We start from the raw sequence: 230,686 nt of genomic DNA, 5'->3' as shown, positions 1-230,686 counted from the left end.
TGGGATGGTTCAACGTTATGGGCTTCGATGGACCGCTTGACTATGTACTCCCAGTTGCAGCATTGTCTGCATCACCAATTGCCTTTATCGCACGTTTGACTCGTTCCAGCATGCTGGAAGTTTTACATGCAGATTATATCAAAACAGCTAAAGCCAAAGGTTTAAAATGGCCAGCGATTATGTTTAAACACGTTGTACGAAATGGTATTTTGCCAGTAGTAACTTATGTTGGTCCAATGACAGCAAACATCATCACAGGTTCCGTTGTTATTGAACAGATCTTTAACATCGGGGGAATTGGTAAAGTATTCGTAGAAAGTATCACTAACCGGGATTACACCATGATTATGGGTATCACAATTTTCTATGGTATTCTCCTCATGTTGGCACGCTTCCTGACGGATATCGCTTATGTACTAATTGATCCTAGAATCAAGCTGGAAAGCCGGAAGGGGGCATAACGTTGTCTGGCACGAATAATAAAAAGAATGAAACGGCGAACACGAACCTGACTAGTCAGGCAGCGGTTAAACCGCAAGAAAGTGTATCCCTTTTTAAAGATGCCATGTACAGACTTGCAACCAATAAGGCTGCAATGATAAGTCTGAGTGTATTGGTTCTTGTCGTGATTTTCGCTTTGATTGGTCCAACTTCTTTGTTTACAAGTTATAATTATTATTCCAATGATTTGATGAATGCCAACGCGGCACCAAGTGCAGAGCATTGGTTTGGTACGGATGAACTTGGTCGTGATGTATGGGTAAGAACATGGGTTGGTGCTCGTGTATCCCTTACTGTCGGCTTGGCAGCAGCTCTAATTGACCTTGTTATTGGTGTAATCTATGGTGCGATTATGGGTTACTACGGTGGACGTGTTGATGGTATCATGAACAAATTCTCCGAAATCCTGTATTCCCTGCCTTACATGCTCGTTGTTATCTTGTTGTTGGTTGTATTGGAACCAAGTCTGACAACCATCATCATAGCCCTCACCATTACCGGCTGGATCAGTATGTCCTGGATTGTACGTGGTGAGATTATGCAACTCAAAAACAGAGACTTCATTCTCGCGGCCCGCTCCATGGGTGCAAGTACCGGACGTCAATTGTTCCGTCACTTGTTGCCAAATGCAGTTGGTCCGATTATCGTAACGTTGACATTGTCTATTCCTAACGCGATTTTTGCTGAGGCGTTTCTGAGCTTCCTCGGACTTGGTGTATCTGCACCGAGATCATCCCTGGGATCCATGATTAATGACGCTCTCACAGGCTGGACGCTGTATCCTTGGCGGATGTGGTTCCCAGCGGGTCTGATGGTACTGACTATGCTTGCATTTAACTTGCTCGGTGATGGTCTGCGCGACGCGCTTGATCCGAAATTACGTAAATAGAAATAGGAGGTGGGATTATGGAGCCGATTTTAACAGTCAAGGACTTGAGCGTATCATTCTCAACGCGCTCTGGTGAATTTGATGCGGTTAAAAATGTGAGTTTTGAAATTGGCAAAGGAGAGACGCTGGGGATCGTAGGTGAATCTGGTAGTGGTAAGAGTGTTACCGCCCAAACCATCATGAAATTGATTCCCTCCCCGCCTTCGAAGGTCAAAAGCGGAGAAATTACTTTTCACGGGCAAGACCTGCTGAATAAGACAGACAAACAAATGGAAGCGATTCGTGGTAAAGATATCGGTATGATCTTCCAAGATCCAATGACTTCTTTGAATCCTACCATTAAAATTGGTAAACAAATTACCGAAGTATTGCGCAAGCATCAGAACATGTCCAAACAAGCGGCGGATAAAGCTGCTTTGGAAATGCTGGAACTTGTAGGAATTAAAAATGCGGCAATCCGCATGAATCATTATCCACACCAATTCTCTGGTGGTATGCGTCAGCGTGCCATGATTGCAATCGCGCTTGCATGTCGTCCATCCCTTCTGATTGCGGATGAGCCGACAACTGCACTTGACGTTACCATTCAGGCTCAAATTCTGGATGTCATGAAAGACATGCAGCAAAAGCTTGGAACATCAATTATGCTGATTACGCATGACCTTGGTGTCGTAGCGGGTATGTGTGACCGTGTTGTTGTTATGAAGGAAGGCGAAGTTGTTGAAACAGGAACAACTGCTGAAATCTTCAGTAACCCACAACATCCATATACGATTAAATTGCTCAATGCTTTACCTCGCCTGGACGAGCCCAAAAAGGAAAAACCAGCTCCAGCTGGTATTATCAAAGGCAGCAACAAGCCGCTGGTACAAGTGAAAAACTTGAAACAGTACTTTAATTTGGGTAAAGGTAACATTCTCAAAGCGGTCAATGACGTAAGCTTTGATATCTTTGAAGGAGAAACACTTGGCGTTGTAGGTGAGTCCGGCTGTGGTAAATCCACAACAGGTCGAACCATTCTGCGTCTTTATGAGCCAACTGGCGGAAGTGTTAACTTCAACGGAACGGATATCTACAAGTTGTCCCCACGCAAAATGAAAGAAATGCGTAAAGATATGCAGATGATCTTCCAAGATCCATATGCATCCCTTAACCCGCGTTTCAATGTTATGGATATTATCGGAGAGTCCCTTGATATTCATGGTCTGGCTTCCAGCTCTAAAGAGCGCAAGAGAAGAGTGGAAGAGCTGCTTGACCTGGTAGGACTGAATCCAAGTCATGCACTTCGTTATCCACATGAATTCTCTGGTGGTCAAAGACAACGGATCGGGATTGCGCGTGCACTTGCTGTAGACCCTAAATTCATCATCTGTGATGAGCCATTGTCTGCACTGGATGTATCCATTCAGGCACAGGTCGTTAAATTGCTTGAAGAACTCCAGCAACGTCTCGGCTTGACATATCTGTTCATTGCGCATGACTTGTCGATGGTTAAACATATCAGTGACCGTGTAGCTGTAATGTATATGGGTAAAGTGGTTGAGCTCGCAGAAAGTGAAGAATTGTATGCGAACCCTGTCCACCCTTATACGAAAACGTTGCTCTCAGCGATCCCTGTACCTGATCCGGAAGTGGAAGCGAACAAACGTCGCATCTTGCTGCCGGAAGAGCATATGAGCCCGATTCAGAATGGATCCGGTGGTCCTGCAAATGACCCGTACAATCTGGAAAATGCTCAATTGATTGAGGTTTCCAAAGGTCACTGGGTTGCAGAACCTTACGTATAATAGGAATATTAAAGCGATATGCTATTATTGATGTATTAAGTGCCGCCGACTCGTTCGGCGGTTTTTTTCGTATTTTAATCACTTTCTTTTGACGAAGCGGCCTTGAATTCGGTACAATCAAGAAAGGCTCTTTGAAGCAGAATAGGAGGCAGACCTCATGAACGGTATTACCGAGGCACTCCGCAGCGGATCAAGACTTGCAGAAGATTATATCTGTTCAAGAGATGCTGCGCGTGGCCTTTACGAGTATGACATTCGCTGGGAATCAGGACTTCAGTCGCGTGCCGAATGGCTGGACCAATCGGAAAACACACGTATTGATCGGCGTGATCTGGCAGAGTATTTACGTATATATAATAAGCGGGTGAATGACCATGGAGAGGTTCATGCGTCCATCACACGTCTTGCAGAACAAGATGCACTAGTGGTTACAGGAGGACAGCAGAGCGGTCTGCTCACCGGACCACTGTTCGTCATATACAAAGCCGCCAGCGTAGTGGCAGCTGCGCGTGAAGCGGAAGAAAGACTTCAACGCCCGGTAGTCCCCGTATTTTGGATTGCTGGTGAAGACCATGACTGGGATGAGGTTAACCATACGTATCTACCTGATCATCAAGGAGATATGAAGAAGGTCAAGTTACAAGGACGATTCGCAGGAAGGGATTCTGTGAGTAATGTTCATGTGGATACGCAGCAGTGGATGAATGTAATCGAACAGGTGGAACATCTGTTACCTGATACGATACATAAACCAGGATTGATGAAATGTATCACAGAGATCCATCAATCCAGTTCAAATCTGAGTGATGCATTTGCCCGCATGATATCTGCCTTGTTTGCCAGCAGTGGACTTGTTCTAATGGATGCATCCGATCCAGAGTTACGCAGGTTGGAGCAGCCCGTGTTTGAGCGGTTGATACGCAAAAATGAAGTGCTGCGCAACGCATACACACAAGGAGCTTCGCTGGTACAACAAGCTGGTTATGCTATGCCTGCCGAAGTAGCGGAGGATGGAGCGAATCTGTTCTACATCCATGAAGGTACGCGTCTGCTCTTGTTGTTGAAGGACGGTTTATATAGTGATCGCAAAGGTTTGGTTTCGTTCACAGAGGAGCGTTTGCTCCAAGAACTGGAAGAACATCCCGAGCGCTTCAGTAACAATGTATTGACACGACCATTAATGCAAGATTCTGTGCTGCCTGTAGCCGCTGTTATTTTGGGGCAAGGTGAAATTGCATATTGGGGTTTGACTCGTGAAGCATTCTGTCAGTTCGGACTGCAAATGCCCATTCTGTTGCCGCGGTTGTCCTTCACCATTATGGAAGATATTCATCACAAACATATGAAACAATATGGGCTTTCTTTTCAGGATGTACAATATCATATGGAAGAAAAGAAGGAACAGTGGCTCACACAACAGGAGACGTTCCAGGTAGATGAACAGTTTGACAAGGTTCAGGAAGCGTTTCTTGATCTGTATGGACCATTGCTAGATGAGATCGCGGAGATTCATCCGGGACTGGAACGAATTGGCGATACCAATTTGAGTAAAATCAACGAGCAAATGCAGTATCTGAAACAGCAGACTCACAAAGCCATCGAAGATAAACATAATGTGAGTCTAAGGCACTGGAACGGCATTCAAAACTCCTTATTTCCAACGGGCAAACCACAGGAACGAGTACATAATGCACTCTTTTACCTGAATCGTTATGGCACCGAGTGGATCGATGAACTGATTAAGGCCTCAAGCGAATTCCTTGGAGAGCACAAGGTTATTGCACTATAGAGCCCTTTATAATAGAAGAAACACATAAACGAGGAGGATATGGAATGACTACACCTGCGTTGCAAAACAGTATTGTTAAAGATATGGGACTCGCTTCAGAGGGTCATCTGAAAATTGATTGGGTAGAGGCACACATGCCGGTACTGAACCGCATTCGTCGCCAGTTCGAACAGGATCTGCCTTTCAAAGGTTTAAAGGTGGCGATTTGTCTTCATCTGGAGGCGAAAACAGCTTACTTGGCAAAAGTGATCCAAGCGGGTGGGGCGGAAGTAACGATTACGCACAGCAACCCGTTGTCTACACAAGATGATGTGTGCGCAGCATTAGTGGAAGACGGCGTTACAGTGTATGCCAAGTACAATCCGGAACCTGCGGAATTCAAATCACTGCAACTTCGTGCGCTTGAGGTGAAGCCCGATCTCATTATTGATGATGGTGGAGACTTTGCAACCATTATTGCATCCGAGCGTCCTGACCTTGCAGCAACAATTCGCGGCGGAGCAGAGGAAACGACAACGGGTATTATTCGTTTGAAAGCATTGGCGAAAGAAGGCCAATTGAAGTTTCCAATGGTTGCGGTTAATGACGCATACTGCAAGTATCTGTTCGATAATCGCTACGGTACAGGACAGTCTGCATTCGACGGAATTATTCGTACAACCAACTTGGTTATCGCTGGTAAAAACGTAGTGGTAGCAGGTTATGGCTGGTGTGGTAAAGGTGTAGCGATGCGCGCCAAAGGTCTTGGAGCGAATGTGATCGTAACCGAGATCGATCCAATCAAAGCGGTAGAGGCACACATGGACGGGTTCCGGGTCATGACGATGGTGGAAGCCGCCAAATTGGGCGATTTCTTTATCGCAGTTACAGGAAATAAGGATGTTATCACGGGTGAGCATTACGATGTGATGAAGGACGGAGCAATCCTGAGCAATGCAGGTCACTTTGATGTTGAAGTGAATAAACCTGAACTGGCAAAACGTTCGGAATCGATTCGCACAGTTCGCCGTAACATTGAGGAGTATCGTTTCAAAGATGGTCGTAAAATGTACCTTCTTGCAGAAGGTCGTCTTGTGAACCTGGGTGCAGCAGATGGTCACCCTGCCGAAATCATGGACACGACGTTTGCTCTGCAGGCTCTTGGTTTGCGTTATGTGAGTGAGAACTATGCTGAGTTGGGTAAAAACGTTGTTAATGTACCTTATGATATCGACCAACAGGTTGCTAGCTATAAACTTGAAAGCCTGAATATTGGCATCGACTCCTTGTCAGCTGAGCAAGAGAAATACCTGGATAGCTGGAAATTTTAAGCACTATCCAATAATTACAAGCTGATGAAATGATTCAATAGGTATAGAATGGTTTATTGATGATATGGCTCATGTGCGGGTAGACATACGATTGCCCGTTTAAGGGAAGCGTCTTTGATCCTGAGTGACAGGATCAAAGACGTTTTTTTATGCTGAAAAATTAAAAAATCAAGTAATGCAAGAAGGGTTTTGATTTTTTTGTGCGAATCTATTATGCTTAGGTGGTGGAAAGTGGGGCAAAGTGGGAGAAACGGGTGAGGAGTGAGTGGGCCAATGTTTATGGGGGAGTTCCAACATAGCATTGATGATAAGGGTCGGGTTATCATTCCGGCTAAATTCCGCGAATCTCTGGGACCGTCTTTCGTTGTCACACGGGGTTTGGACCAGTGTCTTTTCGTGTACCCCATGGAGGAGTGGGGGGTCATGGAACAGAAGCTCAAAGCACTGCCATTGATGAAATCTGATGCACGTGCGTTTACCCGGTTTTTTTTCTCGGGTGCAACCGAATGTGAACTGGACAAACAGGGCAGGGTAAATCTGCCGGGCAATCTAAGAGAGTATGCCAAGTTGGACAAGGATTGTGTTGTCCTTGGCGTGTCGAACCGGGTGGAGATTTGGAGCAAAGGCATATGGGAGAGTTATTTCAATCAATCCGAAGAAGCATTCAACGACATTGCCGAAAAGCTGGTCGATTTTAATTTTGATTTATAAAGTCAGGAGGGGTGCAGGTTGTTTCACCACATAACCGTACTCAAAGAAGAGGCAACAGAGGGATTAAACATCAAGCAGGACGGTATATACGTGGACTGCACTTTAGGCGGTGGCGGACACAGCTCCGTGATTGCGTCCAAGCTCGGTCCAGGGGGACGTCTGATCGCACTTGATCAGGATGATTGGGCTTTGGATAATGCGCGCGAGAAGCTCGCTGCCTATGGAGATCGTGTAACATTGGTGAAAACCAATTTTCGAGATCTGGAACAGGTACTTAAGGATCTGGATGTACCAATGAAGGATGGTGCACCACAGGTCGATGGTATTTTGTACGATTTGGGTGTGTCATCTCCGCAATTTGATGAAGGAGAACGTGGATTCAGCTACAATCACGATGCTCCGCTCGATATGCGAATGGACCAGGATGCAATGCTGACGGCCAAAGAGATTGTGAATGAGTGGCCAGAAGAAGAGATTGCTCGAATTTTGTATCGCTATGGTGAAGAGAAGTTTTCGAGAAGAATCGCCCGTGTTATCGTCGGAAAACGAGCGCAGTCCACCATTGAGACGACAGGTGAACTCGTGGAACTGATCAAGGAAGGCATCCCGGCGGCAGCTCGCCGTACGGGTGGACATCCTGCCAAACGCAGCTTTCAGGCTTTACGTATTGCCGTTAACGATGAGTTGGGTGCGTTTGAAGAAGGCTTGCATCAGGCTGTTCGTTGTCTGGCACCAGGAGGACGTGTATCTGTTATTACCTTCCACTCCCTTGAGGATCGGATATGTAAACAGATTTTCAGCAGTTATCTGGAAAAATGTACTTGTCCACCCGATTTTCCGTTGTGTGTATGCGGCGGCAAGGGTACCCTGCGTTTAGTTAACAGAAAACCGTTGAGTCCAACGGAAACGGAATTGGCCGAAAATTCACGTGCTCGTTCAGCCAAGCTGCGCGTAGCCGAGAAATTGTAGATCAAGAGTGGAGGAGAGAATCGGAGTATGGCATATACACGTGGTAATCTCGCTGTAAAAGAAAAAGCGTCCCAGGAACGTGTGACCCAGCAACGATACAAAGAAACCACCAAAGTGGTGACCCGTCGTACGGGTCTTCCGGCACGCGAGAAGATTTTGTATCTGATTACCCTGGTTGCAGTTATCCTTGTTGGTGGAGCTTTAATGTCTCGTTATGCTCATATCTATGATCTGAACAAACAGGCACAGGCTACTATTTCGGAAGTCAAGGGATATGAGAAGACGATAGCAGACCTGCAGGTGGAAAAAGAAACATTGAATAACCAGGTCATCGAAAATGCAAAACAACTTGGTTACGTTGAAGCTTCCGGTAAGGATGTCATTTTTGTACCTCGCTCAACAAGTACGAAATCACCAGGTACTGAATCGTCCTCAAATACATCTAGCAGTAAGTAAAGAGGTGTTCCGATGGTAAAAAGAATAAAGATGCGCACGTTGCTAATAGGGGGATGTATTACCCTCTTTTTTCTTGTACTCGTAACCCGAATCTTTTTCATTCAAGTTGTGAATGGCGGTGTATGGCAGGAACGGGCAGCCGGTTTGGTAGAGCGGGCACAGACGATTAAGGCAGCACGTGGGACGATTACGGACCGCAATGGTAACGTTCTGGCTACTGATTCGCCTGCATACACGGTTTCCGTGAATCCTCTATTAATTAATGAACTTGGGATTCAGGATGTAGTGACGGAAAAGCTCTCAGCCCTTCTTGGGAAAAATGAGAGTGAGATGCGTGCTCTGGTCACAGCCAAAAATGCAAAGGGTAAGTTTTTTCAGCAGCGTGAAGTACGCAGTGAAGGATATAAGATAAGTCCTGAGCTTGCAGAAAAAGTCAACGAACTGCGAGAGGAATTACAAGAAGAATACAAGGCTCGTAATGCCATTGTCATGGCTCAAGAGTCGAAGCGTTTTTACCCTGAAGAAACACTTGCTTCTCACCTCTTGGGATATATGAGTCGTGATGGGAAAGCTGTCAATGGACTTGAAGTTTCATATGATGAAGCACTGACTGGTACAGACGGATATTTGAATTATCAGAAGGATGCCAAAGGCATTAAACTTCCAGATTCAAAGGATAACTATCTTCCACCTCAGAACGGGAAAAACCTTACGCTAACCATCGATGACACGATCCAGTTCTACATTGAGGATGCAATGAAAGAAGCCGTCGCTAAATATAATCCACTGAGTATGACGGTCATTGCAGCTGACCCGAGCACGATGGAGATTCTAGGCATGGCGAATTGGCCAACCTTTAACCCTAATTCGTATGGTAGCACACCTGATCAAAAGAATTTTATCAATCATGCTACTCAATCCATCTATGAGCCAGGTAGTACATTCAAAATAGTTACGCTAGCAGGGGCTGTAGAAGAAAAACTCTTTGATCCCAATGCAAGTTTTGAATCGAAACCGACCTATATTGGCGGATATACGATTAGTGATAACGGTCATTCTTACGGACGAATCTCCTACCTTGAAGGTGTAAAACGCTCCAGTAACATTGCTTTTGTTAATCTGGGTTACAACATGCTAGGCGGTGAACGTCTGCGTCATTACATAGACGAATTCGGTTTCGGCAAAAAGACGGGTATTGATCTACCGAATGAAGCAGCATCACCAATTAAACCACTGGTTTTCAAATCCGAGATTGCTACGGCAGCCTATGGTCATGGTCTTGTACAGGTAACACCAATTCAACAGGTCGCAGCAATCTCTGCGATTGCTAACGGCGGCAAATTGCTGGAGCCACATCTGGTGAAGGAGATCAAGAACCCGAATGATGGGACCACGGAAGTGATCAAACCCAAAGTTGTTCGTCAGGTGATTTCGAAGGAATCTTCCAAGCTGGTGAGCGGTTATCTGGAACAAGTGGTTGCAGACCAAACGATTGGTACTGGTCGTAATGCCTATATTGAAGGTTACCGTGTAGCTGGTAAGACGGGTACGGCAAGAAAGGTTGTTAACGGAGAATACAGCAAGTCAAAAGACGTTGTATCGTTTATTGGGTTCGCACCGGTGAATAATCCGAAGATTGCTATACTCGTTGTCATTGACCAACCGGACGGAACCAACATTGGGGGAGGAACCGCAGCTGCCCCGGTATTCAAAAAGATTGTCAGCCAGACTCTTCAATACATGGGAGTCCCCAAAGACACTGCCAAAACTTCTGACAAAAAGTCAAAAGAAGTCTCTGTCGTGCAAGCCAAGGCGCCCGACCTGAGTGGCAAGACAGCCAAACAGGCCAGAAGCCAGCTCCTAAGCGCAGGTATTGCTTATGTGACTCTTGGTCAAGGTGATAATGTAATTCGGCAGTATCCGGTTGCTGGCGCCTCTATGAATCCAGGCCAACGAATCTATCTGCTAACGGAAGAAAGCAGCAAGATGAAGATTCCCGATCTAACAGGTGAATCTCTCCGTGATGCCCTTGAAGTACTTTCTCTTATGAAAGTGGGAGTTACGGTCAAGGGTGAGGGCTATGTCGTGAAGCAAACGGAGCAGGTCGCAGGTGAGCAGAGAACCGTGCAGTTGAACTTGCAGACTGCCAAAGCTGCAGTGACAGGTATAGCTGATGAGGCTCCAATCTCTTCTGATCCATCGTCAGAAGCTGAAGGGAAGGAACAAGAGGTCTCGGGCGACGAAGGTAAAACCGATGGAACAGACGAAACAGACAACAACAAGGCTCCCGCCAATGAATCCGAATCCTCTGATGATCCAGCAACAAATGGGACTTCGCTACCCTAGGGAGCTCTGACAGCTTGTTCTAACCCCCGGTTGTCCTGAATATTCATGAATGGAACGAGATCATGATTTTGGGACGAGTGGGGGGATCTTTTCGTGAAGGGATCAAGCGTAAATCTGCGGCGCAGGTTGCTATGGAGTTTAATGATTTTAGTTTTGTTATTTTCGGCCCTGATGATCAGGCTTGCTTATGTACAACTCGGGAAAGGCCCAGAGTTGTCAGCAAAAGCAGAAGAATCTTGGCGGCGTAATATTCCTTATTCAGCCAAGCGAGGTGAGATCCTGGATCGCAATGGAACCTCATTGGCCTATAATGTGACGACACCGACCATTATGGCGATTCCGGCTCAGGTCAAAGAAGCTGAAACGACAGCTAAAGCACTGGCCCCATTGCTTGGGATGACGGAAGAAAAAGTGCTGGCAACCATCAAGAAACGAGAACTGATTGTACGACTACAACCCGGCGGCCGCAAAATTACGATGGATAAAGCTCAGCGCATCCGTGATTTGAAGCTTCCGGGTATCGTTGTTGCTGAGGACAATAAACGTTTTTATCCCTATGATGATTTGGCTGCCCATATTCTTGGTTTTACGGGTATTGATAATCAGGGTTTAACGGGTGTCGAGAAGAAATATGATGATAAGCTGAATGGTCTGAATGGCAGTGTGTCCTACTTGTCCGATGCGGCCGGAAGGCTAATGCCGGGCTCATCCGAGAAGTATGTGGAACCGAAGGACGGCCTTAACCTCAAGCTGACCATTGATAAATCCATTCAGTCCATCATGGAGAGAGAACTGGATCAGGCCATGGTGAAGTTTCAGGCGAACTCAGCATTGGCCATAGCGATGAATCCCAAAACAGGTGAAATTTTGGGCATGTCCAGCAGGCCTGGATACGAACCTGCCGATTATCAGCAATATCCCGCAGAGATCTACAATCGGAATTTACCAATCTGGATGACCTACGAGCCAGGCTCCACCTTTAAGATCATTACGTTGGCAGCAGCGCTTGAAGAGAAAAAAGTCAATCTGCAACAGGATCAATTTTTTGATCCCGGATATGTTGAGGTGGGTGGAGCCCGCCTGCGTTGCTGGAAAAAGGGAGGCCACGGAAGTCAGACCTTCTTGCAAGTGGTGGAGAACTCATGTAACCCTGGATTTGTGGCCCTCGGGCAAAGGCTGGGGAAAGAGTCACTCTTCTCCTATATTAAAGACTTTGGCTTCGGCACCAAGACAGGGATCGACCTCAGCGGAGAAGCCAGTGGAATTTTGTTCAAACTGTCCAGAGTTGGCCCTGTTGAGCTTGCAACGACCGCTTTTGGTCAAGGTGTATCGGTAACACCCATTCAGCAAGTAGCAGCTGTGTCAGCGGCCATCAATGGGGGTAAACTTTACAAGCCTTATGTTACAAAAGCGTGGGTTCATCCGGTCACGGGAGAAGTCATGGAAGAAGCCAAGCCGGAACTGGTTCGTCAGGTGATCTCGGAGAATACGTCCAAGCAAGTACGTGAAGCACTCGAGAGTGTTGTCGCCAAAGGCACAGGACGTCCAGCGTTCATTGATGGATACCGGGTCGGTGGCAAAACAGGTACAGCCCAGAAGGTCATCAACGGACGTTATTCCTCAACCGAGCATATCGTATCCTTTATCGGATTTGCACCAGCAGATGACCCTCAGATTGTGGTCTATACCGCAGTGGATAATCCCAAAGGAATTCAGTTCGGAGGCGTGGTTGCCGCCCCGATTGTACAGAACATCCTTGAAGATGCGTTGCATTATATGAATGTCCCTGTTCGAAAGGATCAGGTCGCGAAAGAATACAAGTACGGTGAGACCAAAATCGTGACAGTTCCAGACCTGACAGGAGCTACTGTCGAAGATCTGTACGAAGACCTGAACATGAATTTTATGCTGGCCAAGTCTGGCAGTGGTAAATACGTAATCAATCAGGCACCCAAGCCCGGGGCAAGGGTAGATCAGGGATCCACCATCCGCATTTATATGGGGAATGTACTGAACGATGCGCACGATCACACGAAGGATGAATAACTTGTGCACTGGAGCAGTTTCGGCTTCAAGCGCAACAAAGTTCATCCAAGTGCGTTTCATTATTTGGCTGTATTGACGATATTAATAAATACAGACATATGCTAAAACAGAAGTATAATTGGAAAAGTGAGGTTATTCATGTGCTTTTAAAACAATTTGCATCGATGCTGACCACCGCCCGTCTCGTGGGCGAACCAAATACAGAATGCCAAAACCTTCAGACAGATTCCCGGCAGGTAAAACCGGGTGATCTGTTTATCTGTCTTCCGGGACATACGGTAGATGGTCATGATTATGCAGAAAAAGCGGTTAATTCCGGTGCAGTCGCATTGGTGGTTGAACGGCAACTGGATCTGCCTGTACCACAATTGCTGGTGAAGGACAGCCGGTTTGCAATGGCTGTTCTGGCAGATTTCTTTTTTGACTCGCCAAGCCAGAAGATGAATATGATTGGTGTTACGGGAACGAACGGAAAAACAACAACCACGTATTTGATTGAAAAAATCATGAGTGATTATGGACGCAAGACAGGATTGATCGGTACCATTCAAATGCGGTATGACGGTCGGACCTACCCGATGTCAGGAACGACACCAGAAGCGCTTGATCTGCAGCGCAGTCTGCATGATATGGTTCAGAAGGGTACGGACTGCTGTGTCATGGAAGTTTCTTCTCACGCATTGGAACAAGGACGAGTAAAGGGAACCAACTTCCGTACTGCGGTATTCACTAACCTGACGCAGGATCATCTGGACTACCACCATTCCATGGAGGAATATCGCGGGGCGAAAGGATTGTTCTTTGCACGGCTGGGTAACGGCTATACGCAAGATGTTTCACAGCGTAAATTCGCGGTCATCAATGCAGATGATCCTGCTGCGGATTATTTCATCTCTGTGACGGCTGCTGAAGTGATTACATATGGCATGGGTGAAGAGGCGGATGTACGTGCATCCCAAATCTCAATCACTTCTCAGGGTACTTCTTTCCACGTGGATACATTTGCGGGCAGCACGGATATTCGCTTGCGCATGGTAGGCAAATTCAATGTGTACAATGCCATGGCAGCAATCTCTGCTGCGCTGGTGGAAGGTATTCCGCTGGAAGAGATCAAGCGCAGTCTGGAGACGGTTCCGGGCGTGGATGGACGTGTTGAAGGAGTGGACGAAGGACAGCCATTTGCTGTTATTGTCGATTATGCCCATACACCGGATGGACTGGAGAATGTGTTACGGACGGTGAAGGAATTTGCCGAAGGACGTGTAATCTGCGTGTTTGGCTGTGGTGGTGACAGAGACCGTACCAAACGCCCTCTCATGGGGAAAATTGCTGCGAAGTATAGTGATTTTGTACTGGTTACTTCCGATAATCCACGGACAGAAGATCCGGATCTGATTCTCAAAGACATTGAACAGGGCCTGATTGAAGAATCTGTTCCTGCTGAACGTTATACGATGATTGTGGATCGGCGCCAGGCGATTCATGAAGCTATTGAAATGGCAAGCCCAGCCGATGTAGTATTGATTGCGGGCAAGGGTCACGAGACCTATCAGATTATCGGCACAACCAAAACCGATTTTGATGACCGAATCATAGCCAAAGAAGCGATAAGGGGCAAATCCAATTGATAAAAAGAACATTGGCACAATTGGCCGAGATGTGTGGAGGAACATTAAGTGACGTTGCTGCTCATGGCAATGTAATGGTTGAAGGGGTGTTTACCGATTCGCGTAAACCCTTGGAAGGAAGTTTGTTTATCCCGCTCGTGGGTGAAAGGTTTGACGGACACGAGTTTGTGCAAGCCTGTTTAGAGAAGGGTGCCGCAGGGGCGATCTGGCAAAAGGATCATGGTATTCCACCACAAGGAGCTGTCATTGTGGTTGATGACACACTTGTCGCACTGCAAGCACTAGCATCTGCTTATCTAAATGAGAATAAAGCGGCTGTTGTCGGCATTACAGGCAGCAACGGTAAGACAACAACGAAGGACATCGTGGATGCCATTCTCTCAACTACATTCAAAGTGCATAAGACGCAAGGTAACTTTAATAATCACATTGGTTTACCACTGACTGTATTGAGTATGGACCCGGATACGGAAATTATCATTTTGGAGATGGGTATGAGTGGTCGCGGGGAAATTAACGATCTGTCGGTTATTGCTCAGCCTGATGTAGCGATCATTACCAATATTGGTGAATCTCATCTGCTTCAGCTGGGGTCCAGACTGGAGATTGCCAGAGCCAAAGCCGAGATTGCCGCGGGACTGAAGCCTGGCGGGTTACTGATCTACAACGGAGACGAGCCTTTAATTGCACAAGTTCTTGAAGAGCCCGCAACGAAACAACCCGATGGATTGCAGCGGTTTACATTTGGCCTGCAAACTGATAATGATGATTATCCTACCGGACTTATGAATGCGCAGAGCGGAGTCGTTTTCACCACCAAACAGTCTGGAGAACATGCATTTACGCTACCTCTGCTGGGAACGCATAATGTCGTTAACTGTCTGGCTGCTTTGGCTGTAGCCCGTCATTTTGGAGTGACAACGGAGCAGATTTCCGCGGGATTGTCTCGCCTTAAACTGACAGGCATGCGTATTGAGGTTACTCAAGGTGTTAGTGGTCTAACCCTGCTGAATGATGCATACAATGCAAGTCCTACCTCCATGAAGGCCGCAATTGATGTACTTGAAGGTCTGAGAGGATACCGCATGAAAGTGGCTGTGCTTGGTGATATGCTTGAACTTGGTCCTCAGGAGCAAGACCTGCATTTTGGGATTGGTGAGTATATTACAACTGCCAAAATGGACATGGTGCTCGTATACGGCCCGCTATCAGCGCATATTGCTGAAGGAGCAAGAAAGCATATGCCGGCAGAGGCTGTGCATGCTTTTATAGATAAAGAAGAAATGACCCGTTATCTACTGGAGAAACTACATCCTAGAGACGTTGTCTTGTTCAAAGCCTCAAGGGGCATGAAGCTGGAGGACGTGGTCGAAGCACTACAAATAGCAACATTACAGAATCGAGTAGACTAGAGGGGTGAACCCATGGATTTTCAGGTATTACTGTTAACAATCGGCGTTTCATTTATTCTGGCGGTGATTGCCGCACCGCTCCTGATTCCGCTGTTACGACGCATGAAATTCGGACAGCAAGTTAGGGAAGATGGACCTCAGAGCCATTTGAAAAAAAGCGGAACACCTACAATGGGTGGAGTCGTCATTTTAGTTGCGTTCACATTGGCCTTTTTGAAATTTTCGGCAGTCAAGAATACAGACTTTTATGTCTTGCTTGTAGCTACGCTGGGATTCGGGCTGATTGGCTTCCTGGATGATTACATCAAAATTGTGTTCAAACGTTCGCTGGGATTGACGGCCAGACAAAAAATGCTGGGCCAATTGTTCTTCAGTGCAGTGATGTGTTTCTTGCTGATCCAGAATGGACACAGCACAGCCATCTCTATTCCGGGTACGTCATTCTCGTTCGACTGGACCGGATGGTTCTATTATCCGTTTGTCGTATTTATGATGCTTGCCATTACCAATGCGGTTAACTTTACTGACGGTCTGGATGGGTTGCTGTCAGGGGTAAGTGCGATTGCCTTTGGCGCGTTTGCCATCGTGGCGATGCAAGCCACGTCGATGCCGGCGGCAGTGTGTGCAGCAGCAATGATCGGAGCCGTGCTCGGTTTCCTGGTATACAATGCACATCCGGCCAAAGTGTTTATGGGCGATACAGGTTCTCTGGGGATTGGCGGTGCGATAGGTGCGGTAGCGATTGTAACCAAAACTGAGCTTTTATTTGTCATCATTGGCGGTATTTTTGTCATCGAGATCCTGTCTGTTATTATTCAAGTGGTATCATTCAAGACTCGTGGCAAACGTGTATTCAAAATGAGCCCCATTCACCATCACTTTGAATTAAGTGGTTGGTCAGAATGGCGGGTTGTTATTACCTTCTGGGCGGTAGGCGCAATTTTGGCCGCTCTTGGACTTTATCTCAACAAGGGGTTGTAGATCATGAACCATCCTGAATCATATCGCGGACAACAAGTAGTCGTACTCGGATTGGCCAAAAGCGGCGTACAGGTCGCCAAAGTGCTGGATCGCGCCGGAGCGAAGGTTACAGTAAATGATAAAAAAGAGAGAGATCAATGTCCCGAAGCTTCCGAATTGGAGGCTTTGGGAATTTCTGTTGTATGCGGAGGACATCCGGATGATCTGATTCACAGTGATGTGAAGCTGGTCGTCAAAAACCCGGGTATCCCATACCGTGCAGCTCCAGTGCAGCAAGCTTTGGCATTGGGCATTGAAGTGGTGACCGAAGTAGAGGTTGCTTATCATCTATGTGCTGCACCCATGATCGGGATTACGGGCTCCAACGGCAAGACCACAACGACCACTTGGGTGGGCAAAATGCTGGAACATGCCGGCCTCAAACCGATCGTTGCCGGTAATATAGGAACACCTCTCTGTGAAGCGGCAGAGCAAGCTTCTCCAGATCACTGGATGGTTGTTGAGCTTAGCAGTTTCCAGCTCAAAGGAACGGTTGATTTCCGTCCCCGGATTGCCAGCTTACTTAACGTTGCAGAGACACATCTGGACTATCACGGGAACATGGATGATTATGTGGCTTCCAAAGCCAAACTGTTCGCCAATCAGCAGCCTGACGACGTAGCCATTCTGAATTGGGATGATGCGGTATGTCGTGGTCTGGTTCCTTACATCAAAGGCAGATTGATCCCCTTCTCAGTGACAGAGAAATTGGATACAGGTGTGTATGCAGATCCTCCTTATGTGGATGGAGATGAGGACGATGTGAAGCGTCAGGTTATCTACGCAGATGAAAACGGAGATCACCACATCATTATCGACATCGAGGATATTGGCCTTCCTGGGCGATTTAATGTTGAAAATGCACTGGCTGCTGTAGCCATTGCGGTAGCGGCAGGAGCTGATCCTGCGGTGCTGGCTGCACCGCTCGCAGACTTCAAGGGAGTTGAACACCGACTTGAATATGTCCTGGAGCATAATGGCTCTGCATACTACAACAACTCCAAAGCAACCAATTCGAAAGCTACGGTCATGGCTCTGAATTCGTTCAAGGAACCGGTCGTATTGATTGCCGGTGGGCTAGATCGTGGATCAGACATGATGGAGTTGTTGCCCTTGTTCCAGGAACGGGTAAAAGCTGTCGTTGCAATTGGAGAGACACGGACAAAAATTGCCAAGGTCGCGGAACTTGCCGGATTAAAGCAAATTAAGGTCGTCGATAATGAGGAGGACGCTGCCCGGACGTTAACCGTTGCTGTGCAGGAAGCAGCGAAGCTTGCCAGTGCCGGTGATGTCGTTTTGTTATCTCCGGCATGTGCAAGTTGGGACATGTTTGCTTCCTATGAAGAGCGGGGACGCATTTTTAAAGAGGCGGCGCATAACTTGTAAGTAGGGGGGTGGAAAAGCCCCTACTTCCATGCAAGGGGTGGCCTCCTGATGAAACAGACGCGACCAGCACCAGATATTTGGTTGCTGATTAGTATTTTGGCATTGCTTGCCATCGGCATCGTAATGGTATATAGTGCGGGCTCGGTGCTTGCCTTTCATGACTATGGCGATTCTTTTTATTTCGTTAAAAGACAGGCCCTGTTTGCGGTGCTTGGGCTTATGGCCATGTTCGTCACCGCTAACGTAGACTACCGGGTGTGGAGGAAATATGCCAAGCCGATATTGATTGCCTGTTTTATTATGCTCATTGCGGTGCTCATTCCTGGGATCGGTGTGGTTCGCGGCGGTGCACGAAGTTGGTTGGGCATAGGCTCGTTCGGTATCCAGCCTTCAGAATTCATGAAGCTGGGCATGATTCTGTTTCTCGCTCACTGGCTGAGCAAGGAACCGGGCAAAATTAAGACCTTCACAACGGGGCTTCTGCCACCGCTGGGATTGATTGGTTTGGCTTTTGGTATTATTATGCTCCAGCCTGATTTGGGGACAGGCACGGTGATGATGGGTGCATCGATGCTTATTATTTTCACAGCCGGAGCACGAATGAAACATCTGGGTTTGCTTGCTCTTGGTGGTGTAGCCGGATTTGCAGCATTGATCGCGGCAGCTCCCTATCGGTTACAGCGTATCACAGCGTTTTTGGACCCGTGGTCCGATCCGCTGGGTGCCGGATATCAGATCATTCAATCCTTATACGCAATTGGTCCGGGTGGACTGGCGGGATTGGGACTGGGTATGAGCCGGCAGAAGTACAGTTATGTACCTGAACCGCAAACGGACTTTATTTTTAGTATTTTGGCCGAAGAACTCGGCTTTATCGGTGGAATGATTGTATTATTGTTGTTTCTGGTGCTGGTGTGGAGAGGAATGCGTGTAGCCATGACTGTGCCGGATGCCTTTGGCAGTCTGCTTGGTGTGGGTATCGTAGGTATGGTCGCCGTACAGGTCATTATTAACATTGGTGTTGTCATTGGCATGATGCCTGTAACGGGCATTACCTTGCCTTTGATCAGCTACGGCGGATCATCATTGACCCTCATGCTCACAGCACTGGGCATTTTAGTGAATTTATCCCGTTATGCGAGGTGACTATGCGATGCGAGTCGTTCTAAGCGGTGGCGGTACGGGTGGACATATCTATCCGGCCGTTGCCATAGCAAGACAATGCGAGGCGGAGAACCCGGACTCGACATTTCTATACATTGGAGGAACCAGAGGGTTGGAAAGCAAGCTGGTTCCCCAGGAAAATATCCCTTTTAAATCCATTGATATTACCGGCTTTCGACGGAAACTGTCCATCGACAACCTGAAAACGGTCATGCGTTTCATTCAAGGTGTACGCAAGTCCAAAAAAATGCTGAAGGAATTCAAACCGGATGTTGTGATAGGTACAGGTGGATATGTGTGTGGACCTGTGGTATATGCAGCAACAAAACTGGGAATTCCGAGTATAATTCATGAACAGAACGCCATCCCGGGTCTGACGAACAAATTTTTGATGCGGTATGTGGACACGGTTGCAGTTAGCTTTGAAGATTCTGAAAAATCGTTTTCTGGCGCGAAAAAGGTGATCTACACCGGTAATCCACGTGCGACTACGGTAGCCCAGGCTAGCCGTGATCGTGGTTTTGCCACGTTAGGTGTACCGATGAACAGCCGTGTTGTTCTTGTGGTTGGTGGCAGTCGAGGGGCAAAAGCAATCAATCAGGCCATGGTGGACATGGCTCCAATGCTGGAACAATTGGACGATGTACATGTGGTTTACGTGACAGGAGATACCTATTTTGATGAAACGCGTGAAGCCATTCGCAGCTCATTGGGTACGATGCCAAATCACCTGCATGTCCTGCCTTATGTGCATAATATGCCTGAGGTGCTTGCCTGCACATCCTTGATTGTAAACCGCGCTGGTGCATCATTCCTTGCGGAGATTACATCGCTGGGTATTCCTTCGATCCTGATTCCGTCACCTAACGTGACCAACAATCATCAGGAAGCCAATGCACGTACGCTTGAAGGAGGGGGCGCATCACTCACGATGCTGGAGAAGGATCTTACAGGCAAAGTCCTGTATGAAGCCATCGCCAAGATTATGAATGATGAATTGGGACGCAAACGAATGGCTGAAGCCTCCCGGAAATTGGGGAAACCCGATGCAGCTGAAGTGCTCGTTCATGAAATTCAGCGTCTTGCTGCACGCCGATAAAGTGCGTTTGTGGGCGATTGTCACACACAAGACGGGGCTGACATAAGATACCGTATAAATCGTGACCATCGTTCCATGGCGCCAGAGCACGTTCTTTAGCAACAACAGAATACCGTGCTCATCGGTTTGGAAGTAAAGGAGGAAGCAAACATGCACCAGTGGATGTCGTTACTATCCCAGAATAATGTTGGCAGAGTTCTTGAAAACGAATCGCTAGCCAAATACACCACATGGAAGATCGGCGGTCCTGCGGATGCACTGGTCATTCCCGAGAATAAAGAGCAGATGATGAATCTCGTTCAATTGCTTCACAAGTTTCAGATTCCGTGGATGCAACTTGGACGGGGCTCAAACATGCTGGTGTCAGACAAAGGAATACGTGGTGTTGTTGTGAAACCAGGCGATGGCTTTGATTATGCCGAATTTCACGAAGGTGGTGTAACTGCCGGAGCAGCACATTCTTTTGTTAAACTCAGTGTGGTTGCTGCCAAAAAGGAATGGACCGGTCTGGAATTCGGCAGCGGTATCCCCGGCACTGTCGGTGGAGCCGTATACATGAATGCAGGTGCTCATGGATCGGATGTGTCACGGATATTCAAATTCGCTGAGATTGTACTGGAGACAGGGGAATTGGTACGTTACAGCAAGGAGGACATGGATTTTGCTTACCGCCACTCTGTTCTGCATGATCGGAGAGGCATCGTGCTGGAAGCTACATTTGAACTCCAGCATGGAGAACGCAAAGTCATTTCGGAAACCATGGCAGCTTATAAAGATCGCCGACGACGCACACAGCCACTGCAGATGGCATGTGCAGGCAGTGTATTCCGAAATCCACCGGGTGATCATGCAGCCCGTCTGATTGAAGCAGCAGGGCTCAAAGGCATGAATCAGGGAGGCGCACAGGTATCCACCATGCATGCCAATTTCATTGTCAATACAGGCCAAGCAACAGCAGAGGACGTTATCACCCTAATGCAGCAGATTCAGAGCACTATATCATCTCAAAACGGTATTAACCTGGTACCGGAAGTCTTCGTAGTGGGTGAACGGTAAACCCCGGAGGTGATACATTGGACAAATTGGTGATTGAAGGCGGGAAACCCCTCTCAGGATCCATACGCATCCATGGAGCAAAAAATGCCGCTTTACCGATTATGGCCGCAAGTTTGTTGGCAGATGGAGAAGTTACACTGCATAACGTTCCACACTTGCTGGACATTGAAGTGATGCTGTATATCCTGGAACGGCTTGGATGCACGTGTCGGCATGAACAGGGAACAGTGACCATTAATACCTCGCAGATTCGGTCATATGATGTGCCAGAAGATCTAATGAAGCAGATGCGCTCTTCCATTTTTTTGATGGGACCATTGCTGGCTAAGTTTGGGCATGTGTCAGTGTATCAGCCAGGAGGCTGTGCCATCGGAGAACGCAAAATTGATCTTCACCTCCGGGGCCTGGAAGCGCTCGGAGCTTTGATTGAAGAGCAGGACCAACAGATTATCTGCCATGGCCGCAATCTGGTGGGTACAGATATTCTTTTGGATTTCCCGAGTGTGGGAGCAACCGAGAATATCATGATGGCAGCCGTTCTGGCTAAAGGGACGACAACCATTTGCAACGCGGCAAGAGAACCTGAAATACAGGATCTGCAAAACTTTCTGAATGCTATGGGTGCAAGTATCATTGGTGCAGGAACGGATACGATTACGATCAATGGCGTTGAGAAACTGAAGCCTTGTTCCTATGAAATTATACCGGATCGAATCGTTGCCGGAACTGTGATGATTGCAGCAGCAGCAACACGTGGCAATGTTACGCTTACACACTGCAATCCTGCTCATCTTACTTCACTTATACATGTATTGAAGCGCACTGGTGTTCAAATCACAGTCTGCAATGATATAATGACGGTGAGCTGTATGAGCCGTCCCAAATCAGTAGACCGTATTGTGACTTCTCCGTATCCTTCATTTCCGACAGATTTGCAATCGCAAATCATGGTGCTGCTCAGTCTGGCAGACGGATTCAGTGTGATGAAGGAAACGGTATTCGAGGGCCGGTTCAAACATGTGGATGAACTGAATGTGATGGGGGCTGATATTTCAGTCGATCTGAACGCAGCATTTATCCGTGGTGTTCCCCGTCTGTACGGGGCTACAGTGGAAGCAACCGATCTTCGTGCAGGTGCAGCTCTGGTCATTGCTGGTCTGGCTGCTCAAGGCAAAACGATTGTGGAGCAAGTGCATCATATTGACCGGGGCTACGATCAGATCGAGAAGTTATTCCAAAGTCTTGGAGCATCGGTTGAGCGACAGTCGCCCGTTTCGAAACAGTTGGATTTTGCCAATTAACGTCCTTGGAGTCCCCTTCTTGAAGGGAGGGGACCTGAGGCTTTGTGGAGCGCTACTTATGCCTAAAAGTCAAATTCCGGTTCTGAAGAAGAACCGGCCAAAAGGAAACACAAGCCGCAAAATTGTAATTATTCTCTTATTATTATTTATTGTATTGCTGGCTGTATTATTCTTTCGTTCTTCCATGAGTCGGATTTCGGCAATTGAAATTACGGGTAATGTATATACAGCGACTTCAGAGCTGCTGGAGAAAAGTGGTCTGAGAGAAGGCGATCAATTTTTTGGGACAAGTACTGCCGAGGTGATTGAGCGTCTCAAGACCAACAAGGCCATTTCAACTGTTACCGTGGACAAGCAATTTCCGGGTATTATCCATATCAAGGTTCAGGAATATGCCACCGTTGCGTATGAGCTTGGTTCTGACGGTACGCTTAAAGCGATTTTGGCCAGTGGGACAAGCTTGACGGTTCCGGCTACAATTGGTGTTGCTGTGGAGAAGCCCATATTGACTCAATGGAAGGCTGATGATCCACTCAAAGCCAAACTGAGCCAGACACTGGCTAAAATTCCGAATGAATTGACGACGGATATTTCGGAAATAATTCCGAACCCAACACCTTCATTCCCGGATCAGATTCGGATGTATACCAAATCACAGTTTGAAGTGATTACAACCGTCTCTCTTTTATCGGATAAAGTGGAATATCTAAATCAGGTGATTGAGACCGAACGGCCTGGGAAAATCACGATGCTTGAGGCAGATACCTATGTCCCTTTCATCCCGGATGACCCGGAAGATGATGCTGAACCAGGAGCAAGCCCCTGATCTTTGCCATGATGAGGCTGAACTGAATATGAAAGCCTAGGCTGGTCGGGGTTTGGCCCCGTCAGAGCAATGAAACTTGTTCTTTCTGAGATGAAGAAAAAATGATACACTTGAACTTATGGCACATGAGTTGCCTCCTTCTTTTTTCTTCAAGGTTTTATGTCTCGCAACCAGATTTTGACACCCAAAAACATTGTAGAAAAAAGAGGGAAAGCCTGAAGTGTGTTGAATATGTTTTAAGAGTGTTTAAATTCGAACGTATTTTACTATTGGAGTCAGGAGGTGCCACAGACTTGAGCAACAATGACATCATTGTTAGTTTGGACATCGGTACATCCAAAATTCGCGCTATTATTGGGGAAATGAATAATGGAACCTTTAATATTATAGGAGTTGGATCTGCCGACTCGGAGGGAATTCGCAAAGGTGTAATCGTAGATATCGATCAGACGGTGCAGTCGATTCGCAACGCAGTGGATCATGCAGAACGTATGGTGGGTATTCAAATATCCGAAGTGTATGTTGGAATCTCGGGAAATCATATCGGACTGATGAGCAGTCACGGCGTCGTGGCTGTGTCTAACGAGGATCGTGAAATCGGAGAAGAAGACATGGAACGGGTGTTGAAAGCAGCCGAAGTAATTGCAGTTCCGCCGGAACGGGAAATTATTGATGTTGTCGCCAAGCAATATGTAGTAGATGGCTTGGAGGGCATACAGGACCCCCGTGGAATGATTGGTGTTCGTCTGGAAGTTGAAGCAACGATCATTACGGGTGCAAAAACCGCGATACATAATCTTTTGCGCTGCGTGGAAAAAGCGGGTCTGAAAGTAAGCGATCTGGTTCTTATGTCGCTTGGAGCGGGGCAACTGGCTTTGTCCAAAGATGAAAAAACGATGGGTTCAGTGCTTGTTGATATTGGAGCAGGTGCAACAACCATCGCTATCTTTGAAGAAGACAGTCTTGTTGCAACATCAACATTGCCTATTGGTGGGGAATTCGTAACGAATGATATCGCCTATGGCTTACGCACGTTGACGGATCAGGCGGAGAAGGTGAAACTGAAATACGGCTGCGCCTGGTTGGATGATGCTGCTGCGGATGTGATGTTCAAAGTAACCCGAATTGGCAGTAATGTAGACAAGGAATTTTCACAGGAGGATCTGGCGGCTATTATTGAACCTAGGGTTCAGGAAATATTCCAGATGATCTCTCAAGAAGTGAAGCGTCTTGGTTACAACGAGCTTCCTGGAGGTTATATACTAACGGGAGGTACGGTCTCTATGCCGGGGGTTCTGCAGGTTGCTCAGCATGAGCTTGCTGCTTCGGTACGAGTTGCAGTTCCGGATTACATTGGTGTGCGTGACCCAGGCTACACAAGCGGAGTTGGTATATTGCACAGTGTAATTCGCAGTTTGCGCATTCGTCCCTCGATCAATAACGGCGGTGGAAATAACAACAATAATAATAATAATAAGAAACCGACCAACCGTCCGAAGCCAAATACGGCACAGGAATCGGAGCAAAAACCTGGTCTGTTCGAACGGCTGAAGAATATGTTCAGCGAATTTATATAACAGGTTGGATCCATTTCATACATTCTTGAAGCCGTCTGAATGCGCTGGTACTAACATAAACGCTTTCGTTCGTCGATATATGAAATTGATTCGGTTCAAATCAAAAATTGGACGGGCCATCCATGCACATTGAGGGGGAGATGGAATAATATGTTGGAATTTGATTTCGAGATGGAGAGCTTGGCTCAAATTAAAGTCATCGGTGTAGGCGGCGGCGGAAGCAATGCAGTCAACCGTATGATTGAAAATGGTGTACAAGGTGTTGAATTTATTACGGTGAACACGGATGCTCAGGCGTTACACCTGGCGAAATCCGAGCATAAATTGCAAATCGGTGATAAATTGACTCGTGGTCTTGGCGCTGGCGCCAACCCGGATGTAGGTAAAAAAGCAGCGGAAGAGTCCCGCGATCTGATCATGAACACGTTGAAAGGTGCAGACATGGTATTTGTTACAGCCGGTATGGGCGGTGGTACAGGTACAGGTGCGGCTCCGGTTATTGCTGAAATTGCCAAAGAGTGTGGTGCACTTACAGTGGGTGTCGTAACTCGCCCATTTACATTCGAAGGACGCAAGCGTTCGAGCCATGCAGAGCAAGGTATTGAAGCTCTTAAGGAAAAAGTGGACACGCTGATCGTTATTCCTAATGATCGTTTGCTCGAAATTGTAGACAAAAAGACACCGATGCTTGAAGCATTCCGTCAAGCGGATAATGTACTTCGTCAAGCGGTACAAGGTATCTCGGATTTGATCGCTGTACCGGGTCTAATCAACCTTGACTTTGCTGACGTCAAAACGATTATGCATGAACGTGGATCTGCCCTTATGGGGATTGGTGAATCAACAGGCGAGAATCGTGCCGCAGAAGCAGCACGCAAAGCCATTATGAGTCCTTTGCTTGAAACATCCATTGAAGGTGCTCGCGGCGTAATCATGAACATTACGGGTGGCGTTAATCTGTCCCTGTATGAAGTGAACGAAGCGGCAGAGATCGTAACTTCTGCTTCCGATCCGGAAGTGAACATGATCTTTGGTGCCATCATCGATGAAGACCTGAAAGAGGAGATCAAGGTTACAGTTATCGCAACTGGTTTTGAAGACAAACCTGCTCCACCTCCACAAGGACGTAAGCCAGCTCCGGCAACAACGGAGACAACAGATACACGTTCGCCGAATCTGCGTCCGTTCGGAAATCAGCCGAGCAATGATCAGCTGGATATTCCGACATTTTTACGCAATCGTTCACGCAATAATAATAACGATTAATACCCAAATCAAATTATGGATAACCCGGTACTCCTTATGGAGCGACCGGGTTTTTTCTGTTTTCTTAGATATCATAGCATACAGCATTGAACAAATTCTGAACAAAGGGCCTGAGAAATTCCGACAAAAAAAGTTGGAAACACACCCCCATGATTAGACAGACTTTGAACAGGGGGCTCCGTATACTTGTGAATATGCTCATGAATATCAGGATATCGGGATACCGGTATTTCGATATGTTGCGCGCAGGCAGGTGAAGAGTTTGGTTGTGTATGTGGATCTTATTTTTTTGACAAACCTGTGTATTGACGGTGCACTCATCGGCATGACCGCCTGGATGCGAAAAACAAAGCTGGTTTGGTGGCGATGGTTGCTGTCAGCCATTGTGGGCGCATTATACGTGGTCATGATGTTTGTACCGGAGTTTGATTTTATGTTCACTTTTTTGATCAAGTTCGGGTTCTCGCTGGTCATGCTTACGATTGCTTTTGGTTTTAAGGGTCTGCAGGCTTTTGCGAGGACGCTCGGTACCTTCTATGTGATTAATTTTGTCGCTGCCGGAGGTATTCTGGGTGTGCATTACATGCTTCAGAGCTCCGGTGAGTTGTTTAACGGCATTTGGTTCACCGCTTCTGGCGGTATGTCATTTGATCTGAAGATTGCCTTCTGGTTCACGTTTATCGTATTTTTTGCTGTCCTGTTTGTATTCAAAGCTGTGCAGAGCTCAAAACGGAAAACGGATCGCATGACGACCTATTTGGGTAAAGTTGAGGTCTGCATCGATGAGGTAGTCATTTCTTGTACAGGCCTTCTGGATACGGGCAATCAACTTACAGATCCCTTATCGCGCATGCCGGTCATGGTGATGGAGGTTTCGTTATGGCAAGACATGTTACCTGCTTCATGGAAGGGTAGACTCAAGGACGAGGCGGCGGACAACCTTATTTTGGAGCTTGATCAGGAAAGTTTTCAGTGGCAGGATCGACTGCGGCTAGTTCCCTATCGGGGCATTAACAAAGGGACTGCGTTTATGCTGGCAATGAAGCCGGACCGGGTGAAGGTGACAATGGAGGAAACATGTTATGAGACGACAAGGGTACTCATTGGGCTGGATGGAGGTGTTTTGTCGTCGGATGGGAAATACCAGGCCGTGATTCATCCTGAACTTGTGCAAGACGCTGCTTCTGCGCAGTCTACGGCTCTCTCTGCGGGAGCAACAGAAAAGCCGCTGAATGTGGTATAGGAGGAACGTACATGCTTGTGAAATGGAAACTGGTGGCGCAGCTGCAATATTACCGTCTGTTATTTTTGTTGGGACTCAAAAGTGAAGAGATCTATTATATTGGGGGAAGTGAGGCACTTCCGCCGCCTTTGACAAGGGAAGAAGAAGAATTTTTATTACAAAAATTATCTTCGGGAGACTCGGCCATTCGCGCAATGCTCATTGAGCGCAATCTGCGTCTGGTGGTATACATCGCACGCAAATTTGAGAACACAGGAATCAATATTGAGGATCTGGTCTCCATTGGAGCCATCGGACTGATTAAGGCAGTGAATACATTCGACCCGGAAAAGAAAATCAAACTGGCAACATATGCTTCACGTTGTATCGAAAATGAAATTTTGATGTACCTGAGACGTAATAGTAAGATCCGAACTGAAGTTTCTTTTGATGAACCCCTCAACATTGATTGGGACGGAAATGAACTATTATTATCGGATGTACTGGGTACAGAAAACGATACAATCTATCGGAATATTGAAGAGCAGGTAGACCGAAAACTTTTGCACAAGGCACTGGAAAAATTAACGGAGCGTGAGCGAATGATTATGGAGCTTCGTTTTGGCTTGACGGATGGGGAAGAAAAGACACAAAAAGATGTAGCGGATCTACTTGGAATCTCCCAATCCTACATCTCTCGTCTGGAAAAAAGAATCATTAAAAGACTTCGCAAGGAGTTCAATAAAATGGTCTGAAATACATCATTGCTCAGAATGGGTATTACTGGCAAGGGTGCCAAGTACGAATAAAAAAGCCTGCCCCGGAGATAATGTACATTAATGTTTCTCCTTGGGAGGTAAATCACGATGACCCGAAACAAAGTCGAGATTTGTGGCGTGGACACCGCAAAATTGCCTGTCCTCACCAACACTGAAATGCGGGAATTGTTTCATTCCCTTCAGCAACACCATGATCGCTCAGCAAGAGAGAAATTAGTGAATGGCAACCTGCGTCTGGTACTCAGTGTCATTCAGCGTTTTAACAATCGGGGGGAGTTTGTCGATGATCTGTTCCAGGTTGGTTGCATCGGCCTGATGAAAGCCATTGATAATTTTGATTTATCCCAGAATGTCAAATTTTCAACCTACGCGGTGCCGATGATTATCGGTGAAATCCGTCGATACCTGCGTGATAATAACCCGATTCGGGTATCTCGCTCCTTGAGGGATATTGCTTACAAAGCACTTCAGGTCCGTGACAGCCTGACGAATAAAAATTCCCGGGAACCGACGATATTCGAAATTGCGGAAGTACTGAATGTGCCGAAGGAAGATGTTGTTTTTGCATTGGACGCCATTCAGGACCCGGTCTCGCTCTTCGAACCGATTTATCATGATGGTGGAGATCCGATCTATGTTATGGATCAGATCAGTGATGACAGAAACAAGGATGTGTCGTGGATCGAGGAAATTGCACTACGTGAAGCGATGCATCGTCTTGGTCAGCGGGAAAAAATGATTTTGTCCATGCGGTTTTTCGAAGGGAAAACCCAGATGGAAGTAGCTGATGAAATTGGCATTTCCCAGGCTCAAGTATCACGTCTGGAGAAATCAGCGATACAACAGATGCAAAAACATGTGAAGTCGTAACACGATGCAAGGGCAGGAGGACGATCAATCGGGGCAGTGTATACCGTTGGTCGTCTTTTTGTGTTAAGCCGTTTCCACATTCGATGAAAAACAGGACATTTTTCGCCCCTGAAACATATATTGTATAGAAGCGTGAGGAACGGGCAGAAGAGGAATAACAGGGGGCGGGAATGAATGAAAGTAAATACGAGCGAAGTTGCGGCACGAGGCATGAAAATCTCGGATTTTCAGACTAAGGATGTCATTAACATTACGGATGGTAAACGTCTGGGTCAGATCAGTGACTTGGAGCTTGATCTGAAGCAGGGACGAATTGAAGCGATTGTTGTGCCGGGGTACAGCCGGTTTATGGGTCTTTTTGGCGGGGGAACGGATCTCGTGATTCCCTGGAGAAATATTGTGAAGATTGGTTCAGATGTGATTCTTGTGAAGATGGATGAGGTGAAAGAAAACACGTATGACGAGCGTGATCGCGAAGCGCGCCTGTATGATGAACAGCAGCATAACCGCACAGAGCGTGTGGAACGCATTGAACGATCAGACCGCAATCAGCGTCGAACGATATAAAGGAGACAGAATGTGGCTCATTTGGTACACTGGAAGTGGTGAGGTGAGAGAATGGAACCCTTTGTATTGAATAAGGAATTACTTGAACGGACAGAGAACCCTAATTCAGATTTCGGTTCTGACCCGTTATTATTATATGTTGAGCCCTGGAGACAGCAGTTTGAACAGTTGTCGGTCGGATTTACGACAAGACATGGTGGAGTCGGAAGTGCACCCTATGCTACGCTTAACTGCGCTTATCATGTGGGGGATGATCCTGAAGTTGTGCTTAACAACCGCAGGCTTGTAACCGGGAAGCTTGGCTTTGCAGCGGAAGCCTGGACCTGTGGAGAGCAGGTGCATGGCAAACATGTGGCTGTAATTAAAGCTGAAGATCGGAGCAGGGGATTACTTGATCGTCAGTCGGCGTTACAGGATACGGATGGATTGGTCACAAATGTGCCGGGTGTGCTGTTGACTTCTTTCTATGCAGACTGTGTCCCGCTTTATTTCTATGACCCTGTGCAACAGGCCGTTGGTCTTGCTCATGCGGGCTGGAAAGGTACAGTGGCAGGTATCGCTGTATCCATGGTGGAGACGATGGAACGGGAGTACGGAAGTCGCAGACAGGACATTCGAGCTGCAATCGGTCCGTCTATTGGGGATTGCTGTTATGAAGTGGATGAGGCGGTTATGCAGCATGTACGGGTTTGGTTTGATGATTCCCCGGTTAATGATGAATACAAGGATTCTGCTTCTAAAAAAGCATATCGATCCGTAGATAACGGTAAAACGATGTTAAACTTGAAAGAATGTAATCGACACATTATGATGAAAGCAGGAATATTGCCGGATCATATCGAATGTACAACATGGTGTACAAGTTGTCATCCCGAATTATTTTTCTCCTATCGGAAGGAAAATGGTGTTACAGGGCGGATGGCGAGCTGGATTGGGCTGGAAGAGAGGTGACCCTCTGTGTCATTGGAGGAGCGTATACAACAGGTAAATCAGAAGATCGAGGATGCATGTCGGCGCAGTAACCGTCATCGTGATGATGTAAATGTGATTGCAGTCACGAAATATGTCTCACTGGAAACAACGGGATCGGTGCTGAATCATGGTCTTGAGCATATTGGAGAAAACCGGTGGCAGGATGCACAGGCCAAATGGGAAGCTTTTGGTCAACAGGGTACCTGGCATTTTATCGGTCATTTGCAGACGAACAAGGTGAAAGACGTGATCGGCAAGTTTCGTTACATACATTCACTGGATCGTTTGTCATTGGCGAAGGAGTTGGATAAAAAAGCGGCTTCACTTGGCATCCAAGTGGAAACGTTTTTGCAGGTGAATATTTCGGGTGAAGAGAGCAAGTATGGCTTACAGCCTGAACAGGCAAGTTCATTTTTGCGTGATATTCGTTCGTTCAACAATCTCAAGGTCATTGGCCTGATGACCATGGCACCTCATGAGGAAGATCCGGAGCTGACACGTCCCGTATTTCGTGGATTGCGTGAGCTGAGAGATCAATTGAATGGACAGGCTCTCACAGCAGAACCATTAACGGAGCTGTCGATGGGGATGTCCAATGATTTTGAAGTGGCCATTGAAGAAGGGGCAACCTGGGTACGGCTGGGATCGATTCTCGTAGGAAAAGAGGAGGGTTCACGATGGGCGTAATGAATAAATTTATGAATTTCCTCGGACTTCAGGAAGAGGAAGAGATTGTGGAACGTGAACGGATGGCTTCGCAGGAGGAAAATGAGGCTGAACAGCAGGAAGCTGAAACCTCCAGTCTTGATAAACGTAGAAACCAAAGGGGGAATAATGTGGTGAGCATTCATTCCCAGAAAAATGTTAAAGTTGTCCTGTATGAACCGCGTTCTTATGACGAGGCTCAGGAGATTGCCGACCATCTGCGTTCGCATCGTACCGTTGTGGTAAATCTGCAGCGGATACGTCAGGACCAAGCGCTGCGTGTTATTGATTTTTTGAGTGGTACGGTATACGCATTGGGTGGCGGTATTTCCAAAATCGGCGGAAACATTTTTCTCTGTACGCCAGATACGGTTGAAATTCAGGGATCAATTACGGAAATACTGGCTGACAGCGAGCAAGATTACAACAGAATGAGGTGAGCCACTTTTGTATCAGATTGAAAGCGTGCTGTACACGTTATACCAGATTTACTTTTACATGGTCATCGTCTACATATTGATGTCTTGGCTTCCCAATGCGCGGGAAAGCTTCATTGGTGAATGGCTAGGCAAGTTTGTAGAGCCATATCTAAGACCATTCCGTCGATTTATCCCACCTTTGTTCGGTGTGCTGGATATTTCCCCGATTGTGGCGCTGATCGTTCTGCAACTCGCGCTTAATGGGCTTATCTCCATACTTCGGTATTTTGTATATTAGAGGTTGTTCAAAAAGTCCGCTTTTGATTACGAAGGATGCCTAGTGGCATCGTCAGCATCGAATATGGAATTCAGCCGAAATGTCCGTTGCTCACGTAGTTTTCTCTACGCTCCGCTACTCCATTTCTAGCTTTATCCCATCTTCTCGGTACTGAAAACCGGTCTTTTTGAACACGGACTATTAGGGTAGGGTGACATAGATGAGCGGTGAAATTTACGAACATTTTAGCCATGATGAGCGAGATTTCGTAGATAAGGCTTCGGACTGGGTTGAGCGTGCAGGCAAGTATCATGACATGAAGCTAACTGACTTTCTTGACCCAAGACAGGTGTTTATCTTACAAACTCTTGCCAATCGTCGTAATGACGTTCAGATTCGTCTGGATGGTGGTTACGAAGCTGCTGAGCGCAAGCGTGCGCTGGTTGCACCTGATTACATGTATCTGGATGATGAGGATATGGGTATGCAGGTGCTCAGCATCACGTCTGATGATCAGAAAATCTCGGAGCTGGAGCATGGGGACTATATGGGTTCCCTGCTCGGGCTTGGGATGAAACGTGGAAAGATCGGGGATATCCAAGTGCTGGAGGACGGTTGCCATACAGTGGTGGCGGCGGAAACCGGCGCTTTTTTATCGCTTCAACTGAATCAGGTGCATCGGTTACATGTGTTCACAGAGTTACTTCCTTTGGATCAGATGCGATGGTCCGTGAATAAACTGGAGACCATGGACATAACGGTCGCTTCGCTTCGTTTGGATGGAATCTGTGCAGATGTGTATCGGCTTAGCCGCAGTAAAGTGCTGGTGCCAATCAAAGCTGGGCGCTGCCGTGTGAACTGGAAGGTTGAGGAAGATCCATCCAAATCGCTGAAAGCGGGTGATGTCGTATCCATTCAGGGATTTGGCCGTTTCAAGGTCATGGAACAGGATGGCATGACCAAAAAAGGGCGCTGCCGAGTGAAAATCGGCAAATTTGCCTGAGTCTGTTGCAGGAAAATCCGCTTTCTTGTCGAAATGTTTATCATAAAGGTGTAGAAAATACGCGGTGTATCCGATATACATTAAGTCAAAGATTTATGCTGCAAACCTTCTCTGGACGGGAAGGAACTTTAACAGGAGGTGGACAGCATGCCATTAACGCCGCTGGACATACACAACAAGGAATTTTCCCGACGTTTGCGCGGGTATGACGAGGATGAAGTCAATGAATTCCTGGATCAAGTCATCAAAGATTACGAAGGCGTCATTCGCGAGAACAAAGAGCTGAGCAATCAGTTGCTGTCCGTTCAGGAAAAGCTGGATCATTTTGCCACGATTGAAGAGACGCTTAGCAAAACGATCATCATTGCGCAGGAAGCTGCTGATGATGTGAAGAACAATGCCAAGAAAGAAGCACAGTTGATCGTGAAGGAAGCAGAGAAAAATGCAGACCGAATCGTGAACGAATCGCTGGGTAAATCGCGTAAAATTGCTTTGGAAGTGGAAGAATTGAAAAAGCAGGCATCAATTTATCGTGCCCGTTTCCGCACGCTTGTTGAAGCGCAGCTTGAACTGTTGACTCAGGATGGTTGGGAAGTGCTGGAGAGCCGGGAGCAGGAAGTGCGTGACCGTGAGCGGGAGATGAAAGAAATTTATTAGTCTGTCGCCTGGTTGACTTTTGTCTGCAAAGAGGCTATAACTATATTCATAATGAATAGTGATTCCATGACGGGTTCAGTACGTTATGATCTCATCCCTCAGAGAGTTGGTGGTTGGTGCAAACCAATGGATGAGTTATAGCCGAATATCTCCCCGGAGAAGTGACGCTGAAGCGGTGATCGTGATTGCCGTGTGTAAGCCGAACCGTAAGCCGTACGTTATAACGGCACCCTGCGGTAGTTTAGCGGGGCATAAGCGCTGTTGATGACAGAGCATACCCAGGCTTGCCTGGATGTGGTTTGTGATGAACAGAATTAGGGTGGTAACGCGAGTATAGCCTCGTCCCTTTCCAGGGATGGGGCTTTTTTGTGTCCAAAAAAGGCGAACGTCCATGAGGCCCGCAGGGACCTCAGGTAGAGAGCCGCCCGCCGGGGGAGCGAAGCACCCGGCACACAGGGTTCGCTAAGGCGAACGTCCATGAGGCCCGAAGGTGCCTCAAGGAGAGAGCCGCCCGCCGGGAGAGCGAAGCACCCGGCACACGGGGTTCGCTAAGGCGAACGTTCATGAGGCCCGAAGGTGCCTCAAGGAGAGAGCCGCCCGCCGGGAGAGCGAAGCACCCGGCAACACGGGGTTCGCTAAGGCGAACGTTCATGAGGCCCGAAGGTGCCTCAAGGAGAGAGCCACCCGCCGGGGGAGTGAAGCACCCGGCAACACCCGCCTCGCGGTAAGGCCGTGCGGCGTTCACGCAGGGAACAAGCCGCAAAATGGCCGCCACCACGCACATAAACCCTCGCCCACAAGCGGCGCAACTGTCCCCCAATCGACAAGCCATCCCGGGTGTCCAGAGGGCGGAGCGCCTATGGGGTCCCCCTTGGCAAGGGGGATTTAGGGGGATTTAGGGGGATTGAAACGCTTTTTGTGGACGGTCCACAATCTAACCAAAGAAAGGGAAGATAATCACCATGCAACGAGTTGACGTCAAAGAGAAGGCACGTGCCAGAGAGTTACGCGTGTTAGATAAATGGAAAACGGAGAATACATTCAAAAGGTCCATCGAAAACCGCGAGGGCAAGCCAAACTTCGTATTTTATGAAGGGCCGCCTACAGCGAACGGAAAACCGCATATCGGTCACGTTCTGGGACGCGTAATCAAGGATTTCGTTGGTCGTTATAACACGATGAAGGGTTACCGTGTTGTTCGTAAAGCGGGTTGGGATACACATGGTCTGCCAGTAGAACTGGGTGTACAGAAGAAGCTTGGCATCTCCCACAAGTGGGAAATCGAAGATTACGGCGTGGAGAAATTCATTAACGAATGTAAAGCGAGCGTATTCGAGTACGAGCAACAATGGCGTGATTTGACAGAAGGTATCGGATATTGGACGGATATGGATAACCCATATATCACCCTTGATAACAACTACATTGAGAGTGTATGGAACATCCTGGCGACAATCCATGAGAAAGGCCTGTTATATCGGGGCCATCGTGTGAGCCCGTATTGCCCATCTTGTCAGACGACACTGAGTTCCCATGAAGTTGCACAAGGGTACAAAGACGTCAAAGACCTGAGCGCTACAGCAAAATTCAAGCTGAATGACAGCGGAGAATTTGTGCTTGCCTGGACAACGACGCCTTGGACGCTGCCTTCACACGTAGCACTTGCCGTGAATCCGGATATGGATTACTCCCGTGTTCGTCAAGGGGATGAAGTGTACATCATGGCAACCAATCTGGTGGAGAAAGTGATGAAAGATACCAAGGGTGAGTATGAGAGCATCGGTGCACTGAAAGGTGCCGACCTGGTTGGCAAAACATATGATCCTCCGTTCAACTACGTACAGGCTGAGAAAGCCAACATCATTCTGGGCGCAGGCTTTGTAACGGATGCAAGTGGTACGGGTATCGTACACATTGCTCCTGCCCATGGTGAAGATGACTACCGTGTATGCCGTGAGAATGGCATCAGCTTCGTGAACATGGTGGACCTGGAAGGTAAATTTGTCGCTGAGGTTACTGACTTTGCCGGACGTTTCGTGAAGGATTGTGATATTGATATCGTGCGATATCTGTCTGAAAATGGACGTTTGTTCAGCAAAGAAAAATATGAACACAGCTATCCATTCTGCTGGCGTTGTGATACACCACTATTGTACTATGCAATGGACAGTTGGTTTATCCAGACAACAGCCATCAAGGACCAATTGATTGCCAACAATAGTGAAGTGGATTGGTACCCGGGTCACGTTCGTGAAGGACGTTTCGGGAAATTCCTTGAAGATCTGGTGGATTGGAACATCAGCCGTGATCGTTATTGGGGAACTCCGCTGAACATCTGGGTGTGCGAGGAGACTGGCGAACAATTTGCTCCACACAGCATTGCAGAATTACGTGCCCGTGCGGTAGGTGATGTGCCTGAGAATCTTGAATTGCATAAACCGTATGTGGATGACGTTAAAGTCATGAGCTCTTGTGGCAAATATGAAATGAAACGTACACCGGAAGTGATCGATGTCTGGTTCGACAGCGGCTCCATGCCGTTTGCCCAGCAGCACTATCCATTTGAAAATAAAGAAGTATTCGAACAGCAGTATCCTGCTGATATGATCTGTGAAGGGATTGACCAGACACGTGGCTGGTTCTACAGCTTGCTGGCGGTTTCTACCCTTTTGACAGGCAAAGCGCCTTACAAAGCAGTTATGGCTACAGGACACGTTCTGGATGAGAACGGACAGAAGATGTCCAAATCCAAAGGTAACGTTATTGATCCTTGGGAAGTGATTGAAGAATACGGTACAGATGCATTCCGCTGGGCTTTGTTGTCTGACAGTGCACCGTGGAACAGCAAACGTTTCTCCAAAGGTATCGTAGGCGAAGCAAAATCCAAAATGGTGGATACGCTGGTTAACACCCATGCATTCCTGACGCTATATGCTACCATCGATGGATTTGATCCACAGGAGCATCCGTTCCAACTGTCCGCACACAAGCTGGATCGTTGGATTCTGTCGAGGCTGAACAGTCTGATCCTGGTTGTAGAAAAAGCGTTGCTGGTTAACGACTATCTGAACTCCTCCAAAGCGATTGAAGCATTTGTCGATGAGCTGAGTAACTGGTATATCCGTCGTTCCCGTGACCGGTTCTGGGGAAGTGGCCTCACAGAGGATAAACTGGATGCTTACCGCACATTGACCGAGGTGTTGGTGACTACTGCAAAACTGGTTGCTCCGTTTACACCGATGCTCGCAGAAGATATCTATCTGAACCTTGCAACAGGCGAGAGTGTGCACATGGAAGATTATCCGGTAGCCAATGAATCGCTAATTGATGCAGGACTGGAACAGGATATGGAGACGGCTCGCCGTGTGGTTGAACTTGCCCGTAACGTTCGTAACGAAACCGGCATCAAGACACGTCAGCCGCTGTCCGAATTGATTGTTTCCCTGGATAAAGGCTTTGACCTGGCAAGTTATGAAGAGATCATCAAGGAAGAGATCAATGTAAAAGGAATCCGTACAGAGCATAACGATGCGGAATTCGTTGACTTTACATTGAAGCTGAACCTGAAAGTTGCAGGTAAGAAATACGGTAAAAACGTAGGATTCCTGCAAAACTTCTTCAAGGGAATGTCGGCTGATGAGACGCGTAAAGTGGTTTCGGAGGGTGTGCTGAACATCGTTTCTCCGGAAGGCGAAGAGCTGCAAGTAACGAGCGAAGAATTATTGGTTGATAAACAGGCAAAATCAGGTTTTGCTTCTGCATCGGGTTACGGTCTGACGGTTGCACTCAATACCGAAATCACGCCAGCATTGGAACAGGAAGGCTGGGTCCGTGAAGTGGTTCGTGCTGTACAGGATACCCGGAAACGACTGGACTTGCCGATCGAGAAAAGGGTACGTTTGACACTGGATGTGGATGCATCCCTTCAGGAAGCTATTCAGGCGTTTGATGATGTGTTGCGTGAGAATGTTCTCGTAACCGAAGTGACATTTGGCTCGAATGAGTCCATGGAACGTGTTGAAGCCGGAGGCAAATCGATCGGTATTTACATCGAAGCATAATTCGAAGCATTTCCCATTCAACAGGAAGAGCATATAAGAGCATTAACAAACGAGCCGCAGAGGCAGGGACATTTTCCCTGATTCTGGGCTCGTTTGTTTTTTAGGCAAAAAGGAAATGATTCTATAGTGCAGTTAATCTATATTGATCAAAGGAACTGACCAAAACATGAGCGAACATGACAAGCAAACAGCAACTGCTACACCATCAACATCAGATCATCTGAATTCGCATGACAAAATTGAAGAGCTACATACCCTGACTAACCGTCTGGCGAATGAACTGGAACGTTCACGCATTGCGCAATACACAGAATTGCTGAACAGACCATGGAAATTAATCGGACTTAACTTGTTGTCTGGAGCCGCACGAGGTGTGGGGATCGCGATTGGGTTTACCTTTTTCGCAGCAACGATCATTTACGTTTTACAGCTACTCGGGGCGCTCAATCTTCCCATTGTTGGAGACTACATCGCTGATATCGTGCGCATTGTCCAACGTCAGCTTGATATGAACACCTACTAAGCGATTAAGGTGAATGATATCAATTGCATTTAGTAAATGTCATCCGTCTCCATATCCGGTTCTAACAGACCCTCGCCCTCACGGTTCTCCAGATACTGGCGATATTGCCGATTGCGCACGATGGATACATCATGACCATAGATGTCCGTTGCAACGAAGCTTTCGTACGCTTCAACGCAACCTTCCACTTCATCGGTAGCTTCAATGGCCATAACATCGTAGCTGTCGATATCGCGTCCTTCAGCCATGGCTGGTGAGTTCGATGTGCCCCAGCTTTCAACAATCTGCCAGGTGTCCTCACCATCGAAGCCGTTTTGATCATCACGCTCGTCCAGACTTGTTCGACCGAATGCCGGGGCGAGGAACTCTTCCTCTACAGGGCGGTTTTCGGAGACAACGGTTTCCGGTTGATGTTTTTTGCAGTATTTGGTGTAGGGAACAGCTTCCATGCGTTCATAAGGGATGGGTTGCTGGCAGACTGCACATGTACCATAATGTCCTTCTTCGATGGAGTGCAGTGCAGAATCAATTCGCTCCAATTGGAATTCATCATGTTCCAGCAGGGAAATATCTTTCTCGCGCTCATACACTTCCGTGGCTAAGTCGCCAGGATGGTTATCAATCGGTGATAATTCACCTGTCTGTAGTTTAAGGGAGTCTCCAAGGCCATAATGCTCGTTTTCCGACAGTCTATGTTCAATATCGCGTTTATCGGACATCAGTTGGGAACGTAAAAAATGCAGTTGTTCGGCAGTAAAATGTGACATGATTTTCCCCTTTCTGATTTCATGCTGGAATCCGGATTTTGACTCTATTGTAGGATGTGCCGTTATGGGCAAGATTACAGAAGGGAAATGTTATCGTTTTTGCCATAGGCATTGTGATGTAGCGCGTCGTGGACGATTTCCAAACAGCTGTGCTACAATAAACAAGCCTGGCGTAAGCCTGGTATCGTTTGGAAAAGACAAGAACGGAGTGACAAACAAACGTGGTGTATTATATCCTCGCTTTTATCGTATTTTTATTGGATCAGGGAACCAAGTATCTGATTGCAACCCGGATGGAACTCAGAGAAGAAATTCCGGTAATCGGCAATTTCTTTGTCATCACATCACATCGTAACTCAGGAGCAGCTTTTGGCATTCTGCAAGACCAGCGTTGGTTCTTTATTGTGGTTACGTTGATTGTGGTCGTTGCCTTGATTTGGTATTTGCAAAAGGTAAAAGATACCCCGCACAAATTGCTGCCTGTAGCGCTTAGTTTGGTGCTTGGTGGAGCAATTGGCAACTTCCTTGACCGGGCATTGACCGGAGAAGTTGTGGATTTTGTACAACTTAATTTTGGAAGTTATACGTTTCCCATTTTTAACATCGCAGACTCGGCAATCTGCATCGGTGTAGCGTTGATCATTGTGGAGACGTTACTTGAAGGACGGCGCGAAAAAGCAGCCGCGAAGATTGAAGGGAATGAACATCATGAGTAATCCGAATAAGGAACAGATTAACGACGAAGAACTAATGAATGGCAATGAACGTATGGAATGGACCGTTGCCGCTGAACATAAAAAAGAACGAATTGACAAATATATTACGGAAGCGGTAGATAACGTATCTCGCTCCCAAGTTCAATTGTGGATCGGAGACGGAATGGTTACGGTAAATGGTGCTGTAGTTAAAGCCAATGCCAAGTTATCCGAAGGGGATCTGGTCGAGTTACAGATTCCAGAACCAACTGCTGTTGAGATCGTTGCCGAAGATATTCCACTGGAAGTGGTATACGAAGACAGCGACCTGATCGTGATTAACAAACAGCGTGGTCTTGTGGTGCATCCAGCACCAGGGCATACGTCCGGTACCCTCGTTAATGCACTTATGCATCACTGTAAAGACCTCTCGGGTATTAATGGGGAGTTGCGTCCTGGTATTGTGCATCGTATCGATAAGGATACATCTGGCCTGATTATGGCTGCCAAGAACGATCGTGCGCATGCATCACTGGCTGCTCAGTTGAAGGAACATACGGTGAATAGACGGTATATTGCGCTCGTTCATGGTCATCTTAATCATGATCAGGGGACCGTTGATGCACCGATTGGACGAGATACCAATGACCGCAAAATGTATACGGTCACAGAACGTAACAGTAAACATGCCGTTACGCATTTTACCGTTACAGAGCGGATTAATGATTACACCTTGCTGGAATTGAAACTGGAGACGGGACGTACTCACCAGATTCGGGTTCACATGAAATTTATTGGTCATCCGCTTGTAGGAGATCCAACTTATGGACGGAATAAAGGCATCAAAATGCAAGGACAGGCTCTTCATGCGGCCATTCTTGGATTTGTGCATCCAACAACGGGAGAATACCTTGAATTCTCAGCTCCGCTTCCTCAAGATATGGAAGACGTTCTTGCCTCACTACGCAGTCGTTAACAGTTCCAAGAAAGTACAAATGTTCGGATACTTTGTCCATGGCTTTGATCACGCAAATGCTTCATATTAAAGTGTAGAAATTTGCGTCAAATGAGGAGATGAACAACGTTATGAGTATCGATAAATACCAAGAAACTTACATTCAGACTAATTTTGCCGACCGTATCGGTGGCTCCAACTATGGTAAAGACACGAACATTTATAAATTCGAGAAAATCAAACGTGCCAAAGCTTCGGCCAAAAAAGATTTTCCCGATGTGGAACTGATTGACCTTGGTGTAGGTGAACCGGATGAAATGGCGGATGCAGGCATTGTAGCTGCACTTGCTGAAGAAGCTTCCAGACCTGAGAACCGTGGTTATGCCGACAATGGTATTCCTGAATTCAAGGCTGCCGCTGCTTCTTACCTGAAAAACGTATTTAACGTAGACGGTATCGATGCTGATACTGAAATCGTGCACTCCATTGGTTCCAAACCGGCTTTGGCGATGATGCCTTCATGCTTCATCAATCCGGGTGATGTGACGATCATGACCGTTCCAGGTTACCCGGTTATGGGTACACATACGAAGTATCTGGGTGGAGAAGTGTTCAACATCCAGTTGACGAAAGAGAACAACTTCTTGCCTGATCTGACGGCTATCCCGGAAGACATCGCAAAACGTGCGAAGTTGCTCTACCTGAACTATCCGAACAACCCAACAGGCGCAAGCGCGACGGTGGAGTTCTTCACTGAAGTCGTGGAGTGGGCTAAGAAATACAACGTTGTGGTTGTACATGATGCTCCATATGCAGCATTGACGTATGATGGCAAAAAACCGTTCAGCTTCCTGTCGGTACCTGGTGCGAAGGATGTCGGCGTAGAGCTGCACTCTCTATCCAAGTCCTACAACATGACGGGTTGGAGAATCGGATTCGTAGCGGGTAACCCGCTTGTAGTCAAAGCATTCAGTGATGTGAAGGACAACAATGACTCCGGTCAGTTCATCGCGATTCAAAAGGCTGCTGCTTATGGATTGAATCACCCTGAAATTACGGAAAAAATTGCAGAGAAATATTCTCGCCGTCACGACATGCTCGTTGCCGCATTGAACGAACTGGGCTTCCAGGCTGAAAAACCTAAAGGTTCATTCTTCCTGTATGTAGAAGCACCAAAAGGTGTGGTTGGCGGACGTCGCTTCGAATCCGGTGAAGATTTCTCCCAATTCCTGATCCGTGAGAAACTGATCTCATCCGTACCTTGGGATGATGCTGGTAACTTTGTTCGTTTCTCCGTAACCTTTGAAGCTAAGGGTGAAGAAGAAGAGAAACGTGTTATTGCTGAGATCAAACGTCGTCTGAGCGATGTGCAATTCGAATTTTAATTGTAGTACCCTATAGATTAAACGAAGAGACCGGTAACGGTCTCTTTTTTTATGTTCATATTAGATTTTTTTTCATTTACTCCCTTTACAAAATTATACAAGCAACATATGATTAGATCTTTACGTTATTTGTTATATACAGAAGTTGTTTTTGAAGGGAGTTATTACAATTGTTATCATCACGAACAAGTACGGTGTCCTCACCGGCTACAGGAAAAGGCAGTACAGTGTCAGGATTAATCAGATTGTTAAGACCCAAACAGTGGACCAAAAATCTGCTGTTATTTGCTGCGTTACTATTTTCTTTTGAAGAGATTCGGACGGAAACCATTCTTGCGACGTTGCTTGGTTTTATTCTATTTAGCCTTGTTGCAGGCTGTGTTTATATTTTGAATGACTTCGTAGACAGGGACAGGGATCGGCAGCATCCGGTGAAAAAGTATCGTCCCATGGCTTCTGGGCAGGTGAATCCGAGTCATGCTTTGTTGTTTGGCATTATTCTGTTAATCCTTTCCGTAGGAACGGCCTTCATGATGAACCCTCTATTTGGGGTGTTATGTATCGTCTATTTCTTATTAAATGTCTCGTATTCATTTGTGCTGAAACATCTCGTTATCCTGGATATGATGACCATTGCAGCCGGCTTTGTACTTCGTGCTATTGCAGGTGGTGTGCTGATCCATGTGCCATTCACACCGTGGTTTTTGATCTGTACGATGTTGTTGTCGTTGTTTTTGGCCATTGGCAAACGCAGAAATGAACTTACGTTGCTTGAGGGAAATACGGGATCACACCGTAAGGTTTTGGATAACTACTCCATTACATTACTGGATCAATTCAATACGATTGTGACGACAGCTACGATTATCAGTTATTCCCTGTTCACATTCACTTCAGATCGAACCATTCATCTGATGTGGACGATTCCATTGGTCATTTACGGCATGTTCCGTTATCTGTATCTGATCCACATGAAGAACCAGGGAGGTTCGCCCGATCGGGTGCTGTTTGAGGACAAGCCCATATTAATTACGGTTATGTTGTATGTGATAAGTGTTGTTACAATCTTTGCAATCTTTGAATAAAGGCTGAGGGGGATCAGGGTGAAAAGCACGAAAGTCGCCATTTTTGATATTGATAAAACGATCATACGCAGTGATTCCATGTTTCAATTTGTGCATTACGGTGTTCGCCGTTACCCGTGGCAGGTATGGAGATTGCCTGTCATCGCATTACATACCGTGTTATTCAAGGCAGGCTTCATGACGGTTGAACAAGTCAAACGATCCTACTTTCAAGAAATTGAGCGTATGTCTGAAAAAGATCTCGAACATTTCTTTGATACTCGTTTGCGTACGTCCATTTTTGCCGAGGCCAGTGTAGAGATGCAACACCGTAAAGAAGCAGGCTATCATGTCTTGCTGGTAACTGCATCTCCGCATGCCTATATGAAATACTTTAATAATTTTCCCTGGGTGGATCATGTGATAGGAACTGAACTTGTCCGTCATGAGAATGGTTACACATGCAGAGTTGATGGCAGCAATTGCAAAGGGGAAGAGAAGGTCCGCCGAATTCAGGCTTATCTGAGTGATAAGAATATGGTCATTGATTATGACCAGTCATGTTCCTACTCGGACTCCTTATCCGACCTTCCAGTCATGCAGCTTGTAAGTCAACGATACTTTATTAACAAGCGTGTTCCGGACATGGAGGCATTAACGTGGGGGAAATAAAATCGCGTCATACCGGTAAATGGTTGATGCTCGTTTCCGCTTTTCTGACAGCAACGGGTCAATTGTTCTGGAAATGGGGACTAACCGAGTGGATCTACCTTGGTGTTGGTTTTTTGTGTTATGGACTTGGAGCGATTTTGATGATTAAAGCTTTTGCTCTGGAGAAACTTTCTGTTGCTTATCCGTTGATGTGTGCCAGTTACGTGTTTGCCTTAATCTATGGATATTTTTTGCTTGGGGAAGAAATTACGGTGCAGAAGCTGGCGGCAGTTGTGTTGCTTGGAATCGGGGTGACATTAACCAGTGTTGATCGATAGCTGGATGGTTGCCGTATTAATTGTCATGACGTTGTGTGGTGCACTGGGCGGGGCCGGACTGAAAGCTTATGCTACTAGTCGCAATCGTCTGCATGTACTCATGGGGCTCGGATTCTACGGAACGGGTGCGTTGCTGAATATTGTATTGTTGAAGTTTCTTCCGTTAACCGTTGTCCTGCCTGCGAACGCATTAACCTATGTCTGGACCCTGATCATTGCCATGTTGGTATTTAAAGAGGCGGTGGGGCCTTTACGCTGGATAGGTGTGGCATGTATTATGGGTGGCCTATGTTTATTGGTGTTCTAAGTTGAACTAAAGATTATTTACACGAGCACTATAAAATTTATTGGATGTGAAATGAAAGCATGAACTTTTTAGATTACTTATTTTATAATCGCAGAGCCAACTGGACAGCCTTTTACCTGTTTGCGGGATTTGCGCTGTTCTATGGTTTAATGAATGGCTCGTACGTTCTGTACATTGAAAATAATGCAGAATTACTTGGGAAGTATACCCCATTTAATACAACGCTGTTTCCGATCAATTTATTCAACTTTGATCCTTCCATGTATTATGGGGACAACAGTTCTTCCGTTATTCATCCGCTGATTTCCTTTCTCGCAGTCACCCTTGCGGCTGTAGCGAAGCTGCTGGGAGGCAACTGGTTCTTCCTGGTCCTGCAATCGCTGGTGAATGCGGGTTCAGTGGTGCTGGCGTATCTGTTCCTGAGTCAAAAAGAAGATAAACCGACCATCACACCGCTGCTGTTCGCCATGTTGTTTGGTTTCAGTTCCTACTTGATGTATACCGCATTGATTCCGGACTCGTATCCGTATGTACAGTTCGTTATCCTTCTCTCTGTGGTTTACATGCAGTATACTCGTGAGCGTCAGGACGTACGATATATACCCAATGCATTGATTGCGTCCATAAATTTCGGACTAACCTCGACAAATATCGTACCATTTGCTGCTGCCTCTTTTTTCAATATGCATGCATGGCGCAATAAGGCGAATTTGAAAAAATACATCGGCATCATGGCATTGGCGGTTCTGATTATCGTCGTATTAACTGGCATTCAGTATGTTGCCTTTGGAGGTCGCAGCTGGGTTAGTAACTGGCTGTTGGGCATTCAAAATGGTGGAACCAGCTATGCAACACCATTCCAGTTTGCTGTTCATTGGAAAGCATTGACCATGTTAACCATTAATCCGATGCTGACACCTAAGATGCATTTACTGGACCCGGGCATGGCGGCCTTTGTTACGGATCTATCCCGTTCCAATCCAATCTATGTACAGATTACAGGTATCTTTATTTTACTACTGGCACTCATGGGTTTCATTAAGGGCATTCGTGAACGAGAAGTGTGGACCCTGGTGCCATATATTCTGTTTGCCTTTTTGCTTCATGTAGTCGTGGGCTTTGGTCTGGCTGTATTTCAATATGATATGTACCTGTATGCAGGGCACTATCTATTTGCGTTCTTCCTGTTGGGTGGAGGTTTCGTCATCAGCCTTCGTCGGGGATTGGGGAAAAAAGTGATTATGGGCTTGATTATGTTATGCGTTATCGTTACGGCAAGTAACAACATCTATCGCCATGTAGAAACATTAACAACAATCAAGCAATCTTATGATCAGTTGGAACAGGAACGCTCAGTGAAATAATCAAAATGTTCGATTCATATAATGAAATAAGATAAGGCCATTGGATGGAAAGTCCAATGGCCTTATCTTATTTAGTGTCCAGCTAATGAGTTAAGCGATAATTTTGGTCTTCTTGGCATTCTCGGCTGAACGTTTGGTGAGACTGCTGAGTGGTCGTTTCAAAGCGAGAGCAACAATGAGACTCAGCGCGAAGAACATACACAACCACAGAATATCCTTGATGGCAGTAGACCACAATATACCACCGACCGACTCACGCAGCAGACTGATCGCATACGTGAAGGGCATGAACGGATTCAATGCCTGGAAAAAGGGTGATGTCATGCTGATTGGGAACGTACCGCCAGAGCTGGAGAACTGGAACACCATGAAGATGATCGCGATCCCTTTTCCGATATTTCCAAAAACGGACAGCAGGGTGTACGTGATGGTGACAAATACGGCACTCACCAGCATGGCAAACAGGACAAACCACAGTTTATCTGCGACATAGGTACCAAGGATTAAGATATCTCCCAGGGTGACGCATATCGCCTGAAGTAACCCAATGGTCAGAAAAGTAGCGAGACGTCCAAGATATAACTCATATCCCCGGAACTTTCCATCCGGATTCTCGGCTTCAGCACGAAGCAGGGAGATCAGCAGGGTTGAACCGACCCACAAGGACAGCACGCCATAAAATGGAGACATCGCCGATCCATAGTTCGGAATCGGGTAAAGCTGCTGTTCCTTTATTTGCACTGGACTTGCAAGGAAAGCACTCTCTTCTTCGATATCTCCGCGGAGAAGCTTGGCGAGCTCGGCAAACTGATTATTACCCTCGACTTCCCTGAGCTTGTCTGCAGCTTTGCTGATGGCACTTTCCAATGCTGGCAGATCATCACGTACCAGTGTGGCAACACGATGTACTCCTTTTTCGACATCCGGAAGCTGGTTCTGAACAAAATCGGATGCCTTGCCTATCTGTTTCTCGGCATTAGGCAGATCATGACGAACAAAATTAGCTGCTTCGTTCAGTTTGGTTTCCAGCTTGGGCAGATCGTTTCGAATTAATGAAGACACTGTGTTCAAAGCTTGAATAAAACCTTCACTTTTATTGGCGAGTGTCTCTGATATCTCGTGGATCTTAGATTGTATTTGGGGCAGTTCGCTCTGGATTTTCGTCAACTCGGTCTGTCCAAACGTAATGCCTTCTTTGGCAGATGCAAGAATGTCCGCAATATCCGGAATTCGATCTCTTGCTCCTTGCAGTGCAATTGAAGAAGTGGAGAGGATGGACCGCAATTTATCCACGCCAGCCGATAGAGCCGGTGATATTTCACTTTCGTAGGTAGTTAAGAAATTGCCAATGCCACTGCTAATCTCCTTGGACAGAGTATTTAATTGAGCAATGATGTCTGCGGGCGGCGTTGTATTGCGACTCATGGCATCACTGATGATTCCAGCCAGACGGATTTGTAACTGAAGTTTATCTGAAACGGAGTTCAGCTGATTAATTTGTTCGGCAAGTGGATGGCTTGGAAGCAAGTTGTCTATTTTGCCCAGCAGTTCTGCCATACTGTCAACAAGTTTTACCGCAATGCCCAAGCGTGCAGCAACCCGGTCCAGATCTTCTGGTGTTGGCAGGTGATTAAGATCCGAATTTTGCAATTGTGCAAATACGTCTCCAGCAGCGTTAGTAATCTGCTGCACCAACAGCAGATTTTGGCGGATTGTCGGACCAATAGCCTGGAACGCTTCTTCACTTGAATCTACAAATTGATTCAAGCCTTCGGCCAGCTCAATCCCGTTGCCCGCGATTTGTGATACCTTGTCCAGATCCTGCTCTGCGGCGGTTACGATAGAGAGAGCCTTGTCGGTTTTATCCAGGGCCGTTTGGATTACAGCGGATACCTGACCAAAGTTTGCATCCACTTCTCGAATGCGTTCTACAGCTTTTTGTATATCCGGTATTCGCCCTTGAATAGCCAGCACTTCGGAAGCCGCATCATTAATTTGTGGCCAATACTCCTGCACCTTGAGCACATACTGTGCCGCTTCATTGATTTCAGGCAGTTTTTTCTCGATTTCAACGATCTTTTGAGCATCTTTTACAATCTCAGGCATGGCTTTTTCCACTTCCAGTACCTTTTGACCCGCGGCTTGGATGGCCGGAAGATTTTTCTCCAGTGTGAAAATGCCATTTTCCATCTTGCGCAAAGTTGGAAGCTGGGCGTTAATTTCAACCCCGGCTTCCTTCAACTTGGTTAGAACGGCCTCACTGACGGCTTCAGTGAAATTTTCATTGATTTGTGTTGTTATGGCAGATACACCAGAGCCTGTGATTTTAGGAGCAATGGCATTCACCTTCTCATTAACGGTATAGATTACTTCCGGTCGCTCCAGCTTCCCATCAACGATACCTGTAATTTTGGACGAAAAATCTCCGGGAATGAGCAGACTGGCATAATACTCTCCAGTTTGCACACCTCGACTAGCCTCAGCCCGATCTACAAAAGTCCAGCCTAGCTTTTCGTTGTGTTTGAGGCTGGATACCAGTTCATCTCCGATATTAACATTGGTTCCTGCAACAGTCGCACCCGCGTCCTCGGTTGTCACTGCAATTTTGATCCCCTGGGTGTTACTGTACGGGTCCCATACGGACTTCACGTTGACCCAGTCATACACCCCGGGCAGTAAAATGATAGCCACAATTAAAAATATACCTGTGGGAACCTTCAGAATATGCAACCAGTCTGTTTTGTAAACGTGCCAAATGTGACGCATGACTTCCTCCTAAATGTACATAAATGTAGGGCGTATCTTATTTCCATCTCGCATATTTGCGAATCTTATGTATATCGGCATTACAGCAGCATCTATGAATGGGTTTATGTTTATAAACTGTACCCATTTCACTTGGTACTAATTCAGAGCCTTCATTTAACGCGTAAATTGAAACTTACCGTTTGTTCTATAAAGAAGTGTTTTGTCTCTACTTAAACTTAGTCAGAGGTTTATTTTGGTTATCTCGAATTTCTTATTTTCCTATGGATAAATATGCAGAAATGTTGTATAATTATGAATAACCAATGAGATGTATTGTGCATGGATGTTTTTCAGGCTAACTGCTGATTCTAAGAAGAACGTAGCAGAGGGTTTTCACCTGCGATGGTGAGGTGTTGACAGGGGGTTGTCTTTCTGTCATAATTCATGAAGACAAACGGACATATTGATTACAGAACCCTGTGAGGTCCTGCAATATGAACGACATGAATAGCACCTTTAAATCAGTCCCGTGAGACTGGCAAGGTAACGTGAACGATACATCGTTTTTTTGCTGCGGCAAATGAAGCGATGCATCCCCGAGAGTAAACTTTCTTCAGAGCGGTCTGAAGTTCGGAGACTCCTTGCCAATAAACACGGCAAGGAGTCTTTTTTGTTCTCCTCGTCACGGGGCCATGATCTGAAGGGAAATCCTGAGGAGGCTGAACGCATGAGCACAGAGACACATGTCATTATGGATGAGACGGCGATCCGCCGCGCATTAACACGGATTGCCCATGAGATATTGGAGAAAAACAAAGGAATCGACGATTGTGTGCTGGTCGGTATCCGTACACGCGGGGTTTACCTCGCAGAACGGATTGCCGCGAAGATTGAAGAAATCGAAGGCGCTAAAGTCCCCTGGGGAGAACTGGATGTGACTCCTTACCGCGATGATCGCTTGGACGAAAACAAAGCGAATCGCAAGGAAATGTTGATTATGACACCTGAATCACTTTCGATCCATAACAAAAAAGTGATTTTGTTCGATGATGTGCTCTATACCGGACGGACGATTCGCGCAGCGATGGATGCCCTGATGGACTGTGGAAGACCACAGAACATTCAGCTGGCGGTGCTCGCAGACCGCGGACACCGGGAACTTCCGATTCGACCTGATTTTATCGGTAAGAATGTGCCGACTTCCAAATCAGAAGAAATCGAAGTTGCACTCATGGAAACGGACGGACAGGACGAAGTCAAAATCACTCAGAACCGGGGGGAGCAAGCATGATGATTACACAGACAGCATTGAGAGACCGGAGCTTGCTTGGACTGAAGGAACTTAGCCGAGGAGAGATCGAGTCCATTCTGAACAGGGCGGCTCACTGGGAAGCGCAGAAAGAGAAACTGGTTCCTGTACTGGAATCACGCTTTGTTGCAAACATGTTCTTCGAGAACAGCACACGTACCCGCTTCTCCTTCGAAATGGCAGAGAAACGCCTGGGCGCACAAGTACTGAACTTTACGGCAGCCGCATCCAGTGTGGAAAAAGGAGAGTCCATCTACGATACGGTGCGAACACTTGAGTCGATGGGCATTGATGCAGGCGTGATCCGGTTGAAACCGGCAGGCGTTCTGCAACAGCTGGCTAAGAAAGTGAGTGTTCCGCTCGTGAACGCCGGAGACGGCAACAATGAGCATCCCACACAGGCGTTGCTGGACCTCTACACGATGCGGAAGGCATTTGGCGAACTGAAAGGCTTGCGTGTCTCCATCATAGGTGACATTCTGCATAGCCGCGTAGCACGCTCCAACCTGTGGGCACTGCAAAAGTTTGGCGCAGATGTACGCTTCTGTGCACCGCAAACGATGCAGGCACCGGAACTCGCAGAGCATGCTCCTTATGTCGGTTTTGAAGAAGCGCTGGATGCAGATGTAGTCATGATGCTCCGTGTTCAACTGGAACGTCATCAACATGGCTTAATTACTTCAGCTGAGGATTATCGCGAACACTACGGATTGACGGAAGAACGGGCATCACGCCTAAAACCAAGCACCATTATCATGCACCCTGCTCCAGTGAATCGCAACGTCGAGGTAGATGACGCGGTTGTGGAGAGTGAAGCATCGCGGATCTTCCCGCAGATGGCAAACGGCGTTCCAATCCGCATGGCGGTTATGGAACGTGCAATGAAACTGTAACAGGGTCTGGCTGTGGGTCATAGGCTGACGAAGATGGCGGTTCTTATAGAGCAATAAGAGAGTAAACGATAAAGAAAATCATCCGGCTTGCCTGGTAAGCCGGACAGAACCGAAGCGGAGGGCAATTATGCTACAGATTATAAAAAATGCGAACGTCTTGAACCAAAAAGGGGAACTTGAACGGAAAACCATCATTATAGATGAAGGTAAAATTAAAAAGATCGCTGGTCTGGAAGACCAAGCCGTATTGGATGCCGAAAAGTCAGCGCATCATGTGACAGACGCATCAGGCAAACTGGTCATTCCGGGATTGATCGATATGCATGTGCATCTGCGTGAACCTGGATTCGAACACAAAGAGACGATCGAGACAGGTGCCCGTTCAGCAGCACAAGGTGGTTTTACAACGATCGCTTGCATGCCGAACACAAGACCGGTTACAGACACAGCGGAAGTTGTGAAACTGGTATTAGATAAAGCCAAAGAAGCTGATCTGGTTAAAGTGTTGCCTTATGCAGCCATTACCAAAAACGAACTGGGTCGTGAACTTACCGATTTTGCCGCTTTGAAAGAAGCAGGGGCTATCGGATTCACGGATGACGGTGTAGGCGTACAAAACGCTCAAATGATGAAGGATGCCATGAGCCTCGCAGCAAGCATGGATATGCCAGTGATCGCTCACTGTGAAGATGACTCACTGGTTGTAGGTGGATATGTGACGGAAGGCGAGTTTTCCAAACGTCATGGCATCAAAGGCATTCCTAATGAATCCGAGGCTATCCACGTAGGGCGGGATATTCTGCTCGCAGAAGCAACGGGAGTTCATTACCACGTCTGCCACGTAAGCACAGAGCAATCGGTTCGCCTGATCCGTCTGGCAAAATCCATCGGTATTAAAGTAACTGCTGAGGTGTGTCCGCACCATCTGGTGTTGTCGGATGAAGATATCCCGGGCATGGATGCCAACTGGAAGATGAACCCGCCGCTACGCTCACCACGTGATGTGCAGGCGTGTATCGAAGGTTTGCTGGACGGCACGCTGGACATGATCGTAACCGATCACGCGCCACATAGTGAAGAAGAGAAAGCCAAAGGCATGGAGCTGGCACCTTTCGGAATCGTTGGATTCGAAACAGCCTTTCCACTGCTGTACACGAAGTTTGTGGAAACTGGACTTTGGAGCTTGGACTTCCTGGTGAAACGCATGACAGCTGATCCGGCACGTGTATTCCGACTGGATACTGGCAAACTGGAAGAAGGAGCACCAGCGGATATCACAATGATTGATCTGAACGAGGAAAAAGCGGTTGATCCTGCAACGTTTGCAACCAAAGGAAGAAACACACCGTTCACAGGCTGGAAGCTGAAAGGCTGGGCCGTACAAACATGGGTGGATGGCAAAAGCGTGTGGGATAACACGGTACAACAGTAAAACGGTAACTCAGCAAATTAATAAATTAGTAACTCTATATTTTTAACTCTTTAAATCAGTAACAGTAACTCTTAACTTTTAAAAACAACGAATCTTTTTAACTCTAAAACTCAATCTATACCTTTTACACCAGTAACATCTTTTCAACTAACTCGAGGCACATCATGCCGAGAGTCTAACATACGAAACAAGCAAAGTTGAATGTCATGATTTTGAACTTGGACACTAACGTAACTGCGGAGTGGGCAGAAAGAACCCGAAGAAGCAAAGCGTTCGCCTTTATCACCGGATTACATCATTTGAAAAATGATAAAAAGTAATCTGGGGATAACAGCGATCAAAGGGTTTTCTGTACGCGGAGCCGCACAATCGTAACGCTCCCATGTTCAACCCAAATGCATTCAACGTTGATAAACACAGAGGAGTGAAATGGGATGCAGGCACAGGCAAGATTATTGTTGGAAGACGGCACACTGTTCACCGGGAAAGCATTCGGTGCTGAAGGTGAAACGACAGGTGAGGTCGTTTTTAATACGGGAATTACAGGCTATCAAGAGGTGCTTTCGGATCCTTCCTATTGCGGTCAAATCGTAACCATGACGTATCCGCTGATTGGAAACTACGGCATTACGCGTGATGACTTTGAGTCGATTCGTCCATACGTGCACGGTTTCGTTGTACGTCGTCATGAGCCAACGCCAAGCAACTGGCGTGCGGAATATAGCGTAGACAATCTGCTCAAGGAATACGGTATCGTAGGAATCAGCGAAATTGATACACGCATGTTGACTCGCCGGATTCGTCACCACGGCACCATGAAGGGAATTCTCACAACAGGATCGAAGCCTGTGGAAGAACTGCTGGAAATGATGGGAGACACCACCATTGCCGAGCTGCGTAACCAGGTGCCAATGACTTCTACAGAGCATGTCTACAACAGCCCGGGAACGGCTGAGCGTATTGTGCTCGTGGATTATGGTGCTAAAACAGGAATCTTGCGCGAACTCAGCAAACGTAACTGTGACGTTGTTGTTGTTCCACATGATGTAACAGCAGACGAGATTCGTCGCCTGAACCCGGACGGAATTCAACTGTCCAACGGCCCTGGGGACCCGAAAGACGTACCTCACGCGGTTAACATGATCAGTGAACTGCTTGGCGAATACCCGATCTTCGGTATCTGCCTGGGTCACCAGTTGTTCGCACTTGCAGCAGGAGCAGACACCGAAAAACTTAAGTTTGGACATCGCGGAGGAAACCACCCGGTAAAAGAACTGGAGAGCGGACGTTGCTTCATCACATCCCAGAACCATGGATTTACCGTAAACGAAGAGTCTGTGAAGAGTACAGACCTGGAAGTTACACATATCAACAATAACGATAAGACCATTGAAGGTCTGAAACATAAATCATTCCCGGCATTCTCGGTACAATATCACCCTGAAGCAGCCCCGGGTCCTTACGATAACAGCTATCTGTTCGACCGCTTCATCGAGATGATTCGCGAGCACAAAATCACTAACCCGCAAAAGCCGCGTCAAGCCGTATTGGCAGCCGCAGTGAAAGGAGCACAATAACATGCCGATTAACAAAGATCTCAAAAAAATCCTGGTGATTGGTTCCGGTCCAATCGTCATCGGTCAAGCGGCCGAGTTCGACTATGCCGGTACACAAGCTTGCCAGGCTCTGAAAGAAGAAGGCGTGGAAGTTGTACTTATCAACAGCAACCCGGCGACCATTATGACGGATACCAACATGGCTGACAAAGTATACATCGAGCCAATCACACTGGATTTTGTAACCCAAATCATTCGCCAAGAGCGTCCAGATGGCTTGCTGCCAACACTGGGTGGTCAGACAGGTCTGAACATGGCTGTAGAACTGGCACGTGCAGGCGTGCTGGAACGTGAAAATGTGAAATTGCTCGGAACGCAACTGACATCCATCGAGAAAGCGGAAGATCGTGATCTGTTCCGTGATCTGATGCGTGAACTGGAACAGCCTGTACCTGAGAGTGTGATCGTAACGACACTTGAAGAATCACTTGAATTCGCAAATGAGATTGGTTATCCAATCATCGTGCGTCCAGCCTATACGCTGGGCGGAACAGGCGGCGGAATCTGTGCGAACGAAGAAGAGCTGCGCGAGACTGTGGTAGCGGGAATTCGTTACAGCCCGATTGGGCAATGTCTGGTCGAGAAGAGCATTGCAGGCATGAAAGAAGTCGAGTATGAGGTTATGCGGGACAAAAACGATAACTGTATCGTTGTCTGCAACATGGAAAACTTCGACCCGGTAGGTGTTCATACAGGCGACAGTATCGTTGTAGCACCAAGCCAAACATTGTCGGACCGTGAATATCAAATGCTGCGTTCAGCTTCCCTGAAAATCATCCGTGCCCTGAACATCGAGGGTGGATGTAACGTACAGTTTGCACTGGACCCACACAGCTTCCAATACTATGTTATCGAAGTAAATCCACGGGTAAGCCGTTCATCAGCTCTGGCTTCCAAAGCAACGGGTTATCCGATTGCGAAAATGGCTGCCAAAATTGCCATGGGTTACACGTTGGATGAAATCGTAAACCCGGTAACAGGCCAAACGTATGCTTGCTTCGAGCCTACACTGGATTATATCGTGAGCAAAATTCCTCGCTGGCCGTTCGACAAGTTCATCTCGGCGAACCGTAAACTGGGAACTCAGATGAAAGCAACAGGCGAAGTAATGGCGATTGGCCGGACTTTCGAAGAGTCGATTCACAAAGCAGTTCGTTCCCTGGAAATTGGCGTACATCGCCTCTACCTGAAGGATGCCGAAACGCTGGACGAAGCTACCCTGAACGAGCGTCTGATCAAAGCGGACGATGAGCGTATCTTCCTGATTGCCGAAGCATTCCGCAGAGGATATACGTTGCAACAGCTACAGGACCTGACCAAGATTGACTGGTGGTTCCTGGACAAAATTGAAGGTCTGATCGCATTTGAAGATCGCATTCGCGAAGAATCCGAATTGTCTTCTGACATTCTGTATCAAGCGAAACGCCTTGGATTCACAGACCGTGCCATTGCTGAACTGCGTGCCCAAGGTCAACCAGGAGGCACATTAACAACTGAAGCGGAAGTTAGAACTCGTCGGGAAGCAGAGAACCTGCGTCCAGTGTACAAAATGGTAGATACATGTGCAGCTGAGTTCGAAGCAACAACGCCATATTACTACTCAACTTACGAGACAGAGAATGAAGTAATCCCTTCAGACAAGAAAAAAGTTGTGGTGCTGGGTTCAGGACCAATCCGGATCGGTCAAGGTATCGAGTTTGACTACTCTACTGTTCACGCAGTATGGGCATTGCAAAAAGCAGGATACGAAGCAGTCATTATCAACAATAACCCGGAGACGGTGTCTACGGACTTTAATACATCCGATCGCCTGTACTTTGAACCGCTCTTCTTCGAAGATGTCATGAACGTGATCGAACAGGAGAAGCCAGTAGGAGTTATCGTACAGTTCGGTGGTCAAACGGCCATCAACCTGGCAGCACCATTGCGTAATGCAGGTGTAACGATTCTCGGAACGGATCTGGAAAGCATCGATGAGGCGGAGGACCGCAAGAAGTTCGAACGTCTGCTCTCCCGTCTGGAGATTGCACAGCCAAAAGGTAAAACGGTCATTTCCGTTGATGATGCGGTAGAAACGGCTCAAAGTCTTGGCTACCCGGTACTGGTTCGTCCTTCCTATGTACTCGGCGGTCGTGCGATGGAGATTGTATACTCCGATGCTGAATTGCTGACATACATGGAACAGGCAGTTAAAATCAATCCGGAGCATCCGGTTCTGATCGACCGTTATATGATGGGTAAAGAAGTTGAGGTTGACGCCATCTGTGATGGTGAAACGGTATTGATTCCAGGAATCATGGAACATATCGAGCGTGCAGGGGTTCACTCGGGTGACTCCATCGCGGTATATCCTCCTCAACACCTGTCCCAGGATATGAAAGAGAAAATTGTAGAGATTACAATCAAAATTGCGAAAGAACTGAAAACGGTAGGTTTGGTCAACATCCAGTTTGTTATCCATGATGGCCAAGTGTACATTATCGAGGTGAACCCGCGTTCATCCCGTACCGTACCATTCCTGAGCAAAGTAACCAACATTCCGATGGCGAACCTGGCAACACAAGCCATTCTGGGTGTGAAACTAAAAGATCTTGGTTATGTCGATGGACTATGGCCTGAATCGGATCATGTATCTGTTAAAGTTCCGGTCTTCTCCTTCGCGAAGCTGCGTCGTGTAGAACCAACCCTGGGACCAGAGATGAAATCCACAGGTGAGGTTATGGGTCGTGACCCGAATTACGCTAAAGCGTTGTTCAAAGGTCTCATCGGCGCAGGAATGAAAATTCCGGCAACCGGAGCGATTGTTGTAACTGTAGCAGACAAAGACAAGGACGAAGCAGTTCCTTTGCTCGAAGGTTTCTACAGACTGGGTTACAAAATCATGGCTACCGGCGGAACAGCAGCTGCGCTTGAAGCAGCGAACATTCCGGTAACGACTGTGAATAAATTAAGTGAAGGTTCGCCGAACATTCTCGATATGATCCGTAGTGGCGAAGCAAACTTTGTCTTCAACACACTAACCAAAGGCAAAACACCGCAGCGTGATGGATTCCGTATCCGTCGTGAAGCGGTAGAGAACGGCATTGTATGTATGACTTCATTGGATACGATTCGTGCGCTGCTGATCATGCTGCAAACGATCAACTTCTCTTCGGAAGCAATGCCTGTCTTTGTGAAATAAATAAGTCTCTGATGAAGGACATCAGTCAGCCTGCGGGCTGGCGGGATGTCCTTTATATCGGGCAAAAACGGAAAAAATGAGCAAGTGGAGGGGAGCGCTGGTGATGAATCACACGAATTTCAATGAAATGGCTGGCCGTCTGATGGTGGCACTGGATTACCCTGGAGCGGAAGAAGCTCAAGAATTGGTACAAGCTCTTGAAGGCATTCCCTGCTATCTGAAGGTGGGCATGCAGCTGTTCTATGCAGCAGGACCGGACTTTATTCGGGAGCTGAAATCCAAAGGCTACTCCGTTTTTCTGGATGTGAAAATGCATGATATTCCGAATACCGTTCGTGGCGGTGCTGAGAGTATCACGCGTCTTGGGGTAGACATGTTCAATGTGCACGCAGCGGGTGGAGCCCTCATGATGCGTGCTGCACGTGAAGGTGCTGAGGCAGCTATAGCCGCTGATCCTTCCTTACAAAGACCCGAGATCATTGCAGTCACCCAACTGACCAGTACAAGTCTGGAAACGATGAATAACGAGATTGGCATCCCGGGAAGTGTGGAAGCTGCTGTGGTCCGTTATGCAGGGCTGGCCCAAGAGGCTGGACTGGATGGGGTTGTTGCTTCTCCACTTGAAGTGCCCGCAATTCGGGCAGCGTGTGGCAGTGCTTTTCACACCGTTACACCAGGAATTCGTCCAGCGGGTAGTGGTCTGGGAGATCAGACACGTGTCTTGACACCGGGTGAAGCCATCGCCAGAGGAAGCCATTACATTGTTGTAGGCAGACCGATTACAGGCGCTCCCAATCCGCGAGAAGCGGCAGAAACCATTTTGAAGGAGATGTTGAACGCATGATCGAACTGAATGAGATTCCGAATCATATTGCTTCCCAACTGTTGAAAATCAAAGCCGTGGCATTGCGTCCGCAGCAGCCATTTACATGGACATCCGGCATCAAATCACCAATATACTGCGATAATCGCTTAACGATGTCTTATCCCGAGATTCGTAACGATATTGCTGAAGCCTTTGCAACGATTATTCGGAACCAATACCCGGACGCAGAAGTCATTGCAGGTACGGCAACCGCAGGTATCCCGCATGCTGCCTGGGTGGCTCAGAAGCTGAATCTGCCGATGGCCTACATTCGTGATAAAGCGAAAGGACATGGCAAAGAGAACTTGATTGAAGGTCTTATTGCCGAAGGACAGAAAGTAGTTGTCATTGAAGATCTGATCTCTACAGGTGGCAGTTCGATCAAAGCAGCAGAAGCTGTACGCGTAGCAGGTGCAACACCGCTCGCCGTGCTTGCCATCTTCAGCTATCAGCTGGATAAAGGTGTTAAAGCATTCGAAGATGCTGGAATTCCACTTCAGACGTTGTCCAATTATACGGCGCTGATGGATGTGGCTTTGGCTCAGGGGACAATTCAGGAGAGCGATTTTGAATTGCTCAAATCCTGGCGTGAAGATCCTTCTTCATTTGGTAAATAATATCATTGATACCTCGAAACAATGTTCATGAATGAACGGTATCAAAATTGTAATGATTGCCGTCATAGCGGCAAAACCATCGAATATGCAAGAGGCATCCCATACATTGGGGTGCTTTTTTCGTTTGTTCATCAAAATATTAACTTTTTCCCACTACCGTTGTAAAAAGCTTGTAACTTTTAGTTGTGATCGGTCGTTTATAATTCAGTGTAGGTTGGAACAGATTTCTAATTTTAGGTTTTTTGAAGAAGTGAACGGGATATCAAGAAAGGATGAGCGTGATTGCTGGCATGAAGAATTTATTTCTCAGAAAAAGACCTGCCAAGAGCCAGTCAGGCGATGAAAATCAACAGGGGGAAGCGCAGCTGGAGGCATCAACGGTCTCGGGAGAAAATACATACAACAATGAACACGATCACCCGACGAATGAATCTCCAGTACTTGAAACTGAAATCGCTTCAGATGAAGTGGCTGCAGCTGCTGTCAATACCGTTGATAACCCCCCGAAGAAGATCAAACCGAAGAAGGATATATTGCCTCCATATGATGGACCTGTACTGGAGGTGCGTAACGTGCATCGCAGTTTCCAGACAGGCAGTCGTATCATCCATGTGCTTAAAGGCATTGATATGGAAGTGAATCCGCAACAATTGGTCATGCTGAAGGGGCGGTCGGGCTCAGGCAAAACAACGCTACTGAATATGCTCGGTGGGTTGGATCAGCCTTCAAGTGGAGACATTCTGTTCTCCGGCCAGCCTCTTCAGGATTGGGGAGACCAGCGGCGGACCGCTTTGCGGCGCAAAGAGATCGGTTTTATTTTTCAGGCATATGCACTCATGCCCTTATTGTCTGCTTGGGAAAATGTAGAACTGTCGCTGCGAATGGCGGATGTTCCGCGAGCGGAGTGGAAGGACAGGGTTGGGCACTGTCTGGACCTGGTTGGACTATCCAAACGGGTGAAGCACCGACCTTTCGAGATGTCCGGGGGAGAGCAACAGCGGGTAGCTATAGCCAAGGCTATTGCCCACAGACCCAGATTGTTGCTTGCGGATGAGCCTACAGCCGAACTGGATTCCAAAATGGGCGCTCAGGTCATGGCCGTATTCCGCAATATTATTGAAGTAGAACAAGTAACGATATGTATGACTACACACGATCCTACAATTTTGGAGGTTGCGGACCATGTTTATGAAATGGCGGACGGCAGATTTATCAAGTAAAGAGGCCGCTCCGAAGAGGGGGAAACGCGCAGCACTTATTGTACTTGGTGCGATAATGGTTGCAACAATGTCTGGCTGCTCATTGCTGCCGTCAGAAACAGAGGAAGAAGTGCTTCCGCCAATTACACCACCAACCATCTCCAAGAAACCGGAATATGAAGTCCGGACAGAAACGCTGGAGAAAAGAGTAAGTGGCAGCGGCAAGATGATGAGTCAGCGGGAAGAGAAGGTGTACTTCACGCTCGATGGCATGCATGTCAAAGAGTTAAATGTTAAACCAGGGGATAAAGTGAAAAAGGGTCAACTTCTTGCTGTCCTCGATGTGGAGAGTGTGGAGAAGGAGATCCGTGGCAAGAAACTGGCTATTCGCAAATCCGAAGTTCAAATGAAGGAAACACTCCGCAAGAAGGATGAGATGGACCCGGTGGAGTTCGAAGAAGCAACGATTGCTTTTGAAGAACTGCGCCAGGAACTCGCTGATCTGGAGGAACAACTAGGAAAAGCCACGTTGACTGCTCCGTTTGGAGGCACTGTAATTGCTGTGCAGGTAGAGAAGGGCGCAGCCGTGAAAGCGTATGATCCGATTGCTACGATTGCGGATACATCGAATCTGGTTGTGGCAGCTACCTTTGCCAAGGAAGATCTGGAGAAGTTCTCAGCCGGTATGAAGGCAGAAGTGGATATTAATGGAGCCGGTAAAGTCGCTGGCAAAATTAAAGTCATGCCTCTGGCTGAAGCATCGGGAAGCGGCAGTGGCGAAGGAACGGGGGAAGGCGGGACGCCTCCAACCAAGGAAACACTGGATAAGTATGTTATCGTTACACTTGCAAAAATGCCAAAAGGCGTGGAACGTGGCACACCACTATCGGTCTCGATTGTAACGCAGCGTACCGAGAACGCGATTGTGATTCCTGTATCTGCTTTACGCTCCATTGGTTCAAGAACGTACGTACAAGTCGTAGAGAGTGATGGCAGCAAGCGTGAAGTGGACGTTGAAGTTGGCCAGCAGACGTCGACAGATGTCGAGATTCTGAAAGGTCTGACCGTAGGCGAGAAAGTAGTGGGACGCTAATGGGGCTGCCATTGCTTCGGCTGCTGTTCCGCAAAATGTGGAACACGCGCTGGATGACCTTTAGCACACTGATCGGATTGATTGTGGCGGTTGCGTTCACCGTCAGTATTCCAATGTATGCCGATGGTGCGTTGAAACGGGTCGTCGCGCAGACGCTACAGGATAACAGTGAAGGATTGCCAGCAGGTTCGTTGCTAATGAGTTATCAGGCACCTGGTGGTGTGAAGACAGACACAAGGGGTCTGGACGAAGTAGATCGTTATATTCGTGAGGATGTCCCTCGCGAAATCGGTTTTCCTTTTCATACGTATGTGAATTCCAGATCTATACGCAGCACAGAGGTGAGCCCTGAAGATCCAACCAAAGTGGACGCCAGCCGGGTGCGCAGTATGAGTATGGGCACGATGAGTGGACTGGATGCACAGGTGAATTACTCTGCCGGAGTGAAACCTGGCAACCAGGTCAAGGACGATATTATCGAGGCAGTCATGTTGGAAGAAGGCATGTACCGTAACGATCTGCATATCGGCGATATTCTGGAATATCCGGTGTATAGCGGTCTTGATATCACGTTGCGTGTGAAGATTACAGGGTCCTTCAAGGCAGATGATCCAAACAGTCCGTACTGGGTACAAGGATTTGACGGCATGATGAATGGACTTTATGTGGATGAATCGGTTTTTAATGATGTTTTACTGAAAGAAAAAGGCATTCCACTTCAAAATTCACGTTGGTATTATGCCTTTGATCTGAAGGAAATTCAAACCAGCCAGTTATCAGGTCTGACCTCCATGCTGGAGAGGCTGGATATCGAACTGTATCAGCGGCTGAAAGATACAAAAGTGGACATTACCTTCGGTGATTTGCTCAAGCAGTTCCGCAGTCAGAGTCTGCAATTGCAGACCATGTTGTTTACCTTGGCAGCACCGATGATTGCGATGGTCTTTTATTTTATCGCAATGAACGCCAGACAGTCATTACAGAAGCAAGAGAGTGATATTGCGGTATTGCGCAGCCGTGGAGCTTCAGCTCGGCAGATCTTCTCTCTCTACCTGCTTGAAGGTATATTTTTGGGCGCTATTGCGCTAATTATCGGGCCGTTGCTCGGTTATTTTATGGCCAAGAGTATTGGTTCAGCGAGTGGATTCCTATCCTTTGTTGATCGGAAGTCGATTCCGATTGGCGTATCCAAAGAAGCCATTCTTTTAGGCGTAGCAGCGGTCCTTGTTGCGATCATCGCATCACTTATCCCTGCGGTAACCTATGCACGGGCAACCATTGTCTCTGCCAAACGGCGGCAAGCACGTACAGACCGTGCTCCAATATGGCAACGCTGGTTCCTGGATGTTGTGTTACTGGGTCTGGCTGGATATGGATACTACCTGTTCTATGAACGGCAGATGTTGACCTTCCAGACGGGAATGACAACCGATCAGTTGCAGGTACAGCCGTTTCTGTTCTTTGTACCCGCACTCGCGATCTTTGCGCTCGGACTATTCTTCCTGCGCTTGTTCCCGTGGATATTGAAGCTTATTCAGCTGATCGGTCGCAAGTTGCTCCCGGTCCCGTTGTATCTGACATTAACACAGTTATCGCGTTCATCTTCTTCCTATTATCCGCTGATGATCCTCCTTGTACTGACACTGGGACTTGGGGTGTACAACTCGGCTGCGGCTCGGACAATTGATCTGAATTCCACTGAGCGTACCTTGTACCGTTATGGTTCTGATGTGATTATGCAGACGGTGTGGGAAGGAACACCTGAGGTTAAACCCGGTGGTTCCGGACAGAATGGCGGTACGGGTGGAGGTCAACAAGGTGTTGGCAATGCAGGAGGAGGTTCTGCCGGGGGTGGTGCTTCTGGCGGAGGTAATGGAGGTGGAGGTGCACCAGGTGGTGGCGGTGGTTCCTCGCAGCCATCCAAAGTCATCTACTCCGAACCTCCATTCGAAGTGTTCCGCAGATTAGATGGTGTCGAACATGCAGCAAGAGTACTGCAGACCAAAGGCAATATTATCGTCTCTGGTAAATCGGGCGGACAGGGGATGCTGGTTGGAATTGATAATGTAGACTTCGCTCAAGTGGCTTGGTTCCGCAACGATCTATTCCCTGCACATCCCTACAAGTACCTGGACTTGCTTGGTAAATATGAAGGGGCTGTATTGATCTCTTCCAAATTTGCTGACAAGTTCAAACTTAAAACGGGAGATCTCGTCTCGATGGGTGTACAGGGACAGGCGATTGAATTCGTAGTCTTCGGAATCATTCCTTACTGGCCGTCCCAGTATCCGGATCAGATGCCATTCTTCGTGGCCAATCTGGATTATATCTATGATCAGGTGCCTCTAATTCCTTATGAGGTATGGCTGAAAATGGAACCGGATGCCAAAGTAGCTCCATTAATGGAGAAACTTGCAGCAGAAGGTATTGAGTTATCTTCTGTGCGTGACGTACGCACCGAATTGGTATCACAGGGTAAACACCCATCACGAGGTGGCGTATTCGGAATTCTAAGCCTTGGTTTCCTGGTATCGGTGATTATCTCGTTGATCGGATACGTGCTGTACTGGTTCTTCAACCTGTCCGGACGTGTTGTGCAGTTCGGTGTATTACGTGCCATGGGATTATCTCGGGCGCAACTGAGCGGCATGCTGCTGTTGGAGCAGGTATTCACAGCGGGGCTATCGATCTTGTTAGGTATTGGGATTGGTCAGGTATCCAGTCGTTTATTCCTGCCATTCCTGCAAACAACGGATAATGTATCTGCTCAGGTACCTCCGTTCCGGATTGTCTTTGAGCAGCAGGATATGTTGCAACTGTATGGGGTTACTGTGGTGATGCTCGTCATTGGTGCAACGATGTTGCTCTGGCAGATTCGCAGACTGCGGGTTCACCAGGCGGTCAAAATGGGAGAGGAGAGGTAAACGTGATCCAATGCGAAGGACTTGTCAAAATTTTTAAATCCAGCGATGTGGAAGTCGTTGCCCTTCAGGGTCTCAACCTGACTGTCAATCAAGGTGAAATGATGGCCATCATCGGTAACAGCGGTAGCGGTAAATCCACACTGCTGAATATTCTGGGTGGACTTGATCGTCCTACGGCGGGTACGGCTGTTGTGGGAGACTGGGATTTGCTGAAGATGACAGATGCCCAATTGGTCGAATACAAACGTCATACGGTAGGTTTTATCTGGCAAAATAACGGTCGTAACTTGCTGCCTTATCTCACTGCACTGGAAAATGTGGAGACGCCCATGATTCTGGGAGGCAAGCGTGATCGTGCTTACGCGAAACAATTGCTCGAATGGGTAGGACTTAAGGATCGGATGAATAACAAATTGCATCAATTGTCCGGAGGAGAGCAGCAACGGGTAGCGATTGCGATCTCCTTATCCAATCGTCCCAAAATTCTGCTTGCAGATGAACCAACTGGTTCGGTCGATTCCGAGACATGTGATACAATCATGGGCATTTTCCGAAGAATGAACAAGGAACTCGGCGTTACGATTGTCATCGTTACCCATGACTTGACGTTAGCTGGCAAGGTGGACCGGATCGTTGCGATCCGGGACGGCTTGACCAGTACCGAGTTTGTGAAGCGCAACCCAAATTTGGACGATGAGCATAGCTTATCCGAAGCGGGTATGCCGGACATTCACGAAGCATTCGTCATTATTGACCGTGCAGGGCGGCTTCAGGTGCCAAAAGAGTATCTGGAGGCCTTATCCATTGATAACCGGGCTACATTGGAATTTGACGGTGAACGCATTGTCATTACACCGCCAAGATAATTCATGAGGGGGAATTGGGAGATGAAGAACAGGTTGTGGGGAAAACGTGTGCTGGCTGTCATGGCTACTGCAACACTAGCATTGCCGCTGATTGCTGGCTGTACGGCGAGTGAGGCGAAGGATACAGAGCAACGTGTATTACGTGTGGCTACCATGTGGGGAGGGCAAGACGACAGTTATTTCCGTCAACAATTTACTGATGCTTTTGAGCTGACCCATCCCAATGTAGCCATTGAGATTGTAGCTGCCGTTGATCAGAGCAGCATGTATGGGTATGGCAACACTGAAGAACAGCAGGAAGTTCCGGATACGATGGAAAGTCTGAAGAAGATTATGACTGGCGATAACCCGGTTGACGTCATCGTGGCAGATACCTCTACAGTCAAATCATTAATTCAGGAGAATCTGGTGAAGCAGTTGGACCCATTAATGCAAGAAGACAAGTTTGATACGACAGACATTGTTCCTAGTGTGCTGGAGGGTATCAAAGATCTGGGGGATCAGAGCATCTATGCATTGACACCAACGTTCTCATCTTCGGCTTTGTTCTATAACAAAGGCATGTTTGAAAAAGCAGGCGTGGAACCGCCAACGGACAATATGACTTGGGACGATATTTTCAATCTGGGTACCCGACTTACTAAAGGCGAGGGTAAAGATCACGTATTTGGTTTTACCTTCACGACATATCAGGGTGGTTCGCCGTACTACTCCATGCAGCAGTACTACAGCGCGTTGCAGCTGAAGACGTTTGATGACAAAGCAGAGAAGATGACCGTAGATTCTCCTCAATGGGAGAAAGTGTGGAGCACCATCAGCAAACTGGCCATTGACAAAGTTATCCCTAAAGGCGACGAACCGCAGGATCAGAATCCGAGCGGACGTTATGATCCAATACAGGGTGACCTATTCCTGAGCGGCAAGGCAGCCATGGCTATTGGTGATTACAGCTATATTAATCAATTAATTGATGCCAATAAAAATGCGGATAAAATGAAAGACTTTACGAAAGTGGATTGGGATGTCGTAACACCTCCAGTTCACCCGGAAGCTCCTGAAATTGGAGGTAGCATCTACCTGAGCAATCTCATGGCGATCAATAGTGCGGCTCAGAACCCGGATGATGCGTGGGAACTGATCAAGTACATGAACAGTGAAGATTGGGCTAAAATCAAGGCGCGTAGCAGCTATGAAATGGTATCCCGGAAGAGCTTCATTAAGCCAAAAGATGGATTGGATTACAACATTCAAGCATTCTATTCTTTGAAGCCGATTCCGCCAACCAATACCAACCTGGATAAAATGTATCAAAAATCCCCAGGCTTATGGCAAGTAAATGAAAAAGGCATGGAATATTTCAATCAGGTACTTGAGAACAAGAAGACACCAAAAGAAGCGCTTGGTGAGTGGGCAGCGAAAGGAAACGAGATGCTGCAGAAATTGAAAAAAGACCCTAAAGCCACGTTTGAATGAGATTTGATCAAGTATTCCTATCATAAGTTAAGGATAGCCGCTGAAGATTTTAATCTTGGGCGGCTATTTTTATGAAAATGGGGTATTCTACAAAAAGCAGGAATAAATGACGACTCCGGAAAGGACGAACGGTATGAACTGGGTATATTTCAGCAAGTTGTATGCAACCAAATTTCAGGCAGGATGTCTGGCCAAGCGGATGGAGCAGGATGGATGGATTTATGGTCATAATGAACCAGCGGAAGTGGAAGTTTATCGATCACGCAAAGGTCGTTACGGTGTAAGATTTATTCCCTGACATTACCCCTTGACTTATAGGGTATCAATAGTGTATATTAATTAAGTCGCTGTTTTAATATTTCTTACTGACGCGGGGTGGAGCAGCCCGGTAGCTCGTCGGGCTCATAACCCGAAGGCCGCAGGTTCAAATCCTGCCCCCGCAATTTAGTTTCACTTGGATGATTTACAGCCATCATCTGCACGTTATACATTATGTCTAGGGCCCTTAGCTCAGTTGGTTAGAGCGGTCGGCTCATAACCGATTGGTCACAGGTTCGAGTCCTGTAGGGCCCATACTCTTGAAACCCTTGCCTAGCAAGGGTTTTTTTCTGTCTACAATTAGGTGCTAGAGCAAAAAGGTAACTTGTTAATGGAATCTTTCTAATATGCCTTTTTTTTGCGAATGTCAGTGTATGTCCATGCCATATCTCAAATCTCGCATATACTACCTTATCCCAACCCATAGGAGGTAGATTTCATGAGTCAATTTATTGATGCAAGAACTTCGCAGAATGCGAGTTTGGCTAACTCTATCGCCATTCCAATCCTTGTAATTAACACACCTCAATTATTTGGACAGATTGGTTTGGTGTCCACAGCTGGTATCGGAACTAATCCGCGTGTACAATTCAAGGGAACGGTCTCTGTCCAGCTTCCATTAGCACTTGCCGGAATTACGATTACTATTGTTAGGGGGACTTTAGCAACAGACCCAGTTATTTATTCCGCCACTTCCACATTTAATCTGAGTGTTCTTGCACCTCAGGTAATTACATTCTCTGCGGATGACTTCAATCCACCAATTACACCACAATTGACGTACACTGCATTTGTCAGCTCCAACTTGTTGGGCACAGTCCGTGTAGGCCCTGAGAACTTTGACGGAGTATTATACTCCGACTAATGTTGGACTTTCTTGCCAAATGAATCAATTCATCCATCTTCTTAATATGAAAGAACGTTACGAGCCTGCCCTCAAAAGCAGGTTTTTTTTGATGAAGGGGCATACGGAGCGTTTGTCGAGTAGACAAGGTTCTATGATATAATACATTACAGAGATTGGAACGGTATTTACGAATAAAGTAAAACATGAATTTTTGAGAATCTTACGAAATTAGTGATAGAAAGCAGGTTTACCTTTAATGACGCAAAATGAAAGTCAACGTTTTCGTTACAGTGAAGCTCCAGTCTGGGATTGGCAGCGAGCTTATTATGAACAGAAAGGGCTAGAGGCTTGGACAGAGAATCAGGTCCCTCAGTATATTACCAGTAATCCGGTGATTGCAGCGGCGTACGCAGAGATGATTTTTGGTTTTCTTCAGGATCTCGCGAACCAGGGACAGATCACGGAGACTGTGACCATTCTGGAACTTGGAGCGGGCGTAGGGCGGTTGGCACACCAAATTCTCCTGAAACTGCTTGAGTTAAAGGAATTTGCTGGAATAGAGTTACCACCTTTCAGATATGTAATGACCGATCTCGTAGCAGAGAATGTGCTGGGTTGGCAGGAGCATCCATCCATGCAATCATTTATTCAACAAGGTATAGTGGATTTTGCACGTTTTGACGCTGTAAAGGACACGGAATTGAATCTGGTTGTCGCAGGCACGGTTATTCGGCCTGGTGATCTGAAACAACCGTTGTTGTTGATTGCCAATTACTTTTTTGACAGCATCCCGCAGGAATTAATCTATATTGGGTCCGGCGAGATATATGAGTGTGATCTGCTTCTTCAGTCTCCGGATCGTCGTCTTAATCTGGAACCTGCTGAGATGTTGAAGAACATGACGCTGAGTTATGAGTATCGCAAAGCCCCTGAATACAGTGCAGACAACTATCCGTATTCGGAACTGATTACGTTGTACAAAGAGGAACTGGAGGATTCACACATCCTTTTCCCCGCAATTGGCTTGTCCTGTCTTGAACGGTTGAACAAGCTGTCGCAGTCAGGTTATGTGTTGATTACCGCTGATAAAGGGGATCATCGTCTGGATAACTGGAAGTTCGCAGAGCCGCCTGAATTCGTTCTTCACGGGAGTTTTTCTTTAACAGCCAACTACCATGCGATTCAATATGTTCTGGAACAACAGGGAGCACATACTCGATTCACAACACATCATTATAAAGATCTGAATGTTGGATGCATGTTGATGGTGGATGAACCGATTCGTTATGTGAACACGAGACTGGCCTATCATCGATTTGTGGAACGTTTTGGACCGGATGACTTTTTCAGCATGAAGCAATGGGTAGACCAACGTGTAGAGACTATGGAGTTGAAGCATATATTACCGTTCTGGCGTCTGGGTGGGTATGATGCTGAGTTCTTAATCCATAGCGCGACGCACATCTCCAGTCTTCTTCCTGATGCAAGTGATGAGGAAATGCTCGATATTCAGTCAGGGATTCATACGATGTGGTCGTCCTACTATGTGATGGAGCAGCAAGGGGGGCTGGCATTTTTGGCAGGGCAACTATTATATGAGATGTATATGTATGAGGATGCTAAACGGTTTCTGGAGATATCATTGGTTGCAGATCCGAGTAATCATAATCCAGCCGTCTTGTACGACTTGGCTGTGTGCTGTTATGAACTCGAACTGGAGGAAGAAACCCTGTCATATACCCATAAAGTATTGGCTCTGGAACCTGATCATGAAGAGGCAGCAGCGTTACTCCAGAGTTTTGAGTTGAGCTGAAGGGAACAATTTTAGTTTGTCTCCTGTATGTAAAAAGTTGGTGATGGTTGTGTGTGAAATTGAAACTTAATTGGGGTGTAATCGTATTAATGGGATATTCAACCAATCAACTATATCAACAGAAAAGGAGACAAAGATATGAAAAAAGCCTTATCCGTTGCATTATATCCATTAATGTGGGTTTTAGGTGCGTTTAGCGTGCTGTCTGGAAACGTAAACAGTGTCGCAGATGGCGCTCTATTGGCTAAGGATATCGCTAAAGATCGAAGCTATGATGGGCAGGCTATATATGATAGTATTGAACGTAGAAATGCCTAACTACATATCACTGAACTGTAAAGGTAATTGTCTCATCGAGCAATAGCATGAGCACCAATTACTCTTGAAGCGAAGTACGATGCGCAGGAACACTGTTCGTACAACCTTTAAGCCGGTTTCGTACCTTATTCAGGTATGAACCGGCTTTTATTTATGAATGGGGGATACCAGATGAAGATTATCATTGGACAACCGAGGATGGAACAGCATGTGCTGCAGCTTGAAGCCGAACTTAAGCAATACCCTGATGCGGATATAATATTCTATCCTGAAGGTTATCTGAACCAGAATGTCGAAGATGCTTGCCGCCTGGCGGCTGAATATGGAATTATGATTGTATCGGGTCATCGGAGGTTGCAAGAACGTCCGAAGGATCGATCCATCATCATCAATAAGGCTGGAGAGATCGTATTGGAGAAAGTTAAATATACACCTGCTGAGACGGTTGTGGAACAGGGGTGGGTAATAAGCACGTTGTTGTGTGATGAGCTGGTCCTGCAAGGATTTTGCAACGAGAATATAGGAAATGTGGACATTGTGATGCATTCCATTGGTGTGGGTATGTTCAGTGAAGAGCAGTACAGTGAGTGGGTTGAAGAGGCATGTAAGATTGCCTTACAGCATCAATGTATTGTCATGGGGACAAGCCATGCGGATGGTTCGTACCGTGACAGCGAGATCTCCATTCCGATCACCTATTGTATAACACCTGATGGAGAGGTTGTTCTGGCATCCCGAAGTGATACATGTACTCGTACAATCCTTCTGGACAGAGAAAATACAGACCGCTTACCTCAGGAGTCCCAAGAAAAACAACTGAAAATCTCCATCGTCCCATCCGGTTAAATCATCAGGAATAAATTTCAGATGAATGGGTTGATGAACGTGCCGATTCGCCCGGTCACTTGCGCGGAATACGCATATGTTATGGCATACCTTGAAATTCAAAGGAGGCCAATCAAATGAGTCAAGTTGGATACGGTTGTGGCAATGTTGGTGGATTCGGCGGATGGACTTCTACAAGTGCAATTCTCGTACTTTTCATCCTGCTCGTAATCATCACAAAATCTTTCTGGCTGTAAGTCACGTATAGACACGTGCAGGCAATGGCTCCGCTGAGACTTCAGCGGGGCTTTTCCCTTTTATGAGTAGCAACCTATGCCATCCATGACATTTGACAACTGAAAACAATGTGCTTAAAATCACATAAGAGACTATTAATAGAGATTGAAGGGATAGCAATGCCGTTTATTCGCTTTAAAGGATTCACAGGTCCTCAGCTAGAGGAAGTTGTACCCCAAATTACAGAGAAGATGGCCCTAATTACTCATATTCCACGGGAGAGAATGAAGGCAGAGCGTCATGATGTACAAGCGCTAACACCTTCTCCAGCTTCTATAGAGATTCTGATGTTTCAACGTGATCAGGAGATTCATAATCGGATTGCATCGTCGTTGCAGGCTATTCTGGAAGAAGCGTACATGCCGGATGTGCATATTTTCTTCAATATATTGTCACCCACTTTGTATTATAAACAAGGCAAGCCGCTGACAGATTATCGATTGGATTGAGATTAAGATTGTGAGGGACGAGCAGAGGCTGCTCGTCTCTTTGATTTACATATTTTTCGTATGTTTAGCAATGGGCTGATTCCTGTGAACCCTGCTCCATAATAATGAGCATATCGCAGAAGCAATAAACGAGGCTCCACCAATAAGGTATACCCATTGAACACCCAGTTGATCGGCGACTAGACCGAAGATCACTATGGATACACTCAAAACCATGGAAATCAAAACGCCATGTGCAGCGTGTACCCTGGATAGAGATTCGACCGGCACGCTTCTCAGAAGCGCTGTCTGCTGAGCCGCATCACGAATCTGATGAACTGGACCCATGAGTATGCATAACACCAGAGCGAGCCATGGCAGGTTGTTTAGGCCATAAACGATGGTCAGCAGGCTGAAGAGAAGAGAACCCATGGTCATACTAACGATCAGATGCTTCTGAATCCGTTTGGCCAGTGCAAGAGCCAGAATACCTCCAAGCATGGTTCCAGCAGCGTAACTCGAGTTCATGAGTCCCCACCAGCCTTCTCCTCGTCCCAGAACTTCTTTTGCAAAGGCTAACGTAACAGCTCCAATCCAGATCGAACCCGCAAGTGTCTGGGCAATGTCCATAAGCGTGATCAGTCGTAATGATGGATTCTTCCAAAGTATACTCCAACCTTCCCTCAATACATTCCGGGATACAGCAGATTTTTGGAATTGTTCTACACCGCGTGTGAGCGAGCCAAGGGCAATTAGGAAAATCAGAACGGCCCAGGACAGGCTTGTAGCTGCCCAAAATGTCTGTGACGCCCCCCAGTTCATCACGGCGAATCCCGTCATGGCGTACCCGACAATGGTTACAGTCTGATTGGAGAAAGATAGCAGGCTATTTGCCTTCACAAGGTCTTCTCCTTGAACCAATCGTGGCGTTAAAGCATTCAGTAACGGAGATTCCCATCCATCCAAAAAGGATAATATGACCACTCCAATCAATAGAAGCGGCAGCTGTGAAATCAAGTGATTCAACGAAATGGCTATACAGGTCATGATTAATGTTTTGGCTATGGAAATGCTGATCAATAGTCTGGATAATGGGAAACGGTTCACAAGTAATGGCAAAGTGAAACCTGCTGTTATACGTGCAATGATCTGAATAAGTGGAAACATTGCAGCAGAGAGTACCGATCCTGTGTGACTGTAAATAAACGTAGTAATGACCATGATATATATGACATTAATAAGCGAGAGCAGCGTTTTGGCGGCCCAATAGGGATAAAATGCGATGTTCATGCCAATGATGTCCTTTCCGAAACGATATATCTATATTACGGGCATTGTCATCATTGCACCACAAACAAAGTTATCATTTTCCCGTCATTTCAGCATAAAAAAAGAAACTGCCCAGCAGGGCAGTCATCTTCTAATGGCTATAGCTCATGCCAAAGTGAGTGTGAAGGCGATAAGCAACATCAGCAGGCTGGTCGTTCTGACCATCGTCATATATGGCCTGCTGGGTTCTGCCTCACCTCGGGAAATCCAGCCATAACGCAGATACCAGCCGAATTTTGGGAAACAGAAATTGATGATACAGAGTACCATAAATATAAAAAAGAGGGTTCTCATACCCATCTTCCTTTCTAACTTACATAACGGACCTCATCTTAACGTTTGCGTCTGGTAAAAAAGACTACAATCAAAATAATAATGATGATAATTAACAGAAATTTCATGTGTATTCCTCCTGATGACAGTTAGGTAATTGTCGAATGTTAGTTATCAACTATTACCCATAAACCACATGACTTGAATAACTGTGTTACAATTAAAATATATTGGTTTTATATGAACACATACCACTTGGTTAATTATATCTCCATATAATGCACGAACACAGAATATATAAATATTACATGTGTGAGATGAAGGAGGAACGCATGAGCCAACATAATCAACTCTCATTACAGTGGGAATTTATCATCTCGAAAGTGAAATCCTCCGTTACGGTAGTCGATGCTACCCTGCCTGAGCTTCCACTCTTGTATGTAAACGAACATTTTACCCGGCTGACAGGATACTCCTATGAAGAGTCTGTCGGACAGAATTGCCGATTCTTGCAAGGACAGGACACTGACCCTGAAACGGTAATGCAGATTCGTGATGCATTAAAGAAACAACAATCCATTAAGATTGATATTTTAAATTATACAAAAAGTGGTCAGAAGTTCTGGAACGAATTGAATATTGATCCGATCTTTAATGAATCCGGAGAGTGTTTATATTTTGTAGGCATTCAATACGATATTTCAGAACGGAAGTATGCCGAACAGCAGCTGAAGTTTGCAACTTCCATGGCTGAGATGAACAGCAGAGGGCAATTGGAATTCATCGGCAAGCTGAATCACGAGCTTCGTACCCCGCTTAACGGCATTATGGGCATGATCGAACTTGCCAGCATGGGTGAAACTACGGATGAACAGAAAGAATACCTGGAACTTGCACGTCAATCAGGTGAGGCGCTGCTGAACATCATTAACAATAGTCTAGATATGGCGAAACTGGGTAGAGGGAAAATGGATGTGGAGAATATTGAATTTCAACCTCTGAAGCTGATCCAACAGATTGTAAAGACACATGAGCCTGCGGCACAGAATAAACACATACGTTTGCTCTGTCATGCTGATCTGAATGTTCCTGATGTACTTATCGGTGACCCGCTAAGACTTCGGCAGGTACTGGATAATTTGCTGAGTAATGCGATCAAGTTCACGGAACAAGGTGAAGTGCAGTTACAGGTGGATGTGAGGCAACAAATCATGGATACTGTAGTTTTGGTATTCTCTGTGCGTGATACGGGAATTGGCATTCCTCCGCATCAGATCGAACAATTGTTTGATGCATTTACCCAGACCGACATCTCCCATGCGCGCCGATTTGGCGGAAGCGGTCTTGGTCTGACCATCTGCAAAGAACTGCTGGAACTGATGAATGGTCAGATTTCGGTGGAGAGTACCGAGGGGATAGGTACACAGTTTGAGGTGACACTGCCCTTGCTGCGCCAACAGGCCGTTCCCAATGTAGGATAATCAAACAAGCAGGACAGCCGGGTGGTCTCGGCTGTTTTTTTATTTTATTGTTTTACGAACGGGCGTTCTGTTATAATGCAAGTGTTGAATGGGGGAGACACAGCATGAGTAAGAGACGCACAGGACGAAAACGGAAAAGTAAACAAGGCTTCAAAAAGCAGATACTGACGCTGGTAGCGATGCTGCTGGTAGCCCTCTACGCCTGGGCAGGGGGAGAATGGCCAGAGGAGATACCTAATCCATTCGGAGGCACGAATAAGAGTGTAGACCATACCATTACGTTCCCTTCAGAGCGCTATCCCGAAACAGCCAATCATATTAAAGCTGCCATTAAGGCAGGGCATTCGGATGTATGCACCATTGATCGTAGTGGAGCTGAAGGCAATCGGGATCTATCACTCAAGGGTGTTCCGGTCAAAAAAGGTAAGGATCGTGACGAGTGGCCTATGGCGATGTGCGCTGAGGGAGGCACAGGTGCAGATATCCAGTACATTACCCCGAAGGATAATCGTGGTGCAGGTTCATGGGTAGGGAATCAGTTAAGTACATATCCGGATGGAACACGAGTGAAGTTTGTAGTGAAGTAACAACAGGATATGGTTGGACAGCAAAAAGGATAGTAAGATCTGGGTTGTGAGGTCAGTGGCATCGTGGTAGAAGATAAGTAGAAGAGAAAAACCAGACGTGCAGGCGTCTGGTTTTTTGGTATGAAGTGTTGGCATAACTAGATATAGTTGCCGTAAATATACGAGAACTGATGTTGTAAATTTACAGATCCGACTACACGAGTTGCATACCGCTTAAATGGTGAGAACGGATGCTTAACAGACGCGTAACCTGTTCAACCTCATCAAACGGTATCCACAGACTTCCGTGAACGGTACGTAAGGAGAGAATCGATGTATCAGCGGTACGCTCGGGATATCCGGTTACCGTCTGACCGCTTGTATTACGAACCATAATCTGTTGTTTGCGCCGTATGGCAATTTCTACCTCTTTTTTCATAAGTCATTGCTCCTGATTATGAGATGTAAAATCCATATGTCAATGTTTTCAATGGTTAATTTGTCTTCTTTATCTAGTCTATCAGAACTATGTATAGATTTCCAGAAGAGAAATAAACAATGTTCTAGGTGATTTGTCATAGCTGGCAATTATCCGTTTTTGAATGGTCATTACGGGGTTATATTAGGGTAAAAGGAGGGGAACGGAATGACACAATTGATGATTGGGCTGGCCCGTACCGAGAACGAGGCTATAATCATGCTGAATAAAGCTAAAGAGGAAGGCATTAAGGATAAATATTTGGGAGCGGTGGCGAAGGAACAGCTTAATCTGGAGCTGGTGAGCGAGAAGACGGGTCTGCCCAAACCATTAAAAGGTGCAGGAACGGATGGTGCCTTTGGCGCGCTAAAAGGGATATTGGCTGGTCTGGGGAAACGGATGGATCAGACGATGTCGATCGGAAAAGCAGTGCGCAGACTCGCCGGCAATGAGATCGGGAGTGAGACCGATGATTTGGTGCTTACACTGACTGAAGCGGGGATCTCGGAAGAAGACGCACGGTATTATGAAGATTGGCTGTTAAAGGACCATATCTTGGTTATCGTGGAGTGCAGTGAGGAAGAGGCAGCTCGTGTTCGCCCGATTTTACTTTTTTAGTTTAATTTAAGGCTGATTTTAGGTTTCTTTAATGTTGGGGAGGTATTCTTATCTCACACCTCCCTTAATATAGATTGGTTTACCGGAAGTCCGGGACCGCAACTCGGACTTTCTAGGCACTGTGAGCTGACGCTTGCAGTGCCTGTTTCATTTTTTTTATTATTTTTAATAAAAGTGTTGCAAAGTTAATTAGTTCATGGTAAGATATTTCTTGTCGCCAAGAAATACATAATCCTGCCGGGGTGGCGGAATTGGCAGACGCACAGGACTTAAAATCCTGCGGTAGGTGACTACCGTACCGGTTCGATCCCGGTCCTCGGCATCTTAAAAAGAAAGATCGTATGACGCTTGTTAACCAAGCTGCATGCGATCTTTTTTTATGTTCTTTAATATCAATGTCACTTCATTGTAGCCCACATCACGATGTAGCTCATAAACATAAACCCTGCATAATACATATCAGAAGGTACATTTATCTGACTTTTATGAAGAGACGGAACAATGGTGTATACTATCCGTAGGCATATATTACCTTTACATTGCTGAACTTATGTAGAGTCACAAAACCAATAAAACAATCTTATGGACGGAGGACTCAAGTTTATGTTGAAACAGCTTAAGCCATACAAGGTGTTACAGGAGCGCAGAATTGAAGAACTGAAATCGGATGCGTATCTGTTGGAGCACCAGAAATCCGGAGCCAAAATTGTACTTTTGTCCAATCAGGACGACAACAAAGTATTCAGTATCGGTTTCCGTACACCTCCGGAAGATGATACAGGGGTAGCCCATATCCTCGAACACTCCGTGCTCTGTGGGTCCAAGAAATTTCCGGCCAAGGATTCTTTTGTTGAGTTGCTGAAAGGTTCATTGAATACATTCCTTAACGCCATGACGTATCCGGATAAGACGATCTACCCGATCGCGAGTCGTAATGATCATGACTTCCATAACCTGATGGATATTTACCTGGATGCGGTATTAAATACGAATATTTATGAGAATGAAAAAATATTTTTGCAAGAAGGCTGGAACTATAATCTGGCCTCAGCAGATGATGAGTTAACCTACAACGGAGTTGTATATAACGAGATGAAGGGTGCCTTTTCTTCACCGGAACGAATGGTGCGCAGAGAAGTGCTGAACTCCCTTTTCCCGGATACCACGTACTCCTCCGAGTCTGGCGGGTTCCCGGAAGCTATTCTGGATCTAACGTATCAGGGGCTGCTGGATTTCCACACGAGATACTATCATCCTTCCAACAGTTACATCTATCTCTACGGGGATATGGATATGGAAGAGAAGCTGCAATGGCTCGATGAGAACTATCTGAGTGCATATGATCGAATCGATATCGATTCGGCCATTCAACTTCAACCTGCCTTTGCAGAACGGGTAGACACAGTTAAGACTTACTCTGCGGGAAGTACGGAATCCGAAGTGGATAACAGCTTCTTGACCTATAACGCGGTGATTGGCACAAGTCTTGACAAGGAACTGAACATTTCGTTTCAAATTTTGTTATACGCCTTGTTGAACGCTCCGGGAGCGGTATTAAAACAGGCGTTGCTGGATAAAGGGATTGCGAAGGACGTCTACGGTTCGTATGATGACAGCCTGTATCAGCCTGTGTTCACGGTGGGACTGAAGAAGAGTAACCTGGCGAGCAAAGAGGATTTCCTGGGAACGGTCAAAGAAGTGCTTGAGCGTGTGGTAAAAGAAGGTTTTGATCCTAAAGCGCTGCTTGCTGGAATTAACTCGTATGAGTTCAATCACAGGGAAGCGGACTATGGCAGAATGCCGAAGGGCTTGATCTACGGATTCTCCTCCCTGCAAAGCTGGCTGTACGATGAAGAGGCACCTTTCACTCATTTAGAAGCCAATGACGTATTTGCTGAGCTGCGGACAAAAATGAACGAAGGTTACTTCGAACAACTTATTGAAAAGTATTTATTACAAAACACACATACTTCCTTTGTGGCCCTGACACCGGACAAAGGGTTGAATTCACGCAAAGAAGAAGCGCTGAAAGCGCGTCTGAAAACCATTCAGGCCGGTCTTAGTGAGGAAGAAGTGCAGACGCTGATTCAGAAAACGGAAGCACTCGCCGAGTATCAGAATACACCTTCAACCAAAGAACAGCAGCAGGTCATTCCGACATTATCGATTGAAGATATTGAACCGAAGGCCTCTACGTTGCATCAAACGGTGAAACAGGTCGACGACACAACCATTCTCCATCATAACCTTTACACCAACGGAATTGGTTATCTGAGACTGCTGTTTGATATCAAAGAAGTGCCTCGTCATCTCCTGCCGTATGCAGGATTGCTGAAGAATGTGCTGGGTTACGTGGATACTCAAAACTACTCGTTCAATGAACTGTCCAATGAAATCCATATCCATTCGGGTGGTATTCATAGCGGGATAGGATCTTATGCTAACGCGCATAAACACAATGAATTCAAGGCTACCTATGAGTTCAACGCCAAAGTGTTATATGACAAGCTTGGATTTGCCTTTGATATGATCAAAGAAATTGTGTTCACGTCCCGATTTGATAATTCGAAGCGATTATATGAGATCATCTCTCAGATGAAAGGTAATCTGCAACGTAATCTGATCAATAGCGGACACTCTGCGGGAATTGGCCGGTCTTCGTCCAAACATTCAGCGGTTGCCGATTTCAGGGAAGCTGTAAGTGGGATCGCCTTCTACCAGTGGTTGGAGGATCTTCAGGCGAATTTTGAGGCCAGAAAAGAAGAGTTATCTTCCAGCCTGCAAGAGTTGACGGGGTATATTTTCAGACCGGAGAACTTGCTTGTTAGCTATACTGCCGATGAGCAGGGATATGAAGGACTGGAGCAACAGGTATCCGATCTGAAAGCGAAGCTGTTCACACATGAAGTTGCCAAGGAAGAGTTTACGTTCACACCTGCAACTCATAAGGAAGGATTCCGTTCCCCTTCAGAGGTGCAGTATGTCGTGCAAACGGGCAATTATATCGACAAAGGATATCAATACACCGGTTCACTACGGGTCTTGCAGGGCATCCTGTCCTTGGATTACTTGTGGACCAATATCCGCGCCAAAGGCGGAGCTTATGGCTGTATGTCAGGTTTCAGACGGAACGGTGACAGCTACGTTGCATCGTATCGTGATCCGAACCTCGCTAAAACGTACAAAGTATATGAAGAGATACCACAGTATTTGAACGATTTCCGGGCAGACGAGCGGGAAATGACACGTTACATCATTGGTGCGATCCAGGATCTAGACACGCCGAGAACACCTTATGGTGAGGGGGCATTCTCTCTGGAGTGTTACCTGTCGAATGTGACTGAAGCAGATCTGCAACAGGAACGTGACGAAGTGTTAAGCACGAAGGAAAGCGACATTATCGGTTTTGCTGAGCTCTTATCGGCCGTACTTGAACAGCAACAGCGCTGCGTGATCGGTAATGAGAACAAGATTGAGGAACAGAAGCAAATGTTTGACGAGACGCTGGATTTAATCAAAAACTAAACGTTAGTCTCGCTTATCCCCGGATCGAATAGGCGTCAAAGCGAAAGGCACTTTTATGAGCTGGTTTCAACAGCTTATAGAAGTGCCTTTTATAATGAGGAGGAATGTGGAGCAACTGTTGCCGATCCATAATGAGAATGGGTGACACGCTGCGTTATTCAAGTGACAGCGAGCATGTTGTATATTTTCAGGGTCCGAAGATCTTCCTTTGAGATTTTTAATTCATTATATAACTCCTGATTCTCGGGCAGCGGGGTTCTGGAGAATAACATTTTGAGCGCGATCGGCATGAAAGGTCTGAAGGAGACACCAGCCATCAGTCCCCACTTTTTCTCCGATTCCTGAAAAGATGCCAGAATATTAATATATAGATTCTCCAGCGGTGTGGCCTGATTTTTTAAAATCAGCGTGGTGAGTGTATCATAATGTTCGGTGTGGCCCCAGTACATATTCTCGCATTCCTGGTAGTTCTCAAAATCCTTCACATTCATATACATCACGGTGCGATAACGGTTGGCATCCGATTGAGCCATCATGTCAATGACACATCGAATGAGACTGTTGTTACGCCCATCATAGAAGTAGGAATAGAAACGTGTAGAATTCTTGAAAAAGCTGGACGGAACTGCATTCATCAGGGGGGAAGCGTGTCTGGGTTCTTGGTACAAGAGTTGTTCCACCTGAATGTTGAGCGCGTTCGCAATATGATGTAACGTGACCAGATCAAGTGTAATATCTCCGCTCTCATATTTGGACAGGGTGCCCTTGCTCTTGAAGATCTGATCCGCCAGCTGTTGAATGGTCAGTCCCCGCCACTTCCGAAAGTTTCGTATTTTCTTACCAACTTCCTGATTGATATTGTTCATAACTGGTTCTCCTTATGCAATGTTTCTTGAGAGTACGTGAAAATGGTGAAAGTCATTCATAAAAATGATGTTATATGAAAAATATATCACTTTCTCGCCGAAAAACCTATTCTGGAGAAACAATAAACTTTATTTGTTTCGTCAGGATAGATTGTATTGCATTTGATGCAATTTCTACGTCATGGAATAATAGATCTCATACGACATGAACCGACAATGAAAAGTTGAGCAGACAGAGGAGCAGAAGCTACGATGAAATATAACTTTGATGAGATTATAGATCGCACAGGTACAAATGCCATGAATACGGATGGATTCCGTCAATATATTTTTAACGCTTCAGAAGATATGACATTTCCATTTAAGGACGAAGAATTTATTCGCATGTGGATTGCAGATATGGAGTTCGCCACACCTCCCGAGATTCTGGATGCAGTGAAGGAACGTTTGGACCGCAGAATTATGGGTTACTCCCAGGTGTTTGATCCGGCATACTATGAAGCTGTCTCGAATTGGATGAAAAGGTACTATGATTGGTCCTTTCCGAAGGAGCATTTGGAGACCTCAAACGGAATCATCCCTGCTTTATATGAACTGGTGGAGTATATTTGTCAATCGGATGAGAAAGTACTGATCCTGACCCCGTCTTATGGTTTTTTCAAGTCAGCTGCGGAGCATAATGATCTTGAACTGGTATGTTCGGATATGCTTAATGAGCAGGGGCGTTACTCGATTGATTTTGAGGATTTTGAGAGCAAGGCCAAGGATGAGAAGGTAAGGGTATGTATTTTCTGCAACCCCCATAATCCGTCTGGACGCGTCTGGACAACGGAAGAGTTACAACGTGTGGGTGAGATCTGTCTGAGGAACAATGTATGGATTATTTCGGATGAAATTCACTGTGACCTGCTGCGGACTGGCAAAAGACATACGCCACTTGCGAAGCTGTTCCCGGATACGGATCGAATCATTACCTGCATGTCTCCGAGCAAAACATTCAACATGGCTGGTCTGATGTTCTCCAATGTCATCATTCCGAATAAGGCACTTCGAGACATCTGGCAGGCACGCCATTATGGTTTCAAAAACCCACTGAGCATTGCTGCCACGCAAGCGGCTTACGAAACGGGTGATGAGTGGCTGAAACAATTAAAAGGTTATCTAGACGCCAATTTCGCTTGCGTAGAACAGTATGTGAAGCAGCATCTGCCGCTGGCTGTCTTTCATATTCCGGAAGCCACATATCTGGCCTGGATTGATATCTCGGCATATGCTCCCGAGCATGTAAGTTTACCGTTATTCTTCGCTGAGCAAGCGGGTGTGTTGCTCGAAGATGGTCATATGTTTGTAGCGAATGGTGAGGGTTGTATTCGGTTGAATCTGGCTTGTCCGCGTTCTGTCCTTCAGGAAGGATTACGGAGAATCAGTAGTGTGCTTGTAAAAGAAGTCGAAGAGGTACCCGTTTAAATATAACGTCACCAAGTCATCACGCAACAGCGTGGTGACTTTTTCGTATGAGTATACGGAGTGCAGCAAGAACAAGGTTTATTTCGTGGTGAACGTATACCCTGATGCGCAATTCTGGTCTGCTGTCCCCGGTTATGTTAAAATGGTGGATAGTCTATGAGTTGCATGACATGCGGCTCTCAGAAGGAAGAGCCCGGTAGTTGGGCTGCACGTAACTGCATTCATCAGGGGAAAGGAGCCTATACATATGTTTGGAAACGATTGGGACAAGGTGCTTCAAGAAGAGACGGAAGCCGAATATTTCAACAAAATTCGTTATACCCTCGCGGCCGAGTACAAAACGCAGACGGTCTTTCCGCCCAAAGAAGACCTGTTCTCCGCACTGAAGCTGACGCCATATCATCAGGTTAAGGCCGTTATTATTGGTCAGGATCCTTATCACGGAGCGGGTCAGGCTCATGGATTAAGCTTTTCGGTCAGACCGGGGGTACGCGTGCCTCCTTCTCTGAAAAATATATATAAGGAACTTCAGGCCGATCTGGGCCTGCCAATTCCGAATCATGGATCTCTGGTCCACTGGGCTCAGCAGGGAGTCTTGTTATTAAATGCTGTTCTCACGGTCCGTGAAGGTCAGCCGAACTCGCATCAGGCATTGGGATGGCAGACGTTTACGGATGCTGTCATTCGCGCGCTGAATGAACGTTCAGAGCCGATGGTATATATGCTGTGGGGCAGTCATGCCCAGAAGAAAGGTGCATTTATTAACAGGGACAAACACCTGGTACTGGAGTCCACACATCCCAGTCCGCTGGCTGCGCATCGCGGATTCCTCGGCAGTCGTCCCTTTTCCAAAGCCAATGAATTCTTGACCTCCAAAGGTATTGAACCGATCGATTGGAAGATACCTGAAAATTAGACAGATGGAGGTGAGAACATTGCGACATTGGATAGGACGAAAAGTAGCAGTATATCGTGCAACAGGCATACGGGAGCCATTGAAGGGAACGCTGGTCGAGTGGGATGAAGAAGCGGAATGTGTACGGATCGGACCGAAACGGATTAAGGTATCGTTTGACAATATCGCAATGATCAGACCTCTTCCCGAAGAGAGTCTTCCCTTAAAGAAAGCACGTTCTGAAGTGCACAAGGTTGGATATGTGATAAAAAAGGCGATTCAGTTCGAAAATGCAATCTATTTCAAGTCACAGGTTATGATCTGGCGCCGGGCCAAAATTGTAGCGTTATGCACGACGATTCTGCGTCATGACGAGGATCAGGTTGAACTTGCAGATGGCCGGGTTCTTCGTAAAGACAAGCATATGTTTGTCGTACGTTCACGCCGTGGCATACGTTAAATATACGAAGATTTAATACTCATTTCATGCAAAAATCATACGGATTTAATGTTTGGTCTGTATATTAGGTAGTAACAACCCCTTCTAAATTGATGTGTATTGCAATGGGAGCCCGACCGGCTGCAAACGGTCGGGTTTTTTTTGTCCATTGGTTCTGTTAACCTGTTGTACATACCCATAACATTCATGTTATATATTATTAAAATAGAAAATTGAACTAAACATTTACACGAGAACGTAGAGGGCAGAAATAACCTGAAGAAGCGGAGCGTTCGCCTTTATCAACAGATTTTCACCTTTGTAAAATTGAATTAAAAAATCTGGGGATAACAGCGATCGGAAGGTTGTTCTGTCATCGAAGTGGCAAGTGTAAATATTCTTTAGTTCAATCTAAAAAGATCATGAGAAGGAGTGAAATCCATTGAAACGTATAGCTGTTTTTGCAGGCTCCAATCCGGGAAATCACCCCGATTATACAGAGAAGGCTGTTCAACTAGGCAAACAGATTGCCGATAGTGGTTATGCACTGGTCTATGGTGGTTCTTGTATGGGCTTGATGGGTGCAGTAGCTGATGCTGCTCTTGAGCAAGGGGGAGAAGTAATCGGCGTTATGCCTACCGGATTGTTCCGGGGTGAGGTTGTTCATGGAGGGCTCACACAACTGATTGAAGTGGGAACCATGCATGAACGGAAGGCTACGATGGCTGAATTATCCGATGGATTCATTGCGCTTCCCGGAGGTATGGGTACATTTGAAGAACTATTCGAGGTACTGTGCTGGGCACAGATCGGCATTCATCGTAAGCCTGTTGGCTTATTGAATGTCAACGGATATTATGGACCGCTGATGAAGATGGTAGAACATAGTGTACAGGAGGGATTCTCCAACACATCGCATCTCAGTCTGTGGAGTCTGGAATCTGATCCGGCTGAATTGATCAAGCAAATGTCATCCTATATTCCTGCAGAGTTAACTCAAAAATGGTCACAACTTAACGGGAAATGAGTGCATAAGAAGAATGCCTGTACCCAATCGTTCCTCGGGAGAATTTTCGATCTGCCCAAGCAAGTTGCGCTATCGGACATAGTCTATAGTGTACTTTGATGAAGAGGGGAGTGTCACTGATGAGCGAACTCAAAGGTACAGGTTACGGGTATTGCGGAGGCTTCGGTGGTGGAGCATGGACATCGACAGGTGCAATTCTTGTATTGTTCATTCTGTTGGTTATTATCTCACGCACATTCATTCTGTAATTCGGTCAGTACCCTGGGACGGGGATGACGTTGCAGAGGCAGCGCCCGAATAAAAATGACCTTTCCAAAGAGACGCCGGTATATGCCGGCGTTTCAGGGGAACGGTTTTTTGATGTTTTCAGAATACGTTGAGTAATTGAAAAAGCAAAAACCTGCTCCTGAATAAGATCAGAAGCAGGAGAGAGCCTCCTGACTCATTAGCTGCGCAACAAGCAGTCTACACCACAACAGCAGTTTGATCCGGAACACCTAACGATTTCCAGGCGATATATAGCCCGATGGCGGCTGCAATTAAGGAGAGTATTGCTGCAACAATAGCCAGCTGATCCAGTGTGCTGGATGAAGTGGAGTTAAAAGAACGTTGATTAGCCGTCTTGCCGGATTTATTTTTGATATGGACAGATGATCTGGAAAGCCTGGAAGCCGACTGTAACTGGGAGGTGTGAGCACGCGTAGGTATCGATTTTTTCTTTGAGGGATTCAATAGTCAACCTCCTTATAACGGAGTTCAGTGCTTCCATCGTTCATACTATGTTATGTCGATATTCAGATTGAGTTCGCAAAAATGAGTGAATCCCCAGCCCGTTAGATGATCAACCCGGCTGCTAGTATTAGCGAAGCAGGCAATCCATTATACGCTCCGTTAATACAAGTCTAACAAACCGTGTTTATAGTGTTAATCATAGAGTGAAGCTTGAACACAGGAGGCGCTGGAATGAGGAACATGGAGATTATTGCCCACCGTGGTGCATCTGCCGTATGCCCGGAGAATACGATGAGCGCTTTTGAACGAAGTCTGGAGCTTGGAGCAACAGGGATTGAAACCGACGTGCAGATGACAAGTGATGGCAGACTGGTACTGATTCATGATGAGACGTTAAGCCGAACTGGCGGCGCAGAAGGCTGGGTTAAGGATACAACTTACGATCAATTGTGCACACGGGATGCCGGGTCCTGGTTCCATGCTAATTTTGCCGGGGAACGTATTCCTTCTCTGGAGGAGTTATTCAGGCTGGTACAGGGGAAAGGAACATTGCTTAATCTGGAATTGAAAAATGGTATTGTGAGTTATAAGGGGATGGAAGAGAAGGTTATAAAGGCGATCCGGGACTGGAATCTGGAGCAACAGGTCGTGCTGTCCAGCTTCAATCATGCTTCGCTCGTGAGATGTAAACGCCTTGCCCCGGAGCTCCGTACTGCACTTTTATATATGGAAAAATTGTACCGTCCCTATGATTATGCTGCCAAACTCGAAGCTTCCGGCCTTCATCCCTACAAGCTGGCACTCACACAAGAAGATGTTGCTGCTGCACTGGCACATGGCATTGTTACCTATCCATTTACGGTGAATGATCCTACCGAGATGCAGGCCATGATTGACATGGGTGTGCAAGGAATCATTACCGATGTTCCGGATGTCCTGGCATCCTTGATTACGGTACCTGCCCGTTAAACAAGTCTGTATTTACATGTTCTACATATGTAATGACAAGGCTGTGTTCGAGCTTTTTGGCTCCTGCACGGCCTTTTTGCGTGTAAAATTGTGTGCAAATCTTCATATATGCAATAAACATGTCCTATTTGTCCATTGCCAGAGCCTGTGGATTCACTTACAATGGTCTATGGGAATGAGAATCAATATCATTAAAGTTCGGTATTTATAGAGAGGTGATTGTTATGTACATAGGTTTGAGCAGCTCCACTCATAACGAGGGTGAGCGCGTATGAGTTCACAAGCTTCACCAGAAAAACATAATCCGGATTCACCCACAGCGAAGATACATACTCGTCCGTGGGCAGCCACACTTATTCTTACAGGGGGAGTTTTGCTACTCGCTCTGGGTATGGCGTTGTCCATTTCTTTTGGCGCTGCTGATATTAAGCTTAGTGTAGTCTGGAAGGCCATCTTTGATTTCAATCCGGAGTTGACCCCTCATCAGATCATATGGGAGATTCGGTTACCACGTATTCTTGGAGGAGCAATGGTGGGTGCATGTTTCGCTGTAGCTGGTGCAATCATGCAAGGCATGACTCGTAACCCGCTGGCCGATTCAGGTCTGCTTGGGTTAAATGCTGGAGCTGGATTTGCGCTTGCGATCTGTTTTGCCTTTTTCCCGGGCTTGCCGTTTATGTACATCATTATGTATTCCTTCCTTGGGGCAGGACTTGGTGTCCTGTTGGTGTATGGTTTTGGTGCAGCTTCCAAATCGGGTCTAACACCACTACGCCTTGTACTTGCAGGTGCGGCTGTATCAGCCATGTTGTCGGCACTCAGTGAAGGGATTGCATTGTATTTCAGAATTGGACAAGATCTGGCTTTTTGGACAGCCGGTGGTGTAGCCGGAACGAAGTGGTCTCAACTTGAGGTCATGTTCCCATGGGTACTCGCGGCACTAATCGCAGGTCTTCTTATCTCCCGTTCCATTACTCTGCTTAGTCTCGGAGAAGATATTGCGGTGGGCTTGGGGCAACGTACGGGGCTGATCAAACTCATAGGCCTGATTGTTGTACTGATTCTTGCGGGTACGGCTGTGTCTGTGGTGGGTGCGGTCGGTTTTGTCGGACTCATTATTCCCCATCTTACCCGGAAGCTGGTTGGGGTCGATTATCGCTGGATTATTCCGTGTTCCGCTGTGATGGGTAGTTTGTTGCTCGTATTTGCGGATCTGGCTGCACGTATGATTAACCCGCCGTACGAGACGCCAATTGGCGCATTGGTTGCCCTCATCGGGGTACCATTCTTCCTATATCTGGCACGTAAAGAAAGGAGGACTCTGTAACGATGGAATCCTCAACAATAGTTGGAGCAGAGCGCAAGAAGAGAACCAAAAGTACGATTGTTCTCATTGTACTTGCCCTATTAATTATTACGGCTTTTGTAGTGAGCATGAATACGGGCTTTACCAAGCTTTCGCCGCTTGAAGTAATGCGTACCCTGTTTGGTGGAGGCACGCCGAAACAGGAATTGATCCTGTTTGAATTCCGTCTGCCACGTATTGTGATTTCAGTGCTGGTCGGAGCCGGGCTTGCGTTATCTGGTTGTATTTTGCAGGGGGTATCTCGGAATGCGCTGGCAGATCCAGGGATCCTCGGAATTAATGCAGGTGCCGGTCTGGTCGTCATGTTATTTGTTTCCTTTTTCCCGACCACAACAGCAGCGCCGGTATTTCTTTTGCCGATTCTGGCCCTGATCGGTTCTGGTTTTGCTGCATTTCTGATCTACGTGCTCTCTTACAAAAAAGGAGAGGGCATCCTGCCTACGCGTATGTTGCTTACGGGGATCGGGGTGGCGGCGGGAATCAGTTCCGCCATGATCGTGCTTACCTTACGGCTTAGTCCGGAAAAGTATCAATTTGTAGCAACCTGGATGGCAGGCAGTATCTGGGGTTCGAACTGGAAATTTGTAACGGCTCTACTGCCGTTTCTTATCATTCTTGTCCCGCTTGTTCTGTATAAGGCACGTGTACTGAACGTGCTGAATCTGGGTGACCAGACTGCAAGCGGACTCGGGACTCCGGTTGAGCGTGAGCGACTTATTTTGCTTGCCGCTGCTGTAGGGCTTGCCGGCTCATGTGTATCTGTGAGTGGGGGGATCGGTTTTGTTGGTCTGATTGGGCCGCATTTGGCACGTCGTCTGGTGGGTCCAAAACATCAATTCCTGTTACCTGCATCTGCCCTGATCGGTTCATTGCTCGTGCTGGTTGCAGATACGCTGGGTCGGGTCATCCTACAGCCTTCGGAGATTCCTGCGGGGATCCTGGTTGCCATTATTGGTGCGCCATACTTCCTGTATCTCTTAAGCAAGACGAAATAGAACGTAATCATTATTGTGTGATTGCATAAGGAGGACTTCAGTCCATGCTTCGCCGTTTCTTTGCCTATTACAGGCCTTACAAAAAGCTCTTTATTCTTGACTTCAGCTGTGCGATTCTGGTCGCGCTGCTGGAGCTGGCTTTTCCACTGGCGGTCAACCGGGTAGTTGATGATCTGCTGCCAGGCGGCCGCTGGGACTGGATTCTATGGGCGTGTCTGGCATTGCTCGGCATCTACTTCCTGAATTCATTTCTGAACTTCGTGGTTACCTATTGGGGACACAAGCTGGGCATTAACATTGAGACGGATATGCGTAAAAGTCTGTTTAATCATGTGCAGAAGTTATCGTTCCGTTTCTTCGATAATACCAAAACAGGACACCTCGTATCCCGCATGACTAACGATCTGATGGATATTGGTGAGATTGCCCATCATGGTCCAGAGGATGTATTTATCGCGGTCATGACACTGATTGGTGCATTCAGCATCATGATGAGCATTAACGGGAATCTGGCGGTGTTAACCTTTATCATCGTGCCGCTGATTATTTATCTCTCGCTCTATTTTGGCAGCAAAATGTCCAAGGCATTCAGCCGAATGTTCGGAGATATTGCCGACTTCAACGCTCGTGTAGAGAACAATATTACAGGTATCCGTGTTGTTCAGGCTTTTGCTAATGAAGAGCATGAAAAAGCACAATTTGCAGTAAACAACGGTCGTTTCCGTCAAACCAAACTGATTGCATACAAAATCATGGCCTGGAACTCCTCTGTCAGTTATATGCTGATGAAGCTCGTATCCCTCTTTGTTCTGGTATGCGGAACATGGTTTGTCATTAACGGCAGCATGACCTACGGTCAGTTCATTGCATTTATCATGCTGTCCAATGTGTTCCTGACACCCATTCAGAAGATCAACTCGGTTATTGAGACGTATCCGAAGGGGATTGCAGGCTTCAAGCGATATACAGAGCTGCTTGATATGGAACCGGATGTGGAAGATCGTCCAGGGGCTGTAGCGGTATCCCATTTACGTGGAGATATTCGTTATGAGCAAGTGACCTTTGGGTATACGGATCAGGAGCCTGTACTCAAAGGTATCGATCTTAATGTACATGCAGGGGAAACCGTAGCTCTCGTCGGTCCATCGGGTGCAGGAAAAACAACGCTGTGCAGTCTGCTGCCACGATTCTATGATGTGCTGGAAGGTCGCATCACGATTGATGGTCAGGAGATACAGGACATGACGCTGGACTCCTTGCGCAGTCAGATCGGTATTGTACAACAGGATGTATTCCTCTTCGATGGAACCATTCGCGAGAATATTGCTTACGGCAAGCTGGATGCATCCGAAGAAGAAATCTGGATGGCCGCCAGACGTGCACAGATGGAACCTTTGATTCAGTCCATGCCAGAAGGGCTGGATACGTTAATTGGTGAACGCGGTGTGAAGCTGTCCGGTGGACAGAAACAGCGTCTGTCCATTGCCCGCATGTTCCTGAAAAACCCACCGATTCTAATTCTGGACGAAGCCACATCCGCGCTGGATACAGAAACGGAAGCGGCGATTCAGCAATCCCTTGCTGAGCTGTCCGAGGGCCGGACCACACTGGTTATTGCTCACCGATTGGCTACGATCAAAAATGCAGACCGCATTATTGTCGTTGCCGAACAAGGTATTACGGAGCAGGGACGTCACGAAGAATTACTCGCAGCAGGTGGGGTGTACAGCCGCCTTCACTATGCGCAGTTTGGCGCGTAACCTGTTCGATATGGGTTAACAATGTTAATAAGAGAAGTAATGCCATCGTTCATGACTTGGAAGGAGTCAGGACGGTGGCGTTATTTTCTATTTCATGATTAGGATGTGAGTCTGAGGTGCAACGTTGTTGTCAGCCTGTGATCATGGATATGGAAACGGGTATTATAGTAAAGAGAACGCTTAACGTGTAAGATATGTTCATCATCTTGCAAGATGTAGGAGGTACACGATATGCAGTTGAACGATATGCTGAAGATTCTTATAACCTGTCTATTATTTATTCTGATTTGGTCGCTTCTAACTCAAGGGATTCGCAAACTTTCCAGTACTCGTGCGGGGTCCGGTTTCCAACGCTGGGGTGGATGGTCCATTGGACTTTTCATTGTTGGCGCTGTGCCACTCGGTTTTTCGCTATACACAGAGATCTTTGATGAGCGCCTGGATGCCAACATCGGCTTGGGGCTTGCCATGCTGTTTGTTTGGGCCTATTGTGTGATCTTGTTATGCGCGGCGTTGGTGGTATGGGGCAGGTATGTGTATAAAAGGAATATAAAGAAGTGAATATATGGGTTGGTCGTGCTGGGCCCATGAGTATGTTAAAGGTGAGCTAACGGCAGTATTTGTAACAATAACCTGATATGAAACGTTAAGCTTAGAAAGAGGTGTTAGTAAAGGGGGATTTACATATGTCCTATCTTCGTCAAGTCTTTATGTTGCTCTCAACCCTAATCGTATGCCTTACCGGATGTTCAGAACAGATCGAGTGCAACTCCGTGCAGACTCAAGCCGATGCACCAAGTGAAGATGGATTCACTGGTTATGTGGTTGATCGTAAAGACGATTCCATTCTTGTTGTTGATCCTGCCTACCGGGATAACAGTTCCAATGGAGGAGCCGATCGATATTATCCGGCAAAATGGTTCTCCAATGCACCTGATCCGCAGATCGGCTCCTATGTTGAAGTCTGGACAGATGGAGGCCCGGAAAATCAACCCTATCCCGGGCAGGCCAGAGCAGAAAAGATAGCGGTATCTTGTCCAGTGGCACCGGATGGTGGGCATATGACGGATGCGGATGCGATTCGTAGTGGACTTCTTTCACTTGATACAGAGAACATCCGTGTTCCAGTGATTGAAGATGTACAATTTGATCATGATGCAGGAACGTGGACGATTCGCATGAGAGATGCGATGTCAACGACGGAGAATCAAGATGAGATTGATATCAAAGTAGAGGATGGTGAGCCAGTCGAGTAACAGAGGGAGTATATCATTATGTAATAGAGATGAGGAGCGAAGTTTAAATGGATATTAGGGAGTGCCTTCCCCGCGATAAGTTTGATTATGAAGCGGTGCGTAAGTTAAGTGAGTTCAGTGATGTCGAATTAAAAGTTATCATTCCAGAACTTATGGAGTGGTTACAAGACGGGAATTGGCCGATCTCTAAGCCGGTAGAGGATCTACTATTGAGATTGGGGGAGGACTTAGTTCCTCATATTAAAGATGTATTGCAAACCAAAGATCCACAGTGGGAATATTTCATTTTGGTTGGATTGATTGATCGATTGCCTGTATCTCATCTCAGTATGTTACAGACGGATTTGGTAAGGATATTGGAGTTCCCTACACCAAGTGAGGTACTTGAGGAGCTGGATGAGGTTATCGTGGAGCTTTTGAAAAAGATGAAGGAGACCAACGAGAGGTAAGTGGAGATGGGAGTTTGCATACATACATAGGAACTGGTAATTAACCCTAAGAAAGCTGAAATATTGAATATGGAGTGATAAACATGCTGAAATACCAACTTCTTTTCCCTACCTGTTTGAGTTCGGAAATATACTGTTTGGAAATTGTACAAGAGTTAATTAACTTATTTGATATTTCAGAGAAAGAAGCTTTTTTCAGGATTAATTCTTTTTGGGAAGGCAATGATTTTTTATCAGAAGAAGATCTGATTTTTCATGAGCCTCCTGAATATTGGGCAAAAACAATATATTATGAGCAATCGAATTGGTGGAATTTCCCTGAGAACGAACTAATCCCAAGAAAAATAGATTGATATGATAAGCAAGGAAACCGCCATTATGATTTTATAAAAAAGGGGAAAGGACTCTTACGCCATGGAATTATCAAGGTCTCAGCAATTAGCTCAAGAGCATGTAACCAATTATGCAAGAAGCCGCAAAAATGAGGCGGAGCAAACCATTAGGGAAATCCTTCATATGTCCAATATCGAGCTGAAGACATTTGAAGATGCTGTCGCCAAACTAAAATCTCATGCAAGGATCGCGTTACACTTTCACCCAGATCGATTAGATCCGAATATGAAAAGCGTGGCTGAAGCACTATTTGAGCAGGGAGTTTATAAAAGTCAATTTGAGACTTTATTATCGAATGGAAGTGTATCCGCATTTTCAGGTGGTGAACGTGACGTTTGGGAAAATAAAATGTTTGGCGGAGCGTACCAAATAAATGGCTCAACCAATAGCGAACGGCCCAAATATGGGGCACTCCATGTCATGTTACATCCCGACGGACCTGCTCCTCGTTTTGGATCATGTTACTTCCTTTTATCCAATGAGGTCTCTCATCGTAGCACGTATACCTATTTGGATTCTCACCAAGACCCCGAGGAAAAGGGAACGTATGAGGAATTTGACCTTATTTTGGCTGCTCTCATGAGGGATGTATTCTATAGTGGTTTTGCCATGGGCGAAAGAAATCTAACGGTTCAAAAGTTAATCGGCCATATGCTCGTCAATCTTGAGAAACCCTTCCAAAATCCATCCAACCAAGAGCCGAACCGAAATCTTGACCATTATATCGAAGCGCAGGTTCATGGTGACATTTCTCTTGAAAAAGATGTCAAGATGCTTGTTGCGGATCCATCATTTAAAGGAACCCATACCGGACGAATCTTGGAGCAGATATGTCTAAAGTATTCCATTGATCTCCATTGGCACATGGGCTTTACCCTTTTGGTTGATGAGGTTCCTATGGATTTTCGTGGTCCTTCGATGCCTTCACTGGCCAAAAGAATTGCCAAAAGTGATTTTATTGATGCAAATATCATTGGCTCTGCAGCTATGGACTTGAAACGAAACCCAAGCCATTGGAGCGATCGAGGAACCTACAAAGAAGTTCTACAAGAGTTAAAATTACTGTGGCATGTCTTAGTGAGATATGGAAAGTCAATGGAAAAGTGAAAACATTTTTCGAAATTAAAAATATTGAATATGTAGTAATAAAAATGCTAAAACGACATATTCTTTTTCCTACTTGTTTGCGTATCTCCTGAATTTTAAATTGTTACTCAATAATAGTACTCTAACAACCTTGAGCGCCTAGCCGTTCAAGGTTGTCTTTTTATCATTCAAACGGATTACAGACTATAAATTTATCTATGAATCTGTTGTCACAAAAACGAACGTATGTTTTACAAATACATTGACTTTTTGTCCTGACAACAATATATTATTGTCAGGACAAAAAAAGAGGTGAAGCAATGTCCGCCAAAAAGATGGGGCGGCCTAAATCTGACAAACCCAAAAGCAGAACGATTGAGATACGTGTCGACGAGGAAATTATGAACAAGCTCGATATTTCGGCTGAGGTGCTGAATACGAATCGATCAGACATCGTTCGCAAAGGGATTGAGAAGATTTACGACGAGCTCCAAAAATAGAAAAAGGAAGCAGCGTTCGTCCCTCGAAGAACAGCGCTACTTCCTATCCCGCAATCACTTGAATGAGCGACTGCATAAATATCCTACCATGTGCAGAACGTTCATTCAAGTGAGGTGCGAATTGATATACAGGAGGATGCACATGAATTCGATATTAGAAGCATTATATAATGGACGACTTCGACCGGATGAGATGATGATGCCGACACATCCTGAATACCAAGCGTTAGGACGGCAGATTGCAGCTCTGACAGAGCAGTGGAAGAATCGATTGAGCGAGAACGAATTCCGTGAGCTTGAACAGTTATTTGACTTGTGTGGCAGATGTGAGGGCATGCATACGGAAGCAGCGTTTGCACAAGGTTTTCGTCTGGGTGCCAACATGTTAATTGAAGTCATGAGTCAGCGTGAGGAATCAGTGTTGGAGTTTAATTAAGTTTAACGATGTGAGCAGGGATCCGGTTTACTTTTACAGCTAATTTCTCAGAAAATGACGTGCATACAACATGCTCATTTTGCATCATAAAATTGTATCATAAATTGATTATAACAAAGCCCTCAAATCCTCTCTGCATTCAGCAGCAGGGTTCGAGGGCTTCACTTAAACATACAGTTAACAAAATATATAGGGAAAGAACCTGTTTAACAAATTGTTCCTTAATCCGCAATATTCCCCGCCATCTTCAGACGGCGAGCAATCTCTTTGAAGTCTTCTTGCGAAATGCCTGGTGCGAATTCTTCCTCGACCGCAGGAGCTTCCGGAATCGGGAAACCTTCTGGTATACCCTGGATTACTTCCAGAGGTTGTCCATCTTCGGGGTGAGTTCCTTTCCAGATCTGACCAATGGCGTTGAAATCTTTATCACTATAGGTATACAGCTTGGTGTGTACCCCTTTTTCTTCATATTTACGAGCCTCGTTGAAGGCTTTGTTGTTCAGTGATGGAATAGGAACCAGCTTGGTCACATTTACGCCAGTTGCAATCTCAAGTGCTTTCGCATATGCGACAACATGCACGCCGCCACGTACCAGCAGGAAACCAACCACTTCACGGGCTGCGGGGTGATCTGTCATCTCATATACCTTCATTTTATGCGTACGCGCTCCACATTCGAGGAAAAAGTTGTGCAACAGATCTTCGACCAGATTGCCGCTGTTGAACACGTTTGCTCCCGTCCATGGATTACCCATAGAGTCAAAAGGCATTGCGCCTTGTGCACCTGCCAGATAGTGATAAGACAGACGAGCATCTTTCACGGAACCTAGCGGCGTATCGTCGGGTTCTTTATACTCGGTTGATCCTCTAAGACATTTGTTAATCCCGTGAGACACCAGCTCAACATGTCCCAATTCTTCGGCCGTAATACTCATGACCAGATCATAGAAGGGCTTTAACTTTTCTTTGGAGCGAAAATTAAACGATTGATAGAGGTAGTTGTTCAACGTTGACATTTCTCCGAATTTGCCGCCGAGCAATTCCTGTATGGCTGCCGCTGCATTCGGATCGGGCTTCTCGACATTGGGAATCTCAATCAGAATTTCATCCAAGCGTTTGAACATTCGGGTGTAACCTCCTCAAAGTGGTATTGCAGAACATGTAGAAATGTTAGCCATAAAGTCAGGCTGTCATGGCCTATTACACGGTTATTCCCTTTTTTAAACATAAAATCAACCAAATGGGACTTAAGTATTGCATCGCATGCTGCATATCTTCTCCCTTTTGTTATTTCCAATTCCGTGAATTTTATGTATAATCTAACCTTTAAATGGGGCTTCCAGATACAAGAGAATTAAGGTACATAAAGGAGTTAAAGATGAACAAACGTTGGGTAAAAATAGTGTGGATTCCGATGTTTCTGATGATGCTGATGTACATAAGCAGCGAGTCTGTCACAGCATACGCCGGTACGAACGAGGTTCAGGTGGATGAAGCAACGAGGCAGTTACTTGAGAAGAAATACGGGTTGGAACGTCCTCAGGAACTACAGACACAACAACCCTTTTTCTCGGGTGACTGGGGGATGAGTTTCCGGACAGAGCCACCTGATTCGTTGGACCGTCTTGTTCATGTGGTTCCTTTTTCCCTACGGCCACTGGCCTGGATCTTTCGTTTATTCGTGTAAAATGAAACCCGGACGGGCAATATAACAGAAACATATTGTCCCAAGGAGTGAGTGAAATGAGAATGCTCATCGTTACCGTCATGTCGGTAGTCTTGAGTTTGGCCGGAATGACATCAGGAACAGGTGCCTCTATCCCTGATTATGCGAAGTGGGGAATTATAGCGGTCAAAGAAACACAGACCAAATATAATGTGGATATTTTGGACTATAAGCACATCGGCCGTACCTCTCTAACAGCGGATCAATCACGGGAACAGTTCAAGCTATGGGTTCGTGCCAAAGATGGCAAGCAGTTCGCGGTCTATGTGAATGTTGATTTTAATCCATCTACACAGCAATTAAAGAAAGTACAATTTTCGGAATCCGATCGACACTGAACCGTTACTGAACTGGGTCATTACAAGTCACGTAGTTATATGAGCAGCATTATTAGAGGAACCAGACTCCCTTGATCATTAAGGGGAAATTCTGGTTTTTTTATTTTGCAAAATCCTTTTTTTACTATTGAATAAAGAACTTATGTTCGCATATAATATGAAATACAAACAAACGTTCTTATCGGAGGGATGATTATGCTAGGGAAATATATTGGCCAGATGGTGGAGCTTGTCTACATGGATCGTGCAGGGCAGATTACGCAGCGACAGATTCGAATTAACAGTGTACGTGGCGGGATGATTAGAGCATCAGCGGGAAAAGAAGGCTCACCCCGAACATTTCTGGAGCAAGGTATTCTGGCATGGCGTCCTGTTACGGATCTGAATGGGGAGGTAAAGTATGCTGAACGACTTTGAACGCAAGATTTTGCGTATTATGGTGAACTATGCAGGACAACGGCGCAGGTTGCCGCGTATGGATGAACTAGAGAATAAGACGGGACGGAGCAGAGCTTACATTCATGAGTCATTGCTGGAGCTTGAACGCACCGGGCACATCGCATGGGAGAATCGGTCTACTCTCGAAGGTATACAGATTTTGCAGGCATGGGAACAGGTGCAACAGCCGATTCGCAAAAGCCAGCCTTCCGGGGACTCCGTAAAATATTTTACGGACTATTGAGGTGTCTTTTCAAACTCAAGCAAGCTTTACGATGATGAATGTCAGCATCTAAACAGTCTGGGATTCCAAGTTGGCTGGTCCTGGCGAATGAATAGATGATTTTCTAAGGAACACAGTACGTCTTATTTAGCCTTCCGCTTTTCTAGTTAAATTGTAAGGAACATCAGACACCTTATTTCCCTTAATCCCTGACAAAAATGCTATAAAAGTCCACAAACTCTGATATAGCGTGTCTCAGATTCCTTAGATTTCTAAGGGTGCTTCAAATCCTTGAATAAGACGCCTCAGATTCGTTACCTCTCGTGGGCCTGCTTTCAGTAGGTTTGAAGACACCCTCTAGTGAACATAAGAAAACGCCAACCCGGATAACCGGATTGGCGCTTCTGTGTAACACGTACGATCTGTGCATCTATTTTAGAAATGGGGAAGTTGGTCCAGGTTGTTGGTTGGGTCACCATCGGCATCGCCGCGAATATACATTTCGCCATCCTTGCCTTTAAATACATTCACGCCGGCAATAGCGCCAGCCTTTACTTCTGCAAGTGCTTGTTGGTAATCCAGTACACGTCCTGCTGAAGTCTGAAAGGCTGTCAGGTCACCGTCGCCATTTTTCTGTACGGCTGTGAAACTCTCGCGTGTCGATTGATCCATGATGTCACACTCTCCTTATATGACGAGATAGGAATCTGTTTACCTGATTAGCCTATCCGAATTCCTGGGAAGTATGCATCATATGCTGATCAGACTTGCCAATGCCGAAGTTTTACAGACTCTTTTTCATACGAACATGCAGAATATCTGCATCATAAAAAGGTTCTTCCGAAATCACTTCATAGCCCAGTTTCTCATAGAATTTCTGCGCCTGACATTGAGCATCCAGTACGGAATAGGATAAACCGAGTTCACGTGCCAGTTCCTCCATCGCGAGCAGAAGCACGCGTCCATAACCGAATGAACGATGAGACTCAAGCACCGCGATCCGCTGCATTTTGGCCGTATCCTTGCTGTAATAGATCAGACGTCCTGTAGCTACAGCTTGCCCTTCCGTACTTAACAATACGTGATGCACATCCGGACTGATGACATCGTAGTGATCAATCTCAATCTCGGCAGGCACCTGTTGCTCGATCACAAAAACGTGATTGCGAATACCTAGGGCTTGTTCCAATTGTTCTTGCGTCGTTACATAACTAATCTCAGCTGCCAATTCCATTCCTTCTTTCTGCTCTTGCGCGACATATCAGACTGAATTATACAAAAAAATGTTTTTCCTGTATAGTGAAGTCTGGAACATATTGGGAGAGGAGGGGGTAGTGATGGGTATGACAGGCATCATGGTAATTACATTGCTAATGTCGGCGGGAATGATTACTCTGTTGTATTACGTTACGAAGAAAGCATACTCACGCAAGTGGGATGAAGATGAGTAATTCACCTCTTAACCTTCACGGCAAAACTTCACTGCTTCCTCGCGGAGAATATACATCTTGAATTACAGATTTGGAGTATACGTCCAGCCAGACGGGCAGAGATTCAACATTTTCATTGGGTTGTTTTAACTGTTGGAATTGAACCGTATGTTCATCCCGCTCCAACCCGCAACCAGTAGCGGTTATAATGAGAATCGTAAGCCCAGCGAAGAGAAAGAAGCATTTGGTAAATGTATATTTATTGGATTTTGACCGTTTTGTTAAGTTTCGCATAGGGAATTCACCTCGTTGTAGAAATGGTAATCTTTCCTTTATTGTGCACCATTTCGGGTGAATTATAACCAAATAAATCATTGACAATGAACACGGTTACTTGATATGATACTGTTACTTGATTGGGAAATAATTATATATCATGATCTGTTAGCTCAGCTAAAGATCATTATGATCGTGATGGATACATCCTATTTATTACAGGGCGATAGCTCAGCGGGAGAGCATTATCTTGACAGGGTAAGGGTCGTGGGTTCGATCCCCACTCGTCCTATATGAAAAAAGGGCAACTTCTTTTGAGAATTATATCTCAAGAGGGGTTGTTTTTTTATATAGCATTATGGCCACCTCTGATAATATATGTAGGTGGTTTTTTTGTTGATAATAAATATACTTAATGGTATAATTTGGATTGAATTAAGCAGTTAAAGTAGTTACGGATATCGATAAAAATAATACAGAAAAAAGATATGGTGGTTGATGGAATGGGACAAACAAAACGTGTTGCAGCACTATATCGAGTGTCCACAAAAGGACAGATGGATGGAAACGATATTCCAATGCAACAACGAGCATGCAGGAAGATGGTAGAGAAACAAGATGAATGAAAGCTAGTTAAGGAATATACCGAAAAAGGGGTGTCAGGTTTCAAAGTACCTGCCTCGAAGCGTGATGTTATTCAACAGGCTAAAGAAGATGCAGAGAATGGCTTATTCGATGTTTTGTTGGTATTTATGTTTGACAGGCTTGGAAGAAAAGATGATGAGACCCCCTTCGTACTTGAGTGGTTTGTAAACAAAGGGGTTGAAATGTGGTCTGTAATAGAAGGACAGCAAAAAATTGAAGCAAACACCGATCGGATGGTCAACTACTTAAGATTCTGGCAGTCAAGCGATGAAAGTAGGAAAATCTCTGACCGTGTCAATGAAAAACATAAACAGATGGTCGAAGATGGTATTTTCAGGGGAGGAGGTATTCCCTACGGGTATAAAAGTGTTGATTCCGGTAATGTAAATAAAAAAGGAAAAGTAATGCAAAAACTGGGCAAGCACGAAGAAGAGTCAAAGATTGTAAAAGAAATATTCCGACTAGCGCTTGAAGAAGGATACGGGCAATTAAGAATAGCTAAACTTCTAAACGAAAAAAATGTTCCGACAAGAAAAGCAAAACAATGGGGTGCTCCAACAGTAAACGTTATACTTAAGAATCCAATCTACAAAGGAGTGATGAGGTACAGAAAAGAAGAAGGGGACGATATATTTTCAAAACCAATCCCTGAATTAATGATAGTTTCAGAAGAGGATTGGAATACTGTACAGGATGTAAGGGATAAAAAGAACCCTAAGAATCCGAACAGAAATGAAAATTCCATTCCCATGAGCACTAAGGGAAGTTTACTTTTAACTGGAATAGCCAGATGCGGTTGTTGTAACTCTAGATTGACTACGACTACATTTGTAAATAAATACAAAGCAGCTAATGGAGAAATTGTTCGATACAATCAAAATAAAAGTTATCGTTGTAGTGGAAAATTGCAAGGAAAGACGGATTGTAATGGACAGGCAACATTTTCTTCAAAGAAGGTAGAGAGACAAGTCTTAGAAAGCGTGGAAGTATACTTAAGTGAACTCAGAACGATAGATTTTCAATTGGAAATTGAATCGATAAAAAAGAAAGTTTTTAATCAAGAAGAGGAAAGAATTAAAACAATGCAAAATTTACTGGAAGAGCACTATGAGGAGCTTGTGGTATTAAACGCTGAGGTTCCAAAAGCTATAATGGGTAAGAGTGCATTCAAGCCAGAAATGCTCAATGCTCTTATCGAGAAAAAAGAAAACGAAATTCAGAAAACTTCTGAAGATATTAAGGAACAAGAGAAATTGTTACTCTCCAAAAAAATGGAGATATCAGAGATGGAGACTCTAAAAGATGATCTCCCAGTTTGGCGGGATGTGTTTACAAAAGCTTCTACAGAAAAGAAGAAAATGATGTTATGCACATTGCTAGAGGTAGTCTACATTAGTAAAGATAAAATATCGGTCGAAATCAAGGCTGGAATAAAAGAATTACTCGGTCATCTATACAGAGAGAGAAAGGATACCAAGAGCTCACTTATTTGACAGGGTAGAGGTCAGTGGTTCGAGCCCACTACAGATCATACACGGGAAGCCTTACGATGTAAGGCTTCTTTTCTTTTTTCACATACAAACATGAATACGTTTCCGAGTGCTTCATTTTCATTCCTCTTTTTTAAACAAAACTTAAATAAAACATAAATTCAACGTAAGGTTCGTCTTCTATACTTGGTTCTGAGGTCAACATAGAACAGGAGAAGGAGAGAACTTATGAATTATCCAAACTCTTTTACATTAAAGTTAGCCAGAGTAGGGATCGCGGGTACACTCGCCTTAATACTAGCAACAAGCCCACTTGCCAACATGGGGGTTATTGCCGCGGAAGCAGTCCCATCACTTGTATCTACGAAGATGCATAACACACAGAAAGACTCTCTGGAGCATGCCCCAATTCAATACCAGATCCAGGCTCGGCTGAATGAGAAAGACATGACGATCCAGGGGAGCGAGAAGGTAACGTATCGCAACACAAGCAAGGATACACTCCAGCAACTGGTCCTGCATACATATGCTGATGCGAACCTGTCCAAGTCTACACAGGCGAACATGTTCCAACAAAATAATGAAAAGATTAGTGAAGATCATCCGGAGAAGACAGCGGAGGACTTTCTGGGCGGCATTGATATTCAGGCTGTAACAGCAGATAGCCAATCGCTGGATTTCCATAAGGAAAACCAAGCGTTGACCGTGCAGTTGAAAGAACCCGTTAAACCAGGCGAATCTGTAGTATTCCAACTAGAATTTCATCTGAATATACCTTATGGCTCACAGCGAGTTTCCTATTACAAGGATATAATCAATGGTGCACACTGGTTCCCGGTGATGTCTGTATACGACGAGGTTAAACATCAGTGGAACAAGGCACCGTATAGTCGAACATTTGAGAGCGATTATTACACCTCATCGGACTTTGAAGTTCAATTAAATGTTCCTGATGATTATCAGGTAGCCATGCCTGGCGCTATCACCACGCAAGACAGTTCAGAACATGGACGTAAGATTGTGTCTGCTGTAGCCGAGAATACGAGAGAGTTTGTTTTCTTTGCAAGTCCTAATCTTCAAGTGGAACGCGCTACCCGTAACGGTCTGACGGTTGAATACTATTATTACAACGATGATCCATCCAAGAAAAAGATCGTTGACCGGTACATTAATCAGGCATTCAAGGTCATTGATTTCTATAGTGAGAAATATGGCAAGTATCCCTATCCAGAGTTCCGAATTGTTGAGACGTATGTGCAAGGTGTAGCCGTGGAGTACGCGAGGCTCATTCAGATGGGACAGATTCATGATAGTGCCGTTCCAGAAGAAGATACAACATTTGTACATGAAATAGCTCATCAGTGGTTCCATGCATTGATCGGTAATAACTCGGAGACCGAATCCTTCCTGGATGAAGGCTTTGCCGATTTCTCGATGGTGTATTTTGCCGAGAAACAGGGAGATAAATTAAATGGTTTCAGATCCATACAGTTTGATACAGCGCCCGTAGATATGGCGATTGCCTCAACAAACGATGAAGCTGGGGATTTGGCAGGTTTGGTGTATTATCAGAAGGGGCGACAAGCGATCTATCAGCTTTACCGTTCTGTCGGTGAAGAGAAATTTGACGAGTTGATGAGAACATATTTCAAACGCTACGTATATCAAAACGCAACAATAGAGGGGCTTCTTCAAACCATTGAAGATGTGCTTGGTAAGGAAGTGCGCACAGAAATGCAAACAGCCCTATATCAGCCTGATTTTGTCTTAAAGCCGGAATTCCAATTATCACAGGAAGAGACCGCTGCATATGTGCATGATATCTTACAAGCGCAATATCAGGCTGTCATGGGTATGATCCCTGATCTGCCTTATGAAGTGATGAATCGATTGATGGACAAAGTCCTTCAAGGCGAGGAATTAACCATTGTGCTCAGCGATCAGGCGAGTAAACTTGCAACTAAACAGCAGGAAGATATGGTAAATCAATTGACCGGATTCCTTGATATGACCGGTATGAGATACGACATTATACGGGATCGCAAGGAACTGAAGCAAAAGATGAAAAAAGAGATCGGCAACAGCAACCTTATTGTCATTGGCAATGCCAAGTCAAACGGATTGGTGCAGGCTTTAAAATTCAACATTATCGACCGGACGAAACTGACGGGTTTTTCTTGGAAGAATACCATGAATCAACCTCTCGCCGCGGGTGCATATGTTATCAAACATCCCTATAACCAGAATCGATTGATGCTTCATTATTTCTGGAATGAGGATCATCTGAGTGACGCGGCATTTGAAGCTTTTAAGCTGAAAATACAGGAGTCTATCGGATTCACTAACGACTTTTACCAGTACTATGTATTGGATAACCAAGGCAAGGAGAAATCCGATAAAAAAGTTGCGAATCCCATATCTTCACTTTTTGCGGAGTAAATAGTACAAATTTTTCCTTCAACAGGTTAGCCAATTCTTATTGGTTAGCCTGTTTAGTCTTGTTATGAAAAACCAGACTTAGAATAATAGGCTGCAAGATGGGCATAATGCTTTAACAGAAAGGTAACTTCATGAATATACTTATCGGGAGAAAACAATAGGAGGGATTAATATGAAGGATCAACATTATCCGGGCGTACCAATGAAAGGGACAATGGCCGATTGCAACGGTAAAGGAATTAAAGGAATCACTAAAATGAAAGCGTATTCATATAGTGCTAGAATTCGCCCTATCATTCGTATTTCTCAGGAGTCAGCTGCGAATGAGGGTAATGTTGTTGATTTTTCAATCCTATTAATAAACGCTTCGGATGTTTTATATTCGCGACCGGTAACGGGTAATACCCCGTTCACGAAGGAGTTGAGTTCCCATGTCTATGACTGAGAATATTGCTCAGGCAGCACTCGAAGCAGCGATGAAGGCGAATAGGGCCATTGCACCTTATGACTATTGTGATGCAGAATCCAGACACATGTACACGCCTCAATTTGATAAAAAAATGGACAATCCTATGTATACCGCAGCAATGGCGGGTTTGCAATCGATCTACTGGTTTCGGGCAATCAAAGTGAAGGGGCTTATCCCTGATGCGAAAGCAGATTATTATGCTACGTATTCTACCAACCATAATCGTATCGGTGGAATTGGACTTGCGTATTCCAACAGCCCGACAGGACCATGGACCAAACACGGACAGGTATATCTCGATACTGTGGTGGGGAATTCGACGGAAACGCCATTTGTGATCTGGAACGATGAAGAACAATTGTTCTTTATGTATTATCAACAAAACGGACTTGGGATCAATCAATCGACGGCACTTGCAACCTCTGTAGACATGATTCAATGGACAAGAGTGGGTTTGATTTTGGACAAACCTCCCGGTTTCCCAGGTGATGGTCATACCGGTTACTTCTCGTGTTTTAGAAATGGTGGCAAATGGATCGGTTTCTCGGTAATGGGCGGCGGTGATTTTGGCCGTAAATGTATTTGGCATTCTCATGACGGACGTAGCTGGTTAGCTGATCCAAGACCATTAATGGGTGGTAATGATGCGACTTTATCAGCGGAAGAAAACATTTCGAGACCCAATGCAGGTGTATTTATGTACAAAGGGAGCATGTGGTGGCTGGGCATGTTATCGGCTTATGCTTCAGGTGGGGTTACGACTGTAGCTCGGCCTGCCATTGCCAAGATCAGCGCAGACTTCCGTCAACTGTTGGACAAACCTTCAGATATATATTTTCCGGCATTGAATTGGGAAACGACCAACATGCAATCCTTGATGGTGTCCGTTATGGACGGTGTAGTGTACGTGTATTACAATACCGATCATAATATCGGTGTAGCCTATTCGGTGGGGGTGTAGAGATGATTATACGTGATGCAGCGGGTCAGATTGTGCCCTTTGGAAAGGTCCACAAACAGCTTGTGGCCGATTTTCTATACGGAACGTTACCGGATTGGGTGGAGGTGGTGGGCACCCCTACGTTTGAGCCCTTGCCTGATAGAGGAACCATAACAGTTACAACACCGGCCACGGCAGGAGCGACGGCAGAGTTGAAAATGAAACATCTGATTGACAGCTCGAAAGTAACAGCAATTGCAATTACTTTGGAAGCGCTACAATTCAACGGGAATATTGGAATATCAGTTCAGGTTGGCATTAAATCCAAGGATAGCAAGGCCGGCATCACCTTTTTTCATAACGTTAATCAGAAGTATGGTATGGTCCGAGCCTATAAAGCAGATGGAACGTACACGGATTTTAAGCAAAACATGGTTTTCTTCACCACCCAAGGTGTGGCGGGAGATGAGGCGCAGAATCGAAAGAACCTGACGGTGCTGCTCTGCACCGGGTTACAGTTCTCGGCGGGGTTCGAAAGACCTTCCGTGTGGCTTGGTGCGGATGATCAGTATGGAGGTGTTGCTGCTGACCTGAGTGGTGGGTTGTTCCAACATGGAGAATTGCAATGTCTGTTGAAACTCACCACAAGCAAGGCTGAGGCCAAGTATTTCAAATGTGCACAGATGAAAGTGGATATCTGGAGTAACTAATCAAACTGGGGAGCAGTCTGAAGACAAACAAGGAGCCTGATTGGAAGGGAGTAGCAACATACTACGCCAAGCTGGGATTTGCGAAACTTGAATTGAAATGACCAAGAGAAAAATAGATGATCTGCTTGGATCGGTCAATAACTTACTGGCAGTAATAGGGTACCTAAACACCTGACGCTTTGAAAAAGAAGTGCAGTGTTTGGGTACCTTTTTTATTTAGAGAAGGTTCATCATTGTACCGCCTGCTGCACCAGCAGCGACAACGATCCACGGTGGTACTTTCCAAAAAACGAGCATTAGAAACAACATGCATACCAGTGCAAAATCAACAGGAGTTAGGATCGCAGTTGTCCAAAGCGGATCGTACAACGATGCCAACAAAATACCTACAACGGCTGCATTAATTCCGAGTAATGCACCTTGAGTTTTCGAGCTTTTGCATAAAGAATTCCAGAAGGGCAATGCGCCTACGATCAGAAGGAAAGCTGGCAAAAAGATAGCGATCGTTGCAACCAAAGCTCCTGGAATGCCACGCATCATCGCTCCTAAATAACTGGCAAAGGTGAACAATGGTCCGGGTACAGCTTGTGCTGCTCCATATCCCGCCAAAAAATCGGACTTGTTGATCATACCTGCAGGGACGAATTCACGTTCCAGTAACGGAAGCACAACATGCCCTCCGCCAAATACGAGTGATTCTGAACGGTAGAAGCTATCAAAGATTAACAGCCACCCCGAACGATCAAAGGGTGTGAGTAACGGGAGAAGAATCAGGATTCCGAAGAATGAAGCCAAGCAGATTATAGCCAAGTTACGATTTACAGGGACAGACAAGTCTACTGTTTTAAACTCGGTCATTTTACTAAAATGAACCATCCCTATCACGCTGCAATAACAATAAAAAGGATTGGAGTGAACGCAGTTGGCCACACAAGAGTCGCCGCTGCAGTAAAGATAGCGATGGTTGCCCTGTAACGGTCAGGAGTTAGTTTTTGCCCCATGCCCCATATCGCCTGAGCGACAATAGCTACAGCAACAATTTTCAGACCGTGAATCCAGCCAGTACTGCTGATATCAAATCCTTGCAGAAGAAAAGCGAACAAGACTAACGCAATGACAGAAGGAAGTGTAAAACCAAGCCAAGCCATCAGCCCCCCCAGCAATCCGCCCCGGATGATACCAATTCCAATCCCGACTTGACTGCTGGCAGGTCCGGGCAAAAATTGACATAGCGCAACTAAATCTGCATAGCTTCGTTCATCCATCCATTTTCTACGGCGAACATATTCTTCATGGAAATAACCAAGATGAGCGATGGGTCCTCCAAATGAAGTAAGGCCGAGTTTGGTTGATACAGCCAACACCTCATAGAGTGTCCTGGATTTATGTTTGGGCTTGTCCGGGGATAGAAATGAATTATTCTCCAAACGTGTTATTCCTCCTTAAGTTCGACTTAGGCAATTCGATGGATGACAGTTAAGAAAGGATACATTTCCTCTACTGATGACTACAATGATAATCCTCATCATCGCTAATCATTTAAACACAGCATTAAACTGTATTATTTTTTAATAATAACTATTTACATACACAATTCAATTGTGTACAATGTAATTGTTAGCGATACAATGGAAATTGAAATTTAGTCAAAATAAATCTAATCAACTAAAGGAGTTTTCACAAATGAAAACATTATATGAAACAACAGTCATCAATACAGGTGGACGTCAAGGAATCGTCCAATCCCCAGATAACGTGTTTATGTTGGATGTTGCGGCACCGCCTGAACTGGGAGGACAAGTGACGACAGCTACCAATCCGGAGCAATTGTTTGCAGCAGGGTATAGTGCTTGTTTTAACTCCGCACTGGAGTTTCAGTTAAAGAAACACAAAGTTGAAATTGAGAGAAGTACTGTAGCTGCAACCGTCATGTTGGTGACGGATCCTGAGGATAACGGGGTGAAGCTTCAAGTCGATTTGGAAGTTAAAATTCTTGGTCTGGATGAGGAGACAGCAAAGAAATTTGTGAAACTTGCCCATGACTACTGCCCATATTCCAAAGGAATTAAAGGGAACGTGAATGTTAACGTGGAACTGGCGTAAGGCGTAATCACTGAAATGATTTGTTCTTGATAAGAAGCCTCCGAGAAATCGTGAGGCTTTTTTGGTTTATTTTGCTCCGAGTAAGATACACCTTGCCCAGAAAAAAACAATAATAATGGTTGTGATATACCTATAGGGGGTATAATGAGTAGTATAAATAGAATTAAAGGAGTGCAAAACATGAAAAAGTACTTACTGACTATATCGACTATAATTTTCGCAAGCAGTTTGGTTTTGAGTGGATGTGGCAAGGAGACTCGGCAGACTGTTGAAAGTAACGATGACAGTCATACAACCACCGCAGGCGAGATGCACCATTCTGAATCGGGAGAGCTACCGGAAGGACTGCGGGAGAAAAGCAATCCTACCTTTCCAATAGGAAGCCAGGCGTTGATGAGTGCCGATCACATGTCGGGCATGAAGGGTGCAAAAGCAAAGATCGTTGGAGCATATGAGACTACGGTATATGCAGTGACGTATACCCCAACCACAGGTGGAGATCCCGTACAGAATCATAAATGGGTTATCCATGAGGAAATACAGGACCATAAGGAACAACCGTATGCGGCAGGTTCCGAGGTGCTGTTGAGCGCTGATCACATGAAAGGAATGAAGGGTGCCAAGGCCACAATTGATTCTGCTAAAGAGACAACGGTATATATGGTTGATTATACCCCGACAACAGGGGGAGATTTGGTTAAGAATCACAAATGGGTCACAGAAGAAGAGTTAACTGCTATCCAATAGAGACCATTTGTATAAAACAGCCCTTTTGATACAGAAAAATCAAATTCATACTCAATTATGGGTTATAATGGTATTAAGATTACACAAAACTGCTGAAAGGGGGAATGTACTTATGATGGATTTTAGCAAACCACCCCATGGCTCTGAGACCGATACACACCGTCAGCGTCATCAGGAGAATGAACAGAAATACCTGTCCGGAGGCAAGAGCATTTGGTATGAAATCAGCAACTGGCTCATTCTTGGAGGTATCCTCCTTGTCATATTTTTATTATTCAAATACGTTTTCTAAATAGACACACAACCGGGCGAATCCCCATATGATGCATTACATCAGTAAGCATTTGGGGAAATGGGGAATCCGGGATGGCAAAAGCAAAGGGAAAGAAAGCTCCCGCATTAAAGAGTGACAAAATTCGGGTGTCCATGAAGTTGGTCACTTCCGATGTATGTGAGAGATGTAAAACACCATGTACACGAGGCATGGATTACGCTGCGCGGATGCGAATTGATGGGGCTATAGGCAAGGGCGTTCCCTGTATCCTGACCCGCCATACTTCATCATAACTCTTCGTATAATTCCGTAATTATAACAATAATAGAACAGAGGCATCCTTTAATGAGGATCGCCTCTATTTGTGCATTCCAAGGGGTGGAAAAAATTCTGGATAAAAAATGAAAAATGATGAAAAACAGCGCAACTTTGTGGATGAATCTACAGTATAAATGTACAACAGCTAGCAGCAGGGGAGGGAATATTGACGGGATGAAATGGAAACGAGTATTGCTTTGTGTCACGGTATTCTCCTTGCTCGGCGGGTCTTTATTGTTTGCAGATTCGGTGAACGAGAAGATTCGTGTTCTCATTAACGGCAAGGAAGCAGCTGATGGAGGTTATCTCATTGATGGAACGACCTATGTACCCGTAAGGGAAGCCGGAGGCGTCGTCAAGTGGGATAGCAGTAACAAGAGAGTAACGGTGATCAAACCGAATGTACATATTTTTCTCTTCAAGGGAGACACTGTATTTGGCAACGTTAACGTAGGTAAGCTGAAATTCAATGTATTTTCACAAGTGGACAGTCTGACAGCAGATGTAGCTGCGGTGAAAGTAACGATTACCAATCCAAGCGGTCAGGTGAAGGATATCCAGTCCCAGGAGCTTACGACACAGAAGGATAACTTCTGGTTCCGCACATACGATTTTACGTACGATTTCAGTCGTGCCGGCAAGTATCAAGTCGGCTTTCATATTAAAGAAAATGCAAACAGCAGCTACGTCCTGGTAGCGGAGAAAATCATTACAGCGCTGAACGATTGAAGCGAAAATAACCCTGTGAGTTAAATTGACCTGGGTCATTGAACATGTTACGATATGCAAGGTTACACAATTTCTATTTATAAAGTGAGGTATTTCAATGAGCGATCACACACATGAACACGGCGATGGCTGCGGATGCGGGCAAGACCACGACCACGACCACGAGCATGAAGAAGTCCTTCTCACATTAACAGACGAGAACGGCCAAGACGTGGAGATGGTTTTGGTGGAGACGTTTGACGTGGAGAAGCATGTTTATGCGCTCCTGCTGGAACGTAACAATCCTGAAGCTGACGGCATCATCCTGCGTATGGAAGAAGAAGACGAGGAAATGGTGCTCTACAATATTGAAGACGAAGAAGAGTGGAACCGCGTTGAAGCGGCTTACAACGAACTCGTTGCATCACAAGAATAGTCATTCTTTTGGAACATAACATGAAGGCTCCTTGATTTCAGGGGGTCTTTTGTTTGTTTTTTTAAGAGGTGGAAGAGTATGTTCATGACCTATCGAATGATGAAAATAGACCGAAAAATGCAAACTCACTTGTCCCATAAAATGAATTGTCCGACAAAATAAAAAAAGACCAAGCGTAAGGCTTGGCCCTTCAAGTTTATCCCTGCTCAGCGCTAGGGGGTGTTTTAGAAAATGGCATCGGCTTCCACGATCACTTTAACGTTGGTTACGCTGCGATCTTCGGGTCCTTTGACAGGCAATCCAACTTCGACATGATCGATGATGTAGTCGATATTCTCTTGAGTGATAACCTCACCCGGTAACAGGATCGGAATTCCTGGCGGATAGACATAGATGAATTCCGAGATAATACGTCCTGCGGATTCTTTAAACGGAATCACTTCGGTATCACCGTAGAATGCATCACGTGGAGTCAACATCAACTGTGGAATATCCGGCACTTTGACTACCAGTTCATGGGCCGGGTTCACTTGATAATAGGTACGGGAGAGATCCTGCAGAGCGTTCAGCAAGATATCCACGCTGTCGTCCGTATCTCCTGGCGTGATGAGACACAGAATATTGTACATATCACTAAGTTCGACCTCAATGTTGTAATGCTCACGCAGCCAGTTCTCTGTCTCATACCCTGTAATGCCCAGATGGCGAACATGGATCGTTACTTTAGTTGGGTCGTAATTGAAGGTCGCTTCTGTACCCAGCAACTCTTTACCGAAGCAATACAGTCCATCCATATCGTTAATCGAACGTCTGGCAAAATCGGCCAGATCAATCGCCTTCTGTGCAATCTCACGACCGTGGAGTGCCAGGTTGCGTCTGGATGTGTCGAGTGAAGCAAGCAAAATGTATGAAGTTGATGTTGAGGTGAGCAGACTCAGGATCGTCTGTACACGCTGTGGATTCACGAATCCATTCTTCGTGTTCAGGTTGAGTACGGAACTCTGTGTCATGGAGCCACCAAGCTTGTGAACACTGGTTGCAGCCATATCGGCACCTGCTGCCATCGCAGACAATGGCAGATCCTCATGGAAATGAATGAGTACGCCATGTGCTTCATCAACAAGCACAGGGACTTGGTAGCTGTGTGCCAGCTCAACAATCTCTTTCAGATCGGTAACCACACCGTAATAGGTCGGGTTAATGACAAGTAATGCCTTGGCATCCGGATGACGCTCAAGTGCACGACGGATGGACTGTGTAGTCACTCCATGGTCAATACCCAGATTGGCATCTTGTGAAGGAGAAACAAATACGGGTTTGGCGCCTGAGAAAATAATGGCGGACAGAACCGATTTATGCACATTGCGGGGCACAATAATTTTGTCACCCGGTGAGCATACAGACAGAATCATGGTCATAATGGCACTGCTTGTGCCTTGTACACTAAAATAGGTATAATCGGCTCCGAAGGCATCTGCTGCCAAAATCTGTGCTTCCTGAATGACACCGGTTGGCTGATGCAGGTCATCCAGCGGTGCGATGTTAATCAAATCTATGGAGAAGGCATTATCGCCAATAAATTCACGGAATTCGGTATCCGCTCCCAATCCTTTTTTATGGCCCGGAATATGAAACTGTACCGGATTGAGTGCCGCATGATTTTTTAAAGCGGTAAACAGCGGCGTACGGTGGTGATTCATTATTGCTGTCACAACCCTTCCTAATAAAATTGGTAAACAAAGATGAGTATAGCAAATTAAGACCCGAATGCAACAGGTATAATCGACAATTTTTTAAATTGCCGAGATTTGGGCACATTCCCCACGGTTACACTAAGGATAGGGAATAGGCAAATGAACGCCGAAAGGGGAAAAAGAATGCAAACTGATACAAAACCAGCCAAAATTTTGCGATCACCATTTTTTATCGCGATGTGGCTGACACTTTTTCTAGTTGAAATTATCAAAGGAGCCCTGTTGGTAGCCGTTTTGCCCGTGTATATGGACAATATTCTGGGTCTGTCCGCAGGCGTCATTGGTGTGGCATTTGCTCTTCAATATCTGGGCGATAATCTGTTCCGGGCACCTTCCGGCTGGGCAGCAGAACGGATCGGGTTCCGCGCAACGATGGTCACAGCACTAATCTGTACCTTAATCGCTGTTATTATGATCCTTTTTCTCAAAAGTGCCGTTGGACTGGCCATGGCCTGTCTGATTCTTGGCATCGGTACGTCACCGCTCTGGCCTTGCGCCATGACAGGAGTGACTGCGATGTCAGGCCCACAGAACAAGAATGGTACAGCAATGGGGGCGCTGGAGATGGCCGCTCTGGGCGGTACAGGCCTTGGTCCAGTCGGCATGAACTGGTTGCTGGAGCGTACGCATCATGATTATCGCACCATATTTCTTGTGTTGATGGGTTGTGCCATTCTCGTTATTCTGGTGGCCATGATTCTTCCTGGACGTGTCATCGTCGAAGGAGAGGAGCATGCCGAGCAAGCTGCGAAGAATCGAGATGTGAAATATCCAGCCAAACCGAACTTGCTCACGCCGTTCATCCGGCTGCAGAAGAGTGTGAAGGGCACACTGCAGCGGGTTCGCAGCACGCTTAATGTTAATCCACTGGTGTATCCTGCCTTGTTTATGCAGTCGTTTGTCATTGGGCTGCTCAGTCCAGTAATCACGCTATATACACGCACAGACCTGCATATCTCACCCAACCTGTATAGTCTGTTGTTGATTGCGGGGGGTGGAATAACCGTTATTGCCTTACTGCCTGTAGGTAAAATGGTAGACAGGTTTGGTACGAAACCGTTCCTTAACGTTGGTTTCTTGATGGCGTCAGCAAGTCTGTTCGCATTTTCCTCCATAACATCCATTCCGGTAGTCTTTGGTGTTGTTATGCTGGTGGGCGTCAGTTATGCCATGATTCTGCCCGCCTGGAATGCGTTTGTAGCCACACTGATTCCCAAAGGGGAGCGGGGAGCGATCTGGGGATTCTTCCTCACTTTGCAGGGATCAGGCATGGTTGTAGGTCCAATTGTTTCCGGATTGTTGTGGGACCATGTTAGCCATCCGGCCCCATTCATTGGCAGTGCCATCGTCATGGCAGGACTTGCCGTAGTGCACTTTGTGTTATCCCGTAATCCGTTTCGCACCGCTCCAGCCAAATAAAATAGAAAAAAGGGAGTTCCGTCAACCTTCATGGTTGTGGAGCTCCCTTTTTTGATGTGGCGGGTTATCCTTCTCGCCACAGAAGTTAACAGCATTTGGGATGTTTATAACATGAAAATCGGGGGCTTGCCCCTGTGCGCTTGCGGAAAGCTGTAGTGCTGCGGTCCTTTCGGTGAAAAATAGTCAAATAACCAAGTACCCTTACATAAAATGAAGTATAAAATAGGGTAAGCCGATTGAGTAGAAGCGATTGAAGACGAGGGCCGGAGCAGATCCGGTACAGATGGAGGGAGTGCCGTGAATAAGAGTTATGAAGTTGAATATTGCAATCTGGAGCTGCGGTTCAACCGTCGGCATATCCAAAATTTGATCAGAGACCTTATTCGTGAGGGATATTCACTATATTGGAGCGAGGACGAATCCTTTTTTATCCTGTCAGTCCGGACCGGCCGCAAGCTGGTAAAGCTCCGCTTTCAACAGACACGCACGGGGAACTATAAGATGACTGGGGATTACATCATTAAGGACGCAAAGCTTGCAGAATGGCTGGAGAAGCTGATTGGAGATACACGTGGGCATGCAGTTGTGAAGCGGTTTAAGGATCAGCAGATGACTGTTGAGAACATTTTATTCGGTGAAGTGATTCGGCTCGTGGAAGTTTCTGGTTTCAAACAGCGTGTGATATTTCAAAAGGAACCCGCGCCGACGGCGGAAGAGATGGAAGAAATGTTCCTCTCGCGTGAAGGCGAGGAAAGGCTCATGTTGTTGCGCATGGAAGTGGACGATGAACTGGAGCGCCTCCACACTGCCATACAGATGGATAATCTAGACAAAGCAAATGCTTGTCGTGAAGTCTTAAAACAACTGTCCGGACATCTGTTAATGTTGGAAGGTTGAGGAACAGTTAACGCTGGAAGGTGAATGAAAACTGCTCTCGAAAAATAACATCAATTCATATCAAAACCCTGGCGCAAGCCAGGGCTTTATTTGTATATAGAGGGCATTATGGACGACAGGGGTCAATGATAGAGTATTCCGAGCTTTCGATGAAGGCGTCGAATTCATCCAATCCCGCGGATAACAACAGATTGGCTTCATACGAGGTGATGGGGATGGCCCATAGTAACGGAATCGTTTCATGGCCTACGTGTATCTGTTCCAAGGATTCGCTTTCACCTCGCAATTCATCGAGGAGAAAGGCAGTTACAGTCCAACGGGAGGGTGCTAATTCGCTCGATGTCATCACACGCGGAACCGTCGAATCCGGTACATTTTCGATGTGATGGGAGATCAGATCGGCCATATAGGTGTTCACACGCTCCACATTTTCCCCACCGAGATTGGGTTGCAGCGCGAGCATCCACTCCGACGCGACCTTCTCCCCTGAAGGGCGACATGCCTGAGACAATCCGACCGTTGCGAATCTGGCGATGTCTGCATGCGCGGTGGGAGGGAAATAATAAATTTCGATATGAATGCCTCGATTCGGCTTCGAAAGAACGGTTCTGAGCTCTGGCATACCCCATTCATTGATATAAGCCCCCAACAAAAAGGTTCTGCGAATATCCATTGAAAATTGTTCTTGCTTTGAAAGCTGTTCCCATGCCACGTGTTATGCTCCTCCTTCTTCAGTCCAGGTTCAATGGATATGATTATACCATCAGATGTACAATATTGGATTACTTTGGTATGCGACAGAGCGATCCCCGCTGTATTTATGAAAATACGATGAACACCTCAGCAGATTGGGGTGTTTTCTCGTTGCGTAGCTGTGCCACGGGGTTCACTTCTATACATAAAACCGTTAAAATGGGAGTATTGTTGAGAATTTATTTCAATAAAATTAATTGGAGCAAAGGATGGAGGACCAGATGACAAAACAACAAATTGGCGTGATTGGCCTGGCTGTCATGGGCAAAAATTTGGCCCTTAACATTGAAAGCAAAGGTTTCTCAGTATCGGTATATAACCGTTCCCCGGAGAAAACCAATGATCTTCTGAAAGAAGCTGAAGGTAAAAACCTGACAGGCTCATTCTCCATTGAAGAGTTCGTAGCATCCCTGGAATCCCCGCGCAAAATTTTGATCATGGTACAAGCCGGCAAAGCGACCGACGCTACCATTGAACAACTGCTTCCTCACCTGGATGAGGGTGATATCATCATCGATGGAGGGAACGCATACTTCCCTGACACGCAACGTCGCAGCAAAGAGTTGGAAGACAAAGGTATTCGCTTCATCGGTACAGGTGTATCCGGTGGTGAAGAAGGCGCACTGAAAGGCCCTTCCATCATGCCTGGTGGACAGGAAAGTGCTTATAAACTGGTTGAACCGATCCTGACGGCGATCTCGGCCAAAGTCGGTGACGATCCATGTTGTACATATATTGGACCTGATGGTGCCGGGCACTATGTGAAAATGGTGCATAACGGTATTGAGTACGGAGATATGCAGTTGATTGGTGAAGCGTACCACTTGCTCAAATCCGTATTGAACGTTTCCGTTGAAGAGCTTCATACGATCTTTACGGAATGGAATCAAGGAGAGCTGGATAGTTATTTGATCGAAATCACAGCAGATATCTTCTCCAAATATGATCCAGAAACAGGCAAACCAATGGTTGACGTCATTCTGGACGCGGCTGGACAAAAAGGAACAGGTAAATGGACAAGCCAAAGTGCGCTGGATCTCGGCGTACCATTGTCCATGATCACAGAATCCGTATTCTCCCGTTTCCTGTCTGCCATGAAGGACGAGCGTGTAGCAGCTAGCAAAATCCTGAGTGGACCAGCCACTGAAGCGTTCTCCGGCGACAAAAAAGCGTTCATTGAGAGCGTGCGTAAAGCCCTCTTTGCAAGTAAAATCGTATCCTACGCACAAGGATTTGCACAAATGCGTGCAGCTTCCGACGAGTATGGCTGGGATCTGAAATACGGCAACATTGCCATGATCTTCCGCGGTGGCTGCATCATCCGTTCGCAGTTCCTGCAAAACATCAAGGAAGCTTATGATAAAGACGCAGCTCTGAAAAACTTGCTCTTGGATCCTTACTTCCAAAACATCGTTGAGTCTTATCAAGGTGCATGGCGTGAAGTTGTAGCGGCTGCTGTAAAACAAGGTGTTCCAGTACCTGGTTTCTCCAGCGCACTGTCTTACTACGACAGCTACCGTACAGAGCGTTTGCCAGCAAACTTGCTGCAAGCACAACGTGACTACTTTGGTGCTCACACGTTCAAACGTGTGGACAAAGAAGGCAGCTTCCACCACAACTGGATGGAGTAGTATCACCTATACGAATTCGATGAGATTTGGGTTGAGCGCCTTAAAGAGGCAGATTTGGCCTGCTAAGAGGCTTAAAAGAGGTTTGGCGTTCCGGTGATTGCCGGTTAACGCTAGGCCTCTTTTTTACTGTAAATAAGCTTATTGGGGTTCGTCAGGTTGCTGAAGAGTTACGGATTGAGAAGTTTGGGGGCTCAAAACTGCTTGAGGTTGAGATCTTACGTAGCTTATATGCTGGGAGTTACTTGATCTGTCTTGGAAGTACCTGCGGATGGTCGAAAGGAAGTCGGTTGGGAGATGGTCTTTCCCAGTCCGCAGGGCTGTGTTATGATAGGACAAAAGTGCTCACGAATTGCTTGAATTAAAGGAGTGTACACCTTGAGCAAGTCTAACAATATTATTCTCATCGGCATGATGGGAACCGGCAAATCAACCGTTGCTGATATGCTCGCACGTGAGCTTGGTTACCGATTGATTGATGTGGACGCCGCGGTGGAAAAAGAGGAAGGCTGTACGATTCCGGAACTGTTCACCGACAAGGGAGAGACGTATTTCCGTGATGCCGAGAGCCGCGTGTTGTGTTCGGTACTGGAGAAAAAGTCACAGGTCATAGCGACCGGAGGTGGCGTGGTGCTGCGTTCAGATAATTGTGACGTGATGTTGGAAAATGGTTGGGTTGTTGCTCTGACTGCTGATCCGGCAGTGATTGTGGAACGTGTTAGCGGCTGTGACAATCGTCCCCTTCTTGCAGGCAATACAGAGGAACGCATCAAGGCAATTATGGAAGAACGGAAAGACGCATACCGGTTCGCACATTATACGGTGGATACAACCGAGTTATCCGCTGCTGAAGTGACTCGTTTAATTTTAGCGCATTACCGCGTCTAAGCTTGTTATCATCGAAGTTTGATGGATGAAAGATGGTGGCAGATATAACAAAACGGGCCGTATTGGCCCGTTTCTAAGAGTGGAGTAGAAGTTAAAGGTTACAAATGATTTCGCTTCTCTCCGGGTTACTCTAGTCTTCCTGTTGCCACTGAAGCATACCGCCGACCATGTTCGTACAGCCTTCATATCCCAGTTGCTGCAGATATTCACAGGCACGCTCACTGCGGTAGCCGCTACGACAGATGATCACGATCTCGCCTGATTTCTCAATCTCAGACAGTCGGTCCGGAATCTGTCCAAGCGGGATATGCTTGGCTCCTTCGATCATACCTTGCGCGACTTCATCGTCCTCGCGGACGTCTATCATCTGCAGCTTCTCTCCCGCCTGTAAACGGCGGCGCAGCTCAGACGTTTCAATTTCAGCTATTTGTGTCATATTCAGGTCCTCTTTTCTGTATGGACTTAACGCCTATAATGATACCCAAGCGATGCATGGAATGTCAATTTGGCCACAATATAATCAATGAAGGAGAATTTCATCCATGGACGTTATTGTTAAACCAACCCCCACTCTGAACGGGGAAATCGGGGCTCTGTCCTCCAAAAACTACACTACCCGCTATTTGCTGGCTGCTGCGCTGGCAGAAGGCACAAGTACCATTCATTTCCCAGCACACAGTGAAGACAGTGACGCCATGCGCAGATGTATTCGTGATCTTGGGGCAGTACTTGAAGAAGACGACAGCAAGATTGTGATCAAGGGCTTCGGCAGTCATCCCCGTGATGTGCGTGAGTTGAATGTGGGGAATGCGGGTGCTGTACTTCGTTTCCTGATGGGAGTTACAGCGCTCTGCCCTGACGTTACATTTGTAAATACGTACCCGGATTCGCTGGGCAAACGTCCGCATGATGACCTGATCGATGCGCTTGGCCAACTGGGTGTAGAAGTACAGCACGAACAAGGACGTTTGCCGATTACAATTAAAGGTGGCAATGCCAAGGGTGGACACATTCGTGTATCCGGCTCCGTCAGCTCCCAATATCTGAGCGCATTGTTGTTTGTTACGCCTTTGCTTGCAGAAGACAGCACCATTGAAGTGCTGAATGACCTGAAGTCCAAGGTCGTTATCGGACAGACGCTGGAAGTGCTGGAGCAGGCAGGTATCGTTATCCATGCAAGTGATGATTACATGTCCTTCCGTGTACCAGGTGGACAGGCATACCAGCCAACGACTTATACGGTACAAGGGGATTATCCTGGATCAGCAGCGGTTCTTGCAGCAGCAGCGGTTACACAGTCTGATGTGAGAATTCTGCGCCTGATGGAGCAGAGCAAACAGGGCGAACGCGCCATCGTTGACGTTCTGCGCATGATGGAAGTGCCGTTGACACATGAGAACGATGTCGTACACGTTCAAGGTAATGGCAGACTGAAAGCGATCGAGTTCGACGGGGATGCCGCAACGGACGCCGTTTTGGCTATGGTAGCCGCAGCTGTATTTGCGGAAGGCACGTCTCGGTTCTATAATGTAGAGAACCTGCGTTACAAGGAATGTGACCGAATCACCGATTACTTGAACGAACTGCGGAAGGCAGGAGCGAACGTCGAAGAGCGTCAAGCTGAGATTATCGTACACGGACGTCCGGAAGGCGTAGAAGGCGGCGTTGAGATTAACGCACACTTCGACCATCGCGTAATTATGGCGCTTACAGTCGTTGGTCTGCGTTCCAAGGAACCGCTTCGTATTCGGGATGCACACCATGTAGCCAAGTCTTATCCGCAATATTTCGATCATTTGCAGGCGCTTGGCGCCTCGGTTCAATGGGTAAAAGAGTAAATAACTGAGAATCAGTCTTTTGAACACGCACTTTAATCAGAAAAGGATGGTGCTTGAACATGGAATTTAACAATCCTACTCGTGAAGAAATTGGACAAATTTTGCGCAAGGCAGGCAACATCGCAGTCGTCGGTTTATCAGACAAATCGGATCGCACTTCCTATATGGTCGCCGAAGCCATGCAGAGCAGAGGCTATCGCATCATTCCGGTTAATCCACAGGTGCAAGGTGAAATCCTTGGAGAGACGGTATATGCGACGCTTGCGGATATTCCAGAGCCAGTAGACATCGTCAATGTGTTTCGTCGCGATGAGTTCTGTGCGGATGTAGCACGTGACGCCGCTGCCATCAAAGCAAATGTCCTGTGGCTTCAGCTTGGCATCCATAGTGATGAAGCGGTTCAGATTGCGGCAGAGAACGGCATGACAGCGGTAACGAATCGTTGTATCAAGGTAGAGGATTCCATCGTTCTGCGCGGCGCTGGACGCGGCTGAGAGGCCCGTTCACATGAGATCGGTTGATCTCCTGATCTGACCCAATTGAATGATTGCAGGATAGATCCCGTTAACTTTGAAGTTGACGGGATTTTTTCTGTTCTATTTTTGCTATATAAAATGACCAATGGGTTACTGTTTTGCTTTGACAAAACGTTGCACAAAGCTTACCATCTAGGATAGAAAGGAGAGGTCGCCATGAATTGGCTCGGATCCTTGCAGCAGCTCGGACGAGCGGTAATGCTGCCTACAATGGTCCTGCCCGCCGCCGCAATTTTGCTCAGTGTTGGCAGTCTGCCTTGGGACGCCTGGGGATTAAGTGTTGTCGGTGAAGTGTCTACTGTGGCCGGACACGGCATTTTTTATTTCTTGCCGTATTTGTTCGCTGTCGGTGTAGCACTGGGACTCTCCAACCAGGCCGGACAAGCGGGACTCGCCGCGCTGGCTGGTATCGTGATATATGATCAGGTGACTCGCAACTTCAGTGATGGCACTGTTCAGCCTGCTTCCTTAATCGGAATCATACTCGGCGCGCTTGCCGGTGGGATGCATAATCGGTTTAAAAGCATTAAACTACCTGAAATTTTGCAATTTTTCGGGGGTTCAAGGTTTGTTTTGCTCATCGTCGGACTCTGTTCGGCATTGTTCTCCTGCTTTATGTTATGGCTCGCTCCGATTTTACAGCATGGATTGAACGCCATTGCCACGTGGGAATACAGTCTCGGCGGTTTTGGATTGTTCATCTACGGGGTGTTATACAGGGTACTGGTCGCTTTTGGACTTCATCATCTGCTTAACAATGTATTTTGGTTCCAGTTAGGAACGTTCGAAACGCCTGATGGTAACATTGTGCAAGGGGATTTGCCCCGATTTTTTGCAGGAGACCCCACCGCAGGATTCTTTATGGCGGGTTTGTTTCCCATCATGATGTTTGCCATTCCGGCGATAGCTTTTGCTATTATTCAGGAGGCTAGGGAAGATCTGAAACCGAAAATCAAGAAAACTTTTCTGACATCGGCACTCGTTTGTTTTCTAACCGGGGTATCGGAACAGATTGAGTTTGCTTTTTTGTTCGCAGCACCTTATCTGTTCATCGTGCATGCAGTGATGTCCGGCGTGGCCATGTGGATCAGTTACTGGCTTGATATCCGGCATGGATTTTCTTACTCCGCAGGTATTATTGATTACATACTCAATTTCCATCTATCGGAGAATGCTTGGAAGCTCATTCCGATTGGCATACTATATGGGCTGGTTTATTACTTCCTGTTCCGATGGGCGATTCGTACGTTCAAGATTCCAACGCCAGGACGTGAAGAGGGCTCCATGCTGGAAGATTGGGTAGGTAACATTCCTTATCAGGCACCTTTAATCCTTGAAGCATTGGGTGGAAAGAGTAACATTGTACAGGTTGAAGCATGTATTACACGTCTTCGCCTGACTGTGCATGATGACCGCCTGATCGACACGGGTGCCATGAAGAGTATGGGGTCCGCCGGACTGATTAAGCTGGGTGGCGGTAACGTACAGGTGGTATTCGGTACCTATTCGGAATTGATTCGGGAAGAAATCGCGAAGTTGTTGGAAAGAGATCTGCAACAGGTTCTGTTCTGTGCTCCCGTTCAGGGAAAAATGTTGCCCATTGAAGAGGTGCCGGATCAGATCTTTGCAGCCAAGCTTGTTGGGGATGGAGTAGCTTTTGTTCCAGAACGCGGAGAGCTGGTATCACCGGTGTATGGAACAATTATGCACTTGTACCCGACCATGCATGCTTTGGGGATTTCCACCCGGGAGGGGCTTGAGGTGTTACTGCATATCGGCATCGATACCTCTCAGTTGAAAGGCCATTTTGAAGCTTTTGTTCAGGAGGGCGATACGGTGGAGCCAGGGCAGTTGTTGATCAAGTTTGATCTTGCGGTACTTCGCGAGCAAGCGGCGTCACTGACAACCCCAATGGTAATTACGAATCCCGATCGAGTAAAATCATGGAGCTTTGCTCCATTTAAGCAAGTTAAGAAAGGTCAGGCATCCGTCATGTCCGTGGTGCTCTATGACAGGAACGTTGGAGGGGTAGAATGAAGATACAAGGCATCAACGGAGCTGCAGGCATAGCCATCGGCAAAGCATTTGTCCTGCCCAGTTGGGAATGGGATCTGCCGGATCAGAAGATGGATTCGGTAGATCTCGCCCAAGAGTTCGAACGGCTGTATGAGGGCATACGGACATCAAAGGATGAGATCGAATATATTAAAAATGAGTTCAAGGAAGTTGTTGGTCCGGAGGAGTCCAGTATTTTTGATGCACATCTGGCAATCCTCGAAGATCCGGTATTCATGAACGAAATTCGCGGCATTATCGAGCGTCAGTACAAGGCGGCAGAAGTGGCAGTCAAAGAAGCCATAGACCACTTTGTCACAATGTTTGACTTGCTGGAAGACGAGTATATGAAGGAGCGGGCCATTGACATCAAGGATGTGGGTAATCGTCTGCTCAAGCATCTGCTTGGTGCACCGGAGATTACACTCCCTTCAGATACCCAGCCTTATGTACTTGTTGCCAAAGAACTATCGCCATCTCAATTAGCGCATCTGAATCCCAGCCATGTCCTAGGCATTGTAACCTTGATTGGCGGGAAGACATCACATTCTGCAATAATGGCTCGCGCGCTTGGCATTCCTCTCGTTTCCGGTCTGGAAGCGAGTCTTGGCATGCCGGTAGAGACTGGTGATATGCTAGTGGTGGATGGTGATAACGGCTTGGTATTTACCGACCCGGATCGCAAGACAATTGAACGGTATACCATGCTTCGCAGCAAACAGCTGAAGAAAAAAGAACAACTTCAGGTGCTTGCTACGGTGGATGCTGTAACCAAAGACGGGGCCGTATTACACCTCGCTTCCAATATCAGTTCGGTGAAGGAACTGGATCTGGCTTTGAAACATGGAGCCAAGGGTGTAGGATTGTTCCGGACAGAGTTCTTATATATGGACCGGGCTACATTCCCTGGTGAGCAGGAGCAGTATGAGGTGTACCGCCTTGTGGCAGAGAAGACAGCAGGTCAATCCGTTGTCATTCGTACACTGGATATCGGTGGTGACAAGCAACTGGATTACTTTGAATTGCCGGAGGAAGACAATCCGTTTCTGGGTTATCGTGCCATTCGGATTAGTCTGGACCGTAAGGACCTGTTCAAAACACAGCTGACAGCCATTCTCCGTGCCAGCGCTGCCGGCAATGTCAAAATCATGTACCCGATGATCTCTTCGGTGGAAGAGCTTCAACAAGCCAATGAGATTCTTCGTGAGGCGATGTCCGATCTGGACGAGCGGGGATTATCATACGACCCTCACATTCAGGTGGGGATCATGATTGAAGTTCCTGCAGCGGTGATGATTGCTGATCTGCTGGCGGAGGAAGCGGATTTCTTCAGTATAGGAACGAACGATCTGGTTCAATATGTACTGGCAGTAGATCGAATGAATGAGCAGATCGCTCATATGTATCACCCTTATCATCCTGCTGTTCTGCGGATGCTTCGTGCCACAGCGGATGCGGCGCATACGGCCGGAATTGATGTCAGTGTGTGCGGGGAGATGGCAGGGGACGAACGTGCCATTCCACTTTGGCTGGAGCTTGGCATTCGCCACTTGAGTATGTCCCCGCAATCCCTGTTACGTGTGAAGCACAGAGTGTTGAACACAACAGCATCGGACGCCAAAGAAGAAGCCCGAAAGTGCTTCGCCTTGCGGACCAGCGGAGATATTGAGGAGCGACTGCAAGTTTTTAATGACTCCACGGGAAGTCCAGACGAACAAAGTGGTTCGAATGCATCCTGATTGGGGAAAATGGATATAAATACCTTTAAGTTAATATATTTACATTTGTGATAATTATTTATTGGAAACTTGTTTATATAAAATAACCCCACTGTGCATGAGAGCACAATGGGGTTATTTTTACTTGTCAGCGAGTGCATCACAGAATGCCTTGCCATATGGGGGAAGGTCGGGCGGACGACGTGCCGAGATGATATGTCCATCAACAACAACCGCTTCATCTTTCCAGATCGCACCTGCATTTTCCATGTCATCCCGAATGCCTGGTGTAGAGGTTACCGTAACCCCGTCCAGAATTTTGGCAGAGATTAGTACCCATCCTGCATGACAGATCTGTCCAATCGGTTTCCGATCTGCATTCATTTCCTTCACAAGTTCCAGTACTTTGGGATAACGACGCAGCTTATCTGGCGCCCAGCCGCCTGGCACAAGAATGCCATCGTAATCTGAACTGTCCAGTTCATCGAAACTATATTCGGCTTCAGCAGGCACACCATATTTGCCAATATAGGTTTTTCCTTTTTTCTCACCAGCAAGATGCACTTCTGCACCTTCTTCACGAACACGATGCACAGGGTACCACAATTCCAAATCCTCGAATTCTTCATCGACCAGAGCGATGACTTTTTTACCGGTTAATCTCATGTTCATCTCTCCTTTTTGCGTTAATTAGGTCTGTTGCGTCTTTAATTGTAACAGATTCTCCAAGGGACTTCATGGTTGTGCATATGCAGTCTGGAGGAAGCGATTACAAGTCAGTAATTACCTGCATTCGACAACCTTCATCTGGAGGGAGTGGTAATTTGTGCAACCTTTCTTTTGGAGCAGGATTTGAGCCGAAATAGGTCGAATGGTACTTATATAGAGTAAAGAACGAATGAGGTGATGGGTGTGCGCAAGTCGTGCAGATGTGGACATGTTATGGAATTGGAATTAAGAACCGTGGTATACGCCAAAAAAGTGGAGATTCGAAACGTACCCGTATTTGCGTGTACAGATTGTGTATCATACGAAGTGCTTCCGCCAGTCAAACCGGACTTAACAGAATGCATAAGCACGTTGGGTGAACAGCCCGTGAAGCAAGACGTATCTTTTGGTGATCGTAATGAACTGGCAGACCTGTTTCATGAGCAGCTGCTGGCCTGGCCGGATGCGACCGATCGGGAGATGCAATATCGGATGCAGCAAGCAGTGGAGGAACGTATTAATCTGCTGCTGGACATCATGGGTTACGCAACGAAGTCTGGAGATGCAGTTTGGATAGAGACCACGGAGCGCAGGTTAAGTCAGTTATCCGGATTTGTGTGGCAGGAGTATTTCTCGAATGCTGTCTAATTTTGACGTGCAAAATGCTTGTTTTCATGAAAATTGGCTTTTTCGCGCACTTTTTGTTAAGATATCGAAGAGTGAAAACGCTCAACATAGCGGTATTCCTGGTAAAGGGGGATGTATATCTAATGGCTGACATGACTAAAATGACAAGTATTGAACAGCTAAACTCCGCAGTGGAGGCTACCGAGGATCAACCCTTGCTTCTGTTTAAGCACAGCACGCGCTGTCCGATCAGCTCGAACGCATATCAGGAGATGAACGATTATTTGCTTAACCATGCCAATGAACAAGTGAAATATGGCATCATCTATGTTGTGGAAGATCGCCCGGTATCGAATGAACTAGCAAATAAGCTGGGTGTTAAGCACGAATCTCCACAGGCAATCCTGATTAAAAAGGGAGTTCCTGTATGGCATACTTCCCATTCAGATATTACTAGAGCTACACTTACGAAAGTTTTGAGTGAGTCCTAAAGCCTATTTTAATTGATTAATGCAAAAATTTGTCGTAATATAAATCTTAATGAAAATGGTATGAAAATTTACTGGTAATGGAGAGAAGTACTGTGACGGTAACCATTTATGATGTGGCACGTGAAGCTGGAGTGTCTATGGCAACGGTATCACGGGTAGTTAATAATAACCCTAATGTCAAACCGCAAACGCGGAAAAAAGTATATGAAGCCATCGAACGGTTGGGATATCGTCCGAACGCGGTAGCCAGAGGTCTGGCAAGCAAGAAGACAACCACGGTCGGGGTCGTTATTCCGGATATTTCGAACTCAACCTTCGCGGAGATTGCCCGCGGAATTGAAGATATTGCGAATATGTATCACTACAATATTATTTTGTGTAATGCAGATAAGAAGAAAGAAAAAGAAATTCGTGTAATTAACACGTTGCTCGAAAAACAAGTAGACGGATTGCTCTTCATGGGCGGAACAGTAACGGACGAACACATTCAGGCGTTCCAGTCTGCGGCTGTACCGATCGTACTTTGTGCAACAAGTGATGAGAAGGGCACATTCCCTTCGGTGGATATTGACCATGAAGCAGCTGCGTTTGATGCGGTAAACACCCTGATTCGTCATGGACACAAGGAAATTGCGATGATCAGTGGTACCCTGCAAGATCCTGCGAATGGATATGCCCGTTTCCAAGGATACAAAAAAGCACTGGAAGCAGCGGGTATTGAATACCAGGAGGATCTTGTTCGAATTGGTAACTATCGGTATGAATCCGGTGTGGAAGCAATGAAATATTTCCTTGGACTCAAGAAAAAACCATCAGCTATCTTTGCTGCAACAGATGAAATGGCCATTGGTGCCATTCACAGCATTCAGGATGACGGTCTGAAAGTACCGGATGACTTCTCCATTATTAGTGTGGATAACATCCGTATGGCTTCCATGGTGCGTCCTCAGTTGACGACAGTGGCACAGCCTATGTACGATCTTGGCGCAGTTGCGATGCGTTTGCTGACCAAGCTGATGAAGAAGGAAAATGTGGAGAATCCACGGGTTATTTTGCCGCATGAAACGATTCTTCGTCTGTCTGTAAGTCATGCAGATGTAGTGTAATCGGGATTATATACAGGAAAGAGAGGAACCTCTCTCTCTACATAGTGGATATGCGAAAGCTCCGGAGACGGAGCTTTTGTGCTGAATGAGGTTAAAAGTGAAAACAGGAGGATCAGAAGATGCGTGAAACGATTGGTATTATCGGAGCGATGGATGAGGAAGTAGAGCTTTTGCTGGCAGGTATGAAGCAGCTTGAGACGGTCAAACAAACCGGGATTACATACGTTGCAGGTGAGTGGCTGGGCAAGCAAATTGTCGTGTGCAAATCCGGCGTAGGAAAAGTAAATGCAGCGGTTACGACACAGATCTTGATTGATCGTTTTCAGGTTAATCGCATTATCTTCACAGGTGTAGCGGGTGCAGTTAACCCGGAGCTGAACATTGGAGATATGGTTATATCGTCTGTATGTGTTCAGCATGACATGGATGTAACGCCACTGGGGTTCGAACGCGGGGTTATTCCTTACCAGGAGACATCTGCATTCCCTGCCGAGGCTTCGCTTATTACACTGGCTGAAGAAGCGTGTAAAGTTCTGGGAGCCCATTATTTGATTGGTAAAGTATTATCAGGAGACCAATTTATTGCGAATAAAGATACCGTTAACATGTTATATACCGAAATGGACGGTGCATGTGCTGAGATGGAAGGGGCAGCTGTAGCCCAGGTTTGTTACATGAATCGTGTACCATTTGTTGTCCTGCGGGGGATGTCAGATAAAGCGGATGGTTCGGCGCATGTCAACTTTGCTGAATTTACCGTGGAATCTTCCCAGCGTTCACACCGTATTGTGGAGCACATGTTAGAAAATATGTAATGGCAGCACTAAGAAAAACCGCCTTTCGATTAGCTGTTCCATGCAGTATGGAGCAACGCTGCGAGAGGCGGTTTTTGTTATGTATATTGTTTTTCGAACAGATCATCGAATTAATACATGAACCGATGGCGGAAGCGTACACGATCAAACTGTTCTTCCGATGTGATAGGCACCTGACTTCCGATACGCACCATCAAACAGTTTGCAGGATGCGAACATATTTCAGGGTCGTCCGTTGCATACCAAGTCATGTCGATCGTTTGCATCAGCCTCTCCATCATTTTGCGATAATCCCATACATTTAGTCCGCTGCCCTTCAGATCCCAATGCCAATAATATTCTGTGGTGAAAATAATGTAATTCTCCATGTATTTATCTTCCAGAGCCGTAAGCAACATTTCACGTCCGATGCCAAGCGAGCGATAGTCGTCCGCAACCTCGATTGCTCCAAGCTCAATCAGATCAGTCATGTTGCCCTCGGACCAGCGTTCACAATCATCCGCATAGTGAAAGGTTACATAGCCGATAATTGTTTCATTTTCGTGTGCAATGATAATTCGACCTTCAGGCAATGCTGCGATCTCGGCCAGAGCTTCCTGCTGCTCCGTTGGGCGCCGAAAGGCATCCAGATCCGGATGGAAGGCAAGACGGGTTATCTCGTCGGCCTGCACGGGTCCTTCAACAGTAATTCGGTGGCCGGACTTGAAGATGGAACGCATATGATGTTCTTTGATATGTTCCATGGTTCATGCTCCTCTCTTTCCTACTTATAGAGGTTGTTCACAAAGGAACGCTTTTGATTACGAAGGATGCCTATCGGCATCATCAGCATCGAATATGGCATTCACCCGAAATAAGCGGGAGGCTTACGAAGTATGTTTCCAAAGGAAACATTTTAGTTGCTCACGTAGTTTTCCCTACGCTCCGCTACTCCATTTCTAGCTTCATCCCATCTTCTTGGTACTGAAAACCGATCTTCTTGAACACATATTTATAGCAAAAATCCAAAAAATTGAAAAGCCATAGACGACAATTGAAAAGATTTGCTATAATTGCGTAGACAAAAAATGTTCACAATTCAATACAGTATGGTTAACATCTGTTTGGCCGAGCAAGTACATGATGAGAAGTTCTCTCTACTAATGTAAGCGCTAACTGGAAGTTCAGTCAACACAAAGGCAATGAGAATTAACCCCTAACGGGAATCGAAATGTCGAGTTGAAGGAGGCTGGCAAGCATGAGTCAAGCACATGGTGAGATGCTGCAAACGGTTGTGTCTGAATCTAATCTGGGCGATTACACGGAGGCGAGAAGCCGGTTCGATTGGGAATCGGTGGAACGGCACTTTACGTGGCACGCCAGCGGAAAAGTAAACATGGCGCATGAAGCGATTGATCGTCATGTACTGGAAGGAAGGGGCGGAAAAACCGCTTTATTGTATAGCGATGCTTCACGTGAAGAGGCCTATACTTTTGCTGATCTCAGCGAACAGTCAAGTCGGTTCGGAAATGTTCTCCGCAAATATGGCATAACCAAAGGAGAGCGGGTGTTTATTTTTATGCCTCGAAGTCCTGAACTGTATTTCAGTCTTCTGGGTATCTTGAAAGCTGGAGCCATCGCGGGCCCTTTATTCGAAGCTTTTATGGAAACGGCAGTGAAGGATCGGCTGGAGGATAGCGGAGCAGTAGCACTCGTCACAACTCCGGAATTACTGAAACGCATCAAACGTTCCGAGTTGCCCGAACTCAAACATATATTCATTGTGGGTGGGGGCGTGCAGACGGAAGAAGGACTCATCGATTTTGATGCAGAGATGTCTGCCGCTTCGGATGAGATGGAAGTAGAGTGGTTGAATCGTGACGATGGTTTGCTCATTCATTATACCTCAGGCTCTACCGGTAAACCTAAAGGGGTGTACCATGTTCAAAATGCCATGATTCAGCACTATTATACAGGTAAGGTTGTTCTGGATTTACGTGAGGATGATGTGTACTGGTGCACTGCTGACCCTGGTTGGGTGACAGGCACTTCTTACGGTATCTTTGCTCCATGGCTCAACGGAGTGACCAATGTGATACGTGGTGGTCGTTTCAGTCCTCAAGATTGGTACAGCACCATCCAGAAGAACAAAGTCACGATCTGGTACAGTGCACCAACGGCTTTCCGTATGCTGATGGGAGCTGGAGAAGAGACCATTGCCCAGTTTGATCTGAGCAGTCTGCGTCATGTCATGTCTGTCGGTGAACCGCTCAATCCGGAGGTTGTTCGTTGGGGATGGAAAGCCTATGGTCAGCGAATTCATGATACATGGTGGATGACGGAAACAGGTGCACAGTTGATCTGTAACTATCCCGGAATGCCGATTAAGCCTGGCTCCATGGGACGTCCATTGCCTGGCATTGAAGCAGCCATTATTGATGATCGCGGGCAGGAATTGCCGCCGTACAGTATGGGTAATCTGGCTATACGGGCACCTTGGCCATCCATGATGGCCAAGATCTGGAATAACCCTGCGAAATACGAGGAGTATTTCAGGCTTACGGGCTGGTATGTATCCGGTGACTCTGCTTATATGGATGAAGAAGGATATTTCTGGTTCCAGGGACGGATTGATGATGTAATTAATTCGTCAGGCGAGCGCATCGGACCCTTTGAGGTGGAGAGCAAGCTCGTGGAGCATCCTGCGGTAGCAGAGGCGGGTGTAATCGGTAAGCCGGATGTGACACGTGGGGAGATCATCAAGGCCTTTGTGGCGCTTCGTGAAGGATATGAGGCGACACCGGAGCTGAAAGAAGAGATCTATCGTTTTGTCAAAGAGGGCTTGTCTGCCCACGCTGCTCCGCGTGAGATTGAGTTTAAGGATAAGCTGCCCAAGACACGTTCCGGCAAGATCATGCGCCGTGTCCTGAAAGCCTGGGAGCTTGATCTGCCGGCAGGAGATCTATCCACCATTGAAGACTAACGTTAATACTCTACGAAGCCAAATCCGGTGACTCTACCATTAGAATCGGTTGTAAAAGCCTGCTTTATGCCATTAGCATAAAGCAGGCTTCTTTAGCTGCTACAAGTGCAAATAAAAAGCCGCACCCTCAGATACGGTCTGAGGATGCGGCTTGTTTTGGATCGCTATGCCTGAATCAGGGTTGAAAATGTACGGCCGCGGAAGGTTCGGATTCACCCGCACTGTTGCTTGCAGATACCTTGAACCATCCACTGGTAGATGCGGGTACGCCATAATCCATGGTATTGCCCGCTGTCGTTCCAATTTTGGTGTAAGGAGCCGAGCCTGTTTCGCTGTAAAATACAGCATAACTATCTGCGTCCGGAGTTGACGCCCATTGAATGCGCAATCCTTGAGAGAGGGCAGATACGCTGACTTGACCCGGTGTGCCTGGGGCTGTCGTTGTCGTATTATCGGTCTGCGTTTCTTCCGGCGTAATGACTGTGCCTGGAACTTCAATCGGCTCATTAATCTCTTCTTCCACAGGAGGAGCTACACTTCCAGCACTATTTACGGTTGCGCTAGGAGAAGACTCTCTGCCAGCAACATCCACTGCGGTTACATAGAAGGCGAAGTTGCCGCCTTGAGCTGCATATGCAGAGAATGATCTGGATTCACCGGTCAGGACAACCTGACCTTGGTTCTGGAATCCTCCACCGTTTACAGAACGATACAGACGATAACCCACGACATCATTTTCAGGTGTGGCATTGAATGTAATGACAGCTCTGTCACCCGAGGTTGAGATTCGTACGTTACCTGGTGCATCAGGAGTTTTGCCATTATCTGTTCTTGGATCAATCTGTGTTGGCATGTCTGCATCAGCATCTTCAGGAAGGTAATAAGCAAGTGACTCATGTCGACTCATACGTGAGAATGCATTTTGCAATTCTTTGATGAGATCCGAGATTGGCTTTTTACGCTTGATTACTGTTTTTTCCTTCAACATGTCCGAAGGTGTTCCATCACGCGGAATATAGTTTACACCATTGTAAGTAATGTATTTGGCTTTGGCGACACCATCATCGCTATCCTTCGGAACAAACTTGCTGTTGAAAATATCCGTAACAAATTTGTCAGTCATGGATGTTGGCAACTTACCGCTGTAAGCCGATACCGTGCGCGTTTCGATGCCAGATGGTTTTTTGAACGAATCCGTGACGAACAGATCTTTTTGCGTATCGATCACTTCATTCAGGATTTTCGACCACAGTTGCTGCGCACGTTTTCGCTGTGATTTGCTTTCCAGCGTATTCACCGGCTGTTTGTATCCAACCCACACGCCAAGTGTGACATCTGGTGTATAGCCTTCAAACCAGACATCTGCATAGTTTTGAGTGGAACCCGTTTTACCTACAATCGGCACACTCTTCGAATATTTGTAATTCTCACGTACTTTATCTGCCGTTCCTTCTGTAATAACGGTCCGCAGCATATCGGTCATGAGATATGCTGTCTGCTCCGAGAAGGCTTGAACAGGTTCAGTATCGTGTTTGTAGACGATGTTGCCTTTGGAATCTACAATTTTGCTAATCATGTAGGAATCGTTATATACACCCTTATTAGCGATGGCACCATAGGCACTGGTCAGTTCTTCAACGGTTACACCGTATTGGAGACCTCCGAGAACACCGGTCTGTGCCTGATAGTCTTCCTTCTGAATCGTGGTGATTCCTAATTTCTTGGCGAAGGCCCACGCTTTGTCGATCCCGACTTCTTCATTGAACAATTTCAAAGCCGGTATATTAAGTGAGTAATTCAGTGCTCTTCGGGCCGTAACAAGTCCTTGGTAACGGTTGTTAGCGTTCTTTGCAATGTGGTACCCGCTCGGTCCACTTTTCAAAATGATCGGTGAGTCATCAATAATTGAAGCAGGCTGAACAAGACCTTCATCTAACGCAGGAAGATAAGCAGCTATTGGTTTCATCGTTGAACCTGGCTGACGTATCATCTGCGTTGCGTAGTTCATCTGTTCATCTTGAAAATCCCGTCCCTCAATCATGCCAAGAATAGCACCCGTTTTGTGATTAATCAGCATGGCAGCAGTTTGTTCTTTTCCTTTGACAGGATCATCTGCTGAGAAGTTGCTGTCATCTTCAGCAATGGTACGCATCGTTTTGTAGATACTTTTGTTGATGGTCGTGTAGATGCGATATCCACCTGTCCGCAGTTGCGTCTGAGCTTCCTCTAATAATGCACTGCTTTCCTTCTGAGGTGTGTCTGCATCCGTACCTTTGTCTGTAGATTCAGCTGTGTCGGAATTCAATTGTTTCATCAAAATCTGTGCAGCTTGTCGTTCCGTTTCCATCATAAGATATGGATAAGTATTGTAAGCCTTGATGGTCTTCGGAGCGAGTGAGCTTTTGATATCAAAAGCAAGAGCTTCATCATACTGGGATTGATTGATTTTACCCAGTTCAAGCATACGGCGCAGTACCAGATGCTGACGGTTGATTGCGCGATCAAATTTTTCCTCTACAAAATCCCCTTTACCATTAAAGGCGGAGTAGGAAGAGGGCGACTGAGGTAATCCAACCAAATAAGCGGCCTGAGCTATGTTTATTTTTTCGAGATCGTTAATATTAAACAATCCTTTGGCGGCCGCTTTGATTCCATAAACGTTGTATCCGCTGGAACCATTACCAAAAGGAACTTTGTTCAGATAGGCTGTCATGATCTCGTCTTTGGTCAGGAAACGTTCGAGTCGAAGTGAGAGCAAGATTTCTTTCACTTTTCGATCTTCCGTGCGATCCAGATTCAAAAACACACGACGTGCCAATTGCTGAGTCAGTGTACTACCACCGGTTTGTACTGATTCTTTCAGCACTTTTTGTTTCACGGCACGTAGTGTTCCGCTCATGTCTACACCTTTATGTTCGTAAAAATGATTGTCTTCAATCGAAATGACTGCATCAATAACCTTTTGTGGGATCTGGTCCGTAGTGACCGGACGCCTGTCTTCTTCCGTACGTAATTGACCGATCGGACTGCCGTCGGCAAAGTAAGCAAAGCCTGTGATGGAGTTTTCGCTGACTTTTTGTTCAATCAGGGCCCTTGAACGGACAGGCTCGTCTTTCACAATGGAACTGACGTATCCCATCAAAGCACCGCCTACAAATAGTGCCCCCATAAATCCAAGGACAACCATCCATTTGACGAAACTTCCCAGTCTGCGGGCAAAGCTACGTTTGCGTACAGTCTGTTCATCGGGCTTTTTCTTATTAACATCAACCATTCAGTGTCTTCCTCCTTTTAACAGCACTTATTATAGCATAAAAAGGCGGGTTTGCATGCCTGAGAAATACAAGTAATGGTCGAAATTTGCCATTCTGCCATGCATTATGCTATATATCATGCGATATTGAGGCACATTTCATGAGTTGTAAGCCAAAATTAGCAGGCCACCTCTATGCTGAGGTGCATAGGGTGGCCTGAATGATTTGTCGTATTGCTGGTAACTTACATTAGGTTTTGAAGCGTTGAATCAGCTCTAATAGTTCCTGGGTAAGATTAGCCAGTGAAGCAGATGCCGCCGTAATCTCTTCCATGGATGCAAGTTGTTCTTCAGAGGCAGAGGCAACACGAGTTGCGTGATCTGCTGTCTCATGACCAATGGTTTTGAGTTGCACTAATGTGGCATCAACCTGCTGTGATCCAGCTGACATCTGCTGCGCAATGGCTGAGACATGCTCAATCTGCTCATTAACATCTGAAATCTGTGATGAAATGGAGAGGAATAGTTCACCACTTTCATTAATGACTTCTGCGATGTGACTAACTTCGGAGTTCCCTTGTTCCATATTTTCAACGAGAGAAAGGACCTCTTGCTGAACAGTATGAATTAACTCTGCAATCTGCGCTGCTGATAATCTGGATTGTTCAGCCAGATTACGAATCTCGGAAGCAACAACACCAAACCCGCGTCCGTGCTCACCTGCTCGTGATGCTTCAATGGAAGCATTAAGTGCAAGAAGATTGGTTTGACGGCTAACTTCCGTAATCATGCCTGTAATGTGGCCAATCTCTTCCGAACGTTGGCGGAAATTCTCCAGTGCGGTCATCGACGTCTGCACAGAAGAAGTGGCACTATCGACCATACGCATGGCGGACTGAATCTTATCAGTCCCGACGCTTGTTCGTTCGGCCACCGTTCGCGATGAATCGGATACATCGGAGGCGGCCTTTGCAATTCTTCCGATCCCTGCAGATATTTCATTCATGGAACGGGAGGACTCTTGTAGCTCCTGCACCTGTTTACCTGCTTTATCTGCAAGTTCGACTCCTGTTAATGCAATCAGTTCGGCGGCTTTACCTGTTTCTTCAGCACCTGCGGTCAACTGTTGAGAGGTAGAGCCCACAGATAGAGCATGTTCGGATATAACCGATATGGTATGACGCAGTGTATCCATCATCTGATTCATATGACCCGCCATGACACCAAATTCATCTTTGGATCGTACCGGTAACTTCTGTGTTAAATCTCCATCAGCCAGCTGTCCAGCGACGATATTGACTTGATTCAGCTGTCTTACAATGGAGATGATGGTGTAGGTAACCACGCCTGCAAGCAGAAGTACAGCCAATGCGGCAATCAGTATGGACCAATTCAAGCTGTCATAGAAGGGTTGAAGGATGTGGCTCTTTGGCAGCGCCGATACAAGATACCAGTTCGAATCTGTTCCTTGTAACTTGGCAGGTTCGGCAATAAACAATTCTTCCCCTACTTCAGGGTCCGTGGCATAAAACTGAGACTCGCCGGACTGTATACGCTGAATGACCGTCTTCATATCAGATGGAATTAGGGCTCCTTCATTAGCCAGTTCCGGTTTGGAGCCGTGTGCAGCAATCTGTCCTTCGCTAGTGATAAGCATGGCATAACCCTGATCCGGATTAAGTGAAGCTATATTTTGCTGAAAACGATCAATGGTAAAGTCGGCCCCAACAATGCCGAGAAAATTTTTGTTTTCATCTAATAGAGGAAGGACAATTGAAACGAGTAGTGTTTCTTTTCCGCCAACCGTATAGGTAACTGGCTCGGACCAATAGATGGATTTGGTTTTCTTGGGCTGCTGATAGTAAGTACTAGTTTCACCGCTTCCCTCATAAGTAGGCATAGGCTCAAAATGCAGGGAGTTACCATCGCGTATAACGTATGGAACGAATCGCCCCGTAGCATCATCATATTCTTTTTTGTTGATGTGCTCCGCATCGTTTCCATCAAAGGCATTTGGTTCCCAGCCCGTATAAAAGCCAAAAACTTTCTCGTCCTTTTTCAAATACTGTTCAAGAAGTCTGACGATTTCTTCACGGTTGAGTGATCCGTTCTGAGCGGCATCCAATAACGTAGTACTCATGGTGTCCAACGTGTTTTTGACCTGATTAATGTCAGTCATGAACTCGTTCGTAGCCCGGTTTGCTGCCTGTCCAGCAACGGTTTCGCCGTACTGCAGGCTTTTGTCGTAAATGGATTTGGTATTAAATGCAATCAGGGCTCCAATACAACAGAGTAATACGATCCCGAGTAAAAGTCCAAGCTTAACAGCGAGCTTGCGATTGCGAAAAAAATGCATGTTTTAATCCCCCTCGATGTTATTCTTGTGATGTAAATATGGATGTGTGCTTCTCCTGAAGGGAGTCTATATTTTATATCGTTATTTACGTTCCTATAATGAAGATAATTAGAAAAAAGCATAGAAAAACAGCTGCCGAGAAAATCTCGACAGCTGTTTGGATTGAAACTTTAATGTGAATGCAACGATTAACGGTTGTAGAACTCGACGATTTGTTTTTCATCGATGTCTTGGGACAATTCAGCACGCTCAGGCAAGCGGATGAATTTACCTTCTACAGCTGCTTCGTTGTATTCAACGTATGCTGGAAGATGCGAACGACCTTCCAAAGCTTCTTTAACGGAAGAAAGAGCGCGGCTCTTCTCACGCAAGCCGATTACATCGCCAGTGCTTACTTGGTAAGAAGCGATATCGACTTTTTTGCCGTTTACAGTTACGTGACCGTGTGCTACCAACTGACGCGCTCCAGCGCGGGAGTTAGCAAACCCAAGGCGGTAAACGAGGTTGTCAAGGCGGCACTCAAGCAAGAACATGAAGTTCTCACCGGCAATACCTTGCATTTTTTGAGCTTTAGAGAACAGTGTGCGGAATTGCTTCTCGCCCAAACCGTACATGTGGCGCAATTTTTGTTTTTCTTGCAATTGCATACCGTAGTTGCTCATTTTTCTGCGTTGGTTAGCTCCGTGCTGACCTGGAGGGAAAGGGCGTTTCAATTCTTTGCCTGTTCCGCTAAGGGAAATGCCGAGGCGACGGCTCAATTTAAATTTAGGACCAGTGTAACGTGCCATGTTTAAAGTAGCTCCTTTTTAGTTAAAGTTCATATTAGGGCTCTGTTTGCGCTCCAATTTGTTGATGCGGGCTTGGCCTCGCATAGAACGATCAGGAAAGTTCAGCCGCTGTCCTGAAAGCAACAAAAAGAATGAGGGTGACACAACCGGTAATGCCCAAATTTAAAGACCCATTAGTAGTCTTCATCAACAATTTATATTACAGTTTAAGAGAACCAAAGTCAAGCGTAGAATAAAAGCAAAAAAACGTCTAAATTTGTCGATAGGTCATTGGGCCTAAAATAATGGGACAATTTTCTGAAATATGGATGCAAAAAAGCTTTAAACAGAGTAAAATAGATTGTATCTTAACTTTAAATCATCTTTATGTAATAAGGTTATCGCAACGAATTTGCAGGTTTGCGATAACGTCTGCAGATTAATGCATCCTGGTGGATGCAAAAACGGTGCAAAGGAGCGCCTGACATGTTAGAACATCTAAGAAGTTTACCTGCCAGCTTGAATTCACGAAGTTCGGGCGATTCCGCATCTGTTGCCGCTCCTCGATCTCATGAAGAGCATGTGTTGTGGATGCAAAAAATGGATATCACACCTTTTGATTTTTCATATTTGGGCAGCTTGCTAGAGCAGGCATACAGTGACTGGAACTCCAAAGTAGACTCAGGCCTGGACAGGAGATCAACCTTTTACAGCGTATGGAACACGGAAGGCGATTGTGTAGGGTACGATCGTGATCATGAGGCTGATCCAGGGTTGAATGCACGCAGGCTTGTATTGGAATGTTTGGATAAGAGACAGGCCCTGTCTCTCAGAGGGACTAGCGACCGTGGAGAATATCTCCTGATAACACACCCCTTATTCTCCAGAACGAACAAGGATATGTTTGCCGTATTCACTGCTGTGATCTATGAATCCAATCGATATGAAACGTCTGAAGCTGTGGTTCGATCTGAGGCATTGCATTACCGCACCTGCTTTTACCGAAGATTTGAATACATATTTATGACGGACCTGTTACATGCTCATGAACAAACTGCGCGTGAGGAACACCGGAGGTCTATTCTCTTTCAGATTGTTCAGCGAATGCATGACAAAATGGATGTCGACGCCATATTGGATGAGGTATTTGACAGTATGGACTATTTGTACCCGGCCACGTATATCAAACTGTATATGTCTCAGGATCAGAGCAACTTTAATCCGCGGATTCAACCACTGCTTGTCCACGAACGAGGAGACGATATATGTGTGCGTTCGTTTATGGAAGGCAAGCTGATCGTTGCTCGTTCAGATGAGGGCGAGAATCGCATCGTAGAGGTAGGTCTTCCTTTGAAAGGAAAACAAGGCATATACGGTGTATTCCATATCGAAATGAATGAAGAGATCATGGAAGAATCGGATCTGCAGTTGATTACGATGATGGTAGATACCGCAGGCACGGCCTTTGAGAACGCCAAATTGCATGAACAATCCAATATGTTGATTCAAGAACTTCGTCTAATCAATGATCTTACACAGCGCTTGAACAAGAGCCTGCATCTTTCGGAGATTTATCAATTATCCGAGCAAGAGTTAAAGGAAATATTTCAGGCTGAAACGTGTTGCATTCTTCAACTCAATGATAGTACGAATGACTTTGAAGTCATGTCATCTAACGTGAAAGATGTCTTTCACCAATCATTCTCTGTAGACTACGGTATCGCAGGCTTGGTGTATCGAACAGAGGAACCGCTTATTATATCCAATTATGCGCAATATGATAAAGTATCCTCTTTTTTCATGGAAGATACGGGATCCGTGTCACTGATTGCATCACCGATCAGAGTAAATGGTGAAGTGAAGGGTGCCATTTTGCTGGGACATAGTAGAGAGCATTATTTTTCATATGATAACTATCGGCTCTTGCAGATGTTATCCATTCATATCGGGCTTGCCCTGTCGAATGCCACGCTGCATGCCGAGGTTCGGCGCTTGGCTAATCTGGATATGTTGACAGGTCTTTACGTGAGGCATTATCTGGATAGTGTTATTCACGAGCGACAGGCTCATGAATTCTGTGGCTCCCTCATTGTGGTGGATATTGATCAGTTCAAACAGGTGAATGATACATTCGGACACCAGACGGGGGATCAAGTATTAAAACAAGTGAGTGAGATCGTCACCAGCTCTGTTCGCCCGGAGGATGTCTGTGCCAGATGGGGTGGAGAAGAACTGGCGATCTATATGCCACAGGTGAGTGTGAGGCAGGCGTTGGATTATGCGGAAGTGATTCGAAAGAGGGTTGCAGAAGAGACCAGACCACTCGTCACGGTATCCAGTGGCATCGCAGAGTGGAATTGGATGGATGAGAAGGTTAGTGTAGAGTCCTTGTTTTATCGGGCTGATATGGCTTTGTACAGCGCGAAGAATGGTGGTCGGAACAGAATAGTTGTAGAGGAACAGGATATAACGCGTTAAGAGAGAACAATTCCAATTGCGGAGTCGTTCTCTTTTTTTATGTATTAGAGATCAAGTTGTGTTATAGAAGGAAGTATAAGCGTATACGTGCGGGGCAATCTATGGAGAAAGTTCATGGAAGGGTGAAGATAGACATGCTTAACCGCCATTCGCTACGTATATTATGGTTATTTGTGAGCATCTTGATTATTGGTGTCCCGGGTTGTGGATTTATCCAGCGAGATCGAACGCCTGAAGAGGTTTTTTCCCTGGCTTTATCGGGGATAGCGGGAAAAGAAACATTGAGTTTTGAAGGAGAGGCAGGACTTCGACGGGAGAACAGTGGATTGTTCGAGAATCAGTTCAAATTCGAAGGAAAGCTGGAGAATCATGACCGTCTGACCCTTCAGACCCGATTACCTGGAGAAGTAACTGCTGTGGGCACAGGCATTCATACGACTGCCGTAAATAATAACGGACAGCCCAGTGGGTTTAGCGCCTCTTTTGAGCGGAAACAAGGGCAATGGATGGCATTGACAGCGCAGCATGAGCCGCTACGTGGTTCTCTTTCCCGCTTTAATCCAATTGCCCAAATGGAAAATATTGATAAGATGAACAAAACCATTCAATCCGAGTATGGGGCCGGTCGTCGAACCAGAACATTACGAATTGAACTTGCACCGGAAGATGCCAAAACATGGGCTGTAGCCCAGCTAAACGACGAAATGAACGCCATTCGGGCAGAATATATGCATAAGGCAGCTACGGTGAAAGGGGCGCGTAAAGAGAAGCTTGAGAAGGAGCTGGACAAAGTTTGGAAACAGGGTGAAATAACGATGCAACAGATGATGGAACAAGCTAACGTACAGACGGTATATCATCTCACCGTAGATCGGAAGAGCAGTCTGCCTCTTCGTTTATCCTCAGAAAGTCAGGTGAGTTACACGGACAACAACCGTAAAAGTAACAAAGAAGCCCTTGTCACCGATGTAAACTTCAAGTCATATCAATAAACGAAGTGAGGGACTGCCTGCTGACGGGATGACTGTTCGCGTGCTACAATAGTATCGTAATTTACCGTTGTTCAATTCAAGCATGGCAGAAGACAGGAGGATTTTACCAAGATGAAAGACCCAAGAATTCAAAAGCTTGCAGCAAGCCTGGTGGGCTATTCTGTAGATGTGCAGCCTGGTGAAAATGTATTGGTTGAAATGATTGGATCAGAACGTGATCTGATTAACGCCATTATTGAAGAGGTAGGCAAAAAAGGTGGTAACGTCTTTGTACAGTTGACCGATAAGACCGTACAGCGTGCTATGCTGAAAAATGCGACCGAAGAAATGATGAAAACATGGGCAGAGATTGATCTGAACCGTATGAAGCAGATGGATTGTTATATCGGTATTCGTGCGGGAGAAAATGTGAATGATCTGTCCGATGTGCCGGAAGAAAAAATGAAAATGTACAATTCGTTGTACTCCCACCCGGTACATAGTGAACAACGTGTCAAACATACGAAATGGGTTGTGCTTCGTTACCCTAACGCAAGTATGGCGCAACTTGCCAATACGAGTACAGAAGCGTTTGAAGATTTCTACTTCGACGTATGTAACCTGGATTACGCCAAAATGGACAAAGCGCAGGACTCGCTCGCTAACCTGATGAAGCGGACGGACAAAGTTCGTATCACCGGACCGGAAACAGATCTGAGCTTCTCCATTAAAGATATCGGTGCAGAGAAATGTTCCGGGCAAAAGAATATTCCGGATGGCGAAGTGTACAGCGCCCCTGTGCGTGATTCCGTGAACGGAACGATTAGTTATAACACACCAACGCTGTATAACGGAGTGACATTTGAAAATATCAAGTTCACATTCGAGAATGGAAAAATCATTGAAGCGACAAGCAACGATACAGAGCGTTTGAATGAAATCCTGAATTCGGATGAGGGTGCTCGTCATATCGGTGAATTCGCGATTGGATTCAACCCGCATATTCTGCATCCGATGAAAGATATTCTGTTCGATGAAAAAATCGCAGGCAGCTTGCACTTTACACCAGGTCAGGCTTACGAAGAAACAGACAATGGCAACCGCTCGTCCATCCACTGGGATCTGGTGTTGATCCAGCGTCCGGATTATGGCGGCGGGGAGATTTATTTTGACGATGTGCTGATTCGTAAAGACGGTATTTTTGTGATTCCTGAGCTGGAATGCCTGAATCCGGACCGTTTGAAATAGGAACAGGATTTTGCTGTTGCTAGGAAAGCGGATTCACGGTATCATGTAGTGGTAATTAATAGATGATATCAATCGTAAAAAGACGGAGGGATTCCTATGTCGAGTAATAACGCGGCTGTAGTGGAAATTGCTCAAACAGCAGGCAAGTTTACTTCTTCAATCGTGCTTCATTCGGAGAACAAGTATATCGATGTGAAAAGTATTCTCGGATTGTTTACAACGCTGATCAGCACGCACAGCTATGAACTGCATGTTCATGGTCCAGATGCAGTTGAAGCAAAAGCAGCCATGTCAGAAGTATTTGCCAAGCATGGACTGAATGTAAGCATCGCATCTGAGTAATAGCTCTCAAGAAGCACCTTTGCCTTTTTTGGCAGGGGTGTTTTTTGGCATGGAATGATCTGAATACTCATCTGGACGGGGCTGGAACAGGAGGATTAAGCTTCAACAGAAGGCTTAACTTTGCGGTCTTATTTTGGTCAGGTTCTTGTATTAGCTCTTCATTTCGTCTAATATTAGAGGTAGAACGTCTTTACGCGATTTTTGGGACATAGGGGGGAAAAATGCATGACTTCATCTGATCTGCAGGACCAGCTGAATTTGAAAGCGATCAGTCTTCTTCAAGAAGATGCAGATAAAATACAGAAGCTTATTGAAGTACAGATGGAGAATCTGGCTACCCGCTACTGCCCTCTCTATGAGGAAGTATTGGATACACAGATGTATGGGTTCTCCAAGGAAGTTGATTTTGCTGTTCGTGCAGGGCTCCTTCCAGAAGGTGCAGGTAAGCAGCTGGTTAGCGCGCTTGAGCGGAATTTGGCAATTCTATATGAAGCCTTGAACAAGAAGAATGAGCAATAGCCTGCAAATGCGCGGGTCAGAATAGAAGGCATGCAGGCGTTTATGCATGCTTTTTTTGTGCGTCCGAACGGAATGGGGATGCAAGCCAGCCGGAAGGCGTATACAAGCAAAGAGACAGCTCCAAATGTACATTGGGCTGCCTCTTGTGGCTGGTTTATTTTAATGATGGATGCGGGAGGCCTGGTTACACCAGGAAGAAGGATACACCGAGTATGATATACACCACGAGCAGGAGTAAACCTTCATACCAATTCGTTGAACCATCTTGGGTTATGGACTTGGCAATAAATACGGATACGCCGATGGCGACCAGTTCAATGGTTGTAAATACGATATCCATGGTTCTGCCTGTGAAATAGCTGACAAAAATCAGTACAGGAGCTACGAAAAGTGCGATCTGCAAGCTGCTGCCGACCGCAATCTCGACGGCGGCTCCAATTTTATTTTTCATGGCAAGCATGATGGCTGCACTGTGTTCGGCCGCATTACCGATGATGGCCACCAGGAATGCACCGACAAACAGTTCGCTAAGTCCAAATTCCGAAGTGAAGACTTCGAGCGTGCCCACCAGCCATTCACTGACGAAGGCAACCATGACCGTTGCAAGCACCAGGTAAAGTATAGATTTTTTCTTGGACCATGCCGGAGCATGTTCATGAGGCAGCTCTTCATCGCGATCCTCAGTGACGTCTGCAAGGTAGTTCTTATGCGTCACCATGGAGAATAATAACCAGGCAATATATGCTAGAATGAGCAATCCGGCTACGATGAGACTAAGTGTATTGGTGTCTTTCTGTGTAATGGAATGTGTATTGAGAAAGACTGCCGGAATAAACAGAGCAATGATGGCAACAATCATCAGGGATCCATTCAGACCTGCGAGAGAAACATTATAATTCTGAATTTTGAACTTGAGTCCCCCGGCAAAAATACTTAATCCAAGCACTAACAGCAGATTTCCGATGATGGATCCTGTCAGACTTGCTTTGACCATGTCGAACAGTCCCTCTTTAACGAGGAAAATGGCAATAATCAATTCGGCGGCATTGCCGAAGGTTGCATTCAAGAATCCACCCAGCCGCTGTCCGGCATAGTGGGCAACATTTTCGGTGGCTTTGCCTAAAAAACCGGCCACAAAAATAACCGAAATGGCTGATATCACGAACTGTAGAATCGAATCCCATTTCAAGAAGTGGGCGATGGCACTGAGTGCAAAGAACGCAATCAGCAAAATGGATGAAATCCGGTTTCTCACAACAAACACCTCGGTTATAAATTATTTTGTTTTGAATTGCATTGTAAATCGCTTATGAGATTATTTTCATATTTCAATATAACCAAATGGTGGTAGGTTGTAAACGCATCTTTTTGAGTTTAATTTGCTTTTTGGGGTGGAAAGGATTTAAAATACGAGTAACGAAGTGAAGGAGGATGTGGCATGGCAGAACAACTTCAACTGGAGAGCGGAAACATCCGGATTGCCGATGACGTGGTTGCGAAAATTGCCGGAATGGCTGCAATGGAAACGCCCGGAATTGCCGCAATGTCTGGAGGTTTGTCAGAGGGCTGGGCGAAGCGACTCAGCGGTAAAAACGTACAGAAAGGCGTGAGCGTTGAGGTCGGCCAGCTGGAAGCAGCCATTGACCTGCGCATCATCGTCCTGTACGAAACCCCGATTCATGAAGTTTCCCGTATGCTTCAGCAGAATGTAAGAGAAGCGGTAGAGACCATGACCGGATTACGCGTGGTTGAAGTCAATGTAAAGGTAGAAGGCGTATCTTTCAAAGGCGACGATCTGTAGACATCGCAATCCGCAATGGAGGACAGAGCTACATTGACCTGTTCTTCATCTTGATAGACAGTGTGTACCAAAAACAAACAAAAAAAGCTGCGCATCCAATCGGATGCACAGCTTTTTTTGTTTTTCTTTTTTTGAATGTTTATCTGTTCCGTTTCTGAAGGAATAGTCCCATTTATCGAATCCGACGAATGGATTCCCGTGAACGAAGAGCTGGAGAGGTACGCGTCTGAGTCTGTACAGTCACGGACTTGGTCTTCTCTTCCTTGATCACGTCGAGATTGTTGGTGCGCGAAATACTGAGCAGAATGCCCATGGCAACCATCATCACAAAGAGTGAGGTCCCCCCATAACTGATAAACGGAAGCGTAACCCCCGTCACCGGAATGGTCTGAGTTACACCACCGATGTTGATAAATGCCTGAATCGCGATCAGTCCCATGATGCCTATGCCGACCAATGTTCCGAATGGATCGGGACAGCGCAGAGAGACAATAATTCCTCGCCAGATGAAGTACAGGTAAACGAGCAGGAATAGTGTACTTCCGATGAATCCAAGTTCTTCACCAATCACGGAGAAAATAAAGTCATTATACGCATTAGGCAAATAGTGCAGCTTCATCGTACCTTGTCCAATCCCGGAACCTGTCATGCCGCCATCACCAATGGCAACAAGGGAACGGTAGAGGTTAAGACTTCCACCATTAATATCGGATAATGGATCCAGGAAAGCTTGGATACGTCCGATCTTGTAGTTCTGCTCCGCAGTGACTGCTGTTGTAGCGGTCGTCGTGTCGGAGGGAGACATGGAAGAAAATAGGGAATTCGCTCCGAACGCCAGGGCTCCACCGAGTACAACCAAGAGAATCGAACCTAAGATATGTTTCATACTGGCTCCACCGGCATAAATCAAGAGACCACAAGTGGACACCAGAATGAAGGTGGTACCAAAGTCTGGTTGCAGCATGATCAGTCCTGCGATGAATCCAACGATGAACAAGACGGGAAAATAACCTGTCTTGAAAACCCTGAATTTCTCACCTTTTTTGGTGATCAGAGCAGAGAGATAGAGAATGATAGCAATTTTTGCGAATTCCGCAGGCTGAAGACTGAAACCAAAAATGTAAATCCAGCTTCGTGCACCGTTCAATACTGCACCTGTGACCAACACAATCACCAGCATTACCGTAGTAAGCAGGAAAAAGGGTGCATAGAGCTTTTTGTACTTGTTAAAGCGGATATTCATGGCAAAAAACATGCCAAATAGACCGATAATCGCCCACATAAGTTGTTTTTTCGTGAAGTAAAGGGCATCATTGTTAAATCTTTCGCTTGCGATTGCAATGCTGGAACTGGAGCTGAATACCATCACCAGTCCGAAGCCCACCAACAATAAAGTGAGGATTAGCAGTTGAAAATCCGGCGTGCCTCTCTTCGTTTTCGTTTGGGCCGTTTGTTGTTTCATCGTTTGGCCCAGCCTATGCTTCCAGCAGTTCTTTAAGCTGCTGTAATTTTTGGGCTGCCAGCTTCACGACTGGTTGCGGAACGGAAGAGTCATAGTCCAGACCGTGAGGGAAGGTGGCTTTGCCGAGGTACACTGCTTCAACAGCAAGAACGGTATCCGGTTTTTCCAATTTGCCTTCCACTGCGCGGGTATTAATGCGTACAAAGTATTCTGATTTGGTTTGTTCATCTTCAATTTTGTAGTCGTATGTAGCACGGTAATATTCCCATTGCCACCGGACAAATCCGACTTTCTCGGCGCTCTCATCCAGGTATGCCAAGTCGCTCTTCAAGCCATCCAAGCCTGTATTCTCAAAAATCATAAGCGTTTGATCCTCCTCATAAGCTTCCGAGTATAATTCCTCGAGTATTTCTCTAGTTCATGATAGTATGTTTCCCCTTCCCGTGCAAGCTTTCCAAGGGCCTTTCGTATCGGTTTTCTTCCAATTCTGCTACAATATACAGCAATAGGTTTGAAGAGGAAGGTTCGGGCTTGATATAAGTCCCGTTCAAGATTGAAAGGGTGGAGAGACATGACTAATAATATATGGTGGGAAGATCTGCAGATCCACATGGTGGAATGGCGGCGTCACCTTCATCGCAATCCAGAGGTTTCCTTTCATGAGGAGAAGACATCCTCTTTTGTAGCGGATATGTTGGAGAGCTTTGGCGTTGAAGTGAGGCGTCATGTTGGTGGGCACGGGGTCATTGGTACAATCCGTGGGGATAAGCCGGGTCCTGTCGTTATGCTGCGAGCTGATATGGACGCACTGCCAATTCAGGATAAGAAGAATATCGAGTATGCTTCACAACAAGCAGGAGCGATGCATGCATGCGGCCATGATGGTCATATCTCCATCTTGCTCGGTACGGCATTGTATTTCAGCCGTCACAAGCAGGAGATCCGAGGCGAGATTCGCTTTTTGTTCCAGCCAGCAGAAGAACTGCTTCCGGGTGGAGCAGTCCAGGTCATTGCGGATGGTGCGCTTGAAGGCGTGGATGTTATATACGGAATTCATCTGTGGACCCCGCTGCCTGTAGGTGTTGTTGCCAGTAAAGCAGGGCCAATGATGGCTGCGGCGGACGATTTTTACATTGAGATCAAAGGTAAAGGCGGACATGGCGGGATGCCGCAATCCACGATAGATAGTCTAATCGCGGGTTCTGCGCTTGTGATGCAGCTTCAGACCGTTGTCAGTCGTTCGGTGGATCCATTACAACCGGCGGTGCTGACCATTGGCACAATGCAGGCGGGATCGGCTCAGAATGTAATTGCAGAGCAATGTAAAATGAGCGGTACAGTTAGAACGTTTGATGAAGAGACCCGAAACGGGATGAAAGAGCGTGTGCTTACCATGGTAGATCAGACAGGAGCAGCCTATGGGGCAGAGACGCAAGTGAAATATATTATGGGATATCCGCCTGTGGTGAACGATGAACAGGAGACAGCACGTTTCTTCAGGGAAGCTACAGAATTATTTGGGGCAGAACGAGTGCAAGCCTCCCCGATGCTGATGCCAGCGGAAGATTTTGCATATTATCTGCAGAAGGTTCCAGGGTGCTTTATGTTTGTTGGAGCAGGCAACCCGGATAAAAATGCGATCTATCCGCATCATCATCCGATGTTTGATTTTGATGAAGACGCGATGCAGACGGCCGTGAGATTATTTATCGCCATGGCTAAGGGTTACACAGCCGAATGACTTTAGATGCAGTTGGGCATCCTGTTCATACCGAGGTATGGGCAGGATGTTTTTTTATGGATTTTTTAGAGGTTGTTCAAAAAGTCCACTTTTCGGTACTGAAAACTAGACTTTTTGAACTCGCAATTATACATGTTCATTTTCGGAAGCAGCCGGAACTGGACTTTTTTTGTGATAGGAGGAAGATCAAATGGAAGAAACAGAACATATGGGTAGAACGGATGCTTGTATTGTTCAGCGAGATTTTACAGTTTTGCTGGAAGTTGGCCACCCTGGATTCGAAAGGACAAGAGAGCAGCTTGGGATGTATTCAGAACTGGTCAAGACACCGGCAGCATTTCATACCTACCGAATCACTCCGCTGTCGCTCTGGAATGCAGCTGCGATAGGGTGGGATTCAGATCAGGTCATCGCAAGTCTGGAGCGGGTATCGCGCTGGAACGTACCTGCTGCACTGATACAGGATGTTCGAAGAATCATGGGTCAGTATGGCAAATTAAAGCTGCATTCCGAAGCAGATCACACCAGAATGCGCCTTTACAGTGAGGATGAGCGGTTGCTGGATGAATTAAGTGGATTGAAAACGATAGCTGCCTTTCGTATGGAACGCAAGGACGCGCATCAACTTATGCTCCCAGGAGAACAGCGAGGGTTATTAAAAAGGGAATTAACACGATTGGGTTACCCCGTACTTGATTACGTGGGATATCGGGAGGGAACCAAGCTTTCATTTGAATGGCGAACCAATGATCCAGGAACTCACTCTGAGCGATTTGCGCTTCGTTCTTACCAGAGAGAGGCCGTGGATGCATTCGAAGGCAGTGAGGGCATGGGAGGAAGTGGTTTACTCGTACTTCCTTGCGGGGCAGGCAAAACGGTCATTGGCATGGCCGTGCTGGAGCGGCTTCAATGTGAATGCCTTATTTTGACGTCCAATACAACGTCTGTGCGACAGTGGATTCAGGAAATTCAAGACAAAACCACGATTACCAGCGAACAGATTGGTGAGTATTCAGGTCAGAAAAAACAGGTGAAACCTGTGACTGTAGCTACATATCAGATTCTTACACACCGGAAATCAAAAGATGCTGATTTTACCCATATCAAACTGCTCAGTGAGCGGCAATGGGGGCTGATCATATATGATGAAGTACATTTGCTTCCAGCGCCGGTGTTTCGTGCAACTGCGGATATTCAAGCTACGCGAAGGCTGGGATTAACAGCCACGTTGGTTCGAGAGGATGGCTGTGAACAGGATGTATTTTCGCTAATTGGTCCGAAGCTCTATGACATGCCGTGGAAACAACTGGAGCAACAAGGGTGGATTGCTGATGTACAATGCCAAGAGATACGTATCCCATTCTCCCCGGAATTAAGATCGAATTATCTGCAAGCCGAGGTTAAGCATCAATTTCGATTGGCTGCCGAGAATCCGGCAAAGGTACGTGTGGTTAAGCGTTTGCTGGAACGTCATCGGGATTTACCTGCGCTAGTGATTGGACAATATCTGGATCAATTAAAGTTGATTGCCCGGGAAATTGAAGCACCTCTGATCTCAGGAACCATGTCACAGCAGGAGCGAATCAAATGGTTTACCGCTTTTCGACGTGGAGAGATTAAAACGATTGTTGTATCCAAGGTTGCCAATTTTGCTGTAGATCTGCCCGATGCTGCTGTTGCGCTTGAAATATCCGGGAGTTTCGGTTCAAGGCAGGAAGAAGCACAGCGGTTGGGACGAATTCTGAGACCGAAAGCAGGGGAAAATAAAGCATATTTCTATGCGCTGGTATCAGAGGATAGCAAGGAACAGGATTTTGCATTAAACCGTCAGATGTTCTTGGTGGAACAGGGATATGAATATGCCATCGTTCATGAGAACGAATAGTTCATTTATACTCGCGAAAAGAGGAGGGAATGGGATATGTCTTCATCTGAACCAATAAATGAGCCTGTGGTACTGAACCTTGATTCATGGTCAAAGCTTACTTGGGTGGAACAAAAAGTGCTTGGTGCAATTTTTCACAAACATGCTGGTCAGCCTTTTTCCTCCCTTCTGCCGCGAGAGCAATGGGCCATCGAAGGACTAAGTGTCGCAGAAGCCAAATCTTCATTCACCAACCTTCGGCAGCAAAGATGGATTGAGTCTGTATATAAGAGTTGGGGGGAGCGATTATTCTATATTCCAGCTTCGCTGATGGAGACATTGACTATTGCTTATGCACAAAGAGTGGGTATAACCGTTAAACAGATGGCACAGCATGCTCATGTATTACAGGAAGGAAAGCCGGATATTGCTGCGGAACTGCTTCATCTGATTGCTTGGATCGGAAGAGAAGGACTTCCTTTGACAAGTAAGGGCACTATACATAAGAAAAGTGTTCAAAAATTAAGTGTGATCACGGTATTATCTTCGACAGACTTTGATGGTTTGGGTATCCGATATGAACATTCGGAGTTGTATCCGACCCACGTTGCCATTCTCCTTGATCTACTTCTCAGTCTGAATCTGGTTCAGAAGTCAGATGGCCGAATCCAGATTCAAGGTCATCAATTAAAAAAATGGTTGAAGCTATCGTGGACACAGATGCATCGGGAAATATATCAAGCGTGTATGGAAAGATACGGAGAAGTTGAACCCGCATTACAGCATTTCCGTTATCAATTGGCAGTGCTTGCTCCAGAAAAGAACATATGGTGCCGTATAGCGAATTCGGAGCTGAAATCACGTATTATGGGCTGGCTCTATGCCCTTGCTGGATGGGGTTATGGTGAAGTTGGAGAGGATCAGTCGGGATATCCGGCTTTCCGTTGGCTGATCGACCCGCAGAGCCTTTTATATCTAGAACGAGAGATGGTAAGTGAGACGGAACCGAGTGGATTTTACATGCAGCCTGATTTTGAAATGTTGGTGCCACCGGAAGCAAGGCCTGATGTGATCTGGATGCTGGAGCAATGCGCAGAACGGGTGACGCGTGATCGAATGTCCATCTACCGCATCACAAGAGAACGATTCGTTTCGGCCATAGCCAGAGGGTATGGATTACATGAAATGATGGAGTTTCTGGATCAATATGCCCTGACAAGCATACCGGAGAATGTACGTATTGCGTTGGAAGATTGGGGAAGGGAGACAGATGCTGCAACGTTGACTGGAGAACGGAAGATGGAGGTAACGAAGGCAAGTACAGGTTCCGAAGATGATCCGAAGTTATTAGAAAAAGATGTGTTGACCGGTGTATATTCTGCTTCTTTCTACACACCCGAGAATCAAGGTCTGGTTGATGTCCCTGCATTTCTGCATGGGTTGGAGCGTGATCATTCGGTGATTGAGAAGAAGTTCTCTCTGCTCAGATTTGAGGAGATACCGGAGACCTGGTACAAGGAGTGGCGTCGATATCATAGTTCAACCGCACGACAGATTGCTGCCAAAGCCATTGAGTGGCAGACAAAACTTGGGATACAGCAGGAAAATCGTACGCAATACCTCATTCCAGATCAGGTAGAGGGTCATGAACAATGGACTTTAAGCGGTTGGTGCATGCTGGATTCAAATGAACATACATCAGAGACGGAATGGCGTACATTCTCCCCGTCGGAGTGGGATACAATGCGTCTTATCCTGCCCGATGATGTCATAACGTGACTATTTTACGTGAGTATCAGGTTGAAAGGCGAATTTTCGAGCTCTCCCTATTTCTAATTGCAGGAAAAACTCTTCTTAACTATTCATGGATATGCTATGATGAGGTAGTCTACGTTAAGTAGAACTTTATATATAGATAGGATGAATATTTCATGAGCGTAGCGGAAATGAACACGGTCGATATGGCCCAAGTGTTAACGGGCGCATATGAACTGGGCGACATGATTAACCAATCTGCCGAAGTATCGGATTATTTATATTGGAAGCAGCAAGTCGAGACTTCCCCTGAGATTCAGATGGGGATTCGGAAGCTGAATGCCAAGAAGGAATTGTTTGAAGAAACACAGCGTTTCGGTCATTTTCACCCGGATTATCATGCAGCGAAAGACCAGGTGAAGGCTCTGGAACAGGAGTTGGAAAATTTCGAGGCGGTGGCCCGATTCAAACAGGCAGAGAAGTCCCTGGATGATATGTTATTCCAGATGTCAGAGACCATTGCATTCGCAGTGTCAACGACCATTAAGGTGCCGAGCAATGATCCGAATCCGAAGGGCGGCTGCGGTAGTGGCGGCAAGTGTGGTTGCAGTTAAGTAATCATTATAGAAAGGCGGGGAACGATGATGTTTGCGGAAAGGACAGGATTCATTATTTGGGTCAGTGATTTGAAGGCTGCCCGTAATCTCGAAAAATATGGCACCGTGCATTATATCTCCCGCCGTATGCATTATGTGGTCATGTATGTTAATGCAGAACGGGCAGAAGATACGATGAAAAATGTGAAGCGACTTTCCTATGTGCGCAAGATCGAACGCTCGTATCGTAATGAGATCAAAACCGAGTATGCCAGCAAAACCATGGACAAAACGAGCTTTTACGGAATATAGACGAGAAACTGGAGGGACCCCTTGGGGTCGCTCTTTTCTTAAATTATGCACAAATGGACTTTAGTGAAAAAAAGTTACACTTACGCCTTGAGGTTGCGGGACTAATGTTGTAATATATTTGGTAATAAATAGATAGAAAGTCCTATCTGGTGGAGAGTGATTCCCATGCGTGATAAGGTGATGCAACGTTGGAGCACCTACGAGCCGTTTTTCGTGGCTCTTGGAGACAAGAAAGTAGCCGACATCGTCATTACCCATCATGCCAAGATGCGGTATGCAGACCGTATTGAGCCTGCACGTAGTGATGATGACCATATTGCGGCGTGGTTATGGGAGTGTCTGAAGCAGGACCGTATAACACCATACTACCGTAATGAACAGGACGTCTACCTGATTGATGAGGATCTGGTGGTGGTCGCCGAATTTTCCGAGCTTGAAGGAGAATATGATATTGCGGGCAATCCGCTGCACAAAATGATTGTAGTTACGTTTCTGGGACGAATGTCGGAGACCATTGAATTAAGGGACCTGAAGTCATATTATTCATGGTTAAGACATTCAAGAAGAATGACACTGGTCAAAAATAGCCGTAAGCATAAGTAAGCCTGAGTAGATTCAATATGTTGAAATCATAGATTCAAGTATTATCGCATGCAGACAAGCTGCATGCTTTTTTTGTTGCCAAGCGGGAAATCGGCTACAATATAGAGAGTGTAATCGAAGAGGGGCGAAGATATGAATTTTCACCAGTTGCATATTTTTTATACGGTAGCAGAGAAGGGGAGTTTCTCGGCTGCTGCACAAGCATTACATATGACTCAACCGGCAGTGACGATGCAGATTCAATCATTGGAGGACTATTTTGGAACCAAGTTACTGCTTCGTTCCACCAAAAAAATAGAATTATCCGAAGCGGGCCGGACGTTATTACCTCATGCGAAACGGAGTGTAGAGCTGGTCAGACAGACGGATGAAGCGATGTCAGCGTTTACCCAGATGTTACAGGGCAGACTCCAGCTGGGAGCCAGTTTAACGATCGGGGAATATGTGCTTCCACGCATGCTCGGACCATTTGCACTTCAATATCCGGATATTTCAATCGTCATGAAAGTGATGAATACAACGCAAATTATGGATGATATATTAAAGCACCAGCTTAATTTTGGTCTGATTGAAGCGCCAGTGCACCACCCGGACATGATTGTAGAGCCTGTCATGCAGGATGAGCTGAAACTGATTGTACCTGCCGGGCATGATCTGGCCAAGCGCAGCAAAGTGAATATTGAGGATGTCATGAATTATCCCTTTGTGCTGCGTGAGAAGGGCTCAGGTACTCGTCAGGTGATGGAAGACCAATTGCAAAAGAAAAAGATTGATCCACAGGATATGAATGTTGTGATGGAACTAGGCAGCACAGGAGCGGTAAAATCGGCCGTTGAGGCAGGGGTAGGCATCACGATGTTATCTCCTTCTTCGGTGCAGCATGAACTGGCTCTGGGACTTGTTCATATTGTGGATATCCGAGGACTCGAATTCAAACGGCAATTCTATGCCATCCATCTAAAATCGTCCTTGTTGCCTCTGTCAGCAGTCGCTTTCCTGAACTATCTGCGTCAACAGGAGCAACCTGAGCCGGAACACAAGACGGGAAAGGCCTAAATCGTTGCGTAAATCAATGATAGATAAGATTTAATCACAATCCACTTTTGAAAGATAGGAGTTGCTGTGCGTGAATCAAAGCAAAGGACGCTGTGATCTGCATACCCATAGTCAGGCATCAGATGGAATGCAGCCACCTGCTGATAATGTGAAGCTTGCCAAACAAAAAGGGCTATCTGCGGTTGCTCTAACAGACCATGATACCGTAGCCGGTGTAGCGGAAGCACAGCAAGCGGGAAAAGAGTACGATATTGATGTTGTTGCCGGAGTGGAGATCAGCACTCGGGCTGGCGGGAAAGATATTCATGTGCTCGGGTATTATGTGAATACGGAGGATGAGCAATTCCTGCAACGGTTGCGCGGATTACGAGAAGCGCGAGATGAGCGGAATCATCTGATTATCGCGAAGCTTCAGGAACTCGGGCTTGATATCAGCTGGCAGGAAGTACTGGATGAGCTGGGACGGCCACTAGAGCCTGACGAGAGTATCGGCAGACCTCATATGGCTGATGTGCTGGTGAAGAAGGGATATGCTGTCGACATGCGGGATGCATTCGATCGATATCTTGCTGAAGGCAAGCCTGGCTTCGTGTCTGTACCCCGTGTTGCGCCGAAGGATGCGTGCGAGTGGATCAGAGCCGCAGGTGGAGCTGCCGTGATTGCCCATCCGGGCCTCTATAAAGATGATGAGTTGGTTCGGCGTATCATTGAGGACTCCCGTCCAGATGGACTCGAAGTGTTTCACTCGGACCATGAACCGGAAGATGAGCGCAGATACGCCGAGATGGCTAAGGGTTATGGGTTAATCGAGACTGGCGGATCAGATTATCATGGAGAACGGCAAGGTGTCGTTTTCCACGGGGATCTGGGTAGCAAAACCGTAACGGTTGATGTGTTGGAAAGGCTGAAGGCAGCTGCCTCACAGCAAGAGGGAGTATAAGTTAAACGTGGTAACGCTCCCTATGACTATAATGAATTCTGCCGTTAGTGGGGTACACTTTAGGGACGTTTGAGAATTAAGGACATGGATCATGCCAGGGATAAACCTGCATGTATTCATGTCCTTTTTTTATGTGTTAAAAAAGAGTCTATGTAATCGAATAGTTGACCCAAGCGCCGCGTGTAGCTCCAAGACGCTCGAATAATTGCTGTGCTCGTTCATTAGTCACGGCTGTGATCCAGGACATATAAGCACACCCATGTTCACGCGTATATTGCTGGCAGTGTGCAAATAATTTGGCTTCTGCTTCGCCTTCTCTGAATGCTTCCGTAACAAATAGGTCATTCATGATGGCGACACGCTCTGCTTTCATCGTGCTGTAAGTAAAGAACAGGGTGGAAAATCCGATAAGCTTCCCGTCCTGCTCTGCCACGAACTGAGCACCGATCTGCTGATTAAGCAAGTTGTTGATCAAAAGCTGGATGGATTGATCACCAGGCCAAGGGTTGTTGTAGAATCCCACCACATAGTCATGCATTAATGCCATCAGGGGTTTCAGATCATCAGGTTGAGTTTCTCTGATATGTATGGTCATGATACACTTCCTTAACTATAAATTTTATTCATCACAATCGAATTATTATACATATAAATGAATTAATATTCAATGAGGAAGCTAAATAAGCCGAGCTTCACATATCATTGAAACAAGTAATGCAACACAAAAATCCCCTGAACCGTTAATGGTCAGGGGATTCTGTCTTTGTTACTTTTACATCTATATAATTTGAACTAATCATTTACACGATAACGGAGAGGACAGAAAAAACCTGAAAAAGCGAAGCGTGCGCCTTTATCACCGGATTTTCCCTTGAGAAAAGGGAATCAAAAAATCTGGGGATAACAGCGATTGGAAGGTTGTTCTGTCATCGTAGTGTCAGTGTAAATAATCTTTAGTTCAACTTATATATACTATCCATTTTTAATCGTGGATGGTAGACTTTTGATCAACTCGTCATTTGGTGTGACAAACAAGGTCTTCTGATGATCATAGATGACAAAACCAGGCTTCGCACCACTTGGTTTGCGTACATGACGGATAAACGTATAATCGACAGGCACACTGCTGGACTCCTTGGCTTGGCTGAAGTAGGCAGCAAGCTGCGCTGCTTCTTCTAATGTAGCTTCACCAAAGTCCGTACTGCGAATAACGACATGTGAACCTGGAATGTCTTTGGTATGCAGCCAAGTGTCGTTGGAAGAAGCGAGACGGTTGGTTACGTACTCGTTCTGCAGGTTGTTTTTACCCACAAGAATGTCAATTCCCTCCGAGGAGGTAAACTGGTGTACGGTCGGACGATCGCTTTTCTTCTTCTTTTTACCCTTTTTATTGCGATCACGAAGGTATCCTTGCTGCACAAGCTCGTCCCGTATTTCCTCAATGTCGTTCATCGATGCAATGGATAGCTGCTGTAACAGGTTATCCAGATAGTCAATTTCGTCTTTCGTTTTGCCAAGCTGCTCATGAATGACAGCCAGACTGTTCTTGTATTTGTTATACCGCTTGAAATAACGTTGTGCATTGTCAGACGGTGTGAGCAGCGGATCAAGCTGAATGGTAATGTTGGCTTGGTCTTCGTCGTAGAAGTTCACAAGCTCCACGCTCTTGTCCCCTTTGTGGACCTGATGCAGGGAGGCAAACAGCAACTCACCCCATAGTCTGAACTTGTCCGCATCGTCTGCTTCCAGCAGATCCTTGTTCAGATTGTCCAGCTTTTTGATATTCTTGCTTCGCTCATTCTGCAGAAAACGGAGCAAATCACTTACTCTTTGTTTAACCGTGTCCCGTTCAGCCTTGTCTCCGTAATAATCTTCCATGCACTTGCTCATCGTGTCATACGTTTTCTCCAAGTCTTGAATGCTCTCAAGATGAACGGCAGAGAAAATCATTTTGCCTTTGGCGTTCATTCCGGTTACGGGCGTGTAGAGATGATCTCTGACAGGACCCATCACGGCTTCAAAAGCGCTCCAGAGTGCATCAACCTCAACTCGGCTCTCACGGCTCTCACCCTCAACCACAGCCGGAGTGCTCCCTGTGCCTTCAGCAGCAATCCCACGGGCAGCAATCTCTCCTGCAATTAACGGGCTAAGACCGCTAAAGGAGTTCACAAGCCAGCGTGATGCCTCTTCTTCAACGGCATGATAGCTGTCCTCGAATACTGTACGGCTCACTTCGAGCGGATTACTCTTATGTTGCTCAGGTGGGGCAGTATACGCGAATCCGGGCATGATTACCCGGTAGCTACTGATGGACGGAGTCACATGATGAATGCCATCCAGAATCGTTCCTGTAACGGGATCAAGCAAAATAATGTTACTGTGACGCCCCATTAATTCGATGATGATCCGTTTAACCGAAACATCCCCCAATTCGTCACGCTGGCGCACATCGATGTGGATGATACGTTCCATGCCAATCTGACGGATCTCCTCAATGATTGCACCTTCACAGTGCTTGCGGAGCAGCATGCAGAACATGGGTGCTTCCGTAGGATTAAGGAATGTCTTTTCCGTAAAATGCACACGGGGATATGTTGGGCTTGCCGAAACAAGCAATTTACTATTACCGCGCTGAGCACGCAGTGTGAGAACTACGTCATGACCATTCGGCTGATGGATTTTGCTAATACGTCCACCAATGCAGCCTTGCAGTTCATGAACAATGGCCCGTGTTACGATGCCGTCCAATGCCATTTTTCCACTTCCTCTCTCTATCGAGCACCTGCATTTATCATGCGCAATGCTTCATCTATATAACTGAAACGTGCAACCAGATATGTAAAAAAATAAGGACTGGATGCAGATTCTTCGTTGCTTGCCTGTTGAACACTGAACATGGTGCTGCGCAGAACATCGCAGACTTTTATTTTAGCCTATTCTGTCCATCAGGGAAAGGATTCACCTTCAGGGTGCTAATCACAGACCTGTCCGAATACATATAGAGCAGGTAGTTTGTCCGGCATAGTGTACAGCCTGTCGACCAGCGCGCCGGTGAGTCATGTGAGCTTATTTTGCAGATGAAATACAGACTGGGAGGGAAACTTGAAGCATGGAACATACCAAGTGGCATCAACTTAGTGATGAAGAGCTTCGTAACACTCTTGGCGTCAGCCCGCAGGAAGGATTGACGGATGAAGCTGTAGCAGAGAAGAGGAAAGTGGTCGGTTCGAATGAGCTGAGCGAGGGGAAACGTATATCTCCGATTACATTGCTCTTGAATCAGTTCAAGGATTTTATGGTGCTGGTGTTGATGGGAGCAACGTTGGTATCGGGATTACTGGGTGAGTATCTGGATGCGGTAACGATTGTGGCCATTATCGTACTGAATGCCATTCTGGGGTTTGTACAGGAATTCCGGGCTGAACGATCACTTCGTGCGTTAAAACAGTTGTCTGCACCTCTTGCCAAAGTGCTTCGTTCAGGTCAGGAAGTACACCTTGCAGCCAAACAACTTGTCCCCGGAGATATTGTCATGGTGGAGAGTGGGGACCGCATACCTGCTGATGTGCGCTGGCTGCAAACGAACAGTCTGGATGTGGAGGAGTCGGCCCTAACCGGGGAATCGGTTCCCGTAAGCAAACATTGCCTTCCGATTGCCGATGAGGACGTTCCACTTGGTGATCAGAAGAATATTGGTTTTATGGGCACCATGGTCACTCGTGGTACAGCCAAAGGTGTGGTTATCCGTACGGGGATGGAGACGGAGATGGGCAAAATCGCCGATCTGATCCAGAATACGGAGGAGCAGGAAACACCCTTACAGCACAGGCTGGAACAACTGGGCAAAATTCTTATTTTTGTCGCATTGGGATTAACCATTATGGTTGTCGTCGCCGGGATATTGCACGGACAACCAGCCGTTGGCATGTTCCTGGCTGGGGTCAGCCTCGCGGTGGCTGCCATACCGGAGGGTCTGCCGGCCATTGTAACCATTGCACTCGCACTAGGCGTGCAGCGTATGATCAAGCGTAAAGCCATTGTACGCAAACTGCCTTCTGTGGAAACCCTTGGCTGTGCATCCGTAATCTGTTCGGATAAGACAGGCACGCTCACCCAGAACAAGATGACGGTAACGGATGTATGGCTGGAGGGACGCAGCATCAAGGTTACCGGGGATGGTTATGCTCCTGAAGGGCAGATGCTGGAGAACGGCCGAATGGTGGAACTGAAGAGTGACCAGTCGCTACGCAGAATGCTTCAGATTAGTGCGCTTTGCAACAATGCGAGTATTGTGGAGACCATTGCAAACGAGTCGGGAAGCAAGAAAAAGGGCAAGGATAACAAAAAGGACGGCAAGAAAAATACAAAAAAAGATGATTTCCAAGAAGAAACGGTTAAGCGAGAAAATGTATTCTGGGAGTTGAAGGGAGATCCGACGGAGGGGGCGCTCGTCACACTGTCCTCCAAAATGGGGCTTACCCCTGCTGGCCTCAAAGAGCTGTATGCCCGGGAGCAGGAGTTCCCGTTTGATTCGGAGCGTAAGCGCATGTCGGTCCTGGTTCATCATCAGGGAGGCCGAATGATCTACACCAAAGGTGCGCCGGATGTTTTAATCGGACACTGCAGTTATATTTTGTGGGAAGGTAAAGTCGTACCTTTCACTGGAACGCTGCGGCAGAAAGTGATGGCAGCCAATGAAAGCATGGCCGGAGCAGCACTGCGTGTCCTCGGAATGGCCTATCGTGAAGTGCGGCCGGAAGAAAAAGTGGCTGACGAACACGCCGCCGAGAGTCAGCTTGTATTCGTAGGGCTTACAGGTATGATTGATCCGCCGCGTCGTGAAGTGCGAGATGCGATTGCCACATGCCGCAAGGCGGGGATACGAACTGTCATGATCACAGGTGATCATGGTACAACGGCAGAAGCCATTGCTCATCAACTCGGGATTCTTCCACGCGGTGGTGCTTCTCTAAGTGGTCAGCAGCTGGCAGGCATGACGGATGAGCAACTGGATAAACAGGTAGAGGGCATCTATGTATTCTCAAGAGTGTCTCCTGAACATAAGCTTCGCATCGTGAAATCATTGCAGCGCAAAGGACATGTCGTTGCCATGACGGGGGATGGAGTGAACGACGCTCCGGCTATTAAAGCGGCTGACATTGGGATCGCGATGGGCATTACAGGAACGGATGTCACGAAGGAAGCTTCGGCGCTTATCCTGAGTGATGATAACTTCTCGACGATTGTGGCTGCCATAGAAGAAGGTCGTAATATTTATGAGAACATTCGCAAGTTTATCCGTTATTTGCTGGCATCGAACGTGGGCGAAATTTTGACAATGTTCTTTGCGATGATGATGGGCTTGCCACTGCCACTCGTACCTATTCAGATTTTGTGGGTTAACCTGGTGACGGATGGTTTGCCTGCAATGGCGCTCGGGGTAGATCAGCCGGAAAAAGATCTGATGGAACACAAGCCTCGTGGTGCCAAGGAAAATATTTTTGCCCGCCGACTGGGTTGGAAAATTGTCAGCCGGGGTGTGTTGATTGGATTATGTACACTCGGAGCGTTCTGGCTTACCCTTCAGGCTGCACCGGATAATCCGGGTCAACTGATCAAGGCACAGTCTGTGGCTTTTGCTACACTCGTCTTGGCGCAGCTCATTCACGTCTTTGACTGCCGCAGTTCGCGGTCGATCTTCCACCGGAATCCATTGCAGAACAAATATTTGGTTCTTGCTGTAATTTCATCGGTTGTACTGATGCTGGTTGTGATGTACGTTGAACCGTTGCAGCCGATCTTCAAAACCGTACCGCTGGGCTTGCGTGAATGGGCGATCTGTATCGTTGCTGCAGGCATTCCAACGTTCCTTATGGGCGCGGGCAGCGTGTGGGGTGGTCGTCGTAACCGCCGCCGTATGGGTGGTTCTGGCCGCTTCGTACCGAAAAGTACAAAGTTTTCAGCATAAAATCAATACCTTTTCCTTACCTATTTCGTTATGCTATCCTCAAAATGATTCGAAGCGGCAGCTTTGGCATTTTGCAGGATAGCTTTTTTTGTGTAAATATTGAATATGAATTTCTATGGTAATCCTGTAGAAGAGCAAGAATATAGCTTTGGCAGCAGACTGCCAAAAGGAGTGGGCAAGATTATGGAATTTACGAAAATGCATGGACTTGGTAACGATTTTATCGTTGTATTTGGTGAAAAGGAGCTTCCGGCAGATGCTGCAGAATTGGCTGTGAAATGGTGCAACCGTTTCTTCGGCATCGGTGCGGACGGCCTGGTCTATATACTGCCTTCGGAAAAGGCGGACTTTCAGATGCGCATCATGAACTCGGATGGTTCGGAAGCAGAGCAGTGCGGTAATGCCATTCGCTGTGTATCCAAATATGTATACGATCATGGCCATGTTAACCAGGAGCAGATTACCATTGAAACGATTGGTGCAGGGGTACAACCTGTGAGTCTCAACATTCGTGATGGTAAAGTGGAAACGGTTCGTGTGGATATGGGTGAGCCGATCCTGAATGGTCTTCAAGTGCCTACAACGGTGGATGCCAATCCAGTGGTTGATCACTACATTGAAGCGAACGGACATGCGTTCAAATTCACTGCCGTATCCATGGGTAACCCGCATGCCGTTATCTATGTTGATGATGCTGTTAATTTTGATCTCACAACGTGGGGCCCACTTCTTGAAGTACATCCCATGTTCCCGAAAAAAATCAATGTGGAATTCGCAACAGTTCGTGACCGTGGATATGTGGACATGCGTGTATGGGAACGCGGAGCTGGCCCAACACTTGCTTGTGGAACCGGGGCTTGTGCAACACTGGTATCCTCTGTCCTGAATGGACATACAGATCGTACAGCAGTCATCAGCCTTAAGGGTGGGGATCTCCACATTGAGTGGAATGAAGCTGACAATCATGTGTACATGACTGGACCGGCTGAAGTTGTTTTTAAGGGAATTACGTCATAATATGAGAACGGTGTAACCCAAGAGGCCTGCGGGCCTCTTTTTTTGTTAAAGGACAGTGTGTGTGTCTCCTGTACAGAGACATATTGGGTGTTATGTGGAAAGAAAGTCCTTATGAGCTGGATATTCAACAAAAACCTGTGTTTTTCTTCGTTTTTTAGCGTTTTTTGTGTTACATTAGTATGAAAATGATCACAGCTAGGCGGGGGGAAAAGGGATGAAGGCGGATTTGCGCAAAGTTATGCAGGAACGAGTTCTCATTGGAGATGGGGCCATGGGAACGTATCTGTACCAAATGGGATTCCCGGTAGGGATTTCATATGAAGAGCTAAACTTGATTTCACCTGAAGTAGTGGCGGAAGTACATCGCCGTTATCGGGATGCAGGTACAGAGATATTTGAAACGAATACGTACTCTGCCAACTATGACAAGTTGTCCAAGTTCGGTTTGGAGTCCAAGGTGGAGGATGTGAACCGGACCGGCGTTCGTATTGCCAAAGAAGTGGCTGGAGCTAACGGTTATGTTCTTGGTGCAGTAGGCTCTATTCGCGGCGGCAAGCGAACAAACGTCTCCACAAGTGAACTGAAACGCTTTTATCAACAACAGATCTTTGCACTGCTTGATGAAGGCGTGGATGGTATTCTGCTTGAGACCTTCTATGATATCGAGGAAATGGATATTGCCCTTTTGCAAGCGCGCAAGCTAAGTGATCTACCCGTGATTGGACAGTTCGCGGTAGAGGATGTAGGACACACACTGGACGGATATACAATGCCAGAAGCATTCCGGATCATGCGGGAGCAGGGTGCGGACGTGATCGGTTTTAACTGTCGCTCAGGTCCAAACGGAATTATGCGTGCCATGGAAACCGTCTCCGGACGTATTGGTATTCCAATGTCTGTCTATCCGAATGCGGGTGCAGCAGATTATGTGGATGGTCAGTTCCGTTATGGTGCGACTCCAGAGTACTTTGGTCAGACGGCAGTGCAATTTGCGGAACTCGGTGCTCGTATTATCGGCGGTTGCTGTGGTACAACGCCTGATCATATTACCGCCATGAAAGAGGCGCTTGCAGATTACGTACCTTTGCCTATTTTGGAGCCTGATCCGTCAGAATCCAAACCGCGTATTGTGCTGCATGAACATGTGGATGAGCGCTCCGGACGTGGAGGACAGCCTACGATTGTTGATCTGGTCAAGCAGCGTCACACAGTTATTGTTGAACTTGACCCGCCGCGTGACTTGGACATTGCCAAGTTCATGAAAGGTGCGGAGATACTAAAAGCAGCAGGAGCAGACGCTCTGACACTGGCCGACAATTCATTAGCGGTTACACGAATGAGCAACATGGCGCTGGGTCACCTCGTTCAGGATCGCACGGGTCTCCGTCCATTGGTGCATATTGCCTGCCGTGACCGGAATCTGATTGGAACGCAGTCCCACATGATGGGGTTTGATGCCCTGGGGATTAATCATGTACTCGCTGTGACAGGTGATCCTGCAAGATTTGGCGATCTGCCTGGTTCAAGCTCGGTATACGATCTGACCTCTTTTGAAATCATACGCATGATCAAACAATTGAACGATGGGGTGGCCTTCTCGGGTAAACCGCTGAAGCAAAAAGCTGGCTTTGTCATCGGAGCGGCATTTAATCCCAATGTGAAATATTTGGATAAAGCTGTACAACGTCTGGAGAAAAAAATTGCCTCTGGTGCAGATTACATCATGACACAACCTGTCTATGACCCGGAGTTGATTGTGGCAATGCACGAAGCGACCAAACACCTGGATGTGCCTATTTTTGTAGGTGTAATGCCACTGGCAAGTGGACGGAATGCAGAATATCTGCACAACGAAGTTCCCGGAATTCAGCTTTCGGATGAAGTGCGTTCCCGTATGGCAGGTCTGGAAGGCGAAGAGGGCCGGGCGATGGGGGTAAAAATTGCCAAGGAACTGCTGGACGTAGCAACAGCACATTTCAAAGGCATCTATCTTATGACACCGTTTATGTTCTACGGCATGACGGCCGAACTGACTCAATACGTATGGGAGAAGTCGGAGCATCAATGTCCTACTTGTTTCAACCCTAATAATCAATTACAATAGTAAAACGGATGTGATGCCGATGTCATTCAGTATGACCGGATACGGTCAATCCGCCTTTCATTTTGGCGGCTATAAGGTACAATTAGAGATCAAATCTGTTAATCATCGTTATTGCGAAGTGATGATGCGTCTACCAAGAGAGTGGACGTATTATGAAGACGGTTTGAGGAAAATCGTACAGAGTCGTTTGAAACGTGGGCGGATTGATGTTTATGTAATGAAAGAAAAAGAGGAAGACCAGGCTCTTCCCGCTGTTCTGAATGAACAGACGGTCAGGGCCTATCTGCAGGCTGCAGAGCAACTGGAGACCCAATATGGAATGCAAGGCAAACCAAGTATTGTGGATATGCTTGGGCTGCCGGACGTCATGGTTCATTCGGATGGGACAAGTTCCATTCCCGAAGAGCAGAAGGACGAATGGGAGCGAGTTCTGCAGGAAGGATTGAAAGAGGCTCTGTCCAGCCTTGAACAGATGCGCGCTCGCGAGGGTCTTCATCTGGCCAGTGATCTGGAACGGCGTATTACCCGTCTGGAGTCACTGCATACCGAGATGCTTGATCTTGCACCGACTGTGGTAAGTGATTATCGCAACAAGCTAAGACAGAGGCTTACGGAAATGCAGGAAGAAGGCTCTTTCCCTTTTGATGAGCATAAATTGGGTATGGAAATTGCAATGTTTGCCGATCGTTCTAACATAGAAGAGGAGCTTACGCGTCTACTGAGTCACTTTGGACAGAGCAGGGAACTGCTGAAAAGTGATGAGCCTGTAGGTCGTAAGTTGGACTTTCTAATTCAAGAGATGAATCGGGAAGTCAATACGATTGGATCAAAAGCCAACCATTTGGCTCTGGTGAATCGTGTTGTCGAGATGAAGGCGGAGCTGGAGAAGATTCGTGAGCAAGCTGCGAATATCGAATGAACAGCCAAATTTCGGCAAAAGAGTCGCATGTATAGGGGGAAGAACCTGATTATGGCAATCAAACTCATTAACATTGGATTCGGTAACATCGTATCGGCGAACCGGATTATATCCATCGTGAGTCCGGAATCGGCGCCGATCAAGAGAATTATACAAGAGGCAAGAGATCGTCACATGCTGATTGATGCAACGTACGGAAGACGTACTCGTGCCGTAATTATTACGGATAGCGATCATGTCATTTTGTCTGCAGTTCAGCCTGAGACGGTCGCCCATCGTCTTTCTTCGAAAGATGATGATAACGACGAATAAAATGGAGTGTAATATGTCTAAAGGATTACTGGTAGTGTTGTCCGGCCCATCTGGGGTCGGGAAGGGTACTGTATGCAGCGCTTTGCGCAAACGGGTGCCGGAATTGATCTATTCCGTATCGGCAACAACCCGTCAGCCTCGTCTGGGTGAAGAACATGGTGTGAACTATTTCTTCAGAAGTCATGAAGAGTTCCTGAACATGATTGCTGAAGATCAATTGTTGGAACATGCGGAGTATGTTGGTAATTATTACGGAACACCGCGTGATTTTGTAGAGAAAACGATTAACGAAGGCCGCGACATCATTCTGGAGATTGAGGTCCAAGGCGCGTTAAAAGTGAAAGAGAAATTCCCGGAAGGGATCTTTGTTTTCCTGCTTCCTCCTTCATTGGACGAGCTGAAAGATCGCATTCAGGGCCGTGGTACCGAGAGCCAAGCGACCATTGATCATCGGATGTCCGTGGCGGTTGATGAGATCAGTCTGCTGGAGCAGTATGATTACGCTGTTGTTAATGATGAAATTGATTTGGCGTGCAAGAGAATAGAAAGCATCATAATCGCCGAACATTGTAAGATCAATAAATAATCCCTTTTGCCGCTGCAGAATGCGATATAAGTGGGGCAGTTGTCATATCATATACTGAAGCACTCCTTCTCGGAATGCCCGGGTGTGAAGACATGCCACATCAGTTCTGTCAGGCGGCAACTTGTGATTATACTAATGCGAAGAGGTGTTTGTTAATATGCTGTATCCTTCTATTGATGAAATGATGAACAAAGTCGACAGCAAGTATTCCCTTGTTGTTGCTGCTTCCCGCCGGGCTAGACAGCTACGTGAAGGTGAAAAATCGGATTTAAGAGGTGCGAGATCCCATAAACAAGTGGGCGTTGCACTGGAAGAAATCTATGGAGACCTGCTCGTTGTCATCAAAGGACAGGACGAAGAGGAAGAGTAAGCCGCCTGCGGCTGCTCTTCAACTGCATACGGCGTAAGCCGGATTAATTGACAACCGCGAGGTTGTTATTTTTTTACGAATAAGCATATTTCAATGAACTCATTGTTTAGACGTCGTATAAATTATCGGGGGAAATAAACATGTTGAACGGTAAAAAAATCGTGCTTGGTGTGACAGGCGGCATAGCCGCTTACAAAGCAGCAACATTATGCAGCAGACTGGTGCAAAAGGGAGCCGATGTTCATGTAATTATGACAGCTTCTGCTACACAGTTTATTACCGAATTAACGCTGCAAACGTTAACCCGAAACACCGTATATACCGATACATTTGATGAGCGTGAGCCAGCGGTCGTATCTCATATTCATCTGGCTGATCTGGCTGATCTTGTTCTGGTTGCCCCGGCTACCGCCAATGTGATTGCCAAGATGGCACATGGCATGGCAGATGATATGCTCTCAACGACTCTTCTTGCCACGACTGCCCCTGTCATGATTGCTCCAGCGATGAATGTACATATGTATGATCATCCAGCTGTAAAGCATAATATGAACCTGCTTGTTGGACGGGGCGCCATGATGATTGAACCGGGTGAAGGTCTGCTTGCGTGTGGATATGTAGGCAAGGGACGTCTGGAAGAACCGGAGAGCATTGTGGATGTGGTGGAACGTTACTTTGAACAGCGCGAATCTGCAGAACGTACAAGGAAGGAACAAGCTTCCCTATTACAAGGCAAGAAGGTTGTTGTTACGGCTGGAGGTACGATTGAGCGAATTGACCCAGTACGATACATTACGAACGATTCGTCTGGCAAAATGGGATTTGCCATAGCTGCAGCTGCGCGTGATCTGGGGGCCAATGTGAAATTGGTCATGGGCAATACACAAGCCAAGCCGCCGGAGAACGTTGAGTTGATCCCTGTGCAGTCAGCACAGGATATGTACGAAGCCGTAACACGCGAGTGGGACGATGCTGATATCGTGGTTAAGGCGGCGGCTGTTGCCGATTATCGCCTTAAGGAAGTTTACACCGAGAAGATCAAGAAGAAAGGCGACACGTTGTCGCTCGAACTTGTTAAAAATATAGATATTCTTGAAACGCTGGGCAAGCAGAAAACCCATCAGTTTTTAATTGGTTTTGCTGCGGAGACTCAGTCCGTTGAGATGTATGCACGTGAGAAATTGGAACGGAAAAACTGTGATCTGATCGTAGCCAATGACGTAACCCATACGGGTGCAGGATTTGGAACAGACACCAACGCGGTACATATCTATGACCGGGAAGGTTTGGTGGAGGAGCTTCCAGTGATGGCCAAGGACGATGTGGCTCATCGGTTGCTCCGGATTGCGGCGGAGCGCATTGCCGGGAGGAATTAGGATATGGAGATTGCCAAGGTCATTGTCGATGTTCCCGTGAAGGATACAGACCGACCGTTTGATTACCTGGTACCTGAATCGATGAGGGAATGGATCGAGATTGGCAGCCGGGTGGGTGTACCTTTTGGACATCGGACGGTGCAGGGATTCGTGATTGATCTTGTGCCGCGTACCGGAGAGGAAACATTCAAGCTCAAGCAGATTCAGGAGTTGCTGGACATTGTTCCCCCCTTGTCAAAGGATTTGGTTGAATTGGCCGAATGGATGAGTGGGCGTTATGCCAGTAACCGGATTCTGTCATTGCAGGTCATGGTGCCGACCGCATTAAAAGGAAAAGCAGAGCGATACATCTCGCTGGGAGATGCACTTGATGGACAGATGGCGGGTGCACAACCGGATGATGAGGTGTTATTTGTTTGGGGAGAAGAGTCTACGAACGAGAAAGTGCAGCAGGATATCATCCGTTTTGTTAAAGGTCGGGGTCAGGTACCGCTGCAACAATTGAGTCGAAAATATCCCAATCATGCTGCACTAATTAAGAAATTATTGCTTGGTGGCGTGCTGCTGGAGAGTCAGGCTATCAAGGACAAGTTGAATAAAAAAACGATGAAGTCCGTTGATCTGGCTGTAGATATTGCTGCTGCTCAGGAAGCACTTGCTTCATTCCCGGCGAAAGCACAGCGGCAGAAGGAGATTCTTTCTTTTTTGCTGGAAATGAAAGAGCTGCTGCCCATGCCGATGAAAGAAGTGTTATCCACACTGCAGGTATCGGCGGCGACGATGAAGGGACTTGAGGAAAAGGGATTAATCGTCACCGAGGACGTTGAGGTCTTTCGTGACCCTTATCAAGGAAGGAAGTTCCAAGCAACGGAACCGCTGCTTCTGACCGATGAGCAAAAGCGTGTTTACGACAGTATCAATGGCCGATTGCAGGAACAACGCCACGGGGTATTTTTGCTACATGGTGTCACAGGCAGCGGCAAGACGGAAGTCTACCTTCAAACCATTCAACAATGCATCGAGCAGGATCGGCAGGCCATCGTACTGGTTCCCGAGATTGCACTGACACCACAGATGGTGGAACGTTTTAAAGGGCGATTCGGCGACCAGGTTGCGGTCATGCACAGTCGTCTGTCTGGCGGTGAACGTTATGATGAATGGCGCAAGATTCGTGAGGGTCAGGTGAAGGTCGCGATTGGAGCGCGTTCAGCCGTATTTGCTCCATTCAGTCGGCTTGGGTTGATCATTATGGATGAGGAGCACGAGACTTCCTACAAACAGGAGGAAACTCCGAAATATCATGCCCGGGATGTAGCGGTTAAAAGAGCACAGCAGCATCAGGCCGTGGTTGTTCTGGGTTCAGCGACACCTTCGCTGGAAAGTTACTATGCGGCACGCTCTCAGAGCAACGATGATTTTGCACCACTGTTGCTGGAGATGCCAACACGTGCACTGGGTAACAAACTGCCCGAGGTGCGAATTGTTGACATGCGCGAAGAGTTGAAGGATGGTAACCGCTCCATGTTCAGCAGAGCTTTGCACAAAGGGCTGGAGGAGCGCTTGGAGCGTGGTGAACAGACGGTGCTTCTGCTGAATCGCCGTGGATATTCGACCTTTGTCATGTGCCGCAGTTGCGGATATGTAGCAGGTTGTCCGGAATGTGATATTTCATTGACGTACCATCAGCGCTCCAATAATCTTCGTTGTCATTACTGCGGGTATGCGGAAGCGGCTCCGGAAGTATGCCCGGATTGTGGAAGTGAGCATATTCGATACTTTGGTACAGGTACACAAAGGGTCGAAGAAGAGCTTGCGAAGCTCTTTCCGGGTATTCGGGTCATACGGATGGATGTGGATACAACAACGGAAAAAGGGGCTCACGAGAAGCTGCTGAAACAGTTTCGTGAGAAAAAGGCTGACGTATTGCTTGGCACCCAGATGGTTGCGAAGGGACTCGATTTCCCTGATGTGACTCTGGTTGGCGTGATCACAGCGGATTCAGCATTGAATTTGCCTGATTTTCGTGCTGCCGAAAAAACGTTTCAGTTATTAACACAGGTAGCTGGACGAGCTGGTCGGCACCAATTGCCTGGTGAGGTGTTTGTTCAGTCCTATACGCCGGAGCACTACTCTATTGGCCATGCGAGTAAGCATGACTATGTATCGTTTGTACGTGAGGAACTGTTGCATCGTCGTAATTTGCAATATCCGCCATACTGTCGCCTCATTCTGGTGACCTTTTCGCATGAGCAGCTTCCGGTATTGATTCGTCTTGCCGAGAACTACACGCGGATACTGAAAGAGAAGGCTAATGCGGCCGGTTGGCTCGGCAGTTTGGATCGATTCAGCAATGAGGCCTTTGATGTATTAGGGCCGGTAGCGTCCCCGATTCCTCGGATCAAGAATAGATACAGATTCCAATGTATGATAAAATGGCGGGGGGATGTAGACGCCATAGGACTCGCTCTGGCAACGGCCCGGCGTATGGACGACGACGTTCAGGCGCAAAAATTGCTTATTAGTCTGGATGTAGACCCGCAAATGTTAATGTAAGCATTTTGCAGTAATGCGGATGTAAACAAGCGGTATAAACATAGATTAAAATGAATACCCCAAAAATACAGAATATCGTCCTGAAATTATGATGAGGATTAGGAAGGTGCTTACAACATGTCGATTCGCATTATCGTGCAAGAACCAGATGAGGTGCTCCACAAGAGAGCCAAAGAAGTAACCAAAATTACACCGAATGTACAAAAGTTGCTGGATGATATGGCGGATACTATGTACGATGCGGAGGGTGTAGGTCTAGCTGCGCCGCAAGTTGGTATTTTGAAACGTCTGATTGTTATTGACGCAGGTGATGAGCAAGGGCTGATCAAGATGATTAACCCGGAGATCATTGCAAGTGAGGGAGAGCAATTCGGACCGGAAGGTTGTCTGAGTATCCCTGGCATTAATGGTGATGTTCGCCGTTTTGAGACCGTTACGGTTAAAGGTCTGGATCGTGAAGGCAAAGAGTTGATTATTACGGGTAGTGGCTTGCTGTCCCGTGCATTCCAGCATGAAATTGATCATCTGGATGGTGTACTGTTTACGGATATCGCCGAGAAAGTGTACGAAATTGCAGCCGATCAAACGGGACCGCGTCGTAATTAAGGAGTGATCGATTTGAATATTGTTTTTATGGGAACACCTGAATTTGCAGTTCCTTCTCTCGATATGCTGATTGCAGAGGGATACCATGTGGTGGGTGTGGTGACTCAGCCTGATAAACCGCAGGGACGCAAAAAAGTACTTACGCCAACACCGGTTAAGGCCGCGGCAGAACGCCACGGTCTGCCTGTGTTTCAACCCGTTAAACTGCGTGATCCGGAAGCGGTAGCCCGCTTGGCTGAATGGAAGCCGGACCTGATCGTGACTGCGGCTTTTGGCCAGATTCTGCCCAAAGCCGTGCTGGATATGCCTGTTCGTGGTTGTGTGAACGTGCATGGCTCTCTTTTGCCGAAATATCGGGGAGGAGCTCCAATCCAACGTTCCATTATTAACGGGGAATCCGTGACAGGAGTCACATTAATGTATATGGCTGAAGGCCTGGATACCGGAGATATGATCTCGCGTGTGGAACTGCCAATTACGGATGAAGATACATCAGGATCGATGTTTGATAAATTAAGTGAGGCTGGTTCCAAACTGCTTCAGGCAGAAATGCCACGATTGATTGCAGGCGAGACAACGGCCGTCCCTCAGGATGATGCCGAGGCTTCGTATGCTCGCAATCTGACTCGGGATGACGAGAAGATGGACTGGAGTCGTACTTCACGTGAATTGTTCAATCAGATCCGCGGCCTTGTGCCGTTTTCGGGTGCATTTACGATGTGGGATGATCAGGTCTTCAAAGTCTGGGCTGCGGCTAACCCCGATCAGGCGGATCTGGAAACTTCTTCGGATGCTGGACAAGCAGAGCCGGGAACGGTGCTGCAATTGAACAAGGTCGGGATTGAAGTTCGTACAGGCAATGGGTCTCTGTGGTTGACTGAGGTGCAGCCTGCAGGCAAAAAGGTGATGAAGGCCGCTGACTTTGCCCGTGGCGGTACATTGAAACCTGGAACGGTGCTGCGATGAGTGGTAACACACCGGGTCGTTCGTCGGGAAAAGGTCATAAAGCTACAGGTGGTGCATCTCGCTCCCAGAAACCCAAAACATCTGCTCGTGCATTGGCAGTCAAGGTTCTGAGTGCTGTTGAGCAAGATGGGGCATACAGTAATCTGGAGTTGAACCGTCGTCTGAAAGAGGCTGAACTGAGCCCTGCGGATGCTGGACTAGCTACCGAATTGGTGTACGGAACAATCGCTAGATTGAATACACTTGATTATTATCTGGAACGTTACGTCGCCAAAGGAGTATCCAAACTGCAACCATGGGTTCGCAGCCTGCTGCGAATCAGCGTATATCAGATGATATACCTGGACCGTATTCCGGAGCATGCCGTAGTGAGCGAAGCGGTTAATCTGGCGAAGAAACTGGGCCATCAGGGAATCTCGGGAATGGTGAATGGTGTACTGCGCAATATGATTCGCAATCGGGATGAACTTCGGATTCCAGAACATCTGCCGGTTGCCGAACGTATTTCACTGGAGCATTCCCACCCGTTATGGATGGTTGAACGCTGGATCGCCCATTATGGCGAGGAGACAGCGGAAGCCATCTGTCGTGCGAATAATGAGCCTCCAGCAGTGAGTGTCCGAGTCAACACAACGATGACCACACGGGAGAAACTGATGCATGAGATGGCAAGTACAGGTGCAGTTGTTGAAGCTTCTCAGTTGAGTTCCGATGGAATTCTTGTACGCAGTGGTGGGAATATGGCACTAACGTCCTGGTATCGGGACGGCTTGTTCTCTGTACAGGACGAAAGTTCCATGCTCGTAGCTGAAGCAGTTGCGCCTGAAGAAGAACAACTTATATTGGATTGCTGCGCAGCTCCAGGTGGTAAAACAGCTCACATGGCTGAGAAAATGCACGATCGTGGTCGTATTGTCGCTAACGATGTACATGCTCATAAGCGCCAGTTGATCCTGGATCAGGCGGAACGTCTCGGTCTGAGCTGCATCGATGCGGTAACTGGAGATGCTCTTGATCTGAACGAGCGGTATCCGGAAGCTTCGTTTGACCGCATTTTGCTGGATGCGCCATGTTCTGGCCTGGGTGTTATTCGACGGAAGCCCGATGTGAAATGGACCAAATCCGTAGAAGATATTGAAGATATCGCAGGCTTGCAGTGTGAACTGCTTGATCGTGTTGCACCGTTGTTAAAACCAGGCGGCATTTTAGTTTATAGCACATGTACGATTGAGCCTGCTGAGAATGAAGATATGGTTGCAGACTTCTTGAATCGACATCCGGAATATAGTCCAGCAGAAGCATCCGTTTGGTCTGAATCGGAGACCGCGAAATTGAAGGTTGTGAACGGAGGCGTTCAGATTTTGCCACAATACGCTCACAGTGACGGATTTTTCATCGCCCGGTTGACAAAAATAGCGAAATAACAGTTTAATAGAGCACGGAAGCATGACCGCCGAGGGGAACTTCGGCGGATTTCTTTGTGATGGGACTTCAGCATAATGGTCAGAGAAAAGTGATGACAGGGTGCGATGGCGGCATTGAGGTGTTATAATGCATGAAGTACAGATATCAAGGGTATACATGGATGTAACGTGGTCTTTGTGATAGAATAGGACGAATGGAACGAAAAGAAGCAAGCTAAACGAAAAGAAAAGAAGGAATAGGTGTTGACAACAAAATGAAACCTTTTATATATGATTATTCTCTGGAACAATTGCAGCAATGGGCTGTGGAGAACGGGGAGCCGGCGTTTCGCGGTGGTCAAATCTTTGACTGGATTTATGTAAAACGCGTGAATGATTTCAGTGAAATGACGAATCTGTCCAAGCCATTGCGTGAAAAACTGACAGAGCAATTTGAATTCGTAACGCTTAAGGAAATTACAAAGTTTGAATCCAAGGATGGAACGGTTAAATTCCTCTTTGGTCTTCATGATGATCATGCCATTGAGACCGTAATTATGAAGCATAACTACGGGAACAGCATCTGTGTAACCACACAGGTTGGATGTCGTATTGGTTGTACGTTCTGTGCATCGACATTGGGTGGGCTCAAGCGTAACCTTACGGCTGGGGAGATTGTTGCTCAGGTTGTACAGGCTCAGAAAATTCTGGATGAACGCGGCGAGCGTGTCAGCAGCATTGTAATCATGGGTTCGGGCGAACCTTTCGAAAACTATGAAGCAACGATGACTTTCCTGCGCATTATGATCCATGAAAAAGGACTGAACATTGGTCAGCGGCACATCACGGTATCCACGAGCGGAATTGTTCCGAATATCTACAAGTTTGCGGATGAAGATACACAGATCAACCTCGCCATTTCGATCCATGCACCGAATGATGCACTACGTTCGAAATTGATGCCGGTTAACCGTCGTTTTCCTTTTGAAGATGTAATGGAGTCCCTTCGTTATTATCTGGCCAAAACAGGTCGGAGAATTACGTTTGAGTATGCACTGATTGGTGGAGTAAACGATCAGCCAGAGCATGCAGCAGAACTGGCAAGTGTGCTTAAGAACATGTTATGCCACGTGAATCTTATTCCGGTTAACCATGTACCTGAACGCAAGTACGTAAGAACATCGAGAAGCGACATTTTCAATTTTCAGAAGATTCTCTCGGAACAGGGTGTTAATGTAACCATTCGTCGTGAACAGGGACATGATATTGCTGCCGCTTGCGGTCAGCTTCGTGCAAAGCATATGGAGTTGAGGTGAGAACGTTTTGATCAAAACAGTTCATGTGAGCCATATCGGACGAGTGCGTTCGGTGAATGAAGATTCAGCCTGGATTCGTAATCTCGATACAGGATATATTCTGGGTATTGTTGCCGATGGCATGGGTGGACATCTTGCAGGGGATACGGCAAGCCGCCTGGCAGTGGAGACGTTGGTACAAGATTTGGGAACACTGGAACCAGGTCTTTCGCATGCGTCTCTGTCTGCAGCTCTAAGCGATGCTATTTTGCATGCCAACGAAGTTATCTTCCGCACGGCATCCTCAGATGACAAGTACCACAACATGGGAACAACGGTAGTTGCGGCATTATTGAACGATACGGAAGGTGTTATTGGACACATCGGGGATAGCAGAGCCTACAAAATTGCGAACAAAGCTGTGGTTCAGCTAACCGAGGACCATACACTGGTGAATGAATTGTTCAAAAACGGTCAGATCAGCAAAGAGGATGTGTCCCATCATCCACGTCGCAACGTGCTGACTCGTGCGCTTGGAACAGATGCCGAGGTGAAGGTAGATCTGGATACCGTCAAGCTGGAGGAAGGCGAAGTTCTTCTCCTGTGCAGTGATGGTCTCAGTAACCTGGTTAGCAATGAGCAGATTATTCAGGTTGCCGGCAATCTGGAACTGGCATTGGAAGATCGTGCAGACCGACTGCTTCAGTTGGCTTTACTTGCTGGAGGAGACGACAACATCACGGTTGCCTTGTTCGAGTTGCAGAAGGATGGTTCCGTGAATACGGAAACGGGGTGTGAGTCATGATTGGGCACCAGCTAGGCGGACGCTATGAAGTGATTGAGCGTGTCGGCGGTGGCGGCATGGCTCTTGTGTACAAAGCCCAGGATCTTCTGTTGAACCGGAATGTAGCGATTAAAGTTCTAAGACAACAGTTTGTGCATGACGAAGAGTTTATTCGCCGTTTCCGCAGAGAAGCACAATCGGCAGCATCACTGTCTCATCCGAATGTAGTTAGCATTTATGACGTGGGGCAGGAAGATGACGTTCATTATATTGTCATGGAGTATGTGGAAGGCAAAAACCTGAATGAAATTATTAAAGAGCGTGCGCCTCTACAAGTGGACGAATCGGTCCGCATCGCTTCACAGATTGCAGATGCTCTTGATCATGCACATCATAATCAAATCATTCATCGGGATATCAAACCGCATAATATATTAATTGGCCGGAATGGCCGCGTGAAGGTAACGGACTTCGGGATCGCCCGTGCAGTTACATCTACAACGATTACGCAGACGGGTTCCGTAGTTGGTTCTGTACATTACTTCTCACCGGAACATGCCAAAGGCATCGTTACTGGTGAAAAATCGGACTTATATTCTCTTGGGATCGTACTTTACCAAATGCTTACTGGGCAACTTCCGTTTTTAGGTGAAAGTCCAATCAGTGTGGCATTGAAGCATTTGCAGGAAGAGTTCGATGAACCACGCAAATTCAATCCATTGATTCCGCAAAGTGTGGAAAATGTCATCTTGAAGTCCATGCGTAAAAATCCGCAGGAACGTTATCAGTCGGCTAAGGAAATGCAGACCGATCTGGAAACTTGCCTGATGCCGGAGAGACGTAATGAAACGAAGATTGATTTTCCGGATGAGGATGATATAGACCAAACTCGTGTGATGCCAGCGATCAAGCCTGAACCGCGCGGAGTTACGTCGACGGGTGCGGTGCCAGTGATGGAGTCTGACGAAGAAACTGGCAAGGGTAAAGCGAAAGCTAAGAACTGGAAAAAACCAGCACTACTCATTTCATTAACCGTTCTTATTCTAATCGCCATGGTGGGCGTTGTATGGTATGTCAAGGGTATGCTGGTCGTACCTGAAGTTACCGTGCCCAACGTGATTACCCAGACGGAAGAAAAGGCTCGCGAAATGCTTGAGGAGAAAGGACTCGTCGTCAGTGATGAGGTCATCCGTCTCTATCAGGAAGGTGTCGAACCGGGTATTGTCTTTGACCAGAGCAGAAAAGAAGGCGATGTCGTCAAAGAAGGTTCCGAGGTCCAACTCAGTGTTGGTGCAGAAAAAGAACTGGTGAAGATGATTGATGTCAAACAGGAAACTTATGATGAGGCTGTCAAGAAGCTGACTGCGCTTGGCATTAAGGAAGATCAGATTCAGCGGAAAGATGACTTCTCCAATGATGTGGCTTCAGGTTCTGTTATTTCCCAGACCCCTGGCGTCAATGAGGAATTCGATCCAGAGGCCGTTCAGATTGAGCTAACTGTAAGTAAAGGTACTGAAACGGTCAAAATGCCTGAATTGAAAAATCTTACCCGTAGCGAAGCCGAAGAAAAATTGAAATCCTCTGGACTTGTGCTTGCTCAGGTGCAGGAAGAATCAAGTTATACGGTGGACCAGGGCAAAGTGACGCAGCAATGGCCTGTGGAAGCGGGCGCAGAGGTTAGTCCTGGCGATAAGATTACAATCTTTATCAGTACAGGGTATCCGCCTGAGGCGCTAAAATATCCGTTTAATATCAATGTATCACCCAAAGAAGAGGGCAAAAACAGTAAAATCCGTATCACGTATGAAGACGCACGCGGCAAGAATCAGGAATGGGGAACACGCACCGTGAACTCAACCCAGACCTTGACCATTCCACTTGTGCTCGCTCCAAATGAAAATGGGGCCGTATCTGTATATCGTGATGGGCAGTTCTTGGATACGTATCTTGTCTCTTACAGTGAAGCCAAAAACGGAACAGTAAATGTACCTTCCATTGACCCGGAACAAAGCACGGAGACACCGCCAGAAAATGAGCCTGATCCAGGTCAAGGCAGTGTTGATGAGGGCAGTGGTGACCCCAATCAGGATGGTGAGCCTGAATCCACACCGGCAGACGGTGAAGGTGATAGCGTAGATGAAGACACTTCTGCCATGAGTAAGGGTAATGAGCACGGCAAGGAAAAAGAGAAGAAGAAAAAGGAAGTCATTAACGCATCAAGCCGTCCATAAGGGCGGCTTATGCTGGCGTCTGGATTAAATGTACCATCATCAAAAGGAGGGCGACGGAGCTATGCCAGAAGGTATCATCGTTAAAGCGCTAAGCGGTTACTATTATGTCATGCCAGTGGAAGACAACGGGGTTCCTTCGGTTGAAGGTTCCGCCGTTCAATGTCGTGCCAGAGGTATCTTCAGAAAACGGGGAACATCACCGCTTGTAGGTGACCGCGTCAGCTACATGTTGACTGAGAACGGTGAAGGAACGGTGGATGAAATTCGGAAGCGTGAGACGGAACTCATCCGTCCTCCAGTGGCCAACGTAAGTTTGGCTGTTCTGTTATTCTCGGTGAAAGAACCGGATATGAACCTGAATCTGTTGGACAAGTTCCTTGTTCACATCGAGCAGGCTGGTCTGGATGCTCTGATTGTGCTGACCAAACAGGATTTGGCTGATCCAGCCAAAGACACTGTTGCTGAAGTGAAAGCATTGTATGAACAGGTTGGTTATGAAGTGATCTCCACAAGTTCACGTACCGGTGAAGGCAGTGAACTGCTCAGAGATCGCCTCGCTGGTAAGATTAGCGTATTCTCTGGTCAATCCGGTGTAGGCAAGTCGTCCATGTTAAATGCATTGATGCCCGGCCTAACGCTGGAGACGAGTGCGATCAGCATGCGTCTTGGACGAGGGAAACACACCACCAGGCACGTAGAACTCATCCCCTTGGATAATGGCGGGTTTGTGGCGGATACGCCAGGGTTTAGCCAACTGGACTTTCTGGAGATCGGTGTGGAGGAACTCTCCACGTGTTTCCGGGAATTCGCCCAGTTTGCAGATCAGTGCAAGTTCCGAGGTTGTACCCATACCCATGAACCAGGTTGTCGTGTGCTCGCGGCCAAGGAGGAAGGTCTAATCTCCGAAAGCCGATATCAGCACTATGTACTATTCCTGACCGAAATGAAAGATAAGAAGCGGAGGTATTAACATGATTAAAATTGCCCCATCGATATTATCAGCTGATTTTGCCCAACTTGGTGCGGAAGTTGCCGAAGCCCAAGCTGCAGGAGGAGACTGGATTCATGTTGACGTTATGGACGGTCACTTTGTCCCAAATATTACGCTTGGACCTGCGATTGTAAAGGCGATCGCACCGCATACAAGCTTGCCGCTCGATGTGCACTTGATGATTGAGAATCCGGAACGTTATGTTGAGGAATTTGCCAAAGCCGGTGCAGCAGTCATTACCGTGCATGCTGAGGCTTGTGTGCATCTGCACCGCGTTATTCATCTGATCAAGGAGCAGGGAGTGAAGGCAGGAGTTGCTCTTAATCCGGGAACGCCAGCGTCTGCCATTCTTGAAGTTCTGGATGATGTGGACATGGTTCTTGTGATGACGGTAAATCCTGGATTTGGCGGACAGGCTTTCATCTCAGGTACCATGAACAAAATCAAACAAATTCGTACCTGGTTGAATGAAAAGGGACGTCATGATGTACATATCGAAGTGGATGGCGGAATTGCTGCCGACACGGCCCCGCTTGTGGTGGAAGCTGGAGCGGATGTACTCGTCGCCGGAAGCGCCGTATTCGGACGTGAAGATCGTGCTGCTGCGATTACTGAAATTCGCCGTAGCTACGGAGGCTGATTGATGACTCTTAAGGAGACGCTGTGGACGATGGCTGCGAGTCTCGTTACGGGACTTGTGCTTGCTCTGTTTGCGGTTATTCAATCCCCGTATAATGCCATTACGTCATTGATCGGGGTGGGCGTTGTCATTATGTATTTCCGCAAATTTGATCGTACGGGACATCGGGTTACTTTTGTTATCTTCGGCATACTGTATTATCTAATGAGTGTTTTCATGATCGCTGCCTATCAATATATTCCTACCCAAACGTAAATGACCTGATCTTCGGGCTTGTCATTGTGGAATAGGGATCGATGGTTCCGCATAAATATGGTTACATGAGCAGGTTTCTCATGTAGCCTTTTTTGTCGTGTTTGAGGTAAAGAAGGCCTGAAGCATAGGATACGGCGGACGCATGAGCATGATGGGGAGGGTGAATTATGAAATTTTACACATTCAAACTGCCGAAGTTTTTGGGAGGGTTTGTAAAGGCGATTCTTAATACGTTTCAAAAGAATTGATCCGATTGATAAGGTAACAGGGAATACCGCCGCTTTGGCTCAGGCTAATCTGGAATTCGTACCTGCGAAGCGCCATGCGGCGGCCATTCACATGTTCATGAGCGTATTCAAGAATCCCTTTTTTGAATACCAAAAAAGCACCTGCAAGGAACAAGGTGCTTTTTGCTTACCCGATTTATAGTAGCTTTGCGTGATTATACGCGAGTCACTTTACCGGCTTTCAGTGCACGGGTGCTTACGTATACACGTTTTGGTTTGCCGTCAACGAGAATGCGGACCTTCTGAACGTTTACGCCCCAAGTACGACGGTTACGGTTGTTAGCGTGGGATACGTGGTTACCGGTGCCCGGTTTCTTACCTGTCACATAACATTTGCGAGACATAGATTACACCTCCTATCCTAAAATAACCAGTTGCCTTCAGAAACGAAAAGTCATTCCATAAGGACTAAATTGTTCTTCCTGATCATAAAGATCAGGTTTCAGTAGCTAATGGCGTTGTTTAAGCCGGCATGACCGGATCATTTCCATTACTTAACCTGCATAAAACAATACTTGAATATAATATCATAATCAAAAAAGCTTCGTCAACTGATCCAAAAACTTTATTTATTTCTCCTGTCTAATATAGTACAATGTTGAGTAGTCCATAATACAGTGGTGAACAGGCTGTTGCCGCGAGGAAGTCGGAGAATACACCGTACCTAGAGGTCGGTGGTCTGCTTTTTGGCAACGCTGTGAGCTGCGGCATTCCATCATTGGCACCAGTCTCCACGCGGCATTCATGCCGGCTCTTGATACCGGTGCATATCCGTATGCCCCGAAGTTAGGGGTGCAGAGAGTGCAGGATATTGGTAGCCCGGCCGCCCAGACCGTTAATCCGGCTGACATGTTGTATTGTATGCCTGTGCCGGACAAGGTATGGACGAAGAATAACGCAGTCCGCGTTAGCGCATGAACAGACCAGACACATCTTGGTGCAAGTTGTTCGTGTATCAAGCTAGGAAGGGGAATTCTCACTTGAGTATACGTTCTTTAAATGGAACAGATTTCACCGCAATGGTACTTGCCGGAGCGGAACAACTTGGACAGCATGCAGAGCACGTCAATTCCCTGAATGTTTTCCCTGTACCGGATGGTGACACGGGAACGAACATGAATTTGACAATGAGTGCAGGAGTTGCAGAGATTAAAAGAAAAAGTTCTGCCTCCATCGGAGAAGCTGCCGGTATTCTATCAAAAGGCCTGCTTATGGGCGCACGGGGGAATTCAGGAGTTATTCTGTCGCAATTGTTCCGTGGATTTAGTCGTTCAGCTGCTCCCTATGAGGAACTGAATACGCTCCAATTTGCAGCAGCCCTGCAGAACGGTGTTGACGCAGCTTACAAAGCGGTCGTAAAACCCGTTGAAGGGACCATTCTTACCGTAGCCAAGGAAGCGGCGAAACATGCCAATTACTACGCAAGACGGACGAATGATATTACTGAATTAATGAATGAAGTTTTGTTAAAAGCAAAAGAAGCACTGGCAATGACTCCGGAATTACTTCCTGTACTGAAACAGGTTGGTGTTGTGGATTCAGGTGGTCAGGGGCTTGTATATATCTACGAGGGCTTTATGGAAGTATTGCTGCAAAGTGACGGTGTGAATCGTACTTCGCTGAACAAAGAAGTAACCCCATCCGTGGCAGCATCTGCTTTGAAACCGGCTGCACCGGCAGAAGTGGATATCAAGAAGCCTGCACATCAGCAGGTGATTGCGCCGGAGATGCCATTGTCTGCTCAGGCGAGATTGGAAACGGAGGATATTGAATTCCTGTATGATATGGAATTCTTCATTAATCGTGAGCTTGGAGAGAATGCGGGAGTGGCATTTGATGATGAGGCATTCCGGAAAGCGTTGTCAGTTAACGGGGATTCGATCATTATCATTGCCGATGATGAAGTCATCAAAGTTCATGTCCATTCCAAGACTCCAGGCGATGTGTTGAATCTGGCACTGCATTATGGTGAGATTACACAGATTCATATTCTCAATATGCGTGAACAGCATCGGGACCTCCTGACAGCAGGCATGGATATTGCTCCATCACCTGAATTGTTTGCAGAGATTCCACCTGAGGCAGCACGCAGTATGGAAGAGGCTGTGCTTCCTGCAGATGAGATGGCACCGTATGGTTTTATTGCGGTATCCTCCGGTGACGGTATTGCAGAGATTTTCCAAAGTCTTGGCGTCGATGTTGTTCTGTCCGGTGGACAGACGATGAATCCGAGCACTGAGGATTTTGTCAAAGCCGTTCGCTCCATTGCTGCGGAGCAGGTATTCATACTTCCGAATAACTCGAATATTGTACTGGCTGCGGAGCAGGCACGTGAACTGCTTGAAGATGAGCGCCGAATTACGGTTATTCCAAGCAAGACCATTCCACAGGGAATGGCTGCTGCTTTTGCTTTCCAGGAAGATGAGTCTGCGGAAACGAACCGTGACCAAATGTTGGAGGCCATCAGCCGGGTACAGTCCGGTCAAGTGACTCATGCGGTTCGTGATACGCAATATGATGAATTGGATATCAAGGCGGGACACTATATTGGTATTCATAACTCCAAAATTGTAGCGACGGATGAAGTCATGCTTCAAGCATGTGAAGGTCTGCTCAAACAGATGATGGAGAGCGGAGATGAAGTGGTGACGATCCTTGAAGGGGACGAAGCTGACCCTGAGGTTACTGCTGCCCTCGCTGCATGGCTTGAAGTAGAGTATCCTGATGCTGAGGTAGAGGTACATCGTGGAGGACAGCCTGTGTATTATTATTTGTTCTCCGTAGAGTCCTAATAAAGGTTGTTCAAAAAAGTCTCTTGTTGTGTTTTTGAACAGGTACCAATAGCACTCTGGCGAAGAGGAGGAGAGTCATGAGCCACAAGGTTGCGATAGTAACAGACAGTACGGCGGATATTCCCGAAGAACTCATTCGCAAATACGGAATTCACATTGTTCCGTTGCGCGTTCTGTTCGGTGAAGAGACTTATGCAGATGGCGTTGATCTGACTTCGGAACAGTTCTACGAAAAATTGAAGAAGGTTTCTGTGTTGCCTACAACTTCACAGCCTTCTCCAACTGATTTCATGAATGTATATCAATCACTTCTGGATGAGAACCCGGAACGCCCGATTGTATCCATCCACCTGTCATCCGGCATGAGTGGTACCTACCAATCGGCCATGCTTGGCAAGTCTTTGCTGGAGCGTGAGGGTGACATCACCGTGTTTGATTCGAAGTCAGCATCGTATGGGTATGGTCTAATGGTAGTACAGGCTGCTGAACTTGCCGAACAGGGGAAGTCAGCAGTCGAAATCGCTGCTGCCATTGAAGGGATGCAAAAATCTCGTAAATTGTTCTTTCTCGTGGATACTCTTGAGTATCTGCAAAAGGGCGGTCGGATTGGCAAAGCTTCAGCCATCTTGGGAACGTTGCTTAACATTAAGCCGATCCTGTCTATTGATGAAGAAGGCGTTATCTACGCAGTTGAGAAAGTCAGAGGTCACAAAAAAGCAATGGCACGTATTATTGAGCTGTTCCAGAAGGATCTTGCAGGCAAACGGGTAAATCTGGCGGTAGGTCATACCGCTGACCCGGGATCAGCGATCGCTTGTGCAGAGCAGCTTAGTGGTCATTTTACACTGAATGAAGTGATCTATACCAATATTGGAGCCGTAATAGGCAGTCATGTTGGACCAGGTGTCATTGCGATCTTTATGTGGCCTGTTCCGGAATGAGGGATTAGACATGAAATTGGAAGAAATATCAGTTAAGCAAATTAACGGCGTGAGTGCTCTCAAAGAGGGAGAGCTTCACGCCTTTGGCATCTCTACTGTTAAAGACCTGCTTGAATATTATCCGTTCCGTTATGAGGACTATCGTCTGCGTTCGCTTAGTGAAGTAAAGGATGGAGACAAGATTACGGTCCAGGGACAGGTGATGGGGATTCCTGTATTACAACGATACGGCAAAAAGTCCCGTCTCACCTGTAAGATCATGACGGAAGAGTGGATGATTACAGCTACCTGGTTCAATCGCCATTTCCTCAAAGAACAGCTTACGCCCAATCGTGAGATTGTGATTACAGGGAAGTGGGAACAAAAACGCATGCAGATGACAGTTACCGATTCGGAGTTTCCCGATAAAGGCGATGGGCGTTCAGGTACACTGCAACCTGTATATTCGGTAACCGGCAAGCTGACGCAACAATGGATGCGCAAAACGATCAATCAGGGATTGATTCAGTTCGGGGATATGATTCCCGAGATTCTGCCCCAGTCGTTGATGAAGAAATACAGCTTAATGCCACGCAAACAGGCGATTGCGGGGATTCATCGTCCACAGGACAACCGGGAAGGTCAACAGGCCAGACAGCGGATGGTGTATGAAGAACTGTTTCTGTTCCAGCTGAAAATGCAGGCGTATCGTGCGCTCAACCGGAATCGCATGGATGGTGTGGTACATACCACGGACAATACGACGATTCGGGAGTTTGTACGCAGTTTACCATTTGAACTGACAGACGCTCAGAAAAAGGTGGAGCTTGAAATTCTGCATGATATGCGTTCGCCCTATGCAATGAATCGGTTATTGCAGGGTGATGTCGGATCGGGGAAAACGGTTATTGCGGCAATTGCGCTATACACGACTGTTCGATCCGGTTTCCAAGGGGCTCTGATGGTGCCTACAGAGATTCTGGCGGAGCAGCATATGCGTTCACTGCAAAAGCTGTTTGAACCGTTTGGGGTAACCGTAGGGCTGTTAACGGGCAGTGTAAATGGACGTAAGCGTAAAGATCTGATCGCCTCGTTGCAAATGGGCATGATTGATATTGTGGTGGGTACACACGCCCTGATTCAGGAAGATGTCTTCTTCCGTGATCTGGGTCTTGTGGTGACGGACGAGCAGCATCGCTTCGGGGTGAATCAGCGCAGCGTTTTAAGACGTAAAGGATATAACCCGGATGTGCTAACGATGACGGCTACGCCCATTCCACGGACACTTGCGATTACGGCTTTTGGAGATATTGAGGTATCCACGATTTCAGAACGTCCGAAAGGACGGATTCCGATCTCCACGTATTGGGTGAAGCATGACATGATGGAGCGGGTGCTCGGGTTTATCTCCAGAGAAGTGGATCAGGGGCGTCAGGCCTATCTGATCTGTCCGCTCATTGAAGAGTCGGAGAAACTGGATGTGCAGAATGCCATTGATCTGCATGTGCAGATGCAGCAAAACTTTCCGAAATATCGTGTAGGTCTGCTGCATGGACGGATGACGGCTGCGGAGAAAGAAGAGATGATGCGTGACTTCTATAGCAATGATATTCAGCTGCTGGTCTCCACCACCGTTGTGGAGGTCGGGGTTGATGTGCCCAATGCCACGTTAATGGTCATTATGGACGCGGACCGCTTCGGTCTGTCCCAACTGCATCAGCTTCGTGGGCGGGTTGGTCGTGGTGCCCATGCGTCCTATTGTGTACTCATTGCTGATCCGAAGACGGAGGTTGGACAAGAACGTATGAAGGTCATGACGGAAACTGAGGATGGATTCGAGGTATCTCGTCGGGACCTCGATCTCCGGGGTCCGGGTGATTTCTTTGGTACCAAACAGAGCGGATTGCCCGAGTTCCGTCTTGCCGACATGGTTGCCGATTTTGCTGTGCTGGAACAAGCCCGAGATGATGTATCCCAGTTGATTGCGGAAGTAAATTTCTGGACGTCTGTGGACTATGCACCTTTGCGTGATTTCCTGCAACAACAGCAAGTATTCAAGGGAGATCTGATTGACTAAAGCTTGCCTTGATAGCTGGTTTTTCATATTACCTTTGTAAAAAAAGACAAGTGTACAAGCCCTCCCGACATATGAATAAGAAGTGAGTTCATTCTTTTGGGAGGTGCTATACGTTTTGGGTTATCAACAATATGGAATTAGTCCGCAGCTGGTGGAGCGGATCAAATTAAAGATGAAAAATCCCGCTGTCAAAGAGCGTATCAAAAAGTTGATTGATGGCGTGACCAAGTCTGATCTGCAAGATAAGGCCAAGGTCAGAAGGTTGGTCAAGTCTTCAGCTGTCATTATGAATGAGAATTTCTCTCCGGCGCAGGAGGAGCAGTTTGTTGCGTTTGTGCTCGCGCAGAAGATTGATCCGAACAATACGTTTCATTTGATTAAGCTGTGGGGGATGTTTAGGTAGGATTCGATGTAATGTTGGGTGGGATAAAGAGGGTTGTTTACACGGGGGCACTACGAGTGCAGTACCATCTTTCCATCGCTGTTATCCCCGGATTTTTTTGATTCCCTTTTCTAAAGGGGAAAATCAGGGGATAAAGGCGCACGCTTCGCTTCTTCAGATTGGTTCTGCCCTCTCCGTTGTTGTGTAAACGAAAGTACTTTATAAAAAACCAAATTACATCCAAGTTGGTGTAGTAATGTAAAGAAGGGTGTTCCACTAGTCATGTATGACATGATGGAACACCCTTTTTTTGTGGTGGAGAGCAGTTGGGATGATGGAGGTTTAGTTGGGCTTCAAATGGAATGTTTATGTATTTTTATCCGCTACACTTTTACTTTTATCCTGGAAAGAGCTGATGAATATTAAAGTTATGATTAAAACTACAATGATAATGCTATTGGAAGGGAATTCTTTCAGGATGTAGTCTTGCACAAGTAAGACCAGGATTGAGATAAATAAAATCATTTGTAGGACGAGCCTTGTTGAGCGATCAGGATCGTTGGATCGTTTGGACACACCATAGAGGGTAAGCCATATTAGACTAAAAAGCAGAAGTGAACTTAGGAGTAGAATGGCAAGCATGCATGAACACCTTTCTGTAATTAATTTTTGACCAATTGGAATAACATGACAAGTTATTAATTATATCATAGGAATTTCTGTATTTGTTGATTTTATGGAAATATGAGGTGATGGTTGATCTTCACATATTCCCCTTTTTTGATTGTCACAGGATGTACTTTGCTTTCCTCCGGGGGGAGCGGTAAACTGTTGCATACAAGTTAGCTGTGTGAATCAGACTTCATTTATGGATGTTGTGGCGGATTGGCATTACAATGAGACATGCAATTTATTTTCAGACAGATGTGGAGGAAGTACGATTGGAAATGTTTACGATGCTGCTTGGTTTATTTGAACGGGCGGCGCTGTTGATTATATTTTTATTCTTTCTGTCGAGGGTGCCTAGATTCAGGCAGATTCTGCAAAAGGGGAAATTAAGGTGGCAGGAGTCTATTGCGGTTACCTTGTTATTCTGTGCTTTTGCCATCTTCGGAACGTATACGGGCATTAATGTTGAGGGTTCACTGGTGAATGTCCGCATTATAGCCGTGCTATCGGGTGGTATTTTGTTCGGGGCGCCTGTGGGTATTATTACGGGGATTGTGTCCGGGGTCCATCGGTATTTGATCGATATGGATGGAGTCACAGCCATACCGTGTCTGATCACAAGTATTCTGGCAGGTCTGGTCTCCGGATATATACATAAGTATACGCCCAAGCCCAAGCGATGGATTATTGGTATTGGTGCAGGTATGATCTGTGAAGCGCTCACGATGTTACTGATCCTGCTATTTTCCTATCCCGATCCACTGGGTGCAGATATTGTTTCCAAAATTGCGCTGCCTATGATTCTGGGTGAAGTCAACATTGGGCTGATTGTGCTCCTGGTGCAGAGTGTCGAAGGGGAAAAGGAAATGATTGCAGCTCGTCAGGCGAAACTGGCGCTGGAGATTGCCAACAAGACCTTGCCGTACTTCCGTTCCATTGACGAGGATTCTCTGCGCAAAATCTGCCGTATTATTCAGGAGGATATTCAGGCCGATGCGGTTGCAATTACGGATACCCGGAATGTACTGGCTTATGTAGGATTTGGTGAGGAACGATATCATATCGGTAATGAAATTATAAGTGAGATGACCAAGAAGACGATATCCAGCGGGGAGATAACAATCAGTAATGATGTCATTGATGAAAAAACACCGGATATCCACTCGCTTTTAATCATTCCACTCAAAGAACGAGGAGACATTACAGGTGCGCTCAAAATCTATTATCGCAAAGCATATAAAATTACGTATCCTTTGCAAACGATGGCTGTAGGTCTGTCGCAGATCATCTCGACTCAGATGGAGGTATCGCGGGTAGAGGAGATCAAGGCTGCTGCCAACAAAGCAGAGCTGCGCGCATTACAGACGACCATTCATCCTCATTTTCTGTTTAATGCGCTAAATGCGATTGCTTCGTCCATCCGAACCAAACCGGATCGTGCGCGTGAACTGATTGTGAATCTATCCGGGTACATGCGTTACAATCTGGAGCTTTCGGATGAGTTAATTGATATTCATAAGGAACTGGAACAGGTCCGTAATTATGTAGAGATTGAGAAAGCTCGCTTTGGCAGCCGACTGAATGTGATCTATGAGATTGATGAGGTCGCGGTGCATATTCCGAGTCTTGTCATCCAGCCGCTCGTCGAAAATGCAATTATTCATGGCATCCTCAAGGTGAAAGGACCGGGTACTGTTCGAATTCGGGTACAGGATTATCCGGAGTTTGTGCGCATTAGTGTCAGCGATACAGGGGCAGGTATCAGTGCAGATATTATTGAACGGGTCTACCATGATCGTATGCCTGGTAACCAGATCGGGCTGTATAATGTGCATCGCCGGGTCAAGCTTATATACGGACAAGGTGTAACCATTACCAGGCTGGAACAAGGAACAGATATTTTATTTGATGTGCCCAAAGGAGATGTCGTAACAAGGTGATGATGGATCAATGAGAGCTCTTATTGTGGAAGACGAGATTCTGGCAAGTGAGGAATTGAATTATTTAATCCAGGAACATAGTCAGATTGAGGTGGTGGATCGCCTTGAAGATGGGCTGGATGTACTGAAGTTTTTGCAGGAACAAGAAGTAGATGTTATTTTTCTCGATATCAATATTCCCTCGCTGGACGGTATGATGCTGGCCCATCATATTGGGAAGTTTGCAACTAAACCTTATATTGTCTTTACTACGGCGTACAAGGAACATGCAGCAGAAGCCTTTGAGTTGGAGGCGTTTGATTATATTCTCAAGCCTTATGACGAGAAACGAATTGCTGCAATGCTCCATAAGCTGGAGCTCGCATTCAAACGTGATCATACGCCGGTGGAGCAACATGTTGAGGATGGACCAGCTACTATGGTGGACGGATCTGCTGCGCAGGGTGAACTGGTACGAGATATGAATTCCCATACGGACAGAAGAATTAATCTGCTGCGGAATGACAATATTATTGTTACGGATACGGCAGACATCTACTATGCGGAAGCGCAAGAGAAAGTGACGAAAGTATATACCAAAAATGGGGAGTTCACCATGCCAGTGAGCATATCGGATTTTCACAGCCGTCTGCCACAGGATACGTTCTTTCGCTGCCACCGTTCGTACGTCGTAAATCTGTCGCAAATCCGTGAAATTGTACCCTGGTTCAACAATACGTATCTGCTCCGTCTGCGCGATTTGGAAGCTGAAGTGCCCGTGAGTCGCGGGAAGGTCAAAGAATTCAGGCAACTCATGCGCATCTAGAAGCATTTCATTCCGCATCTGATGCAACTCATGCTCAAAACGGTGTAATGAATCCCCTTTCATGTATGATTAGCTTGTGAACGCATTCATGTATATGACATCGGCAAAGGGGAGATCACGATGAAAGCAGCTATTTCATCCGCTTCATCAGCACCTACATCAACAATTACACCTACAAAAATGAACCGCTGGCTTATTGTTTTGGGGACTATTATTGTACAAATGGGTCTTGGAACCATCTATACGTGGAGTTTATTTAATCAACCGCTGTCTGATCGTTTCGGATGGGACGTCAGCTCGGTCGCGATAACTTTTTCAATTACCAGTTTTGCTTTGGCATTTGCCACATTGTTTGCAGGTCGGTTGCAGGAACGTTGGGGTCTTCAGCGTCTGATCCGTGTAGCCGGAGTTGTGCTTGGACTGGGTCTCATTCTGAGTTCCCAGGTCACTTCGTTAACACTGCTGTACATTTTGGCTGGATTTGTCGTTGGATTTGCAGATGGTACGGCGTACATTACGTCGTTGTCTAATCTGATCAAATGGTTCCCGGAGCGTAAAGGTCTGATCTCGGGGATCTCGGTCGGAGCTTTTGGTACCGGTAGTTTATTGTTCAAATATGTGAACTCGGCATTGATTGGTGCCGTTGGTCCTGCTCAGGCATTTATGTACTGGGGCATTATCGTTCTGGTTCTGGTCGTTGCGGGATCATTCCTGATCCGTGAAGCGGTTGTTCGTGAACAGGCTCCGGCAAGCAAAGAAGGATCCAAACAAGTCGTGGCACGTCATGACTATACGGTGAAAGAGATGCTGCGTACAAAAGAAGCGTATATGCTGTTTGTTATCTTCTTCACGGCGTGTATGAGCGGTCTGTATTTGATCGGTATTGTCAAAGATATCGGTGTACAGCTTGCAGGTCTTGATGTAGCTACAGCTGCCAACGCAGTGGCCATGGTTGCAATCTTTAACACTGCGGGACGTATTATTCTCGGTGCGCTGTCAGATAAAGTAGGACGAATGAAAGTCATCGCTGGTGCGTTGCTGGTGACAGCCGTAGCTGTCATGACACTTAGTCTGGTTCCACTGACCTTCGGGATCTTCTTCGCCTGTGTGGCTGCCGTTGCATTCTGCTTCGGTGGTAACATTACGGTATTCCCGGCGATTGTGGCTGATTACTTCGGACTGAAAAATCAGAGCAAAAACTATGGTGTGATCTATCAGGGATTTGGATTTGGTGCTTTGGCAGGATCATTCATCAGCGCTCTGCTGGGCGGATTCCATCTAACCTTCATCGTGATTGCTGTACTTTGCGCTGTCTCGCTGTTGCTCGCACTGATCATCACCCCTCCAGGTCAAGGTCGTCGTGCACGTCAACGTGACAAACAGATGAACCTTAACCCTTCATCACGGGCAAGCTAACAACATGTATTGGAAGTACAGAACAGAGAATATTTCTTGATCTTAAAAAGCAAATTAAAAACAAAGTAAACAGAGCGGTCTCAAATGAGGCCGCTTTTTGGTATCTACTGTTGCCAAATTGCTGGCCAGCCTGTTAGCCTAATGGACCATCTGGCTACTGTAAGGGTGGTGCCTTGTGTGCATTCCATCATTCGCTTCTGTTATACTCTAGGTGAATTCAACAACAGCAAGACCAAGTTATGTACCCCAGAGGAGGCATATCATGAAATTCATTAAATACACACAACCTGATTTTGATGATTATTACGCATTGGTTTCCAATATGGAAGTGATGAAACAGATTACAGAACGGGCAATTCCGGAGCAGGAGGCAAGAACACAATTCGATTCCATGCTGGAGTTTAATGAGCGTTCCACATGTGGACATTACCGGGTATTTAGCGAAGATGGTGCGGGAGTGGCGTATGCCAAACTGATTCCGGACCAGGCAGACCCGAACCGGGCTGAAATAGGTTATATGATTCTGCCTGAACATTGGGGCAAAGGTCAAGGCACTTCCATAGCGTCCCGGCTGATTATTCAGGCACAAGCCGCAGGAATCGGAGTGCTCTATGCAGTTATCGATCCCGCTAACGCTGCTTCCCGCCGGATCTTGACCAGACAGAACTTTGTATCCACCTGGACAGGTGATTACGAGGGTCTTCCTGGTGAGATATTGGAGTTAAATCTTCAAATGAAGCGATAAAGGGAATGTCTGAGGGTAATCAGATATATGAGGCATCTTGCATGAGATGAATGGAGCTCATTACTCATTAATTATTTGGGCCCACCCATGCACATTTCATGCAAGATGCTTGCTTATATAGAGATGTGGAGGAGATGACATATGAGCAATACAACCATGGAGCGTCTGAATGATTTACTGCCGGAGTGGCTAGAGACGAGTCGGTTGCACACGGGGCAAGGCAAAGTCGCTTCTTATATCCCGGAGCTTGTCAAAGCTTCTCAGGATGAGCTGGGTATACATATCATGGACGCTGAAGGCAATTATGTGTCGGCGGGGGATTGCGGTGTGCCATTTACAATGCAAAGTATCTCCAAAGTATTCACCCTAATTCTGGCCTTGATGGATCATGGCGAAGAAGCAGTCTTCTTTAATGTAGGAAAAGAACCTACAGGCGATGATTACGACTCGATGATTAAGCTTGAGTTGGTTGAACCCGGAATTCCGTTCAATCCGTTGATCAATGCCGGCGCGATTACGGTGTCCTCCCTCGTTGGAGGAGATTGCAAAGAGGAGAAATCACGGCGCATCCTGGAGTTCTTCCGCAGGCTCGCGAATAATGATCAGTTGGGCTATAACGAAGATGTATTCCAGTCTGAGTCCGAGAGTGGTCACCTGAATCGTTCACTGGCGTATTTTTTGAAGCATAATGGTGTGATCAAGGATGACGTGGAAGATGTACTTGCCGTGTATTTCCGTCATTGTTCCATTGAAGTGACCTGTGCGGACTTGGCACGCATGGCGCTGGTTCTGGCTTATGATGGAACCGATCCGATTACGGGTGAAGAACTCATCCCTCGTCGGTATGTACAGATTGCGAAAACCTTCATGACGACCTGTGGGATGTATAATGCGTCAGGTGAATTCGCCATTGAAGTTGGCTTGCCCGCCAAAAGTGGGGTTTCCGGTGGGATACTAACTCTGGTACCAGGACAATTCGGTATTGGAGTGATTGGACCCGCTCTGAATCGCAAAGGTAACAGCCTTGCCGGCGTGCATCTGCTCGAGCGTCTGTCCAAGGAATTTGATTGGAGTTTTTTCTAAAAAGTTTTCGGAAAAAAGCCATACCCTTATATGTAGCCGATGAATCACGTATCCGATATTTTGCTTCTTTTGAACGAAGTGAATGGCCCGGGTATGTTTCGTCGGCTGCTTTTGGTATTCACCAGGATGTGTAGGAAGGCAGTCCTGCATGGTAACGACCATGCTGCATCTATCATGGAACATCCACAACATCGAGGTGGGTATATTCGCCTTCAGTGATTGATTCAGTCATTGGCTAGCGCCACATCTGTAATGAGGTTCATCTGAATATCCCGGGACCCGTCTTCCATCCGTAGTCTGAGGGTACGGGCAGGACGGTCCAGCCGAAGCACTTGACCGGTGTAACGGATATCGTCATGTTCGTGAAACAACGTAATAGTGACCATATCTCCAAGCATCATCGAGTTGCTGAGTAACCGGGACATTTCTTCCGCCGCCTGGGCATCCAGAGATGGGCGGGTACGAGGAGCAAGTTGTTCCTGATGAAGAATATAGGCTTCCCGGTGTTCGGGGAGCATCATGCGTGAGGACTCAAAGATACCGTTTTGCTGCAATTTTTTACTCATTTATAATGACCTCCAATTTTATGAGAACGTTCATGGGCTTGCGCGGACGAGCAGAGGGAGGATGCCCGCATAATGGCAGTATCTCCGTACCTGCGCTTGATATCATCTGTCGCACGTTCCAGTTCTCTTTTGCGTTCGCGGTCATCAAACCAGGACAGCTGAACTTCGGAATCGGGTACAAGTCCGGTCAGTGACACGCTGATGCGGCGGATGGGTAATCCGTCCCAATGGCGCAGGAACAGGGCTGCTGCCGCATCGTATACTTCATCCGTAATGTTGGTGGGTTCATTCACCTTCATCTGGCGGGAGAAACCGGTTGGCCGATCATAATCCTGTCCGCGACATGCAACCGAGACCACATGGCCCATAAGTGATTTGTCCCGGGAACGTCGACTGACGAGTTCCGCCAGTTCAAGCAGTACCACTTTGATATCTTCCCACGAGTCATAGTCCCGGGGCAGCGTCATCTGATGTCCAATTCCCTGCTGCTGATGAGCATAGGTCCCGGGTTTGACCGGGGAATCATCAATACCGCGGGCGATACGCCATAGTACCTCGCCATTCACACCCCAGCGTTCTCTGAGTCGGGACAGTGGGGTCTGGGCCAGATCACCGATCGTATGCACCCCCATCTTGTAGAGATGCTGCGCCATGCGGGAACCGACCATGAACATGTCTCGTACAGGCTTCTTCCAGATCGTTGAAGGCAGGTCTTTGCGAGGCAGCGTGCAGATGCCTCCTGGGACTTTTTTGGCATACAGGTCACAGGCCATCTTGCTAACGACCTTGGTATCACTGATGCCGATCCGAATGTACACACCCGTCTCCTCCATCACCCTGGATTGTATGCTGCGCGCAATCGTCTCGGGACTGCCGAACAGCTCCAGGCTTCCGGTTACATCGAGAAACTGTTCGTCAATACTATACGGTTCCACCAGATCGGTGAAAGATTGAAGGATGCGTGTAATATGAAGGGACACCCGAATGTATTCAGCCATCCGAGGGCGGACAACCACAACATCCGGACATTTGGCGAGCGCTTCGCCCAGTCGTTCTGCTGTTGTAATTCCATAGGACTTGGCGAGTGGACAGGCCGCCAGAATAATACCCGAACGGCGCGCCGGATCTCCCGCGACAACGAGGGGGCGGTCCTTGTATTCGGGATGTGCAGACTTCTCCACACTGGCGTAGAATGACTGGCAGTCAGCCAGCATGATGACACGTCTGTCTTGGCGGGACATAAGACTTCTCTCCTTATCCGTGATGCGGTACTCTGTTCACCATTGATTATCTTCATTTGAATATCGCTTTTTAACAGTTTATTTACAGTACGGAACAGGTGTTCTTGTTTTATAAGCATATCTGACAATCTAAAATGCGGCAACCGGAATTATTTTGCAAATTGGACACAATTGCCCTAAGGCCATATTAGAGTCAGAAATTAGGAAATAAGATGTGCTTTTTTACATTTAATGTGAGAGATCCGTGACTTGAGGGTGATGACCGGGCGTTCATTTCGCTTTTTGTAAAAGGGTTATAAATGGTACAGTCCTATAGAGGGGGACTGATGTCCTTTTTTGGTTTTCTGCACTTTTCAGAAAACCTTGATGTGACGCGGAATATCGCTGATGCGTTATCAGACTATAGTATCAATTTTGTAATCTTTATGGTTAATACTGTAAAAACGTCCGCAACTTTAAAATATAACTCGCGTTTAATGGGGTATGCGTTCTAACGGCAAACGTTGCCTGTACCCGCGTTGCACATAACAATAAAGGTTCCAGAATTGCAAGATCAGCAGGGTCCATAATTCATGCGATTCTAGCAAATATTAGTGTTTGGGAATCAGACGTACCCTGAAGACTTTCGGGTGCCCGTTGATGCCGCTTTTTACGAATCATGGGCAGAATGTTCCATTTCATGTTTGCTTCCATCAGCCTAGTTACAAATGCAGAGTCTTAGCGCTATAGTGAGAACTACACCGCTGACATCTCTACCAAGCGGACATCCGAAGCGGAATGATTCGTAAACTTCATGTTGGACCATTCGATGTTGAAGCAGGATGATATTAGAGAGGTGAGCAATCTAACGACATGAGCAGACAAAGACGAAGACGCTGGTTATTAACGGTGTTGACAGGCGCAGTGGTGGTGACCGGCGGGATATTTGCCGGATGGCACTATATGCAACCCAAGCTTGTTACGTACACAGCGGAGAACGGCACGGAGATGAAATTCAAAACGGATGGAGACCGGTTCATGGAATACGGGCCAGATGGAACGTGGAGGGAGATGTTCGTCAAAGGTGTCAATCTGGGCGCAACATCACCGGGGCATTACCCGGGAGAATTTCCGCTGACCAAAGAGGATTACTTGCGGTGGTTCCAACAGATCGAGGATCTGGGAGCCAATGTTATTCGGATATACACGGTTCACGAACCGATTTTCTACTCCGCATTGGTCGAATATAACCGCGGACGGGAGCAACCGTTATATTTTATACAAGGCATATGGTCACCTGAGGAAGAGCTGATTGAGAAGCAGGATGCCTACGCCGCCCATATTGAGCAGACGTTCAAGCAGGAGATTGAAAAAGCCGTATCTGCTGTCTATGGCGATGCGGACATTCCGGCCAAGCAGGGAGAGTCCAGCGGCAAATACAAGACAAATGCAGGAAAATATCTGATGGCCTGGCATGTGGGTACGGAATGGGACCCGGCGATGGTTGACAACACAAACGAGAAACATGCGGACGTGCCGCAGTACAAGGGAGTTCATTTCTCGGCTACTCCAGAAGCGTCACCGTTTGAGAACTGGCTCGCAGAGCTGCTGGATCATACGGCGGTTCTGGAGAAGAAGTATGGATGGGAGCATCCGATGACCTTCACCAACTGGGTAACTACCGATGTGCTGGATCATCCCGGCGAGCCGCTGTATGAAGAGGATCTCGTCAGTGTGGATGCCCGTCATATTCAGCCGGAGGCGTGGCAGGGAGGTTATTTTGCAGCCTACCATGTGTACCCGTATTACCCGGATCTGTTCCATATTGATAAAACGCTCCAAACCATCAAGGATGAGAACGGCGAGTACAACACGTACAAAAGTTATCTGCGCAAACTCAAAGCCGAGTTTTCCGATATGCCTGTAATGATTACAGAGTATGGCGTACCTTCTTCTCTTGGTATTTCCCATCTGGGTATGGGAGGCCGGAATCAGGGTGGACATAACGAAGTAGAGCAGGGAGATATTGACGCGTCATTGACGCAGGATATCTATGATGAGGGATACTCGGGAGCCATTGTGTTCATGTGGCAGGATGAGTGGTTCAAAAAAACATGGAACACAATGCCACTGGAAATCCCGGCTGATCGCCGTGCATATTGGCTGAACGTGCTGACAAACGAGAAGATGTTTGGTCTGCTTGCCATGGACCCGGGTAAACAGGAACAGTTGACCATCGATGGATCATTGGATGACTGGGATGATCTTAAGGATGAAGAGGTCACGACCTGGCAGGGCCAAGTGCACGGTATTCAGGAAATGAAGATGACCCATGATGAAGCTTATCTGTATATTGGGCTTACCTTGGATCAACCTTTTGACCCGGATCAGACGGTGCTACGAATTGGGACTGATACACTTGCAGGAGGCAGTCAGCCTGACAAGTTACTCCCGGGCCGGACGCTCAGTGATGGTCTTGAGACGGTGATTACACTGGGGCAGGATGAAGAATCTCAGGTGGAGATTGCCAAGGATTATGACTTTAATCAGCGTCTGTACGGCAAGGAAGGATATGACATGTTGCCAGATCAGCAGGAAGACTCCTCAGATCCGTTCCATCCATGGAATCTGGCAGTCAGCCTGAGGATGACACCGCCGGATACCCGATCTGCTCATCCATTCATGAATGAAAAGGTCGGAACATTGAAACGGGGAACGACGGCTCCCGGTCAGTCCGATACGGATTCATTAACGGCATGGCAGTATAACGGCAATCAGGTGGAGATGCGAATTCCCTGGATGCTGCTTGGGTTTGGTGATCCGAGTTCACTGCAAGCAATCGACTATGGACCGCTCAAGAATGGACGTGAGTTCTCCACAGTTGCTGTGGAAGGTGTCACTCTCATTCCATGGTTAACGGACCGCGCCACGAAGAAAGTATCTTGGCCTGGGGGTGAACAGACAACCCTGGATCTGAAGACTTTGCCGGTATATAGCTGGCAGCCTTGGGAGCAGGTGCAGTATAGTGAACGGCTGAAGCTTAGCTACGAAAAAATGAAGAAGAGCTACGAGAAAATTCCTAGTTTTCAGATCGAATAAATGAGTATAAAGGAGGACCTTTTCACATGTTTCCAAGTTTGGCTTTGGCCTATCTGTTTTTGTACATCTGTATCGCACTCGTTGTTGTAGGCGTCATCCTATTGTTTGCCATGAAAATGTCCCACAATGGCAAACGACGCAAGACGGCGTTCTATGAATTAAAACAGCGCGACTACTTCACTTATCTGCAAACGGCCTTGACCGAGAATAGCCCGCTCAGATTGCCACCAGGCAAACTGGCTCCGCTGGAACGCAGAGTTATTCAGGACAGGCTGATTGAATGGATCGACCAGTTCAAGGGTGAATATCGTGACAAATTGATTGCACTATGCCGTGAAGCAGGATTTGTAGAGCATGATCTGAAGGAATTAGGCCGACTGCGTTACGGTCGCCAGATTGATGCGGCTTATCGCTTGGGTGGCATGCGTTGTCCAGAAGCCGTTCCCGGCTTGATGGAATTGCTGAAGGATGAGAAGCCGGGGCCGATGGCTATTATGATTGGTCGTTCCATCGCAAGATGTACAATCCGGCAAGGGGAACTAAAAGACATGCTGGCGTTGCTGTTGAACAAAGGCAAATCAATTCACCATCTTGCAGCAGATATTCTGCTTGAAACAAGTCTGGATACCAGCAGAATTCTAATCGAATTGCTGGAAGATCGGAATCCGGATTTTGTCAAAGTCGGACTCGTTGCAATGTGGGGACAGGCTGTGCCTGAAGTAATGCCTGCACTGGACAGACTCGTAGGAGCCGAACATCAGGATGTACGTGCCGAGGCGGTGAAGCTGTATCTTAGCGCAAGTCCGGCACTGCGGGATGAGACGATCCTGAAGCTGATTCAGGACACTGACCCGGAAGTTCGTGCCGAAGTGGTGCAAGCACTCGGTTCGAAGCATGCATCGGGTAGCATTCCACTGCTGCGCAAAGCACTGAGGGATGAAGACTGGAGAGTTCGTTATAACAGTGCGGAGAGTCTGAGCAAGCTTGGCGAACCGGGATTTGAAGCGCTGTGTCAGGCTGCGGTACAAGGTACAGGTGCTGAACGCGAGATTGCGATGCAGCAGATCGAGAGTACCATGCAGCATACGAGAACCGATGACAGAGCTGTAGAGCAGATGATTGCTCATAACAAAAAAAGACTGCTGTATGATCGTTATTTTGGCCCTATACGAGAGAACAGAACCAGTAAGAAACGCACAGGTGTCGCTACGGTAGGAGGGGATTACACTGCTTAGGGATCTATTATTAATCTACGGCATGGTCGCAATCTACTATGTTGTTTTTGTAAATACGCTCTATTTTTCCATCCTGGCCTTATCGTTCCGTAACATCTGGACAATCTTCCGCCGGTCGCATTATTCGAAATACAATACCTTGTCAGGATCGGAACTGGTGCCTTCGGTTTCTCTGCTGGTACCGGCATACAACGAGGAACTGACGATTATTGAAAATGTGAACTGTCTGATGACGCTGAATTATCCAACGTATGAAGTCATTGTTGTGAATGATGGCTCCAGTGATGCCACACTGAAGATTTTATTGGATGAATACCGTCTGAAGCCGGTACCCAATACGAAGATTCGGGGCAAGATCGCCTGTCAGAAAATTCGCGGGATTTACCATAATCCGGAGTTCCCCGATCTGTATGTCATTGACAAGGAAAATGGCGGAAAGGCAGATTCCCTCAATGCCGGGATCAACCTGTCCCATTATCCGCTCATCTCTTCGATTGATGCCGATTCATTGCTGGAGAAGGATGCCCTGATCCGTATGGCACGCATGTATATGGAGAATCCGGAAGAGACAGTAGCCATCGGTGGAGATGTACGGATCGCCAATGGATGCAAAATCGAAAACGGGGCAGTGCAAGATGTATCGCTGCCGCGCAAGATCTGGCCCATGTTCCAGTCGATTGAATATCTCAAAGCCTTCCTGGGCGGACGGATTGGCTGGAGTCACATGAACGGTCTGATCATTGTCTCCGGTGCATTCGGTATGTTCCGTAAGGACGCTGTTATCGCCGTAGGTGGATACCGGGATGGTTATCCCGGGGAAGACATGAACATCATCATCAAGCTCCACCGGTATATGCTGGAAAACAAATTGAAGTACCGCGTTGCCTTCTGCCCTGAGGCGGTGTGCTGGACACAGGCACCGGATTCCTACCGGATCCTGTCCAGTCAGCGCAAGCGCTGGGGCCGTGGGAACCTGAAGAACATGCTGGAGAATCGGGGCATGCTGTTCAATCCGAAATATAAGGTTATGGGTATGGTGACCATGCCATATAACGTCCTTTTTGAAGCGCTCAACCCATATTTCCGGATTACCGGACTTCTGGCTCTCGCCGGATATGTGCTTCTGGATATGACGCAATGGCCGATTCTGGTTCTGTTCGGACTATTGAACTTCGTGAGTGGTTATCTGCTAAGTGTAGGCGCACTTGTCCTGGAGGAGATTGCTTTCAAGCGTTACAACAAACTCTCCGATCTGGTCAAAATGCTGGTCTACTCTGCGCTCAAATTCGTGGGTTATCATCAGCTGGGCGTACTGTGGAGATTGCAGGGACATGTGCAGTTCATGCAAAACAACAACTCATGGGGTACCATGACACGTCAAAGCTGGTCCGAGGATGAGAAGAAAACAAGCGAAGCCGCTTAAGTAAAGAATAATCAAAGCAATTATATGTCCAACTAGACATTTACACGATAACGGAGAGGGCAGAAAAAGCCTGAAGAAGCGAAGCGTGCACCTAAAAGCTTTCTGAAAGAAAACTGCATCGAAAGCATACGCTTATCCCCGGATTTCCCCTTGTATAAAGGAATCAAAAAATCTGGGGATAACAGTGATCGAAAGGCTGTTCTGTCATCGGAGTGTCAGTGTAAATATCAATTAGTTGAACTTATATAGATAATCGAGGAGAAGGGTGGAAAAGAACATGCCAAATACGGCGACATTGCAGCGTGAGGCTGCCGTTAATGTGTACCGAAGTGTAGAACAGGGATTGAAGGAAACGGGTGCCGAAACATGCGGCTTAATGTTCATCCATTGTGCAGGAAACTCTCAACCTGAGCAGCAGGTCAGGACACATCTGGAGCAGACGAGCGGGACTGCCTTCCAGGTGTGGAAGGATGGGGCCACTCAGGCGATTGCCGTCCTGCTGCCAGGTTTGTCACTGGATGAAGTTCATTATGAAGGACTTCGGATCAAACATGAGTTGCAAGAGACCGTCCCTGGTGCTGATCCACAGATTACACTGGCCAGTTTCGCAGAGGGTGAGCGCCCTTCGAAAGCAACCATTCAGCATATGGCTGAATCCTCGAAGCTCGTAGATTCGTCGGAGATTCATATCTACACGTTGGACAATACAGCGGACGAGCCGGAACGCATTTTGATTGTGGATAACGATCCTACGGTACGCGAATTCCTGCAGTTGCGATTGAAGATGCAGGGCTACGAAACCTATGAAGCTGTTGATGGACTGGCTGCACTGGAGTTGATCGAGAAGGTCACACCAGACCTGGTGCTCACCGAGCTGAATCTGTATGGTATCGACGGTCTGCCGTTCATCCATCATATTCAGAACCTGGAGATGGAGCAGCCACCCAAAATTGTCGTGTTGACCGAACAACGTGTCGAGCAGACGATTAGTCAATGTTTCCGCAGCGGAGTTGATGATTACATGACCAAACCGTTCTCGCCTGTAGAGCTGGATGCCCGAATCAGACGCTGCCTGCATTAGAAGATAAAAAAGAGCAAAAGACAACCATCTATTTACATGGATTTGAAGAACCATCAAATACACTACCCGGAGGGAATATCATGGAGAATCAACAATTCCACACATTACTGAATGCGATTGAAAATAAAGAAGCTGTACTCGGCGTTGTCGGGCTCGGTTACGTAGGACTTCCACTTGCCGTGGAAATGGTCAATCAAGGTTTCACGGTAATCGGAATTGATCTGGATGCGTCCAAAGTAGAGAGTATCTATCAAGGGGATTCCTATATTCACGATATTTCGTCCGATGAGTTGAAAAAAGTAATGCAAAGCGGTCGGTTCCAACCAACGACAGATTACAGCATGCTGCGCGTCATTGACGCACTCAGTATCTGTGTACCGACACCGCTCAGTGAGAATCAGGACCCGGATACGTCTTACATCGAGACGGTTGTGGATCAGATCAAACTGCATATGAAACCAGGTATGCTGATTACACTGGAGAGCACCACTTATCCAGGTACAACCGAAGAATTGATCCAGCAGCAACTGGACAAGATCGGACAAGAAGCAGGTAAAGACTATTTCCTCTGCTTCTCGCCTGAACGGGTTGATCCGTCCAACGGACGTTTCACGACATTTAATACACCGAAAGTCATCGGGGGTACAACCGAAGCTTGCCTGAAACTTGGAACAGCACTGTATAGTAAGTATGTAGAAACCGTAGTACCGGTATCTTCGCCAAAAGTGGCTGAAATGTCCAAACTGCTGGAGAACACATTCCGCAGTGTAAACATTGCCTTTGTGAATGAAATGGCAATGATGTGCGACCGTATGGGCATCGATATCTGGGAAGTAATTGATGCGGCAGCGACGAAACCATTTGGTTTCATGCCATTCTATCCAGGCCCAGGCATCGGTGGACACTGCATCCCGCTTGATCCGATGTACCTGTCGTGGAAAGCCAAAGGTTTCCGTTTCTATAGCAAATTCATTGAACTGGCGCAATCGACCAATGACAACATGCCATATTACGTGTTGAACAAAACGTCAACGATTCTGAACGAATACGCGAAATCTGTACGTAAATCGAATATCTTGCTGCTCGGTATGTCATACAAACCGAATATTGCCGATCTGCGTGAATCACCAGGACTTGAAGTATATGAACTGTTCAAGGAAAGTGGAGCCAACGTAAGCTACTACGATCCACATGCCGATTCTTTCCAGGACAAGCATGGGGAGACGGTACACAGCGAAGCATTCAATCTGGAACAGTTCAAGAAATACGATTGCATCGTGTTGATCACCAACCACAGCGATTTGCCTTACTTTGATATTGCCGAGATGGGTGTGCCGATTCTGGATACACGTAATGCATTCCGTTCGTACACACATCCGCACATCTACAAAATTGGTCACTCGGTTCAGCATCCTGTGTTTGAACCAAGTGAAGCGTTGCTCGTCTGAGGAGATATATGAGGCAACAGGGCAAGCTGGTAGGGATGGCGAAATGGGCCATTCTGGCTGTGGTGTTGTGCCTGTTGCTTCTGTCCTGGATGTTCAAATGGTTCTCCACGGAGCAACACAAAGCGACCTGGCTGTGGGACGCGTCCATTATTGCAGAACAGACACCTGAGATTATTGCCTTCTCCAAAGAACAGGGTGTGGATACCATCTTTTTGCAAATTCAGGATGAGTTGCCTGACGCAACATACCGCAAATTCATTGCGGCTGCCCGGCAGGCTGAGATTGAAGTGCATGGACTGAATGGACATGCAGACTGGGCCTATGAGCAGAAGCGGGATGAAGGGCTTGCTTTTATCGAGCGAGTACGAGCATACAATGCAGCTTCAGCCAAGAATGAACGTTTCCAAGGTATTCAACTCGATGTGGAGCCGTATCAGCTGAAACGCTGGGAAGACGAAGAGAGCAGTGTTATTGCGGAGTGGAGTGACAACATGAAGGCTTGGACAAAAGCGGGAGAGGCCGCCGGATTGTACATGAGCGCTGCCATTCCATTCTGGCTTGATGCCCGTCAGTCGGCTGAAGGTGATGGTACATTCAGCCGCTGGGTTATCTCCCACTTCGATGCAGTGGCGATTATGGCTTATCGGGATAGCGGGCAACAGATGTATGATCTGTCCAAGGAAGAACTGGACGAAGCGGATGATCTCGGCAAGAAAGTCTGGATTGGCGCAGAACTCGCGGATACACACGAAGGGGATCACCTGACCTTTTTCCGTAAACCCGTTAGCAACATGAATGAAGAAATGGCCAAGGTGTTTGATCTAGGCTCTTCCCATTCCTCTTTTGCAGGTGTGGCTGTGCATCATTATGAAGCATGGTATGCGAAGGAGAACGGTATTCCACTTGCGCGCAAGGATGAGAAACAGAAATAGCGTTACGTCAACGAAAATTTCCTGATTCCTGCATGATATGTGTATCAAGCTATAGTATAGAAAGAAGGCAAGTCCCGGGTAGATGGGGCTTGCCTTTTTTGGTGGTGGATTAAGCAATGGATTTTGCAGCACTACGATATACAGGAGTGAAACTCAATATCCACTGTAATTTGATAAAGGGCACAATGTACACAACCGCATACAAGCGTGGTACACGAGGCTGAATTATAGGCTGGGGAGCGAAAGGTCGCTCCCTCACTCTTTCGTGCTCTCCGCTGTGCGATAACGATTGGGTGGCAGACCGACCTGCTTTTTGAACGCTTTGGAGAAGGAGAACAAGTCGGGATAACCCACGGAATGAGCCACTTCCGTTAAACTTAGCGGCGTCTGCACGAGCAGACGTTTGGCTTGATTCATTTTCAATTGCTGAATATATTGCACGGGGGACAGACCATAGGCTTTGCGGAACTGTTTGGTAAAATGAGTCCGATCCACACCCGCATGAGCAGACACACCTTCCACGGAGATGCCGCCTGCAAAATGAATGTCCATGTACTCCTTGCCTTTCTGAAGCCAAGACGTGGCAGAATCTGGTTGCAACCCTTTGGTTGCAGGGGAACGGGCTATCCGGTCAAAGAGGCTTAGAAACCGGGTGAGTCGTCCCAGATCGCTCGCTCCATCCTGTGGTTTACGAACATCCTCCATGAACGAGCGCATGGCACTTGCAGTCTCCGGTGTTAATACACCTGAACGGTACGGTGAGTCGGGTGTAAGTCCGATTCGTGACAACAGTTCGGCTGCATATGCACCGTCAAATGCAATAAATATTTTCTGCAACGTATGCTCCGGGTCAGTCCAGTACTCATGCGTAACATGGGGAAACAGACAGAATGCATCCCTGGCACGAAGGGAATGACGCTGTCCATCCTGTATGAATGTACCTTCCCCCTCCAGCACAAATAACAAATAGTGATAAGGTGTGGTGCGAGGGCCAATATGATAGTTGGTCTTGGCTATATTACGGCCAATGCGAATAGGCCAAGCTCCCCCGGCTTTCTCAAATTCAGATGGAGTGAAGAATATAATATCCAAAAATTCGTGGTGGTCCTCCTTCATGCGTTCAATCTCGGTCATCAGGAACACCTCTTTAATGTATAAGTATCGTAGATACGATCTAAAAGTTTCGCTTGTAGATGTTGTTCAAAAGTGGAAAATCATATTTTTTGTACTCTTATTTAAACCTATTATACAGGTGGGTTTTATATATATTCAAGATAGGGAAGACCTAAATCTGTGAAAAGACCACAAAATGACAAAATAAACTTACCGCGAAATGACATTGCTCACAGACAAATCAATTGATATGATGTCCATACCTATTAAACCAAGTTAATTAATCGGCATTTGGAACTTTCATACGAATAAAATGATTAGAAATTAGGCGCACTTTAAAAATAAGTTTCAAGAGATGCCAACGTAGTGGAGGGGACGAAATCGATTCTGAAGAAGCGAAGCGGTCGCCTGAAAGCTTTCTGAAAGAAAGCTACATCGGAAGCATAAGCTATCCTTGAATTTTTACCTTTAAAAAGGAGAATCAAAAAAAAATCAAGGATAACAGTGATCGGAAGAACGATTCGTACCCGGAACGTCAAGGAGGCGTAACGGTAACTTTTTTAACATGAGACTTTATTTATTCATAGAAGGGATTGAACCTTGTGAGCGAACAGGAAGAAATGAAGTTTGGATGGTTTTTGCCTACAGCAGGGGATGGTAAGTATGTGGGGGTTGCCCCGGAGCGGGAGCCGAGTCTGGATTATCTGATCGATGTGGCACAGACGGCGGAGAAGGCAGGATTCGAATTTGTACTAATTCCGACAGGGGGAGCCTGTCTGGACGCATGGGTTGTTGGCTCAGCTGTGATGAGTCATACGAAGACATTGCGTCCCCTTGTAGCCATTCGCCCGGGTTTGGTTACACCCGTACTTGCTGCACGCATGGGAGCGGCCCTGGATCAGCTATCTGGTGGTCGCGCCATGATCAATGTTGTGACAGGCAGTTCCGTTCGGGATCTGGAGGAACTCGGCGATCCACTCGCACATGCGCATGATGAACGGTATGTTCGCGCGAGTGAGTATATGGAAGTCATGAAGCGTTCATGGACCCAATCGACGGGACTGAATCTGACGGAGTTTGCCGGAAGTGGTTCCAAATCTAGCGCAGACGAACCCAGCGATCCCAATCCTGAATTCAACGGCCAGTATTACAACTTCAAAGGACCGGTAGGCATGCCGGAGACGGTACAAAATCCACATCCACCATTCTATCTGGGAGGAAGTTCACCGATTGCCAAGAAGGTGGCCGTTGAGCATGCAGATACGTTCCTCATGTGGGGCGAGCCTCATGACTGGATTCAGGAGCAGATCGAAGAGATTGAGGTCATTCGTCAGCAGGTAAAAGAGGAAACGGGACAAGATCGCCAATTGCGTTATGGCATGCGTGCTCAGGTTCTCATTCGGGATACCGAAGAAGAAGCATGGGCAGCAGCTTGGGAGATTATTAGCAAAGTACCACCAGAAGCGATTGAGAAGGCGAAAGCCGCTTTTGCCGAGACGGATGCAACCAATCAACGCAGACAGAACGAGTTACGGGAACTGTCCGAGAAGCAGCAGTTTGTCGTAGGTCCCAACCTGTGGACAGGCTTGTCCGTTGTGCGTTCCGGCGGTGCAATCCTCATTGTAGGTACAGCCGAACAAGTCGCAGAACGTCTGATGGAATATGGAGATCTGGGCGTTACAACCTTCATTCTATCCGGCTACCCGCATCTGGAAGAGGCCGAAATCTTCGGACGTACCGTGATGCCGATCATTCGAGAGCAATGGAAAACAAGACAGAAGCAACATTCAGTTACTACCAACTAAATAAGTTTCTACCCATCTAAGTAAGTGCCCCTTTTTTTACACTTTAACGGAGAGGGCAGAACCGATCTGAAGAAGCGGAGCGCTCGCCTAAAAGCTTTCTGAAAGAAAGCTACATCGGAAGCATACGCTTTCCCCGAATTTTAACCATTAAAAGAAATGATTCAAAAAATCCGGGGATAACAGCGATCGGAAGATGGTACTGCACTCGGAGTGTGCCGTGTAAAAACTTTCGTGCAACATACATTAATCACCCTCAGGAGGTCGTCTTTCATGAAAAAAAATAAAAAATTAATCCTGCCGCTCGTCAGTATGCTGGTGATGTCCATCCTGCTGTCAGCTTGCGGCGGCGGGGATAACGCGGCATCTGGAGAGAACGGCTCCTCAGGGTCAGGCAAAGTGACGATCAGCTTCATGCATTGGCGCGGAGAAGATGTGGAAGCACTGAACAAGAGCATCGACGCATTTGAGACAGCAAACCCGAACATCAACGTGGAGATGCAGACGCTGCCCTCCGATCAATATCAGTCCACTGTACAATCCAAAATCAGTGACGGTTCGGTAGGAGATGTATTTGCTTCCTTCCCGGGTGCACAATTCGAAGCCTTCACCAAGGCGGGATTGTTCACGGACCTGAGCGGATCATCGTTCCTTTCGGCTTACAATCCGAAACTGATTGAAGCAGGACAGCACGATGGCAAGCAATATGCGATCCCGTATCAACTCGTATATAACGATCCAATCTACAATGTGAAGCTGTTTGAAAAATATGGACTGACGCCACCAACGGATTGGGAAGGCTTTCTGGCACTCTGCCAGAAGCTGAAAGACAATGGCATCATTCCGATTGCCTTTGCCGGAGCGGACATTGGCCCAGGGCAATTCATGAATACGATGGTAATGAACAATGCACCAAGTGACGACATTTTTACCAAAGTGGAAGCTGGCGAAGCGAAACTGACGGATGAGTTCTGGGTGAAAACATTGACTCAAATCAAGGAACTGAACGATAAAGGTTACTTCCAGCAGGATGCACTGGGTACTAAAGACCCTGCGGCAGGCGCATTATTCATTCAGGAAAAAGCAGCGATGCTGGCAAGTGGATCATATCAACTCGCTCAGAACAAACAGCAAAACCCGAATCTGGAGCAAAAACTGCTTGCACCAATTACAGTAAGTGCCGATCAGGCGAAATATGAAGGGGTGCATACCACTACATTCATGCTCGCGGTGAACAGCAAGTCGAAACATCCGGAAGAAGCGAAGAAGTTCCTTGAATTTTTGAGCAATCCCGATGTAGCAAGTGACTACGCCAACCAGACGGGACAGAATGTAACGGTGAATGATGTGAAGTACGATACGCCTGAGCTTCAGGTAGCCGGAGAATGGGCGAGCAAAAAGACCGTGTTCCAGCCACGGTTCACCATCCTGAATGGAGATAATCAAAAAGCCGTAACCAACTCCATTCAGGCCGTGCTGAGCGGCACTTCTCCAGAAGAAGCAGCACAGCAGGCACAAGCGATCATTGATCAGCATATCGGGAAATAAACGATGAAAAACCGTCTTCAGCTATCCCTGTTTTTGTTACCCGGGTTGCTGCTGTACGTGGCACTGTTCGTATTTCCTACATTGACGGGGCTGTTCTACTCCTTTACGGATTGGGACGGGGTATCCCCGTCGTATGCATTTGTAGGGCTGGATAATTACAAGGACAGTCTCAGCAGCATCGTATTCCGCAAAGCCTTTGGTAATAACGTGGAGTTCATGTTAACGGTAGTTATAGCACAAACCTTTATCTCACTTGTCCTGGCTCTGCTCCTGGTACGCAATACCAAGACACGCATTGTGCTTCGGGCATTGTATTTCTTGCCTGCGATTCTGTCCTCCGTATCGGTCGGACTGATCTGGGCGTTCATGTATGATCCATCCATTGGATTGATCAACTATGGACTGAATGAAGCGGGCATGAGCAGCATCGCTCGTAACTGGATTGGAGATCCCAAGATCGCCATCTATTCCATTGCTGCGGTACAGGTATGGGCACATGCCGGACAGATGATGATTGTATTCATCGCAGGTCTGCAAGGCATCCCGGCAGAACTGTATGAAGCGGCTCGCATGGACGGCGGCAGCAAATGGCAGGTATTCCGTACCGTGACCTGGCCACTGCTGGCACCTTCGGCAACGATTGTTGTGGCCTATACGACCATTCAGTCGTTCAAGGCATTTGACCTCATTTTCACCATGACGGACGGAGGACCGAACTACGCAACTGAAATTTTGACAACATATATCTATCATACCGCCTTTGGCAGCTATTCATTTGGTCTGGCTTCTGCCGGTTCCATGATCTTCCTGGTGTTGCTCGCGCTCTTGACGCTGTTGCAGTTCAAGGCACTGCGTGCCGACCGGGTAAGCTATTGAAGATTGGACGCGTGTTCGTGAGTATGCGAGCCGTGACTGGATGAGATGTAGAAGTATTTGTCGTTTCCGTTCCATCCGAACGGCGAACCTGAACGGCACCGAAGTTGACCTAATAGACTTAAAAAAAGAAGGGAGGGAGTTTATATGGTTTTAAAATGGTTCAATCGACTGATCCTGTTGGTGTACGCGCTGCTGATTCTTGTTCCGCTGTATTTTGTATTTGTATCTTCGTTCAAAACAAGTAGCAACTTCTTCACCAGTCCATTCAGCTGGCCTGACCCGTTCACGTGGGATAACGTCATTGGTATGTTCCGCAATCAGCCGATGTGGCAGTACTTCGGAAACAGTATGGTCGTAACGCTGGGAACGGTTGCGATTGAGCTGCTGCTGAGCAGTATGATTGCTTACGCCATTGTCCGCTGGGGCGGCAGCGTAGGCAAAATCGTATTTGCGCTGTTCGTGGCAGGCCTAATTGTTCCTTCTCAGGTGAGCATGCTGCCAATCTATTCCCTCACGCGTACACTCGGGTGGTCAGACAGTCTGACGGGCCTGATTGTCGTATCCGCCGCGATGCTCATGCCTGTCTCTGTATTTATGCTGACAGGCTTCATGCGCATGCTCAATTCGGAGATTCTGGAAGCGGGCAGTATGGATGGAGCAAGCGAATGGAGGCTCTACACCCGGATTGCACTGCCACTTGCTGCACCTTCGCTGGCGGCAACAGCGACGTTCCTGCTCGTCATGGTATGGAATGACTTGCTTATTCCGATGCTCATGCTTAGCAGTAAGTCCAAGCTGACTTTACCACTAGCACTGATGCAATTCCGTGGGGAGTATGTAACCAACTATCCGATGATGCTCACGGGTGTACTTGTCACTGCTATTCCGATGATTGTGCTGTTCCTGTTACTCCAGCGTTACTTCGTTGCAGGTCTGACAGCGGGTTCACTTAAGGGGTGAGGTATCGTAGAAATCGGAAGGAAAAGCTTATTTTGCATTGATTTCTGGAGCATTCTGCATAATAATGATTTAGTGTCAGAGTGACTACATAGAGATCAAGGGAGCTATAAGTGATGAGCAAACTGGAAGTATTGCGGAATCCCAAGCAGCGCAAGCTGCTGTTCAGTGCCGGCATGAGCTGGCTGTTTGATGCGATGGAAGTTGGTATGATCTCCTTTATCGTGGCTGCACTCGCCAAGGAATGGAGTCTCAGTCCGGGACAAGTCGGCGTGCTTACGAGTATTAACTCGATCGGTATGGCATTAGGTGCTTTGCTTGCAGGTGCACTTGCAGACCGTTTTGGACGGAAGGCCATTCTGATGTGGACCTTGTTAATCTTTACGATTGCAAGCGGTCTGTCTGCATTGGCGACTGGATTTGCCGTATTGTGTGCACTACGTCTGGTTGCGGGTATTGGACTTGGTGGAGAGCTGCCCGTGGCATCCACACTGGTATCGGAGTCGATGCCTACAGCAGAACGTGGACGTGCCGTTGTATTATTGGAAAGTTTCTGGGCAGGAGGCTGGATTGTATCGGCGCTCATTGCCAACTTTGTCATTCCGGAGTACGGATGGAGAATTGCTTTTGCCATTGGTGCACTTCCGGCGTTCTATGCATTATATCTGCGTCGTGCCATTCAGGACCCGCCGCGGTATAAGAATCACGCCAAACTTCGTAAAATCACGTTCCGCGAGAAAGTGGCTACCGTTTGGTCAGCACCACATCGCCGTACAACGTTGATGCTCTGGATTTTGTGGTTTACCGTCATTTTCTCTTATTATGGAATGTTCCTGTGGCTGCCTTCGGTTGTAATGGCCAAAGGATTTACGTTGGTTAAAAGTTTCCAATATGTGCTGATCATGACGATCGCACAATTACCAGGTTACTTCACCGCAGCGTACTTCATTGAACGTTACGGTCGCAAGTTCGTACTTGTTGTCTATCTTACATTGACTGCGTGCAGTGCGATTGCGTTTGGACTCGCAACCACGGAAGCAACGATTCTGGCTGCGGGGATCTGCCTCTCGTTCTTCAACCTGGGTGCTTGGGGTGGATTGTACGCTTACAGCCCGGAATTATATCCGACTTCCGTTCGTTCGACGGGTGTCGGTCTTGCCACATCGGTAGGCCGGATCGGTGGCGTACTTGCTCCACTGATGGTCGGTATGCTGGTTCAGCATGAAGTGGCAATCAGCCTGATTTTCACGATTTTCTTCGTGACAATCCTCATTGGCGCAGCGGCTGTGCTGTTCTGGGGCCGGGAAACGAAGGGACAAGAACTCGCCGAGTAATTGTCATTATATTCAAGCGCAACTTTTGTACGGGTCTGCCTGCCTACGGAAACGGGGGCTAGACAAGCGGTACAAGGTTGATACAAGAAGAGGTGTGACCCTGATACGACCATGGGCTCATACCTTTTTTTGTTATGTCCAAGACTCATTTTTACATGCTCCATCGGTCCGATAGACGGCATTTTTTCTATATCCTATAATGACACTCGGGATGTAGAGCCGTGAGGATTCAGGGGAAAGAAGTGGGATCTGGATTCAGAAAATGGAGGGTAACGAAAAGATGCAGACCAAGCGTGAAATGGATCAAATGCGTGAATTCAATGAGACCAATACGATGGGTGAAGCGACTCGAGCGAATAGCATAAATGGAAGCCACAACAACGTGATTGACATGGTGCGAGAACATGGGAATAACAACATACATGTAACGTACAGCGATAATAACATTAAACAACTGAGTGAGATGAACGGAATGTACGATGTGTATGTTGTGGATGAAAGTAAACCTACGAAAGAGATGGAGGTCAATAATATCATGAATAACATAACGAATACGAAAAATATGGAGTACACGGGCAGTGAGGATGTACGGATTAGAGCTGGTAATCTGAATGAAGGATCTGATGTGCGGACGAATGATCACACTATGGAACCTATCACCGTCAGTCGGAAAGTTACTCATGGGAAGGGGAGAACGGTTGGCAAAAGAGCAGGGCGGGTCAGCATGCTTCTCGGTGCCTGCGCGTTGACGCTGGGATTGACCGTGGTAGCGCCTTCTGCAGGGGCACAGAAGCTGGAACAGGGCGTTCGCAGTGAACATGTGTTGCAATTGCAGGAGCAATTGAGCGACCTGGGGTATTTTGACGCCGGTATGACCGGTTATTACGGTTCGATCACCAAAAGCGCTGTCCGCGAGTTCCAGCAGGCGCAAGGACTCAGTGCGGATGGTGTTGCAGGTCCGGCAACGCTGAACAGGCTGAATAAAAAGGCCAAAGCCGAAGGCGAGACGCTGCGCCAGTTGGCGAAGCTGATCCATGGCGAAGCACGCGGAGAATCTTTTGAAGGGCAGGTCGCTGTAGGAGCGGTTGTCATGAATCGTGTGCATTCGGATTTGTTCCCGTCATCGATCTCGAAGGTCATTTTCCAGAAAGGTCAGTTCACGGCGGTGGACGATGGCCAGTTTAATACCAAGCCGACGGCGACCTCTTATAAGGCAGCACGCAAAGCATTAAATGGCGTGGATCCTACGAATGGAGCGCTGTATTATTACAATCCGAAGATTGCCACTTCGGTGTGGAGCAAGAGCAGGCCGACGCTGCTGACCATTGGGCAGCATGATTTTACGAGATGAGATAAGTTGGTGGAGAATTAAATTCGTAGACAGTAATTGGATACCATAGTATAACCCCGGTGGGTGCTGCGAAGTGCAGGATTCATCGGGGTTAATTTAAGTTCGTATGATTTACAAGACTATAACTAGAGTTTCACACTGAATTGAAAGTTAATGATGGTCCTAATAAGTCTAGATCTATTGTTGTAGTTAATAAATCTGGTGGTAAATTCGAAGACTCTAGTCTAGCAATCATACCTTATACCTACCTCTTTTGAGAGTTTAGTGGTAAAATATTCTTACTATTTCCATTTATAATTGATTTTTTGAACCTATTAGACTAGATGAAATGGCCCATATAGTGAAAGAGGAACACATAATAGAATGAAGAATGATTATTTAAATGAAGAAATTTTTATTAATTGTATTAGCAGGATTATCTACTGTAGGTATGATTGGATCAGGAACAAGGATTTCAAGAGTTCAGATGATAATCAATTTAAAGTCATCAAGTTGAGTGATTTCAAGGCATACGAAAAGTCGAATTACGTTTTCAATAACATCAAACTCCGATGTCGAGCTAGATGAGTATGAGGTGTTATTGATTTTACAGGTGGATCTAAAATAGTAAACAAATTGCATGAAAAAGTATGGGTACAGTAATTTGCCCAACATGAATACAAAAAAATTCTTCAAAGAAAACAATAAGGGAGTACGACTATGGGTTGCTAACTATATTGATCTCGATAACCCGAATTCTCAATTTGATATGGACGGTGGCTCGATTGCTGTGATCAGAAAGAAATGATGTTTTATATATATGGTGGTTGCTCATTAAATTGAAAGTGAGGGAAGATTATGTACCGAATGGTGATGATCATCTTGGTTGCTATGCTGCTATTAATATTAGGGGGGTGTGCAGGTGTGAATGAGAAAAAAATAAAGGATCAAGAAATCATAAATCGGTCAGAAGCAATAGCAATTGAATATTTGAAAAATAAGTATAAATTAGATGTAACGATAACAAAAAAAAAAATTCTACCTAAAATGGCGATGAGTCGTGTCACTATCTATGGATATGTAACAGGACATGAAGATCAAACTTTTAGTGTGTATATAAACTATGAAACAAATAAACAAGAATCTTTCGGATATAGTAAACAACTAAAGAAGGCCCTTAATGAAAAAGGATATAATATACAATAATATAGGATGTGATGAACATAGAACGCTTATCTAGTGAAATAATTACTGATCAAAATTACAAGGTAATGTCGCAATATTCATATGATGAAGTAGAAGTCGGACAAGAATTCACAGATATTCCTGGCTGGGAAGTGCTAGATCAGAAACATAATGTATCCGGTATGGATGCTGTTACATTCTACAATCCCGAGACGAAGCAAGCGGTAATTGCATTTCGAGGAACAGAAGGGGACGCAATTCCGGCAAGATCTGTTCCAGATTTTAGAACGGATGCTTTACATATTGGTTTCCCCGAAATCGGGGCAACCATAGAACGTGCAATAGATTGGAAACCGAAGTTCTGGAAAGACTTCTCACGTGGGGTTGAAGATGGGTTAGGCATTACAAAATTAAATGATTGGGTTGGCGATGTCAAAAAGACGGTAGATAAAAATGTGGGTAGCTTTAATCAACTCTACGAGGCAGAAAGCTATGTCAAGAGCATGACAGACCAACATAAAGACCTACAGTTTTCCCTAACGGGTCATTCTTTGGGAGGTGCTAATGCACAGTATGCAGCGGTGTACACTGGATTAAATGCCGTTACTTTTAGCGCTCCCACAGTCGTAGCATCGCTTACTCCCGAGATGAGAAGGAAAGCAGAGGAGGGGGCATTTGATGGACTAGTGACTAACTTTATACATCCTGGAGATGGCATTGCAAGTGGTTTTTTTGGAGGTTATGAGCGGCATGTGGGGGCCACGTTTCTTATTGATTCTAACTATGCAGATGGAAATGAAAACTATGGCATTAACGTTTGGGCCAAGGTAGTGGATACGTTTTTTGAGGATGGTCCTAAATATCACGATATGAAGCACTATAGCTTCGATCAAGATGGATATATTGATAATCCTCTTTATGATGAAGTTACTGGAGAACGAGTAAATTTCTCTCCGCGAAAGCCTTCGGAGCATAATATACTTGATCACGCGCGCGAAGCATGGGACACATTGACCAAAGGATTCAAATCGGTGGCCAACGTGGTTGGTGGATACTCCGCAGGGACCATAGAGCTAACTCCTGAGGAATTGCAAGAGACTGCGGACAAATGGAGACGACAAGCTCAGGATATGAGTCGTACCTTTGAACGGATTCAACGGAACTTTTTCGAGTATACCGAGAGCAGCCATAGTCAGCGACTTGTACCCATCGTGTGGGATCTTCAAATGAGTATTAAGCAGCTGGATGAATGGCACCTGGAGCATACGTCGGAACTGGTGGACTACATTAATCAGAAGGCAGAAGATTTTATACAAGCAGATTCCGGAGCACAGTGAAAATTTACATAGTAGCAAACCGTGTAAAAAACCAAAGGCTTCACAAAGAACATGCAGAAACTAGAAAGACCTAACCAAACTAAATTAACTAATCGGAGAGTGGAAAAGTTGAAAAAAATAATGTTACCCATAATGAGCGCTGTAGTAGTCGTATCGACATTGATTCCTTTCCAGGCTTCTGCCGCAACAACAACCTTCAAAGATGTACAAGCTAATCACTGGGCAAAGTCTGCTATTGAATCTGCGGTTTCCAAGGGCTACTTCAAAGGATACGGTAATGGATTGTTCAAGCCCAATGCTTCGGTAACAAGAGCAGAATTTGCGTCCCTAATTTCACGGGTGGCCAAAGACAAGACACTTCCGGAGGATGCCCAGACTGATTCATTCAAGGATCTGAATGGACACTGGAGTAAGGCTGAGGTGGATCGGGCGGTTACTTTGGGGTTCATTAATACCAAAGAGTATCCAAACGGATTTAAACCAAGTACTCCGATCACTCGCGAGGAAATGGCTAAATGGTTGAGTTCCGGATTAGTTGCTTCCAGTGCTGAGTATAAAACAGCATTTGCTGAAACGAAAGGAACGTTACTTCCAGTCAAAGAGTCGTTTAAACCAGGAATTGCTCAAGATAAAATTCCTTATCTCGCTGTTGCAATGGGAACCAACTTGATGAACGGTTTTCCAGACGGATCGTTTGGAATGGACAAGACGACCACTCGCGCTGAATCTTCTGCCATTTTGCTAAGACTCGAAAATGTGTTGAAAAAAGAAGCTGTGACATTTGATGATCTGAATGAATTGAGAATGATGGGTACGAAAAAAACGAATCTTGAATTAGTATCTAGCCTGACTACAGGTAAAACTTCTATCGCTGATATTTCAGGGAAACGGAAAACGTTCCGCAACGGATCTGGTAGTCTGGTGTTCCATCGTTTAATTGGTATCAACACGTCAGAGCCTAAGAAGAAAGGCAGCATCTATACATCGTTGTTCATGACTGAATTCGGAATGAACAAATATAAGAATAGCGGCGTACTTCCTGTATTCAAAGAGATCACGATTTATCCAAAGAAACAGGGTTTTGACATTGGAGATTATAAGAATGGTGTTATTGATATGACTGGTGGGATGACTATCACAAATGAATTGAACCAAAAATATGGATACGAAGTAATTCCTAATTTAGAGCCTGCAAAGTTTTTTGCAAAGAATAAAAATGGTGTGAAGGTGTGGGTTGTGGAAAATCTTAAAATCAAAGACTTTTACGGACAATTTAACATGGACGACGGTTCATATGCAGTTATTTCAAATAGCAACTAGGCAGGGATTATAAAATGAAAAAGAAATGGACTGTTCTATCATTACTCGTAATATTCCTAATTTACTCCTTCGGAGTTATGTCTATTAAAACCTATGCTAACTTTAAGAACGGGTATCCAGATAAAGACATAGAAGTGAAACCAAGCGGATTAGCGAGAGGAAAGCAAACGATCAAAGTCAAAGTTACGGGAAAAGCTAATCCTAGGCCCAAGACTATATGGACTCAAGGCGATTTTAAAGTATGGCAAGCAACAAGTGAAAAATACGGTAGGGTAGAAACGAATACTTACTCTTCTAAATTAGATGCTCTTCCCTTGAAGCTTCCTTCAGATAAATTTGTTAAAGATGAGATTAACACGAAAAACTACGTACCGGATTCATTACAAGATAAACCAACAGGTAATAAATTCAAGAGAGATCACGTCACAGATATAGAAATTGATGATATTAAATACAACACCTCAGATAAAACCTATTCAATTAAGCCAGGTTCAAAACCGGACTACAAAAAAGGGAGTCTACTGGTAACCATAGAAACAAGAACTGGTACTGATTCTGTAGACGCGGATAATGTTGCTGATTATCAATGGGAAAAGAAAACTCCGTATGGTACAAGACAGGATGGAGATCCAAAATATCAAGTTGAGTATTACACACCACTAGAGATTGATTACAGTGGTTACGTTACGGAAACCAAAGAGATCCGGGTTAGAGAGGACATGCAGCTTCAATTAAATGATGTAAAATCATTGGTTGCAGAGATCAGAACTAAAGCATACGACCAAGAAGAATTCGGTAACTGGGTGAATGTCTCCAAGCGTGTCGATCAAATTGAATGGAGTTCTAACCAAAAAGAAGTAGTTTACGTAGAAAAATTAACAGGGCAAATTGTTGCTAAAAACGTTGGAACGGCTATCATCACCGCGAAATGGAAGAATTCCAAAGATGGACCGTATTACATTTATGAAAATGTAACGATTACAGTTGGCGACACGCCACCACCTGAAATTCCGGAAACTCCTGATGCGGCATGTGCAGAGTCACCTGTCGGAGAAATGACAGGGGAGAGAATGGACCCTAATGCAAGCGCAGTTATTAAGGCCGATCAACGTGGAAGTGAGCCATTTGACGTACTGCGAGGTATCCCTACCTCTGAGAGTTTATATGGCAATGTATTTGGTCTAAGTTACCTATTCCAAAATAAGTTTGTGAATATGCAAGGCACTTGTACATATACCGTAGTTGTTGAAAAAACGTATAACAAAACGTGGACAGACGAAAAGAAAATTTCGGATGGTAAAGGTGGTACGACAACGGTATCAACTCCAAGATCTAGAGATGTAAAAGTACCCTACACCTATACTGTGAAACGGGATTTCGAGTATTGGAAAATTGACACTTTGCTCGTTTATGAGATAACCGATGCGATCCTAAAAAACTATGCTCTACCACAGATTGAACTATATCCTGCTGATTATCGTAGTCCCATCTATGCGGCGGCTACGAACGGTACCTTTTACGCACCCAATACACCGGCTGTGTTAACAGCGCCTTCACAGCCAGTGCCGGGAGGGACCAGCGAACCTCCAACACCAACAGATGATCTCTCATCAATTGCGGAAGATGCTGTGCCCAAGATCCAAGTTAAGAATGACTATTTGAAGTTTAATGGGGCTGTTGTCATGGACAACGCAAAAGTAGAAGAAACGGGGCCAACGCCAGGTCAGATCGCAGAACCCCAAATGATTGGCAAAGATGTTCTGTACAGTCCTGACAATGAAATATCCAAAACCTTGTTAAATAAGAAGGATACGCCTAGTACAGGCGAAATCCGTTATGAATTAATGAGTGGAAATGTTAATGATGGTAATGAGGAAGAAACCTTTGAAATTCCGGGGATTAACACGGTCACTGTGCATACTCCAGTCGTGAACTATTCTCTTGTTTCAGACGATCAGCCTCATAATCAGAAAACGATACCGAATATGGATCGGTCTGCCCTTATTCTGGAGCGGCCGTTCACAGTACGTATCCCCACGAGCGGACAGCATTTGGATGTCAACTCGTATCCGGGATATGGGGATCGGGATTATGCCAAATATTATCGGATCAAACAGGTGCGGTTTCCGTTTGACGTATACAGTGCCGACCGGACACAGTTTTACCCGCGGAGTACGTGGATTGATATTCCGGTGTACGTACTCGATACCACCTTTTATCTGCCTGTATGGGTAGACGAAGGAGATTACCAAGTGGAGTTCCGAAATATTGCAGAGAATGCACCTGCCGACTTTGAATCGATGTCCAGAAGCAATGCCCAACCCGATGCCAACACAGATCTAACCTATCATCTGGCCAGCGACGAAGTATCCGTGGAGGTCATTGGGAGGTTATACGACTTTGAAATCACGGACATTGCAGACTACAACTGGGAGCTTGTTTTCCGGCGATTTAAGGGCAGTATTGCCCCAACTTGGATCAGTTATTGGACGGGAACGCAGGGCATCGACGGTGACAAGCGGGGGAACAAACCGCAATTCACCGTACCGATTCGCCCAGGCAGTCATCCGCTGCAAGGGTATCAAAATGTGGCTGTGAAGACGGGATATCACTTTAAGTTTGATTTCAAAACCAAGGGCAATATGTTCGGGTCCAGAGACGGCATTCGCCTGACTCCAACCTTTGATTTTGTTAGCAAAGATGGGAAAACACGCGTACCAGTAGATCTGTATTACTCGACGAACCAGCGAAGTTTTATTCGTATAGGTTCAGCGGAGGATCAAGTCAAGCGGTTTGTTATTCTCAATGATCGATTACGTCAAGTACCTTCGGAACAGCTACGAGATACGGCGACTTACAAATATAACCGCTATGGCGAAATTCATCCAGGCATGATGAGTGAACGTACGTATCAGGAGTACTACCGGGATAAATTTACGAAGATGAAAACTCCTGTAGGCGGATACAGTCTATTGCTGATGCCTGAGCAATTACGTACGTTTATCGGACCCAAAACCAATATTCCGACGAACGCAAGTGCGGATGTACTTCGTGCAAATGCTGCCATTCAGCAGTGGTATGGAGAGTATAGTCTACCCACCGAGCCTTACGTGGTTCAAGCAGGAACCAATCTGGCCGATTATGGGCGTACCCATGGTGGTTTGGATGCCAAGTCACCGATCTTCATGAAAAATGGTTATATCGTGGTCAACTTTAACTTGGAATCGATCCAGGAAGGGAATCTGGGGTCTCCGCATCTGCAATATATCCATGCACCGCTGATGAACCAATGGTTGCTGGAAGGATTTCAGCGTCAAGTCGAGGATAGCTACGGCAACTCGTTTACTTTAAGGGATGGAGATGTGGTGTTCTACCATGCCGACCGTTCCAGCAGAGATGATTTCAGTGCACAGGTGCCGCATTAAGCGAGAACGTGCAGCTAAAACAAGCACGAAATATGCCAAACGTTTAGAGCACAATAGGTTGAGATAAGGAAGACATAGAGTCCGGCATTGGACAGATGGAGAAAGCGATGAGTAGAATACAAGTAACCCCGGAGCGTTTGTTTGAAGCCTCACGAGAGGTTGAACGGACTCGCGCGCGAATGGGAGATACACGCGAGGAACTGGTTCGATTGATCCGCTGGATGGAATCGATGTGGTCTGGGATGGTGCGAGAACGGTTTTTAGAACGATTTGAAGAAACCCAGCCCCGCATGGTCGAAACGCTGGAGCATTTGACCCACATCGCGAAGGAACTCCGAGACATTGGTGTCCGTTTTCAGCAGGCAGATGAGATAAGCGGGGCAGCAGTGGCAGGTTCCGTAGCTACGATGTCTATCGGGCTGAAAGCAGCGAATAGTCCTAGTGATAAAGGATACCGGATGGTGTACAATTCGCAGTGGCATATGTGGCTACCGGTTAATGAGAAGGGCGTGACAGATCAGGCAGCCCTTCAGGCGTATGAGAAGGACAAGGGTAAACTGGATAATAGCAGCTTGAATCAAGGCCCTGGTCCTGTCGAACCAATAGATCAGGATCTGATCCAGTTACAGATTGGAGCACTGGAGTTGAGGGTTAACCCGTTTACGGGAGAGCCTGTCACGGACTCTTACGCCAAGATGATGATCGCATCTCTGAAATGGAGCCAAATCGTAGGCGGGATGGGCCTGGTCGTTGGAAATGCGAAAGGCAGCAAAGGTCCATATAAAAGGTCGTGGAACCAGTGCAGCATTGGACAAAGTGAAGCAAACAATTCGGGAAGCGAAGGTTAAGAGAGAAAAGTTGAGCAAGGGTGCTAACGGGACGGGGAATGCTCTAGTTAAAGACACTGGTAGCATTTCCAAGAATACTGCTAACTTAAGGATTTGGGCAGAAAAAAATGATTGGGTGAGACAAGATACTGCTGGTGGTGTCGAGCAATGGGGAGTAAAGAACGGCGATGGAACGTTTAGTTGGAGGTTGAAGTTAAAACCCGAAGCTAGTACAAGGGAAGGACTGGGTGCAGGGAGTAATCAACCTCGTTTTGATGCTAGACTAGACGATAAGGGAACATACGTTAATCCGTTTACAGGTGAAAAGGGCGGTAGAAGTGTTGGAACTCATATTTCATTAGGGGAGTGAAGTCTATGAATAGGGAAAGCTTATTGGAAATATTAACAGATCCAACAGCATCAGATGCAGAAAAAGATGACGCAGTAATTGAATTAGGAGAGAACTTCCAAGATGCTGAGACTGTGGATATATTAATTAAAGTTTCAAATGAAAGTAACTGTGATGACATGATCAAGGCAAGTTGTGGAGAGTCTATTGGTCAAATTTGGCTTTCAACACAACAGATAAGTTATGATAAATTATCTCATCTACATGGTATTGCTTTGACAGAGGTGCTCTCCTTAATCAAAGCACAATGCCCTGATTGGTACGAAACATATTTGGAGATGTTCCCTCAATCATAAAGGTATGATATAGCCCGAAGATTTTTTCTTGAGGGCTTTCTTTTTGTGGGACTATGTAGTACTAGCTAAATTCAACATTCAATGAACCAATAGCACATATAACCCATGTTACCCTTAAAATAATTTCTTTAATTTGTTGTTTACAAATTAAAGGCAGCGTCAAGGAATTTTGTGTAAATGAAATGGCCTTTCTTATGTAGATCCTCAAGGTAGTCAGAGCAGCTTTACCTGCTTCTTCATCCTCAGCGCGGTACACTTGAAATCTCCCAGATCTCTGCTAGATCCGTGACACGAACTAAATGAACGCAACAGGTTTGATACTTCGCCTGAGGTTACACCTCCTTGATTGCATTCACGATCCTGATCAATCCGTCGGAGGAAACAGAAGGATTTGCTGCATGCCACGCTTTTTGACTTCCTGAAGCAGCTCTTTCCAGATATAAGCGGATTCGGTCGGTGCAATCGCGTACGTAAGGACCTCTTTGGAGCCATCCTTACGAATGCCTACGGCAATATAGACCGCTTCCTTGGCTACCGTTGCACGCTTCACAGGGATGTACGTAGCATCAATATAAACGCAGACATAGCGCTTCTCGTGGGTCATACTAAGCTGCAAGTCGCCATACTCGGTATGAAGCGTGCGGGTTTACGAACCGCTAAGAGAGTTGCCAGAATTTACACCAGCACGGTCGTATATTTCGTAATCCAAAAAGGCTTGCGAGATACTTCTGTAATATCTTGTTTGGTGACTAAAGCTTGAACTAAATCTGTTGTAAAATGATTCATAGGGAAGACCTCTCTTTTGAATTGTTGTGTGCTAGCCCAATTCTAATAGAAAAGGTCTCCTTTTTCTATTTACACAATACACAATATATTCTACGCTCTCTGTTATTGATTTTACAGGTGGATCTAAATAGTAAACAAATTGCATGAAAGTATGGATGTATCAATCTGCCTAGTATGAACAGAAAGCAATTCTTCTAAGAAAATAATAAGGGAGTAAGACTACGGGTTACTAATTAAATTGGTCTCAATAACCCGAATTCCCAGTTTGATAAGGATGGATGGTGGCTCGATTGCTGTGATCAGACATAAATGAGGTTTTATATATAGTGGTTGCTCATTGAATCGAAAGTGAGGGAAGATTATGTACCGAATGGTGATGATCATCTTGGTTGCTATGTTGTTACTAATATTAGGGGGCTGTGCAGGTGTGAATGAGAAAAAAATAAAGGATCAAAAAATTATAAATCGGTCGGAAGCAATAGCAATTGGATATTTGAAGGATACCTATAACTTGGAGGTAACTATTACGGATAAAGAGATAACATCTAAAATGGCCATGAGTTGGGTGACTGTGTACGGCCACGTAAAAGAGCACAAAGAGCAAACGTTTAGTGTGTCTATTAATTATGAGACCAATAAGCAAGAATCATTTATTTATAGCCAACAACTAAAGAGTGCATTGCAAGAAGAAGGATATATTTTAAATAGAAATGCAACACAGTAGAGGGAGAGTTACACATGGAAGCTATTGTAAGACAAGACATTAGGATCTGAATTATAGAAATGGGACACATTGACCAAAGGATTCAAATCGGTGGCCAACGTGGTTGGCGGATACTCCGCAGGGACCGTAGAGCTAACTCCTGAGGAATTGCAAGAGACTGCGGACAAATGGAGACGACAAGCTCAGGATATGAGTCGTACCTTTGAACGGATTCAACGGAACTTTTTTGAGTATACCGAGAGCAGCCATAGTCAGCGACTTGTACCCATCGTGTGGGATCTTCAAATGAGTATTAAGCAGCTGGATGAATGGCACCTGGAGCATACGTCGGAACTGGTGGACTACATTAATCAGAACGTAGAAGATTTTATACAAGCAGATTCCGGAGCAAGGTGAAAATTTACATAATAGTAGTAAACTGTGTGAAAAAAACAAGATATCCCAAAGGAAATGCAGAAACTAGAAAAATCTAACCAAACTAAATCTAACTAATCGGAGAGTGGAACAGTTGAAAAAAATAATGTTACCCATAATGAGCGCTGTAGTATTCGTATCGACATTGATTTCTTCCCAGGCTTCTGCCGCAACAACAACCTTCAAAGATGTACAAGCTAATCACTGGGCAAAGTCTGCTATTGAATCTGCGGTTTCCAAGGGCTACTTCAAAGGATACGGTAATGGATTGTTCAAGCCCAATGCTTCGGTAACAAGAGCAGAATTTGCATCCCTAATTTCACGGGTGGCCAAAGACAAGACACTTCCGGAGGATGCCCAGACTGATTCATTCAAGGATCTGAATGGACACTGGAGTAAGGCTGAGGTGGATCGGGCGGTTACTTTGGGGTTCATTAATACCAAAGAGTATCCAAACGGATTTAAACCAAGTACTCCGATTACTCGCGAAGAAATGGCCAAATGGTTGAGTTCCGGATTGGTTGCTTCCAGTGCTGAGTATAAAACAGCATTTGCTGAAACGAAAGGAACGTTACTTCCAGTCAAAGAGTCGTTTAAACCAGGAATTGCTCAAGATAAAATTCCTTATCTCGCGCTTGCAATGGGAACTAACCTGATGAACGGCTTTCCAGACGGATCGTTTGGAATGGACAAGACGACCACTCGTGCTGAATCTTCTGCTATTTTACTAAGACTCGAAAATGTGCTGAAAAAAGAAGTAACAAGCTTTGATGATTTGAATGAATTACGTATGGTAGGTACGGAAAAATCCAACATTGAGTTAGTTTCTAATTTAACAACGGGAAACACGTCCATTGCGGATATCTCAGGTAAAAGGAAAACGTTCAGGAACGGATCTGGCAGCCTTGTGTTTCATCGTTTAATTGGGGTGAATATTAGCGATTGGAACAAGAAAAAAAGTATCTATGCACCTTTATTCGTAAATGACTTAGATAAATCATTTTACAAAAACAGAAATGTATTCCCTGTGTTCTCGGAGCTAACTATCTATCCAAAAGCTAAAGATTTTAGCATCTCACATTATTCGAATGGTGTGATCGACATGACTGGTGGTTCGCGTATTGATAATGGTTTAGACGCTAAATTTGGTTATCAAATTCTACCGAATTTAGAAAGTGCTATATTTTTCGCAAAATATAAAAATGGTATTAAGTTGTGGGTGGTCAACTACATCAGTCTTGATAATCCGAATAATCAATTCAATATGGATGATGGATCGTTTGCAATCATTAAAAAGAAATGAGGGAAAAACGTATGAGAAAGATTCCGGCTAGTATTTCATTTCTACTAGCCTCTACTAAACATATGGTAGAATATTCAACTAGGACTTAATCGCATGGTAAAAGTTAACTGAACAACAATTAATAAGAAGCTTCCAATCAGCTGTAAAAGAAGCCGCTGCAAAGGGCTACAAGTTTAATGAACCAGTAACAGTTGGACATTGGGAATTAATATTTAGTCCGTCTAGGGAAGCTGGGCAATTACCAGTGATTAAACATGCCCTTTATATTCCTTAACAGGGAGGAAAAAGATGTTGAAATTAAAAGAAATATTATAAGAAGAGATACAATCTTATTTGGAAACTGACTTTTATGTACCTGTAACCGTTGAGTATCCATTGAATGATATTACATCAAAAGAGCTATTTTATTATAGAATTTTTAATGAAAAATCATCTTTCATAGAAATTAAAGTGAACAGCGAATCGAAAAAAAATATTTGGTATTACGATAGTATCTATTAATAATATTGAATGTTATTCAAAAGAACGGGCAGATTTTAGCAGTGGAAGAGTAAAAAGATAATTGATTCAAAAGATGATTTTACAGTCATGTACGGTGATGATAAGCTCTTTCTTTTACTTGAAGAAAGCTGTCAAACTGTAAAAATAATAGTTTACCAAATGTTAAATTGCCACTAAATGGTGACAATGAGATTGTGGGTTATATATTCTATGATATTCCAAAAAAATAAAAGGAAAGATTTGGAGGAAGGGATCATTGCTTCAACCAATACAGCAACGTTCACTGCCCCCTGATCGGGTTGTATGGTTCGTTTCCCAATGAACTCACCGTTAGACATTACAAAACTCCTAACCCGAATATAGGGTCTTAGAACTGAAGCAGATAAATGGAGAAATTCACTTCTGGATGAAAGAACTGCGAAAGCGATCCTTCTTTGAGGATTAGATCTGTAAAACAACAAATCAAGAATGTGAGAGGGTGCATCTGATATACAGGATGCTCTATTAAGTGGTGAGCATCCCGAATTTTCTAAACAATTGAGGCTGTTCAAGGAAAGGATATGTCATGGGGATATTATACATTTATCAAAATGTGATTTTTATGGAAATCTGAAGATGAATTATAAATGAGAATAACTAGTAAGTAATCTAGCTGTTTCCTATTTCAAAGGGCGTATTTAGTAGGTTGGGAGGAAGAAATATGGCAAGAAGAAAAAGTAAGGCGAAACAGGAAGAAGAACTATTTCAGGGACTAGCTGGCTTGGTTACGCTGGTAGGCACTGCGGGTACATATTTATTAACAACTTCTTGGAAAGCTTCAATATGTGTTGGAGTTCTTGGATTTATAGGTGTGGTTTCATTAATGGTTAGTCTTCAACGTAAACGAATGAAGCGTTTAAAGAGGTCGGGAATAGCAGAGATTGATCAAATGGATGGATTCCAATTCGAACAGTATCTTGGGCATCTTTTTCGTTCTCAAGGCTATAAGGCCGAGGTTACCAAAGCAATTGGTGATTTTGGAGCTGACTTAATCTTAGTCAAAGAGGGAAAGCGAATTGCAGTTCAAGCGAAGCGCTACAGTAAAAATGTAGGGATCAAGGCGGTCCAAGAAGCCCAGTCCTCTATTGCGTATTATGGAACCGATGAAGCATGGGTTGTTTCCAATAGTGATTACACTTCAGCTGCGTATGAACTTGCAAAGTCCAATAAAGTGAGATTAATAAACAGAGAGGCTTTAATTGAGATGGCGTTAGCCATGAGAGTTCAGGAAGTTGTTACTATAGAGGCTTCTTCTGAAGTACATATACAGGAGAACACTTGTCCAAAATGTGGGAACAATCTTGTTAAACGTTCTGGTTCAAGAGGGGACTTTTTTGGATGCAGTAGTTTCCCTAAATGTCGTCACACTGCACCAATGAAATGACTATAGAGAGGCAGAGTTTATAAAAAAGAGACGCATTGAAGTATAGTAAAGGACTCCAACATTACATCATTAAGTTTAAATTTGAAGTTAAACCAAAAATAGCATCCAACAATGTGGGCGTCCTGGATACTATTTTTGGCTTTTTTCATTTTAAGATTGAAATTTATCTTTCAAATGGGATGTTTTCCTTGTTGAGCGATGAAGTTGAGCTAGATTACTTCTGGACCGTGAAAGGAATATTCAACGAAGTAGGCTCTACAATGGTTTCTCCAGTGTCATAGTCATAGATTCTATTGAAAACCAATTCAATGGATTCCAACTTGTCAGGGTCATCTGTATAGACTAAATCATAGCCCATATTATCCATACAGCGGGTTCAATCAGTTTGGTAAATTTCGGATCATTAGAATATAAATTAAAGTCAGGGTGAGTAGAAATGAAGTTGCTAAAGACCTCATTAGTTATAGTTGCACTAGTGGTCATCGCTTCTTTTACATGGTATGGCTCTTATAAGAGTGATATGAAGCAGCTGGAGGATGACTTGAGAACATATTTAACCGCCGAAAAAGGAATAGATGGGAATACGATTATAAGCATCACTGCTCGTCGAAGCAAAATGCCGATGTATCCTGTTGTCGTCAAATTCAAGGACAATCCGCAGGAATATATCTACTATAGAGCAGATGAATGGATTCAGCTGATGCCTGATCCGCATGAATAATTCAATCATACTTACTAAGATAATAGAGGATGATATGCAACACCATTGGATTTACCCATTCAATCCTGTACAATGAATTACGACAAAAACAAAGGTAGATTAAGGATGGATTAGCACGATGAGAATTATCATATCACCAGCTAAAAAGATGAAGATCGACACCGATTTGATGGCTATCGCGCAGATGCCGCAATTCATAAACGAGTCAGAACAGCTATTGAGTTTGCTTCAAAAGTTATCCTATGACGAACTGAAAGTGATGTGGAAGTGTAACGATGCAATCGCCGAACAGAACGTGGAGCGGATTCGGAATATGGATATAAAAGCAAATCTTACGCCAGCCATCTATGCCTACGAGGGCATTCAGTATCAATATATGGCACCGGGCGTTTTTCAAAATGAGGAACTGGCGTATCTTCAGCAGCATTTACGAATATTATCCGGTTTTTATGGCATTTTACGGCCTTTGGATGGCGTTACGCCGTATCGGTTGGAGATGCAGGGTAAGCTGCAAGGTCCCGGTTTCAAATCGCTCTATCAATTCTGGGGCAGCAAGTTGGCGGATCAGCTTCAATCTGAAAGCAATTGTATTCTGAATTTGGCTTCCAAAGAGTATAGCAAGAACATCACGCCTTTCCTGAAGGAGGCAACCCGGATGATCACTTGTGTGTTCGGACAAATGGTCGATGGAAAACTTGTTGAAAAGGCAACCCGGGCCAAGATGGCCAGAGGTGAGATGGTACGATATATGGCTGAGCGGAAGATTACAGATGTGGAGGATATCAAGAGCTTTGACCGGTTAGGTTTTGTTTTCTCAGAAGAGAAGTCGGAAGAGAGTACTTATGTATTTCTATATTCAGAGGGACAGTAGCCTGCTGTACAAAGGTTTATAAATTTTGGTTCGTATAGGTTACACATTGGTAAATGCCATCAAACAATTTGATGGCTCTTTTTTTTGTAGACTAAGGCAGTCTTATTCGGAATATGTTGTACCTACAGAGGTCTACAGGAAGCGACGCCGGATATCATTGAAACCTAATATGAATTTACAAAGTATATATAAAGAAGGATATAATTAGTTGCTATTTATAAATTTGTACTCGGTTACATCCAAAGAGGGGAGGACGAATATGCCATTTATTGGGGGAATCATTTTAATCTTCATCCTAGCATTTATTCTATGGGCATTAATGATCCCGCTATTCAATAAAATAGGTAGTAGAATTCTGAAGAAATACAATAAATTCAAACAAGAGGAGAATGTTGATGAAAAATTCAAAGACGTTTAGAACAGGGGCGATCGCGGTTGCATTGGTTATTATCGTGGGAGTATTATTGGTGACTTTCTTTGTAACACGAATTCCTAATGGATATGTCGGGGTTGTATATTCACCCAATGGAGGTGTAAAAGATAGCACACTGAGTCAAGGTTGGAAACTGGTTGGAGCGTTTGATAAAGTAACGAAATATCCGATCCGAATTCAAACGGTGGAATACAGAGACATTCAGATTGCAACTTCTGACGGAAAAAACATCACAATCGATTTTGCTTACAACTATCAGGTAGAACCAAGTAAAGTATCTTCTATATTCAATACATTTGGGCCAATTAGCATTCAAGAAATAGAGGATACATATCTCAAAACACGTTTCCGTGATGCAGCTCGTAAAGGAATTTCCAAGTTTACAGTCATTGATGTGTATGGTGAAAAGTCATCCGAAGCAGGCGTCGATGTTCAACAACGTTTCTCTGATGATGTTAAAGAGTTAGGATTTATCGTATCCAACGTTACCGTAGGCGTTCCTCAACCTGACGCCAAGACGCAGGAAGCAATCGATAAACGTGTCGAAGCATCTCAAGAACTGGAACGTAAAACGACTGAACTGGAGATTGCCAAAAAAGAGGCTGAACGCAAGCGTGTGGAAGCGCAAGGTAATGCAGACAAACTATTGATCGAAGCAGAAGGTCAAGCTAAGGCCAATAAAGAGCTTCAACAATCCTTATCGAGCCAACTCGTTGAATATGAAACCATCAAGAAATGGGATGGAGCCCTTCCATATGTGAGTGGATCAAATACGCCAATGATTCAATTACCGGGTACTAAAGTAGAGCAAAATAGTGGCGCGGGAAGCGTATCTCCCTAATTAGCGGTTGAAAATGCACGCCTTGCTTTCTCAACAAATTAATGTGTTGAAATTCGAATGAACAAGCCGGTCCAATCGTGGGCTGGCTTGTTTATTTTTGATGCATTTCAGAGGTACGACAAGAGACACTGGATTATTTAGTCTAAAGTTTGAATTCAAGAGTAGTGCGAACGTGGCATTGTTGGGATACAAGTCAGGCTTGTTGTGGCAAAAAGATACTCGGCATTGCCTTGGCAATTTTTGCTTGGCTACTGCTCTTAGGATAAAGTCACAATAAGAAAAGACGCAGCGAGAAATATCCCTGCGCCTGATCAAGCTAACGTAATTGTTAGCAGAAGAATGAGCTGTCATATCATATTGGGGGCGATCCGATTCGTATCCAAAGCTGATGAGCTTTTGGGCTTACCTCCCGTATTCCTCAGGATAGAACCAATATAGCCAGTTCCTCCAATATTCAGATAACATCCTTCCTGTTAACGAACATTAATCCAAGCGGTCCACTGTGTTGGGATGTTAATGGAATAGACCGTACCTACAAATTGTCCGCCTGTTGTATTAGGGGATTCATAAACCCAAGAATGGGCAAAAGCATCTATGACACGATCACCGTCTAGATCAATAGCTTCAGACCAGTTGTTTGTCATTGTATTGCCAGCGAGTTTGCCGAAGTGACTGCTGTCATAACCGATCTGGAAAGTAATACACTGAATCCAAGCCCCACCATGATCATTGGTTGTGGAGAGCGGGTTGTTATTGAAGCCGTAAATTTCTTGACCGCCATTAGGAGATACGACACCGTATACATTAATGTGAGATACTTTCGGAGCAGGCGCAAACAGAACTGGACCACCCGCATTATCAGCCTTCTGCGATTCAAATTCAGCTTTAGCCGCTTTCACAGCTTCACGGAATTCTTTTGAATTAATAATTTCTTCCTTTGTTAACGGTTTGGCTTGAGTCACATCACCATCTGCATAGGCAGCTACATTAAACGAAAGTACGAGAACAAGAATAAGAGCTAAACCAACCAACTTTTTCATGGTAATAAATTCCACCTTTCTTATTATGGGTATTCTTTTTACAAAAATATGGATAACGACAAATAGACCTGCTTGCAGATTAAAGCCTCTTGCCCTCCTTTCTTAAGAAAATGGTTCTTCCCCTTTTTTCTTTACTGACACAGAAATAAAGGAGGTAGAACTCTACAGGCTAGAAAACTCTATGAAGTAGGAATGTATATGTAAAATGAATGCCTGCCAATGATTATGTGTTGCAGACAAAATGTAAAACTCATTTATACGCATTGATATCTTAGCTATGACAGGCTCTGATCCCCACCTTGAAAATATAAGATTCCAAAATAAATATTTAAATTGTAATATATTCCATTTATACAAACATATAGTACCCCTATCTATCACTTTGAGTCAAGTATTTCATTAATTCTATTATTTATTAAATCATGCTGCTCATCGCAGTAAATTGCCATAGTATCCTTTAGTCGTCAAATTGAAGGACAATCCTCATGAACAATATATACCTACAAAGAGATCCTATGGGGCTGAAGGACGGATATAAATCATTCTGAGCGTAGGTTCATGCAGTGAAATCAGGAGGTTAGGCGGATGTATTGTACTAGTACTTCTGCTAACATAGGTTAATCATATATCAGATGAGCGGTGAAAACGGATGAGTACGATTAAGGTGAATCCTGAGCAACTACATCATGTATCCAATCAGGTGGATCAGGCCAGACAACAGTTGGAGCATATTCGCAGTGAACTGACGAGACAGATCATGTTCGTTCAGATGATGTGGATGGGGGCGACGCAGGAGCGATTCTACTATGAGTTTGAACAGTCGCGCCCTATATTGGATAAAGCACTGGAGAGCATGGTGTATACTTCGAAAGAGTTAAAGGATATCGCGATCTGGTTTGAGAATACAGACGCGGAGAAGGGCAGTCTGGGCAGTGTTATTGGTGCTGTTGGTGCGGCAGCAATGATGAGGAGTTCAGCAAGTGATGCGGGTACGGAGGATAAAGGCTACCGGATGGCGCAAGTCAATGTGTATGGGAAGCTGATGTGGATGCCTGTGAACGAGAATGGTGTTACGGATCAGGCAGCCCTTCAGGCATTTAAGAAGGATCAGGGGCATTGGGATTTTAGTCGGATGCAAGCTACGGATGCTGAAGCGCCAGGGGAAGATATTTATGCGATGCAGATCAAAGCCTTTGAAAATGGAATTCATCCCTTCACAGGCGAGCCTGTATCCGATAAATATGCTCAGATGATGTTGACTTCTCTAAAGTTTAGCCAGCTATTTATGGCATTTCAGATGGTTCGCGGGAGTATGCC

At 46.2% G+C, this 230,686-nt stretch carries 206 protein-coding genes, 4 tRNA genes, 4 pseudogenes and 1 other annotated feature (2 of these 215 only partly in view); of the genes and pseudogenes, 183 read left to right on the top strand and 31 right to left on the bottom strand.

Features of this window, described 5'->3' with window-relative positions:
- From NKT06_RS22125 to NKT06_RS21965, 33 genes are all read left to right on the top strand, one after another.
- Positions 1-461, top strand: partial view of an ABC transporter permease gene (locus NKT06_RS22125; RefSeq protein ID WP_100527052.1) — the end only. The gene continues 472 nt to the left of window position 1, outside the view; the window shows 461 of its 933 coding nt (coding positions 473-933); its start codon lies off the left edge, out of view; it ends in the stop codon at positions 459-461.
- A gap of 47 nt (positions 462-508) precedes the next feature.
- On the top strand, positions 509-1,390 hold the full coding sequence (locus tag NKT06_RS22120) for an ABC transporter permease (protein ID WP_483311631.1): 882 nt from the start codon (positions 509-511) through the stop codon (positions 1,388-1,390).
- A gap of 17 nt (positions 1,391-1,407) precedes the next feature.
- A complete protein-coding gene (locus tag NKT06_RS22115; RefSeq protein ID WP_253439340.1) occupies positions 1,408-3,177 on the top strand; it encodes an ABC transporter ATP-binding protein in 1,770 nt (589 codons plus the stop codon).
- A 157-nt stretch (positions 3,178-3,334) separates the two neighbouring features.
- Entirely contained in the window at positions 3,335-4,966 is a 1,632-nt protein-coding gene (bshC, locus tag NKT06_RS22110) for a bacillithiol biosynthesis cysteine-adding enzyme BshC (protein ID WP_253439338.1), read from the top strand.
- Between the two features lie 44 nt (positions 4,967-5,010).
- On the top strand, positions 5,011-6,276 hold the full coding sequence (locus tag NKT06_RS22105; RefSeq protein ID WP_145323188.1) for an adenosylhomocysteinase: 1,266 nt from the start codon (positions 5,011-5,013) through the stop codon (positions 6,274-6,276).
- A gap of 273 nt (positions 6,277-6,549) precedes the next feature.
- Positions 6,550-6,987, top strand: a complete 438-nt coding sequence (mraZ, locus tag NKT06_RS22100) for a division/cell wall cluster transcriptional repressor MraZ (RefSeq protein ID WP_017687291.1) — start codon at positions 6,550-6,552, stop codon at positions 6,985-6,987.
- Positions 6,988-7,005: 18 nt separating this feature from the next.
- Positions 7,006-7,956 carry a 16S rRNA (cytosine(1402)-N(4))-methyltransferase RsmH gene (gene rsmH / locus NKT06_RS22095; protein WP_253439336.1) on the top strand — a complete coding sequence of 317 codons (951 nt, stop codon included), beginning with the start codon at positions 7,006-7,008 and terminating at the stop codon, positions 7,954-7,956.
- Between the two features lie 27 nt (positions 7,957-7,983).
- The gene (locus tag NKT06_RS22090; RefSeq protein WP_253439334.1) at positions 7,984-8,412 is read left to right on the top strand and encodes a hypothetical protein; all 429 of its coding nucleotides are present in this window, start codon (positions 7,984-7,986) and stop codon (positions 8,410-8,412) included.
- Between the two features lie 12 nt (positions 8,413-8,424).
- A complete protein-coding gene (locus NKT06_RS22085) occupies positions 8,425-10,758 on the top strand; it encodes a penicillin-binding transpeptidase domain-containing protein (protein WP_253439331.1) in 2,334 nt (777 codons plus the stop codon).
- A 93-nt stretch (positions 10,759-10,851) separates the two neighbouring features.
- Positions 10,852-12,804, top strand: coding sequence for a stage V sporulation protein D (locus NKT06_RS22080; protein WP_253439329.1), 1,953 nt, complete (start codon positions 10,852-10,854; stop codon positions 12,802-12,804).
- A 140-nt stretch (positions 12,805-12,944) separates the two neighbouring features.
- On the top strand, positions 12,945-14,432 hold the full coding sequence (locus tag NKT06_RS22075) for a UDP-N-acetylmuramoyl-L-alanyl-D-glutamate--2,6-diaminopimelate ligase (RefSeq protein WP_367399872.1): 1,488 nt from the start codon (positions 12,945-12,947) through the stop codon (positions 14,430-14,432).
- Complete coding sequence (locus tag NKT06_RS22070; protein ID WP_367399901.1) at positions 14,432-15,844, top strand: UDP-N-acetylmuramoyl-tripeptide--D-alanyl-D-alanine ligase; 1,413 nt, start codon at positions 14,432-14,434, stop codon at positions 15,842-15,844. Before NKT06_RS22075 ends, NKT06_RS22070 begins: the two co-directional genes overlap by 1 nt.
- A gap of 12 nt (positions 15,845-15,856) precedes the next feature.
- Positions 15,857-16,825 carry a phospho-N-acetylmuramoyl-pentapeptide-transferase gene (gene mraY / locus NKT06_RS22065; RefSeq protein WP_047843751.1) on the top strand — a complete coding sequence of 323 codons (969 nt, stop codon included), beginning with the start codon at positions 15,857-15,859 and terminating at the stop codon, positions 16,823-16,825.
- 3 nt (positions 16,826-16,828) lie between these two features.
- Positions 16,829-18,250 (top strand): UDP-N-acetylmuramoyl-L-alanine--D-glutamate ligase, encoded by a 1,422-nt coding sequence (gene murD, locus NKT06_RS22060; protein ID WP_253439325.1) that lies wholly within the window; start codon positions 16,829-16,831, stop codon positions 18,248-18,250.
- A gap of 48 nt (positions 18,251-18,298) precedes the next feature.
- A complete protein-coding gene (spoVE, locus tag NKT06_RS22055) occupies positions 18,299-19,396 on the top strand; it encodes a stage V sporulation protein E (protein WP_253439323.1) in 1,098 nt (365 codons plus the stop codon).
- Between the two features lie 7 nt (positions 19,397-19,403).
- A complete protein-coding gene (gene murG / locus NKT06_RS22050; RefSeq protein ID WP_253439321.1) occupies positions 19,404-20,513 on the top strand; it encodes an undecaprenyldiphospho-muramoylpentapeptide beta-N-acetylglucosaminyltransferase in 1,110 nt (369 codons plus the stop codon).
- Positions 20,514-20,663: 150 nt separating this feature from the next.
- Positions 20,664-21,569: a UDP-N-acetylmuramate dehydrogenase gene (gene murB, locus NKT06_RS22045; protein WP_253439319.1), complete on the top strand. Its 906-nt coding sequence runs from the start codon at positions 20,664-20,666 to the stop codon at positions 21,567-21,569.
- A 17-nt stretch (positions 21,570-21,586) separates the two neighbouring features.
- Positions 21,587-22,870: a UDP-N-acetylglucosamine 1-carboxyvinyltransferase gene (murA, locus tag NKT06_RS22040; RefSeq protein WP_253439317.1), complete on the top strand. Its 1,284-nt coding sequence runs from the start codon at positions 21,587-21,589 to the stop codon at positions 22,868-22,870.
- Between the two features lie 58 nt (positions 22,871-22,928).
- Positions 22,929-23,696 (top strand): cell division protein FtsQ/DivIB, encoded by a 768-nt coding sequence (locus NKT06_RS22035; protein WP_253439315.1) that lies wholly within the window; start codon positions 22,929-22,931, stop codon positions 23,694-23,696.
- A 293-nt stretch (positions 23,697-23,989) separates the two neighbouring features.
- Positions 23,990-25,273 carry a cell division protein FtsA gene (gene ftsA, locus NKT06_RS22030; RefSeq protein WP_253439313.1) on the top strand — a complete coding sequence of 428 codons (1,284 nt, stop codon included), beginning with the start codon at positions 23,990-23,992 and terminating at the stop codon, positions 25,271-25,273.
- 150 nt (positions 25,274-25,423) lie between these two features.
- Positions 25,424-26,539, top strand: a complete 1,116-nt coding sequence (gene ftsZ, locus NKT06_RS22025; protein ID WP_253439311.1) for a cell division protein FtsZ — start codon at positions 25,424-25,426, stop codon at positions 26,537-26,539.
- Positions 26,540-26,801: 262 nt separating this feature from the next.
- Positions 26,802-27,782 (top strand): sigma-E processing peptidase SpoIIGA, encoded by a 981-nt coding sequence (spoIIGA, locus tag NKT06_RS22020; protein WP_253439309.1) that lies wholly within the window; start codon positions 26,802-26,804, stop codon positions 27,780-27,782.
- A gap of 11 nt (positions 27,783-27,793) precedes the next feature.
- A complete protein-coding gene (gene sigE / locus NKT06_RS22015) occupies positions 27,794-28,516 on the top strand; it encodes an RNA polymerase sporulation sigma factor SigE (RefSeq protein ID WP_017687308.1) in 723 nt (240 codons plus the stop codon).
- 111 nt (positions 28,517-28,627) lie between these two features.
- Positions 28,628-29,410: an RNA polymerase sporulation sigma factor SigG gene (sigG, locus tag NKT06_RS22010; RefSeq protein WP_017687309.1), complete on the top strand. Its 783-nt coding sequence runs from the start codon at positions 28,628-28,630 to the stop codon at positions 29,408-29,410.
- A 174-nt stretch (positions 29,411-29,584) separates the two neighbouring features.
- Entirely contained in the window at positions 29,585-29,977 is a 393-nt protein-coding gene (locus NKT06_RS22005) for a YlmC/YmxH family sporulation protein (RefSeq protein WP_251035120.1), read from the top strand.
- Between the two features lie 51 nt (positions 29,978-30,028).
- Entirely contained in the window at positions 30,029-30,928 is a 900-nt protein-coding gene (gene pgeF, locus NKT06_RS22000) for a peptidoglycan editing factor PgeF (RefSeq protein WP_253439307.1), read from the top strand.
- Between the two features lie 6 nt (positions 30,929-30,934).
- Positions 30,935-31,636: a YggS family pyridoxal phosphate-dependent enzyme gene (locus NKT06_RS21995; RefSeq protein WP_253439305.1), complete on the top strand. Its 702-nt coding sequence runs from the start codon at positions 30,935-30,937 to the stop codon at positions 31,634-31,636.
- Positions 31,627-32,094 (top strand): cell division protein SepF, encoded by a 468-nt coding sequence (locus tag NKT06_RS21990; RefSeq protein ID WP_253439303.1) that lies wholly within the window; start codon positions 31,627-31,629, stop codon positions 32,092-32,094. The genes NKT06_RS21995 and NKT06_RS21990 overlap by 10 nt, the downstream gene beginning before the upstream one ends.
- A 7-nt stretch (positions 32,095-32,101) precedes the next feature.
- The gene (locus tag NKT06_RS21985) at positions 32,102-32,371 is read left to right on the top strand and encodes a YggT family protein (RefSeq protein WP_301290087.1); all 270 of its coding nucleotides are present in this window, start codon (positions 32,102-32,104) and stop codon (positions 32,369-32,371) included.
- Between the two features lie 199 nt (positions 32,372-32,570).
- On the top strand, positions 32,571-33,353 hold the full coding sequence (locus tag NKT06_RS21980) for a YlmH family RNA-binding protein (RefSeq protein WP_253439301.1): 783 nt from the start codon (positions 32,571-32,573) through the stop codon (positions 33,351-33,353).
- A gap of 147 nt (positions 33,354-33,500) precedes the next feature.
- The gene (locus NKT06_RS21975) at positions 33,501-34,010 is read left to right on the top strand and encodes a DivIVA domain-containing protein (RefSeq protein WP_062835445.1); all 510 of its coding nucleotides are present in this window, start codon (positions 33,501-33,503) and stop codon (positions 34,008-34,010) included.
- A 57-nt stretch (positions 34,011-34,067) separates the two neighbouring features.
- Positions 34,068-34,360 (top strand) — a binding site (T-box leader).
- A gap of 612 nt (positions 34,361-34,972) precedes the next feature.
- Positions 34,973-38,071, top strand: coding sequence for an isoleucine--tRNA ligase (gene ileS, locus NKT06_RS21970; RefSeq protein WP_253439299.1), 3,099 nt, complete (start codon positions 34,973-34,975; stop codon positions 38,069-38,071).
- A gap of 166 nt (positions 38,072-38,237) precedes the next feature.
- Entirely contained in the window at positions 38,238-38,594 is a 357-nt protein-coding gene (locus NKT06_RS21965; protein WP_253439297.1) for a DUF5665 domain-containing protein, read from the top strand.
- Positions 38,595-38,623: 29 nt separating this feature from the next.
- Here NKT06_RS21965 and NKT06_RS21960 read toward each other — a convergent pair whose 3' ends face one another.
- Entirely contained in the window at positions 38,624-39,361 is a 738-nt protein-coding gene (locus NKT06_RS21960) for a TraR/DksA C4-type zinc finger protein (protein WP_253439295.1), read from the bottom strand.
- Between the two features lie 221 nt (positions 39,362-39,582).
- Here NKT06_RS21960 and lspA point away from each other — a divergent pair, with 221 nt between their 5' ends.
- From lspA to NKT06_RS21920, 8 genes are all read left to right on the top strand, one after another.
- Positions 39,583-40,077 carry a signal peptidase II gene (gene lspA, locus NKT06_RS21955; protein WP_091028497.1) on the top strand — a complete coding sequence of 165 codons (495 nt, stop codon included), beginning with the start codon at positions 39,583-39,585 and terminating at the stop codon, positions 40,075-40,077.
- Positions 40,070-41,032 carry an RluA family pseudouridine synthase gene (locus tag NKT06_RS21950; RefSeq protein ID WP_483311585.1) on the top strand — a complete coding sequence of 321 codons (963 nt, stop codon included), beginning with the start codon at positions 40,070-40,072 and terminating at the stop codon, positions 41,030-41,032. The genes lspA and NKT06_RS21950 overlap by 8 nt, the downstream gene beginning before the upstream one ends.
- 110 nt (positions 41,033-41,142) lie before the next feature.
- Positions 41,143-42,396, top strand: a complete 1,254-nt coding sequence (locus tag NKT06_RS21945; protein ID WP_253439293.1) for an LL-diaminopimelate aminotransferase — start codon at positions 41,143-41,145, stop codon at positions 42,394-42,396.
- A 170-nt stretch (positions 42,397-42,566) separates the two neighbouring features.
- Positions 42,567-43,481: a decaprenyl-phosphate phosphoribosyltransferase gene (locus NKT06_RS21940; RefSeq protein ID WP_301290086.1), complete on the top strand. Its 915-nt coding sequence runs from the start codon at positions 42,567-42,569 to the stop codon at positions 43,479-43,481.
- Between the two features lie 18 nt (positions 43,482-43,499).
- Positions 43,500-44,132, top strand: coding sequence for an HAD-IB family hydrolase (locus NKT06_RS21935; RefSeq protein ID WP_253439291.1), 633 nt, complete (start codon positions 43,500-43,502; stop codon positions 44,130-44,132).
- Between the two features lie 26 nt (positions 44,133-44,158).
- Positions 44,159-44,449 carry an EamA family transporter gene (locus tag NKT06_RS21930; RefSeq protein ID WP_197997836.1) on the top strand — a complete coding sequence of 97 codons (291 nt, stop codon included), beginning with the start codon at positions 44,159-44,161 and terminating at the stop codon, positions 44,447-44,449.
- Complete coding sequence (locus NKT06_RS21925) at positions 44,436-44,756, top strand: DMT family transporter (protein WP_253439289.1); 321 nt, start codon at positions 44,436-44,438, stop codon at positions 44,754-44,756. Before NKT06_RS21930 ends, NKT06_RS21925 begins: the two co-directional genes overlap by 14 nt.
- A gap of 59 nt (positions 44,757-44,815) precedes the next feature.
- Positions 44,816-46,120 carry a DUF6080 domain-containing protein gene (locus tag NKT06_RS21920; protein ID WP_253439287.1) on the top strand — a complete coding sequence of 435 codons (1,305 nt, stop codon included), beginning with the start codon at positions 44,816-44,818 and terminating at the stop codon, positions 46,118-46,120.
- 90 nt (positions 46,121-46,210) lie between these two features.
- On the opposite strand, the gene NKT06_RS21915 is transcribed toward NKT06_RS21920, so the two are convergent.
- Positions 46,211-48,886: a YhgE/Pip domain-containing protein gene (locus NKT06_RS21915; protein ID WP_253439285.1), complete on the bottom strand. Its 2,676-nt coding sequence runs from the start codon at positions 48,884-48,886 to the stop codon at positions 46,211-46,213.
- A 709-nt stretch (positions 48,887-49,595) separates the two neighbouring features.
- Between NKT06_RS21915 and pyrR the strand changes: the two genes are divergently transcribed.
- The 21 genes from pyrR to NKT06_RS21810 all read left to right on the top strand — a co-directional run bounded on the left by pyrR (position 49,596) and on the right by NKT06_RS21810 (position 71,203).
- Entirely contained in the window at positions 49,596-50,159 is a 564-nt protein-coding gene (pyrR, locus tag NKT06_RS21910) for a bifunctional pyr operon transcriptional regulator/uracil phosphoribosyltransferase PyrR (RefSeq protein ID WP_017687330.1), read from the top strand.
- A complete protein-coding gene (locus tag NKT06_RS21905) occupies positions 50,159-51,070 on the top strand; it encodes an aspartate carbamoyltransferase catalytic subunit (protein WP_445252978.1) in 912 nt (303 codons plus the stop codon). Before pyrR ends, NKT06_RS21905 begins: the two co-directional genes overlap by 1 nt.
- Positions 51,071-51,197: 127 nt before the next feature.
- Entirely contained in the window at positions 51,198-52,502 is a 1,305-nt protein-coding gene (locus NKT06_RS21900; protein ID WP_253439281.1) for a dihydroorotase, read from the top strand.
- Positions 52,503-52,936: 434 nt separating this feature from the next.
- Positions 52,937-54,079 carry a glutamine-hydrolyzing carbamoyl-phosphate synthase small subunit gene (carA, locus tag NKT06_RS21895; protein WP_047843735.1) on the top strand — a complete coding sequence of 381 codons (1,143 nt, stop codon included), beginning with the start codon at positions 52,937-52,939 and terminating at the stop codon, positions 54,077-54,079.
- Between the two features lies 1 nt (position 54,080).
- Positions 54,081-57,299, top strand: coding sequence for a carbamoyl-phosphate synthase large subunit (carB, locus tag NKT06_RS21890; RefSeq protein WP_253439279.1), 3,219 nt, complete (start codon positions 54,081-54,083; stop codon positions 57,297-57,299).
- A gap of 103 nt (positions 57,300-57,402) precedes the next feature.
- Positions 57,403-58,143, top strand: a complete 741-nt coding sequence (gene pyrF / locus NKT06_RS21885) for an orotidine-5'-phosphate decarboxylase (RefSeq protein ID WP_301290083.1) — start codon at positions 57,403-57,405, stop codon at positions 58,141-58,143.
- Positions 58,140-58,781 carry an orotate phosphoribosyltransferase gene (gene pyrE / locus NKT06_RS21880; protein ID WP_253439277.1) on the top strand — a complete coding sequence of 214 codons (642 nt, stop codon included), beginning with the start codon at positions 58,140-58,142 and terminating at the stop codon, positions 58,779-58,781. Before pyrF ends, pyrE begins: the two co-directional genes overlap by 4 nt.
- A 272-nt stretch (positions 58,782-59,053) precedes the next feature.
- Positions 59,054-60,001: an ABC transporter ATP-binding protein gene (locus NKT06_RS21875; RefSeq protein ID WP_253439275.1), complete on the top strand. Its 948-nt coding sequence runs from the start codon at positions 59,054-59,056 to the stop codon at positions 59,999-60,001.
- A complete protein-coding gene (locus tag NKT06_RS21870) occupies positions 59,964-61,073 on the top strand; it encodes an efflux RND transporter periplasmic adaptor subunit (RefSeq protein ID WP_253439273.1) in 1,110 nt (369 codons plus the stop codon). The genes NKT06_RS21875 and NKT06_RS21870 overlap by 38 nt, the downstream gene beginning before the upstream one ends.
- Positions 61,073-63,997 (top strand): ABC transporter permease, encoded by a 2,925-nt coding sequence (locus NKT06_RS21865; protein WP_253439272.1) that lies wholly within the window; start codon positions 61,073-61,075, stop codon positions 63,995-63,997. The genes NKT06_RS21870 and NKT06_RS21865 overlap by 1 nt, the downstream gene beginning before the upstream one ends.
- Positions 63,998-63,999: 2 nt before the next feature.
- Positions 64,000-64,863, top strand: a complete 864-nt coding sequence (locus tag NKT06_RS21860; RefSeq protein ID WP_253439270.1) for an ABC transporter ATP-binding protein — start codon at positions 64,000-64,002, stop codon at positions 64,861-64,863.
- Between the two features lie 21 nt (positions 64,864-64,884).
- On the top strand, positions 64,885-66,336 hold the full coding sequence (locus tag NKT06_RS21855) for an ABC transporter substrate-binding protein (protein WP_253439268.1): 1,452 nt from the start codon (positions 64,885-64,887) through the stop codon (positions 66,334-66,336).
- Between the two features lie 133 nt (positions 66,337-66,469).
- Positions 66,470-66,634: a hypothetical protein gene (locus tag NKT06_RS21850; protein ID WP_253439266.1), complete on the top strand. Its 165-nt coding sequence runs from the start codon at positions 66,470-66,472 to the stop codon at positions 66,632-66,634.
- A gap of 71 nt (positions 66,635-66,705) precedes the next feature.
- Positions 66,706-66,779, top strand: a tRNA-Met gene (locus tag NKT06_RS21845).
- 56 nt (positions 66,780-66,835) lie between these two features.
- Positions 66,836-66,909: transfer RNA gene (locus tag NKT06_RS21840), tRNA-Ile, on the top strand.
- 184 nt (positions 66,910-67,093) lie between these two features.
- On the top strand, positions 67,094-67,519 hold the full coding sequence (locus NKT06_RS21835; protein ID WP_253439264.1) for a hypothetical protein: 426 nt from the start codon (positions 67,094-67,096) through the stop codon (positions 67,517-67,519).
- A gap of 238 nt (positions 67,520-67,757) precedes the next feature.
- Entirely contained in the window at positions 67,758-69,314 is a 1,557-nt protein-coding gene (locus NKT06_RS21830) for a tetratricopeptide repeat protein (RefSeq protein ID WP_253439262.1), read from the top strand.
- Between the two features lie 138 nt (positions 69,315-69,452).
- Positions 69,453-69,632 (top strand): hypothetical protein, encoded by a 180-nt coding sequence (locus NKT06_RS21825; protein WP_253439260.1) that lies wholly within the window; start codon positions 69,453-69,455, stop codon positions 69,630-69,632.
- Between the two features lie 171 nt (positions 69,633-69,803).
- Positions 69,804-70,478, top strand: coding sequence for a hypothetical protein (locus NKT06_RS21820; protein WP_253439258.1), 675 nt, complete (start codon positions 69,804-69,806; stop codon positions 70,476-70,478).
- A 116-nt stretch (positions 70,479-70,594) separates the two neighbouring features.
- A complete protein-coding gene (locus NKT06_RS21815; protein ID WP_253439256.1) occupies positions 70,595-70,714 on the top strand; it encodes a YjcZ family sporulation protein in 120 nt (39 codons plus the stop codon).
- Between the two features lie 159 nt (positions 70,715-70,873).
- Positions 70,874-71,203: a DUF1904 family protein gene (locus NKT06_RS21810; protein ID WP_253439254.1), complete on the top strand. Its 330-nt coding sequence runs from the start codon at positions 70,874-70,876 to the stop codon at positions 71,201-71,203.
- 45 nt (positions 71,204-71,248) lie between these two features.
- Here the strand turns inward: NKT06_RS21810 and NKT06_RS21805 are convergent, their stop codons facing one another.
- Together NKT06_RS21805 and NKT06_RS31945 are read right to left on the bottom strand one after the other, a co-directional pair.
- Entirely contained in the window at positions 71,249-72,472 is a 1,224-nt protein-coding gene (locus tag NKT06_RS21805) for an MFS transporter (protein WP_253439252.1), read from the bottom strand.
- A gap of 144 nt (positions 72,473-72,616) precedes the next feature.
- Positions 72,617-72,781, bottom strand: coding sequence for a DUF6199 family natural product biosynthesis protein (locus NKT06_RS31945; RefSeq protein WP_367399900.1), 165 nt, complete (start codon positions 72,779-72,781; stop codon positions 72,617-72,619).
- Between the two features lie 335 nt (positions 72,782-73,116).
- Here NKT06_RS31945 and NKT06_RS21795 point away from each other — a divergent pair, with 335 nt between their 5' ends.
- Positions 73,117-74,265, top strand: a complete 1,149-nt coding sequence (locus NKT06_RS21795) for a sensor histidine kinase (protein WP_253439245.1) — start codon at positions 73,117-73,119, stop codon at positions 74,263-74,265.
- 104 nt (positions 74,266-74,369) lie between these two features.
- Positions 74,370-74,852, top strand: coding sequence for a NucA/NucB deoxyribonuclease domain-containing protein (locus NKT06_RS21790; RefSeq protein ID WP_253439242.1), 483 nt, complete (start codon positions 74,370-74,372; stop codon positions 74,850-74,852).
- Positions 74,853-75,045: 193 nt separating this feature from the next.
- Here NKT06_RS21790 and NKT06_RS21785 read toward each other — a convergent pair whose 3' ends face one another.
- Entirely contained in the window at positions 75,046-75,270 is a 225-nt protein-coding gene (locus tag NKT06_RS21785) for a hypothetical protein (RefSeq protein ID WP_253439239.1), read from the bottom strand.
- A 207-nt stretch (positions 75,271-75,477) separates the two neighbouring features.
- On the opposite strand from NKT06_RS21785, the gene NKT06_RS21780 reads away from it, so the two are divergent.
- The 3 genes from NKT06_RS21780 (at position 75,478) to NKT06_RS21770 (ending at position 79,452) form a co-directional block, all read left to right on the top strand.
- On the top strand, positions 75,478-75,927 hold the full coding sequence (locus NKT06_RS21780) for a general stress protein (protein ID WP_253439236.1): 450 nt from the start codon (positions 75,478-75,480) through the stop codon (positions 75,925-75,927).
- Positions 75,928-76,163: 236 nt separating this feature from the next.
- Positions 76,164-76,249 (top strand) — tRNA-Leu (locus tag NKT06_RS21775).
- Between the two features lie 281 nt (positions 76,250-76,530).
- Positions 76,531-79,452 carry an insulinase family protein gene (locus tag NKT06_RS21770; protein WP_253439233.1) on the top strand — a complete coding sequence of 974 codons (2,922 nt, stop codon included), beginning with the start codon at positions 76,531-76,533 and terminating at the stop codon, positions 79,450-79,452.
- Between the two features lie 158 nt (positions 79,453-79,610).
- Here NKT06_RS21770 and NKT06_RS21765 read toward each other — a convergent pair whose 3' ends face one another.
- Complete coding sequence (locus NKT06_RS21765; protein WP_017687366.1) at positions 79,611-80,318, bottom strand: helix-turn-helix domain-containing protein; 708 nt, start codon at positions 80,316-80,318, stop codon at positions 79,611-79,613.
- 252 nt (positions 80,319-80,570) lie between these two features.
- Between NKT06_RS21765 and NKT06_RS21760 the strand changes: the two genes are divergently transcribed.
- The 5 genes from NKT06_RS21760 (at position 80,571) to NKT06_RS31720 (ending at position 84,394) form a co-directional block, all read left to right on the top strand.
- Positions 80,571-81,785, top strand: a complete 1,215-nt coding sequence (locus NKT06_RS21760) for a MalY/PatB family protein (protein ID WP_253439231.1) — start codon at positions 80,571-80,573, stop codon at positions 81,783-81,785.
- Positions 81,786-82,032: 247 nt separating this feature from the next.
- Positions 82,033-82,701 carry a uracil-DNA glycosylase gene (ung, locus tag NKT06_RS21755; RefSeq protein ID WP_253439228.1) on the top strand — a complete coding sequence of 223 codons (669 nt, stop codon included), beginning with the start codon at positions 82,033-82,035 and terminating at the stop codon, positions 82,699-82,701.
- A gap of 19 nt (positions 82,702-82,720) precedes the next feature.
- The gene (locus tag NKT06_RS21750) at positions 82,721-83,140 is read left to right on the top strand and encodes a hypothetical protein (protein WP_253439226.1); all 420 of its coding nucleotides are present in this window, start codon (positions 82,721-82,723) and stop codon (positions 83,138-83,140) included.
- Positions 83,141-83,561: 421 nt separating this feature from the next.
- Positions 83,562-84,146: an LOG family protein gene (locus tag NKT06_RS21745; protein WP_091014155.1), complete on the top strand. Its 585-nt coding sequence runs from the start codon at positions 83,562-83,564 to the stop codon at positions 84,144-84,146.
- Between the two features lie 119 nt (positions 84,147-84,265).
- Complete coding sequence (locus tag NKT06_RS31720; RefSeq protein ID WP_255319930.1) at positions 84,266-84,394, top strand: hypothetical protein; 129 nt, start codon at positions 84,266-84,268, stop codon at positions 84,392-84,394.
- Between the two features lie 217 nt (positions 84,395-84,611).
- On the opposite strand, the gene NKT06_RS21740 is transcribed toward NKT06_RS31720, so the two are convergent.
- Positions 84,612-84,878, bottom strand: a complete 267-nt coding sequence (locus tag NKT06_RS21740; protein WP_253439223.1) for a hypothetical protein — start codon at positions 84,876-84,878, stop codon at positions 84,612-84,614.
- A 231-nt stretch (positions 84,879-85,109) separates the two neighbouring features.
- On the opposite strand from NKT06_RS21740, the gene NKT06_RS21735 reads away from it, so the two are divergent.
- The 11 genes from NKT06_RS21735 to NKT06_RS21685 all read left to right on the top strand — a co-directional run bounded on the left by NKT06_RS21735 (position 85,110) and on the right by NKT06_RS21685 (position 94,088).
- Positions 85,110-85,847 carry a glycerophosphodiester phosphodiesterase gene (locus NKT06_RS21735; protein ID WP_253439219.1) on the top strand — a complete coding sequence of 246 codons (738 nt, stop codon included), beginning with the start codon at positions 85,110-85,112 and terminating at the stop codon, positions 85,845-85,847.
- Between the two features lie 271 nt (positions 85,848-86,118).
- The gene (locus NKT06_RS21730) at positions 86,119-87,174 is read left to right on the top strand and encodes a FecCD family ABC transporter permease (RefSeq protein ID WP_253439216.1); all 1,056 of its coding nucleotides are present in this window, start codon (positions 86,119-86,121) and stop codon (positions 87,172-87,174) included.
- A gap of 2 nt (positions 87,175-87,176) precedes the next feature.
- The gene (locus NKT06_RS21725; protein ID WP_253439213.1) at positions 87,177-88,208 is read left to right on the top strand and encodes a FecCD family ABC transporter permease; all 1,032 of its coding nucleotides are present in this window, start codon (positions 87,177-87,179) and stop codon (positions 88,206-88,208) included.
- A 44-nt stretch (positions 88,209-88,252) separates the two neighbouring features.
- Positions 88,253-89,968, top strand: coding sequence for an ABC transporter ATP-binding protein (locus NKT06_RS21720; RefSeq protein ID WP_253439209.1), 1,716 nt, complete (start codon positions 88,253-88,255; stop codon positions 89,966-89,968).
- Between the two features lie 231 nt (positions 89,969-90,199).
- Positions 90,200-90,529 (top strand): hypothetical protein, encoded by a 330-nt coding sequence (locus tag NKT06_RS21715; protein WP_253439206.1) that lies wholly within the window; start codon positions 90,200-90,202, stop codon positions 90,527-90,529.
- A gap of 125 nt (positions 90,530-90,654) precedes the next feature.
- Positions 90,655-91,224, top strand: a complete 570-nt coding sequence (locus tag NKT06_RS21710) for a DUF3221 domain-containing protein (protein WP_253439203.1) — start codon at positions 90,655-90,657, stop codon at positions 91,222-91,224.
- A 47-nt stretch (positions 91,225-91,271) separates the two neighbouring features.
- On the top strand, positions 91,272-91,673 hold the full coding sequence (locus NKT06_RS21705; protein ID WP_253439200.1) for a DUF5071 domain-containing protein: 402 nt from the start codon (positions 91,272-91,274) through the stop codon (positions 91,671-91,673).
- 83 nt (positions 91,674-91,756) lie between these two features.
- Entirely contained in the window at positions 91,757-92,026 is a 270-nt protein-coding gene (locus NKT06_RS21700; RefSeq protein ID WP_253439197.1) for a hypothetical protein, read from the top strand.
- 61 nt (positions 92,027-92,087) lie between these two features.
- Positions 92,088-93,173 carry a DUF3626 domain-containing protein gene (locus tag NKT06_RS21695; protein ID WP_253439194.1) on the top strand — a complete coding sequence of 362 codons (1,086 nt, stop codon included), beginning with the start codon at positions 92,088-92,090 and terminating at the stop codon, positions 93,171-93,173.
- A 299-nt stretch (positions 93,174-93,472) separates the two neighbouring features.
- Positions 93,473-93,652, top strand: coding sequence for a CopG family transcriptional regulator (locus NKT06_RS21690; protein ID WP_253439191.1), 180 nt, complete (start codon positions 93,473-93,475; stop codon positions 93,650-93,652).
- A gap of 142 nt (positions 93,653-93,794) precedes the next feature.
- On the top strand, positions 93,795-94,088 hold the full coding sequence (locus NKT06_RS21685) for a DUF6809 family protein (RefSeq protein ID WP_105599660.1): 294 nt from the start codon (positions 93,795-93,797) through the stop codon (positions 94,086-94,088).
- A gap of 221 nt (positions 94,089-94,309) precedes the next feature.
- Here the strand turns inward: NKT06_RS21685 and NKT06_RS21680 are convergent, their stop codons facing one another.
- Positions 94,310-95,212 (bottom strand): manganese catalase family protein, encoded by a 903-nt coding sequence (locus NKT06_RS21680; protein ID WP_091014199.1) that lies wholly within the window; start codon positions 95,210-95,212, stop codon positions 94,310-94,312.
- A 254-nt stretch (positions 95,213-95,466) separates the two neighbouring features.
- On the opposite strand from NKT06_RS21680, the gene NKT06_RS21675 reads away from it, so the two are divergent.
- The 4 genes from NKT06_RS21675 to NKT06_RS21660 all read left to right on the top strand — a co-directional run bounded on the left by NKT06_RS21675 (position 95,467) and on the right by NKT06_RS21660 (position 96,834).
- Positions 95,467-95,775 (top strand): hypothetical protein, encoded by a 309-nt coding sequence (locus NKT06_RS21675; protein ID WP_253439188.1) that lies wholly within the window; start codon positions 95,467-95,469, stop codon positions 95,773-95,775.
- A 56-nt stretch (positions 95,776-95,831) separates the two neighbouring features.
- Positions 95,832-96,152 (top strand): DUF3889 domain-containing protein, encoded by a 321-nt coding sequence (locus tag NKT06_RS21670; RefSeq protein WP_253439185.1) that lies wholly within the window; start codon positions 95,832-95,834, stop codon positions 96,150-96,152.
- A 195-nt stretch (positions 96,153-96,347) separates the two neighbouring features.
- Entirely contained in the window at positions 96,348-96,569 is a 222-nt protein-coding gene (locus NKT06_RS21665) for a hypothetical protein (protein ID WP_017687387.1), read from the top strand.
- Positions 96,553-96,834 carry a hypothetical protein gene (locus NKT06_RS21660; RefSeq protein WP_047843713.1) on the top strand — a complete coding sequence of 94 codons (282 nt, stop codon included), beginning with the start codon at positions 96,553-96,555 and terminating at the stop codon, positions 96,832-96,834. The genes NKT06_RS21665 and NKT06_RS21660 overlap by 17 nt, the downstream gene beginning before the upstream one ends.
- Positions 96,835-97,248: 414 nt before the next feature.
- Here the strand turns inward: NKT06_RS21660 and NKT06_RS21655 are convergent, their stop codons facing one another.
- From NKT06_RS21655 to NKT06_RS21645, 3 genes are all read right to left on the bottom strand, one after another.
- Positions 97,249-97,485 carry a DUF3892 domain-containing protein gene (locus NKT06_RS21655; protein WP_253439183.1) on the bottom strand — a complete coding sequence of 79 codons (237 nt, stop codon included), beginning with the start codon at positions 97,483-97,485 and terminating at the stop codon, positions 97,249-97,251.
- A 112-nt stretch (positions 97,486-97,597) separates the two neighbouring features.
- Entirely contained in the window at positions 97,598-98,041 is a 444-nt protein-coding gene (locus NKT06_RS21650) for a GNAT family N-acetyltransferase (protein ID WP_253442692.1), read from the bottom strand.
- Positions 98,042-98,279: 238 nt separating this feature from the next.
- The gene (locus tag NKT06_RS21645; RefSeq protein WP_253439181.1) at positions 98,280-98,537 is read right to left on the bottom strand and encodes a hypothetical protein; all 258 of its coding nucleotides are present in this window, start codon (positions 98,535-98,537) and stop codon (positions 98,280-98,282) included.
- 202 nt (positions 98,538-98,739) lie between these two features.
- On the opposite strand from NKT06_RS21645, the gene NKT06_RS21640 reads away from it, so the two are divergent.
- The 8 genes and pseudogenes from NKT06_RS21640 (at position 98,740) to NKT06_RS21615 (ending at position 105,212) form a co-directional block, all read left to right on the top strand.
- Positions 98,740-98,811, top strand: a tRNA-Val gene (locus tag NKT06_RS21640).
- Positions 98,812-99,022: 211 nt separating this feature from the next.
- A complete protein-coding gene (locus NKT06_RS31715; protein WP_301290078.1) occupies positions 99,023-99,145 on the top strand; it encodes a hypothetical protein in 123 nt (40 codons plus the stop codon).
- 15 nt (positions 99,146-99,160) lie between these two features.
- Positions 99,161-99,481: pseudogene (locus NKT06_RS31710) on the top strand (recombinase family protein); the annotation flags it as partial.
- Entirely contained in the window at positions 99,479-100,657 is a 1,179-nt protein-coding gene (locus tag NKT06_RS21635; protein WP_367399899.1) for a recombinase family protein, read from the top strand. The pseudogene NKT06_RS31710 and the gene NKT06_RS21635, both read left to right, overlap by 3 nt.
- 225 nt (positions 100,658-100,882) lie before the next feature.
- A complete protein-coding gene (locus NKT06_RS21630; protein ID WP_253439177.1) occupies positions 100,883-103,093 on the top strand; it encodes a M1 family metallopeptidase in 2,211 nt (736 codons plus the stop codon).
- Between the two features lie 172 nt (positions 103,094-103,265).
- On the top strand, positions 103,266-103,538 hold the full coding sequence (locus NKT06_RS21625) for a hypothetical protein (protein ID WP_253439174.1): 273 nt from the start codon (positions 103,266-103,268) through the stop codon (positions 103,536-103,538).
- The gene (locus NKT06_RS21620) at positions 103,525-104,523 is read left to right on the top strand and encodes a glycoside hydrolase family protein (RefSeq protein ID WP_253439170.1); all 999 of its coding nucleotides are present in this window, start codon (positions 103,525-103,527) and stop codon (positions 104,521-104,523) included. The genes NKT06_RS21625 and NKT06_RS21620 overlap by 14 nt, the downstream gene beginning before the upstream one ends.
- Before the next feature lie 2 nt (positions 104,524-104,525).
- Positions 104,526-105,212, top strand: coding sequence for a hypothetical protein (locus NKT06_RS21615; RefSeq protein ID WP_253439166.1), 687 nt, complete (start codon positions 104,526-104,528; stop codon positions 105,210-105,212).
- Positions 105,213-105,428: 216 nt separating this feature from the next.
- Here the strand turns inward: NKT06_RS21615 and NKT06_RS21610 are convergent.
- A pseudogene (locus NKT06_RS21610) lies at positions 105,429-106,639 on the bottom strand (chromate transporter).
- A gap of 256 nt (positions 106,640-106,895) precedes the next feature.
- On the opposite strand from NKT06_RS21610, the gene NKT06_RS21605 reads away from it, so the two are divergent.
- From NKT06_RS21605 to NKT06_RS21580, 6 genes are all read left to right on the top strand, one after another.
- A complete protein-coding gene (locus NKT06_RS21605; RefSeq protein WP_253439163.1) occupies positions 106,896-107,315 on the top strand; it encodes an organic hydroperoxide resistance protein in 420 nt (139 codons plus the stop codon).
- Positions 107,316-107,495: 180 nt separating this feature from the next.
- The gene (locus tag NKT06_RS21600) at positions 107,496-108,062 is read left to right on the top strand and encodes a YdhK family protein (protein ID WP_253439160.1); all 567 of its coding nucleotides are present in this window, start codon (positions 107,496-107,498) and stop codon (positions 108,060-108,062) included.
- 112 nt (positions 108,063-108,174) lie between these two features.
- A complete protein-coding gene (locus tag NKT06_RS21595) occupies positions 108,175-108,354 on the top strand; it encodes a hypothetical protein (RefSeq protein WP_017687398.1) in 180 nt (59 codons plus the stop codon).
- 74 nt (positions 108,355-108,428) lie between these two features.
- Positions 108,429-108,629: a hypothetical protein gene (locus tag NKT06_RS21590; RefSeq protein ID WP_253439158.1), complete on the top strand. Its 201-nt coding sequence runs from the start codon at positions 108,429-108,431 to the stop codon at positions 108,627-108,629.
- Between the two features lie 199 nt (positions 108,630-108,828).
- Positions 108,829-109,383, top strand: a complete 555-nt coding sequence (locus NKT06_RS21585) for a copper amine oxidase N-terminal domain-containing protein (protein WP_253439155.1) — start codon at positions 108,829-108,831, stop codon at positions 109,381-109,383.
- Between the two features lie 97 nt (positions 109,384-109,480).
- Complete coding sequence (locus NKT06_RS21580) at positions 109,481-109,798, top strand: DUF1292 domain-containing protein (protein ID WP_036614722.1); 318 nt, start codon at positions 109,481-109,483, stop codon at positions 109,796-109,798.
- 224 nt (positions 109,799-110,022) lie between these two features.
- On the opposite strand, the gene NKT06_RS21575 is transcribed toward NKT06_RS21580, so the two are convergent.
- Positions 110,023-111,498, bottom strand: a complete 1,476-nt coding sequence (locus NKT06_RS21575) for an aminotransferase class I/II-fold pyridoxal phosphate-dependent enzyme (RefSeq protein WP_253442690.1) — start codon at positions 111,496-111,498, stop codon at positions 110,023-110,025.
- A gap of 177 nt (positions 111,499-111,675) precedes the next feature.
- Here NKT06_RS21575 and NKT06_RS21570 point away from each other — a divergent pair, with 177 nt between their 5' ends.
- Both NKT06_RS21570 and NKT06_RS21565 read left to right on the top strand, forming a co-directional pair.
- The gene (locus NKT06_RS21570; RefSeq protein ID WP_253439152.1) at positions 111,676-112,971 is read left to right on the top strand and encodes an MFS transporter; all 1,296 of its coding nucleotides are present in this window, start codon (positions 111,676-111,678) and stop codon (positions 112,969-112,971) included.
- Positions 112,972-113,268: 297 nt separating this feature from the next.
- Entirely contained in the window at positions 113,269-113,868 is a 600-nt protein-coding gene (locus NKT06_RS21565; RefSeq protein ID WP_253439148.1) for a hypothetical protein, read from the top strand.
- Between the two features lie 106 nt (positions 113,869-113,974).
- On the opposite strand, the gene NKT06_RS21560 is transcribed toward NKT06_RS21565, so the two are convergent.
- Positions 113,975-114,580, bottom strand: a complete 606-nt coding sequence (locus NKT06_RS21560; RefSeq protein ID WP_253439145.1) for a suppressor of fused domain protein — start codon at positions 114,578-114,580, stop codon at positions 113,975-113,977.
- Positions 114,581-114,842: 262 nt separating this feature from the next.
- On the opposite strand from NKT06_RS21560, the gene gndA reads away from it, so the two are divergent.
- Both gndA and NKT06_RS21550 read left to right on the top strand, forming a co-directional pair.
- Complete coding sequence (gene gndA, locus NKT06_RS21555) at positions 114,843-116,252, top strand: NADP-dependent phosphogluconate dehydrogenase (protein WP_253439142.1); 1,410 nt, start codon at positions 114,843-114,845, stop codon at positions 116,250-116,252.
- Positions 116,253-116,627: 375 nt separating this feature from the next.
- Entirely contained in the window at positions 116,628-117,137 is a 510-nt protein-coding gene (locus NKT06_RS21550) for a shikimate kinase (protein WP_253439140.1), read from the top strand.
- Positions 117,138-117,267: 130 nt separating this feature from the next.
- Here NKT06_RS21550 and NKT06_RS21545 read toward each other — a convergent pair whose 3' ends face one another.
- Positions 117,268-117,573 (bottom strand): rhodanese-like domain-containing protein, encoded by a 306-nt coding sequence (locus tag NKT06_RS21545; protein WP_017687407.1) that lies wholly within the window; start codon positions 117,571-117,573, stop codon positions 117,268-117,270.
- A 106-nt stretch (positions 117,574-117,679) separates the two neighbouring features.
- Between NKT06_RS21545 and aroA the strand changes: the two genes are divergently transcribed.
- From aroA to ptsP, 4 genes are all read left to right on the top strand, one after another.
- Positions 117,680-118,975 carry a 3-phosphoshikimate 1-carboxyvinyltransferase gene (gene aroA / locus NKT06_RS21540; protein WP_253439137.1) on the top strand — a complete coding sequence of 432 codons (1,296 nt, stop codon included), beginning with the start codon at positions 117,680-117,682 and terminating at the stop codon, positions 118,973-118,975.
- A 59-nt stretch (positions 118,976-119,034) separates the two neighbouring features.
- A complete protein-coding gene (locus NKT06_RS21535) occupies positions 119,035-119,469 on the top strand; it encodes a CoA-binding protein (RefSeq protein WP_124116073.1) in 435 nt (144 codons plus the stop codon).
- A 198-nt stretch (positions 119,470-119,667) separates the two neighbouring features.
- Complete coding sequence (locus tag NKT06_RS21530) at positions 119,668-121,548, top strand: glucose PTS transporter subunit IIA (protein WP_253439134.1); 1,881 nt, start codon at positions 119,668-119,670, stop codon at positions 121,546-121,548.
- Entirely contained in the window at positions 121,545-123,305 is a 1,761-nt protein-coding gene (gene ptsP, locus NKT06_RS21525; RefSeq protein WP_253439131.1) for a phosphoenolpyruvate--protein phosphotransferase, read from the top strand. Before NKT06_RS21530 ends, ptsP begins: the two co-directional genes overlap by 4 nt.
- 120 nt (positions 123,306-123,425) lie before the next feature.
- Here ptsP and NKT06_RS21520 read toward each other — a convergent pair whose 3' ends face one another.
- Complete coding sequence (locus NKT06_RS21520; protein ID WP_036674874.1) at positions 123,426-123,950, bottom strand: type 1 glutamine amidotransferase domain-containing protein; 525 nt, start codon at positions 123,948-123,950, stop codon at positions 123,426-123,428.
- A gap of 276 nt (positions 123,951-124,226) precedes the next feature.
- On the opposite strand from NKT06_RS21520, the gene NKT06_RS21515 reads away from it, so the two are divergent.
- The 4 genes from NKT06_RS21515 to NKT06_RS21500 all read left to right on the top strand — a co-directional run bounded on the left by NKT06_RS21515 (position 124,227) and on the right by NKT06_RS21500 (position 127,031).
- Positions 124,227-124,640: a hypothetical protein gene (locus tag NKT06_RS21515; protein ID WP_253439128.1), complete on the top strand. Its 414-nt coding sequence runs from the start codon at positions 124,227-124,229 to the stop codon at positions 124,638-124,640.
- Positions 124,641-124,762: 122 nt separating this feature from the next.
- A complete protein-coding gene (gene ytxJ / locus NKT06_RS21510) occupies positions 124,763-125,110 on the top strand; it encodes a bacillithiol system redox-active protein YtxJ (RefSeq protein ID WP_253439125.1) in 348 nt (115 codons plus the stop codon).
- A 92-nt stretch (positions 125,111-125,202) separates the two neighbouring features.
- Entirely contained in the window at positions 125,203-126,216 is a 1,014-nt protein-coding gene (gene ccpA / locus NKT06_RS21505) for a catabolite control protein A (RefSeq protein WP_036614690.1), read from the top strand.
- 119 nt (positions 126,217-126,335) lie between these two features.
- On the top strand, positions 126,336-127,031 hold the full coding sequence (locus NKT06_RS21500) for a 5'-methylthioadenosine/adenosylhomocysteine nucleosidase (RefSeq protein ID WP_253439122.1): 696 nt from the start codon (positions 126,336-126,338) through the stop codon (positions 127,029-127,031).
- Positions 127,032-127,141: 110 nt separating this feature from the next.
- Here the strand turns inward: NKT06_RS21500 and NKT06_RS21495 are convergent, their stop codons facing one another.
- Entirely contained in the window at positions 127,142-127,774 is a 633-nt protein-coding gene (locus NKT06_RS21495; RefSeq protein ID WP_253439119.1) for a GNAT family N-acetyltransferase, read from the bottom strand.
- A gap of 494 nt (positions 127,775-128,268) precedes the next feature.
- Here NKT06_RS21495 and acsA point away from each other — a divergent pair, with 494 nt between their 5' ends.
- A complete protein-coding gene (acsA, locus tag NKT06_RS21490) occupies positions 128,269-129,993 on the top strand; it encodes an acetate--CoA ligase (RefSeq protein WP_253439117.1) in 1,725 nt (574 codons plus the stop codon).
- A 175-nt stretch (positions 129,994-130,168) separates the two neighbouring features.
- Here the strand turns inward: acsA and NKT06_RS21485 are convergent, their stop codons facing one another.
- From NKT06_RS21485 to rpsD, 3 genes are all read right to left on the bottom strand, one after another.
- On the bottom strand, positions 130,169-133,267 hold the full coding sequence (locus tag NKT06_RS21485; RefSeq protein ID WP_253439114.1) for a transglycosylase domain-containing protein: 3,099 nt from the start codon (positions 133,265-133,267) through the stop codon (positions 130,169-130,171).
- 229 nt (positions 133,268-133,496) lie between these two features.
- Positions 133,497-135,602, bottom strand: a complete 2,106-nt coding sequence (locus tag NKT06_RS21480) for a methyl-accepting chemotaxis protein (protein WP_253439111.1) — start codon at positions 135,600-135,602, stop codon at positions 133,497-133,499.
- A gap of 188 nt (positions 135,603-135,790) precedes the next feature.
- Positions 135,791-136,390 (bottom strand): 30S ribosomal protein S4, encoded by a 600-nt coding sequence (gene rpsD, locus NKT06_RS21475; protein WP_062835377.1) that lies wholly within the window; start codon positions 136,388-136,390, stop codon positions 135,791-135,793.
- Between the two features lie 465 nt (positions 136,391-136,855).
- Here rpsD and NKT06_RS21470 point away from each other — a divergent pair, with 465 nt between their 5' ends.
- The 5 genes from NKT06_RS21470 (at position 136,856) to NKT06_RS21450 (ending at position 141,927) form a co-directional block, all read left to right on the top strand.
- Positions 136,856-138,847, top strand: coding sequence for a sensor domain-containing diguanylate cyclase (locus NKT06_RS21470; RefSeq protein WP_253439107.1), 1,992 nt, complete (start codon positions 136,856-136,858; stop codon positions 138,845-138,847).
- 134 nt (positions 138,848-138,981) lie between these two features.
- Positions 138,982-139,839 carry a hypothetical protein gene (locus tag NKT06_RS21465; RefSeq protein ID WP_253439104.1) on the top strand — a complete coding sequence of 286 codons (858 nt, stop codon included), beginning with the start codon at positions 138,982-138,984 and terminating at the stop codon, positions 139,837-139,839.
- A 111-nt stretch (positions 139,840-139,950) separates the two neighbouring features.
- Entirely contained in the window at positions 139,951-141,066 is a 1,116-nt protein-coding gene (locus NKT06_RS21460) for an aminopeptidase (RefSeq protein WP_253439101.1), read from the top strand.
- Positions 141,067-141,162: 96 nt separating this feature from the next.
- Entirely contained in the window at positions 141,163-141,408 is a 246-nt protein-coding gene (locus NKT06_RS21455) for an HPr family phosphocarrier protein (protein ID WP_036614658.1), read from the top strand.
- Positions 141,409-141,633: 225 nt separating this feature from the next.
- Entirely contained in the window at positions 141,634-141,927 is a 294-nt protein-coding gene (locus NKT06_RS21450) for an Fpa/YlaN family protein (RefSeq protein ID WP_017687426.1), read from the top strand.
- 184 nt (positions 141,928-142,111) lie between these two features.
- Here the strand turns inward: NKT06_RS21450 and cax are convergent, their stop codons facing one another.
- Positions 142,112-143,182, bottom strand: coding sequence for a calcium/proton exchanger (cax, locus tag NKT06_RS21445; protein WP_253439098.1), 1,071 nt, complete (start codon positions 143,180-143,182; stop codon positions 142,112-142,114).
- Positions 143,183-143,365: 183 nt separating this feature from the next.
- Between cax and NKT06_RS21440 the strand changes: the two genes are divergently transcribed.
- Complete coding sequence (locus tag NKT06_RS21440; RefSeq protein WP_017687428.1) at positions 143,366-143,728, top strand: Asp23/Gls24 family envelope stress response protein; 363 nt, start codon at positions 143,366-143,368, stop codon at positions 143,726-143,728.
- A gap of 172 nt (positions 143,729-143,900) precedes the next feature.
- Here NKT06_RS21440 and ftsW read toward each other — a convergent pair whose 3' ends face one another.
- Positions 143,901-145,190, bottom strand: coding sequence for a putative lipid II flippase FtsW (gene ftsW / locus NKT06_RS21435; protein WP_253439095.1), 1,290 nt, complete (start codon positions 145,188-145,190; stop codon positions 143,901-143,903).
- 13 nt (positions 145,191-145,203) lie between these two features.
- Entirely contained in the window at positions 145,204-145,551 is a 348-nt protein-coding gene (locus tag NKT06_RS21430; RefSeq protein WP_105410384.1) for a YugN family protein, read from the bottom strand.
- Between the two features lie 210 nt (positions 145,552-145,761).
- Here NKT06_RS21430 and NKT06_RS21425 point away from each other — a divergent pair, with 210 nt between their 5' ends.
- From NKT06_RS21425 to NKT06_RS21390, 8 genes are all read left to right on the top strand, one after another.
- Positions 145,762-146,931: a M20 family metallopeptidase gene (locus NKT06_RS21425; protein WP_253439092.1), complete on the top strand. Its 1,170-nt coding sequence runs from the start codon at positions 145,762-145,764 to the stop codon at positions 146,929-146,931.
- 190 nt (positions 146,932-147,121) lie between these two features.
- Complete coding sequence (locus NKT06_RS21420) at positions 147,122-148,816, top strand: DNA repair helicase XPB (RefSeq protein WP_253439089.1); 1,695 nt, start codon at positions 147,122-147,124, stop codon at positions 148,814-148,816.
- 36 nt (positions 148,817-148,852) lie between these two features.
- Positions 148,853-150,574, top strand: a complete 1,722-nt coding sequence (locus NKT06_RS21415) for a helicase-associated domain-containing protein (RefSeq protein WP_253439087.1) — start codon at positions 148,853-148,855, stop codon at positions 150,572-150,574.
- Between the two features lie 152 nt (positions 150,575-150,726).
- A complete protein-coding gene (locus NKT06_RS21410; protein WP_253439084.1) occupies positions 150,727-151,164 on the top strand; it encodes a YlbF/YmcA family competence regulator in 438 nt (145 codons plus the stop codon).
- A gap of 30 nt (positions 151,165-151,194) precedes the next feature.
- Positions 151,195-151,458 (top strand): YlbG family protein, encoded by a 264-nt coding sequence (locus tag NKT06_RS21405; RefSeq protein ID WP_095290540.1) that lies wholly within the window; start codon positions 151,195-151,197, stop codon positions 151,456-151,458.
- 165 nt (positions 151,459-151,623) lie between these two features.
- Positions 151,624-152,061 carry a hypothetical protein gene (locus NKT06_RS21400; RefSeq protein ID WP_017687436.1) on the top strand — a complete coding sequence of 146 codons (438 nt, stop codon included), beginning with the start codon at positions 151,624-151,626 and terminating at the stop codon, positions 152,059-152,061.
- 132 nt (positions 152,062-152,193) lie between these two features.
- Positions 152,194-153,117, top strand: a complete 924-nt coding sequence (locus NKT06_RS21395) for a selenium metabolism-associated LysR family transcriptional regulator (RefSeq protein ID WP_253439081.1) — start codon at positions 152,194-152,196, stop codon at positions 153,115-153,117.
- Between the two features lie 70 nt (positions 153,118-153,187).
- Entirely contained in the window at positions 153,188-154,057 is an 870-nt protein-coding gene (locus NKT06_RS21390) for a PHP domain-containing protein (RefSeq protein WP_367399871.1), read from the top strand.
- A 148-nt stretch (positions 154,058-154,205) separates the two neighbouring features.
- On the opposite strand, the gene NKT06_RS21385 is transcribed toward NKT06_RS21390, so the two are convergent.
- Positions 154,206-154,652, bottom strand: a complete 447-nt coding sequence (locus NKT06_RS21385) for a GNAT family N-acetyltransferase (RefSeq protein ID WP_253439077.1) — start codon at positions 154,650-154,652, stop codon at positions 154,206-154,208.
- A gap of 377 nt (positions 154,653-155,029) precedes the next feature.
- Positions 155,030-156,811 (bottom strand): Rqc2 family fibronectin-binding protein, encoded by a 1,782-nt coding sequence (locus NKT06_RS21380; protein ID WP_253439075.1) that lies wholly within the window; start codon positions 156,809-156,811, stop codon positions 155,030-155,032.
- 355 nt (positions 156,812-157,166) lie between these two features.
- Between NKT06_RS21380 and NKT06_RS21375 the strand changes: the two genes are divergently transcribed.
- The 19 genes from NKT06_RS21375 to spoVM all read left to right on the top strand — a co-directional run bounded on the left by NKT06_RS21375 (position 157,167) and on the right by spoVM (position 178,681).
- Entirely contained in the window at positions 157,167-160,025 is a 2,859-nt protein-coding gene (locus NKT06_RS21375; RefSeq protein ID WP_253439072.1) for a cation-translocating P-type ATPase, read from the top strand.
- 183 nt (positions 160,026-160,208) lie between these two features.
- A complete protein-coding gene (gene dapF, locus NKT06_RS21370; RefSeq protein ID WP_036614947.1) occupies positions 160,209-161,042 on the top strand; it encodes a diaminopimelate epimerase in 834 nt (277 codons plus the stop codon).
- Between the two features lie 214 nt (positions 161,043-161,256).
- Entirely contained in the window at positions 161,257-163,146 is a 1,890-nt protein-coding gene (locus NKT06_RS21365) for a bifunctional homocysteine S-methyltransferase/methylenetetrahydrofolate reductase (protein WP_253439069.1), read from the top strand.
- A 19-nt stretch (positions 163,147-163,165) separates the two neighbouring features.
- Complete coding sequence (locus NKT06_RS21360; protein WP_253439066.1) at positions 163,166-164,065, top strand: YicC/YloC family endoribonuclease; 900 nt, start codon at positions 163,166-163,168, stop codon at positions 164,063-164,065.
- 51 nt (positions 164,066-164,116) lie between these two features.
- Positions 164,117-164,377: an extracellular matrix/biofilm regulator RemA gene (remA, locus tag NKT06_RS21355; protein ID WP_006209218.1), complete on the top strand. Its 261-nt coding sequence runs from the start codon at positions 164,117-164,119 to the stop codon at positions 164,375-164,377.
- Between the two features lie 13 nt (positions 164,378-164,390).
- On the top strand, positions 164,391-164,963 hold the full coding sequence (gmk, locus tag NKT06_RS21350) for a guanylate kinase (protein WP_024631121.1): 573 nt from the start codon (positions 164,391-164,393) through the stop codon (positions 164,961-164,963).
- 157 nt (positions 164,964-165,120) lie between these two features.
- Positions 165,121-165,333 carry a DNA-directed RNA polymerase subunit omega gene (rpoZ, locus tag NKT06_RS21345; protein ID WP_091028645.1) on the top strand — a complete coding sequence of 71 codons (213 nt, stop codon included), beginning with the start codon at positions 165,121-165,123 and terminating at the stop codon, positions 165,331-165,333.
- 140 nt (positions 165,334-165,473) lie between these two features.
- Positions 165,474-166,709 (top strand): bifunctional phosphopantothenoylcysteine decarboxylase/phosphopantothenate--cysteine ligase CoaBC, encoded by a 1,236-nt coding sequence (gene coaBC, locus NKT06_RS21340; RefSeq protein WP_253439063.1) that lies wholly within the window; start codon positions 165,474-165,476, stop codon positions 166,707-166,709.
- Between the two features lie 3 nt (positions 166,710-166,712).
- On the top strand, positions 166,713-169,262 hold the full coding sequence (priA, locus tag NKT06_RS21335) for a primosomal protein N' (protein WP_253439060.1): 2,550 nt from the start codon (positions 166,713-166,715) through the stop codon (positions 169,260-169,262).
- Positions 169,263-169,379: 117 nt separating this feature from the next.
- Positions 169,380-169,868, top strand: a complete 489-nt coding sequence (gene def, locus NKT06_RS21330; RefSeq protein ID WP_145322836.1) for a peptide deformylase — start codon at positions 169,380-169,382, stop codon at positions 169,866-169,868.
- Positions 169,869-169,880: 12 nt separating this feature from the next.
- Positions 169,881-170,834, top strand: a complete 954-nt coding sequence (gene fmt, locus NKT06_RS21325) for a methionyl-tRNA formyltransferase (protein ID WP_253439057.1) — start codon at positions 169,881-169,883, stop codon at positions 170,832-170,834.
- Positions 170,831-172,258: a 16S rRNA (cytosine(967)-C(5))-methyltransferase RsmB gene (gene rsmB / locus NKT06_RS21320; RefSeq protein ID WP_253439054.1), complete on the top strand. Its 1,428-nt coding sequence runs from the start codon at positions 170,831-170,833 to the stop codon at positions 172,256-172,258. Before fmt ends, rsmB begins: the two co-directional genes overlap by 4 nt.
- A 254-nt stretch (positions 172,259-172,512) precedes the next feature.
- Positions 172,513-173,553, top strand: a complete 1,041-nt coding sequence (gene rlmN / locus NKT06_RS21315) for a dual-specificity RNA methyltransferase RlmN (RefSeq protein ID WP_036614609.1) — start codon at positions 172,513-172,515, stop codon at positions 173,551-173,553.
- Between the two features lie 7 nt (positions 173,554-173,560).
- The gene (locus tag NKT06_RS21310; RefSeq protein ID WP_253439051.1) at positions 173,561-174,337 is read left to right on the top strand and encodes a Stp1/IreP family PP2C-type Ser/Thr phosphatase; all 777 of its coding nucleotides are present in this window, start codon (positions 173,561-173,563) and stop codon (positions 174,335-174,337) included.
- Entirely contained in the window at positions 174,334-176,547 is a 2,214-nt protein-coding gene (gene pknB, locus NKT06_RS21305) for a Stk1 family PASTA domain-containing Ser/Thr kinase (RefSeq protein ID WP_253439049.1), read from the top strand. Before NKT06_RS21310 ends, pknB begins: the two co-directional genes overlap by 4 nt.
- A 61-nt stretch (positions 176,548-176,608) precedes the next feature.
- Positions 176,609-177,517, top strand: a complete 909-nt coding sequence (gene rsgA, locus NKT06_RS21300) for a ribosome small subunit-dependent GTPase A (RefSeq protein WP_062835353.1) — start codon at positions 176,609-176,611, stop codon at positions 177,515-177,517.
- Position 177,518: 1 nt separating this feature from the next.
- Complete coding sequence (gene rpe, locus NKT06_RS21295; protein ID WP_253439046.1) at positions 177,519-178,178, top strand: ribulose-phosphate 3-epimerase; 660 nt, start codon at positions 177,519-177,521, stop codon at positions 178,176-178,178.
- Between the two features lie 3 nt (positions 178,179-178,181).
- Positions 178,182-178,433 (top strand): hypothetical protein, encoded by a 252-nt coding sequence (locus NKT06_RS21290; protein ID WP_105410212.1) that lies wholly within the window; start codon positions 178,182-178,184, stop codon positions 178,431-178,433.
- 167 nt (positions 178,434-178,600) lie between these two features.
- Positions 178,601-178,681, top strand: coding sequence for a stage V sporulation protein SpoVM (spoVM, locus tag NKT06_RS21285; protein WP_019424875.1), 81 nt, complete (start codon positions 178,601-178,603; stop codon positions 178,679-178,681).
- A gap of 194 nt (positions 178,682-178,875) precedes the next feature.
- Here the strand turns inward: spoVM and rpmB are convergent, their stop codons facing one another.
- A complete protein-coding gene (gene rpmB / locus NKT06_RS21280; protein WP_017687459.1) occupies positions 178,876-179,064 on the bottom strand; it encodes a 50S ribosomal protein L28 in 189 nt (62 codons plus the stop codon).
- Between the two features lie 636 nt (positions 179,065-179,700).
- Here rpmB and NKT06_RS21275 point away from each other — a divergent pair.
- The 9 genes from NKT06_RS21275 to glsA all read left to right on the top strand — a co-directional run bounded on the left by NKT06_RS21275 (position 179,701) and on the right by glsA (position 191,549).
- The gene (locus tag NKT06_RS21275) at positions 179,701-181,512 is read left to right on the top strand and encodes a DAK2 domain-containing protein (protein ID WP_253439043.1); all 1,812 of its coding nucleotides are present in this window, start codon (positions 179,701-179,703) and stop codon (positions 181,510-181,512) included.
- Between the two features lie 77 nt (positions 181,513-181,589).
- Entirely contained in the window at positions 181,590-182,453 is an 864-nt protein-coding gene (locus NKT06_RS21270; protein ID WP_253439040.1) for a DegV family protein, read from the top strand.
- 10 nt (positions 182,454-182,463) lie between these two features.
- Positions 182,464-184,509, top strand: coding sequence for an ATP-dependent DNA helicase RecG (recG, locus tag NKT06_RS21265; RefSeq protein WP_253439037.1), 2,046 nt, complete (start codon positions 182,464-182,466; stop codon positions 184,507-184,509).
- Positions 184,510-184,624: 115 nt separating this feature from the next.
- A complete protein-coding gene (locus NKT06_RS21260) occupies positions 184,625-184,912 on the top strand; it encodes a stage VI sporulation protein F (RefSeq protein ID WP_036614589.1) in 288 nt (95 codons plus the stop codon).
- Positions 184,913-185,847: 935 nt separating this feature from the next.
- A complete protein-coding gene (locus NKT06_RS21255) occupies positions 185,848-187,500 on the top strand; it encodes a sensor histidine kinase (protein WP_253442686.1) in 1,653 nt (550 codons plus the stop codon).
- A gap of 10 nt (positions 187,501-187,510) precedes the next feature.
- Positions 187,511-188,305, top strand: coding sequence for a LytR/AlgR family response regulator transcription factor (locus tag NKT06_RS21250; RefSeq protein ID WP_253439035.1), 795 nt, complete (start codon positions 187,511-187,513; stop codon positions 188,303-188,305).
- Positions 188,306-188,485: 180 nt separating this feature from the next.
- Positions 188,486-189,721, top strand: coding sequence for an L-lactate MFS transporter (locus NKT06_RS21245; protein ID WP_253442685.1), 1,236 nt, complete (start codon positions 188,486-188,488; stop codon positions 189,719-189,721).
- A gap of 262 nt (positions 189,722-189,983) precedes the next feature.
- On the top strand, positions 189,984-190,466 hold the full coding sequence (locus NKT06_RS21240; protein ID WP_253439032.1) for a GNAT family N-acetyltransferase: 483 nt from the start codon (positions 189,984-189,986) through the stop codon (positions 190,464-190,466).
- A 141-nt stretch (positions 190,467-190,607) separates the two neighbouring features.
- Entirely contained in the window at positions 190,608-191,549 is a 942-nt protein-coding gene (gene glsA, locus NKT06_RS21235; RefSeq protein WP_253439029.1) for a glutaminase A, read from the top strand.
- A gap of 224 nt (positions 191,550-191,773) precedes the next feature.
- On the opposite strand, the gene NKT06_RS21230 is transcribed toward glsA, so the two are convergent.
- Both NKT06_RS21230 and NKT06_RS21225 read right to left on the bottom strand, forming a co-directional pair.
- On the bottom strand, positions 191,774-192,115 hold the full coding sequence (locus NKT06_RS21230) for a YolD-like family protein (protein WP_253439025.1): 342 nt from the start codon (positions 192,113-192,115) through the stop codon (positions 191,774-191,776).
- Positions 192,112-193,356: a DNA polymerase IV gene (locus NKT06_RS21225; RefSeq protein WP_253439022.1), complete on the bottom strand. Its 1,245-nt coding sequence runs from the start codon at positions 193,354-193,356 to the stop codon at positions 192,112-192,114. Before NKT06_RS21225 ends, NKT06_RS21230 begins: the two co-directional genes overlap by 4 nt.
- An 852-nt stretch (positions 193,357-194,208) precedes the next feature.
- Here NKT06_RS21225 and NKT06_RS21220 point away from each other — a divergent pair.
- The 6 genes from NKT06_RS21220 to NKT06_RS21195 all read left to right on the top strand — a co-directional run bounded on the left by NKT06_RS21220 (position 194,209) and on the right by NKT06_RS21195 (position 202,553).
- The gene (locus tag NKT06_RS21220) at positions 194,209-196,434 is read left to right on the top strand and encodes a hypothetical protein (RefSeq protein WP_253439017.1); all 2,226 of its coding nucleotides are present in this window, start codon (positions 194,209-194,211) and stop codon (positions 196,432-196,434) included.
- 26 nt (positions 196,435-196,460) lie between these two features.
- The gene (locus NKT06_RS21215; RefSeq protein WP_253439014.1) at positions 196,461-197,669 is read left to right on the top strand and encodes a HEAT repeat domain-containing protein; all 1,209 of its coding nucleotides are present in this window, start codon (positions 196,461-196,463) and stop codon (positions 197,667-197,669) included.
- Between the two features lie 22 nt (positions 197,670-197,691).
- Entirely contained in the window at positions 197,692-199,092 is a 1,401-nt protein-coding gene (locus NKT06_RS21210) for a glycosyltransferase family 2 protein (RefSeq protein ID WP_253439011.1), read from the top strand.
- Between the two features lie 277 nt (positions 199,093-199,369).
- A complete protein-coding gene (locus NKT06_RS21205) occupies positions 199,370-200,173 on the top strand; it encodes a response regulator transcription factor (protein WP_253439007.1) in 804 nt (267 codons plus the stop codon).
- Between the two features lie 80 nt (positions 200,174-200,253).
- Complete coding sequence (locus tag NKT06_RS21200) at positions 200,254-201,621, top strand: nucleotide sugar dehydrogenase (RefSeq protein WP_253439004.1); 1,368 nt, start codon at positions 200,254-200,256, stop codon at positions 201,619-201,621.
- A gap of 8 nt (positions 201,622-201,629) precedes the next feature.
- Positions 201,630-202,553, top strand: coding sequence for a hypothetical protein (locus NKT06_RS21195; RefSeq protein WP_253439001.1), 924 nt, complete (start codon positions 201,630-201,632; stop codon positions 202,551-202,553).
- 255 nt (positions 202,554-202,808) lie between these two features.
- Here NKT06_RS21195 and NKT06_RS21190 read toward each other — a convergent pair whose 3' ends face one another.
- Positions 202,809-203,687, bottom strand: coding sequence for a helix-turn-helix transcriptional regulator (locus tag NKT06_RS21190; protein ID WP_253438997.1), 879 nt, complete (start codon positions 203,685-203,687; stop codon positions 202,809-202,811).
- A 599-nt stretch (positions 203,688-204,286) separates the two neighbouring features.
- Here NKT06_RS21190 and NKT06_RS21185 point away from each other — a divergent pair.
- The 13 genes from NKT06_RS21185 to NKT06_RS21125 all read left to right on the top strand — a co-directional run bounded on the left by NKT06_RS21185 (position 204,287) and on the right by NKT06_RS21125 (position 220,312).
- Positions 204,287-205,471 (top strand): LLM class flavin-dependent oxidoreductase, encoded by a 1,185-nt coding sequence (locus tag NKT06_RS21185; RefSeq protein ID WP_253442683.1) that lies wholly within the window; start codon positions 204,287-204,289, stop codon positions 205,469-205,471.
- A 270-nt stretch (positions 205,472-205,741) separates the two neighbouring features.
- Positions 205,742-207,016 (top strand): ABC transporter substrate-binding protein, encoded by a 1,275-nt coding sequence (locus NKT06_RS21180; RefSeq protein WP_253438994.1) that lies wholly within the window; start codon positions 205,742-205,744, stop codon positions 207,014-207,016.
- 3 nt (positions 207,017-207,019) lie between these two features.
- The gene (locus NKT06_RS21175; RefSeq protein ID WP_253438992.1) at positions 207,020-207,892 is read left to right on the top strand and encodes a carbohydrate ABC transporter permease; all 873 of its coding nucleotides are present in this window, start codon (positions 207,020-207,022) and stop codon (positions 207,890-207,892) included.
- A 144-nt stretch (positions 207,893-208,036) separates the two neighbouring features.
- Complete coding sequence (locus NKT06_RS21170) at positions 208,037-208,852, top strand: carbohydrate ABC transporter permease (RefSeq protein WP_192134087.1); 816 nt, start codon at positions 208,037-208,039, stop codon at positions 208,850-208,852.
- Positions 208,853-208,965: 113 nt separating this feature from the next.
- Positions 208,966-210,183, top strand: a complete 1,218-nt coding sequence (locus tag NKT06_RS21165) for an MFS transporter (RefSeq protein ID WP_253438989.1) — start codon at positions 208,966-208,968, stop codon at positions 210,181-210,183.
- A gap of 724 nt (positions 210,184-210,907) precedes the next feature.
- The gene (locus NKT06_RS32015) at positions 210,908-211,534 is read left to right on the top strand and encodes a cell wall hydrolase (protein WP_483311630.1); all 627 of its coding nucleotides are present in this window, start codon (positions 210,908-210,910) and stop codon (positions 211,532-211,534) included.
- An 837-nt stretch (positions 211,535-212,371) separates the two neighbouring features.
- Positions 212,372-212,719 carry a hypothetical protein gene (locus NKT06_RS21155; RefSeq protein WP_253438981.1) on the top strand — a complete coding sequence of 116 codons (348 nt, stop codon included), beginning with the start codon at positions 212,372-212,374 and terminating at the stop codon, positions 212,717-212,719.
- A gap of 11 nt (positions 212,720-212,730) precedes the next feature.
- Positions 212,731-214,035, top strand: coding sequence for a Tle-like phospholipase domain-containing protein (locus tag NKT06_RS21150; protein WP_253438978.1), 1,305 nt, complete (start codon positions 212,731-212,733; stop codon positions 214,033-214,035).
- A gap of 99 nt (positions 214,036-214,134) precedes the next feature.
- Positions 214,135-215,355: an S-layer homology domain-containing protein gene (locus NKT06_RS21145; RefSeq protein ID WP_483311584.1), complete on the top strand. Its 1,221-nt coding sequence runs from the start codon at positions 214,135-214,137 to the stop codon at positions 215,353-215,355.
- A gap of 77 nt (positions 215,356-215,432) precedes the next feature.
- Positions 215,433-218,780 carry a DUF5704 domain-containing protein gene (locus tag NKT06_RS21140; RefSeq protein ID WP_253438974.1) on the top strand — a complete coding sequence of 1,116 codons (3,348 nt, stop codon included), beginning with the start codon at positions 215,433-215,435 and terminating at the stop codon, positions 218,778-218,780.
- A gap of 107 nt (positions 218,781-218,887) precedes the next feature.
- Positions 218,888-219,628, top strand: coding sequence for a WXG100 family type VII secretion target (locus tag NKT06_RS21135; protein WP_253438971.1), 741 nt, complete (start codon positions 218,888-218,890; stop codon positions 219,626-219,628).
- Positions 219,588-219,977 carry a hypothetical protein gene (locus NKT06_RS21130; RefSeq protein WP_253442954.1) on the top strand — a complete coding sequence of 130 codons (390 nt, stop codon included), beginning with the start codon at positions 219,588-219,590 and terminating at the stop codon, positions 219,975-219,977. The genes NKT06_RS21135 and NKT06_RS21130 overlap by 41 nt, the downstream gene beginning before the upstream one ends.
- 5 nt (positions 219,978-219,982) lie before the next feature.
- Positions 219,983-220,312, top strand: a complete 330-nt coding sequence (locus NKT06_RS21125; protein ID WP_253438967.1) for a hypothetical protein — start codon at positions 219,983-219,985, stop codon at positions 220,310-220,312.
- Between the two features lie 214 nt (positions 220,313-220,526).
- Here NKT06_RS21125 and NKT06_RS21120 read toward each other — a convergent pair.
- Positions 220,527-221,098 (bottom strand): annotated as a pseudogene (locus tag NKT06_RS21120) (transposase); the annotation flags it as partial.
- 361 nt (positions 221,099-221,459) lie between these two features.
- On the opposite strand from NKT06_RS21120, the gene NKT06_RS21115 reads away from it, so the two are divergent.
- From NKT06_RS21115 to NKT06_RS21085, 7 genes and pseudogenes are all read left to right on the top strand, one after another.
- Complete coding sequence (locus NKT06_RS21115) at positions 221,460-221,822, top strand: hypothetical protein (protein ID WP_253438964.1); 363 nt, start codon at positions 221,460-221,462, stop codon at positions 221,820-221,822.
- A 60-nt stretch (positions 221,823-221,882) separates the two neighbouring features.
- Positions 221,883-222,218 (top strand): annotated as a pseudogene (locus NKT06_RS21110) (lipase family protein); the annotation flags it as partial.
- A gap of 103 nt (positions 222,219-222,321) precedes the next feature.
- The gene (locus NKT06_RS21105; protein WP_483311583.1) at positions 222,322-223,539 is read left to right on the top strand and encodes an S-layer homology domain-containing protein; all 1,218 of its coding nucleotides are present in this window, start codon (positions 222,322-222,324) and stop codon (positions 223,537-223,539) included.
- A gap of 1,201 nt (positions 223,540-224,740) precedes the next feature.
- Entirely contained in the window at positions 224,741-225,463 is a 723-nt protein-coding gene (locus NKT06_RS21100) for a restriction endonuclease (protein WP_253438955.1), read from the top strand.
- A gap of 436 nt (positions 225,464-225,899) precedes the next feature.
- Positions 225,900-226,184, top strand: a complete 285-nt coding sequence (locus NKT06_RS21095; RefSeq protein ID WP_253438953.1) for a DUF3139 domain-containing protein — start codon at positions 225,900-225,902, stop codon at positions 226,182-226,184.
- A gap of 118 nt (positions 226,185-226,302) precedes the next feature.
- Entirely contained in the window at positions 226,303-227,055 is a 753-nt protein-coding gene (gene yaaA, locus NKT06_RS21090) for a peroxide stress protein YaaA (RefSeq protein WP_253438950.1), read from the top strand.
- Between the two features lie 395 nt (positions 227,056-227,450).
- A complete protein-coding gene (locus NKT06_RS21085; RefSeq protein WP_253438947.1) occupies positions 227,451-228,329 on the top strand; it encodes a prohibitin family protein in 879 nt (292 codons plus the stop codon).
- 473 nt (positions 228,330-228,802) lie between these two features.
- On the opposite strand, the gene NKT06_RS21080 is transcribed toward NKT06_RS21085, so the two are convergent.
- Positions 228,803-229,369 (bottom strand): DUF4879 domain-containing protein, encoded by a 567-nt coding sequence (locus NKT06_RS21080; protein WP_253438944.1) that lies wholly within the window; start codon positions 229,367-229,369, stop codon positions 228,803-228,805.
- Positions 229,370-230,018: 649 nt separating this feature from the next.
- On the opposite strand from NKT06_RS21080, the gene NKT06_RS21075 reads away from it, so the two are divergent.
- Positions 230,019-230,686, top strand: the 5' portion of a protein-coding gene (locus NKT06_RS21075) for a WXG100 family type VII secretion target (protein WP_253438941.1). It continues 664 nt past the right edge of the window; the window shows 668 of its 1,332 coding nt (coding positions 1-668); it begins with the start codon at positions 230,019-230,021; its stop codon lies off the right edge, out of view.

Source organism: Paenibacillus sp. 1781tsa1 (assembly GCF_024159265.1).
Taxonomy (GTDB): Bacteria; Bacillota; Bacilli; order Paenibacillales; family Paenibacillaceae; genus Paenibacillus.
Note: the sequence above shows the minus strand (reverse complement) of the source record. Positions and strands in the feature narration are given on the sequence as shown.

Excerpts from the sequence above, each read along its gene's own strand:
- NKT06_RS21950 (WP_483311585.1), top strand. The coding sequence starts at position 40,070 with ATGAGTAATCCGAATAAGGAACAGATTAACGACGAAGAACTAATGAAT.
- NKT06_RS22115 (WP_253439340.1), top strand. The coding sequence starts at position 1,408 with ATGGAGCCGATTTTAACAGTCAAGGACTTGAGCGTATCATTCTCAACG.
- NKT06_RS21780 (WP_253439236.1), top strand. The coding sequence starts at position 75,478 with ATGACACAATTGATGATTGGGCTGGCCCGTACCGAGAACGAGGCTATA.
- NKT06_RS21455 (WP_036614658.1), top strand. The coding sequence starts at position 141,163 with ATGTCGAGTAATAACGCGGCTGTAGTGGAAATTGCTCAAACAGCAGGC.
- NKT06_RS21395 (WP_253439081.1), top strand. The coding sequence starts at position 152,194 with ATGAATTTTCACCAGTTGCATATTTTTTATACGGTAGCAGAGAAGGGG.
- NKT06_RS21930 (WP_197997836.1), top strand. The coding sequence starts at position 44,159 with ATGCTCGTTTCCGCTTTTCTGACAGCAACGGGTCAATTGTTCTGGAAA.
- NKT06_RS21460 (WP_253439101.1), top strand. The coding sequence starts at position 139,951 with ATGAAAGACCCAAGAATTCAAAAGCTTGCAGCAAGCCTGGTGGGCTAT.
- NKT06_RS21720 (WP_253439209.1), top strand. The coding sequence starts at position 88,253 with ATGCTTCGCCGTTTCTTTGCCTATTACAGGCCTTACAAAAAGCTCTTT.
- NKT06_RS21385 (WP_253439077.1), bottom strand. The coding sequence starts at position 154,652 with ATGACCATACATATCAGAGAAACTCAACCTGATGATCTGAAACCCCTG.
- NKT06_RS21980 (WP_253439301.1), top strand. The coding sequence starts at position 32,571 with ATGAGCGGTGAAATTTACGAACATTTTAGCCATGATGAGCGAGATTTC.
- NKT06_RS21440 (WP_017687428.1), top strand. The coding sequence starts at position 143,366 with ATGGCAGAACAACTTCAACTGGAGAGCGGAAACATCCGGATTGCCGAT.
- NKT06_RS31715 (WP_301290078.1), top strand. The coding sequence starts at position 99,023 with ATGGGACAAACAAAACGTGTTGCAGCACTATATCGAGTGTCCACAAAA.
- NKT06_RS21255 (WP_253442686.1), top strand. The coding sequence starts at position 185,848 with ATGCTGCTTGGTTTATTTGAACGGGCGGCGCTGTTGATTATATTTTTA.
- NKT06_RS21155 (WP_253438981.1), top strand. The coding sequence starts at position 212,372 with ATGTACCGAATGGTGATGATCATCTTGGTTGCTATGCTGCTATTAATA.
- NKT06_RS21915 (WP_253439285.1), bottom strand. The coding sequence starts at position 48,886 with ATGCGTCACATTTGGCACGTTTACAAAACAGACTGGTTGCATATTCTG.
- rpsD (WP_062835377.1), bottom strand. The coding sequence starts at position 136,390 with ATGGCACGTTACACTGGTCCTAAATTTAAATTGAGCCGTCGCCTCGGC.
- NKT06_RS21785 (WP_253439239.1), bottom strand. The coding sequence starts at position 75,270 with ATGAAAAAAGAGGTAGAAATTGCCATACGGCGCAAACAACAGATTATG.
- NKT06_RS21965 (WP_253439297.1), top strand. The coding sequence starts at position 38,238 with ATGAGCGAACATGACAAGCAAACAGCAACTGCTACACCATCAACATCA.
- rpoZ (WP_091028645.1), top strand. The coding sequence starts at position 165,121 with ATGCTGTATCCTTCTATTGATGAAATGATGAACAAAGTCGACAGCAAG.
- NKT06_RS21680 (WP_091014199.1), bottom strand. The coding sequence starts at position 95,212 with ATGTTCAAACGCTTGGATGAAATTCTGATTGAGATTCCCAATGTCGAG.
- NKT06_RS21480 (WP_253439111.1), bottom strand. The coding sequence starts at position 135,602 with ATGCATTTTTTTCGCAATCGCAAGCTCGCTGTTAAGCTTGGACTTTTA.
- NKT06_RS21595 (WP_017687398.1), top strand. The coding sequence starts at position 108,175 with ATGATGGATTTTAGCAAACCACCCCATGGCTCTGAGACCGATACACAC.
- NKT06_RS21900 (WP_253439281.1), top strand. The coding sequence starts at position 51,198 with ATGCTACAGATTATAAAAAATGCGAACGTCTTGAACCAAAAAGGGGAA.
- glsA (WP_253439029.1), top strand. The coding sequence starts at position 190,608 with ATGAGCAATACAACCATGGAGCGTCTGAATGATTTACTGCCGGAGTGG.
- rpe (WP_253439046.1), top strand. The coding sequence starts at position 177,519 with ATGATTAAAATTGCCCCATCGATATTATCAGCTGATTTTGCCCAACTT.
- NKT06_RS21855 (WP_253439268.1), top strand. The coding sequence starts at position 64,885 with ATGAAGAACAGGTTGTGGGGAAAACGTGTGCTGGCTGTCATGGCTACT.
- coaBC (WP_253439063.1), top strand. The coding sequence starts at position 165,474 with ATGTTGAACGGTAAAAAAATCGTGCTTGGTGTGACAGGCGGCATAGCC.
- NKT06_RS21500 (WP_253439122.1), top strand. The coding sequence starts at position 126,336 with ATGCGTGAAACGATTGGTATTATCGGAGCGATGGATGAGGAAGTAGAG.
- remA (WP_006209218.1), top strand. The coding sequence starts at position 164,117 with ATGGCAATCAAACTCATTAACATTGGATTCGGTAACATCGTATCGGCG.
- NKT06_RS21425 (WP_253439092.1), top strand. The coding sequence starts at position 145,762 with ATGACTAATAATATATGGTGGGAAGATCTGCAGATCCACATGGTGGAA.
- NKT06_RS21170 (WP_192134087.1), top strand. The coding sequence starts at position 208,037 with ATGGTTTTAAAATGGTTCAATCGACTGATCCTGTTGGTGTACGCGCTG.
- NKT06_RS21290 (WP_105410212.1), top strand. The coding sequence starts at position 178,182 with ATGACTCTTAAGGAGACGCTGTGGACGATGGCTGCGAGTCTCGTTACG.
- NKT06_RS22090 (WP_253439334.1), top strand. The coding sequence starts at position 7,984 with ATGGCATATACACGTGGTAATCTCGCTGTAAAAGAAAAAGCGTCCCAG.
- NKT06_RS21520 (WP_036674874.1), bottom strand. The coding sequence starts at position 123,950 with ATGAGATTAACCGGTAAAAAAGTCATCGCTCTGGTCGATGAAGAATTC.
- NKT06_RS21115 (WP_253438964.1), top strand. The coding sequence starts at position 221,460 with ATGTACCGAATGGTGATGATCATCTTGGTTGCTATGTTGTTACTAATA.
- ytxJ (WP_253439125.1), top strand. The coding sequence starts at position 124,763 with ATGGCTGACATGACTAAAATGACAAGTATTGAACAGCTAAACTCCGCA.
- pyrE (WP_253439277.1), top strand. The coding sequence starts at position 58,140 with ATGATCGAACTGAATGAGATTCCGAATCATATTGCTTCCCAACTGTTG.
- pknB (WP_253439049.1), top strand. The coding sequence starts at position 174,334 with ATGATTGGGCACCAGCTAGGCGGACGCTATGAAGTGATTGAGCGTGTC.
- NKT06_RS21765 (WP_017687366.1), bottom strand. The coding sequence starts at position 80,318 with ATGAACAATATCAATCAGGAAGTTGGTAAGAAAATACGAAACTTTCGG.
- NKT06_RS21700 (WP_253439197.1), top strand. The coding sequence starts at position 91,757 with ATGCTGAAATACCAACTTCTTTTCCCTACCTGTTTGAGTTCGGAAATA.
- NKT06_RS21270 (WP_253439040.1), top strand. The coding sequence starts at position 181,590 with ATGAGCCACAAGGTTGCGATAGTAACAGACAGTACGGCGGATATTCCC.
- NKT06_RS21670 (WP_253439185.1), top strand. The coding sequence starts at position 95,832 with ATGAGAATGCTCATCGTTACCGTCATGTCGGTAGTCTTGAGTTTGGCC.
- NKT06_RS21175 (WP_253438992.1), top strand. The coding sequence starts at position 207,020 with ATGAAAAACCGTCTTCAGCTATCCCTGTTTTTGTTACCCGGGTTGCTG.
- NKT06_RS21535 (WP_124116073.1), top strand. The coding sequence starts at position 119,035 with ATGGAATTTAACAATCCTACTCGTGAAGAAATTGGACAAATTTTGCGC.
- NKT06_RS21200 (WP_253439004.1), top strand. The coding sequence starts at position 200,254 with ATGGAGAATCAACAATTCCACACATTACTGAATGCGATTGAAAATAAA.
- gmk (WP_024631121.1), top strand. The coding sequence starts at position 164,391 with ATGTCTAAAGGATTACTGGTAGTGTTGTCCGGCCCATCTGGGGTCGGG.
- acsA (WP_253439117.1), top strand. The coding sequence starts at position 128,269 with ATGAGTCAAGCACATGGTGAGATGCTGCAAACGGTTGTGTCTGAATCT.
- NKT06_RS21180 (WP_253438994.1), top strand. The coding sequence starts at position 205,742 with ATGAAAAAAAATAAAAAATTAATCCTGCCGCTCGTCAGTATGCTGGTG.
- NKT06_RS21730 (WP_253439216.1), top strand. The coding sequence starts at position 86,119 with ATGAGTTCACAAGCTTCACCAGAAAAACATAATCCGGATTCACCCACA.
- carA (WP_047843735.1), top strand. The coding sequence starts at position 52,937 with ATGCAGGCACAGGCAAGATTATTGTTGGAAGACGGCACACTGTTCACC.
- NKT06_RS21365 (WP_253439069.1), top strand. The coding sequence starts at position 161,257 with ATGAAGGCGGATTTGCGCAAAGTTATGCAGGAACGAGTTCTCATTGGA.
- NKT06_RS21820 (WP_253439258.1), top strand. The coding sequence starts at position 69,804 with ATGAAGATTATCATTGGACAACCGAGGATGGAACAGCATGTGCTGCAG.
- NKT06_RS21230 (WP_253439025.1), bottom strand. The coding sequence starts at position 192,115 with ATGAGTAAAAAATTGCAGCAAAACGGTATCTTTGAGTCCTCACGCATG.
- sigE (WP_017687308.1), top strand. The coding sequence starts at position 27,794 with ATGCTTGTGAAATGGAAACTGGTGGCGCAGCTGCAATATTACCGTCTG.
- NKT06_RS21715 (WP_253439206.1), top strand. The coding sequence starts at position 90,200 with ATGCAGTTGAACGATATGCTGAAGATTCTTATAACCTGTCTATTATTT.
- NKT06_RS21645 (WP_253439181.1), bottom strand. The coding sequence starts at position 98,537 with ATGCGAAACTTAACAAAACGGTCAAAATCCAATAAATATACATTTACC.
- NKT06_RS21685 (WP_105599660.1), top strand. The coding sequence starts at position 93,795 with ATGAATTCGATATTAGAAGCATTATATAATGGACGACTTCGACCGGAT.
- recG (WP_253439037.1), top strand. The coding sequence starts at position 182,464 with ATGAAATTGGAAGAAATATCAGTTAAGCAAATTAACGGCGTGAGTGCT.
- ftsZ (WP_253439311.1), top strand. The coding sequence starts at position 25,424 with ATGTTGGAATTTGATTTCGAGATGGAGAGCTTGGCTCAAATTAAAGTC.
- NKT06_RS21695 (WP_253439194.1), top strand. The coding sequence starts at position 92,088 with ATGGAATTATCAAGGTCTCAGCAATTAGCTCAAGAGCATGTAACCAAT.
- NKT06_RS21770 (WP_253439233.1), top strand. The coding sequence starts at position 76,531 with ATGTTGAAACAGCTTAAGCCATACAAGGTGTTACAGGAGCGCAGAATT.
- ftsW (WP_253439095.1), bottom strand. The coding sequence starts at position 145,190 with ATGAAACAACAAACGGCCCAAACGAAAACGAAGAGAGGCACGCCGGAT.
- NKT06_RS21570 (WP_253439152.1), top strand. The coding sequence starts at position 111,676 with ATGCAAACTGATACAAAACCAGCCAAAATTTTGCGATCACCATTTTTT.
- NKT06_RS21675 (WP_253439188.1), top strand. The coding sequence starts at position 95,467 with ATGAACAAACGTTGGGTAAAAATAGTGTGGATTCCGATGTTTCTGATG.
- NKT06_RS21420 (WP_253439089.1), top strand. The coding sequence starts at position 147,122 with ATGGAAGAAACAGAACATATGGGTAGAACGGATGCTTGTATTGTTCAG.
- NKT06_RS21735 (WP_253439219.1), top strand. The coding sequence starts at position 85,110 with ATGAGGAACATGGAGATTATTGCCCACCGTGGTGCATCTGCCGTATGC.
- rpmB (WP_017687459.1), bottom strand. The coding sequence starts at position 179,064 with ATGTCTCGCAAATGTTATGTGACAGGTAAGAAACCGGGCACCGGTAAC.
- NKT06_RS21530 (WP_253439134.1), top strand. The coding sequence starts at position 119,668 with ATGAATTGGCTCGGATCCTTGCAGCAGCTCGGACGAGCGGTAATGCTG.
- carB (WP_253439279.1), top strand. The coding sequence starts at position 54,081 with ATGCCGATTAACAAAGATCTCAAAAAAATCCTGGTGATTGGTTCCGGT.
- NKT06_RS21430 (WP_105410384.1), bottom strand. The coding sequence starts at position 145,551 with ATGATTTTTGAGAATACAGGCTTGGATGGCTTGAAGAGCGACTTGGCA.
- NKT06_RS21165 (WP_253438989.1), top strand. The coding sequence starts at position 208,966 with ATGAGCAAACTGGAAGTATTGCGGAATCCCAAGCAGCGCAAGCTGCTG.
- rsgA (WP_062835353.1), top strand. The coding sequence starts at position 176,609 with ATGCCAGAAGGTATCATCGTTAAAGCGCTAAGCGGTTACTATTATGTC.
- NKT06_RS21380 (WP_253439075.1), bottom strand. The coding sequence starts at position 156,811 with ATGGCATTGGACGGCATCGTAACACGGGCCATTGTTCATGAACTGCAA.
- pyrR (WP_017687330.1), top strand. The coding sequence starts at position 49,596 with ATGAGCACAGAGACACATGTCATTATGGATGAGACGGCGATCCGCCGC.
- NKT06_RS21415 (WP_253439087.1), top strand. The coding sequence starts at position 148,853 with ATGTCTTCATCTGAACCAATAAATGAGCCTGTGGTACTGAACCTTGAT.
- NKT06_RS21790 (WP_253439242.1), top strand. The coding sequence starts at position 74,370 with ATGAGTAAGAGACGCACAGGACGAAAACGGAAAAGTAAACAAGGCTTC.
- murB (WP_253439319.1), top strand. The coding sequence starts at position 20,664 with ATGCACCAGTGGATGTCGTTACTATCCCAGAATAATGTTGGCAGAGTT.
- NKT06_RS21635 (WP_367399899.1), top strand. The coding sequence starts at position 99,479 with ATGGTCGAAGATGGTATTTTCAGGGGAGGAGGTATTCCCTACGGGTAT.
- NKT06_RS21400 (WP_017687436.1), top strand. The coding sequence starts at position 151,624 with ATGCGTGATAAGGTGATGCAACGTTGGAGCACCTACGAGCCGTTTTTC.
- NKT06_RS21140 (WP_253438974.1), top strand. The coding sequence starts at position 215,433 with ATGTCTATTAAAACCTATGCTAACTTTAAGAACGGGTATCCAGATAAA.
- spoVE (WP_253439323.1), top strand. The coding sequence starts at position 18,299 with ATGAAACAGACGCGACCAGCACCAGATATTTGGTTGCTGATTAGTATT.
- NKT06_RS21795 (WP_253439245.1), top strand. The coding sequence starts at position 73,117 with ATGAGCCAACATAATCAACTCTCATTACAGTGGGAATTTATCATCTCG.
- NKT06_RS21725 (WP_253439213.1), top strand. The coding sequence starts at position 87,177 with ATGGAATCCTCAACAATAGTTGGAGCAGAGCGCAAGAAGAGAACCAAA.
- NKT06_RS21220 (WP_253439017.1), top strand. The coding sequence starts at position 194,209 with ATGAGCAGACAAAGACGAAGACGCTGGTTATTAACGGTGTTGACAGGC.
- bshC (WP_253439338.1), top strand. The coding sequence starts at position 3,335 with ATGAACGGTATTACCGAGGCACTCCGCAGCGGATCAAGACTTGCAGAA.
- NKT06_RS21600 (WP_253439160.1), top strand. The coding sequence starts at position 107,496 with ATGAAAAAGTACTTACTGACTATATCGACTATAATTTTCGCAAGCAGT.
- NKT06_RS21665 (WP_017687387.1), top strand. The coding sequence starts at position 96,348 with ATGCTAGGGAAATATATTGGCCAGATGGTGGAGCTTGTCTACATGGAT.
- mraY (WP_047843751.1), top strand. The coding sequence starts at position 15,857 with ATGGATTTTCAGGTATTACTGTTAACAATCGGCGTTTCATTTATTCTG.
- NKT06_RS21080 (WP_253438944.1), bottom strand. The coding sequence starts at position 229,369 with ATGAAAAAGTTGGTTGGTTTAGCTCTTATTCTTGTTCTCGTACTTTCG.
- NKT06_RS21690 (WP_253439191.1), top strand. The coding sequence starts at position 93,473 with ATGTCCGCCAAAAAGATGGGGCGGCCTAAATCTGACAAACCCAAAAGC.
- NKT06_RS22085 (WP_253439331.1), top strand. The coding sequence starts at position 8,425 with ATGGTAAAAAGAATAAAGATGCGCACGTTGCTAATAGGGGGATGTATT.
- NKT06_RS21575 (WP_253442690.1), bottom strand. The coding sequence starts at position 111,498 with ATGAATCACCACCGTACGCCGCTGTTTACCGCTTTAAAAAATCATGCG.
- NKT06_RS21805 (WP_253439252.1), bottom strand. The coding sequence starts at position 72,472 with ATGAACATCGCATTTTATCCCTATTGGGCCGCCAAAACGCTGCTCTCG.
- NKT06_RS21580 (WP_036614722.1), top strand. The coding sequence starts at position 109,481 with ATGAGCGATCACACACATGAACACGGCGATGGCTGCGGATGCGGGCAA.
- NKT06_RS21975 (WP_062835445.1), top strand. The coding sequence starts at position 33,501 with ATGCCATTAACGCCGCTGGACATACACAACAAGGAATTTTCCCGACGT.
- NKT06_RS21960 (WP_253439295.1), bottom strand. The coding sequence starts at position 39,361 with ATGTCACATTTTACTGCCGAACAACTGCATTTTTTACGTTCCCAACTG.
- aroA (WP_253439137.1), top strand. The coding sequence starts at position 117,680 with ATGGACGTTATTGTTAAACCAACCCCCACTCTGAACGGGGAAATCGGG.
- NKT06_RS21410 (WP_253439084.1), top strand. The coding sequence starts at position 150,727 with ATGAGCGTAGCGGAAATGAACACGGTCGATATGGCCCAAGTGTTAACG.
- NKT06_RS21605 (WP_253439163.1), top strand. The coding sequence starts at position 106,896 with ATGAAAACATTATATGAAACAACAGTCATCAATACAGGTGGACGTCAA.
- murD (WP_253439325.1), top strand. The coding sequence starts at position 16,829 with ATGAACCATCCTGAATCATATCGCGGACAACAAGTAGTCGTACTCGGA.
- NKT06_RS21545 (WP_017687407.1), bottom strand. The coding sequence starts at position 117,573 with ATGACACAAATAGCTGAAATTGAAACGTCTGAGCTGCGCCGCCGTTTA.
- NKT06_RS21830 (WP_253439262.1), top strand. The coding sequence starts at position 67,758 with ATGACGCAAAATGAAAGTCAACGTTTTCGTTACAGTGAAGCTCCAGTC.
- rlmN (WP_036614609.1), top strand. The coding sequence starts at position 172,513 with ATGAAACCTTTTATATATGATTATTCTCTGGAACAATTGCAGCAATGG.
- murG (WP_253439321.1), top strand. The coding sequence starts at position 19,404 with ATGCGAGTCGTTCTAAGCGGTGGCGGTACGGGTGGACATATCTATCCG.
- sigG (WP_017687309.1), top strand. The coding sequence starts at position 28,628 with ATGACCCGAAACAAAGTCGAGATTTGTGGCGTGGACACCGCAAAATTG.
- NKT06_RS21660 (WP_047843713.1), top strand. The coding sequence starts at position 96,553 with ATGCTGAACGACTTTGAACGCAAGATTTTGCGTATTATGGTGAACTAT.
- NKT06_RS21215 (WP_253439014.1), top strand. The coding sequence starts at position 196,461 with ATGTTTCCAAGTTTGGCTTTGGCCTATCTGTTTTTGTACATCTGTATC.
- NKT06_RS21185 (WP_253442683.1), top strand. The coding sequence starts at position 204,287 with ATGAAGTTTGGATGGTTTTTGCCTACAGCAGGGGATGGTAAGTATGTG.
- NKT06_RS21470 (WP_253439107.1), top strand. The coding sequence starts at position 136,856 with ATGTTAGAACATCTAAGAAGTTTACCTGCCAGCTTGAATTCACGAAGT.
- NKT06_RS21360 (WP_253439066.1), top strand. The coding sequence starts at position 163,166 with ATGTCATTCAGTATGACCGGATACGGTCAATCCGCCTTTCATTTTGGC.
- NKT06_RS21815 (WP_253439256.1), top strand. The coding sequence starts at position 70,595 with ATGAGTCAAGTTGGATACGGTTGTGGCAATGTTGGTGGATTCGGCGGA.
- NKT06_RS22105 (WP_145323188.1), top strand. The coding sequence starts at position 5,011 with ATGACTACACCTGCGTTGCAAAACAGTATTGTTAAAGATATGGGACTC.
- pyrF (WP_301290083.1), top strand. The coding sequence starts at position 57,403 with ATGAATCACACGAATTTCAATGAAATGGCTGGCCGTCTGATGGTGGCA.
- NKT06_RS31945 (WP_367399900.1), bottom strand. The coding sequence starts at position 72,781 with ATGGTACTCTGTATCATCAATTTCTGTTTCCCAAAATTCGGCTGGTAT.
- NKT06_RS21100 (WP_253438955.1), top strand. The coding sequence starts at position 224,741 with ATGGCAAGAAGAAAAAGTAAGGCGAAACAGGAAGAAGAACTATTTCAG.
- NKT06_RS21905 (WP_445252978.1), top strand. The coding sequence starts at position 50,159 with ATGATTACACAGACAGCATTGAGAGACCGGAGCTTGCTTGGACTGAAG.
- pgeF (WP_253439307.1), top strand. The coding sequence starts at position 30,029 with ATGGAACCCTTTGTATTGAATAAGGAATTACTTGAACGGACAGAGAAC.
- NKT06_RS21625 (WP_253439174.1), top strand. The coding sequence starts at position 103,266 with ATGAAGGATCAACATTATCCGGGCGTACCAATGAAAGGGACAATGGCC.
- NKT06_RS21245 (WP_253442685.1), top strand. The coding sequence starts at position 188,486 with ATGAACCGCTGGCTTATTGTTTTGGGGACTATTATTGTACAAATGGGT.
- NKT06_RS21085 (WP_253438947.1), top strand. The coding sequence starts at position 227,451 with ATGAAAAATTCAAAGACGTTTAGAACAGGGGCGATCGCGGTTGCATTG.
- priA (WP_253439060.1), top strand. The coding sequence starts at position 166,713 with ATGGAGATTGCCAAGGTCATTGTCGATGTTCCCGTGAAGGATACAGAC.
- NKT06_RS21760 (WP_253439231.1), top strand. The coding sequence starts at position 80,571 with ATGAAATATAACTTTGATGAGATTATAGATCGCACAGGTACAAATGCC.
- NKT06_RS21515 (WP_253439128.1), top strand. The coding sequence starts at position 124,227 with ATGGAATTGGAATTAAGAACCGTGGTATACGCCAAAAAAGTGGAGATT.
- NKT06_RS22035 (WP_253439315.1), top strand. The coding sequence starts at position 22,929 with ATGCCTAAAAGTCAAATTCCGGTTCTGAAGAAGAACCGGCCAAAAGGA.
- NKT06_RS22005 (WP_251035120.1), top strand. The coding sequence starts at position 29,585 with ATGAAAGTAAATACGAGCGAAGTTGCGGCACGAGGCATGAAAATCTCG.
- NKT06_RS21495 (WP_253439119.1), bottom strand. The coding sequence starts at position 127,774 with ATGGAACATATCAAAGAACATCATATGCGTTCCATCTTCAAGTCCGGC.
- NKT06_RS21655 (WP_253439183.1), bottom strand. The coding sequence starts at position 97,485 with ATGGATCAATCGACACGCGAGAGTTTCACAGCCGTACAGAAAAATGGC.
- NKT06_RS21465 (WP_253439104.1), top strand. The coding sequence starts at position 138,982 with ATGCTTAACCGCCATTCGCTACGTATATTATGGTTATTTGTGAGCATC.
- NKT06_RS21615 (WP_253439166.1), top strand. The coding sequence starts at position 104,526 with ATGATTATACGTGATGCAGCGGGTCAGATTGTGCCCTTTGGAAAGGTC.
- NKT06_RS21620 (WP_253439170.1), top strand. The coding sequence starts at position 103,525 with ATGTCTATGACTGAGAATATTGCTCAGGCAGCACTCGAAGCAGCGATG.
- NKT06_RS21865 (WP_253439272.1), top strand. The coding sequence starts at position 61,073 with ATGGGGCTGCCATTGCTTCGGCTGCTGTTCCGCAAAATGTGGAACACG.
- NKT06_RS21405 (WP_095290540.1), top strand. The coding sequence starts at position 151,195 with ATGTTTGCGGAAAGGACAGGATTCATTATTTGGGTCAGTGATTTGAAG.
- NKT06_RS21240 (WP_253439032.1), top strand. The coding sequence starts at position 189,984 with ATGAAATTCATTAAATACACACAACCTGATTTTGATGATTATTACGCA.
- NKT06_RS21590 (WP_253439158.1), top strand. The coding sequence starts at position 108,429 with ATGGCAAAAGCAAAGGGAAAGAAAGCTCCCGCATTAAAGAGTGACAAA.
- ptsP (WP_253439131.1), top strand. The coding sequence starts at position 121,545 with ATGAAGATACAAGGCATCAACGGAGCTGCAGGCATAGCCATCGGCAAA.
- spoVM (WP_019424875.1), top strand. The coding sequence starts at position 178,601 with ATGAAATTTTACACATTCAAACTGCCGAAGTTTTTGGGAGGGTTTGTA.
- yaaA (WP_253438950.1), top strand. The coding sequence starts at position 226,303 with ATGAGAATTATCATATCACCAGCTAAAAAGATGAAGATCGACACCGAT.
- NKT06_RS21375 (WP_253439072.1), top strand. The coding sequence starts at position 157,167 with ATGGAACATACCAAGTGGCATCAACTTAGTGATGAAGAGCTTCGTAAC.
- dapF (WP_036614947.1), top strand. The coding sequence starts at position 160,209 with ATGGAATTTACGAAAATGCATGGACTTGGTAACGATTTTATCGTTGTA.
- NKT06_RS21095 (WP_253438953.1), top strand. The coding sequence starts at position 225,900 with ATGAAGTTGCTAAAGACCTCATTAGTTATAGTTGCACTAGTGGTCATC.
- NKT06_RS21190 (WP_253438997.1), bottom strand. The coding sequence starts at position 203,687 with ATGACCGAGATTGAACGCATGAAGGAGGACCACCACGAATTTTTGGAT.
- NKT06_RS21250 (WP_253439035.1), top strand. The coding sequence starts at position 187,511 with ATGAGAGCTCTTATTGTGGAAGACGAGATTCTGGCAAGTGAGGAATTG.
- NKT06_RS21710 (WP_253439203.1), top strand. The coding sequence starts at position 90,655 with ATGTCCTATCTTCGTCAAGTCTTTATGTTGCTCTCAACCCTAATCGTA.
- NKT06_RS21990 (WP_253439303.1), top strand. The coding sequence starts at position 31,627 with ATGGGCGTAATGAATAAATTTATGAATTTCCTCGGACTTCAGGAAGAG.
- NKT06_RS21920 (WP_253439287.1), top strand. The coding sequence starts at position 44,816 with ATGAACTTTTTAGATTACTTATTTTATAATCGCAGAGCCAACTGGACA.
- NKT06_RS21630 (WP_253439177.1), top strand. The coding sequence starts at position 100,883 with ATGAATTATCCAAACTCTTTTACATTAAAGTTAGCCAGAGTAGGGATC.
- rsmB (WP_253439054.1), top strand. The coding sequence starts at position 170,831 with ATGAGTGGTAACACACCGGGTCGTTCGTCGGGAAAAGGTCATAAAGCT.
- NKT06_RS21835 (WP_253439264.1), top strand. The coding sequence starts at position 67,094 with ATGAGTCAATTTATTGATGCAAGAACTTCGCAGAATGCGAGTTTGGCT.
- NKT06_RS21810 (WP_253439254.1), top strand. The coding sequence starts at position 70,874 with ATGCCGTTTATTCGCTTTAAAGGATTCACAGGTCCTCAGCTAGAGGAA.
- NKT06_RS21450 (WP_017687426.1), top strand. The coding sequence starts at position 141,634 with ATGACTTCATCTGATCTGCAGGACCAGCTGAATTTGAAAGCGATCAGT.
- NKT06_RS21875 (WP_253439275.1), top strand. The coding sequence starts at position 59,054 with ATGAGCGTGATTGCTGGCATGAAGAATTTATTTCTCAGAAAAAGACCT.
- NKT06_RS21195 (WP_253439001.1), top strand. The coding sequence starts at position 201,630 with ATGAGGCAACAGGGCAAGCTGGTAGGGATGGCGAAATGGGCCATTCTG.
- def (WP_145322836.1), top strand. The coding sequence starts at position 169,380 with ATGTCGATTCGCATTATCGTGCAAGAACCAGATGAGGTGCTCCACAAG.
- NKT06_RS21485 (WP_253439114.1), bottom strand. The coding sequence starts at position 133,267 with ATGGTTGATGTTAATAAGAAAAAGCCCGATGAACAGACTGTACGCAAA.
- NKT06_RS21585 (WP_253439155.1), top strand. The coding sequence starts at position 108,829 with ATGAAATGGAAACGAGTATTGCTTTGTGTCACGGTATTCTCCTTGCTC.
- NKT06_RS21135 (WP_253438971.1), top strand. The coding sequence starts at position 218,888 with ATGAGTAGAATACAAGTAACCCCGGAGCGTTTGTTTGAAGCCTCACGA.
- NKT06_RS21870 (WP_253439273.1), top strand. The coding sequence starts at position 59,964 with ATGTTTATGAAATGGCGGACGGCAGATTTATCAAGTAAAGAGGCCGCT.
- mraZ (WP_017687291.1), top strand. The coding sequence starts at position 6,550 with ATGTTTATGGGGGAGTTCCAACATAGCATTGATGATAAGGGTCGGGTT.
- NKT06_RS21125 (WP_253438967.1), top strand. The coding sequence starts at position 219,983 with ATGAATAGGGAAAGCTTATTGGAAATATTAACAGATCCAACAGCATCA.
- NKT06_RS21705 (WP_253439200.1), top strand. The coding sequence starts at position 91,272 with ATGGATATTAGGGAGTGCCTTCCCCGCGATAAGTTTGATTATGAAGCG.
- NKT06_RS21225 (WP_253439022.1), bottom strand. The coding sequence starts at position 193,356 with ATGTCCCGCCAAGACAGACGTGTCATCATGCTGGCTGACTGCCAGTCA.
- ung (WP_253439228.1), top strand. The coding sequence starts at position 82,033 with ATGTTTGGAAACGATTGGGACAAGGTGCTTCAAGAAGAGACGGAAGCC.
- NKT06_RS21150 (WP_253438978.1), top strand. The coding sequence starts at position 212,731 with ATGAACATAGAACGCTTATCTAGTGAAATAATTACTGATCAAAATTAC.
- NKT06_RS21825 (WP_253439260.1), top strand. The coding sequence starts at position 69,453 with ATGAAAAAAGCCTTATCCGTTGCATTATATCCATTAATGTGGGTTTTA.
- gndA (WP_253439142.1), top strand. The coding sequence starts at position 114,843 with ATGACAAAACAACAAATTGGCGTGATTGGCCTGGCTGTCATGGGCAAA.
- NKT06_RS31720 (WP_255319930.1), top strand. The coding sequence starts at position 84,266 with ATGAGCGAACTCAAAGGTACAGGTTACGGGTATTGCGGAGGCTTCGGT.
- NKT06_RS21945 (WP_253439293.1), top strand. The coding sequence starts at position 41,143 with ATGAGTATCGATAAATACCAAGAAACTTACATTCAGACTAATTTTGCC.
- ileS (WP_253439299.1), top strand. The coding sequence starts at position 34,973 with ATGCAACGAGTTGACGTCAAAGAGAAGGCACGTGCCAGAGAGTTACGC.
- NKT06_RS21210 (WP_253439011.1), top strand. The coding sequence starts at position 197,692 with ATGGTCGCAATCTACTATGTTGTTTTTGTAAATACGCTCTATTTTTCC.
- NKT06_RS21205 (WP_253439007.1), top strand. The coding sequence starts at position 199,370 with ATGCCAAATACGGCGACATTGCAGCGTGAGGCTGCCGTTAATGTGTAC.
- NKT06_RS32015 (WP_483311630.1), top strand. The coding sequence starts at position 210,908 with ATGCTTCTCGGTGCCTGCGCGTTGACGCTGGGATTGACCGTGGTAGCG.
- NKT06_RS21850 (WP_253439266.1), top strand. The coding sequence starts at position 66,470 with ATGAACTGGGTATATTTCAGCAAGTTGTATGCAACCAAATTTCAGGCA.